Source organism: Actinoplanes italicus (assembly GCF_003001815.1).
GTDB lineage: Bacteria > Actinomycetota > Actinomycetes > Mycobacteriales > Micromonosporaceae > Actinoplanes > Actinoplanes italicus.
Genome location: NZ_PVMZ01000023.1, coordinates 1 through 190422 on the forward strand (window position 1 = coordinate 1; position 190422 = coordinate 190422).

A 190422-nucleotide genomic window follows, 5' to 3' on the forward strand; every position below is an offset into this window, starting at 1 on the left:
CCGCCGCCTGCCAACGCACCTGCTCACGCCGTTCTCGCTGGGCCTGATTCAGGCCACCACCATCGCCGTACCGCACAAATCCAGCACACCCGAAAACACCGAAATCAGTCGATCCCCCAAAAGCGTCGCCATCAGACCTGGCACAAACCCTGACCGCGAAAGGTGTCTAGATCCAGCGGATGACCTCGTCCGGAGTGGGTCGCCCGGCCGGGTGGAAATCCGTGCCTTTCGTGTACGCCACCGGCGTAAGCACCGCCTGCGCAACCGTTTCGTAGTCGATTCCCAGGATGTCGGCCACGTCCCGCTCACGGGCGAGGTGCATCGACGTCCACGCGGTGCCCAGCGCGCGGGCCCGGGCGGCCAGCATGAAGCTCCACGTGGCCGGGATGACGTTGCTCATGCCGGCGACCGCCCACTTCCGGTTGGGGCCTTCGTTGCAGGCCAGCACGAGCACCGGCGCGTCGCCCATGTGCTCGCCCAGGTAGTCGGCGGAGCTCGCCACCCGCTGCTGCACCGCGTCGCGGGCCTCGTCACCGGTGGGCTTACCGGGGTAACCCGGTGAGGCCTTGTAACCGGCGTACACCTCGCGGTAGACATCGCCGACCGCCCGGCGTTTCGTCTCATCACGGACCACGACGAACCGCATGGTCACGACGTTCGAGCCCGACGGCGCCTGCAGTGCCATCGCCACGCACTCGCGGATCGCGTCGTCGGGCACCGGACGGGTGAAGTCGAGGCGTTTGCGGACCGCCCGCGTGGTGGAGAGCAGCTGGTCCGGGTCGAGATCGAGCAGGGTCATTGCGGTCCTTTGGGATCGAGGTTCATTGCGGTAGGCGGGTCTCGGTCGTAGCGGCGAGGGATCGGTCCATGGCGGCGATGTACTGGGTGAGGGCGTGGGTATGGTGCTCGAGCAGGGCGATGCGCTCGGTCATCCGGTCGCGCTCGCGGACGAGCATCGCGCGTAGCTCGGGGTCGGGATCGGCGACGACGATCTCCTGGGGCTGGTTGAGGCACGGCAGCATGTCGCCGATGATGCGGGTGGGGATGCCGGAGTCGAGCAGGCCGCGGATCTTCTTCACGCGATCGACCAGATATTCGTCGTACTCTCGGTAGCCGTTCTGCTGCCGCCGTGGCGTGATGAGCCCTTGCTCTTCGTAGTAGCGCAGCATGCGCGTCGGGACCTCGGTGCGTTTCGCCAGTTCACCAATCTTCATGACCACCTCCGGCGCAACGTTACAGTCATGTCAAGGTTGACGGGATGTGAGTGAACCCTCGTCGCTCAGAGTTGACATTCACATGGTGTGAAGGTTGCACGATGGTCGCATGGTCCGGACCAGCAACCTCCCACAATGCCGCCCGCAGAGCATGACACCACGGACGATGCGGCGTACCCATGTGAGCTTCGCACCGGGCGGTGCGGCCATCGCCGCGAGGATCGTCGGCTGCCCGGGAAGCAGCGCCATCCCCGTAGGCGATCGCGAATCGGTGATCACCCGGACCCGACCGCGACCCGCCCGGTTGGCTTCACGCGCCAGCTTGTCCGGCCCGGACCTGACTCCTGAGCGCCGATGAATAGCGCACGTCGCGTCGATCGATCTTCCTCTTCCGACCTCCCGAGACAGCGAGCACACATATGAGCACCACACCAAAGCCGGACATCGCCGCTCCGGCACCGACGGTCCATTCCGGTGAGCGACTGCCCCCGGGCGTCGCCCTGGTCATCGGGGTCCTGATGGTGTCGACGTTCATCGTCTTCCTCAACGAGATGCTCCTCGGTGTCGCCCTGCCCACGCTGATCGAGGACTTCGGGGTCAGCCCGAGTACCGGGCAGTGGGTGACGACCGGCTTCCTGCTGACCATGGCCGTGCTGATCCCGGCCAGCGGTTTTGTGATGCGGCGGTTCCACCTGCGGACGATTTTCCTGGTCGCGTTGTCGCTGTTCATCGTCGGGACGACGCTCGCCGCGATCGCGCCGGCGTTCGGTGTCCTGGTGACCGGCCGGATCCTCCAGGCGTCCGGCACCGCCGTCTTCCTGCCCCTGTTGATGACCACGACGATGCGCCTGGTCCCGGCCGGGCGCCGCGGCCGGATGATGGCGCTCACGACGGCCGTCCCGGCGTTGGCGCCGGCGGTCGGGCCGGCGCTGTCCGGTCTAGTGCTGTCCGCGCTGAGCTGGCGCTGGCTGTTCATCCTGATGCTGCCGATCGCCATCGCTGCCCTGGTGCTAGGGGCGTGGAAGCTGCGTAACATCACCACCCCGGAGCCGGTGGCCCTGGATCTGCTGTCGCTGTTGCTGTCCGCGGTCGGGTTCGGCGGCCTGGTCTACGGACTGTCCCTGCTCGGTGAGGCGTCTGCCGGGCACACCCCGGTCTCGCCGTACGTTCCGGTGGCGGTGGGCTTGGCGGGTCTGGTGGCGTTCGTCCTGCGGCAGATCTCCCTGCAGCGCCGTGACAGCGCCTTCCTGGACATGCGGATCTTCCTGCGCAAGTCGTTCACCCTGCCGCTTCTGATGATGGTCTTCGTCGCGGGCAACGGGATCGGTCTGCTTGTCGTGCTGCCGCTGGTGCTGACCCACGTCACCGGCCTGAGCACCCTGCAGCTCGGCCTCTTCCTGCTCCCCGGCGGGGCGGCGATCTCGATCGTGGTGGCCCTCAGTGGCCGGGTGTACGACGGCCTCGGACCGCGCCCGCTGGTGATCCCGGCCGCCATCGTCTGGTTGGCCGTCCTGTGGTTCTTCAGCCAGATCAACGAGACCACGAGCGTGGTCACCCTGATCGTCGCGTGGCTGGTGTTCACCAGCGCGCAGGCCGCGATGTGGGCGCCGCTGACGACCAGTGCGATGGACGGCCTGCGGACAGAGTTCCTACCGCACGGCAGCGCGGCTTTCTCCACGGTCCAGCAACTCGCCGGGGCCGCCTTCGGAGCCGTGTTCATCTCCGCCTACACCATCGGTTCCGGCGCCCGCGACGCCGGCGTGCTCAGCACCGCCCGGGCCACCTCGGCCGGACACGCCGCCTTCCTGACCGCCTGGGCCATCGGCCTGCTCGTACTGGTAGGCGTCTTCTTCATCCGCCGGACACCGAGTCCAGCCGCCGACGCGACGGCCGTAGCCGTACCGGTCAGCGGCGAGACGGCGGCCGATGCGCCGGCCGTCGACGCAGCCGTCGGCGAGACGGTGGCCCGGTGACCATGACGGACAACAAGCTCATCCTCGGTATGGGGCTGATCGACGGATACGGTGGCCTGCACGGCGCCTGGCGTGCCCCGCACGTGGACCCCGGTACCTACGCCGACGTCGACGCCACCGTGCGTCATGCGAAAGCCGCCGAGCGCGGCAAGTTCGCTTTCCTTTTCACCCCCGACTTCCCCGCCGTGCGCAGCGATGTCGAGCACTCGACGATCAGCAACCTGATGGACCCGCTGATCCAGCTGGCCGCCGTGGCGCGCGAGACCACGAACATCGGCTTCGTCGCCACCGGGTCGACGACCTTCCAGGAGCCGTTCAACACGGCACGCCAGTTCAAGGCCCTCGACGTCCTGAGCCACGGTCGCGCGGGCTGGAATGCCGTCACGACCAGCGATCCGGCCGTCGCCGCCAACTACGGCAGGCCCGTCGCCGATCGCGACGAGCGTTACCAGCGCGCCCACGAGGCCATCCAGATCGTCCAGGCGCTCTGGGGCAGCTGGCAGCAGGACGCGTGGGTCAAGGACCAGGCAACGGGCCGCTTCATCGACCCGTCGAAGCTGCGACCGGTCAACCTGCAAGGCGAGTACCTCGCTTCGCGAGGCCCTCTGGGGATCCCTCCGTCGGAGCAGGGCCAGCCCGTCGTCTTCACCGCCGGCGGCCCCAGCCCGCACCTGCTGTCCATTGCGGGCCGCTACGCAAGTGGCTTCATCGCCGAGGTGTGGACGATCGAGCAGGCGCGCGCCCAGCGCGAGCTGGTGCGCAACGCGGCCCGCGAAGCCGGCCGCGACCCCGACGAGATCAAGTACATCCCCGGCATCATGACCACCGTCGCACCGACCGTGCGCGACGGCCTCGACCGTCGCCTGCGGTACGCGGGCGACGTCATCGAGGCCCGCCTGCCCCACCTGTCCGCGATGCTCGGGATCCCGATCCACCCGGACCGGTACGACGAGCCCTTCACACCGGAGCAGCTCGCCTCCGCGCACGCCTCACCCAGGGACCCGCGCTCGTCGAACGCTCTCGCGGTGGCACGCCAGGGATGGTCCCCGCGCGATGTCCTGGCCCATGGCGTGATCGACTTCCACCCCACGGTCGTGGGCCCGGGACAGCTGCACGCCGACCACCTGCAGGAGTGGTTCGAGGCGGGAGCCGCCGACGGCTTCTGGGTAACGCCCGACATCTATGAGGACGGCGTCGACGCCTTCGTCGACGAGGTCGTGCCGATCCTGCAGGAACGCGGCATCTACCCCACCGAGTACCCCGGCACGACCTTGCGCGCGAACCTCAGCGTGCCCCACCAGTACGGACTGGACCCACGCATCACCGGGGCCGGGTAACGAACGACCGGGCTCCGGTAACGCCGCGGACAGCTGACGACAGTTCGCGTGCTGCGCCCGAGCAAACCAGATTCCCCGGCTCTCTCTGATCGCCCTGGTTGTGAGGGCGTGAAGACGTCGAACCGCAGAGCACCGCGCACACGAACGACACTCAGCACGTCATTCAGGAGGAGAACTTCATGAAGATCGGCATCATGGGAGCCGGCAGCATCGGCAGCGTGCTGGCCCCGCGGCTGAGCGCTCACGGCCACCACGTCAAGATCGCGAACTCCCGCGGGCCCGAGACGATCCCCGCCGAGACCCTCGCCACCGGCGCCCAAGCGGTGTCCGCGGGCGAGGTCGCCGCGGACCTGGACGTCCTCATCACCTCGGTCCCCCTGATCCGGGTGCCCGACCTAAAGCCCCTGCTGATCGATCTGCCCGTCGACGCCGTCGTCATCGACACCTCGAACTACTACCCGGCCCGCGACGGGCACATCGCGGCCCTCGATCGCGGGCAGGTGGAGAGCCGCTGGGTCGAGGAGCAACTCGGCCGGTCCGTGGTCAAGGCGTGGAACGCCATCACGGCACAGTCCTTCGTTGCCTATACGAGCCCGAGCGGTACCAACGGCCGGATCGCGATCCCCGTCGCCGCGGACAATGACGATGACCGGGCCCTGGGCATGTCGCTGGTCAATCAGACCGGCTTCGACGGCTTCGACGCCGGCACCATCACCGACTCGTGGCGCCAGCAGCCAGGCAGCCCCGTCTACTGCACCGACCTCACCGCCGAACAGATGCCCGCCGCGCTCGGCAAAGCCATCGCCGAACGCTCCCCGAAGCGCCGGGACCTGGCGATGCACGTCATCGCCGAACTGATGGGCGACCCCACCAGCGACCTCGGCAAGGACTTCCTGGTCCGCGTTAACCGTCTCCTCTACGTGTAGTACGCCGCCTCACCGCGACCACGCGGCCCAACTGCGACCGCAGTGGGCCGCGGTGGCTCGTGATTCCGCATGAGGCTGACGTGGCGGTGTGCGGGTGAGTTCCCGACCTGGGCCGGCTGCGCGACACCATCGGTGCGCTGATGGTCGGCGCCTAGGACCGTGCCGGCAGGTCGCACCTGGTCGGCCGGGTCGGCAGCGGCCTGTCCAGCGTCTCGCGACAGCAGTTGCAGCAACAGCTCGCGCCGCAGCGCCGTAGCACTCCACCCGCTGGTCATGCCGAAAACGTCGCCATGGCCGACGCCACCTGGGTCGACCCGCAGGCGATCGCGCGGATCGCCTACCGGCCCTAGACGGACGGGAGCCAGCTACGGCATCCGGTGTACCGGGTGTCCTAGACGACCGGGACGCATCAGCCGCACACCTGCCCGAGTTGCAGTAGCTGCAACATACGACTGTCTCAGAAACGAGCGCATCTCCTGGTGGGAGCGACCCGGCGGTGTCTGCGCGACGACGCCTTGCCCGTAGCGGGTCGCCGGCGCCCTGGTCCTGTTCTACGGCATCACGGTCACCCGGGTCGTGACCCTCACCGCCGGCGCCCTCACCCACAGACGGAACAGCACCTTCCTGACCCTCGATCGCAGACCGGTACTCCTTCCCCGCGCCTTGGCCCTGCTTATCGACGAGCTCCTCGCCGTCCCCGCGCCTGGATCAGCGACCGTCACCGTCGGAGTCGGCGATGCGCGCCCGTTGTTTCCCGGACGGATTCCGACCGCGACACGTTCCGCGGTATCGCTCGTGCGCCATCTCAACTACCACGGCATCCATGCGCGTCCAGCCCGCAACTCAGCGCTGTCGCCGATCAGGCGCCGTGTAGTGCAGGCGGCGGCCATGGCGCACCGACCGGCGTGACCGCGCGCATCAGCCCGGTGTCGATCAGCCTGGATGACAGCCTGGTCAGGAACTGATGAATCAGGGCGATGCGGTCCTCGCCGATGCGTCGCCATGGTTGGGCGGCTGCCTCATCGGTGACCTGCTCGACCCAGTCTCGCAGGGCCGTTCCTTCGGGCGTGATCCGGCCGTCGAGATCGAACAGACCTCGGTCGAGGAGTCTTGTGTCGGCGGCTCGCCAGCTGTCGTCGTCGATGGAACGGGTGGCGCGCAGCACGGCGGTGTCGGTGTGCTCGCCGGCCCATACCGCCATCAGGACTTCGCTGTCGTGGACGGCGAGGCCGGCGGCGATCAGGGCGGCGATGTGTCCGTCGCCGCGGTGTTCGCGCAGGGTGTTGAGTGCACGCCACAGCCGGGCCCAGGGCTCGGCTGGCGGGGGAACGGCCTGGTTGGCTGCGGCGAGGGGCCGGCCGCTGGTGTCGAGGTGCTGCACTGCTTCGGTGAGCAGGTCCGCCATGTCGGCCAGTTCGGCAGGCGGGTCACCGATCTGCCGAGCCGCTGCCTGTTGAACGGCTACGTGATGGGCGTCGATCGCAGCCTGTGGGGTCAGCCGTTGCCAGGCTTCGCCCAGCACCGCGAACACGGGTGCGGGAAAGCTGCGGAACGTCGATGCGGCGACGGCCGGTGGTACGACGCCCAGGGGTGCTGCCCGGAGCACGACGTAGGCGGCGCGGCCCGGTAGTCCGGCGCGTTCGACGTTCGACGCGGCCTCGGGCGTGAAGAACATGTTGACGGTGAACGGCTCGGACGCCGCCCAGCAGGCGCGGGCCCACTGGGCGGATGTCTGCGAGCGAGTGCTGCTCGTTGGCATGGGCGCGGTCAGCCCTGTGCGGCGTGGGAGACGTGCTCCCAGTCGGTCCAGGTCTGCAGACGCTGCGCGTAGATGTGCTTGACCAGTTGGGTGGGCTGGGAGCCGAAGAGCACGCGCAGCGGCGGGTTCTCGGCGTCGACGATCTGCAACAGGGCCGGGCCGGCGGCGTTCGGGTCGCCGTAGGAGGCGCCGCCGGCGCGGGCGGCCATGGCGTCGCGCAGCGGCTGGTAGGCCGGCTGGGGTTCGGCGTGTACCGCCGACGATCCGGCCCAGTCGGTGGAGAAGCCGCCCGGCTCGACCAGGGTCACCTTGATACCGAAACCGGCGACCTCCTGGGCCAGGGACTCGGTCAGTCCTTCCAAGGCCCACTTGGAGGCGTGGTAGCCGCCGAGGCTGGGGAAGGCGCCGACGCCGCCGATGGTGGAGATCTGGATGACGTGGCCGCTGCCCTGCTCCCGCAGGATCGGCAGGACCGCCTGGGTGACGAAGAAGACGCCGAACAGGTTGGTCTCGATCTGGTCGCGCAGTTGCTGCTCGCTGATCTCCTCGACGGCGCCGAACAGGCCGTAGCCGGCGTTGTTGACCACGACGTCGAGGCGCCCGAACTTCTCGTGGGCGGCGGTGACCGCGGCGGTGACGGCCTGCTTGTCGGTGACGTCGAGGGCCAGCGGCAGCACCTGGTCGCCGTACTTGGCGACCAGGTCGTCGAGGGAGCTGAGGGTGCGGGCGGTCGCGGCGACGTGGTCGCCGCGTTCGAGGGCGGACTCGGCGAAGTTGCGGCCGAGACCGCGGGAGGTGCCGGTGATGAACCAGACCTTGCTCATGGATTTCCTTCCAGCGGCATGGCAGCACGACAGAAGAAACCCCTGTTCAACCGAGGGTCAGGGGCCCGTGCTGCCACTCCACCATACATGAAACCTGGACGGCGTCTAATGTTCGATGGAATCCAGAAAACTGGTATGATCGACCGCAGGAGGACGAGGTGAATCTGCGAGAACGCAAGAAGCTGGAGGCTTGGCGGGCCATCCGGTCAGCCGCGCTGCGGCTGTTCGACGAACGCGGCTTCGAGTCCGTCAGCGTGGAGCAGATCGCCGCCGCCGCGAACGTGTCCCGCGCGACGTTTTTCAACTACTTCGCCAGCAAGGAAGCCGTCGTCTTCGACCAGGACCCGCAGGAACGCGAGAACTGGCAGGCCCTGATGAACGCCCGACCGGCGGACGAGCCGCTCTGGGACTCTCTGACCGCGATCATGATGGCGTTCAACGAGCGCCTCGCCGACCGTATGCCACTGCAACGGCGTCTCAAGGCCCAGTCTCCCGCACTGGCCCAGTCGACCCAGGACTTCGGCGAGCAGTTCACTAGTGACCTCCGCGACTGGGTCATGAGCCGCGCCGATGGCCAAGACGACATGTCGGCGCTGCTGCAGATGAACCTCGCCCGCACCGCGACCGCCACCGCCTATCAGGCATGGCAGGCCAACGAACCCTTCGACGCCTACCTACGCCGACTCCAGCACTGCCTCGATCAGGTCGGTGCCGGCGTCGCAACGCTGTAGCTTCGCACTGCGGCAACCACAGGCTCTGGCGATCACCGGCTCAGCGGGCACAGCCGCCGACGGCGAGTCCGTGATCGCTGCGCCTCGCCTGATCTTGGATGGAATACAGCAGGCCTCGAATACCGCCTCTCTGCCAGTACACCTGCCCGAGTAGCGCCACCCGCTGGTCAGCGCCGGTGGCGGTCACCGCTCGTGCTGCGAGACAGCGGCACGATACGGGCGTGGGCATCGGCGGCATGGCGGCGAAGCACGGTGTTCTCGTTGTGCAGGGCGGCGATCACGGGCATCAGCCTGGGCCAGCGGTACGGCGACGGCGGCTCGGACGGCGACACCACCGCGCCGAGCGCGCCCGGTCAGCCCACGGCCGGAACTGTCACGGCGAACACTGTGGCGCTGACCTGGACGGCCGCGACCGACAACGTCGGCGTCACGGCGTACGAGGTGCTGCGCAACGGTTCCGTCGTGGCCACGGTGTCGGCGACCTCGTACACGGCGACCGGGTTGACGGCGTCCACGGCGTACACGTTCAGTGTCCGTGCCCGTGACGCGGCCGGGAACGTGTCCGCGGCGTCGGCCGGGCGCAGCGTGACCACGAGCTCGGGCGGTGGAAACACCGATGCGGGCTGCACCGCCACGTACAAGACGCTCACGTCGTGGGCGGGTGGTTTCCAGGCCGAGGTGACGGTACGCAACACGGGCACCGCCGCGGGTTCGGCGTGGACGGTGAACTGGACCTTCCCGGCCGGTACCACGGTCGGTTCGCTCTGGAACGGTGTCGCCGGCACGCCGGCCGTCACGGTTCGCAACGCCGCCCACAACGGTGCGCTGGCGGCCGGGGCGTCGACCACGTTCGGTTTCGTCGGCAACGGTTCATCCACCACGTCGGCGCCGATCAGCTGTTCCCTGTCCTGACCGCGCACGCCGGTGTGGTGACCGCTCCCGGTCGCCACACCGGCGCCTGCGCCGCTCCGCCTATGAGTGAGGGCGGACCAGGTACGCGACGACGAACATCGTCATGGACGCGACGACGCACAGAGTGCACAGTGCCCACAGTGTCGGCGCATCGCCGAGCTGCCATTGACCGGCGACGCCGAGGATCGTTGCGATTGTCGTACCGAAGCCTCCTCCGGCCACCAATATGGATCGAGTGATCGCAAGGGGCCGGTCATTGTCGTACGGCGTGGCTTCTCTCCGATGTTCTGTCTCAGGCATGTCGGGTCCTCGGTTCGGCGACGGGGCGGATCAGTGGGGGCGACGTGGTGGAGTCTTGATCACGGGCCCGCGTCGCGAGAATGACTCGTCCAAGGGATGCGGACCGGCGAAGCGATGATGCGAGGGCAGTCGGCGAGTAGCTACTCGCACGTTGCTTGATAGATGAGCGGGGCGTGACCGTGCGGCGCTCCGATCGCCATCCTTCGGCGTCATCCGGTGCGGCGGAGTTTTCAGCCTCCCTGGGGCTTGACGTGGTTGTTCATCCCGGATTCGGACCTCGGAGCCGAAGTAAGGGCTATCATCAACCCGTGTTGGATCATCAATGATTGATCCATACGTGACTCACTGTGATTTCATCATGAATGATCGACTTGGCAATTGCCAGGGGCGTTTGCTTTTTGGCATTGCCGACGGCGTTTGCCATATGGCAGATTGACAGGTGGCAGGTCCTCTTCTGTGTCACGGAGGTGGCGATCATTCCAGGTCATCCTGGGCCGCTGGTCCGTCGTCGGCAGCTCGGCGCGGCATTGCGACGACATCGCATCGATGCCGGCCTCAGTCTGGCTGAGGTGGCCAACGAGCTTCTCCTCTCGGCATCGAAGATCAGTCGGATCGAATCGGCGCAGAGAAGCATCTCGGCTCGGGATGTCCGCGATCTGATGAACCTTTATCGGGTCACTGACCCCGAGGCGCGTGGTGAGCTCATGAAGCTCGTCGAGGAGAGCCGGGAAACCGCATGGTGGACGCAATACAACCTCGGGCCGGGGTATGAGCGGCTGATCGGCTTGGAGGGTGCCGCGGCGACGATCTGTGACTACCAGATCGGGACCGTTCCCGGCTTGCTTCAGACGCCTGAATACGCGGCAGCGGTGGTCAGGGCTTGGACTGACGACCCGGAAGTCCTCCGGAGCGCCGTCGACGTACGTTTGGCGAGGCAGCAGAACCTGAATGACAGCACTTCCCTGAAGATCGTGATCGAGGAGTCGGTTGTCCGGCGATCGATCGGCGGCCGGCAGGTCATGCGTGATCAGATCCGCAAGCTGATGGCGATGAACGACGGATCTCAGCTCGAGCTCCGGGTTCTGCCGCTTTCGGCGGGGGCGCACAAAGGGCTGATCACCGGCTTTATCGTCCTGCGATTCTCGGAATCGATGACCGCTGGATCGGCGGTCGGCTTTTCTGACATCGTCTACCATGAGGGCGTCGTCGGTGAGGGTACGTATATTGAGCAGGCCGCCGAGGTGCAAGGGTACGTTCAAGTTTTTCTCGGACTTCAGCGAATGGCTCTCGACACGCGGGACACGAACTCACTCCTCGGGGAGATTCTCAGGGAGATGTGATCGTCCGCTGCAGTTCACTGACAGAAAAGGACAACGATGCAATCCGAAGAAGGCGTTGCCGGCGAGTTAGCCTGGCGCAGTTCCTCACGCTGTAACAATGCCGCATGTGTAGAGGTTGCGTTCTCGGGAGACTCGGTTTTCGTGCGAGACACGAAAGACCCGCAACGTCGAGCATTGACATACAAAAACGCCGATTGGCGTCTCTTCATCGCTGGAGTCAAGAGCGGAGTCTTCGACGTCTGACGTCCTCACCGCCGGGACGGTCGCCGGGCGTCGAGCCCACGCCGGTCGGATCAGGTGATGGATCGCAGGTCGTCGCACTCGTCTCCGGAGGGCCGCCGCCCTTCCGGACCCCTGTGTGATGGCCGTCCGTCGAGTCCGATTGGTAACTTTATTCACCGTTTCACGACCACCGTGGCTTGAGGTGCTGAGGCTCGTTCCGGTTCAGCTGAGCGCGAACAGCTGAACGCGCGGCAGCCATCTCAGGTACACGACGGTGCCTCAGTCATGAGGGCACATCGAACTCACTCCGGCAGCAAGGCTGAAGTTTCGGCTGGCAATTGCCAGAGGCACGTACCAGATGGAAATCTCTGGAGGTTTTTGATGAATATCGAGGAAAGCGCTGCTGAGGCGCGTAGTTGGTACTCGTCTTCGTTCTGCAGTAATTCGAGCTGCGTCGAGGTGTGCTTCATGGATGACGGCGTCCTGCTCAGGGACTCCAAGAATCCGCGGGGTCCCCGGCTGGAGTTCAGCCGATCCGAGTGGCATGAATTCCTTGATGGGATCGGGAAGGGCGACTTCGCCGGCCTTTGATTCCTTCCAGCGCGGCGGCTCCGGTCACGCCCGGAGCCGCCGACGTCGTTGGTGACTCCGGGCGATGTCCCTGGCGGCCGGAAGTCGTGCCTATTCCGCCGGTGCCGGGACGGGCTGGAACGCGACGTCGGTGACGTCGGCGACCAGTTCGGTGAAGTCGGTGCCGTACGCGGCCGGTTCGACGATGCGCAGGACCAGCGCGAACGGCCGGTCGGCGCCGTACTGCCGGTCGAGCTCGGGATGGTGGTTGGCCAGATAGCGGGCGCCGGCGAGATTGCTGCCCGAGGTCAGGCCGCCGAGAAAGAACACCGGGTGTCCACCGGCCGGTCCCCAGAACCGGGCGAGCAGGACATAGCTGATCTCCGGGCTGAGGACATATTCGGTGCTGTCGACCGTGAACGACAGGCGGCGCTTGTCCGGGTCGAAGATCCCGTACGTCACGCCGCGCAGGATCGTGCGCAGGTGTGTGGCGCTGCGCGGGTTGTTCTCGCCGGGGCCGCCGACGCAGAACTCGGTGAGCCGGCCGATCTCTCCGGTCGGCTGGCTCTCGCCGACCCGGTCGGCGTGTGCGCCGCATTCGCGGGCGATGGCCGCCAGCTCCACGAGCGCGGCGACGTCGCGGCGGTGGACGCTCATTTCGCTCGGCGACGAGGCGTGCCGGGAGACCGCCATCAGGCAGCTCGCGCCGTCGGTGAGTCCGAAGAAGGCGCGTTCCCGGGCGAGTTTGCGGCGGCGCAGCAGGAATCCGGCGAGCCACACGGACGTGCCGGCGATGATGCTCGCCAGCAGATTGATCAGTAGGTCGTCCACGCCTCGATGATGTCCGATGTGGTCCAACCGCGGTCGGGTGGAGTCGACAGCGATATTGCATACGGTATTCAGACCGCAGTATGCTGGATTTCCGAGTCGATCGGTGTGGAAGTGGAGGCGGGATCGTCGTGGTCAGTCCTGGCACTTCGGTAACGGATCGGGTGCGCGCGCTGGTCGCAGCACATCGCGGCGATCGCGGCGCGCTGATGCCGATCCTGCATCGCATTCAGGCCGAGTTCGGCTACGTCGACCCCGGCGTGGTGCCGGTGCTCGCGGCCGAGCTGAACATCTCCCGTGCCGACGTGCACGGGGTGATCACCTTCTACACCGACTTCCGGTCCGAGCCCGCCGGCGCGACCGTGCTCAAGCTCTGCCGGGCCGAGGCCTGCCAGTCGGTGGGCGCCGAGCAGCTGATCGCGCATGCCGAGCAGGTGCTGGGGATCAAGGTCGGTCAGACCACTCCGGACCGGTCGGTCACCTTGGAGCAGGTGTTCTGCCTCGGCAACTGTGCGCTCGGCCCGGCCGGTCAGATCAACGAGCAGGTGCGGGGACGGCTCACCCGGGCCCGGCTCGACGCCCTCCTCACGGAAGCGGTGGGCCGATGACCACCACTGTCTACGTGCCCCGGGACTCGGCGGCGCGGTCGCTCGGCGCCGACGAGGTCGCGGCCAAGCTGATGGAAACAGCGGACCGGCCGATCCGGATCGTCCGGAACGGATCGCACGGCATGCTCTGGCTGGAACCGCTGGTGGAGGTGGTCACCGAACGCGGGCGTGTCGGGTACGGCCCGGTCGAGCCGGACGCCGTCGCCGGCCTCGTCGCGGCCGGCATGCTCGACGGCGCCGACCACGAGCTGTGCCAGGGTGTGGTGGCGGACCTGCCGTGGATGCGCGACCAGACCCGGCTCTGTTTCACCCGTGTCGGCGTCACCGATCCGCTCTCACCCGACGACTACCTGGCTCATGGCGGACTGACCGGATTGCGGCGGGCGTTGAGCAGTGACCCGGCGGACGTGGTCGCCGAGGTCACCGAGTCGGGACTGCGGGGCCGCGGCGGCGCGGGCTTCCCGGCCGGCGTCAAGTGGAAGACCGTCGCCGGCATCTCCGGCCCGCTGAAGTTCGTGTGCTGCAACGCCGACGAGGGCGACAGCGGCACGTTCGCCGACCGGATGCTGATGGAGGGCGACCCGTTCACCCTCATCGAGGGCATGACGATCGCGGCGTACGCGGTGGGCGCGACCGAGGGCTATGTGTACATCCGCTCGGAGTATCCGGACGCGGTGCGCACCATGCGCGAGGCCATCGGCGTCGCCCGCGAGCAGGGCTGGCTCGGCGACGACGTCCTCGGTTCGGGGCTCACGTTCAATCTGTTCGTACGGGTCGGCGCGGGCGCGTACATCTGCGGTGAGGAGACCGCGATGCTGGAGAGCCTGGAGGGTAAGCGTGGCATGGTCCGCGCGAAGCCCCCGATCCCGGCGATCACCGGCCTGTTCGGCAGACCGACCGTGGTCAACAACGTGCTGACGCTCGCCTCGGTCCCGGCGATCCTCTCCGGCGGCGCGGCCGCCTATCAGGCTCTGGGCGTCGAGCGCTCCCGCGGCACCCAGGTGTTCCAGCTGGCCGGCAACATCGCCCGCGGCGGCATCTTCGAGACGGCCTTCGGCATGACCCTGCAAGACCTCATTCAAAAATACGGCGGCGGTACGCGCAGCGGGCGCCCGATCCGCGCGGTGCAGGTCGGCGGTCCGCTCGGTGCGTATCTGCCGGCGGACGGCCTGGACCTGCCGATGGAGTACGAGGCGTTCGCCGCGGCCGGCGCGATGCTGGGCCACGGCGGTGTCGTGGTCTTCGACGACACCGTGGACATGGCGGCGATGGCCCGATTCGCGATGGAGTTCTGCGCCGAGGAGTCCTGCGGCAAGTGCACGCCCTGCCGGGTCGGCGCGGTCCGGGGCGTGGAAGTGATCGACAAGATCCGCGCCGGGCAGGACCCCGACGACAACCTCGCCCTGCTCGGCGATCTGTGCGAACTGATGACCGAGGGGTCGCTGTGCGCGATGGGCGGCCTGACCCCGATGCCCGTACGCAGCGCGCTGCTGCATTTCGCCGACGACTTCAGCCCCAGAGGAGGAGGCCAGCGATGAGCCTGCTGAAGGAACCCGACCTCGGCACGCCGGCCCGGCCCGGCCCCGCGACGGTGTCGCTCGAGGTGGACGGCCTGCCGGTGACCGTGCCGGAGGGCACCTCGGTGATGCGGGCCGCGGCGCTGAGCGGGATCGACGTCCCGAAACTGTGCGCCACCGACAGCCTGGAGGCGTTCGGCTCGTGCCGGTTGTGCCTCGTGGAGATCGACGGCCGCCGGGGCACTCCCGCCTCCTGCACCACCCCGGTCGCCGAGGGCATGAGGGTGAGCACCCAGACGCCGAAGCTGGAGAAGCTACGGCAGGGCGTGATGGAGCTCTACATCTCCGATCACCCGCTCGACTGTCTCACCTGCCCGGCCAACGGCGACTGCGAGCTGCAGGACATGTCCGGCATCGTCGGTCTGCGGCAGGTCCGCTACGGCTACGAGGGCGCCAACCACCTCGACGAGAAGAAGGACACGAGCAACCCGTACTTCGACTTCGACGCCTCCAAGTGCATCTCCTGCTCCCGGTGCGTGCGGGCGTGCGGGGAGGTGCAGGGCACGTTCGCGCTGACCATCGAGGGCCGCGGTTTCGAGTCGAAGGTGTCCGCCGGCGGCACCGACTTCATGAGCTCGGAATGCGTCTCCTGCGGCGCCTGCGTGCAGGCCTGCCCGACGTCGACGCTGCAGGAGAAGTCGGTGATCCAGCTCGGGATGCCGACCCGCAGTGTGATCACCACGTGTGCGTACTGCGGGGTCGGCTGCTCGTTCAAGGCCGAGCTGCGCGGCGCCGAGCTGGTGCGGATGGTGCCGTACAAGGACGGCGGCGCCAACGAGGGGCACTCCTGCGTCAAGGGCCGGTTCGCGTTCGGGTACGCCACCCACCCCGACCGGGTGCTCACGCCGATGGTCCGGGAGCGGATCACCGACGAGTGGCGGCCGGTCGACTGGGACACCGCGATCGCGTTCACCGCCGCGAAACTGCGGGACATCCAGTCGCGGCACGGGGTCGGGGCGATCGGCGGGATCACGTCGTCCCGTACGACCAATGAAGAGGTCTATGTCGTTCAGAAGATGATCCGTGCCGCGTTCGGCAACAACAACGTCGACACCTGCGCCCGGGTCTGTCACTCACCGACCGGGTACGGCCTGAAGCAGACCTTCGGCACGTCGGCCGGTACCCAGGACTTCCGGTCGGTCGCGAAGTCGGACGTGATCATGGTGATCGGCGCGAACCCGACCGACGGGCACCCGGTGTTCGCCTCCCGGATGAAGCGCCGGCTGCGGGAGGGCGCCAAGCTGATCGTCGTCGACCCGCGCCGGATCGACCTGGTCCGGTCACCGCACATCGAGGCGCGGCATCACCTGCAGCTGGCACCGGGCACGAACGTGGCGGTGGTCAACGCCATGGCGCACGTCGTACTCACCGAAGGGCTGGTCGATCGGTCGTTCGTCGACGAGCGCTGCGAGGACTTCGACGACTGGGCCGCGTTCATCGCCCTGCCCGAGAACAGCCCGGAGGCGGTCGAGGAGCACACCGGCGTGCCGGCCGAGGAGGTCCGGGCCGCGGCGCGGCTGTTCGCCACCGGCGGCAACGGCGCGATCTACTACGGCCTCGGCGTCACCGAGCACAGCCAGGGATCGACCATGGTGATGGGCATGGCGAACCTGGCGATGGCGACTGGCAACATCGGCCGGGAGGGAGTCGGCGTCAACCCGCTGCGCGGGCAGAACAACGTCCAGGGCTCCTGCGACATGGGGTCGTTCCCGCACGAGCTGCCCGGCTACCGGCACGTCTCCGACGATGTCGTACGCGGGGTGTTCGAGAACATGTGGGGCAGCACCCTGCAGGCCGAACCCGGTCTGCGGATCCCGAACATGTTCGACGCCGCCATCGACGGCAGTTTCCGGGCGCTGTACGTGCAGGGTGAGGACATCGCGCAGTCCGACCCGAACATCAAGCACGTGCACGCCGCGCTGACCGCGCTGGAGCTGGTCGTGGTGCAGGACCTGTTCCTCAACGAGACCGCCAAGTTCGCGCACGTGTTCCTGCCCGGCACCTCGTTCCTGGAGAAGGACGGCACGTTCACCAACGCCGAGCGGCGGATCAACCGGGTCCGTCCGGTGATGGCGCCCAAGACCGGCAAGCACGAGTGGCAGATCGTCGCGGAGATCGCCCAGGCGATGGGCTATCCGATGCACTACGACCGGCCGAGCCAGATCATGGACGAGATCGCCGCGCTCACGCCCACGTTCGCCGGGGTCTCCTTCGACAAGCTCGACAAGCTGGGCAGCGTGCAGTGGCCGTGCAACGACAACGCCCCCGAGGGCACGCCGATCATGCACACGGACGGTTTCGTGCGCGGCAAGGGCCGGTTCGTGCCGACGCCGTACGTGCCGACCCGCGAGCGCAGCACCCGCAAGTACCCGCTGATCCTGACGACGGGCCGGATCCTGAGCCAGTACAACGTCGGGGCGCAGACCCGGCGTACCGCCAACGTGGCCTGGCACCCGGAGGACGTACTCGAGATCCATCCGCACGACGCCGAGGTCCGGGGCATCAGTGACGGTGACGAGGTCGTCCTGACCAGCCGGGTCGGTGCCACCACTCTGCGTGCGGTCCTCGCCGACCGGATGCCGGTCGGCGTGGTCTACACGACCTTCCACCACCCGGTGACCGGCGCGAACGTCGTCACGACGGAGAACTCCGACTGGGCCACCAACTGCCCGGAGTACAAGGTGACGGCCGTTCAGGTCGGGCTCAAGAGCCCGGCGATGGCGGGTTGAGGGATGTCGCCACAGGTCAGGATGATCAACGATATCGCCGTACAGTTTCGCCACCAGGGGCTGGACACGGCCGCGGCGGCCATCGCCGAGCACATCCGGACGTTCTGGGATCCCCGGATGCGCGCCGAACTGATCCGGCGCGTCGACGCCGAGCCGGAGACGGTGGACCCGCTCGCCCTGGCCGCCACCCTGCTGCTGCTGACGCAACCATAGGGAGAACACGTGACCGCACACCACCTCCGCTACGACGTGAACTGCTCGATCCTGTTCACCGACCTGCCACTGCTGAAGCGGCCGGCCGCGGCCAAGGCGGCCGGATTCGACGCGGTCGAGTTCTGGTGGCCGTTCGACGAGGCGGTGCCGCCGGCCGCGGAGGTGAACGCGTTCGTCGAGGCCGTCGGCGACGCCGGTGTCCAGCTCGCCGGCCTCAACTTCTTCGCCGGGGACATGCCCGGCGGCGACCGGGGGGTGCTGTCCTCACCGGCTCACTCCGCCGAGTTCCGCGACAACGCCGAACTGGTCGCCGCGATCGGCGCCGCCACGGGATGCCGCTCCTTCAACGCCCTGTACGGCAACCGGATCGCCTTCATCAGCCGGGAACTGCAGGACGAGACCGCGGTGGCGAACCTGGCGTTCGCGGCGGAGACGGTGGCCCGCATCGGCGGCACGGTGCTGGTCGAGCCGGTGAGCGGCCCGTTCCCCTACCTGTTGCGCACCGCCGCCGACGTCATCGCGGTGCTGGACCGGGTGCGGGCCGAACGCGGGGTGCGGAACCTGGAGTTCCTGGCCGACCTGTATCACCTCACCGTCAACGGCGACGACCTGAGCAAGGTCCTCGCCGAGCACGTCGAGCGAATCGGGCACGTCCAGATCGCCGACGCGCCTGGCCGCCACGAACCCGGCACCGGCGGCATCGACATCGACGGCCACCTGAGCCGGCTCGAACAGGCCGGCTACCGCGGCCGGGTCGGCCTGGAGTACGTCGCGACCGAACCGGGCTTCGCCTGGCTGCCGCGGGAGCGCCGCGCCGCCACAGTCGTACCGGCCAATGAAGGGAACGGCTGACATGACCACCGTCGGTTTCATCGGTCTCGGCATCATGGGCGGCCCGATGGCCGTCAACCTGGCCAAAGCCGGGTTCGACGTGATCGGCTACGACGTCGTCCCGCCCCGCCACGCATTCCTGACCCAGGCCGGTGGCCGGTTCGCCACCGGCATCGCCGAGGTGGTGCAGAAGGCCGACGTCGTCGTCACGATGGTCCGCGACTCGGCGGACGTCGAGGCGGTCACCCTCGGCGAGCAGGGCATCCTGGCCCACGCCCGGGCGGGACAGCTCTACGTCGACATGAGCAGCATCGCGCCCAGGACCGCCCGCGACGTCGCCGAAGTGGCCCGTCCGCTCGGGGTCCGGGTCCTGGACGCCCCGGTCAGCGGCGGGGAGACCGGCGCGATCGAGGGCAGCCTGTCCATCATGGTCGGCGGTGACGCCGAGGACTTCCAGGCGGCGCTGCCGATCCTGGAGGTGGTCGGCGCGACCGTGGTCCACGTCGGCCCGCACGGTGCCGGGCAGACGGTGAAGGCGGCCAACCAGCTCATCGTGGCCGGCACCATCGAGCTCGTCGCCGAGGCGATCGTGTTCCTCGAGGCCTACCGGGTGGACACCGAGGCCGCGGTCCGGGTGCTGGCCGGTGGCCTGGCCGGCAACCGGATCCTGGACCGTAAGGCCGCCGGGATGCTGGCCCGCAGCTTCGAGCCCGGCTTCCGGATCGACCTGCACCACAAGGACATGGGCATCGTCACGTCGGCGGCCAGGGAGGCCGGGGTGGTCATCCCGCTCGGGTCGGCGGTCGCGCAGCTGATCGCCGCGCTGAAGGCGCAGGGCGACGGCGGCCTCGACCACAGCGCCCTGCTGAAGCTGGTCGAGCAACTCTCCGGCCGCGGCTCTCAGCCGGCGTAGGCGGTGAGGCGGTCATGGCCGTGCGGTAGCCCGTGGTCGCTGATGAGCAGGTTGACGTTCACGAACTCCGCGCCGTCGAAGAGCCAGGCGGCCGGGGTGTCCACCAGAGCCCGGACGACCCGCCGCTGACGTGCGGTGAGGTCACCGAAGGCGGTGCCCCTGGCGATCGGGCCGTGCGGGAAGGCCTGCCGCAGCAGCACACCGATCGTGGTCAGCGCGGGCTCGGCGCTGACGTGCCCGAGCCGGGTCAGGGCGGGTTCGAGCACGTCATCGGCGACGGACTCCAGGGTCAGCAGCGCCAGCCCCGCCACGTCACCCTCCAGGTAGGCGACCTTTGGCTCGTCGCGGTGGCCGCTCGACGCCCAGCGCAGCAACTCCGCGGTCGCGCCCTCGCCGCCGAGGCGGGCCAGGGCGACTGCTCCCGCCCATCGGTTCAGGGGGTGGTCGTCGCTCAGCGCGCGCTCGGCGGCCGGCACACCTTCGGGCAGGCCGAGCAGTCCCAGGGCGACGATCGCGGTCGGGCTGTCCAGGGCGGCCAGGACGGGCACCGACTCGAGCCGGCCGGGGTACCACCCGAGCAGATACGCGGCGTGGTCGGCGAGTTCAGGGTCGGTGGTGAGGGTGTCGAACAGCGGCAGCCCTTGGGCGACCGCGTCGTATGCGGCTGCCTCATCCGCGTCGAGCGCATCGCGCCGCACGCCTCCCGGCAGCCACGCCGCGTCGGTGCCCACCGCAATCCGGCCGAGGAGATAAAGGAGCAGATCACGATCCGGTACGGCCGAGTCCGCGGCCAGTTCCAGCAGCGATGGCACGGCGGCGGCGCTGGCGGAGTATCGGTTGCCCTGGTGGGTGATGCTCGCGTACAGCTCACCGAACGACTCGCGCCGCTCGTCCTCGTCGGGCGACCGTAGCGCCGCCAGATGCCCGGGAACGTCCTCGGCCGAGCCGTACGCGTGCCGCAGCGCCGCCCAGTCGGTCATCTCGCCATCCTGCCAGCGCCGGACGTCCGTTTCGCGGACGGGCCGAACCGGCCGGGACGGTGAACGGCGCGGGTCAGGACGGCGCCGGCACCCCGGCGGCCTGATCGATCCGGCGGCCGTCCCTGCCGGCCACGACCGTGACGGCCGGCGGCGAGCCGCTGGGTAGCGCGAGCAGTTCCACCTCGTCGCCGGGCCAGCCCGCTGGCACGACCGCGAGCGCGTCCGCCATCGCGGCGCCCCATAGGGAACCGGGTCGGTCGTGTCCGACGGGCAGGGCCGCGGACCCGGCCACGGTGACCGGCACCAACCGGGTGTCGCGGTCGTGCGGTGTCACCGGCCCCGCCAGCGCGGCGGTCGTGACCGGCGGTTCGGGCCGGCCGGACAGCCGACCGAGCAGTGGGGTGACCAGGGTCAGTGCGGCGACCAGGGCCGCATACGGATTGCCGGGCAGGCCGACCACGAACCGGCCGTCCGGCAGCACCGCGAACAGCTGCGGGTGCCCGGGCCGGCAGGCGACGCCGTGGATCGGTACCCGCGCTCCCAGCGTGTCGAGGGCCGAGCGCAGATGGTCGGCGGCGCCGGCCGAGGTGGCTCCGCAGACCACCAGCACGTCGGCGTCCGGGCGCAGCAACGCCTCGACCAGCAGCGCGGCGTCGTCGGTGACCATCGTTTCCCCGACCGGCTCGGCACCGGCGGCCCGGATCATGCCGGGCAGCATAGGCCCGATGGCGTCACGGACCTGTCCCGCCGCCGGGATCCCGCCGCGGCGCAGTTCGGCGCCGGTGACCACGGTCGCGACCCGGGGGCGGCGGTGCACGGTCAGCGTGTCGTGCCCGAGGCCGGCGGCCAGCCCGAGCACGACGGGGCTGACCAGCGTGCCGGTGTCGAGCACCCGCCGGCCGGCCGGGCAGTCCTCGCCGCGGCGGCGGATGTGCCGGCCGGGGGAGAACTCGCCGGTCACCGTGCGGCTGTTGCGGGTGGCCCGTTCGTAGGGCAGCACGGCATCGGCACCGGCCGGCACCACGGCGCCGGTGCCGATCTCGGTGGCGTACCCCGGTGACAGCGGCGGGGGCGGGCCCGGGTCACCGGCGAGGATCCGCCCGACGAGCCGCCACGGCCCGGGGCCCGCGACGGCGTATCCGTCCATGGCGGCGGCGTCGTAGGCGGGCAGCGGCGAGAGCGCGACGAGGGGCTTCGCCAGTACGCAGCCGACCGCCTCGCCGAGCGGCACGTCGACCTCCGGCAGCGGGCTGCCCGCTTTCCGTGCGTAGTGCCGGGCCTCGTGCCATTCGATGCTCATGGCCACTCCTCGTCATCGTCCGGAGCTGGACAGTCACCCGTCCCGTCATGGACAATATGCATTCCACATACTGTATACGATGATCGGTCGGAGGTGCCAGATGACGGATTCCCACGACACGACAGTGCGCGAGGTCAGGGACTTCTACGGCCGTCGCTACCGGGTGGGGGAGAGCGACCGCATCCTGCTGGGACGGTCGCGATCGTGGATGCTCGGGCTGCCCTGGGCCGCGATGCTGGCGATCAGCCTCTTCCAGTACGGCTACGGCGTATCCCTGCCGACCCTCGTCGAGGACAACGGGTGGAGCGTCTGGCAGGCGTTCGGCGTACTCGGGCTCTGGGTTGTCCTTCAAGCAGTCGGCTCGCCCCTGGGCGGATGGCTCTATCAGCGGCTGCGGGTGCGTCTCGCGGTGCCGATGCTGATCGGCGCGGCCTGCTGCCTGATCGCGCTGGTCACCCTGGCGCACAGCGGCGACCTGGTCATCGTCCTGCTGGGCTATTCGGTCCTGGGTGGGCTGGGCGCCGGTCTGGTTTACATGACCTGCATCGCCACGGTCACCGAGTGGTTTCCCGAACGTCTCGCCTCCCGGGTGGCGATGGTGGGAGCCGCGTTCGGCTACGGCGCCATCCCGTTCGTCGTCGTCGCCGGTTACGGCCTCGATCCGGCGAACCGGACGGCCGTGCTGGACGCCACGGCCGTGGTCGTGTTCGGTGTCGTCGCGGTCTGTGGCCTGCTGATGCGCAAGCCGCCGAGGAACTGGTGGCCGGAGCAGATCGACCCGCAGCGCTGGGCCGTCGACCGTCGGCTCAACCGCAGCATCCCGCACAACCGGCCCGCCACCCGGCCGTATCCGCCGCTGGCGGCGCTGCGCAGCGGCATGCTGCCGATGATGTTCGTGGTCGTGGTGCTCACCGCGGCCATGGCGCTGTTCGACATCGCCTACCTGGCCGGTACCGCGTACACGTTGAACCTGCCGGCGACGACCCTGGTCGCGGCGATGGGTGCGCTGGCCGCCTCCAACGGCATCGGGCGGGCGGTGACCAGCTCTCTGGCCGACCGGATCGGCCGCCGCGGAACCCTCGGCCTGTCCCTGCTCGTCGGCGGAGCCGCCCAGTTCGGCCTGCTCGCGGCGGCGGCCAACGACAATCATCCGGCAGCGCTGGTGTGCTTCGCCGCGCTGGCCGGAGCCGGCACCGGTGCTGGGTACTCGCTGCTGGTCAGCCTGGTCCGCGACTGGTTCGGCGACGACGCGACCGTGCCGAACTACGGGATCGTCTACAGCGGGAAGGCGGTCGGCGCGGTGACCGGGATCGTGCTCGCGGGCCTGGTGGTGACGTCGCCTGATTCCGTCGTGCCGTTCGTGGTGGCCGGCTGTCTCGGACTGCTCGGTGCGGCGCTGACCCGCTGGATGCGCCAGCCCCGGCCGGCCCTGGTGCGGCTGCCGTCGACGCTCCCGGCCGACCGGCTCTAGAAGGACGGCCGGCTCAGAAAGGCCGGCCGGTTTCCAAGGAGCCGGCCGGGTCCAGGCGACGAGAAGGGGCGGTGGCGAGATGGGACGGGTGACGAGCCGGCGCAGGGTGCTGCGGATCGTCGACGGGGTGGCCGGCGAACCGGTCGACACCCTGGCGGCCGAGGAGCCGCTGGAGATCCGGGTCAACGGCACCCCGCTGGTGGTGACCATGCGGACGCCGGGCGACGACTTCGACCTGGCGGCCGGGTTCCTGGTGAGCGAGGGCGTGGTGCGGCGGGCCCGGGAGATCGCGGGCATCCGGTATTGCCTGGGCGCCACGGCGGACGGGGTCAACACCTACAACGTGGTCGACGTGGTCCTGGCCGCCGGGGTCGCGCCACCGGACCCGTCGCTGGAACGCAACTTCTACACGACCTCGTCGTGCGGGCTCTGCGGCAAGGCGAGCCTCGACGCGGTGCGTACCGTCGCGACCTGGTCGGTGCGGGACGACCCGATCCGGCTCGACCCCGAGGTGGTCAGCGGCCTGCCCGGCACGCTGCGCGCCGCGCAGCGGGTCTTCGACCGCACGGGCGGACTGCACGCCGCCGGGTTGTTCTCCGCCGGCGGGCGGATGCTCTGCCTGCGCGAGGACGTCGGCCGCCACAACGCCGTCGACAAGGTCGTCGGCTGGGCGCTGCGCGACGGCCGGCTGCCGCTGCGCGACACCGTGCTGACGGTCAGCGGCCGGGCGTCGTTCGAGCTGGTGCAGAAGGCGGTGATGGCCGGCATTCCGGCCCTGGCCGCGGTCTCCGCGCCGTCCTCGCTCGCCGCCGACCTGGCCGACGACGCCGGACTCACGCTGATCGGGTTCCTGCGCGGCAGTTCGATGAACGTGTACGCCGGCGCACACCGCCTGGTACTGAAAGCCCGAACCTAGGGGTTCGGGCGGGAGTAGGGGTCCGGGCGGAGGCCGATCGCCTCCGCCCGGACCGGCGCGACCAGCCGGCGTGGCGTGGACCGGGCCGGCCGGCCGGAGGGCGGTCCGGCCGGCCCGTCGCCGGCGGTCAGCGTCGCGGTAACGTCTCGCGCATCAGGGCCGCGGTCTCCGACGGCGTTCTGCCGACCCTCACCCCGGCCGCTTCCAGGGCTTTCTGCTTGGCCACCGCGGTTCCGGACGACCCGGAGACGATCGCGCCGGCGTGGCCCATCGTCTTTCCCTCGGGTGCGGTGAAGCCGGCCACGTAGCCGATCACCGGCTTGGTGATGTGCTGCCTGATGTACTCGGCGGCGCGCTCCTCCGCGTCCCCGCCGATCTCGCCGATCATCACGATCGCGTCGGTCTCGTCGTCGTCCTGGAACGCCTGCAGGCAGTCGATGTGGGTGGTGCCGACGATCGGGTCGCCGCCGATGCCGACGCAGGTGGAGAAACCGAGATCGCGTAGTTCGTACATCATCTGGTACGTCAGCGTTCCGCTCTTGCTGACCAGTCCGATGCGTCCGGGGCCGGTGATGTCGGCGGGGATGATGCCGGCGTTGGAGCGGCCGGGGCTGATCAGGCCGGGACAGTTGGGCCCGACGATCCGGGTGGTGTCACCGGCGGCCTGCGCGTAAGCCCAGAACGCCGCGGTGTCGTGCACCGGGATGCCCTCGGTCAGGACCACGACCAGGCCGAGCCCGGCGTCGATCGCCTCGATGACCGCGGCCTTGGCGAACCGGGGCGGCACGAAGACCACCGAGGTGTCGGCGCCGGTGGCCCGGACCGCCTCGGCGGCGCTGCCGAAGACCGGGATGCCGTCGACCTCCTGCCCGCCCTTGCCGGGAGTGACCCCGGCGACGACGTTCGTTCCGGCCGCGACCATCCGCCGGGTGTGCCGGGAACCCTCCGCGCCGGTGATGCCCTGAACCAGGATCCTGCTGGAGTCGGTGAGGAAGATGGCCATGCTCACGCCCCCTTGCCGGCGAGTTCGGCGGCGAGCCGCGCCGCACCGTCCATCGTGTCCGAGCTGATCACGCCGGGCAGCGCCGCCTCGGCGAGGATCTTGCGGCCGAGCGCGGCGTTGTTGCCGTCCAGCCGTACCACCACCGGTTTGTCGATCTTCTCGCCCTCGCCGGTGAGCAGTCCGATCGCCTGGACGATGCCGTCGGCGACCGCGTCGCAGGCGGTGATCCCGCCGAAGACGTTGACGAGGACGCTGCGTACGTCCGGATCGCCCAGGATGATCTCCAGCCCGTTCGCCATCACCTCGGCCGAGGCGCCGCCGCCGATGTCGAGGAAGTTCGCCGGTCGTACCCCGCCGAATCGTTCTCCCGCGTACGCGACCACGTCCAGGGTGCTCATCACCAGGCCCGCGCCGTTGCCGATGACACCGACCGAGCCGTCGAGCTTGACGTAGTTGAGGTTCTTGCGGGCCGCCCGCGCCTCCAGCGGGTCGGTGGTGTGGGCGTCGGCGTACCGCGGGTGACCGGGCTGGCGGAACCGGGCGTTGTCGTCGAGGGTGACCTTGCCGTCGAGGGCGAGCAGGCTGCCGTCGGCGAGCTTGGCCAGCGGGTTGATCTCGACCAGGGTGGCGTCCTCGGCGCGGAACACGTTCCAGAGCCGGACCAGCACGCTGGCGACCAGGTCGCGCACGTCGTCGGGAAGGCCGGCGCCGGCGGCCAGCCGCAGCGCCTCCGTCCAGCCCAGCCCGGCGCCCGGGTCCACCCGCAGCCGGGCCAGCGCGTCCGGGTGCTCGGCCGCGACCTGCTCGATCTCGACCCCGCCCTGCCGGGACGCGAGCGCGAGGAAGGACCGGTCGGACCGGTCCAGCAGCAGCGACACGTAGTACTCCTCGACGATGTCACTCGCCTCGGTGACCAGCACCCGGTGCACGGTGTGGCCCTTGATGTCCATGCCCAGGATGCCGGCCGCGACATCACGCGCGGCGTCCGGGCCGTCGGCGAGCCGGACGCCGCCGGCCTTGCCTCGGCCGCCTGTCTTGACCTGTGCCTTTATCACTACGCGTCCGCCGATCTCGGCGGCGGCCGCGTAGGCCTCGTCGGGGTTGTCGGCGACGCGGCTGCGGCTGACCGGTACGCCGTGCTTGGCGAAGAGTTCCTGTGCCTGGTGCTCCAACAGATCCACCGGGCCTCCCTTCAGTGGGGATTCGGGTCCGGATGCGATGGCGGTGCCGAGCGCGGAAAACGTTCCGCGACCCTCTAGACACCTGGCTGTTACATGCGCCACGATATTGCCTACCCCATACGGTATGCAATCCCTGAAGCTGACGGCGGATCAGCACCCCCAGCAGCGGTGGCGCAAACAGGAGGATCGCTCATGGGTAAGGCACTGGAGGGCGTTCGGGTCCTCGACATGACGCACGTGCAATCCGGTCCCTCGTCCACGCAGATCCTCGCGTGGCTGGGCGCCGATGTGATCAAACTGGAGGCTCCGGGGCAGGGTGACATCACCCGGTCCCAGCTGCGGGACATCCCCGACGTGGACAGCCTCTACTTCACGATGCTCAACGCCAACAAACGCAGCATCACCCTCAACATGAAGAACCCGCGGGGCAAGGAGGTCTTCACCCGGCTGGTGTCCGACGTGGACGTCCTGGTGGAGAACTTCGGCCCGGGCGTGGTCGAGCGCTTCGGATTTCCCTGGGAGAAACTGCAGGAGATCAACCCCCGCCTGGTGTACGCCTCCATCAAGGGCTTCGGCGCCGGTCGATACGCGAACTTCAAGGCGTACGAGGTGATCGCCCAGGCCATGGGCGGAGCGATGAGCACCACCGGTTTCGAGGACGGCCCGCCGACCGCGACCGGCGCCCAGATCGGCGACTCCGGCACCGGCATCCACCTGGTCGCCGGCATCCTCGCCGCGCTCTACCAGCGCACCAACACCGGACGCGGCCAGCGGGTCCAGGTCGCCATGCAGGACGCGGTGCTCAATCTGTGCCGGGTCAAACTGCGCGACCAGCAGCGGCTGGCCCACGGGCCACTGGGGGAGTACCCCAACGAGAACTTCGGCGACGAGGTGCCCCGCTCCGGCAACGCCTCCGGTGGCGGTCAGCCCGGCTGGGCCGTGCGCTGCGCTCCGGGCGGGCCGAACGACTACATCTACGTGATCATCCAGCCGGTCGGCTGGAAGCCGATCTGCGACCTGATCGGCAAACCGGAACTGGCCGAGGACCCGGCCTGGAGTACCCCGCAGGCGCGGCTGAACAAACTCGACAAGGCGTTCGCGCTGATCGAGGAGTGGACCGAGCGGCACACCAAGCAAGAGGTGATGGAGCAGCTCAACACGCACAACGTGCCGTGCGGGCCGGTCCTTTCGACCCGGGAGCTGATCGAGGACGAGACGCTGGCCGCGCTGGGGTCGGTGGTCGAGGTCGACCATCCGGAGCGGGGCCCGTTCAAGACGGTCGGCAACCCGATCAAGCTGTCCGACTCGACCGTCGCCATCGAGCGCTCACCGCTGCTCGGCGAGCACACCGAGCAGGTGCTCGGCGAACTCGGCTACACCGAGCAGGGTATCGGCGAGCTGCGTGCCGCCGGTGCCGTCTGACTTCGACCAAGGAGACGACGACATGTCGAAATACGACCGCGAAGCCGTACGCCGGGTGCTCGACCGGGCCGCCGCCGAGGGACGCAGTTCGCTGACCGCGCCGGAGGGCCGGCTGGTGGTCGAGGCGTACGGGATCGCGACCCCCGGCGAGGGCCTGGCCGGCAGCGCCGACGAGGCGGTGGCGCTGGCCGGGAAGATCGGCCTGCCGGTGGTCCTCAAGATCGTCTCGCCGGACATCCTGCACAAGACCGAGGCCGGCGGAGTGCTGGTCGGACTGGGATCGGCCGCGGAGGTCGCCGCCGGCTACGACACGATCATCGCGAACGCCAGGGCGTACAACGCCGATGCGACCATCGTCGGCGTGCAGGTGCAGCAGCAGCTCACGGCCGGCCACGAGGTCATCGTCGGCACGGTCACGGACCCGACCTTCGGCAAGATCGTCGCGTTCGGACTCGGCGGCGTCCTCGTCGAGGTGCTCAAGGACGTCACGTTCCGGCTCGCCCCCACCGACACGGGCACCGCGCTGTCGATGATCGACGGCATCGCCTCGGCCGAGATCCTGCGCGGCGTGCGCGGCGCCGAACCGGCGAACCGGGAGGTCCTGTCCGACCTCATCGTCCGGCTCTCCGACCTGGTCACCGACTTCCCGGAGCTGGCCGAGGTGGACCTCAACCCGGTGCTGGCCACCGCCGCCGGCGCCACCGCCGTGGACGTTCGTATCCTGGTCGACCCGCGGGCCGCCGAACGCCCGGAGCAGTTCACCGACGAGGAGATCCTCGCGAGCATGACCCGGATCATGCGGCCCGCCTCGATCGCCGTGATCGGCGCCTCCGCCGAGTCCGGGAAGATCGGCAACTCGGTGATGAAGAACCTGGTGAACGGCGGCTACCAGGGCGAGATCTACCCGATCAACCCCAAGGCGGCCGAGATCCTGGACCGCAAGGCGTACCAGAGCATCTCCGACGTGCCGGGCCCGGTCGACGTCGCGGTCTTCGCGATCCCGGCCAAGTTCGTGCCGGCCGCGCTGGAGGAGGCCGGCGCCAAGGGCGTCGCCGGAGCGATCATGATTCCGTCCGGTTTCGGTGAGACCGGCAACCACGAGCTCCAGGCGGAGGTCGTGGGGATCGCCCGCCGGCACGGCGTACGCATCCTCGGCCCGAACATCTACGGCTACTACTACACCCCGGAGAACCTGTCCGCGACGTTCTGCACCCCGTACGACGTCAAGGGCGGGGTGGCGCTCACCTCGCAGAGCGGCGGCATCGGGATGGCGATCCTGGGCTTCAGCCGGTCCGCCCGGATGGGTGTCTCCTCGATCGTCGGGGTGGGCAACAAGGCCGACATCGACGAGGACGACCTGCTGACGTTCTTCGAGAGCGACCCGAACACCCAGCTCATCGCCATGCACCTGGAGGATCTGAAGGACGGCCGGTCGTTCGCCCGGGCCGCCAAACGGGTGTCGGCCACCAAGCCGGTGCTCGTGCTCAAGGCGGGCCGCACCGACCAGGGCGCCAAGGCGGCCAGCTCGCACACCGGCGCGCTGGCCGGCAACGACAAGGTCTACGACGACATCCTGCGCCAGAGCGGCGTGATCCGCGCCCCGGGCCTCAACGACCTGCTGGAGTACGCCCGTGGCATCCCACTGCTGCCGACCCCGCAGGGCGAGAACGTCGTCATCATCACCGGCGCCGGCGGATCCGGGGTGCTGCTCTCGGACGCCTGCGTGGACAACAACCTCACGCTGATGGAGATCCCGGACGACCTCGACGAGGCGTTCCGCAGGTTCATCCCGCCGTTCGGGGCCGCCGGCAACCCGATCGACATCACCGGCGGCGAACCGCCGTCGACGTACCGCAACACCATCGCGCTCGGCCTGTCCGACCCGCGCATCCATTCCCTGATCCTCGGCTACTGGCACACGATCGTCACACCGCCGATGGTCTTCGCCGAACTGGTGGTGGACGTGGTCGAGGAGTTCCGGGCCAAGGGCGTCAACAAACCGGTGGTCGCCTCGCTCGCCGGAGACGTCGAGGTCGAGTCGGCCAGTGGACACCTGTACCGGCACGGCATCGTGGCCTATCCGTACACCACGGAGAAGCCCGTCGCCGTGCTCGGCGCGAAGTACCGGTGGGCACGTTCCGCCGGCCTGCTCGGCGACCGGCCGGACGGCCGCTGAGTCGTGCTCAGTTCCACCACACCAGTTAGTTGGAGGGGCCACTAGCGACACAGCGACCGCTCCGCGGCCAACTCTCAGGAGGTCCAGCGTGGACGCTTCGAGTTCTCCCTCGCCCGAACCGGCGAGCAGTACGTCACCCCCCACCGCCACGGCCACCGCCACCGCTTCCGACGAGCGGGTATGGCGGGCCGGCCGGCTCGAACCGATGCCGATCCGGGAGCTGCCGAAGGCGCCGCCCTCGGTCCACCTGCTCGGCCCGACCGTGTTCCTCGTCGCGCTCGGCGTGGGCATGGGTGAGTCGTACATGTGGCCCCGCCTGGTTCTGATCTTCGGACCGGAGATCAGGTGGCTGTTCCTGATCGGCGTCACCCTGCAGGCGTTCGTCATGCTGGAGATGGCCCGGTACGCGATGGCGACCGGTGAGAGCATCTTCTTCGGTGCCGCACGGGTCTTCAAACCGCTCATGTGGTTCTTCTTCGGCACGGCGATCCTGGTCTACATCTGGCCCGGCCATCTCTCCACCGGGGCCGCCGCCTTCGAGCAGGTGACCGGCATACCCTGGACCGTCACGGCCTGTGTCGGACTGATCCTGGTCGGCGTGCTGTTCAGCCTCGCCAAAGTGATCTACCCACTGCTGGAGAGCCTGCTCGGCCTGCTGATCGGCCTGCTCGTGGTGAGCACCTCGATCGTCGCGTCGATGGTCGGCCGGTGGGCCGACGTCACCTCGACCCTCAGCGGCATGTTCCACTTCGGCTACCTGCCGGGCGAGGCGATGTCGGCGACCTGGTTCCCGGTCATCGTCGGCGCGATCGCCTTCGCCGGTCCGTCCGGCATGCAGCAGATGTGGTACACGCTGCACCTGCGTGACTCCGGCGCCGGCATGGGCGCGCACATCCCGCAGATCCGCGGGCTCCGGCACGCCGGCGAGCAGGAGGCCATGCCGTCGCGTGGCTTCATGTTCGACACCGACGACCCGGAGGAGATGAAGAAGTGGAAGGGCTGGCGGCGCTGGGTGACCTTCGACGCCCTGCTGCTCTTCTGGGGAATCACCATGCTGGTGACGGTCTCGTTCACCGTGCTGGCCCAGACCGCGGTCCGGGTCAACCCGGACGTCGGTGACCTGATCCGCGAAGGTGACCGGGAGGTCGCGCTGACCGCCATGGCGGACGCCTTCGCCTCGGCCGGCACGCCGGTGCTGCACGGCGTGTTCCTCGGGTTCATCGCGCTGATCGGGCTCAACGCCACGCTCGGCCTGTTCGACTCGTTCTCCCGTGGCCAGGCCGACATGACGTACCACTTCGTCCCCGGCGCGAAGCGGTTCAGCATGTCCAAGCTCTACGCCGGGTTCCTCTGGGGTGTCATCACGTTCGGCATCCTGATCCTGAACTTCGGCCCCGCCGACGGCCCGGGCGCGATCCTCGACGTGCTGGCCTTCCTGTCCACCTTCGCGATGGGCGCGTACTGCGTCGTCCTGCTGCTGGTCAACAACCGGATGCTGCCCAAGCCGATCCGTCCCGGCATCCTGCAGAACGTGGTGATCGGGTTCGGCGCGGTGTTCTACCTGGGGATGTTGATCTACAGCCTGGTCCGTTTCGGCGTGGTCATCTGATGGCCGAGCCGAGCTTGCGTCACCTGGGCCGGCTCGCGCTGCCCGGCGCCGCCATCGGAGCGTTCGCCGGGCCGGCGGCCCTGGTACTGGCACTGGTCGCGGGTCAGCCCGCAGACTGGGCGCTGGCCACCGGTGTGGCTCTCGGACTGCCGCTGGCGCTGCTCGGCGGCGGGTTCGGGCTGCTGATGGCGGCCGGGGTCATCTCACCGGGGGTGTTCGCCCCGACGGCGCTGTACTGGCTCGCCGGGTTCCCTCTCGCCCGGCTGGCACACGAGGCGCTGGTCGGCCTGCTGCTGGTCGGACGGCCCGTCCTTCCGCCCGACCCGGCAGGTTTCCTCGCGTACCAGGCGATCGTCAGCCTCGGCTTCGCCATCGGATTCAGCTGGTTGTACGAACGGATCGCGCCGGGCTGGCTACGCCGGATCCGGCACGGCAACCCGCGGGCCGAGCGGCTGTATCAGTTCTACCTGCGGCATGCCGAGGCGCAGTGGAAGGCGCGAGAGAGCCGCCGTCAGGCCCGGGCCGCAGCCCGTGCCGCCTCCGGAAAAGGAGCGTCATGAATTTACCGCTCTGGGTATGGGCCGTGACGATCATCGGCTTCACCGTGATGATCGCCTTCGACTTCTACCTGGTCGCCCGCAACCCTCATGAACCGTCCTTCCGGGAGTGCGTCGGCTGGGTGAGTTTCTACGTGCTGGCGGCGGTCGCCTTCGGCTTTCTGCTGATGGCGACGGCCGGAGCGAGTTACAGCGGCCAGTTCTTCGCCGGCTGGCTCACCGAGTACTCACTCAGCGTCGACAACCTGTTCGTCTTCATCATCATCATGGGCCGGTTCGCGGTGCCGGTGAAGTACCGGCAGAAGGTGCTGCTGATCGGCATCGTGCTGGCGCTGCTGATGCGGGGCGTCTTCATCGCGGCCGGTGCCTCGGCGGTCGCGCGGTTCGACTGGCTGTTCTATCTGTTCGGGGCGTTCCTGATCTACACCGCGGTCAAGCTGGTCGGCCCGCAACTCCAGGACGAGTTCTCGGAGAACTTCGCCCTGCGTACGGCGAAGCGGATCCTGCCGACCACGGAGACATATCAGGGCTCCTCGGTGCTGGTCCGGGTGAACGGCCGGCGCATGGTCACGCCGATGCTGATCGTGATGGTCGCGATCGGCACCACCGACCTGCTGTTCGCGCTCGACTCGATCCCGGCGATCTTCGGGCTGACGCAGGAGCCGTACCTGGTCTTCACCGCGAACACGTTCGCGCTGATGGGCCTGCGGCAGCTGTACTTCCTGCTGGGCGGGCTGCTGGACCGGCTCGTCTACCTCAGCAAGGGCCTGGCCTTCATCCTGGCCTTCATCGGCGTCAAGCTCGTGATGGAGGCGCTGCACCACGACGGCGTGTCCTGGGCGCCGGCCGTGCCGATCACCGTCTCGCTCGGAGTCATCGTCGGCACACTGGTGATCACCACGGTCGCCAGCCTGATGAAGTCGCGCCGTGACGAGCGGGAGCGGCAGCCCGCCGTCACGGGTGTCCACGAGACCGTGACGGCGGACCGGGACGCGGGCTGACCCGCTGTTCAGGCCTCGATCATGAGGTCTTGATCAGGCCTTCGTCCGGGGCGGAGCCGCGGAGGAAGCGCGCGATCTCCTCGTCGCTCGGCCGGGCGGACCGGCGCTGGTTCTCCAGCGCGGCCGCCAGGCCGAGCCCGAGGGCGCGGCCGTCGGCGGGGGAGCCGGACGGCAGGGCCAGCCGGTCGGTGAGGCGGGCCAGAGAGCGTGAGAACTTCCGCCAGGTGGTCATGACTACATCACTCCTGCTTGTCGGTCTTCCCGGGAGACGACGCCTCCCGGGACCGTCTGTCGCCGGAACGACGGCCGGCGGGGGTCACCCGAGCCGTCCTTTCCGGGCGCCTACCCGATGCCGTGCCACGGGAAACTCCCGCACCCGTCCGGCCGGCGACAGTGCCTGTTCGGCAACCCCAGAATACAGGCTTCGGTATACAATAAACGATCTAGTGACCAAAGCCACCGTGCCCCTAGACACCCCGCCGCTCCATGGTCCACGATTATTGCCTACCCCATACGGTATGCAATCGGCAGGACCATGACGGAGGGCTCGGGTCATGACCATCGCTTCAATCCGGGAATCAGAGGCCGGCGACGTCGTCAGCGCCGACAGGCTCACCGACGGCATCCATCTGGTCGTCGACGCGCTCAAGCTCAACGAGGTGGAGGCCGTCTACGGCGTCGTGGGCATCCCCATCACCGATCTCGCCCGCCTGGCACAGGCCTCCGGCATCCGCTTCGTCGGCTTCCGGCACGAGAGCGCCGCCGGTCACGCGGCGGCGGCGGCCGGATTCCTGACCGGGAAACCGGGAATCTGCCTGACGGTGTCCGCTCCGGGCTTCCTCAACGGGCTGGTGGCGCTGGCCAACGCCACGGTCAACTGTTTCCCCATGGTGCAGATCTCCGGATCCAGTGAACGGCACCTCGTGGACCTGCAGCGTGGCGACTACGAGGAGATGGACCAGCTGGCGGCGGCCCGTCAGTTCGCCAAGGCGGCCTACCGGGTACACCGGGCCGAGGACATCGGCCGCGGCATCGCCCGCGCGATCCGCACCGCCGTGTCGGGACGGCCGGGCGGGGTCTACCTCGACATCCCGGCCGCCGTCCTCGGCGAGGTCATCGACGCGCAAGCGGGCGCGGCGTCGCTGTGGCGCGTCGTCGACCCGGCGCCGCGGCAGGTGCCCGAGCCCGCGGCGCTGGACCGCGCCATCGACCTGCTCGCAAGCGCCCGGCGGCCGCTCGTCGTGCTCGGCAAGGGCGCCGCCTACGCCCGGGCCGACGACCAGATCCGTGAGTTCGTGGAACGTACCGGCGTGCCGTACCTGCCCATGTCGATGGCGAAGGGCCTGCTGCCCGACGACCACCCGCAGTCGGTGGCCAGCACCAGGTCGCTGGCGCTGCGCCGGGCCGACGTCGTGATGCTCGTCGGCGCCCGCCTCAACTGGCTGCTCGGGCACGGCGACGCGCCGCAGTGGAACGCCGACGCCAAGTTCATCCAGGTGGACATCGCCAGCACCGAGCTGGACAGCAACCAGCCCATCGCCGCACCGCTGGTCGGTGACGTCGGCTCGGTGATGCAGGCCCTGCTCGACCGCACCGGGTCCGGCCGGATCACGGTCCCGTCGCAGTGGCGCGACGAACTCGCGGCCCGCTCGGCGGAGAACGTCGCCAAGATGGCCAAGCGCCTGGCGGCCGCCGAGACCGCGCATCCGATGAGGTTCCTGGGCGCGCTGCAGGCCGTCCGTGACGTCCTGCGGGAGAACCCGCGGGCGTACGTGGTCAACGAGGGCGCGAACGCCCTCGACCTGGCCCGCAACACGATCGGCATGCAGGTGCCCCGGCACCGGCTCGACAGCGGCACCTGGGGCGTGATGGGCATCGGCCTGGGATTCGCGATCGCCGCCGCGGTCGAGAGCGGCGACCCGGTCGTCGCCATCGAGGGCGACAGCGCGTTCGGGTTCAGCGGCATGGAGCTCGAGACGATCTGCCGCTACGGGCTGCCCATCGTCACGGTCGTGCTGAACAACAGCGGCGTCTACCGCGGTGACGCCGCGGCGTCGGAGTCCGGGGACCCCGCCCCGACGGCCCTGCAGGCCCGGCACGACCTGATGATCGCCGCGTTCGGTGGCAAGGGCTACCGGGCGACGACTCCCGACGAGGTCACCGCGGCCCTCCGGGAGGCTCTGGCGCTCGGCAAGCCGGCGCTCGTCGACTGCGTCATCGACCCCACCGACGGCACCGAGAGCGGCAACATCGCCCACCTCAACCCGAAGGGCATCACGGTTCAGCGCTGAGGGCGACCAACGGAGGCTCAGAACCCCATGTACACAGTGACCGACCCCGCGACGGGTGAACTGATCGAGAAGATCGAGAACGCGACCGACGAGGAGATCCAGGAAGCCATCGATCGCGTCCACCGTGGATACCTGTCGTGGCGGCGCCGGACGGTCGCCGAACGGGCCGGGACAGTGGCGCGCGCGGCGGACCTGTTCGCCGCGCGCGCCGACGAGCTCGCGGCGACGATGACCCGGGAGATGGGTAAGCGGATCAACGAGGGCCGCGGTGAGATCGGCGTGGTCGTCGACATCTTCCGGTACTACGCCGACAACGCCGCCGCCCTGCTCGCCGACGAGCCGCTGGAGATCAGCGGCGGCGCGGCGGTCATCACCAAGAACCCGATCGGCCCGCTGCTCGGCATCATGCCGTGGAACTTCCCCTGCTATCAGGTCGCCAGGTTCGTGGCGCCGAACCTCGTGCTCGGCAACACGATCCTTCTCAAGCACGCCTCGATCTGTCCCCGCTCGGCGATCGCCATCGAGCGGATCCTCCACGAGGCCGGGGTGCCCGGGGACGCGTACGTCAACATCTTCGCCGCCAGCGCGAAGATTCCCCGGATGCTCGCCGACCCCCGCATCCAGGGGGTCTCGCTGACCGGCAGCGAGCGGGCCGGCATCGCGGTCGCCGCCGAGGCCGGCCGGAACCTCAAGAAAGCGGTCCTGGAGCTCGGCGGCTCCGACCCGCTGATCGTCCTGGACACCGAGGACATGGACCAGACGGTACGGGCCACGGCGACCGCCCGGATGCGCAACTGCGGCCAGTCGTGCAACGCGCCGAAGCGGATGATCGTGCTCGGCGACCTCTACGACGAGTTCGTCGGCCGGCTGACGGAGTATGTGGCCGCCACGTTCGTCCCGGGCGACCCCGGTGACCCCGCCACGAAGCTGCCGCCGCTGGCGTCGGTCGCGGCGGCCGACGAGGTGGCCGGTCAGGTCGAGAAGGCGATCCGGCAGGGCGCCACGCTGCGCACCGGCGGCCGCCGCGTCGACCGGCCCGGCGCCTACTTCGAGGCCACGGTGCTCACCGGCGTGACTCCGGACATGGACGCCTACTACGAGGAGATATTCGGCCCCGTCGTGCTGGTCTTCCGCGCGGAGACCGAGGAGGAGGCGATCGCGATCGCCAACGATTCGCCGTTCGGGCTCGGTGCCAGCGTGTGGGGCACGGATCCGGACCGGCTGCGCCGGGTGGCCGGCCGGATCGAGTCCGGCATGGTGTACCTCAACAGCGCGGGCGGGTCGCAGGCCGACCTGCCGTTCGGCGGGATCAAGCGCTCCGGGATGGGCCGGGAACTCGGCCCGGCCGGCATCGAGGAGTTCATGAACAAGAAGTCGATCCGCCTGTAGGAGACGACGATCCGGCCGGGCCCGCGGTGGGCCCGGCCGGATCCCGTCAGCTCAGGGCCTCCTGCTCGTCGGCCTCCTTGCGCCGCTGGTGGTACGACTCGCGCGTGCGCTCGGTGTGCTTGCGCATCAACTCGCCGGCCCGCCGGGTGTTGCCCTCGGCGATCACGTCGATCAGAGCCGCGTGCTCGTCCCACGCCTCGCGGCCGCGGGACCGGGCGATCGGCGAGTAATACCACCGCACCCGGCGGTCCACCATGCCGATCAGCTGGGCCAGCACCTTGTTGCCGGACATCTCGACCAGGTGCGCGTGCAACGCCGCGTTGGCCTCGACCAGGGCCACCTGGCTGTCCTCGCTGAGCGCCTCCTCGCCGGCGCGCTGCAGCTCGCGGAGCCGCTCGATCTGCTCCGGTGTCGCGTTCTTGGCGGCCAGCCGCGCGGACTCGGTCTCGAGCAGGGTGCGGGTGGCGAGGAGCTGGTCGGCCTCCTCCTCGGTGGGCACGTGCACGAAGGCGCCGAGCGCGGGCCGCAGGTCGACCCACCCCTCGTTGTGCAGCCGCTGCAGGGCCTCCCGGACCGGCTGGCGGCTCACGCCCAGGTGGGCGGCGAGCTCGTTCTCGACGAGGTGCTCACCCGGCTGCAGCTCACGATTGATGATCATCTCGGCGAGGGCGTCGTAGACCGCCTGGCGCAGCGGCGCGGGCCGCTCCAGAGGCTGACGCGCGGCCCTGGCTCCGCCCAGCGGCCGGCGCCCCGGTGAGGTCGTGCCTCTCCGATCGGTCATGGGTTACCTCCGCCTGCGAGAAACGATCGGGCACGCACCCGAGCTGGGTTATAGCATACAGTCGCCGAGATGCAATAAGGAGCAGCCGCCATCCGACGCGGCTGCTCCCGACCGGCACTCGCTTACTCGAACTCCTTCACCGCCGCGATCGAGAGACCGTGCGACGTGTTCGCCTCCCGCTCGATCATCACCTCGACCAGCACCGGCCGGCTCGTACGCCTGGCCTCCTTGCTCGCCCAGGCCAGCGCGTCGGCGATCTCACCCGGCTCGAACACGCGGCGACCGGCGCACCCGTACGCCTCCATGATCTTGACGTTGTCGGTGCCGTAGGCGTCGTAGTGGATGTCGACCTCGTAGTTCATGTCGTAGCCGATCTCGGCCTGCCGGATCAGGCCCAGGTACTCGTTGTTCAACATGACCAGCACGAAGCCGATGTCGTACTGCGCGGCGACGGCCAGCTCCTCGACCAGGAACTGGAACGAGTAGTCGCCGACCACGCCCACCACCTCGGCGTCGGGCTGTGCGGACTTGACCCCGATCGCCGCCGGGATCTCCCAGCCCAGCGGCCCGGCCTGGCCGCAGACCTGGTAGTGCCGCGGCTTGAACACCTTCTGAAACTGCCCGGACCAGATCTGATAGAGGCCGATGGCGGTGACGAAATACGTGTCCGGGCCGTAGAACTCGTTGATCTCCCGGAACACCCGCGGCGCCTTGATCGGGACCGCGTCGAAGTCGTCGCGCCGGCCCAGCCTCTCACGGAGCTCACGCACTCTCGAGACCCAGAGATCCCCATCCCGCCGTACGTCACGACGCTGCACCGCGCCGAGCAGAGCCGCGAGGAACGCCCCGGCGTCCGACACGATGCCGAGGTCGGGACCGAACACCTTGCCGAGCTGGGTCGGCTCGATGTCGACGTGGATGAACCGCCGGTCGCCGCGATAGGTCTCCAGGTCGCCGGTATGGCGGTCCCCGAACCGGGCGCCGACCGCCAGCACCAGATCCGCCTCCAGGAACGAGGCGTTGCCCCACCGCTGCGTGGTCTGGATGCCCGTCATCCCCGCGAACAGATCGTGGTCCTCCGGCAGCGCGCCCTTGCCCATCAACGTCACCTGCACCGGCACGTCCAGGGCCTCGGCGACCTCCCGCAGCAGCTCGGTGGCCTCGCCGATGATCACCCCGCCACCGGCCAGGATCAGCGGACGCTCGGCCGCCAGCAGCATGTCGAGGGCCCGCTCCACGCGCGGCGGATGCGGCTCGACCCGGGCCACCGGCAGCGGCGCGTCGATCGTGGCGTCCCACTCGATCTCCTGCCGCGCCACGTCGACCGGCAGGTCGATCAGCACCGGCCCCGGCCTCCCGGAGCGGGCGATCCGGAACGCCTCCCGGAAGATCCAGGGGGCCTGGGCGGCCTCCTTGACCTGCACCGCCCATTTCGTCACCGGCTTGGCGATCTCGACGATGTCCACCGCCTGGAACGCCTCCTGGTGCAGCTTGCCGGTGGGCGCCTGGCCGGTGATGCAGACCATCGGGACGGAGTCGGCGTGCGCCGTGTACAACCCGGTGATCATGTTGGTGCCGGCCGGACCGGACGTGCCGATCGCCACGCCGACCCGGCCGTTGGTGCGGGCCCAGCCGTCCGCCATGTGGGTGGCGCCCTCCTCGTGCCGGACGATCAGATGCCTGATGTCGCTGTGTTGCAACGCGGCATAGAGGGGAAGGATGGCGGCGCCCGGACAGCCGAACGCGATGTCCACGCCCTCCGACACGAGCACCGCGACGACCGCGTCCATGCAGGGGATCTTGGCCATGGTTGTCAGACCTCCGGGGTGCTCAGGCCGGGCTCGGCGTGGGAATGATCGGTGCACGGCGGGCCATCGTCGTGGCCAGCAGGTCGGTCGCGGCGTACACGGAACGCAGGGTCGGAGCCGGCGCCCCGGTGATGTCGGCCATCTCGACCACGGCCGCCACGACGGCGTCGAGTTCCAGCTGCTTGCCGGCCTCGAGGTCCTGCAACATCGAGGTCTTGTGGTGGCCGACACGCTGGGCGCCGTCGAGCCGTTTCGCGATGGAGATCTCCGGGGTGCTGCCCACCCGGGCGGCGATGTCGAGCGTCTCCTCCATCATCTGCTCGACCACCCGCCGGGTTCCGGCGTGCTCACAGATCTCGACCATGGTGGCGCGGGTGAGCGCGCTGATCGGGTTCAGCGAGACGTTGCCCATCAGCTTGATCCAGATGTCGTCGCGCAGCCGCGGCTCGACCGGGCACTTCAGGCCCCCGGCGACCATCGCCTCGCTGAAGCGCAGACATCGTTGCGACACCGTCCCGTCCGGCTCGCCGATGGAGAACCGGGTGCCCTCCAGGTGCTGGATCACCCCCGGCGACTTGACGACGGTCGCCGGGTAGACGACGCAGCCGATCGCGCGGTCCGGCGCCATCACGGCCGAGGTCTCGCCGTCCGGGTCCACGGCCTCGATGCGCTGGCCCTCGTACGGGCCCGTGAGCTTGTGGAAATACCACCAGGGAATGCCGTTCTGCCCGGCGACGAGAGCGGTCCGCGGGCCGAGCAGGGGAGCGAGCAGGGGACCGGCGCTCGCGTACGAGTGCGCCTTGAGGCCGAGGAAGACGTAGTCCACCGGTCCGACCTCGGCCGGATCGTCGGTGGCGTGCGGGTGAGCGGAGAAGTCACCCCGCGGGCTGAGCACCCGTACCCCGTAGGCCCGCAGCGCGGCCAGGTGTGCCCCGCGGGCGATCAGATGGACGTCCACTCCGGCCCGGCACAGCGAGGCACCGACATAGGCACCGATGGCGCCGGCTCCGAGCACCGCGACTCGCATGGGCTACCCCCTTATCGCGTGCGATTCTGTATGCATTATGGGGAGTACAGTATGCAATCTGAGAATCGCTGACAAGCCTGATCGATACCGGTCACCGCGTTGCGGCTAGGCTGCCGGCATGGCGGACGCGGCACTGGACGGGCTGGAAAAGAACCCGGCGCTGCCGGAGCCGCTGATCCGGCGGCTGATCGCCCGGCGACGCGGATTCGGCCGCGTCGCCTCACGACCGGACCTCACCGCCGGCCTGGTCGAGGAGATGATCGCCACCGACTGGATGTGGCTGCTCACCTCGCTCGCGAGCAACCGGAACCTGCCGGTCCCGGTCCGCCCACGGCTCGTCCGCCACCGCGACGACGTGGTCCGCGGCGCGGTGGCCGGGGGAGCGGCGGGCGAGGCCGACCGTGACGTGTTCGAGCGTCTCCTCCACGACCCGGATGTGCAGGCGCGCCGCTATCTCGCCGAGAATGACGACATGCCCGCCGACCTGCGGGCCCGCCTGGCCGGCGATCCCGACCCGTCGGTCCGCGCGCTGCTGGCGCGATCGTGGACGGAGATCCCGGCGAAGGCACAACGGCAACTGCTCAAAGATCCCGACGATGACGTACGGGCAGCCGCCTGCTCCACCTACTACACCCGGCTGCCGCACCCGTCCATGCCGGCCGACCTGCTGCCGGAGCTGCTCGAAGATCCCGTGACCAGGGCCGGTGCGATCCGCTGCCTGGCACTGACCCCGGAGATCGCGGCCCGGCTCGCCGACGACCCGGACTACGCGGTACGCCGCGCGCTGGCCCGTCACCCCGATCTGCCGGACGATGTCCGCGACCGCCTGGCCCGCGACCGCAGCGGCACCGTGCAGGCCGCGGTATTCGCCCGGCCGGACACGCCGCCCTCGGTGCGGGCGCTGATCCATGACGAGGTGCAGCGGAAGGTCACCGACGTCGACGACCTGATGGACCTCGACGACGACGCTCTCATCCAGGCGGTCGAGGACAACCAGGCCATCGAGGAACTGCGGTACGCCCGCCTGCCGTGGGTGACCGCCGACCCGCTGCCGCACGTCTCGTCGCCGTACCCCGGCTTCCGCGCCGCCGCCGCCCGCGCCGCCGCCGCGCTCCCTCCCGGCGTGGTGAAGTGCCTGCTCGACGACGAGGATCCCGGTGTCGCGGTCGTCGTGCTCCGGCATGCCCCGCACCTCGTCGACGAGGCCACCGCGGAGCGGCTCGACCGGGCGAATCCGCAGCCGCTGAAGGGTCGGTTCCGGCGCCCGGCCGACGGTTACCCGTTCACGCCCGAGACGCTGCGCCGATTCGCCGGCGACCCGGACCCGCGGATGCGTGCCCTCGCACCTCGCGACCCGGCACTGCCCGCCGCGGTGCTCGCCGCCCTGGCCCGCGACACCGATGCCGGTGTCCGCCGGGCCGCTGCCGCACACGCCCGCATACCCGCCGCCGAGCTGGTCAGGCTGCTGGACGATCCGGTCGACCGGATCGCCGAGGCGGCCGCCGCCAACCCGGCACTGCCCCGGCCGGCGATGGAGGGCCTGCTGCTTCGCGCCGGCCTCTGACCGAGAGGTCAGGTCACGAGCCCGTCAGCCGTACCTGACGGATGTCTCAGCCGTGGAATCGCACTCCTGAGGGTGGCTCAGCTACGGCTGGCGGGCCCTTGCGGAGCCCTTGGCCGCGGAAGTCTCTGGCGTCGGGGCGCTACGTTGAGGCATCGACAGTCGCCGCGCTCCGTCGCCGATCACTATCGTGCTGGTCGGTGCTGCCGCCGCGCTCGTCGGCAACCTGGCGACCAACGAGGTGGACCCGCCGGACAGCTGGCGGTGGTGGCCCTGGGCGGTGTGGGGTCTCGTCGCGGCACTGATCGGCGGATCACTGTGGATCGAGTACGCCCGCCGCCGCGCGGGTCCGGAAACCGGCCTCGACGAGGTGATCGCCGGGCTGCTCGCGCCGATCGAGAACGGGTGGGCCCGTGAGGCGGTCCGCCGCGAGGTGACCCGCCCCGCGCCGGTACTGGTCCGCTGGTCGTCGACCGGGCGCCCGGCCGCCGACCGGCAGGCGGTCCTCGGCGACCCGTCCGCCGGTGGCTGGCGGGAGTTCCCGCTCAGCGGCACGACCGACGCCCTCAACACCGAGATCGTCGCCGCGTTCCGGCAGCTTCCCCGGCGCCAGCTGGTGGTGCTCGGCGGCCCGGGAGCCGGCAAGAGCGTGTTCGCGCTGCTGCTCACGCTCGGCCTGATCCGCGACCGGATCGACGGCGAGCCGCTGCCGCTGCTGGTCCCGGTCAACGGCTGGCATCCGGCCGACCCGCTCGACGACTTCCTCGCCCGCAGGCTCGCCGAGGATCACCTTTCGCGGTACGGCGACGCGCTGGACCTCGCCCGGCGGTTGATCGAGCACAACCGGGTGCTGCCCCTGCTCGACGGACTCGACGAACTGCCCGCACCCGCGATCGAGACGGCGTTCCAGGTGCTCGACGACTACGTGGCGGCGGGACGGCCGCTCGTGGTGACGTGCCGTGTCCGCGAGTATGAGAAGGCCGGCCGCATCCTGACCACAGCCGCGGTCGTGGAACTGGAGCCGGTCTCGGTGGACGCCGTGATCGCGTACCTCTCCTATCCGGAATCGGCCCGTGCCCGCTGGGAGCCGGTCTTCGCCCGCCTGCGCCGCGCCGACCGCACGGATCCGCTGCTGCGCACCCTCGCCACGCCGCTCATGGTGTCCCTGGCCCGGTCCGCCTACCAGGACGGCGCCACCGATCCCGCTGAACTGCTGATGCTGAAGTCCCGCCCGGAGGCCGCCGCGCGACTGATGGACGCCTTCCTGGCCGCCGCGTACCCCGGCGAGAAGCAGCGGCGCTGGCTGGGCACCCTGGCGTATCACCTGTACACGGCCGGCACCCGCGACCTGCGGTGGTGGCAGCTGGATCCGGGATTGCTCACCGGTCGCCCGGACCGCGCCCGCCGGTCGGTGGTGATCGCGGTTGCGGTGGTCGCGGCCCTGATCGCCGGGGTGGCCGGGTTCTTCGCCGGCCTGTGGGTCCCGTGGGCGATGGCGTCGGCGGCGATCGTCGTGTGGTCAGCGGCCACGGAACGGCTGCGTGCCACCTGGCCGCCGCGATACCCCCGGACCGCCTTCAGCCCGGAGAGAACGCCCCGCCCCGGGACGTTCCTGGCCGTGCTGTTCGAGGTCGTCTCCCCGACGTTCGTGGCGGGCCTGATCGGCGGCGTCCTCGTCGGGTTCATGACGTCACGCTGGGTGGCGTCGCTGCTCGGGGGCCTGATCTGCGGTGCTCTCGCCGCGGCCTGGGCCAGGCGCCGGACCGCCGGCCGTACCTCAGCCATCGAATCGGCCGCGAGTGACGGGCCGGACGTAAAGCCCGCGGGTTCGCGGGGGAACACGCCCGGCTCGGATCCGGATCACCGGTCTGGTGTACGGCCGGCGGGTCCGGGCGGAGACCGGCTGCGCCGCGGGGTCCTCATGTTCACGGTCGTGCCCGGCCTGGTGTTCGGTGCCGTCGCGTACTGGACCAGCGGCGCGCCCGTGCTGGTCGGAACCGTCGCGGCCGTGCTCCACGGGTCGACGGCGGCGCTCTGCGGCGACGGGTGGACCCACGTGCGGTTCCGGCTGGCCCATGCCCGGCTCGCCGCGCGCGGGTGGCTGCCCTGGCGGCTGGCCTCGTTTCTGGCCGACGCGCATCGGCGTGGTCTGCTGCGCAGGCCCGGTGCCGTCCATCAGTTCCGGCACGTCCTGCTCCAGGACCGTCTCGCCGGAACGGTGCGGGTGGCCGACCTGGAGATCCGGGCGCTCGCCGGCAACGTCCCGGCCGTCCGGACGCTGGCGGAGCTCCTGGACGAGCAGGGCGCCACCGACCAGGCCGTCGAAGCCCTGAGCTGGGTGGCCCACCGTGACGTCCGGTCGGCCGACCGGCTCGCCGGGCTGCTGGCGGAGCTCGGCCGGATCGATGAGCTGCGCGAGCGCGCCGACCGCGGCGACGGCTCCGCCGGCCGGGTACTGGCCGATCTGCTGGCCCGACGCGGTGAGTTCGACGAGCTGCGGTCGCGGGCGGCGGCCGGAGACACGGCGGCCCGTGCGCGGGTGCTCGCCTTGCTGGCGGAGCAGGGTGACATCGAGGCTCTGCGGGCCAGGGTGGCCGAGGGTGAACCGGGCGCGGCCTTTCATCTGGCGGATCTGTATGTCGCCGCGGGACGGAGGGACGAGGCGGTCGCGCTGCTCGAAGGCGTGAACGGGGACTGGGCCGCGGGACGCCGGCTGGCCGGACTGCTGCAGGAGGCCGGCGATGACCGGGAAGCGATCCGCATCCTGGCGGATCAGACCCGAGCCGGGGACAGTCTCGCCTCGGCGCAGCTGGCCGACCTCCAGCTGCGGCACGGCCAGATCCACGAACTCTGGGTGGACGCGGTAACGGGTGACGCATACGTCAGTGAGGTCCTCTCCCGGCATCTCTACGAGCAGAGGGACGAGGAGACGCTGTTCGGCCTGGCCGAGTTCGGGGCCGCGGGAGCGGCTGCTCGCCTGGCGGACCTGCTCGTGGAGCTCAGCTCGGACGACCACCACCGGGGCCGGTTGCGGGCCCTGGCGGAGCGGGGAGATCTGGCGGCGGCATGTGGGACGGCCCGGGTCCTCGCCGCTGAGGGACGGACCGCCGAGGCGATCGGCTTTCTGCTTACCTGGGCGGATCTGCGCGACGGCGACGCGGCTCGGCTGCTGGCGGAGCTGTACGCACGGCAGGGCGACGTCGATGAGGCGATCGCGATCCTTCGTCCGCGGGCCGAGGACGGTGACGAGAAGGCGGCCGAGCAGCTGGACGCGCTGCAGCGTACCGATCAGGAATAGAACTTGATCATTTCGGTGATGCTGGCGCGCATCATGTCGACCAGCTCAGGCGGGCCCAGGACCTGGATGTCCTCGCCGAGTCGCAGGAAGTCGGCGTGGGCGTGCCGGACCGATTCGATCGGCAGGGTGACCGTGGTCCAGCCGTCCGGGTCGGGCTCGCCGACCGTGTCGCGGACGTTGCGGGCCATGGCCCGGGTCATCAGGTACGGGATGCGGTCCAGCCCGGCGGGGGAGAGCCGCACGGTGGCCTCGTCGCGGTGCAGGCGCCGTTCGAAATCGGCGGCCCACTCGGCCCAGACGGCGGCCAGGTCGAAGCCGTCCGGCCGTTCGAACGTCTCGTCCAGTACGGCCAGATCGAGGATGGTGGCGACCCGGTAGGTGCGGATCTCCTTACCCGCACCGGTCACGGAAGCGTCGACGCGCGCCAGGAAGTACCAGACTCCGGCCTTGAGCACGATGCCGAGCGGTTCGATGTCGCGCTCCACCTCGCGCGGCGCCCGCCAGCGCAGGTAGCGCATCCGCGCCCGCCGCCGGTTCCACACCGCCGCCGCCAGGGCCGCGAGGTGCGGGTGCGTCTCGGTCTCGCGGAACCAGCCGGCCGCGTCGAGGTGGAACCGGTCGCGGATCTCGTCGACGTGCCGGCTCAGCCGGGCGGGCAGCGCGGCCCGCAGTTTGAGTTCGGCCGTGGTGAGCACGGCGCCGAGGCCGAGTTCCGCGGCCGCGTCCGGGATCCCGGCCAGGAAGATCGTGCCCGCCTCCTGCGGGGTGAGCCCGGTGAGCCGGGTCCGGTAGCCGTCGACCAGCTGATATCCGCCGTTGGCGCCGAGCTCGGCGTAGACCGGGACCCCGGCTTCGCCGAGCGCCTCGATGTCGCGGTAGACGGTCCGCACCGACACGTCCAGCTCCGCGGCGATCTGCTGCGCGGTGAGCCGGCCGCGGTCCTGCAGAAGGAGGACCACGGACAGAAGTCGGCTGGCTCGCATTCTCGAAGACTGCCACAGGATGTCAGTCATGGCTGGCAGGGTCATCAGCGAAGAAACAAGAGCGGAAGGAAACACCACCATGGCTATCGCCACCTACGCCGGATTCTCGCTCGACTGTGACGACCCGGTCGCGCTCGCCGATTTCTACGTGAAGCTGCTCGGCATGGAGGTCAGCTACACCAGCGACGAGTTCGTCTTCCTGGGCGGGACCGGCAACGGGATCGGCTTCGTGAAGATCGACAAGTACGTGCCACCGACCTGGCCCCAAGCCGACGTGCCGAAGCAGGCCCATCTGGAGCTGAGCGTCGCGGATCTGGAAGCCGGCGAGGCGGCGGTGCTCGCCATCGGCGCCACCAAGCCGGACTTCCAGCCGCAGCCGGATCGCTGGCGGGTCCTGCTCGACCCGGCCGGCCACCCGTTCTGCATCTCCGTGATGAGCTAGCGCCCGTACACCTCGATCTCATAGGTGGACAGGCCGTACTGGGTCGCGCGGGTGACCCCGGTCAGGCGGACGTAACGCGCGGTGCTCGCGGTGAGCGCCACGACGTCCTCGCCTCCGTTACCTCCGGTGACGGAGGCGACCTGGGTCCAGCTTGTCCCATTGGCCGAGGTCTCTATCCTGTACGCCGACGCGTACGCGGATTCCCAGAAGACCCGCACGCGTCCCACCGGCACGGACGAGCCCAGGTCGATCCGGATCCACTGCCCGTCCGCCCATTCGCTGGCCCACCGGGTCGACATGTTGCCGTCGACCGCGTTGGCCGCCGCGTTGCCCGACTGGCTGCCGGACGCGGTGACGCTCCGGCCCGCCGCCAGGTTGGCGAGGTTGTCCCCGCGCTTGGCCGGGAACGAAACGACCTGCTGGTAGGTGGGCCGGTTCTGCCACCCGATCAGATTGTGGGTGATGCCGCCGAGCGGGGACTGCAGGATGGCGTCGGCGCACCACTGGTTGCCGGCCGCGCAGTGGTCGTCGGCCGGGTAGGTGGTGGCCGCCGGCTCGGCGATCGCCGCGGACAGGCTGGTCAGCAGTGCGCTACGGCAGGCACTCGCGGTCCCGGCGCCGCAGTACTCAGTCGACCAGTTCGGCACGCTGTCGCCGAGGACGGCCCGCAGGTCCTTCTCGACCCAGCCCCACCAGCCGTACTGGAAGGAGCTGCCCTTGTGGCCCTGAGCCGTGTTCGCCGAGTGCGGCAGCGACGACACCTGGCCGGTCTGCTTCCCCGACGGTGACTCGTTGATCTGCAGCGTGTCGACCAGTGCCGTGTAGAGCCCGGTGCCGAGCCCGCTCTGGAACTGCGCCTGCACGAGCCGCGGCCACCACGCGTCGAAGATCCGGATCGCTTCGGCGTCGGCGTACACCTTGCTACCGGACGCCGTCTCCCTGCGCAGCGCGCCGTTGGCCAGCCAGGTGCGCAGCTTGGCGACGGCGGCGGCCTGCGTGGCGTCGGTGACCGTGGCGGTGTCGATCATCCGGAGCAGGCTGGGCAGCACCTCCTTGCCGCGCAGGTCGGTCAGTCCGGCCTGCTGCACGATCTTGAGCAGCGACGCCCGGTCGTACTTGGTGCCGGCGGCGATCCCGGCCTTGAGCGGCGCGTCCAGCAGGTCACCGCGGTGCACCGAGGAGAAGCTGAAGTTGCCGTCGGCCGCTGAGTACCCGGCCGCCTGCTTGTTGTTCCAGCTCACGAAGTAGTCCTGGTTGACCGCCTGCACGTGGGCCGAGGCGGGGCGGACTCCGGTCCACTGACTCGCGGCGTCGCCCCAGGCGGGCAGGTTCGGGTCGGCCGTGGACGGGCGGATCGGCTCGGTGCCGGAGGTGAACATCGCGGTGTCGGCCGAGTTCACGTAGAACCAGTTGAACGCGAACGCGATGTTTGCCGCCGAGTTCTGGAACGCGGCGGGCGTACCCATCTGATCGGGCTCGTTGAACATCTGGAAACCGATCGCCGAATCGGCCTCGTGACCGTAGGTGGACCTCTTCGCGGCGAACGCCACCGGCACACCGCCGACCTTGCCGCGCCACGTGACCAGGCCGTAGTTCGTGCGCTGCACGGTGAGCCGGTAGGACCCGGCCGGGGTCGAGTCGGCGGTCGTCGGCGCCCACGAGTTCGTCCTGGTCAGTGCCTCCATCGCGGTGCACGTGCCGTTGTGCAGGTAGTGCGCCGAAGCCGTGGTGGGCGTGCTGCCGTCCGGGTTGCACAGGCGGATGGCGTACGTGTCGGTGATGTCCTGCACCGACGAGGTGGCGCTCCACGCGTAGTCCGGGCCGCGGCCCAGCAGCGTGTAGAGGTTGAGCCCGCTGAACGCGACGCCGCGGCTGCTGATCCCCGGTCCCTGCAGCTCCTGGAGCATGAGCAGCTGCGGGGCGAAGTAGCCGGTCTGCGGCCCGAACACGGCGACCGGGTGACCGGTGGCCGAGTTGGCGGCGTTGACGACCGCGGCGTTCGACATGCCCCGGTGCGTGCTGCCGATGGTCAGGGTGCTCAGCGAATCGGCGATGGCACTGGTCCCGCTCACACCCGTGGCGGCCGACCCGGTGCGGTCGTAGACCAGCGGTTCGGACGTCGCGGTTCCGGCGTCCGGCATGGCGACCCCGGAGGCATTCGGATTTCCCTGGCTGTACGGGAACGACTGCCCGGCATGCAGGGTGACCACCGCCTCCGGGTCGTTCTGTGACCGGAACTGCTGCCACACCTGGTCACCGATCGTGGTGCCGTACTTGGCGCGGGCCGCGATCCGCACGAGCGCCGACTGCATCTCGTTGCCGCCACCGCCGCCGAACAGCCCACCGATCACACCGGCGATCGCGATCAGGTCGGTCGCCACGAAGTCGACCGGGCCGCCCGCGTTGGTGACCGAGTCGAGGTGACCGGTCAGCACGTACTCACCCGGGCAGTCACGGGCCGCCATGCAGTCGTCGATGTACCTGTTGATGCCGGCCAGATACTGCTGCACGTCGTCGTAGAGCTGCGCTCCCCTCGTACCGGATGCCCTCAAGCCGTTGATCTGGTTCTGAAGATCCGCCTCGGTGTAGGGGGAGTTGCGCCAGACGCTCTGCTCGAGATCGCGGTTGCCCTCGGCGCCGCCCGCGAAGCTGGTGAGGCTGCCGCGGGCCACGTGCCGCATCAGGTCCATGAGGAACAGCCGGTCCTGCGCGCCCGCGTAACCGGCGCCGAACATCGTCCCGGCCCGGGTCGTGCCGGTGATGTGCGGGATGCCGAGCTGCCTGTCGCGGACGATCTTGACGTCCGGGCGTGGCGTGACCGTGCTGGCCACGTTGGCGGCGGCGACCCCGTAGGAGGCGTCGTTGAAGAACGAGTTGATCTGTCCCGGGGTCAGCCCGGTGTAGCTGTAGGTCAGGTTCGCGTAGGGGGCGAGCTGGTTGGTGGAGTTCGCCGGCATGGTGCCGAACACCTGGTGGGCGAGGATCGCCGCGAGGTCGGCGTCGCCGTTCTGCCCGGGCGGCAGGATGTCGGAGCACTCGCCGAGGCAGTAGTCGTTGGTCGCGAACGCCGCCGTGGCCGGCTGCGCGCCGGCCACGGTCAGCGCGGCGGGAATCAGGAGGAGGGAGGCAGCGAGGAGAGAAAGGCGCCGGCGCATGGGGAGTCCCTTCGGGTACGCCAGAAAACGCGAAACTTTCTCGCCGATGCTAAGACATTGACGAATGTGAAATCTAGGTTTCGCGGAAGAAGGCGACCGCCTCGATCAGGGCCCGATCGGTGAGCGCCGGATCGTGCCGCGGACCCACGTCACGCATGAACGCGTGCTCCCCGCCGGTGTAGACGTGCAGCTCCAGATCGGTCAGCCCCGCCGCGTAGAGCCGCTGCAGGATGTCGAGCCGGGCGTCCGCGGGCACATGCGGGTCCTGACTACCGAAAACGATCAGCAGCCGGCCCCGGATGTCGGCGGCCCGTTCCATCGACCCGGCATCCGCGTCGGCGCCCAGAGCGCCGTTGTGCAGGCCGGTCGGATAGAAGCAGACCGTCGCCTTCACCCGCGGATCGAATGCCGCCCGGAACGCCAGATGCCCGCCGATGCAGAACCCGGTCACGAACAGGTCCGACACGTCCGGCCGTGACTCCAGATAGTCCAGCACTGCTGCCCGGTCCGCGTCGAACGACGCCGTCGTGGTGGCGGCCGCGCCCGCAAGCCCGTGCCGCTTGCCCTCGTCGTCGAACTCCAGCGCCACCCCGGCCAGCGGCCCGTGCGGGTAGATCTCCGGCACCACCACCACGAACCCGTCCGCGGCCAGCCGCCGGGCCGTGCGCAGCGTCGACTCGGTCAGCTGGAAGATGTCGGTGTAGAGCAGCAGCCCCGGCCATTCCCGGTCGCCGACCGGCCGGATCACGATCGCCCGGATATCGCCCACCCGGGTCTCTTCCTCAAGCAACTTCATGATCAGCACATTAGGGGCAGGGTGGGGCCGGTTGGCTATCGTGCGGACGGTGCCGAGTACATTTCCTACGCATCCCGCCGGAATCCTGCCCCTGAAGCTGTGGCGTCCCCGCTGGTTCGACGGCGTCGCGCTGGTGCTGGGAGCCGCCTCACCCGACATCGCGTACCTCGTCGACGGCAGCGGGCTGCCGGTCTGGCCGCTCTCGCACCAGCTGCACGGCCTGATCCTCTTCTGCCTGCCGGTGACGTTGCTCGGCTGCCTTCTCGTCCGCCGGGCCGCCCCCGTCGTCGCCGCGCACCTGCCCGCGGGTGGCCCGTTCGCGCTGCGCGACTACGGGGCGTTGCGCTCGTCCGGGCACGCGTGGTGGATCACCGCCATCTCGGCCGTGATCGGCGCGGCCAGCCATCTGCTGCTCGACGGGCTGGAGGCGTGGGTGCCGGCTATCGAGTACCCGGCGCACCTGGTCGGGCTGGTCGCGATGCTGGCGCTGGCCGCGGTGATCGGGCGGCGGCGCCTGGTGCACCGCTGGCACGGCCCGGCGCCTTCGGCCCCACGGCATCCGAGCCTCTTCTGGTCCGTCGTGGTCGCGGTCGCACTGCCGGGGCTCGCGGTGGTCCCGTTCCTTCCGGCGGCCTTTCTGCCGCACACCACGGGCGTACGGGTACTGACCGCGCTCGCCGTGGCCCTGCTCGTCGCCGCCGCGGTCACCGGCCGCCGCCGGACTCCGCACCTCGTCAACGGCTAGCCCGCTTCACCCCGTGGTGACCTGTGGCTCGCGGGTGGGTGTAGGTCACCACGCAGGGGGGCGGCGTTCAGGCGTGTGGTGATGTGTGGCTCGCGGGTGGGCGTAGGTCACCACGCAGGGGGCGGCGTTCAGGCGTGTGGTGATGTGTGGTGCGGAGCGGACCATGGATCACCGCGCGGTTCAGCGGGGCGGGTCGGCGGGGTCGGGGCGGAGCTCGCCGGAGCCACGGCGGATCAGGGTGGTCGGGATCCAGTGCTCGGCCGGTGGAGTGGTGTCGCCGTCGATGCGGCGGAACAGGGCCTGTGCGGCGGTGCGGCCCATCGACGCCGGATCCTGGGCCACCACGGTGATCGCCGGCTCGAGCAGGTCGGCCAGCGGGAAGTCGTCGAAGCCGACCAGGGCCACGGTGCGGTGAAGGCCGAGGCGGCGCAGTGCGCGCACCGCGCCGACGGTCACCGCGTTCTGGCCGGTGAAAAGGGCGGTCGGCGGGTCCGGGCGGTGGAACAGTTCCAGCACGCGGCTCTCGGCGAGCGCCTCGGAACCCAGGTCGGAGAGGATCAGGCGATCCTCGGGCTCGATGCCGGCCTCACGCAGGCCGGCCAGGTAACCCTCCTGGCGGAGCTTGGCCGTCGGGATCCGGACGTGGTCGCTGAGGCACGCGATCCGGCGGTGTCCGTGTGTGATCAGGTGCCGGGTGGCCTCGGTGGCGCCCAGGACGTTGGTGGCCAGCACCGTGTCGCCGGGGAAGCCGTGACCGGGGCGGTCGACGAAGACCACCGGGGTGTCCACCCGCAGCTCCGACGCCAGATAGCTCTGGTCAGCGCTGACGGTCGCCATGATCAGGCCGTCGGCGCGGCGCATGGTGATGGCGCGGGCCAGTTCACGTTCGCGTTTGGAGCACTCGTCGAGACTGCCGGTGATCACCTGTACGCCGCGGTCACGGGCCTCGTCGTCCACGGCCCGGTGCAGGGTGGCGAAGAACGGATTGCCGACGTCCTTGAGCAGCAGCGCGATCATCTCGGTACGGCGATCGCTGCGCCGCAGGGTGCTGGCCCCGATGTCGGGGCTGTAGTTGAGGATCTCGATCGCGCTGCGCACCTGGGCGACCAGCAGAGGGGAGACGTTCTCCTCGTTGTTGACGACACGGGACACCGTCTTGAGGCTGACCTTCGCGATCTTCGCGACGTCGTTCATCGTGGGCCGGCCGCTGCCCCGCCCACGGGACGTTCGTTCCGGTGCCACGCCGCTCCTCGCCCCCGTGATGCCGCCGGCTCTCACCCCCGGATGCTGACCGGCTAAAGAGTAAACGCCCCGCCAGAGCCGGACAACGATGTCAGTGCAGCGCGATCGTCGATACGCTTCGCTGACCACGGTTGACAAACCTGCCTGAAACAATCAGTTGACAACGATGGGTGGCTCGCGTTCACTCCGTTGACAACGTTGTCAGGGACGCGTTGCCACCCCGACCACAGACCTTTGTCGTGACCAGGAGCCCCACACCAGATGACGAAGGCCGACGACCTCGAAACGGTCCCGCCGCCGCCACGACCGTCCCGCCGCCCGGTGCTGATGCTCGTCGGGGCGACCGCTCTGGCCGTGCTCGGCTACGGCGTCGCGGCGATCGTGGTGCTCGGCGAGGAACCGTCTCAGCCACCGGTGTTCGCGCAGCCGCCGCCACCACGCTCGTCGCCCGCCGTGGAGACACCGCCCGTCTCCCTGCTTCCGGCGCCGCCCACCGAGCCGGCCGAGCCCACCCGCGACGTCGAGGGGGTTCGCGCCGAGGGCACCGGCCGGCCCGGTCGCGGCACGGCCACCCCGAGCCGGACGGCCGCCTCACCCGTGCCGGACCCGGCCTTCACCGTCGGCCGCACCGTCGGCGTCGGGATGGCCGGGGTGAACGGATACCGGCTGCGCAACCGTGACTTCGTCGCCCGGATCGAGGCCGACGGCACGGCCAAGGGTCCGAGCGGGCGGTTCACCGTGCGGCAGGGGCTCGGCGACGGCCGTTGCGTCTCGTTCGAATCGGCCGAGTTCCCCGGCTTCTATCTGCGGCATCGTAACTACGTCCTGCTGGTGGAACGGGCCGAGCAGAACGACCTTTTCCGGTACGACGCCACGTTCTGCCCGGTGGCGTCGGCGGGCGGGTTCGCGCTGCGCTCGGTGAACTTTCCCGACCATCACCTGATCCACGCCGACGGGCTGGTCCGCCTCGTCCCGTCGGCGCCCGTGCAGGCGACCGTGTTCCGCGCCCTGCCCCCGATCTGACCGCGCCCTGTACGCCTGCACGCCGAACGGAATCCACCATGCCCCTCACCCCGGCGGACATCCACAACATGGAGTTCCGCGACCCCCTCCCGGGTGAACGCGGCTACGACAGAGAGCAGGTCGACGCGTTCCTCGGCGTGGCCGAGCGAGCCTTCACCCGCCTCAACGGCCAGAACCGCGCGCTGCGCGAACGCCTCCAGCGGGCCGCGCCGGAACCGGAGGCGGCCGGTGTCGCCGCCGGTCTCGCGGCGGAGCTGGAGCGGACGCGGGCCGAGCAGGCGCGGGCCGAGCAGCGGGCCCGCACACTCGAGGCCGAACTCACGCGAGCCCGGGAGGAAGCGCGAGCGCGTGAGGGGGCCCGGGAGGAACAGCGGCCCTCCGAAGGCGGTGACCGCGTGCTGGCCGTCGCCCGGCGCCACGCCGACGACCATCTGCGTGAGGCCGAGCAGAAGGCCCGGGAACTGCTCGACGCCGCGCGCGCCAAGGCCGACCAGGTGACCAGCGACGCCGAGCTCCGGGCCGCCACCATCGACGGCGATGCCCGCCACCTGCACGCCACCGCGGTGCACGGCCTGGCCGCCGAACGTGAGGCCGCGCTCGTCGAGATCGAACGCCTGACCGGGCTGCTCCGTGAACGCCACGCACGGATGCGCGATCTGATCGAGGATCGGCTGCACGAGTTGGGTGGGTAGCCCTCAGCCACCGCATCCGGCCCGGCGGTCGCGCTGCGGCCTTGCGCCGCAGCCCCGTCGCGCCGACGCTACGGGACTGTCCGGGCTGCGTTTGAAGGCTGCTCCTTCCGTACCATATGGTCCGGTTCTCGGCGAAGCCCCAGATTCGAGACCGGACCGAGATGGCCGAGTTTGTCGGGGTTGACCACCGACCTCGCCACATGGACCATGCCGTCGGCCACGTCCAGCGACATCACCGCCACCACCCGGTCGCCGGCGTCGCGGAAGACCGCGCCCGGCTGGCCGTTCACCCAGGCCGGGCTGAGGGTGACGCCGATCCGCAGGAAGCGGCGGAAGAGGCCGGCGAAGAGCCGGGCCACCGCGAGCCGGCCCACCGGCGGAGTCGCCAGGGCCTGCGCCTTGCCGCCGCCGTCGCCGATCAGCACCACGTCCGGTGCCAGCAGCTCCATCAGCACGTCGATGTCGCCGCCGGCCGCCGCGGTGAAGAAGCGGTCGGCGAGTTCGGCGGCCTCGGCCCGGCGTGCGCCGCTGCCGGCTTCGGGCGGACCGGTGTGGATACGCTGCCGGGCCCGGGTGAAGATCTGGCGGCAGTTCGCCTCCGACCTGCCGACCAGCCCGGCGATCTCCGGGTAGCCGTAGCCGAACACCTCACGCAGCATGAACACCGCCCGTTCGACGGGCGACAACGACTCCAGCAGTACGAGGAACGCCATCGACAGTGAGTCGGCGAGTTCGGCGTGCTCGGCCGGACCCGAGTCGACCAGCGGCTCCGGAAGCCACGCGCCGACGTACGTCTCGCGGCGTACCCGCGCCGACCCCAGGTGGTTGATGCCGAGCCGGGTCACGGCGGTCGTCAGGTACGCCTTCACGTTCGACACCGCGGTGCCCGACCGCTTCGCCTTGACCAGGCCGAGCATGGCGTCCTGCACGATGTCCTCGGCGTCGCCGACCGAGCCGGTCATGCCGTACGCGATGGAGAACAGCAGCGGCCGGTAACCGGCCGCCGCCGTCGTCTCGTCGATCGAGGTCACGCGAACTGACCCGGCTGGTACCACCCGGCCGGCTGCTGCACGATCACGTTGAACCGGTTGAACGCGTTGATCGTTGCGATCGTCGCCACCAGTGCCACCAGCTGGTTCTCGTCGTAGTGCTTCGCCGCGTTCGCCCACACCTCCTCGGGCACCCCGCCCGCGGCGTCCGCGATCCGGGTGCCCTGCTCGGCGAGTTCGAGCGCGGCCCGCTCGGCGTCGGTGAACACCGTCGCCTCCCGCCAGGCCGCCACCAGGTGCAGCCGCTGGGCGGTCTCACCGGCGGCGGCGGCGTCCTTGGCGTGCATGTCGACGCAGAACCCGCAGCCGTTGATCTGACTCACCCGCAGGAGCACCAGCTCCCGCGTCGACTCGGGCAGACCGGCGTCCTTCACCGCCTTACCGGCCGCGGTGAAGTGCTTCATGATCTTTCCGGCGACCGGGTTGCTGAACAGGTCGAGGCGAGCTTCCATGACTGACTCCTCTGTCGTGTTTAGTTGCTCGCCCTCTTAGACAGATCACGCCGCCGATCTGTGACAGTGTGAAAGTGACCGTGCTCACCATCGAGTTGCTGCTCGACGACCGCCTCGAATCCGCGGTCCGTGACCTGTGGGAATCGCTGCACGCCGCCGGGCTGCGCAGCCTCGCGACACACCGGCATCCCACCAACCGGCCGCACATCACGCTGGTCACCACCGGGTCGCTGGACGACCTGCCCGGACTCGACCTGCCACTGCCGGTCACTCTCGGGCCGGTTCACCTGCTCGGACGGGCGTTGGTGCGACCGGCCGAGTCCCCTGAGCTGCGTCTGCTGCATGCGCTGGTGTGGCGGTCGGCCGGTTCGATCAATCCGCTGTACGAGCCGTCGGCCTGGGTGCCGCACGTCAGCCTGGCCCTCAACCTGCCGGTTCCACAGCGGTCGGACGCTCTGGCGCTGCTGGCGGGCCTTCCCCCTCTGTCCGGCCACTGTGTCGCGGCCCGCTCCTACGACACCGAGGCCCGCACCGTCCACGAGCTGTAGCCGTGACCGTACTCACCGGCGTCCTCCCATCGGTCCGGCGAACCGGATCAACGTCCATGAGGTAGTCGTTCTTGAAGGCGGAGCCCCTGTACATCCAGCGGATTTGATCCGCATCCGGCGGCCTCTACTTTGGTGGCGGCCGCGAAGCGCACGTCCACGCTCCGGTTCGCACGCAAGGAGAAACTCTGATGTCCTTTCCCCAGTACGCTTCCGCCCCGGCTCCGAAGAGGCCGATGGGCCCGCACAAGAAGGCCGGTCTGGTCACTGGCGGCGTATTCCTCGGTCTGGTCATCATCGGCGCCGCCACCGGTGGGGGCGGCGGCACGCCCATCGCGACACCCGTCGCCGTGACCACCACCGCTGTGGAGATTCCCGCCGCGCCCATCGACACGCCGGAGCAGGCGGCGACCACCGAGCCCGCGGCCGCACCCACCACCGAGGCCACCACGGAGCCGGAGCCGGTTGCCGAGCCCACCAAGAAGCTGACCGTCGCCCAGGAGAACGCCGTCGAGAAGGCCGCCAGCTACCTCGAATTCTCGGCTTTCTCCCGTACGGGACTGATCAAGCAGCTCAAGTTCGAGGGGTTCTCCACCAAGGACGCCACCTTCGGCGTGGACGCGCAGAAGGCGAACTGGAACGACCAGGCCGCCAAGAAGGCAGCCGAGTACCTGGACTTCAGCTCGTTCTCGCGTTCGGGCCTGATCCGGCAGCTCAAGTTCGAGGGATTCACCACCAAGCAGGCCGAATACGGTGTCAAGAAGGCCGGTCTGTAGCCGGATGCGGGGTGGCGCTCCTCACGACCGGTACCTGTCCGTCACGACATCGGGTGTTCCTACCCGCCGTCCATTCTGATTCCGCCGCCGGCGGGAAGGACGAGGACCTTTCCGGCGGTACGGGGACGCGCCCGCCCCGCCACACTCACGCAGATGCCGTAGACGCGGGCATGACCGGTCCACCCGTTGACCCGGCCACCGCGTCCAGGGCTCCCATACGCGACACGCTGTCAGGGCGTCACGGATCGTGCAAACGGGTTGAGGGTGGTGGCGGTTCGTTGATCATGGTCGTACATTCGGGCCATGAGTGTCGATGCGGAAGTCCGGGCGTGGCTGCGGGAACGCGGAACCGAGACCGTCAAGCATCCGGGCGGCACCCTCTACGCCCACCTCTGCCGGGTCCAGCAGCGGCTCGCGGCACTCGGCCATGACCAGCACGTTCAGTTCGCCGGGCTGACGCACGCGGCCTACGGCACCGACGGGTTCGACCTGGCACTGCTGTTCTGGCGTGAACGCGAGACATTGCGCGATCTGGTCGGGCCGCACGCCGAAGAACTGGTCTACCTGTACGCCGCGTGTGATCGCGATCGGTCATGGCCCGACCTGGCGGCCACGCATCAGATCACCGACCGTTTCACCGGCACGGTGGTGCGGCTCGCCGACTGGCAGCTGACCCCGTTCGTCGATCTGTCGACCGTCAACGAGCTCGACGTGCTCGAACACGACCCGTCGCTGCTGGCCGAGCACCGCGATTACTTCACCGACCTGTTCACGGCCTGGGCGCCGATCACCTCACCAGCCGTGTCGACCGAGATCCGCCGCGTGCTCGCCCAGTGACGCCAGGTGGGTGAGCTGAGCCTCGCGGGTCAGCGGTGACTGCGCCTGGACCTGCAGGAACAGCGCCTGCCGGGCGTACATCTGCGCGGTGTCGCCGAGGCTGAGACCCCGCCCGGCACGGGCCGCGAGCAGGGCGCGGGTCAGGGCGGTCAGCGCGTCCCCGACGGCGATCTTGACGGCCAGGCGTTCGGCCACGCGGTGCGGGCCGCCACCGGCCCTCACGGCCTCGTCGGCCAGGCCGTAGGCCTCGGCGCGCATTCGCGCGATCGACGGGGTCCAGGTGGCTGCCACCGCTTGCGCCAGCGGGTCGGCCGAGGTTGCCAGCTCATCGAGTACGGCCGAAGCGAACCCGAAGAGGTGGGGCCGGGCGTCGCTGCCTGCGGCGTGATCGGCGTGCGCCCACTCGGCGAGTGTCTGGATCGCGAGGACGTGCTCGTCGGGCACCCGGACCGAGTCCAGCACGACCCGCTCGGTGCGGCTGCCTGCGACCGCGGCCAGTTCCAGGGGAGTGGCGTGCATGCCGTCACCGATCGGGAGCAGCGCCGTCACGACGGTCGCGGGCGGCTCGACGGCGGTCACCACGAGGGCCTGGTTCAGTCCCCAGCCGCTGACCCAGCTCACCGTGCCGCCGAAGTGCCATGCTCCGTCCGTACGATCGGCTCTGATGTATCTCTCGGGGTAGCGCCGCACATCGCTGACGCCTGCCCCGAGGACGATCTCGCCACGCAGCACCCGTTCGGCGAGGTCGCTCGCCGGTTTGCCGGCGGCGACGAGCCGGCCCACGAGGGACGCATGCTGCGCCCAGACGAGCCAGGTGTTGAGGCAGGCTCCGGCTAGGACTTCGTGCAGCTCACGGTCGTCGCCGCGGGAGAGTCCGGCGCCGCCGTACTCGACCGGGGCGAGATGGTTGAGCGCACCGAGCGAGCCGAGCTGTTCGAGGAACGCCGCGGGCACGGCGGAGCGGTCGGTGTGCAGGGCGGCGGGTCGCAGGACCCGGCCGGCGAACTCCCGGACGCTTTCGACGAGGGCATGCATCCCCCTCACCGTATCCGTCAGCTCAGCCGGACCAGGCCCGGGAGATCCAGATCCCGGCCTGTCCGGTACGGGCGTCCGCGCGCACATCGATCATCGCTAAAGTCGTGGGCCCGCGACGGACGTCTATGCGGGGGGATGGGTCACCGATGAAGTGGAACCCGAGGCGATCACACCGGAGGCCGTGCGTCAGGTGTTCGACGAACTCTGGACCGATACGCGCAAAGGCGGCCGGGACCGTCTCGAAGGCGCCGGTGCCCTGTTCGCCGCGGGCATCCTCAAATTCGAGTGGCTGGCCCTCGAGGACGGCGATCCGAAGCACTACCGGCACACCTGGTACGACGCGACGGTGTACGTGGTGGCCTATGTGCCGTGGCTGACAGCGGCTCAGAAGCCGAAGAACCCGGCGATCGCCCTCGCCGCGTCCAGATCGGTGGCGGTACGGCCCATCAGGGCGGGGGACGGCTTCGGTCCGGGGATGGTGTGCCCGCCGCCGTGCACGGTGTAGAGCGTCACCGGCGGGCGTCCGTCCTGCCGGTGGTCGGTGCGGCTCACGGTCGTCCTGCTCCGGCCGCCGGCCGGCAGTTCCGTCGTGACCGGGGGAGCGGTGATGCCGTTGCGGTGCGCGAAGTAGGCGGCGGTCTCCGGCGCGGACAGCATGCCGCCGCCCACCCGGAACGCGACGCGCGCCCAGGCGGCCATCTCGCCGCCGGCGTACGGCACGATCCGGTCCTTCGTGCCGTGGATCAGCAGCACCGGTTTCGGAACCACCGGCAGGCCGGGGACCAGCAGGTTGTCCGGCGCCGGCTGCTGGGCCGCGATGACGGCGCCGCCGGCGATGAGATCGGGGCGCTCGTGCAGCAGCCGGATGACCATGCCGCCGCCGTTGGAGTAGCCCGCGGCGTACGTCTCCCGGCCGTCGGCGGCCCGCTTGACGACGGCCTCGGCGAACGCCACGTCGTCGATGTCCTGCGTGCGGGCCGGGAAGCGACTGGCCTTGCGGGCGTCGTTCCAGTTGCCGCGGAACCCGTCCAGGTAGGCGACCGCGGTGCCGGGCAGGTGGTCGAAGGAGTCGCCGGTGAACTTCCGGAACACCCCGGCGTTCTGCGTGGAGCCGTGGAAGACCAGCAACAGCCGGTCGTAGTCGCCGCTGTCCGGGGTGACCAGCGTGTACGTGCGGGTGCGACCGCCCACGTCGATGGACTCCATCATTCGCCTCCCTGAAATGGATGACCTATCCGCTTCAACGTAGCACGAGGTGGATGAGCTATCCGGTTATGCTCGTCACGTGACGGTCTCCCCGCTGCGCAAGGACGCGGCCCGCAACTGGCAGCACATCGTCGACACGGCCCGGCGGTTCGTGGACGACGGGACACCGCTGCGCCTCAACGACGTCGCCCGCGTGGCGTCCATCGGCGTAGCCACCGTCTACCGCCATTTCCCCACCCCGGAGGCGCTGCTCGAGACGATCGCCCGGCCCGCCCTGGAACGCCTCGCGGAGGCGGCCGGCGAGGCTCTCGCCGGCGGGGACCCGTGGGAGGCGTTCGCCGGCTACCTGTCGGCCGGTATCGACGCCCAGCTGGCCGACGCCGCGGTCCAGCCGGTCGTCGCGGCCACGGAGCACGCGCTGCCCGAGACGGCAGAGCTGGTGAACCGCCTGACCACGACGAGCGGCCTGCTGCTCGACCGGGTTCGCGCCGCGGGCGCGGTCAGCGCCGACCTGACCCCCGAGGACGTCGTTCGCCTGATGTGCGGCGTGGTCTTCGCCGGTTCGGTGCACGCGACGCCGGACGAGAGGCCATTGTTGACCCGGCGGTACCTGGAGACGATGTTGCGCGGCCTCCGGCTGGCAGGTTGTGTGGAGGTTTAGCGCACGGCCTTCCACGGACGGCGGGAACGGGCGCACGATCTCCGCCATGAGTATTCGGGGGAATCTCAACGCCGATGGTGAAACGCGGATGACCTTCCTGTGGGATTCGGGCGATCCACCGGCCCCGGAGCCCGCCCGGCGCGGGACGCCGGTGTGGAGCCGTCGCGGGCTGCTCCAGATAGCCCTCAGCTGTGCCGGCTGGCTGCTGCTCGTCCCGCAGATCCGGCGCGCTCAAGCTCCTCTGGTCGGCGGCTTCTACGTCGGCGTGTCGATCCTGCTGGTGGCGTTCCTCCTGGTCGCCCTGGTGTCGATCACCGTCATCCTGACCGCCTGCGTGCAACGTTCATGGGGAGTGGCCGCGGTGAGCCTCGTCCTCACCGTCACCGCCATCGTCGTCGCCACCCGCCAGGACTCGCACGGCGACTACGTCGACCACCAGTACAGAAGCCATCGCGCCGCGCTGGCCGCACTGGCCGGGGAATACCGTGCCGGCCGCCTGAACGGCAGGCTGACCCTGCCGCCGGAGGTGCGCTCGCTGTCCCCGTCCGCCTACGCCTACGCCAGCCGTGACGTGCTCTTCGTGCAGATGTGGCAGAACTGGCGAGCCGAGTCGGGCACCGGCCTCGCCTACTTCACCACGCCACCCACCGCCCAGACCGTCGTAGCCACCGCCGAGGGCGACTTCGGCCGCCCGCAACGCGAGGTCGGCGACGGCTGGTGGTGGGTGTCCTGACTCGCCGGGTCGACCTCGACGCCAGTGCCGATCCTCAACGTCAGCCGCGTGACGTCAGAGCCCATGCCGGCGACCCGGAGCGTGAAACCATACGTGTCGATGGAGGAGGCGTGGGTTGATCCGGTTGTTCGGTCGCGGCATCAGGCGGAGATCAGTGCAGTCATGGTGGGGACTACCCGTGCCCGCGGATCTGCGGGTGGTGTCCAGCGACGAGCTGACGATGCTGATCAGCACCGCTGAGCAGCGAGGGTTCAGCCGCACCGCGAAGGGCCTTCATCCGCAAGGCGGGGAGACGTTCGCCTTGATGCCTTACCTCTTCGAGGGCTCTCCGGAGTCTTCGTGGATGTGCTTGGTCGTTCAGGTCAACGACTGGAATCCACCGCCCGGTTCCCGGCCTGAGGTCGCCTTCGGCCGTCTCGACATCGCGTTGCCCGACTTCAACTCCCTACGACGTGCCGGGCGGCACCAGCGAGACCAGATACTCCACTGGACAGCGTGGCTCGCCTCCAAACGCGGAGCAGCTTCTGGGAGTGGCGCTGAAACCGGCTGACACCTGGTACGCCACGACGCTGACCAGAGCCTGCTCGGCGCGGCGGCGGTGTTCCCGCAACCGGACCGTAGCCTCGGAACGGCCAGCTCGATGGTGCCGACTCTGGTGTCCCACTCCCGCCGGCGGTTGCCGTTGCGCGAGAGGTCCGCTCGGCTGTGCGTTCGCCGTAACCGGCACCGCGGAGGGCATCGGCCTCGGCGGACATCAACGCGTCGGCGAACGTCTTGACCAGGGACTGCAGCACATCAGGGCTCGCGGAGTCCGAATGCGCCCAGCAAACCGGCAAGGTCCGAACTCGGTTCTGCGGCCATCGCAGGTCTCTCCTTCGTGATCTTCAAGCAATCCGAGGGATCTGCGGTGGCCGCCCCGTTCATCACAGAAAGTCCGGGTCGTACACCTCTTCGGTGGACGTAACCACGGGCGGCAGCGCAACGCTGAGTGGGACGGGGCCGAGCGTGGTCGAACCGGGGCGCTGCGTCGGTTCAGTGAGCAGGAGCGGGCGACACCACCTCATTTGAAGGCCCGAGTCCCGGATGGCGCCGAGGCGACGGGGCCGCGCGAGGCAGGCGCCAGACCCTGATGTGGCCTGTGGCGGCCGGGTGCGGTGAAGTGCCAGGGCCTGTGGCGGCCCGGTGGGGTGAAGTGCCAAGGCCTGTGGCGGCCGGGTGGGGTGAAGTGCCAGGGCCCGTGGCGGCCCGGTGGGGCGATGAGCGGCGACAGGTGGCGGGGTAGTGGGCAGCGGGCGGGAGAGCCGGAGCCCGGGGCGGCCGGTGGCGGCCGGCCACCCCGGACGGTCAGGAGGCCGGGCTGTTCAGGCGGCGGTAGACCGGGGCCAGGCGTTTGTGCAGGTCCTGGTAGATGTCGTAGATCTCCAGGTATCGGGTGTGGTCGGCGCCCGGGGTGAAGACGTGGTCGTTTCTGGTCAGGGCTGGGATGTCGTTGAAGGAGATCAGGCCGGCGCCCACCGCGCCTATCCAGCCGGCTCCCCTGGCGTTCACGGTCACCGGGTTGGCGTCTCGGCGGATTTCTACGCCCAGGACGTCGGCGAAGATCTGGCACCACGAGTCTGAGCGGGCGGCTCCGCCGGTGATCACCATTGACTTGACCGGGGTGCCGAGGAATTTGTCTACGGCCCTGGCCAGCCAGCGTGTGTTCAGGGCTACGCCCTCGAAGACGGCGCGTAGCAGGTCGGAGCGGGTGGTGTCGAGGGAGATGTTCAGGAACGCGGCCCGGAGGTTCGGGTCGTCGACCGGGGCCCGTTCGCCGTACAGCCATGGGGTGTAGATCACGCCGTTCGCTCCGGCGGGGACACCTGGGATGATTTTGTCGAAGGCGTCGAAGATGGTGCCCTCGTCGCGGGAGACGTGGCCGGCGCTGACGATCGGGTCGTCGTATTCGACGATCTTGTCGCGCAGCCATGTGAGGTTGGCGCCGGCTGTGGCCTGCAGCGCCGTCATCAGGTACCGGTCGGGGATCGCGCACGGGATCGAGGCGATGCCGGTGGTTATGTCGGTCTTCTTTTTCGGCACGTGTGCGGCGATCCATGACGAGGTGCCCAGGTAGAGGTGGGTCTCGTTGTCGTGGATCGTGCCGGCGCCGATCGCCGCGGCGGTGTTGTCGATGGCGCCTGCCACGACCTGCACCGTGCGGGGGAGGCCGAGGTGATCGGCAGCGTGGGGGGCAAGCGTGCCGATCACCTCGGTGCAGGCCACGATCGGTGGGAACTTGTCGGCGTCGATCCCGCTGGCGGAGACCAAGGCGGGGGAGTACCGGATGGATGGGGCCTTCCGGTTGTCCGTCACCCACGAGGTCAGGATCGAGTCGACGGTCGCCACCGTGCGGCCGGTCAGCTTCAGATTGATCCAGTCGAGGACGTTGAGGAAGGTTCTGGTCTTTCTGTACACGTCCGGCATGTCGTCGCGGACGAGCAGCATGTGCGCAGCCGGGTCCTTACCGGTCACCGACGGCATGCCACCGGTCAGGCGCAGCCAGCGGGCGATTTTCAGGACCGACATCCCGTCGTACGACGGGAAGCCGCCGAACTGACGCCGGAGGTGCGGTGCCCCGCGCATGTCCAGCCAGCTGATGCACCTGGTCAGCGGGTTGCCGGCGGCGTCCACCGCGATCGTGCCCTCGCCCTGCGTCGACGAGCAGATCGTCGTTACCGCTCGCAGATGGTCCGGGAAGTCGCGGCCGAGGTCGGCGACGACCTCGGCCAGCGCGTCCCACCACGCGATCGGGTCCTGTTCGGCGCCGCCGCCGTGCAGCACGACGAGCGGGACCGGACGCTCGGCCCAGCCGGTCACCGTGCCGTCGGCGGCGACCAGCGCGGCTTTCATCCCCGACGTACCGAGGTCGATCGCCAGGATCTGCGGCGGGATGGCCAAGGTCAGACTCCCTCGACCTGCGCGAAGACCTGGTCGAAGCGGCTGAGCGCGTCGTCGATGACCTCGTCGGTGTCGGCCATCGAGGTGTACATGCGTGAACCGGCCAGCGTGATGATGCCGTGGGCGGCGTAGGCAGCGCCCATCTGCTCCATCAGCGTCTTGCGGCCCTTGTTCTCCTTGAACAGCTTGATCGGATTGCGCATGTCCAGCATCAGCACGCCGCTGGACTCCAGGTGCACGATCGAGCCCTGGTTGTAGGCGACGTACGGCAGGCCGTACTTGTCGATCAGCCTCTGCAGGCCGCGGGTCAGCCGGTCACCGGCGCGCCCGGCGATGACCGGGGCGTTGGTGCGGGCCATCTCCTGGATCGCGAAGTAGCCGGCCGCGCAGGACAGGGGGTTGGCGGACAGGGTGCCGCCGACCTGGATGTGCGCGCCGTGCTTGCCGTCGAGCCCTGAGCCGAACACCGCCATGACGTCGGATCGCCCGCCCACACCGCCGGCCATCGGGTAACCGCCGGAGACGGCCTTGCCGAACACGGTCAGGTCGGGGGTGACGCCGAAGTAGCCGGCCGCGCCGCCGAGGCCGGTGCGGAAGCCGGTCACCACCTCGTCGAAGATCAGCAGGGCGCCGAACTCGTCGCACAGCTTGCGGACGGCGGCGTTGTAGCCCTTCGGGACCGGGCGGGTGCCCGACTCGGGGCCGAGCGGCTCGACCACGACGGCCGCCGTGCCGCCACGCACCCGGTTCTCGATGAGCTTGCGCTTGAGCAGGCCCAGGTCGTGCGGGAACGCCTCACGGGTGCGGCCGGTCGCGCCGAACGGGATGCCCTTGGCGTTCATCCGGAACGAGCCGGGGACGCGCAGGCCGTAGACCATGGTGTCGGACCAGCCGTGATAGGCGCCGCCGACCTTGATGACCATCTTCTTCTTGGTGAACGCCCGCGCCGCGCGGACAGCGGCCATGACGGCCTCGGTGCCGGAGCCGAGCGACCGGTACATCTCGATGTGCGGCATGTACTGGTTGATGATCTCGGCGAGCTTCAGCTCGTATTCGTGGAACAGGCCCGTGACCGGGCCGGACTCGCGGATCACCTCGGCGACGCGCTCGTTGACCGGGGCGTAGTTGCTGCCCAGGATCGTCGGGCCGCCGGCCTGCAGGAAGTCGATGTAGACGTTGCCGTCGCGGTCGGTGAGGTAGGCGCCTTCGGCCTTGTCGACGGCCAGCGGGAACGGGTAGTTGAAGGCCAGGTTGTGCTGCACACCGCCGGGGATGCGCTTCTTGGCCCGCTCGGTGATCTCCTTGGAGGCCGTGCACTTAGTCTCGAAGTAGTTCAGCGTGTCGAGCAGGGCGTCGTGACGCAGACCGCGCAACGGCTGGGCGACCAGGGCCTTGAGGCGACGGATGGTGTCGTCCACGTCGAGATACTCGCTGATCGAGTAGCCGAGTTCGGCGGAACTCGCGGATTCGGCGGGCGCCTCGACGGTGCCGCTCGTGGGCAGCTCCTCCTCGTCGGGCACGCGGACCGGCTCGACGGCCTCGGTGATCTGCGCGGCGATCCGCTTCTCGTCCTTCTTCAGCTTGCTGAAGGCGATCTCACGGATCGTGTCGGGGATCGTGTAGACCTTGCCGGCCTCGCTGGTCAGCGCCATGAGGTAGGCGATCGACACCTTCTCCAGCAGCGCCATGTTGAACACCGCGCGGGCCGGGTCGGTGCCGAGCGCCACGACGCCGTGGTTGGCGATGATGAACGCGTTGTCGCCGCTCGCGACCTTCTTCTGCACGTTCTTCGCCAGGAAGCCGGTGCCGGACGGGGCGTAGTCGATGATCGCGACCTCTTTGCCGAGGAAGCGGACCTGCTCGTCGGTGAGCGCCGGGATCGGCTTGCGGAGGAAGGCCAGCGCGGAAGCATATGGCTGGTGGGTGTGCACGATCGCGTTGACGTCCGGCCGCTCGCGGTAGACGTTGGCGTGCATGCCGCACTCGATCGACGGGACCAGGCCGCCGGCGCCACCCGGGTCGGGCACGTGCTTGCCGTTGAAGTCGACGATGCAGATGTCCTCGACGCGCATCTTGTCGTAGTCGTAGTTGCTCGGCGTCACCGCGTAGAGCTCGTGGCCGGGGATGCGGACCGAGACGTTGCCCTCGGTCGCCTTCAGGTAGCCACGGTCGAGCATCGTCCGGCACATGTCGACGACGTGCTGGCGGGAAAGGCGATGTTTCACGGGCTGATCCTCAGGTCGCGGGGGTCCTACTCGAACCATCGTCGTCTGTGGGCCGCGCCGAAGCATCATCGGCGAAACAGCAAGAATCGCCGGGTTACTTAGCACGGCGTGACAAAATCGGTGGCGATGACTACACCCTGGCTCAACCTGCCCGGCGACTTCAAGATCGCCATGCGGCCCCGCCTGCCCGACGCGGTGCGGGCCATCTCCGACGCGGTCGGAGAGAACACGGGTGCCGCTGCCGCCGGTGAGAAGTTCCAGCGCGACGTGCGTACCGCCGTGAAGGTCGCCCTTGATCGTTTCGTCGATCTCGCCCGGACCGACGAGCCTGCCCTGCCGCCCCGCATCCGCGAGGTGTTCGTCGGGCTCGGCGCGGCCGAGGCCAGGGAGAACCGCGGCCCGGAGACCGTGCTCGCGTCGCTGCGGATCGCGGCCCGGCTGCTGCTGCGCGAGGCCACCCTGGCACTGAGCGAGCAGCGGCCGGTCAGCGTCGCCGAGGTGATCGACCTGGCCGACGCGACCAGCGCGTTCATCGACGAGCTGGCCACCGCCTGCACCGACGGCCTGGCCCGCCAGCTGCGCGAACAGGCCGGCGAGGGCGACCGGCGACGCCGTCAGCTCGCTGATCTGCTGCTCGCCGGGGGCAGCCCGCCCGAGGTCGTCCGGGAGGCCGCGGCCGGGATCGGCTGGCCCGCCGTCGACGCGATCGTCCCGGTGCTGCTGCCGCCTGACCAGGCCCGCGACGCCCGGTTCCGGTTCGGTGCGGACGGTGTCGTCGCCGAGCGCGGACGTGACGCCGTGCTGCTGCTGCGGGCCGGGGTCCGTGCCGAGCGAGCGGTGCTCGCCGAGGCACTGCACGGCCGGGACGCGGTCGTGGGGCCGGCGCTGTCGTGGACCGAGGTGCCGCAGGCCGTCCGGCTGGCCGAGCGCACCGCCGAGCTGATCACTTCCGGTCCTGAGCCGGTCTTCGTCGACGACCACTTCGCGGCGTTGGCGCTGCGCGGCGAACCCGGGGCGCTCGCGGTGCTCACGACACGGCGGCTGGCGCCCCTCGCGGGGCTTCGCGACAGCCAGCGCGAGGCGTTCCTGGTCACGCTTTCCAGCTGGTTACGGCATTGGGGATCGCGTACGGCCGTGGCCGCCGAGCTGTTCGTGCATCCGCAGACGGTCAGTTACCGGCTCAACCGCATGCGCGAGCTGCTCGGGGACGACCTGGACGATCCGCGGATCCGGTTCGAGCTGCAGCTGGTGCTCGCCTATCGGGCGTGACCGGGTCAGCGGATCCCCGAACGGGCCGTCGGGTGCAGCCGCAGCCGCTCGGTCCTGATCACTTCCAGCCCATCCGGCGGCTCGACGTCGACGGTGTCACGGGTCAGCCAGACGAACGCGTGCTCACCCTCGCGCACCGGCAGGGCGGGGAAGTCGTTCGCCGCATACTCCGTCGTGAAGGCGGCGATGGCGTCCGGGACCAGGCCGGCGACGGTGTCGTCGAACGGGCTTTCCGCGTACCAGATGGTGATTTTGATCTCGGATCTCCCGCCCTCGCGTGCGGTCGCCGGCGGGGGCACGAGCGCGCGGAGCAGCAGGACGTCGTCGGAGTCGACCATCGTGTCGTTCGCGGCGGGGCCATGCTCCTTCCACACCGGGCCGCCATAGAACTCCTGCAACCCCCGCAGTCGTACGCCCATGTCGGCGAAGCCGCGCAGCCAGACGAACCGGTCGGGATCGTCGAGGTCGCGGAACTGGCCCAGCACGGCCATGCCGAGCTCCTCCTGCGACTCGACGAACTCGGCGTCGAAAAGCTCGACCAGGTCGTCGCGCCGTCCGGGTCGCAGCGTGTACTGCCGCAGCTCCACGATCACTTCAGGATCCTCTCCAGCATGCTCGCGATCGTGCGCCGTGACAGCGACGCCCGGAACGCCTCGGTCGCCTCGTCGTAGACGTCGGTCAGCTCCGGGCGGATCCCCGCGCCGACCGGGCACTCCAGGTTGGGCTCGGAGTTGTGCAGGGCCAGCAGCGGCTCGGCGGAGACCGCGTTCCACACGTCGAGCATGGTGATCTCCTCGGCCGGGCGGGCCAGCGCGAAACCCGCGCCCGAACCGCGGCGCGCCTTGACCAGGCCCGCGGCGCGCAGGTCGCCGAGACTGCGCCGGAGGATGACCGGATTCGTGTTGACGCTCGCGGCGACCTCGTCGGAGGTCAGCCACGGCTTGCCGCGCCTGCGCGCGAGCTCCAGCCACGCCAACGCGTGCGCCGCTATCGTCACCCTGCTGTTCGCCGCCATCGTAACCATTCTTATTACATCGGCTGGTCCGGTGCAACCCATCGGCGGAAGGCGTGCAGCGTCACCGCGAAGGCCGCCGTGGCGACGGACATGAGCACGATCGGGGGCGCGGGGAAACCGCAGCGCCGCCAGGGCCAGCAGCCCGAGGGGGAGCGCGAGCGCCAGGACGGCCTGCGGCCGTTCCAGGATCCGGCCGTGGCGCGTCATCAGGAGCATCGACACTCCGGTGGCCACCAGCAGGACGGACATGGCGGTGCTGAAGCCCCGCATGAGCTCGCCGACGGTGCGGCTCGGGGTCATGTCGAAACTGACCCGGGCCGGCCCGCGGGCGTGCGCGGCGGCCCTCGTTCACGCGGCCCTCGCCTGATCTTCGTGGCTGTGCCTCACCGCTGTCTCGGCTGCCTTGAGACAGCGGTGTGACACAGCGGGTCATGTGGGGGTGGTGGTCCACATTTCGGGGTGCACGGTCAGGGGGAAGGCGGGGCCGGGGGTTTCGGGGCGCCAGCCCTGGCCGTGGGCTTCTCGGATCATGGCGGCGACCATCAGTGGGACGGCCGGCGGGGCGGCGGTGCCCATCCAGTCGGTGGGGCGGGTGTCCGGGGCGGTGGCGATCAGGACGGTGCCACGGCGGTCGGCGCGCTCGATCGCGAACGAGAGCGGGCCCTGGTGGGCGGGGCGGCGGCGGACCCGCCAGCGGTAGACGACGCCGTCGACGGTGATCAGCCGGGAGCGCTTCTTCACCACAGTCATGTATCGATCCATGCCCGGATGCGGGGTGGATCAATCGGGTCAGGCTCGATCCGGGGAGCCGCGCCGGTCCGCGGTGGTAGCCCGGTGAGGGATCGCCCTCAGCCCCGGCGGGCGCGCCGGGGGTCGGACGGACCGCATCGCTTGCGGTGTAGGCCCGGTTCGCGGTGGTGCGATCGGTGAGTGCGCAGGGCGTACCAGAGTTGCGTTGTTGATTTGAACCGTGATTCACTCCTTGCCTTGAAGTGAATCAGGATTCAGATCTTGGGGGAGACCGGATGCCCTACCGGCCGACCGCGTTGACCAGGAAGAACGCGGAGGACAAGCGCGACGGTTTTCTGCGCGCGGCGCGGGCGCTCGTCGCCGCGGACGGCTTCAAGGCCGCCACCGTCGCCGCCATCGCGTCCCGGTGTCAGGCCAGCGTGGGGTCCGTCTACTCGTATTTCGACAGCCGTGACCGGCTGCTCGCCGAGGTGTTCCGCAGCGCCGCCACCCACGAGGTCGATCTGGTGCGCACGGCCGTGTCGGACGCCGGCATGCAGGCCACGGAGCGGCTCGGCGAGTTGATCCGGATCTTCAGCGGACGGGCGCTGCAGGGGCGGCGGATGGCGTGGGCGCTGCTGTTCGAGCCGGTCAGCCCGGTGGTGGAGGCCGAGCGACTGGTCTATCGCGGCTCCTACACCGACATCGGCGAGCAGATCATCCGCGACGGGCTGGTCAGCGGCGATTTCGTATGGCAGGACGCCCGGCTCGCGTCGTCGGCGGTGATGGGCGCGGTGTCGGAGGCGCTGGCCGGGTGGATCCGGCCGGACAGCCCGGAGCCCTCCCGGGCCGAGCAGGCGGGCGTGATCGACGGCATCCGGGGGTTCTGTTTCCGGGCCCTCGGGGTTGCATACAGTGGGGGAGATCGATGACCGTGACATCCGCGCTGGCGGGCGCTCAACGGGTGCTCGCCGACCAGTCCGTCAGCCGGATGCTCGGGACGCGACTCGTCTCGTTCGGAGAGGGCAGCGCCGTCGTCGAGCTGGACATCCGGCCCGACATCAGCAACCAGGACGGGGCGGTGCATGACGGCATCGTGGCGTACGCGGCCGACACCGCGCTGGCGTTCGCCGGTGGGGCGGCTCTTGGAGAGAAGGTCACGACCTCGGGGCTGACCGTCGACTACATCGCCCCGGCGACCGGCCGGACCCTGCGGGCGCACGGCATCGTGATGCTGGCGTCCGGCCGCCGGGCCTCGTGCCGCTGCGAGGTGCACGCGATCGGTGACGACGGCGCCGAAACCCTGGTGGCGGTCGCTCAGGGAACGATCGTGGCACCGGAGAAGGCCGAGGGCACGGTCGCGCAGATCGAGCGCGCGGCCGTCGCGACCAGGAAGGCCGCCACGCGGCTCGGGCGGCTGGGCACACCCACCGTCCAGCAGGTGCTGACCGAGCGCCGGCGCACCGGGAACAACGACGACGGTGCCACGGTCGCCCTGGTCATCGAGGGTGGCGGGATGCGCGGCATCGTGTCCGCCGCGATGGCCGCCGTCATCGAGGAGGAGGGCTTCCTCGACTCGATCGACATGATCGTCGGTACGTCGGCGGGCGCGGTGAACGCCACCGCGATCGCGGTCGGGGCGGCCGGGCCGATGGCCGACTCGTACGCCGAGGTGTTCTCCTCACCCGAGTTCATCGACGTACGGCGCGTGGTGCGTGGCCTGCCGGTCATCGACGGGCCGCTGCTGGTCCGCCGGGTCGACGAGCTGTTCGGGTTCGGGTCGCTGGTGGGCGCCGAGGGCGCCGAACGGCTCGTCATGGTCGCCACCGACGTCGACACCGGGCGGGCCGAGGCGCTCACCGACTTCACCGACCGCGACGATCTGGTCGGCTGCCTGCACGCGTCGGGACTGCTGCCGCTGCTCGCCGGAGACCCGGTCGAACTGCGCGGCCGCCGCTGGCTCGACGGCGGCATCGTCGAGGCGGTGCCGGTCGTCACCGCGGCGGCGCGGGGCGCCACCCACGCGATCGTGCTGGCCACCCGGCCGCCGGGCACGCAGCCCGCCTACGGCGCCGCCGACGTCGTGGTCGAACGCTATCTGCGCCGGATGAACCCGGAACTGGCCGCCGCGTACCGGGGCCGTCCGCACCGCTACCGGGAGACGTTGCAGCAGGTACGCGACGGATGGTCACACGGGATGAGCACGCTGGCGCTGGCACCGCGGCTCGGCGATCCGCTGCCCGGCCGTCTGGAACGTGACCAGACCGCACTGCGAGCCGCCCGGGCCGCGGCGGCCGCCACCGCACGATCAGTCCTCGAGGAGCTCCGGTGACCCATGACGTCGTCAACCAGGTGCCGCCACGCGCCGGACTGAACGAGTACCTGATCAACCCGGCGCTCGTCGAAGCGGTGACCCGCTACGACGCCGGGTGGGCGGCCGCGTCGCTGACCACCGTCGGTGAGCTGGTCGGCCGGGCCGACTTCCAGCGCGACGCGGAACTGGCCAACACCTCGCCGCCGGTCTTCAGCAGTCACGACCGGTGGGGGCACCGGGTCGACGCCGTCGACTTCCACCCGGGCTACCACCGGGTCGTCGGTGCGGCGATCGAGCACGGCGCGCACACCGGCTGCTGGGCCTCGCCGGGGCCGGGCGCGCACGTGGCGCGGGCCGCGACGTTCATGCTGTTCGCGCAGATCGAGCCGGGGCACGCCTGCCCGGTGAGCATGACGCACGCCGTGGTGCCGTCGCTGCGGTTCACCCCGTCGCTGGCCGACGAGTGGCTCCCGCGGGTCTATTCGCGCAACTACGACCCGGAGCTGCGAGCCGGGAAAGCGTCGGCGATCTTCGGCATGGCCATGACAGAGAAACAGGGCGGATCCGATGTACGGGCAAACTCGACCCGTGCCATCGACGGCGGCGACGGCACGTGGCGCCTGACCGGGCACAAATGGTTCTGCTCGGCGCCGCAGTCCGACGCGTTCCTGGTGCTCGCCCAGGCGCCCCGTGGCCTGTCGTGTTTCCTGGTTCCGCGCGTGCTGCCCGGCGGCGACCGTAACGTGTTCCGGATCCAGCGGCTCAAGGACAAGCTCGGCAACCGGTCGAACGCGTCGTCGGAGATCGAACTCGACGGGACCGTCGGCTGGCTGCTCGGCGAGGAGGGCCGCGGCGTCCGCACGATCATCGAGATGGTCGCGCAGACCCGGCTCGACTGCGTGCTCGGCAGCGCGGCCGGGATGCGCCAGTCCGTCGCCGAGGCGGCCTGGCACGTGCGGCACCGCAGCGCGTTCGGCGCCGTGCTGATCGACCAGCCGGCCATGACCGCGGTGATCGCCGACCTGCAACTGGAGGCCGAGGCGGCCACCTGGACGGCGATGCGGCTCGCGGCGGCGTACGACAACGACGACGCCGAGTCGGTCGCCTTCCGCCGGCTGGCCACGGCCGTGGGCAAGTACTGGGTGTGCAAGCGTGGGCCGAACCACGCCTACGAGGCGCTCGAGTGTCTCGGCGGTAACGGGTACACCGAGGCGTTCCCGCTGGCCCGCCGCTATCGGGAGCAGCCGGTGATGGCCGTCTGGGAGGGGTCCGGGAACGTGATCGCGCTCGACGTGCTGCGGGCCATGGCCCGGGAACCCGAGTCGGTGCAGGCATTCGACGCCGAGCTCTCGTCGGTGGTGGGGGCACATCCGGCGTACGACGCGCACGTCGCCGCCACCCGCAAGCTGGTCGCCCATGTGGCCGCCGACCTGTCCGGGGCCGCCGGTTCGGCCCGGCGTGTCGTCGAGTCGCTGGCCCTGGCGTTGCAGGCCGCGGTTTTGATCCGCGAGGCGCCTGACGAGATCGCTGATGCGTTCGTCGCGGCGCGCCTCGGTCCGGATCGGAGCCTGGAGTACGGCGCTCTCGACCCGTCGCTGCCCCTGGCAAGGATCGCGGCCCGCGCCTGAGGCACGGCTGGCGCTGGCTGGCGGGTGCCGGACGGCCGGATCGGCCGCCGGGCAGCACCCGCGGCCTCGACGGCCGGTTCGTGCGGTCGTGTGTGGTGACTTGCGGCTGGCGGGTGGGCGTAGGTCACCACGCTGCGGGGTTTGCGGTCGTGTGTGGTGACTTGCGGCTGGCGGGTGGGCGTAGGTCACCACGCTGCGGGGTTTGCGGTCGTGTGTGGTGACTTGCGGCTGGCGGGTGGGCGTAGGTCACCACGCTGCGGGGTTTGCGGTCGTGTGTGGTGACTTGCGGCTGGCGGGTGGGCGTAGGTCACCACGCGAGAAGGGCGGTGTGCGGGCAGGGGGTTACGGCGGGGGCATGTAGGTGGCTCGGACCGTGACTCGTGCGCTCGGCGTGGACTCGAGACCCGCCGCGTCGAGGGTGACGACCGCGTACTCGTGGGTGGTGGCCGCACCGACCGGCAGGGTGAGCGACGTGCCGGTGGTCTCGCCGACCACCTGGGCGCCCTCGTAGAGCCGGTAACCGGCGCCGCCCGCCACGGCTGACCAGGCCAGCGTCAGCTGCGCTCCGGAGGGCCAGGCGCCGGGCACGTTCTCCGTGACGGCGAGGCCCGTGGGCGCCGCCGGCCGGGCCGCCGGACCGTCCAGGGTCGTCACCGCGGTACGCCGGCTGCGGGGCGTGTCCCCGCACGCCTGCGGCAGAGTGGCGACCACGCGGTACACGTGCTGCGACGCCGATGCCAGACCGGTCAGGACGATCTCCGGATAGCGGGTGGTCGCGACCGCGGTATCCCGGTCGAGGACGGTGTACGAGGTGGCCGCCGCCTCCAGGCTCCAGGACAGCCGCACCGAGCTCGCCGACAGGGCGGTCGCGACCGGTGTGGCCGTGCGGGGCGGCGAGCTCAGGCAGGTTTCCGTGCCCGTCGTGACGGCGGCGGTATGCGCGGACTCGTTGCCGGCCGCGTCGAGCGCCGCCACGGTGAACCGATGCCAGGTGGCGTGGTGGAGCCGGCCCACGGTGACGGACGTCCCGCCGGTGACGGCGGCGAGCGTCGCGCCGTCGTAGACCGCGTACCGCGCCGGTCGTGGCCCGGGCGGCGCGGTCCAGGTCAGGCCGACGCTGGAGTCGCTGCGGCCGGTCACGGTCAGTCCGGTGGGCGGCTGCGGCGGCGTGGCACTGCCCGTGCCGGTCGTGACGGTCAGGGACCCCACCGGGACGATGCCGCCGGGGCCGGTGTGGCAGCGGTTGGGGCGGTACAGCACGACCTGATGGTCCGTCGCGGGTGTCAGGCCGCCCACCCGGGCGCCGGTCGCCGAGATCGGCCCGAGGCTCCGGCCGTCGACCCGCAGTTCCAGGTCACCGCCGAGCGGGTGCCGCGTCCACGACAGGCTGAAGCCCGTCGCCGTGATGTCGGCGGCCGTGATCGTCACACCGGAGGCCGGCATGCACTCCGGGTTGTAGCCGTACTGCCAGGAGCGTCCGGTGACCGGCGCGGTACGCACCGACTCGCGACCCCGGTCGTCGACAGCCGCCACGGTGTAGGTGTGCGTACTGCCGAACGGCACCTCCAGGTAGGCGGCGGTGGTGCTCACTCTGGCCGTCACCTGATCGTTCTCGTAGACGCGGAAGGACGTGGCCGGAGGCCCGGAGCGGGGCTGTTCCCAGGCGAGTGAGATGCCGGTGCCGATCGTGCTGGCCCAGAGCCCGGTGGGCGTGGCCGGACCGGAGGGTGCGGCGTGGGCGGGCACCGCCGTGGTGAGCACCGCCGTCGTGGCAATGGTGAGCAGGGCGGCGCCACGGCGGCTGATCGACGGGCTCACAGGCATCCCTCCACGGCAGACATTGACGTTAGTCGAATCGATGTACCTGCGTGCTGTCAATCGGCCATGGGAGCCTTCCCAGGTTCCGGGAGCCGGAGCCTGCCCGCTAAGCATGCCTAGACGCCTCAGGTGACCGCCTAAGCATGCCCTGAGCAGCGAAGATACGTAACAGCTCCCGATGTGGCGGCGCTGTCTCCGATCGAAGATTGATGCATCGACGAAGAACGAGGAGACAGAGAATGTTGATGCATCCGGGAACGATGTTGGAGCTGGCGAACGAGCGCAACCGCGACCTGATCGCCGAGGGTGACCGGGGCCGGTTGCTCGCCAGTGCCCGTGCCCGCTTCCGCCGGGAGAGGAAAGCGGTACGCGGACAGCCCACCGGTACTGTGGCGTCGTGCGACCCATCCGTGGCGGTGCCGGCTCGGTGATGATCGGCAGGGAGAGCGAGCTGCGCCGACTGGCGCGGCTCGCTTCTTCACGTGACCCGGCGGTCGCGATCATCGCCGGTGAGCCGGGCATCGGGAAGACACGGCTGGTGCACGAGCTGCTGGCGACCCTGACGGACGAGACGGTGGTGCTGGTCGGACAGGCCGAGCCGGGCTCACTGTCGCGGCCGTACGAGGTGCTGCTCGACGCCGTCGAGGGCCGCGGCGAGGTGGACGAGGACCTGCTCACGGACCTTGCCGATCCGCGGCGCAGCCCGGTGGAACGGCTGCACGCCGGACTGGCCGTGGTGGCCGACCTGATCGGTGACGCGCCCGCGGTGATCGTGTTCGAGGACCTGCACTGGGCCGACTCGGAGAGCGCGGCGCTGTTCGAGCGGCTCGCCGACCAGCGCGGGCCGCGGCTGCTGATCGGCACCTACCGGCCCGAGGACGTGACCCGTCGCCAGCCGGTGGCCGGACTGCTGGCCCGCATGGAGCGGCGGCACGCGGTCTGTCACGTACGGCTGGATCGTCTGACCCTGTCGCAGACCGCGGCGTGGCTGGCCGCCGAGACCGGTGCGCCCGCGCCGTTGCGGGCCGCCACGGCGCTGCACCACCGCACCGGCGGTAACCCGTTCTTCCTGGAGGAACTGCTGCGGGCACTGCCCGGCCACGACCTGGAGTCGCTGGTCGAGCAGCCGCTGCCGTGGAGCCTGGCCGAGGTGCTGCGCCGGCAGGTCGACGACCTCGAACCGGTCAGCCACAAGATCGTCGAGGCGGCGACCGTGCTCGGCCACCGGATCCTGTTCGACCTGCTCGCCGAGGTGACCGGCACCGGCGAGGACGACCTGATCGCGGTGCTGCGTGACCTCGTCACCCGGGGTGTGCTGGTGGAGTCGGGCGACGACGAGTTCGCGTTCCGGCACGCGCTGGTGCGTGAGGCGATCGCCGACCAGATGCTCGGCCGGCAGCGGCGGCGGCTGCACGAGACCGCGCTGGACGCACTCCTGCGCGCCGGCTCCTCCGACCCGGCGATGGTGGCGCACCACGCGCGCGGGGCGGGCCGCTACGACGACATGATCGACGCGGCACGCCGGGGTGCCGCCTTGTACCTGTCGATCGGGTCGGCCTATCAGGCGCTGCAGCTGGCCGAGACGGGCCTGGACGAGCTTCCCGACGACACCGAGCTTCTGGGGTACGCCGCACGCGCGGCCTGGCTGGCCGGGCTCCTCGACGACGCACTACGCCACGGGCGGCGCTGGCGGGATCTGGCCGAGACGAGCACGGACCGTGCCGAGTCGCTCTACCTGCTGGTCCGCATCGCCTGGGAGTCACGGGAGACCGCCGAGATGCGGGCCCTGACCCACGACATCGAGACGCTGATCGCGCAGCTCCCACCGGGCGCCGACCAGGCACGGGCGATGACCGCGATCGCCCAGTCCGCCTACCTGCGCGACGACCTCGACGCGGCCCTGCGCTGGTCGGAGCACGCGCTCGACCTGGCGGGCGAGTTCGACCTGCCGACGGTCCGGCTGGCCGCCCTGATGGAGAAGGGCGCGACGCTGACCGAGCGGTCGCACACCGCCGTGCACGGCCGCAAGATCCTGTCGGCGCTGGTCGACGAGGCGGAGCAGGCCGGCGAATGGGTGCTGGCGGCCCGCGCCCTCAACGCGCTGGTGCAGGACGAGCCGCCGACATCACCGGCCGAGCACGCCGCGATCCTGGAGCGGATGCGGGCCGCCGCCGAGCGGGCCGGGTTCGAGTCGCTCGCGGTGGCCACCTACTTCCAGGGCCGGGCCCGGCTCGCGGTGCGGGCCAGCGACCTGCGGGCCGCGATCGAGGCCCTCGAGGAGGGGCGGGAACGCGACCGCGGGTTCCAGCGCCGGGGCCGCTGGGCCGACTATCACGGCGTCTTCCTGGCCGGGCTCTACCTGGAGGCCGGCGAGCTGGACCTGGTCGAGCGGGTGATCGCGGACCTGGCCACCCTGCCGAGCAACGTGCCGACGACGATTCCCGGCCTCGTGTTCCATCTCGCCTGCCGCCGCGGTGATCTGCCGCGTGCCGAGGCAGCCATGGACGAGCTGCTCACCGCCCTGTCGGGACAGACGTGGCGCAGCGGCGAGCAGGCCCACGATCTGGTCTCGGCGGCGCTGGAGCTGGGACTGCCGCAGCCCCGGCTCGACCGGCTGGTCACCGTGCTGCTCGACGCCGACGTGTGGGACGCCTACCGGACCCTCGTCGACGCCCAGATGGCTGAGACGGGAGGCCGGCACGCGGAGGCACTGGACGGGTATCTGTCGGTGGCCGACGCACACGTCCTGGCGCCGGCGATCCGCGGCACGGTCCGGGTCGGGGCGGCCCGCTGCCTGCTGGCCGCGGACCGGCGTGCCGAGGCCGCCGCGCACCTGGAGACGGCCGCCGAGCTGCTGGACGGGTGGGACGGCTGGCGGGTGGCGCAGCTCGACCGGGTACGCGCCGGGCTGGGGCTGGCCCCGGCCGGCACCGAGGGCGCGGTCACCGGCCCGGCCGCCCTGACGCCGCGGGAGCGGGAGGTGGCGGTACTGATCAGTGACGGGCTGACCAACGCGGAACTCGCTCAGCGGCTCTACATCTCACCCCGGACTGCCGCCGTGCACGTGTCGAACATCCTGCGGAAACTGGGCGTCGGGTCGCGTACCGAGGTGGGCGAACTGGTCGGACGCCGCTGACCGGGCCTCGTACGTCTGGAGCCGTTCCTCGTCGTCGCCGGTGAGGGTGTCGCAGATCCAGCCCCGGTGAGCGACCGCCCGCCGGCCCGCGTACGCCCACGTGCCACCGGTACGCCGAGACGGTTGTGGATTGCTATGACGAGCATGAGCAGCTCAGTGGCCCGTTCGCCGTGATGAGGACAATCTGGCGGTGCCGTTCGAGACCGAGGTTCTCGGTGTGCCGGTGGGGGTCCGGAAGGTGGATCTGCGTTCGGCGGGGATCGTGGCGATCTGTCATCGTGGCCGACTGCGGCAGGCGATCGGGATCTTGGATCTGCCGTTGCCGGATTCCGCGCCTGATGGTGCGCATTGGATCGAGGCGAATTTCGTCAACGACTATCAGCGGGGCGATCTGAAGGCGGATCCGGCCAAGTGGATAGAGCGGTACTTCGACGCGCACCTGTATCTCGCGTACTGGGGCACCCGGCGGATCACGCTGCGGTTGCCGAAGGCGGTACTGGCGCCTGACGGACCGTAGTTGGTCGGTGCTTTCGGGGAAGCGCTTCCCGGCCAGCGAGAGATCCGGATGTCGCAGTGCTTGAACGGGGGAGATATGGCAGGCACTGGCTGGCGCACCCCTTTGCCGACAATGGATCATCGTAGGACATGCGCTGACCAGGGCATCTTCGACTGAGAGCCCGGTCGATCACCGCTGGGCGCTTCTCGACCGGGGCGCACTTCGGCAGCCGGATTCTCACGGGTGTCGATGAAACCGTTGTGAGGCGATGACGAATCTGTTAACTTTTCCACACCTCGGAGAGAGCGCTCTCCGAGGTCGAGGCCAGAGAAGTCGACGGCACTGCACGCCGCCCACTCGCCGTCAAAGCCGCCACGTCCACCGACCCACCGCCCCGCCCCCATCGCGGCGCCGCACGAGCCTTCACCGAGGCGTGACGTGTCGACGACCCCCCACCGCCGGGACAGACGTGACACCGCGATGTGCGTCCCCGGCCCTCCCCGCGCAGTCGCATACCGCGGCCACGTTCGAGACGTGATCGGCGTACGTCTCGGCTGCTTCCTCACGAGAGGTACCCAACCGATCATGATTCGCAGAGTGCTGCTGATCGTCGCTCTTGTACTGGCCGGGACGGGCGTCAACGTCGCCCCGGCATTCGCGGCCGACTTCTCGGTGCTGATCTTCAGCAAAACCGCGGGGTTCCGGCATGACGCGATCCCCGCAGGGATCACCGCGATCCAGCAACTGGGCGCGCAGAACAACTTCACGGTCGAGGCGACCGAGGACGCCGCCCAGTTCACTGATACGAACCTGGCCAGGTTCAAGGCGGTCATCTGGCTGTCCACGACCGGCGACGTGCTCGACGCGACCCAGCAGGCCGCGTTCGAGCGTTACGTCCGCGCCGGCGGCGGCTATGTCGGCGTGCACGCCGCTTCCGACACCGAGTACGACTGGCCCTGGTACGGCAACGTCGTCGGCGCGTACTTCTCCGGCCATCCGGCGATCCAGCCGGCCACCGTCCGCATCGAGGACACCGCCCACCCGTCCAACGCGGGCATTCCGGTGAACTGGAACCGCACCGACGAGTGGTACAACTACCGCACCAACCCTCGCTCCCAGGTGCACGTCCTCGCGAATCTCAACGAGGCCACCTACACCGGCGGCACCATGAACGGGGACCATCCGATCTCGTGGTGCCGGCCCTACGACGGTGGTCGCTCCTGGTACACCGGCCTCGGCCACACCGCGGAGAGCTACGCCGAGGCCCACTTCCGTACCCACCTGCTCGGCGGGATCAAGTACGCCGCGCAGAACATCGGCAACTGTTCGGTGCAGGCTCCCGGCGGGACGTTCAACCAGGTGAACCTGGCCAAGGGCGTGGCGGAGACCGGTGAGCCGATGGGCCTCACCGTGCTGCCCAACCGGGGTGTGCTGCACACCTCGCGCAACGGCGTCATCCGGTACACCGACGTCAACGGCAACACCAAGGTCGCCCTGACGCTGCCGGTCTACAGTCACGACGAGGAGGGTCTGCAGAGCATCAAGGCCGACCCCAACTTCGCCACCAACCGCTGGGTGTACGTCTACTACGCGCCACCGCTCAGCACGCCGGGCGGCGACGCCCCGTCCACCGGCACGGCGGCGCAGTTCGCCCCGTTCAACGGCTCCAACAAGCTGGCCCGGCTCACCGTGCGGGACGACAACACGATCGACCCGGCCTCACTGGTGACGATCCTCGACGTGCCGACCAGCCGTGGGCTGTGCTGCCACGTCGGCGGTGACATCGACTTCGACGCCGCCGGCAACCTGTACCTGTCCACCGGTGACGACACCAACCCGTTCGACTCGGCCGGTTTCGCGCCGATCGACGAGCGGGCCGACCGCAACCCCGCCTACGACGCGCAGCGCACCTCGGCCAACAGCAACGACCTGCGCGGGAAGGTCCTGCGGATCAAGCCGGGTGCGACGGGTGGCTACACCGTCCCGGCCGGCAACATGTTCGCCCCGGGCACGGCGAACACCAGGCCGGAGGTCTACGCCATGGGCTTTCGTAACCCGTTCAAGATGAGCGTCGACAAGGCCACCGGGGTCGTCTACCTCGGTGACTACGGCCCCGACGCGGGCTCGGCCGACCCGCAGCGCGGGCCGGCGGGCACCGTCTCGTTCGAGCGGATCACCCAGCCGGGCTTCTACGGCTGGCCGTACTGCTCCAACTACAACACCCCCTACCAGGAGTTCACGTTCCCCAGCGGGCCGTCGTCCGGTCCGTACGACTGTGCCGGTGGGCCGGCGAACAACTCGCGGAACAACACCGGCATCACCAAACTGCCGCCGTCTCAGGCGGCCTGGCTGCCCTACGGCGGGCAGGGGCCCTGGCGGCCCGAGCTGGGCGGGGGCGGGCCCATGGCCGGTCCGGTCTACAACTTCAACCCGGCATTGGCCTCTGACGTCAAGTTCCCGGCGTCCTACAACGGGAAGGCCTTCCTCGGCGAGTTCACCAGTCGCTGGATCAAGGCGGTCACCCTGAACGCCAACGGCACGGCCGGCGCGATCGAGCCGATCCCATGGTCCGGAACCGCGATCATGGACATGGAGTTCGGTCCTGACGGCGCCCTGTATGTGCTCGACTACGGCACCACCTGGTTCGGCGGCGACGAGAACTCGGCTCTGTACCGGATCGAGTACAACACCGGCGGCAACCGGGCACCGATCGCACAGATCGCCGCCACCCCGTCCTCCGGCGCCGCGCCGCTGGCCGTGCAGTTCAGCTCGGCGGGCAGCAACGACCCGGACGGCGACCCGATCACGTACGCCTGGGACTTCACCAGTAACGGCAGCACCGACTCCACGGCGGCCAACCCGACGTTCACCTATCCGGCGAACGGCGAATACACCGCGACGCTGACGGTACGGGACAGCGGCGGCAAAACCTCGACGGCCAGTACTGTCGTCGGGGTCGGCCGGCCATCCATCCAGTTGATCGCACCGGCCGACGGATCGGTGTTCCAGTACGGTGACCTGGTGCCGTTCGAGGTGCGGGTCACCGATCCGAACGCCGGCACCATCGACTGCAGCCGCGTCGTGGTCAACTACATCCTGGGGCACGACAGTCACGGTCACCCGATCACCAGCAAGACCGGCTGCACCGGATCGGTCCAGACCACCGTGGACGGTGAGCACGACGCAAGCGCGAACATCTTCGGGGCGATCGCCGCCGTGTACACCCCGGTCAGCGGGGTCGCGGTCCAGGACCAGCACGTGCTGCAGCCGCGGACCCGGCAGGCCGAGCACTTCAACACCATGAACGGCGTCCAGGTCGCCGCCAAGGCCAGCGCCCACGGCGGCAACGCCATCGGCTACATCGAGAACGGCGACTGGATCTCCTTCACGCCGTACAACCTGGCCGGCGTCACCGGCATCAAAGCGCGGGTCGCCTCGGCCGGCGTCGGTGGCACACTGACTGTGCGGGCCGACTCGCCGACCGGCCCGGTGGCCGGCACGGTGCAGGTCGCCCCGACCGGTGGGTGGGAGACGTGGGCCGACGTCACCGGGACGATCAACCCACCGACCGGTACGCGCCAGCTGTACCTGGTGTTCACCGGCGGCGCGGGATCGCTGTTCGACATCGACGACTTCACGTTCACCTCCGGCGGCACGACGCAACCGCCGTCGGCGAACCTGGCGTTGAACAAGCCGGTGACGGCGTCGAGCACGGAATCCGGCACCTTCCCGGCCTCGGCCGCGGTGGACGGTTCGCTGACCACCAGGTGGGCGAGCGCCGCCGCCGATCCTCAGTGGATCCAGGTTGATCTCGGTCAGTCGACCTCCATCGACCGGGTCAAGTTGACCTGGGAGGCGGCCTACGGCTCGGGATACCAGATCCAGACGTCGGCGAACGGGACGACCTGGACCACGGTCCGGACGGTCACCGGCGGCGACGGTGGGGTGGACGACAACACCGCGCTGGCCGCAACCGGCCGGTATGTGCGGATCAACGGTACGGCCCGTGCCACGGCCTGGGGCTACTCGTTGTTCGAGTTCGAGGTCTACGGTGGCGGCGTCGTACAGCCGCCCTCGGGCAACCTGGCGTTGAACAAGCCCGCGACGGCGTCGAGCACCGAGGCGGCCGTCTACCCGGCCTCCGCCGCGGTGGACGGATCGCTGACCACCCGGTGGGCGAGTGCCTTCGCCGACCCGCAGTGGATCCAGGTTGATCTCGGTCAGTCGTACCCGGTCAATCGGGTCAAGCTGACCTGGGAGGGGGCGTACGGCTCCGCCTACCAGATCCAGACGTCGGCCAACGGGACGACCTGGACGACGGTCCGGACGGTCACCGGCGGCGACGGTGGGGTGGACGACAACACCGCGCTGGCCGCAACCGGCCGGTATGTGCGGATCAACGGTACGGCTCGCGCCACGGCCTGGGGCTACTCGCTGTTCGAGTTCGAGGTCTACAGCTGATCGGGTAGACCGTGTACGGCAGGGCGCGAGGACCTTCGACGGTCCCCGCGCTCTGTCTGTCCCGGCCATCGCTGCATGACGGGCGGCGTCCCGCAGGCGGCCGGTGAAGAGTCACCGACGGCGGGCCCTGGCCGAAGGTGTTGTTTCGCAGCATGTCACCTTCCGGCGAGGTGAACACCGGGTCGTACAGCCCCGTTCGGTGGCCATTGCCCGCACCGACCAGGTTCTCCTCCTGCACGAAGCGGCCGTCGATCACCTGTTGGACCGCGTCCGCTTCGTCGATGATCAGCAGGTCGAGGTGCCATTGAGCCGCTTCGAACCAGCGGACCGAGACCGTTGCCGGCTCCGTCCGGCTGACCAGTAGACAGTGCGGTGTGGTCACCCAAATATCCGCCTCGGCGACCTCCCGGCGCACCCGTTGCGCCGGGCAGATCGACAGCAGCGGGCAGTCGTGCCGGGTGTTGCGGCCATCGGTCGATCGCAGCGTTCCGCGGCAGGGAAAGTCTTTGGGCTCGAGCGGTGCCCAGCCGGGACCGGAGCAGATGACCCGTTTACGAGAACGTCATGCGCGTAAGCCGAGCCTGCGACCGCTTCGACCGGGCCCGGCTCGACTGATTCGGCTGTCGGGTCCGCGGCGACCGGAGTGTGAAGACTTGCGGATCGGTTGCGGTATCAGTCGGGCGTGCTGAGCACGGCGGCGACGCCGTCGACGAACCATCGCTCGAACCGCTCGACCGGCCACCCGCGCTCGCGTACCAGCCAATCGTAGTTGCGGATGTCCTGCGCGAGCCACAGCACATCGGCGGCTCGCTCCTGACTCACCCGGACCTCGCCGGTGGCCGCCAGATCGGCGGCGAACATCGCCATACCGCGGCGGCGGTCCTCGAGGTTCTTGCGCCAGATCGCCGCGGCGTCGGCGTCGGCGGTCGCCGCACCGGCCAGTGCCAGCATCACGTGCACTTGCCGGGCATGGGTCTCGCTGAGATGCCGGGCGTACCGGGTCAGTTTCGCGCGTAGGCCGGTCAGCGCCCGGATGTCGGCGACGAACGACCGTTCCGCCATCGCGATCCGCTCGTCGTCGCCCACCAGGGTGACATCGACGAGGTCGGAGAGCAGTTGGCGCTTGTTGCCGAACACCGCGTACAGGGTCTGGACGGCGACGCCTGCCTCGGCGGCGACGGCGGTCAGCGGCGTGGCGGCGTAGCCCGGGTCCACGAACAGTTTGGCGGCCGCGTCGAGGATCGCTCGCCGGGTCTGCCGGGCTTGTTCCTGGCGCCGGGGGGAGACGTAACGACGGTTGACAGTCACGCATGCACCGTAGTCCACTATTAGATAGAGCTTCACTCTATCGATTCGAAATCAGGGGACAGCCATGCCGTACGGCGTCGTGCAAGACATGCCCGGAGTCAGCGAGCAGGAGTATCGGCAAGTGGAGAAGCACCTCGGTCCGGACCGGCCGCCGGGTCTGCTGGCCCATGTGGCAGGCCCGTCCGACGACGGCTGGCGGATCATCAACATCTGGGCCGACGAGGCCGCGTTCCGCAGGTTCCAGTCGGAACGCCTGGTCCGCGCCGCCGGACTGGCCGCCCAGGAGGAGGGATTCGATCCGGCGAAGGCCGCCGGCTTCCGATCGGCGAGCGTCGACGGCGCCGAGATGCCGTTCTGATGGAGGAGACCGCGACGCTGCGCGCCCGCAACTCCGACTTCTGGGCCCGGACGGCGCCGGGGTGGGTCCATCAGGCCGACCGGCACGACGAGATCGGCCGGCCGATGGGTGCCGTGGCACTCGACTGGCTGCGACTGCAGGCCGGTGAGCGGGTGCTGGACGTCGGCTGCGGATGTGGCGGAACGACCGCCGAGATCGCGCGGGTCGTCACTCCGCTGGGCAGCGCAGTTGGTCTCGACCTCGCGGAGGCGATGGTGGCGACGGCCCGGCACCGGTTCACCGCGCCGGGTGGCGCGGGACCGCGGTTCGTCGCCGGTGACATCGAGACGCTCGATGCCGTGCCCGGGGCGCCGTTCGACGCCGTCTACTCCCGGATGGCGTTGATGCTGCTCGCGGATCCGGTCGCCGGCCTGACCACCGTCCGGCGGTCGATGCGTGCCGGCGCCCGGTTGGCCGCAACGGCATTCCGCGACGGCCGCGTGAACCCGTGGCTGTCGACGGCGCTGCTCGGTGCGGCGGCACACCTGGGACCGTTGCCGCCGCTGCCGATCGGCGATGAGCCGGGCCCCTTCGCGTTCGCCGATCCGGCCCGGGTGACGCGCCTGCTCACCGCCGCCGGATTCACCGACATCGGCATCCACCCGTACGACGTCGCTCTCGAGGCCCCGGACGACCCGGAAGTGGTCACCGAATGGCTCATCGAGATCGGTCCCGCCGGCGCGGCCTACCGGGACGCCGAACCGCACATTCAGGGGCAGGCCCGGGCCGGGGTGGGGCGCCTGCTCGAACGGTTCCTCACCACCGGCACCGGTTACCGGCTGCCGACCGGACTTTGGTTGATCACCGCTCGCTCAGACGGGACCAGTACACCATGACCTCTCACCGGCGTCTTGCCGCCACTCTCGTACTGATCATCAGCATCGGCGTGCTGTCCGGCTGCGCTGCGGCCGATACCGAGCCGCCGTCCACCGACGCACCCACGTCGGGCGGTGGCGGAGACACCCGGGCGGGCGGCTCCTATTCAGCGACGGACGTCTGCACCTACCTGCAGGGCGAGATCCCAGCGCTGAAGGAGATCGGCAGCCCGGTCGGGCGGCACGCCAACCTGGCCGGAAAACTGGCCACCTTCTTCGAGTCACACGGCAAGCCGGAGAACGGCGCCGTACTGGACGCCGCGCTCAAGGCGGAGTGCCCGGCTGTACGTACCGAAGTGCTCACCCTGATGGGAGTGGACAGCTTCAGCTCGTTCTAGCCCACACGGCCGCCCCGCGGTGCGGCCGTCCCGCCGGACAGCAGCGCGAGCAGCGCCAGGTTGTCGTGCGAGCTGCTGCCCGGGTCGGTGTGGTAGAGGAACAGCACCTGGTCCGCGTCGCCGGGCAGCGGCAGCGCCTCGTACCGCAGCGTCATCGGGCCCACGGCGGGGTGAGCCACCCGTTTGACGCCATGGGTGCGCTCGTGCACCTGGTGTCCGTTCCACCACGCGGAGAACTCGGCGCTCCTGATGGTGAGCTCACCGACCATTTCGTTCAGCCGTACGTCATCGGGATGGCGCCCGGCGTAGAGGCGCAACGTGCCGACCACCTCGGCCGCCACCGTGCGCCAGTCGAGGAACAGCTCGGCCGCCGCCGGGTCCAGGAACATCCACCGCGCGTAGTTGCGTTCCCGCGGCGGCATCCGGGTCCAGTCGGTGAAAAGCTCCCGGGCCAGCGTGTTCGAGGCGAGCACGTCGGTACGCCGGCCGAGGATCAGGGCTGGATGCTCGCTCATCGAGGCGACCAGCTGTTGCATGGCCGGCCGCACACGCTGCGCGGGTGGTTGTGCCGTCTTGCGGCGTACCGGACGGGCGAGGTCGGACAGGTGTGCGCGGGCCGCCGGTTCGAGCCGGAAGGCGCGAGCCAGCGCTTCGAGGACCGCCTCCGACGGGCTCGAGTGCCGGCCCTGTTCCAGCCGGGTGTAGTAGTCGACGCTGACCCCGGCGAGCTGAGCGACCTCCTCGCGCCGCAGTCCGCGCACTCGCCGTTTCACCGGGCCACCGTCGTCGAGTCCCACGGCCTCCGGCGTCAGGCCGGCCCGGCATCTGCGCAGGAAGTCGCCGAGATCCGTACGCGAAGCTGCCATGTCCCGATGGTCGCACCATCCCCGCCCGGTACACACGGTCTGGGTGGGCATGCCGTTCCCAGGTAACGCTGGGCCTGCTCAGCCGTGTCCGTCCAGGTCGGGACGATCAAGCATGGAGCCATGTCCAACACATGGTTCGTCACTGGCACCTCCCGGGGCCTCGGCCTCGAACTCGTCCGGCAACTGCTGTCGCAGGGGCACGATGTCGCGGCCACGTCCCGCTCCGCCGAACGCCTCATTGCCGCCCTCGACGACGTCGACCGCACGCGGCTGCTGCCGATCGAACTCGACCTCACCGACGAGCGGGCCGTCACCGCCGCGATCACCGCGACCGCGGACCGCTTCGGCGGGATCGACGTGGTGGTCAACAACGCCGGTTACGGGTTCCTCGGCGCGGTCGAGGAGACCAGCAGCGCCGAGGTCCGGCGCATGTTCGAGGTGCAGATCTTCGGCGTCTGGAACGTGTTGCGTGCCGTGCTGCCCGGCATGCGGTCCGCCCGCCGCGGGCATGTCATCAACGTGTCGTCGATCCTCGGCCTGACCGCGTTCGGAGGGTGGGGGCTGTACTGTGCCGGCAAGTTCGCCCTGGAGGGACTCTCCGAGTCGCTCGCGGCCGAGGTCGCCGATTTCGGTATCAGGGTTTCGCTGGTCGAGCCCGGCTACACGCGCACCGACTTCCTGCGTCCGGTCTCGCTCGGTCTGCCCGCGTCGACCGTGGACGGCTACAGCGCGATCCGGGAGATGACCGCGGCACACCTCGCGATGCCGGGCACCCAGCTCGGTGACCCGGCCAAGGTGGCGGCGGCCGTCATCGCGGTCGCCTCCGACAGCACGTCGCCACTGCACCAGGTGCTCGGCTCCGACTCGTACGGGCTGGCGAAGGCTCGTGTGGAGTCGCTGCTCAGCGACGTGGAGGCGGGCCGTGACCTGGCTCTGACGACGGACGTCAGCCCCGGGAATCCACTGTAGAGAGCCGCGTCGGGCTGTACCTGTCTCCACTGACGGTAAAGACCCGTGGCGGCCCAGGTGCCGCGTGGTGTTCCTCATCCTCCGGGCGCCCGGAGGATCCGCGGAGCGTCGGCGGGCCCGAACGCCAGCGACCCCACCGGCGCGGTGGCCTCCGGCTGGGGAGGTCCCAGCACGGCCAGGGCCTCCACCCAGTAGCGGACCATCGCCCGGCTGGTGCTCTCCTCTCGAGTGACTCCCGCGTCGAGCCGGCGGCGGGCGGCCTCCGGGTCGGACAGGGCGAGGTCGGCGGCGAAGAGGTCGCCCCAGACCGTGGGCTTGTCGCCCAGTTCCTTCTGGCGGGCGGCCGACGGACCGCGGTAGAACGCACCGGCGGTCAACGGCAGTAGCTGGATGCCGAGGACGGACTCCGGCTTGGGGTCGAACCAGGTCGCGTAGTCGATCTTGGCGTCCCAGACGATCCCCGCGGTGGTGTGCGCGTATCCGGCCTCGCGGGTCAACCCTTCGCCAAGCCAATACATCCTGGCTGTCGCCGCCTCCAGCGCGTAGTGGGCGATGCCGTATCCGGTCATCTCCTTGTTGCCGCGGACGACTCCCCAGCGGACCACGGCCTCCCAGGCGGCGACGGCTTCGCTGGACGACTCCTGATTGTTGCCGTCCGCGAAGGGGGCGAACCCGGAGGCGGCCGAACTGCCCAGATAGGCGTTGAAGGCCCGGAAGGGCGGCAGCCCGCTCGGAGGGCCGATCGCCAGTGAACCGGCGTAGTCGCGGACGATCAGGTCGACCACGTCGCCGTAGTCACGGGCGAAGGTGGGATCGGCCCCTGCCAGCACGGCTGCGGCGCGGACCAGGTAGCCGTACTGGAAATGATGGTCGTTGTAGTCCTGTGCGCCGAACTCGGCCGGGACGGCTATCAGTCCACCCCAGGCCGGGTCGTAGCCGAAGTAGCGCCCGTCGGACGGTCCCGTGTAGGTCAGCCAGTCGACGAGTTGCGGCCGCAACCGATCGAGCGCCGCCGTGCGCTGTGCGTCCGCTCCGGAGGCGGTCGCGACCTCGGCGACGGTGGACAGCCGGCCGAGTTCCTTGAGCCCGAAGTAGCTGCCGCCCGCGCCGGGTGGATCGGCCAGGTCGCGGTCCAGGTCGGCCAGCACGGCCCGGTTCCCCGTCTCGCTCAGCGGCACCTTCGGCATGGCCGTGAGCAGGCCGGGCATCGAGACCCCGACCTGCACCGAACCGGCGCTGACCAGGGACATCGTTCCCCGTGCGTCCGGGTAGGAGCCCGCCAGCGGCGCCGGCCCGGCGGCCAGGCCGGCTTGGTGGTGCGGCAGCAGGGCCCATGCCCCGGTTCCGCCGGTGGCCCGGCGTGCGGTGAGCGTCTGAGTGACCGTCCCGGCCGCGGCGTCGTACACCGTGGCGGCCGTGGTCTGCACGATCGGATCGCCGGTGCTGGCCTTCTCCCAGCTCGCCCGATCGGCGCCGATCGGCACCCGTGCGACGGCGAGTTGCCGGCCCGAGCCGGTGACGGTGGATGCGGTCTGCGCCAGATCGGTGCCGAGAACGTCCCAGCGCCCGCCCGCGATGTCGAGCCGAACCCGGGTGGGCGAGCTGCCGACGTCGCGGAAGGTGCCGTTCACGGTGGGCGCCGCTCCGTCGAAGCGCAGCCACACCACCGGGCTGCCCTGCGCGAGGGTGACATCGACCCGGCCGCCGCCGGCGAGCCCGACCCGCAGGACGACGTGGAAAGCGCCGTAGCTGACGACGGTGACGGCGCCGGTCGCCGTGCCGACGGTGAGGGCGGGCAGAAATGGGGTGATGACGGCGTTCGCGGAGGCGGTGAGCGGCGCGCCGCTGATCTGCAGGCCGCCGGCGGCGGCCTGCACGGCCAGCGGGTGGGTCCAGATCGGCTGGGTACGGGGTCCGGTCAGGGCGGAGCTCCACCACTGGTTGGTCGGCACCGCCTGGCCCGTGAGGTCGCCGGCCTGTGCGGGGGCCTTGGCCGGGGCGGAGCCGGCCGGCAGCTTCTCGGCGATGCTTCCGCTGCCGGTTGTCACGGGAATCGTGAGCGGCGAGGCGGCGGCGTCCTCCATGACCGTTCCTGAATTCTGCGGTGGCGCGGCCGGACCGCGGTCCGGCGGCGCGGCGTCCGGTGCCGAGGTGCACGCCGTCAGTGCGGTGAGCGCCGCGATCGCGGTCATGGTCGCGATACGGCGGTTCATGCGCTGTTCACGGCGGGGGTGCTCCCGACGGCCGTGGTGGTGTCGACGACCACGGCGAACTGCAGCCCCGGCACCAGTGTCCGCACGGTCGCACGGGCCGCCGGGTCCGGCCGCAGCACGACTGTCAGCTCGTTCTCGGCGCTCGTCTGCCGGCCGGCATCGACCTTCGGCTCGACCTTCTCCAGCGTCGCGGTCATCCGGCCGGGGACGCCGGGGCCGGTCACGTAGGCGGTCATCCCGAGCCGGAACTGGCGCAGCTTCTCCAGCGGCACGTCGACCGCGAAGGCGACCTTGGCCGGGTCGTACAGGGTGACGATCGGCTCACCGGCGCGGGCGATCTGCCCGGGAGCTACGTTGATCTTGGTGATGATGCCCGCGGCGGGTGCCTGCAACTTCTGCACTCGTCGCGTGTTCCCGTCCCCGTCCGCGGTCAGCGTGATCGTGGCCAGGACGGCGCCCGCGGTGACGCTGGTCCGCTCGGTGGCCAGCATGTCGGTGACGACGGCGGCGTCGGCCGAACCGACGGCGATCGGCTGCGCGATGAGCACGGCCGTACCGGCATCCACCATGTTCCGTTCGGCGAGGCGCTGCCGCACGATGTGGGTGCCGCCGGCGCCGGCCGCTGCCAGCAGGATCAGCACCACCAGGCTGGTACGCACGACGCGCAGTGCGCTGCGTCCTCGGCGCTTGGGCGGCGGGGCTACCGGCGCGGTGTGCTGAATGACTCTGGTGGAGTCGTTGTCGTAGGTTCTGACGTTGTCGATCGTGGCGCTCATGGTCGTACCTCTCGGCGGTGTGGACCGGGGTCAGGCGGTTGCCGCGGCGTGCTGCGGCTGGGTGGGGGTCTGTTCGCCGGCGGCGGGCAGCGGGGCGTCCGACGGTCCGGCCGACGGCTTCGTGCCGTGCCGGAGCCGGCCGCCGGTGACCGATTCGAGGATCATCCGGCCGAGAATCAGAACGATCATGGAGGCCCAGCCGACGGACAGCCAGGTCGGCGCGGGATCGGCCATCACGAGCACGCCGACCACGATGGCCGTGACGTTCAGTACCAGGAGCGCGAACAGCGGCATGACCGCCCACAGCGACCGGGTGCCGTCGCCGCCGGCGTTGGTGGCCTTCCACTTCGCCGGCCGGCCGAGCAGCACGCCGCCGAGCGCTCGCAGATGAACCGGCGTAGAGCCGATGCTGGCCACGATCGCCGAGAGCTTGAACCCGCCCGACTGCAGCCAGGTGACCAGCAGCACGGCGGCCTGGAACGGCAGGTAGTGGGTCGCCCAGGCGAGGCCGTCGGCGCGAATCGGGCTCAGTGCGAAGAGCAGGTAGAGCGCCGGGAAGAGCATGAAGGTCAGCATCGCCACGGACAGCAGGTAGTGCGTACCGCAGAAAAGGTATTGCAGCCGCTGGTCGATCGTCAGGCCGATTCCCCGCTTGAACAGGCGCCCGCGTAGCAGCACCTCGAAGCCGCCGCTCGCCCAGCGCAGCTGCTGCTTCAGGTACGACGGGACGTCCTGTGGGGCCAGTCCGCGAGCCAGCACCTGCGGGACGTAGATGGACTTCCAGCCGCGCTTGTGCAGCTCGATCGACGTCCAGATGTCCTCGGAGTTGCTGCCCGTCCAGATGCCGCCGATGTTGTCCAGCGCGGCCCGCCGGAACATCACGTTCGTACCGACGCAGAACGCGGCGTTGAAGTGGTTCTTGCCCGGGCAGACGAGCTCGTAGAAGATGCGCTGAGCCTCGCCGGAGCCGGTGGCGACCAGATTCACGTTGTTCGTGTAGAACTGCGGGGACTGGACGAATGCCACGTCCGGGTCGTGGAAGTGCGGCAGGATGCTGAGCAGGAAACTCGGCTCGGGCACATGGTCGGCGTCGAAGATGACCACGAACTCACCGTTGGTACGGGCCAGTCCGGCATTGACATTGCCGGCCTTCGCATGTGCGCCGCCCGGCCGGCGCAGATAGTCGACGCCCAGCTGGTCCGCGATCTCGCGCAGTTCGTCGCTGTCGCCGTCGTCGAGCAGGAACGTCCGGTGTGGCAGGTCCATGTCGCGGGCCGCGATCATGGTGCGCCGGACCAGCGCCGGCTCCTCGCCGTACGCGGTGATGAAGACGTCGATGGACGGTACGTCCGAGCCGGCCCGCAGCCGGTTGCGCCAGACGGTGGCGTCCACCGGTTCGGGCCGGTCGTCGTGAGCCAGGATGGTCCACCACGTGCCGATCAGATGCAGGGCGGTCAGGCCTTCGGCAGCCAGCATGGCGAACCAGAGCCAGCCGGGCCCGCGGTACGCCGGATTGAGCAGGAACAGCTGATAGAACAGGGTGGCGACGAGCGCCGCGATGATGGCTACGCGCGTCGAACGCTGCAGCGGCCGCCACGCCAGGCGAGCTGCCCGGGCCGGCGGAACTGGCGGTGCCGTCATGGATGCCCCCGAAGGCCTTCGATATGTAGCGCCGTGGATTCGGTGCCGTAGACCAGGGAACAGGAACATCTTCCGGCGCGCGACATATCGTTCCGAACATTTATATTCGGCTCGGGTTTCGGTTCAATGAAATCGCGGTCATCCGCACTGTTGGATGATCTTCAAAAATTGTGTCACATGCCATCTGAACTGCTACTAAGCATTTGTGAGCGTTAAATTCTGGTGACTTTCTGGTCTCCTTCATCCCACCGCGAAACATTGGTCAGTGTGTGAGGTCACATGGTTCGCCGGCGCGATGACGGGTCCTATCAATGCGACCGAAACCTTGCCGAAACGGCCGGCGCGAATTGGCGGGAGGCCAATATCCGGTGAAGCTCGTGCCACACGATGATTTCCCGGGATGGCAGCGGTCTGCGACGATCATCGCCATGCGCAAGATTGCTGTGGCGTCGGTCTTCGTCCTGATGGCGTCGGGGTGCGTCGCCGAGCCCGCCGGCATGAGCGGCGGCACGGCATCGCCCTCGGTGCACTCCTCGACCGCCGTCGGTGCGTCACCCGAGGCCACCGTCTCCGACACACCGGCGCCGGCCTGGCGGCTGGCCACGATGCCGGAACTGGCCGGGCCGACCAGCATGCTGTGGGACGTCGTGTCGGTGGACGCCGCGCATGCGTGGGCCGTCGGCAGCGAGGCCTACTCGCCCGAGCGCCCGGACGACACCGGTACCCCGCTGATCCTCCAGAAGGAGGGAACCGGCTGGGCGCGCGCGGAGCTGCCGGCGATCGGGTGGCACGGCCGGTTCGACCTCGTCGCGGCCGACTCGCCCGCCAATGTCTGGGTGGTCGGCAGCACGACCGCCGCCGATCCCTGGGCTCAGGTGACGCACGTCCTGCACTACGACGGGACCGCCTGGCGCGAGGTGCCGTTCCCCCGCGGTGCCAAAAAGGACTACACGCTGATCACCGGGCTGACCGTCGTGGAGGGACAGCCGTGGGTGGTGGGCAACCGCCAGAGCGACGTGATCATCGAGCAGTGGGACGGCCGATCCTGGCGGTCGCATCAGTCGCCCGCCGAGTGCCGCACCGGCGGTACCTCCTTCGGCGGCATGCCGAACTTCTGCACCTTCACCGCGATCAAGGCCTTCGGCCCGGATGACGTCTGGGCCGCCGGCAACGGCGCGTGGAAAGGGTTCAAGGGCCCGCTGCTGTTCCACTTCAACGGCTCGGCCTGGCGTACGGTCCAGGTGGGCATCAACGAGCAGGAGTCGGGCTTCGACGCGCTCGCGGGTCGCTCGTCCGGTGAGCTGTGGGCGGTCGGCGACGGCGGGCTGGCCGTGCGCGGTGCTGGTGGATCCTTCGAAGTGCTCCCCGGCACTCCGGGTGATGCGCTGCCCGACCTGGCGACGGACCCGGCCGGCCTGCCGTGGCTGATCGGGAACTCGACGGCGCCGAGTGCGAAGCTCTTCTCGTACGGCACGGATGCTTGGACCGGAGTGCCCGCGCCGCAGCCGCCGGATGCGGTCGGCATGAGCCTGAACGGCATCACCGGAACCCCGGGCAGCCCGCTGATGTTCGCGGTGGGTGCGGCCGACCTCCCCACCGACCCGCGCTATCTGAGGGCTGTCCTGCTCGAGTACGTGCCGGCCGTGCCGGCGGGATCGAGCGTCTAGACACCTTTTACGGTCAGGGTCTGGTGGGGACAGTCCTGTCCCGGGCCGCCTGATCGCCCAGCCGTGCCCGGTGAGCCCTTCCGCGGGCTGTTGATCGTCCAGCCGTGGGCAGCGAACCCTTCCCCAGGCCGCTTGATCGCCCAGCCGTGGGCGGTGAACCCTTCCCCGGGCTGTTGATCGCCCAGCCGTGGCCGGTGAACCCTTCTCCGCGCCGCTTGATCGCCCAGCCGTGGGCGGCGAACTCTTCCCCGGTCCGGAGGCAGCGATATCCCGGAGCCCGGCTCCGAAAACGGCCCTAGTTGATCGTCCAGCACCGGGTCGCGGCGGTAACCGACCCCGCGAGCCCGGAGCCCACGACGGTAACGCCCGGCCATCAGCCGACCGAGCGCCACCGACGGCTCAGACGGATGCGGCCGACGGGCCCGGGAACCCCGACTGCGAAAGCTCTCTAGGCCGTGGTTTCGTAGGCGCGCTTGCGGGGTGTGAGGCTGTCAGCCGTATGTCGGGCCTGGGTTCCCCCTGCCCTGAGGTGACTCGGCTACGCCAGCTCGCGGGCCGTCAGGTGTCGCGTGGTCGTGGTCGTCGGCTTGCGTGGGGTTCTGCTGCGTGATCAGGTCGGCCTGGGAGGGGTGCGTGGGTATCGCGTCCGGGGAATCGGCAGGATCGTGAACCTGGCGCAGACGTGGGCCAGGCCCTAACCGGGCTCGTCGGCGCTGACCCTCGTCGAGTTCGATCATCGGGGCGTCGCCGCCGGCGTACTGGAGCAGGTGCATCAGCGTCTCGGAGAGATTGTCCGGTGCGTCGGGCAGCCGGGCACGCAGACGATCGGCACGCCGGCTGGCCGGTACCCCGGTCTCCGGCGACGACGTGCGCCGGCTCTGCGGCCGGGTGGCCGATGTGCTGCTCGGCGCGGCCGGGGTGGGCTCGGCGATCCAGGTGTCGTTGCTGGATCTTCCCGGCCGGCGCCGAGGTGGACGAGCTCAGCTCGTCGACGGCCGCCGCGAAGGCCGTACCGCAGGAGAGGGAACAGCCGTCACGCGGTGCGCGAGTCGCCGTGACCACCCCGGCCCCGTCGTTCGCCGCGTGGTTCTCGGCGAGGTTGCGGGCGTAGGGCCTGACCCTGGAGGCCGCGGCCCGCCGCCTGGACGTGTCGACGAAGGCGGTCGGCCGGTGGCTGTCCGGCGCGACCGAACCCGGCTACGCGATCTTTACCGGATCCGTTCCGCCTTCGGCGGGCCGCCGCTGTGAGCGCTTGCGGGTCCCGAAGATCAGCAGATAGCCGATGATCCAGAACTCGCCGATGGTGGCGGGGAAGGCCAGCGGGTCGAACCGCAGGAAGGCGTGCAGGACGTAGCCGACGCCGCTGACGATCAGGAGCCAGCCGAGCGCCTTCGGCATCAGTCCGGTGCCGAGCACGGCCGTGCCCATCGGGATCAGCCACAGCCCGAAGAAGATCGCGCCGACCGCCCAGAGCTCGCCGCTGATCGTGAACAGCAGCTGGACGGTGTTCGCGGCGTCGCCGAACGGGTCGGTGGCGATGTTGTTCGCGGCTCCCAGCAGGCCCGCGCTGATCAGGATGAGTGTCGAGTTGATCAGGCCGAACGCGGCGATTCCGGCGGCCGAGACGGGGTCCGAGGTGCGGAAGAGCCGGTAGAACCAGGCCGCGGTCAGTGCCTGGGTGAGGACGATCAGCAGCTCGAAGACGACGAGGGCGGTCGCGAGATTCGGGTTGCCGGTGAGGTTGGCGAGGGTGGCGGTGGGGTCGGCGGCGTCGTACAGGCGGGGCCGGGTCCAGAGAAAGCCCAGCATGCCGCTGATGGCGAGACCGAGATAGAGCAGTCCGGTGGTACGGGCCATGGCTACTTCCTTACAACGTAAGGTTGATGTCTTACGCAGTAAGGTAAGGCCTGTGCGCAAGGCGTTGACCCGTGACCGGGTACTGCAGGCAGCCGTCACGATCGCCGACCGGGACGGGATAGCGGCCCTGACCATGCGTCGGCTCGGCGCCGAGCTCGGGGTCGAGGCGATGTCGCTCTACCACCACCTGCGCGGCAAGGACGCCCTGCTCGACGGGGTCGCCGAGACGTTGGTGGGCGAGATCCTGGAGGCCGTCGAGCAGGTCGTCGCCGACGGGGATTGGCGGGCGCTGCTGCGGGCGCGGTTCCTCGCCGCGCGCGAGATCATGCTGCGTCACCGCTGGGGGCCGGGCGTGCTGAACTCCCGGGCGGACGTGCCGTTCGGGGTGCTGCGCTACTACGACTCGATCATCGGGGTCATGATCGGGGCCGGGTTCTCCTACCGGATCGCGCACCGGGCGGTGCACGCGTTCGGGAGCATGCCGCTCGGGTTCGTGCAGGAGGCGTTCAGCCCTTCCGCCGACGACACCGGTGGGGACGACCTCGCGGCGGTCGCCGACCTGCTGCCCAACCTGGTGGCGATGGTCGCGAGCGAGGCACACGAGGCCGAGCTGGGCTGGTGTGACAGTCAGGTCGAGTTCGAGTTCACTCTGGACCTGCTGCTGGACGGTCTCGACCGGGCGCGCTGAATCCCGGTGACTGCTCCCGCCCGTCCTGGGCCGGGCGCGCCGAACACCAGCAGAAAAGTGTCGGTGGGCTCGCGTATGCTCCGGCGCGGCGAGGTCGTAGCGCAGAGGTCGTCGCGCCTTGGCGTCAAGCAGGAGGACGCCGGTTCGAATCCGGCCGGTCTCGCCACCTGTTCTCTGGCCGCGCGGGGGAGGCGTCGTCGTGTTCATCCGGTGCCCGGCAATCACCGACCCTGATCGCGGGCTGGCCGACCCCGGCGACTTCGACGGCCTCCTCGGCCGTCTGGCCGCGCCCGAGCCGGTCACCGCCAACGAGGAGTTCGCCCGCGGCCTGCTGCGCCCCGACGGCCGTGTCGACCTGTGCAAACAGGGCGTCGGCCCGGTCCAGGCAGCCCGCGTCGTGCGGGCCGCCGTCGGCTCACCGCACGCCACCCATCTACTGCTCGGCACCAACGGGCTCGGCACCGAGGGTGCCCGCGCGGTCGCCGGGGCGCTGCCGGCCGGACACCGGATCAGCACGGTCTATCTCGGCTGCAACCGCATCGACGCCGACGGGGCGGGAGCCCTCGCCGACCGGCTCACCACCGATGGCGCCATCCGGGCGCTGTGGCTCAAACGCAATCCGATCGGCGACGACGGGGTGGCCCGGATCGCGGCCGCGCTCGTGGGCAACCGCACTCTCCGTACTCTCGATCTGGTCAACACCGGACTCACCGCGACCGGCCTGGAACCGCTCGCCGACGCACTCGCCGCCCGGCCAGGTGGGCTGGAACGCCTCTTCCTCGGTGGCAACGGCCTGGGTCCCGACGCCGTCGCGGTGCTCACGCGGCTCGTCCGTGAGGGCGGGGTCCGCGAGCTCTACCTCGCCGTCAACCGGCTGGGAGACTCCGGGGCCGCGGCACTCGCCGAGAACCTCTCCGGGTACGCGATGACGCTCGGACTGGGTGGCAACGGCATCACCGACGCCGCGCCGCTCGCCGCGCACCTGCACTCGTGGACCGCCCTCGACCTGGCCCGCCCGCCGTCCGAACGCGCCCTCGGCGGCCGTTCCAACCTGCTCGGCGACACCGGAGCGGCCCTCCTCGCCGCGGCCCTGCCCGGCAGTGCGCTGCGCCGCCTCGACGTGCGGTTCACCGGCATCACCGGCCGCGGTGTGAAACTGCTGCTCGCCGCCGGGGCCGGGCTCGACCACCTGGCCGTCGGCGGTGGCGTGCCACGACGGTTGCGGCGGCTCGCGCCGAAGTCGACCGGCGCGCCGCACGAGGACATCAACGCCATCGTGAGCGTCTACCGGTGAACGCCTACCTGGCTGACTGGCAACGGATCCGCCGGTACACCGTCCCGCAGCGCATGATCACCGAGTGCGCGGAAGCGCGGGAGCGCGGTGACTGGCGGGCCGCGTGCGACGCGGCACGCTTCGACGTGGCCTTCGACCCGGAGCTCGCCGAGGAGGCCGCGCAGCAGGCCGCCCACTTCGCGCCCGACCTGCTGCGATGGCACCTGCCGCGGGTGCTGTTCGGGTCCACCAACCTGCTCAACGCACGCCGCTATCTGCTGATCCCCGACGAGCCGGTCGGGCCACGGACCGTGCTGCTCACCGTGCAGGCGCCGCCGTTCGTGAACGGGTCGCAGCGGCTCACCCTCGGCACGGTCCGTGGTGCCGCCGAGCTGCGGGGCGGCCGGGCGATCCCGGTTCCGGCCTACCTGTGGGACGTCCGGCACGCCCACGGCCTGCGTGCGGCGCTCGGCGGGACCCACGACCGGCTGCCGCTGTTCACCCCGGCCGGAGACCCTCTGCCGGAGGAACTCGCCGGCGCCGGCGACGACCCGCCCGCACGGGCCGAACGGGCATGGCAGGCGCCCCGGATCGCCCGAGGGCTCGCCGCCGCCGGGATGGAGGTCAGGAGCCGGGGCGACGGCTGGTCGCGGCACAACCACGTCACGCACGACCTCGACCCGGTGCGGCTCGTGCACGACGCCCGCTGGTTCGCCGCGCGGTTCACCGAGCCGACCTGGGCGGTGTACGGATCCTCGTACACCCATATGAAGATCCTGACGGACACCGAGCCGATGCAGATCTCCTGGGTGGACACCCACCTCGAACGCACCGATCCGGACCGGTTGCCGCCCGGCCTGCACGCCGACATGCTCCGGAACAGCGCCGACCTGAAACTCGTCCACGGCGGGAAGCTCCCACCGGGCGCCCTGCACCCGCTGGTCCGGGCCGCACTCTTCCCCGGCGCGTCACCGGCGCCGCCTGAGCCCGGCACGTTCGACGGCGGCGAACCGGTCCGGGTGCGCTGCCGGGGTGACTGGCACGAGATCGAGGTCCGGCTGGGCCGGCTCGATCCACTCGCCCACACTCCCGAGGAGAGACAACGGGAACGCGCGATGCGTGCCTTCGGCGGTGCCGGCATCGGGTGCTTCGAGGTCGAGAACATCTGGTACGGCGCACCCGGACGACTGCCACGGCGGCTTCGCGCCTACCGCGCCGACCTGTGGCAGCGCCTCATTCACGGCGGCACCCGCCTCCTGGTCGAGCTGCTCGACGCCGGTCTCGACCCGCACCTGCGCGACAGCGCGGGAGGCACGCTGTTTCATCAGCTCCCCGCGTTCGACCACCGGCTGCTGCTGCCGCGGCTCCTCGCCGCCGGCGTCGACATCAACGTCCGCGACCGGGCCGGCCTGACGGCCCTGCACCGCGTCGTCGTCGAGTACGGCTCGGCCGACGTCATCATCGCGCTGGTCGACGCCGGCGCCGACGTGTCGGTGCCCGACCGCGACGGCGAGACGGCGTTCATCCGTGCCGGGCAGGCGCTCAAGTCCAGGGGCGGCCTTCGCGACGACTACCGGCAGGCACTGCAACACCTGCACGACCGGGCGCGCTGACAGACGTGTCGCACTCGCTGACCGACTGGGAGCGTGTCCGGCGGTACGCCGTCCCGGAGCGCATGATCGTCGCCTGCACGGCCGCGCGGGAGCGGGGTGACTGGCGGGCCGCCTGCGAGGCCGCCCGGATCGACGTCGACTTCGAACCGTCACTGGCCCTCGAAGCGGAGGCCGTGGCCCGGCACTTCGCGCCCGACCTGCTGCGGTGGCACCTGCCGCGCGCGCTGAACGGGCGGACGACCCTCGACCAGGCGCGATACCTGCTGATCCCGGACGCCCCGGTGTGGCGGGGGAGCGTGCTGCTCACCGCCGAGACGCCTCGCGACCGGGAGGGACACCAGCGGATCCGGCTCTCCGCCGTGCGCGGGGCGGCGGATGTCACCGGGCGGACCGCGATTCCCGTTCCGGCGTACCTCTGGGACGCCCGGCACTCCGATCGCCTCGCGGTCGCCAGCGGAGTCCGCGCCGCAGGCGGTACCTCCCCGCTCGAGGCGTTCACCGAGGCCGGGATCGAGGTCGCCCCCGGACAGGAGGAGACCTGGTCGATGGCCGACGAGAGAAGCCGCCTCGCCGAGGTCGACCCGTGGCGGCTCGCCCACGACGCCCGGTGGCTCGCGGCCCGCCTCTGGGAGCGCACCTGGCTCCTCTGGGCGGTCCACAACCGGTTCCTGAAGATCGTCGTGGACGGCGACACGGTCCACGTCGCCTGGCAGATGATCTTCCACGAGGAGGGCCTGCCGCCGCCCCTGCGGATCGGCATGCTCCGCTGGTCCGCCGACCGTGAGCTGGTCCGGCGTGGCCGCCTCGCCCCCGGCTCGCTGCACCCGCTCGTGCGCGACGCCCTGTTCCCCGGCACGCCATCGGCGCCGGCGGACGTCACGGCGGGGCTCGACGACCTGGTCCGGGTCCGCTGCGGCGGCGTCTGGCACGAGATCGACGTACGCCTGGGGCAGCTCGGTCTGCTCGCCCACGATCCGGCCGACCGGCAGCGGGAACGCGCCCTGCGGGCCTTCGGCGGTGAGGTCACCGGCTGCTTCGCGGTCGAGCAGGCGTGGCACGGCGCACCCGGCCGACTGCCCCGGCGGCTGCGCGACTACCGCGCCGACCTGTGGCAACGCCTCGTCCACGGCGGCACCCAGACACTCGTCGACCTGCTCGACGCCGGGCTCGACCCCCACCTGCGGGAGAGTAACGGCGGCACGCTGATCCACCGGCTCGGCGGGTTCGACCACCGGCTCCTGCTGCCCCGGCTCCTCGCCGCGGGAGTCGACCCCGACATCCGCGACAAGGAGGGCAACACCGCCCTGCACCGGGTCATCGTCCAGCACGGGCGGGCGGACCTGATCGTCGCGCTGGTCGACGCCGGTGCCGATCCGAACGTGCCGAACCGCGAGGGCGACACCGCCTCGGGGTACGCCGAGCGGTCGCTCCGGCACTCCGACCGCCTGCGCCACGACTTCCGGCAGGCACTGCGCCACCTGCTCGGACGCCCGCTCTGATCGAAATGTCGGTGGGGGCGCGTAAGCTCCGGCGCGGCGGAGTCGTAGCGCAGTGGTCGTCGCGCCTTGGCTGCAAGCAGGAGGACGCCGGTTCGAATCCGGTCGGCTCCGCCCCGGACGGCCGTCGGCCGGTCTCCGCCCGCACCGGGTGGTTGCCGGTTGGTGACCGGTTCGGTTTGCCCGGACGGCCATCGGCCGGTTCCGCCCTCCGGGGTGGCCGTCGGCCGGTGATCGATCCGGTTCGCCCGCGACGGCAGGAGACAGTGGTGGGGATGCACCGGTGAGCGGCCACGATCCGCTCGCGCTCGCCGAGTGGCAGCGCGTCCGCCGCTATGCGGTGCCCACCTGGATGATCGCCGAGTGCACCGAGGCGCGCGAGCGCGGTGACTGGCGGGCCGCCTGCCGAGCCGGCCGGATCGACGTCGGTGAGCTCGGAGCGGCCGCCCACCACGCCGTGCACCTCGCCCCCGACCTGCTGCGCTGGCACCTGCCACGGGCGTTGGGAGGCGACACGACGCTCGCCGTGGACCGGCGCTATGTGCTGATCCCGGGGGAGGGGACGCTCGAGCCGGACAGTTCTGTCCTGACCGTCGACTCGCCGGTTTCCGTGGAGGGATCCCAGCGGCTCACGCTCGGGGCCGCCCGCTGGGCCGATCTGGTGGGTGAGCGGGTCACGCTCCTGCCCGCCTACCTGTGGGACGCCCGCTACGCCGGGGACCTGCGTGCCGCCGTGGGCGGTTCCGCCGTTCGGGTGCCGGGCTTCTCGGCCGACGGTGAGCCGCTTTCCTTCGACGCGCTCGGTGCCGGTGACGGACCGCCGGGCCGCGCGGAGCGGAGCCGGCAGGCGCGCCCGTTGACCGACTCGTTCGCCGAGGCCGGCTTCGTGATCGACGGGGTGGTGGGCCTCAACCGGCCACCGCCCGAGTGCGTCCAGCTCCCGCTTCCGGTCCCGTTGCCGGTCGTGTTCCCGGGGCCGGGACGACGGGCCATCGACCCGATGCGGCTTCATCACGACGTCCGGCTGCTTGCCGCCCGCACGGGGCTGCCGACCTGGGCGCTCTGGCTCGACGGCGACCGATACCTTCGCTTCGACGTGGCGGGCGAAGGGGTCTGGCTGACGGAACTGACCACGTCGGCGCTGGAGCTGCCGGAGCTGCCCGGCGACATGGCGCGCTACTTCGTCGACCTCGAACTGATCCGATGCGGTCGTCTCACACCCGGCGAACTGCATCCGCTCGTGCGCGCGGCGCTCTTCCCCGCCCCCGAGTCCTCGGCCCGTTCCGTTCTCGAGTCCGCGGCGGCGCCGCCCTCCCCGGATGCGCCGGCTGTTCTCGCTCCTGGTGGAGGGGCGGTCCCGGGCTCGGGCGGTGTGTTCGGCGGGCCGGGTGCGGATCGGGATGCGGGGCCGGTCCGGGTTCGGTGCCGTGGTGAGTGGCACAAGGTCGGCGTCCGGCTGGGGCGGCTCGGGCTGGAGTCGCACACCGAGGCCGAGCAGCGGCGGGAACGCGCTCTGCGGGCCTTCGGTGGTGAGGTCAGCGGCTGCTTCGCGGTCGAGCACGCCTGGCACGGCCCGGTCGGTCGGCTGCCCCGGCGCCTGCGCGCCCACCGTGAGGACCTCTGGCAGCGCATGATCCACGGCGGGACACGGACCGTGTTCGAGCTGCTCGACGCCGGGATGGATGTGCGGTTGAGGGACAGCCGTGGGCGTACCCTCATGCATCGGGTCCGTTCTTTTGATCATGCCCGGCTGCTTCCGCGTCTGCTTGCCGACGGCCTTGACGTCAACGCCCGCGACAAGGAGGGCAGCACCCCGCTCTACCTGGCGATCGTGCACCGCTGGCCCGGATCCCTGATCATCGCCATGGCCGACGCCGGCGCCGACCCGCACCTGCCGAACCAGGGCGACATGTCGGTGATCGAACATTTCGACGACATCCTCGACTATCACGAGGATCTACCTGCCGACTTCGAGGCCGCGGTGGCCTACCTGCGCAAACGGGCGTGACCGAAAAGCCCTCCAGAACTGTCGGTGGGCTCGCGTATGCTCCGGCGCGGCAAGGGCGTTCAGCGGGGGAGACAGCGGTGGCGGTGAATCGATGAGCGGTCACGACCCGCTCGCGCTCGCCGACTGGCAGCGCATCCGCCGCTACGCGGTGCCCACCTGGATGATCGCCGAGTGCACCGAGGCGCGGGAGCGCGGCGACTGGCGGGCCGCCTGCGAGGCCGCTCTCGTCGACGTCCGGGTCGACGATCCCGCCCCCGTGGCCGAGCTGCTCGCCGGTCTCGCGCCCGACCTTCTGCGCTGGCACCTGCCGCGGGCGCTGGGTGGTTCGACCGAGCTGGCCGGCCCGAAGTCGTACGTGCTGGCGCCGGACGGTCCGGTCGGCCCCGGCACACCGGTGCTGGTGGCCCGGGTGCCGCCTCGTGTTCCCGGCGCCGACCCGCTGATCCTCGAGGCGATGCCCGCCGGCGCGATCGACGGTGACCTGATCTTCCCCGTCCCGTCGTATCTGTGGGATGCCCGCCGCGCTGCCGGGCTCGGTGCCGTCGCCCGGCCGTCCGCCGGTTCCGCACCACGGCCGGCCTCCATTGCCGCTGCTCGCCCACCCGGTTCCGCCGCCCTGCCGTCCACCGGTGCCGCGGGCGGTGACCTGGCCGCCTGTCTGGAGGAGTGGACCGCTGCCGGGTGGTCGTTCGGCGATGACGACTCCGATGACTGGCGGCCCCGTGAGGCTGCGCTGCTGAGCCGTCTCGACCCGGTGTCGACAGCCGGTGAGCTGCGGCGGGTGACGGCACAGTTCGGCCGCCGGTCCTGGGGGATCTGGGCCGACCACTACCGCGAGGAGCTGCGCTTCCGGGCTGACGGTGACCGGCTCCGGATCACCACGGGCTGGAACGTCCCGTCCCAGCCGAACTCGCTGCGCGCCGTGCCCTGCCTGCATCCGGGTCTGCTGCGGCCGTCAATCGACCTCGATCTCCTCCAGCGCGGCCTGATCGGCCCCGACGACCTGCACCCACTGGTCCGCGGCGCGCTGTTCCCACGCGCGGTGCGATCGCCGGCGCTGCCCTCGGCCGAGATGCGGCCGGCGGCCGGACGTGGCGGGGCCGTGCGTGGCGGGGCCGTGCGTGGCGGGATCGTGCCTGTCCGGGGGAGCGCCGCAACGGGGGCGGATGCCGGGTGTGCCGGGGTGAGGTCTGCCGGCGACGGCACCGCGGTGCCGGTGGATGCCGGGCGGGCCGGGGCGGGGTTCGCCGGGGGCGGTGCCTCGGCGAGGCCGGTGGCGGGGATCGTGCCCACCTGGTTCGGGGACGAGGAGCGGATCCGGGTCCGGTGCGGGAACGGATGGCACCGCATCAGCGTCCGCAACGGGCGCCTCGCGCTGCCCGAGCACACCGAGGCCGAGCGCGGGCGGGAACGGACCCTGCGCGCCCTCGGCGGGGTGAGCGGCGGCTGCTTCAACGCCGAACTGGCGTGGAACGGCGGCGGTGACACCCCGCCGCCGAAGAGGCTGCGTGCCTACCGGCGGGACCTGTGGCTGCGGATGCGCCACGGTGGTACCCGGACGGTTCTGGCATTGCTCGACGCCGGCATGGACCCGCACATCCGCGACGGCCGTGGGCGGACCCTGCTGCACCGGATGCACGGGTTCGACCACGTGCGCCTGCTGCCGCGCCTGCTCGCCGAGGGCCTGGACGTGAACACCCGCGACCGGGTGGAGAGCACGCCGCTGTTCGAGGCGGTGATGTACCGGTGGCCGCCCGACCTGGTCATCGCCCTGGTCGAGGCGGGCGCCGACCCGCGGCTGAAGACTGTGTACCGCAGCCCGCTCGACGTGCTGGACGAGATCGAGAGCTCGGGCAGCGCCCACGGCGACCGGCGGTGGCACGACGTCACCACCTATGTGAGGGAGAGAGCATGACCGCCGGGCTCGACGCCGCCGACGCGCTGCTGCGCCAGATCCGGGTCACCCGGACCGAGCCGGGCACCGACCACCGGGCCGCCGCGCTGGCGCTCTGTGTCGCGGCCAACCTGCCGGTGCTGCTCTGGGGTGAGCCCGGCATCGGCAAGTCGGCCACCCTCGCCCAGCTCGCCGAGGGTCTGGACGTGCCGCTCGAGACGGTCATCGCCAGCGTGCACGAGCCCTCCGACTTCGCCGGCCTGCCGATCGTCGGCGACGACCCGGCGGTGCAGGGTGTGCCGATGGCTCCACCCGACTGGGCGGTCCGGCTCGCCCGGCGCGGTCGTGGGCTGCTCTTCTTCGACGAGCTGTCGTCGGCGCCGCCCGCCGTCCAGGCCGCCCTGCTGCGGGTGGTCCTCGAGCGGCGGGTCGGCAGCCTGACCCTGCCGGACGAGGTCCGCATCGTCGCCGCCGCGAACCCGCCGTCCAGCGCCGCCGACGGCTGGCATCTGAGCCCACCGCTGGCCAACCGGTTCGTGCACCTGCTCTGGACCCATGACCCGCGGGTGGTCGCCCGTGGCCTGGCCGGTGTGTGGCCGCGGATCGACGTGCCGGTCGTCTCGGCGGACCGCGCGCCGAGCGCCCTGGCCCGCGCCCGCGGTGTGATCGCCGGTTTCCTCACCGCCCGGCCGGGTCTGACCCACCACCTGCCCGCCGACGCCGAGGCCCGTGGCGGCGCCTGGCCGTCCCCGCGCACCTGGGACATGGCGTTGCGCCTGCTGGTCTTTCACTTCTGCGCCGGTACGAGTCGCGAGGCCCTCGCCACGGCGGTCATCGGTGCGGTCGGTGACGGCGCGGGGCTGGAGCTCACCACCTACCTCGACGAGCTGGACCTGCCCGATCCCGAGCGGGTCCTGGCCAATCCGGGCGCGTTCGCGCTGCCGGAGCGGGGTGACCGGCAGCTGGCGTTCCTGACCGCGGTGGTCGCGGCCATCGAGTCGCGGGTGACGCGCGAGCGCTGGGAGGCCGGCTGGGAGGTCCTGGCCAAGGCGGTCGACGCGGGAGTGCCTGACGTGGCCGCGCGGGCCGCCTTCGACCTGGCCCGCATGCGCGATCCGGGCTGGCCGGTCCCGGCGTCGATCGACGCGTTCCTCGACGTGCTCACCGCCTCCGGATTGCTGACCGGTGGCTCCTGACCCGGACCGGGTGGCTGACGCAGGGCGGGCCCTCGACCGGACGAAGTTGCTGGCAGCACGACTGCGCGCGGCTGGAGCGCAGCCCTACCTGGCGTCAGCGCTCTACAGCCTGACGGTCGTCCCCAGCCACGGCGTGCCGACGATGGGCGTCGACAAGCACTGGCGCTGCTACGTCAACCCGGCATTCGTCGACGCCACTCCGGTGCACGAGCTGGCCGCGGTCTGGGTGCACGAGGTCGCCCACCTGCTGCGCGACCACCATCGCCGGGCGACGCTGGTCGCGCCGGAGATCCGGCACGACCATCACCGGCTCAATGTCGCCCAGGACTGCGAGATCAACGACGACATCTCGTCACTGCCGTCGAACGCCCTGCGCCCGGCCATGTTCGGCCTGCCGGACGGGCAGATGTTCGAGCAGTACCTTCCGGGCATCCCGGCCACCCCGGAGGCGCCGGAGTGCGGTTCCGGGGCACACGGCCGTCCGATGCCGTGGGAGTCGTCCGACGGTGCGAAGGTGAGCCCGGTCGAGGCCGACGCCATCCGCCGGCAGACCGCCCAGGAACTGCGCGCCCACGTCAAGTCCCGGGGCCGTCTGCCGGCCGGCTGGAAGCGCTGGGCCGACGAGATCCTGGAGCCGACGGTCGACTGGCGGCGGGCCTTGACCGGCGCCGTCCGTGAGGCGGCGTCGTGGGCCTCGGGGGCGGTGGACTACACCTACCAGCGACCGTCGCGGCGCGGCGCGGCCGTACCCCGGGTGGTCTTTCCGAGTCTCCGCCGTCCGATGCCGCGGGTCGCCGTGGTCGTCGACACGTCCGGTTCGATGGGCACCGACGAGTTGCGTGCCGTGCTGGGCGAGGTGTCCGGAGTGCTCCGCGCGGTGGGCATCGGCCGCAACCGCGTCACCGTCCTGTCGTGCGACGCCGACGTCCACGCCGTCCGCCGGGTCAACACCGTCGGTGACGTGGTGCTGGCCGGAGGCGGTGGCACCGACATGCGCGTCGGTATCGACCAGGCACTCCGCGCCGCCGAACGCCCCAACATCATCATCGTGCTGACCGACGGGTACACCCCGTGGCCGGACGCCCGTCCCGGCAACGTCCGCGTCATCGCCGGTCTGGTCGGTGAGACGGCCCCCGAGCCCCCGCCCTGGATCGAGTCCGTCCACATTCCGCTGGGCGAGGTCACGGCGACCGGTCAGTAATGGGCCAGGCCACCGCCGCTTCGGCCGCCTCGGCGGTCGGCTGCCGATACAGGTCGTCGGGAATCAGCCGGATGTAGGAGTCGCTCACCGAACCAGCATGGTCGACGCGATAAGTTAACCGTCACTGACGTACATCATGTGCAGGTGATGTGCAGACTAGCTCGAACACCTTCACAAGAAGTTAATCGTGACTTACCGTCACGACATGGATAAAGGTCTCTTCGACGACAGCGCGGTCATCCGGCGCGTGGCCCGCGAAGGCCTCCTGCTCGCCGGTGGCGGCCGCGCCACGCTGCTCCAGATCGCACACCCGGGCGTCGCTCAGGGCGTCTACGACCACAGCAACTTCACCGAACGGCCCCTCGACCGGCTGCGCACCACGATGAGCTACGTGTTCGGCGTGCTCTTCGGCACCCTGGAGGAGGGCCGGGCGATCAGCCGGGCCGTCATCGCGATGCACCGCAAGGTGACCGGCCCCGGCTACTACGCCGACGACCCCGACCTGCAGGTCTGGGTCAACGCCACCCTCTACGACACCGCCGTCCTGATCTACCAGCGTGTCTTCGGGCCGCTCACGGAGGCCGAGCTCGACGAGTGCTTCCAGCAGTACAGCGTGCTCGCCACGTCGATCGGCTGCCGCGAGGACGCCTGGCCGGCCGACCGCACCACGTTCGACGCCTACTGGGCTCACACGATCGACACACTGCGGGTCAGCGACGAGGCCCGGGAGATCGCGGCCGCGCTGATGCGACCCAAGAACATCCCGCTCGTCATGCGCCCGGCCAAGCCGCTGAACCGGCTGGTCACCGTAGGGCTGCTGCCGGAGCCGATCCGGACGCGGTTCGGCTACACCTGGTCACCGCGCGAGCAGCGGCTCTTCGACGGCTTCCTCGGCGTGACGAAGGCCGTCTACCCCCGCCTGCCGGGCAGGCTGCGCGACACGGTGAAGGACTACTACCTCAACGACCTGCGCCGACGCCTCGCCCGGCGGCGCAACCCGCTCACCGCCGGCGGGAGACAGTGAGAGTTCGATGAGAGCTGACGAAGGTCGAACCTCCTGGGGAAGGGCCTGCTGGCTCCTGCCTTCCCTCACTCCCCGTGCCCGGCGGCGTCACTGCCGGAATCGCCGAGGGCGCGCTCGCCGCCTCCGGCCGACACTTCAAGGTCAAGGCCAGATCCGTTGAGGGTACGGACGTCGCGGCGTACCTGGACACGGCGCGCGGCGTCGACGGCACCCACCACCCGGTGATGCTCGCCGGCGTCGGGCAGGCCCCGCTGCGCGACGTCTGCACATCGGCGGTCGTGGAGAGCACGGCCTGGTCGGCCAAGTGCCTGAGCACGTGTTGCGGTCCCATGGGCGTGGCATCGATGATTCCGCTGTCGGCTCCAGAAGTCCGATCCGTGGAGGTCCTCGATGTACCACCGCATCGTCGCGTCCAAAGTGCGCGCGGTCTTCGACCAGATCAACAACGGGAACTACGAGCCGATGCTCGCCTCCCTCGCGCCCGAGTTCAGGTACCGGTTCTACGGATCACACGCGCTGTCGGGGGAGCGGCGCACCGTCGCCGCCATGCGGCTGTGGTGGGAGCGGGTGTTCCGTCTCCTCCCCGAGGCGCGATTCCGGGTCGAGGAGGTGATCGTGGCCGGTGGCCCGTGGTTCACCCGGATCGCCACGGTCGCCCACGTGTCTGGACCGCTGCCCGACGGCACCCGCTACGACAACACCGTCCACCAGATCCTCCACATGCGTTGGGGGAGGATCACCGAGGTCCGCACGCTGGAGGACACCGTCACGCTGCAGCGGGCGCTGGACGTGGTGGCGGCCGCGGGCAACGTGGAGGCGCACGCCGCACCGATCACCGACGAGGCGGCCGCGACCCGCGGGTGACCGCGGCGGCTGCCAGCATCGGCATCCGGCCGGATGCGTTGCAGCAGGCGACGGTATCGCCACCGACCGCCGCCACCCTCTTGACCAGCAGATTTCCGCCGTCGAGCAGCACCGCGTCGCCGCGGGCGGCATGCTGGGACCAGGTGTCGACGACGACCCGGTCGCCGGGGGTGATCACCGGGGCCATCGAGGCGGTCGGTACGGCGTGGACGCGGTAGCGGAGCAGGAAGTAGCCCGTGGAGCCGAGCAGCAGGACGAGCCCGCCGGCGAGAGCGACGCCGCGGGCGCGGTGTGGCCACCGGCCGTTCATCGACGGCGATCCTGGCCATTATGCAACGAGTTGCACAGCAACGAATTGCATAGCAGGATGCCTGGCATGGCGCTGGAACACGCGATCCTGGTCTCCCTGCTGGAGCAGCCCGGATCGGGATACGAGCTGGCCCGGCGGTTCGAGCGTTCGATCGGCCGGTTCTGGACCGCGACCCACCAGCAGATCTACCGGGTGCTCAAGCGGATGGAGTCGGACGGCCTCGTGGTCGCCGAGGAGATCGGTCAGGACGGGCGGCCCGACAAGCGCAGCTTCTCGGCCACCGGGCCCGGCAAGGACGTGCTGGCGGAGTGGCTGCGGGCGCCGGTTCAGCCCGAGGCGGTGCGGCACGAACTGGCCGTCAAGATCCGGGGCGCCGCGTTCACCGACGACGCCGGGCGCGCCGCGCTCATCGGCGAGGTCGAACGCTACCGGGCCGAGCATGAGGCGCTGCTACTCACGTACATCAATGGTGAAAAAAGGGACTTTCTTGATCTTGGCGGGCTGGACGCGGGTCAGCAGCTCCAGCATGTGGTGCTGAGGGGCGGCATCGCGTACGAGCGGATGCTGCTCGACTGGCTCGACGACGTCCTCAGAACCCTCCGGGCACTGTGAAAGGAACGCTCGTGCTCTTCAACCCGAACACCTACGACCCCGCGCACCTCGATGAGGGGAGCCGCCGGCTGCTGCGCGCCCTCGTCGGCTTCTTCGAGGAACGGGGCAAGAACGCGCTGGTCAAGAGCTACATCGACCGGACGTGGTACGACGATTTCCTCGCGTTCTCGGCGAAGGAGGGACTGTTCGCGACCTTCCTGACGCCCGCGGCCGACGGTGACGGTGACAAGCGCTGGGACACCGCACGCAACGCGGAGCTCAGCGAGATCCTCGGGTTCTACGGGCTCGACTACTGGTACACGTGGCAGGTGACCGTTCTCGGTCTCGGCCCGGTCTGGCAGAGCGCCAACACCCTGCAGCGACAGAGGGCCGCCGAGCTGCTCGACGACGGGCACGTGATGGCGTTCGCGCTGTCCGAGCGCAGCCACGGCGCCGACATCTACGCCACCGACATGATCCTCACGCCCACCGGCGACGGCGGCTTCACCGCGAGCGGCACCAAGTACTACATCGGCAACGGCAACGTCGCGGGCCTGGTGTCGGTGTTCGGCCGCCGCGCCGACGTCGAGGGCCCGGACGGGTACGTGTTCTTCGCCGCCGACAGCCGGCACGAGAACTACCACCTGATCAAGAACGTCGTGAACAAGCAGATGTACGTGAGCACGTTCGAACTGCGCGACTACCCGGTGCGGGAGCAGGACGTCCTGCACACCGGCAAGGCCGCCTTCGACGCGGCGCTCAACACCGTCAACGTCGGCAAGTTCAACCTGTGCACCGCCGCGATCGGCATCTGCGAGCACGCCATGTACGAGGCGGTCACCCACGCACACCGGCGCATGCTGTACGGCCGGCCGGTCACCGCGTTCCCCCACGTGCGGCGGGAGCTGACCGACGCGTACGTCCGGCTCGTCGCCATGAAGCTCTTCAGCGACCGGGCCGTGGACTACTTCCGCAGCGCGGGGCCCGGTGACCGTCGCTATCTGCTGTTCAACCCGATGACGAAGATGAAGGTCACCACCGAGGGCGAGAAGGTCGTCGACCTCATGTGGGACGTCATCGCGGCCAAGGGGTTCGAGGCGGACACCTACTTCGACAAGGCGGCCATGGACATCCGCGGCCTTCCCAAACTCGAGGGCACCGTGCACGTCAACCTGGCGCTGATCCTCAAGTTCATGCCGAACTACCTTTTCCACCCGGCCACCTACGAGCCGGTGCCGACCAGGCACGACGCCGCCGACGACGAGTTCCTCTTCCGGCAGGGCCCGGCGCGCGGGCTCGGGGCCATTCAGTTCCATGATTGGCGTACGGCGTACGACTCCCGTGCCGACCTGCCGAACGTCGCCCGTTTCCGGGAGCAGGCCGATGGCTTCTGCGAGCTGCTGCGATCCCACGCGCCGAGCGACGAGCAGCAGAAGGATCTCGACTTCCTGCTGGCGATCGGGCACCTGTTCGCGCTGATCGTCTACGGGCAGCTGATCCTGGAGAAGGGTGGCGTCGACGACCGTCTGCTCGACGAGATCTTCGCGATCCTCGTGCGGGACTTCTCCGCGTACGCCACCGAGCTGCACGGCAAGACCGCCACCACCGACGAGCAGGCGGCATGGGCGCTGGCCCACGTCCGCCGCCCGGTCGCCGACGCGTCCCGCGACGACGCCGTCTGGCAGCAGGTGCTCGCCCTGGTCGGCGCCTACGAGATGCGTCCCTGAGGTCCGGGTGCCCGCCCCGCCCCGCCTCGGCGGGGCGGGGCGGGCACCCGTCGTTCTCAGCCTGTGGCGGTCTTCCAGAAACTGCAGGTCAGCCCATCGACCTGGCCGTTGTCCTGGAGACAGACCCGGAACGCGACCTTGCTGCCCGAGTAGTAGTTGTGGGAAAAGCTCGTCGAGGTGCCGGAGCCGCCGCCCCAGTAATGGCTGGAGCGACCCATGTATGTGCCGTTGAGCGACCAGTATTCGATCTCGCCGTACACACCGGCACCGTCGGCCCGATTGTCGTAGAGGTAGAACCGGTCGAGGACGTTGTCCCACTTGGCGGTGCCGGCGCTCTGGATCCACGAGCCGCTCGCTCTGGTGTAGGTCCACCAGACGTCGGCCTGGGCCGGCTGAATGCTGACGCCGAGGGCCACGACCGCCACCGAAGCGACGGCGAGTACCTGCTTAACCATGCGGCGCATGTCTCTCCCGAAGTCGATCGATCGATATGACGCCGATTGTCGGCGGGGTCTCTCCTGAACGTCTCTCACATCTCTTTCGCGGCCCGGTTGTCCTCGGATCGCGGGCTCACCGTCCGATACAGCGGGGAGCATCGGAGGGAGAACGACCGTTGACCGACACCCAGCCGGGCCTGACCATGGCCGGCCACCTGCGCCGTGATCCGGTGCTTCGTGGCCTGCTCGGGTTCTTCCTGCTCGGGTGCGTGCTGTTCGTCCTGTTCGACGGGGATTCGCGGCGGCAGGCGCAGGTCTACTGGCTGTTCCAGGTGCCGCTGGACGCGGCGCTCGCCTACGGCGGCTGGCGGCTGCGGGGGCTCGCCCACGAGCGCTACCGCCGTTTCTGGTCGATGATCGCGTTCGCCGGCGCCTCGTTCACGGTCGGTGACACGTACCAATGCCTGCAGGTCCTGATCTCCTCCGGCGAGCCCTCGCTCACCGGGGGAAGCGTGCAGACCGTGCTGTTCGCCATCGGGATGAGCAGCAACGTCATCGCCTGCCTGATCTTCCCGCAGGGTCTGCGGACCGCCCGCGAGAAGTTCGTCTTCTGGCTGGACGCGACGACCGTGCTGGTCGGCGGCGGCGTGGTGGCCTGGTGCTTCGCGTTCAACCCGCTGAACGGCGACGGCACCGACCGGGTCAACGCGAGCGTCACCGCGGCGCTCGTGCTGGTCGCGACGTTCTCGGCGACCAAGGTCGCGCTGATCAGGAACCCGCCGATGGCCCGGATGGCGGCCTGGCCGATGGTCTCCGCCGCGATGGTCCAGGGCATCAGCACACTTCTACCAGGCGATTTTCAAACCCTTGATCATGCGTACGTGTACGCGATCCGTCTGCTGCCGAGTCTGCTGATCGCCGTCGGCCCGTGGATCCAGGTGATCGTGCTGCGGGTCGGCGATCCGCGCCACACCGCCAAGCGACGCCCCTACAGCCTGCTGCCGTACGGCATGATCGCCGTGACGTTCGTGGTCTTCCTGCTGATGCTGCCGTCTACCGCGTCGTCGCAGCTGGTCGGCGCCACCGCCGGTGTCGTCGTGATCACGTGCCTGGTGGCCGGGCGGCAGCTGGTCGCCTTCCACGACAACATGAACCTGATCACCCGCCTCGACGTGGCGCTCGGCGACCTGCGCGACCAGGAGGTGCAGCTGCGCGAGCAGGCGTCGTTCGACGGGCTGACCGGGCTCGCCAACCGCACCCACTTCAGCGCCGAGATCCCGCGCCTGCTCACCACCGACTCGTCGCTGCTGGTGATCGACCTCGACGATTTCAAGACGGTCAACGACACGATGGGCCACGCCGCCGGAGACGCGCTGCTGGTCATCGTCGCCTCCCGGCTGCGTGACGCCGTCCGCTCGGGTGACCTGGTGTGCCGGCTCGGCGGTGACGAGTTCGCGGTGCTGCTGCCGGGAACCGGCCCCGACAGCGCCGCCGCGGTCGCCGGGCACCTCCTGCGCCGCCTCGCCGAGCCGATCGTGCTGCTCCAGCACACGCTCGTCACCCGTGCCAGCATCGGCATGACCGGCGCCCGGCCCGGTGACGACCCGTCCGCGCTGCTCAGCAACGCCGACATCGCCATGTACGAGGTCAAGCACCGCGGCAAGGGTACGTGGATCGCGTACACCGACGAGATGGGCGCCCGGATCAGCGCCGAGGCGGTGCTGATCCGCGAACTCGACCGTGCCGTGGAGGGCGAGGAGTTTACCCTGCTCTACCAGCCGATCGTGCGGCTGTCCGACGGCGCGCTCACCGGCGTCGAGTCACTGATCCGCTGGAACCACCCGGCCCGTGGCACCGTGTCGCCGATCGAGTTCATCCCGGTCGCCGAACGTACCGGTCAGATCGTCGCGGTCGGCCGCTGGGCGCTGCGCGAGGCCTGCCGGCAGGGCGCCGCCTGGATACGGGAGTTCCCGGACAGCCCACCACTGTCGGTCGGCGTGAACGTGGCCGGGCCGCAGCTGCGCGATGCGAACCTGGTCGCCGACGTCACGGCGGTCCTCGCCGAGACCGGCCTGCCCGCCGGCAGCCTCACCGTCGAGGTCACCGAGACCGCGGTCCTCGACGACGAGCAGTCGCACGCCACGATGATCGCCCTGCGGGCGCTCGGGGTGAAGCTGGCCCTCGACGACTTCGGCACCGCCGCGTCGTCGCTGGGCCTGCTGCTCACCTGCCCGGTGAACACCCTCAAGCTGGACCGCTCGTTCGTCGAGTCGATCACCACGGTGAGCCGGCAGGCGGCGGTCGCGACGGCGGTCAGCCAGATGGCGGCGGCGCTGGAGTTCGGGTCCGTGGCCGAGGGCATCGAGACCGAGGAGCAGCGGGACCTGCTGCGCGGGCTCGGCTACGAGTACGGCCAGGGCTATCTGTACTCCCGCCCGGTGCCACCGGACCGCATCAGCGAGCTGCGTGGCGCGTCCGTGCTCACCGGGGCGTGAACGTGGCCAGTGCGCAGATGATCAGGGCGGTGGCACTGAGCAGGCATCCAGCGGTGCGGATCACGTCGGCGGTTCGCAGCCTGCGGTAGGCCGACGGGGTGAAGCCGTCACGTTGCAGTCGCACGTGTGCGGGGATCGCCCCGCCGAACGTGGTGGCGAGCGCGGTGACACCGCCGGCCGCGACGAGCAGAGCGGCCCAGGCGGGAGCCGTGTCCGGTCGCAGGAACGGGAAGACCACCCAGGCCAGGAACGTAGGGAAGCCCGGCGCGATGATGACCGCTCGGATCCGCCTGTTGTAGCGGGCGTGATAGGCGACGAAGGCCTCCTTGGGCACGGAGGCGTACATCGGATAGCTCACCTGTGTCGTCATCAGCGAGACGCCGACGAAGTAGACGGCAAGCCCGGTGACGACGACGAGATAGACGTGTGCCTGATCCACGGTCCGCTCCTTCCGAGGCGCTCCTACGCGCGCCCGCCCCGTCCCGTTTGCGCTGCTGACCGTACGACATGGTTATGGTTTCCGGGTGCCCCGCGTCTCCGAAGCTCACCTCGCCGCCCGCCGCCAGCAGATTCTCGACGCCGCGGCGCGGTGTTTCGTGCGCAACGGGTTCCATCAGACGTCCATGCAGGACGTGATCAAGGAGGCCGGGCTCTCGGTCGGCGCGTTCTACCGGTATTTCAAGAGCAAGAACGAGCTGATCACGGCGATCGCGGGGGAGAAGATCTCGGCGGTCACCGGTGTGCTGGACGGTTTTCTCGAACTCGATCCGATGCCGCCCATCCCGGAGATCATGGACCGGCTCCTCGAACTCGTCGACCTCGCGTCGGTCGAGGACGGCACGGTGCGGATCGCCGTGCAGGTGTGGGGTGAGGCGGTGCACGATCCGGAGGTCGGCGCGCTGGTCGCGGAGATCTACGGCAGGGTGCGGGACCGGGCGGTGCGTACCGCCGAGCGAGCCCAGGCCGCCGGTCAGCTCCCGCCGGACGCCGATCCCGTCGGCATCGGGGCGGCCTTCTTCGGCCTGGTCCAGGGCTACATCCTGCAGCGGATCCTGCTCGGCGGCATCGACCGGCAGACCTACGTGAACGGTGTGCGCGCCCTGCTGGCCTGACTCATCGGCTCATCGCCGGTCCCAGGAGATGCTCGAATCGCGAACGGGGTCACCGCCACGGTGAGCGCCGCGAGCGCGATTGCCGCCGCCGGCACGCCCACCGTCCCACGCTGCCCGGGTCAGTAGCAGCAGATATCAACGCCTTCGATGACAGATGTCATGTGTCCTGCCGGGGTGCCGCGTGTCGGCCGAGGGTGACCGGGACCTTCGGCCCCTGAACGGCCCGCTGGAGATCGGCTAGCCTTGCCGTCATGAGTGAGCGGGAGCGTGCGCGGCCGATGACGGACCCGCACGTGCGCCGGGCCTTCGACGAGCGCTGTCCCAGCCAGCGCGACTGACGCCCCGCAGCCGACATCCGGCGTGGCCGGTGTGTCACGGTTGGCCCCGCCCGCTCACCACCTGAGGAAGTTCCGTGCTGGAAGACATCCGCGCCTACTGCCGGCGCGACCCCGCCCTGTACGGGATCAACGTGGCCGAGGTGCTGCTCTATCCCGGGCTCTGGGCGCTGTGGGGGCACCGGGTCGCGCACCTGCTGCACCGGGCGCGCATCCCGTTCCTGCCCCGGTTCCTGTCCCAGCTGATGCGGTTCCTCACCGGCATCGAGATCCACCCGGGGGCGGTGATCGGCAGGCGGCTCTTCATCGATCACGGCGCCGGGGTCGTCATCGGTGAGACCGCCCGGATCGGTGACGACGTCACGATGTACCACCAGGTCACCCTGGGCGGGCGCGGCTGGCAGCGGGACGCCAAGGGCAGCCGTCGTCACCCGGAGGTGGGTGACCGCGTCATGCTGGGGGTGGGCGCCACCGTGCTCGGACCGGTGCGCATCGGCGACGACGCCGAGATCGGAGCGCTCGCCCTGGTCCTGGCCGACGTGCCGGCCGGGGGACGCCTGCGCGCCCCGGCCGCCGAAACCGTTCCCGTCTCTGATACTCCGAACGTCACAGCAAACGCCGGCGCCAACCCAGGAGCGAGGAAATGATCTACAACGACGTCACCGAGCTGATCGGTCGTACCCCGATGGTGCGGCTGACCCGTTTCGAGCCCGGCCTGCCGGCCAAGCTGATCGCGAAGCTCGAGTCCGCCAACCCGGGCGGCAGCGTCAAGGACCGGATCGCGCTCGCCATGATCGAGGCGGCCGAGGCGACCGAGGAACTGCGTCCGGGGTCGGCGATCGTTGAGGCGACCAGCGGGAACACCGGGATCGGGCTGGCGCTGGTGGCGGCCGCTCGCGGGTACAGCCTGACCCTGACGATGCCGGACAGCATGAGCGCCGAGCGGCGGGCGCTGCTTCTCGCGTACGGTGCGAAATTGGTCCTGACCCCCGCCTCTGAGGGAATGAAGGGCGCCGTCGCGAAGGCTCTGGAGATCGCTGAGGAGCAGCGGGCCTGGCTGCCCATGCAGTTCGACAACCCGGCAAATCCCGACATGCACCGGCGTACGACCGCGCTGGAGATCTGGAATGACACCGACGGGCAGATCGACCTGTTCATCGGCGGTGTCGGCACCGGTGGCACCCTGACCGGTGTCGGCCAGGTGCTCAAGGAGAAGCAGCCGGAGCTGCGGGTCTACGCGGTCGAGCCGGACGAGTCGCCGGTGCTGTCCGGTGGCGAGTCGGGGCCGCACGGCATTCAGGGCATCGGCGCGGGCTTCGTGCCGGAGGTGCTCGACCCGACCATCTACGACGAGGTGTTCCGGGTGACTGTGGAGCAGGCACGGGAGGCGGGACGGCAGGTCGCCCGTACCGAGGGAATCCTCGCGGGTGTTTCCAGTGGTGCCGCGCTGCACGCCGCACGGGAGCTGGCGTGGCGGGCCGAGAACGTCGGCAAGACCATCGTGGTCGTCCTGCCGGACACCGGTGAGCGCTACCTGAGCACTCCGCTGTTCGCCTCGTCCTGATGTGGGGCGGTGCGTCCCGGCGCGAGCCGGGACACACCGTTCGATCAGTACTTGACGGTGACGCCGACCTTCTTGCAGGCGGCGTTGAACGCGGCGCCGGTCTTCGCCGACTCCGGGGTGTCGAGCGCGGTCGTCGGGTCCTTGGCCTCGGCGGCCTTCAGCGACTGCGCGGCGATGTCCTGCATGCCCTTGGCGACCTCACTGGTACCGCCCTCGGCGGCCTTGTTGAGGCTGTTGGCCAGGTCCTTCAGCATCGCCGAGGCGTCGGCCGGAGGGATGTCACCGCTCGGGTTCGCCTGGATGAGCGTGGTCAGGGCCTTGCTCATGGCGTCGCTGGCCTTGCCTGCCTCCTGGCACAGCTCCTTGTCGGAGAGCGCGGCGGCGGCCGGAGCGGTGCTGGTCTCCGGGGCGGCGGCGGCCGTCGTGGTGGCGGCCGCGGCCGGCTTGTCGGCGGTGGTCGTGGTGGCCGGCTCGTCGGAGCAGGCGGTCAGTCCCATAAGAGAAACGCCGGCGAGCACGGCGGTGGCAAGACGCAAAGTGATCTTCACGGGCCGTGACGGTAGTCGATCATCCGTACGACGATCAAGTTGGTTCCTCCTCACAACGCCTTGGTCACGACCCCGCCGCCAGTCTGGTTCGGACGGCCGGCGTGGAGCACGATCGATCACACGATCGATACGGGGGTGTCGTGCGGAACACGTGGAGAAGGCTCGCGGGTGTGCTCGTCCTGGCACTCCTCGCAACGATGACGGCCGCTTGCGAACCGGTGTCGCAGGCACGTCCGTACTATCCCGGGCTCGCCCGGATCGGCGACTCCTACCAGCTCTTCATGCCGTTGTGCCCCACCGACGGCCTCCTCGAGGTGACGGTTCGCGATGGGCAGGCGGCCGGGAAGGCACCCGCCTGGTGGCGGGTGACAGGCGTGAAGGATCAGGCCGGCCTGAGTGAGTTCCTGGTGCTCGGCGATGACGGCCCGTTCCTCGAGACCACCGGCAAGGCCGCCGCCCGGCCGCCGGTGCCCGCCGAGATCGTGGTGGAACTGCGTCAATCCGACCGTGGCGGCGCCAGCGACGTGAACACGCTCTATGTCAAGCTGGCCGCCGTCCCGTCGTACCCGCGGGGCGCCGACATCCGGACGATCCGTTACACCACGGGGACCATCTCCTCCGACGGCGACCTGGCCACACCGGAGGAGATGCGGCAGCGGTCCGAGTGCGCGATCGGCGGGCCGAATCCCGGCGCCGCGCCCCGCCTCCAGCCGGCCACCTCGCTGCGACCCGGCGCCTACGACCGGGTCAAGAAGGCCACGCTCAACACCGACGCGGTCACCTGGATGAACGTGTACTCCGCCGCCCGGCCCGACGAGGACATCGCCTCGCACGTCTGCGACAACGGCCCGGCGGACGGCGCGATCGTCGCGGCCCTCGGACGTGGCGTGAGCTGGCAGGGCAAGACGGACGACGGAGCCTGGGACTGGCGACGGTTCATCTGGAACTACGTCGGCGCCTACGGCACGATCAGCGCGGCCGACGCCATCGGGCAGGTCGACGCCAAGCTGGGGTGCGGTCACTACCCCAGGGGTGACATCGAGATCACCAGGGTGGGCCGCGTCGGTCTGCCCCCGCTGCCTGGCGTCGATCGGCAGCTGCTCTTCTGCGAGCGGGGCGAGCAGCAGGACGAAGAGGTCGCCTTCTGCACCCTGCTGCTCGCCCGCCGCGACATCCTGAGCCGCGTCGTCGTCAAGGCGCCCACCGAGGACGAGGCACTGACCAGCGCCCGGGCCCTCACCGGCGACGCAGCGGAGGCTCTCGCCCGCACCTAGGGTCTGCATCGGAAGATGGACAGATGTGTTGAGCTGCCGGAACGGGCGCCGCTAGCGTCGCGCCATGCCACAGGTCACTCTGTCCGCCGGCACCCTCGAATACTCCGACACCGGCGGTGACGGTCCCGCCCTGGTCTTCCTGTCCGGGCTGTTCGTCGGCGGGTCCCTGTGGCGCCACGTCGTCGCCGACCTGCGGCGGGACCACCGCTGTGTCGTACCGGAGATGCCCCTCGGCGCCCACCGGATCGCGATGAACCCGGCCGCCGACCTCAGCGCCCGCGGCCTGGCCGCCCTCGTCGAGGAGTTTCTGCAGGCCCTGGACCTGCAGGCGGTCACCCTCATCGGCTGCGACTGGGGCGGCGCGCAGCTGGTCGCGGCTCACGGCCACGCCGGGCGCGTCGCCCGCCTCGTCCTGTTGCCGCAGGAGGCGTTCGAGAACTACCCGCCCGGACTTCCGGGCAGGATGGCCGCGGCGGCGGCAAGGGTTCCGGCCGGCGTCACTCTCGCTCTACAGACTTTGCGGGTACGGAGTCTGAGGCGCGCACCGATCAACTTCGGACTCATGTCGAAACGCCCCGTCCCCGACGAGGTGATGGACACCTGGCTCGCCCCCGCGCTCGGCTCCGCCGCGATCCGGCGCGACGTGGTGAGATTCCTGCGCGCCACCCGCCGCGGCGAATACGTCGAGGCAGCCCGTGCCCTGAGCACGTTCGACCGCCCCGCCCTGGTGATGTGGGCGCCGGAGTGCCGGATGATGCGCCCCGGCTTCGGCGCCCGGCTCACCGAGGCGCTGCCGCAGGGCCGCCTCGTGCACGTGCCGGACAGCTTCACCCTCGTCCCGGAGGACCAGCCGGTCCTGTGCGCCACCGAGATCCGGGCGTTCCTGGCGACCAGTTGACTCCCCGTTCCGTCAACAGGTGGACAGGTATTGATCGACGTGCACGACGCGACGAGCATTGGCTGTCGTGCACGACGACTTCTACACGACCCTCAGCCAGGTCCTCGGTGTACTGGTGCTGTCCCTGATGTGGGACTCCCAGTACCTGCAGCGACTCGCCCGCCAGGAACGACCCCGCCGACAGGCCGGCACCCACGGCGTCTGGTTCTGGACCAAGCCCCGGGTACGGATCTACTCCCTGATGGTCGCGGCCGCGCTGATCGGTGGGATAGGGGCCGCGATGAGCGTGCTCGGCGGCTTCCTGAAGGACACCGCGCCGCTGCGGATCACCCTGATCGCCGTCCTCGCCCTCGGGCTGGTCACCCTGCTGACCCGTCTGAGCAGCGACATCATCACCGCCACCCGCGCCACAGCCGCCACACCCGTGATCCCGCCACCGGAAGACTGACGTCGGTATCGCTCAGTTGAGCCCGGTTCCGGCCGATCTGGGTGCCGGAGGACACCGGTGATACGGGCAGGTGAGAGCGCGACGATGAGTGGATTCCCGGGTCCGCGGCCACGGGACCGTGCTCTGACCGTACCGCTGCTCGTGGTCCTCGCCGCGCTCACGTTCCTGCTCGTGTGGCTCTGGGTTCGCGAACCGGACGATCGCCTGGCCGGCTTCATCGCCGGCATCGTCATCGTGATCGGCGCGACCGTCGCATGCCTCCGGGTCGCGCGTCTCGCCGAACCCGGCCCGATCCGCGAGTTCTGGCGGCTCTGGGCCGGATCGGCGGCCGCACTGCTGATCAGCAGCATCTCCGCCACCATCGCGGCGATCCGCGGTGACGGCGGCGGTGGCATGCCGCCCTACGAGGCCGCGTCGAACGTACTCAGCCTCGTTCTGGCGATGGTGGCCTTCCGGCACGTGCCGATCACCACCCGGACCCGGCTCGACTGGGCCCGGCTCCTGCTCGACGGCGCGGCCGTCATCGTGGCCGGGTCGGTGTTCTTCAGCTACGTCGTCCTGCAGACCCTGCCCCGGGGCACCGACCTGGCCACCCGCGCCGGCGCCGGGGTCGTCGGCATCTTCTGCCTGCTCGGCCTCGTCATCTTCGGCCGGGCGGCGGTCAGTCCCGAAGGCCGCGTCGACCCGGTGTCGCTGGGCATCCTGGCCCTCGAACCGGTTGTCGGCCTGGTCACCGTCTGGGCCTTCCTGGCCGGCGGCGAGACCAGCGTCGTGGTGATGGGCTACCTCGGCTATCCGCTCGTCGGCCTCGGCATGGCCGCGGCCGCCTACCGCCAGGGCCGCGTCCTCGGCGTCGAACCCCGGCACATCCGCTGGTCCTTCGCCGACCCGTTGCAGTTCCTCGCGGTCGCCGCCACCGCCGTCATGGTCATCATGGTGTCGGCCCGCGACCTCGACATGCGAGGCCGCGCCGTGATCGTCGGCGCCGTGCTGATCGCGGCGATCATCGTGGCCCGACAGTTGCTCAGCCTGCGCGAAAACACCCAGGCACTCCGCGGGATCCGCCGCCAGCAGGCCGAACTCGAACGGCTGGCCCTCACCGACAACCTCACCGGACTCGCCAATCGCAGCGGTTTCAATCTCGCCCTCAGCGAACGGCTGGAGGCAGGGCTCCCGGCGACGGCACTGTTCATCGACATCGACGACTTCAAGATGGTCAACGACACGCTGGGGCCGGCGGCCGCGGACCAGCTCCTGGCCCAGGTGGCGCGGCGCCTCCAGGAAGGCGGGCTGATCTCCTCCGGCTCTGAGGTCGGCACTGGCTCCGCCGTTCCGGCCTCTGCCGCCGGTTCCGTCTTCGCCGTCTCTGCCGCGGGCTCCGTCTCTGCCGCCGGTTCCGGCTCCGCCGTCTCTTCCGCCGGTTCCGGCTCCGCCGTCTCTTCCGCCGGTTCCGGCTCCGCCGTCTCTTCCGCCGGTTCCGGCTCCGCCGTCAGCGGCTCCGCTGTCGTCGGTTCGCCGTCTTCCGCGGCCGCCGGGGAACTAGTCGCTCGGCTCGGGGGCGACGAGTTCGCGATCATGCTGCCGTCCGGCGAACCGGCCGCGGCCGAAGCCGCCGCCGCCCGCTTCCAGGCGATCATCGGGCGGCCGGTGCACTCGGGTGAGCAGCAGTTGATGCTGCACGCCAGCGTCGGCATCGCCATCGCCGGGGCCGGTGAGACCGCCGACGAGGTGCTACGCAACGCCGACATCGCGCTCTACGCCGCGAAGGAGTCGGGCAAGGCGTCGTGGGTCCGCTTCGAGCCCCGGATGCGCCACGACATGGCGGCCCACGCCCGCCTGGCCGGCGAACTGCACGACGCCATCCTCGGCGGCCAGCTGAGACTGCTCTACCAGCCGGTGTACGACCTGGTCACCGCACGCATGCACGGCTGTGAGGCGCTGGTCCGCTGGCAGCACCCGGAACGCGGCTTCGTCTCACCCGGCGACTTCATCCCGGTGGCGGAACGATCCGGACTCATCGTCCCGCTCGGCGCCTGGGTCCTGCGCGAGGCCTGCACCCAGCTCGCCGCATGGCAGGCGACCCTGGGCCCCGACGCGGTCGAGGCGGTCAACGTGAACGTGGCGGTCCGCCAGCTCCGCGAGACAGGCTTCGTCGACGAGGTGGCCGCCGTGCTGAGCGACACCGGCCTCCAGCCGCGCAACCTGATCCTCGAGGTGACAGAGTCCTCGGTGGTCGACGGCCCTCAGGTCGCGGAGACGCTGAGCGCCCTGCACGAGATGGGCGTGAGCCTGGCCCTGGACGACTTCGGAACCGGCCAGTCCTCACTGAGCCTGTTGAGAGCCTTCCCGGTCGACGTCCTGAAGCTGGACAAGTCCTTCGTCGACGGTATAGCCGACGGCACCGACCGGGGCCGTCTCGCGGTAGCCGCCGCAGTCGCCCAGCTGGTCGAATACCTGCAGCTCAAGGCTGTGGCCGAGGGCATCGAGAGCCTGGCTCAGCTGGAGCGGCTGCGCGACATGGGATACCGGTACGGCCAGGGCTACTTCATGGCCAAGCCCCTGCCCCCGGACGAGTGCGGCGCCCGGATGGCGGCCGCTCTCGAGCCCGCCTTCCCGCACTGACCCAGCAGGCCCATCCACCGGCGACGCGTCTCGCCGGAAATTGTCGGTGGGTGCCGGTAGCCTCCCGTCGATTCCGCAGCCGACGAATGGTGGAGGCCTCATGTCCGACCTTCCGGAGACCGACGACCGCGTTCCCGCCGAGGTGGTGACCGGGATGATCACCCAGGTTCTGGACCTGGCGTCGACCTGGACCGGGTGGGACGGCCGTCCCCTCCTGACGGACGACCGCGAGTACACGCCGCACAAGGCGATCCGCCGCGTCACCGACCACCTGATCGATCACCTGGCCGAGATCGAGGCCCGGCTCGCCGGCGTCCCCACGATCCCGGACCACTGGCACGCGTCGGCGATCACGACCGCAGCCGACCTGGCACCCTTCAGCAGCGAAGACCTCGACGAGGCCCGCAGCCGCCTGACCCGCCTGGCCCAGGTGTTCCAGCTGCGCCTCACCGGCCTGCCCGCCGCCGACCTGGACCGCCGTGACGGCGACGCGTGGTCGGTCCGTCAGATCGCGTTCCACTTGGAGAGCTCCCTCTACTACGCCACGGCGGTCGGCCGCCTGCCCTGACTACGCACGGCATTTACGCCACGGCGGTCGGCCGCCCGCCCTGATTACGCACGTCATTGCTCAAAGCGGTTCACGCCAACGCGTTCTGGGCTCACGGTGTTCTGGGCTCACGGTGTTCTGGGCTCACGGTGTTCTCGGCTCACGGTGTTCCGAGCTCACGGCGGTCGGGCCTATGGCGGCCCGCGCCTGGTGGCGGCCCGCGCCTGCAGCCTTCCGTGCCCGTGTGGTCGGGTGCACGCCACCCTTCGCACTGCCACGGTGTGGGGCTGATCCGACACCGTGCGGTTCGCGTCGCGCTTCGCGCATTTGCACTCGTATGGTGTGGGGCCGATCCGACACCGTCCGGTTCGCGTCACGCTTCGATCATTCCGGGTCCGTGCGGCTCCCTCCTGGGGCGGACGCCCCACGCGCGCGTACCTCCTGGGCCGGTGCCGCCGGGCGCCCGCGAGCGTCGGCGAGTTCGTCGACCAGCAGCAGGTCGCGGCGGAACAGCCCGGCCCGATACCCGGTCCGCCCCACCATGTGCGCCGCGACCGGCGCGGTGACCAGCTGGAACACTCCCACCAGGACCAGCGTCGTGATGTCGACGACGGTGGCCAGCCGGATCGCCGTTCCGGCGAGGATCAGCAACAGGCCCAAGACCTGAGGCTTCGTGGCCGCATGCATCCGCGACAGCAGATCGGGGAACCGGAGCAGCCCGACGCCGGCGGCAAGGCTGAGAAGAGCGCCACCGAGCAGGCAGGCTCCGGCAACGGCGTCGAGCACCGCCGTGACGTTCATGACCCCCTCCGAACGGCCGCCCCAAGGTCGTCGTCACTCCCGGCGGACTCTCCACCCCGCCCGGGACGCTCCTCGCCGTTCCCGGCCGACTCTTCACCCAGGCCGGGGCTATTCTCCCCGTGCCCGGGTGGCTCTTCGCTCCGGCCGGGATGGTCTTCGTCGTGTCCGGTTTCCGCGGTACCCGCCCGCCGACCGCGATCGAGGCGGATGCCCGCGCCAGGCGCGGGTGCGAGCTCCGGCGAAAGTTCGGGAAAGGGATCGGACGCGGGCCGGGCGGCCGGGTCGGCGAACCGGGCCACCGCGACCGAGCCGACCGCCCCCAGCAGCGACAGGCCGAGAAGGATGGACAGCCCTGTGGCATCCCGGCTGTAGGCCGCCTCGGTCGCGATCGCGCACACCGTGATCGCCAGCAGCACATCGGTGGCCACGACCCGATCGAGGGTCGACGGACCGCGAATGACCCGCGCCAGCGCCATCCCGGCCGCCGCCGCGAGGAAGACCGCGGCGATGACGGCAACGACGATCATCTCGAGCTCCCTTCATCGATCATGCCTGGCCGTTCGGCTCCGGAACCGGTCGTCTCGTCGTAGACGCTGGTGAGGCAGGAGATCTCGGCGTCCGAGCCGACGGCCCGGACGATGCGGTCCTCGATGTCGCGCACGTCCCCGCGGAACCGGTACACGTCCGAAGGCCCGGTCACGTCGAACACGTGGATGTAGAGCACTCCCTCCGCCCGATCCATGTCGACGATCAGGCTGCCTGGCACCAGCGACACCGCCTCCGCGCACAGCGTCAGGTTGAGGTCGGATCGCACCCGCAGCCGCACGGCGATCACCGCGCTGCGGGGCACCCGCCGTCCGGCGAGCGCCGTCCAGGCCAGCTGGAAACTGGCCACCACCAGGTCGGTCACGAACCTGACCGCGAGCCGCAGGAGCCCGCCGAGCCGCAATCGGCCGGCGAAGGTCACCGGCGGCAGCGGGAACACCGCCAGCGTCAGCATCGACACCAGCAGCCCACCGGCCAGCGTGAGCAGGGAGAACGAACCCCACAGCAGCACCCATACGACGGTGAGCACGGCGGCGGCGAGGATCCGGTCCCGTGCGCGGGCGATCACGGCAGGACCGCCTGCACGTACGGGGTCCGCTCCATCAGATCCCCGGCGACCGCGTCGGTCAGCGAGTACAGCGGACCGGCGGCCAGCGTCAGCGCCGTCCCGGCCGCCACCAGCAGGGCGGTCGGGGTGAGCATCAACCCCGGCGAACGCAACGGTGCCGACGCCGGTTCGGCCGATGGGTCGCGCCAGAACGCCAGGTTCCACACGCGGGCCAGGGCGTAGAGGGTGAGCAGGCTGGTCACCGCCGACCCCGCCACGAGCAGCCAGGACAGCGCCGTGCCGTCGTCGACACCGGCCTGGATCAGGCCGAGTTTGCCGAGGAACCCGGAGAACGGTGGTATTCCGGCCAGGTTGAGAGCGGGAACGAAGAACAGGATCGCCAACACCGGGGCGGTACGCGCAAGGCCGCCCAGCCGATCCAGTGCCGTACTGCCGCCACGCCGCTCGATCAGCCCGGCCACTAGGAACAACGTCGTCTGCACGACGATGTGGTGCACCGTGTAGAAGACAGCGGCAGCGATGCCTGTACGTGAGGCCAGCCCCACCCCGAAGAGCAGATAGCCGATGTGGCTAACCAGGGTGAACGACAGCAGCCGCTTGAGATCCGACTGCGCCACGGCACCGAGGATGCCGACGATCATCGTGGACAGCGCCGCGACCATCAGAAGGTCGGCGACGCGTCCGCCGGGGAAGAGCAGTGTCTCGGTCCGAATGATCGCGTAGACACCCACCTTGGTGAGCAGCCCCGCGAAGACGGCGGTGACCGGTGCCGGAGCGGTGGGGTAGCTGTCCGGCAGCCACGCCGACAGCGGGAAGATCGCCGCCTTGATGCCGAAAGCGAGCAGCAGCATGCCTTGCAGCACCATCCGCACGCCGTCCGGCAGTGTGTCCAGCCGATCGACCAGCTGCGCCATGTTGAGCGTGCCGGTCGCCGCGTAGATCAGTCCGATCGCGGCCAGGAAGATGACCGACGACAGCAGACTGACCACGACGTACGTGGTGCCCGCCCGGATCCTCGTCTCGGTGCCGCCCAGCGTGATCAGCACATAGCTGGCGGCCAGCAGGATCTCGAACCCGACGTACAGATTGAACAGATCGCCGGAGAGGAACGCGTTGGTGACGCCCGCCGTCAGGATCAGGTAGGTCGGGTGGTAGACCGACAGCGGATGCTCCTCGTCGCCGTCCGCGCCGCCCTGCCCGATCGAGTAGAGCAGCACGCACAACGTGACCGCGGCCGAGACGACCAGCATCAGGGTGGCCAGCTGGTCGGCGACGAGCACGATGCCGAGAGGCACCGGCCAGCCGCCGACCGCCACGACCAGCGGCCCGTCGGCGGCGAGCACCAGCAGGACCGCGGAGACCAGGAGCGTGGCGGTCAGGACGCTGACGCTGATCGCACGCTGCACCCGTGGACGGCGGAACATCAGCAGCGTCGTAGCGGCACCGAGCAGCGGCATGATCACGGGAAGGGGCACGAGCCAGGTCATCCGCGTACCCCCTCGGCGGCGTCGAGGTCCTCGGCGTCCGAGCCCTCGTCGCGTTCGGCGAGCTCACGGACACGGCGGTCCTCGGCGTCGTCCTGCACCTCGTCGTGCCCGCTCAGCCGCCAGCTGCGATAGGCCAGGGCCAGCAGGAACGCCGTCATCCCGAGGGTGATGACGATCGCGGTCAGGATCATCGCCTGCGGCAGCGGATCGGTCATGCCGGCCGGGTCAGCGGTGCCCACGATCGGCGGCGACCCGGGTGCCGCGGCCGCGAGCACGAGCAGGTTTGCGCCGTTGCCGAGCAGCATGACGCCGAGCAGCACGCGGGTCAGTGTTCGTTCCAGCAGCAACGTCGTCCCCGCTGCGAAGAGCACGCCGACGGCGGCGAGGAGAACCAGGCTCGGTCTCATACCAGTTCCCCTTTCAAGGACGATGAGTCTGTGGATGACGACGTCACGAGCGCTGCGGGAGGGTCTGAGGGGCCAACCGGTGACGACGAGTCAGGCCGGGCGTGGCGGTCGATCTCGGCGCCGAGGCTCCGCAACACGTCGAGCACCAGTCCGACGACGATCAGATAGACCCCGATGTCGAACACCGTCGAGGTCACGAGGTGCAGGTGTCCGAGCACCGGCAGGTGCAGGTCAAGTACCGCGCTCTGCAGCACCTCGCCGCCGGACAGCAACGCGGCCGCGCCGCTGCCGACCGCGATCAGCAGCCCTGCCCCGAGAACCGCCCCGGCGTCCACGGGTGCGGCCGCGGCCAGTTCGTACCGGCCGCCGGCCAGGTACCGCACGATCAGCGCCAGCCCGGCGACGAGCCCGCCGGTGAACCCGCCGCCCGGCGTGTCATGACCGGTCAGCAGCAGATAGACCGACAGCACCAGGATGACGTGGAACAGCAGCCGCGTGACGACCTCGAGCATCGTCGACCGCCTGCCGGCTTCCACCGTGTGCCCGGCCATCAACCACACCGGCTCGTCGCGCGGCGGTTCGGGAGGGGTCTCCACCGGCCCGCGCCGGTTCAGCCGCTGCGCTCTGCGGAACGTCAGGCTGGCCACTCCGGTCGCCACCGCGACCAGCACGGCGATCTCACCCATCGTGTCCCACGCCCGGATGTCGACCAGGATCACGTTGACGATGTTGTGTCCACCGCCGTAAGGCACCACCAGCTCCGGGTAGGCGCCCGACACCGGGACGGCCTGCCGCGCCGACACGGCGAGGAATCCCACACCTGCCATCACGGTGCCGACGGCTGCCCCGATCCCGACGCGGACCCGGCGCCGCCACGGTCCAGGACGCTGCGAGAAGTGACTGGGCAGCCGTCGCAGCACCAGCACGATCATCACGAGCGTGACGGTCTCCACCAGGAACTGGGTCAATGCCAGATCGGGCGCGCCGTGCAGCAGGAAGACGCCGGCGTTCGCATATCCGGTGACGCCCACCAGGATCACGGCGGTCAGGCGCCGGCGGGCGGGCACCGCGAACACCGCAGCCACGATCAGGACGCCCACCGGAACCAGATGCAGCGGGGTGTCCCACCACCGGAAGGGGGTGCCCACCGGCCAGGCGGCCACCATCGCGGATCCCGCTGAGGCGATCAGCACCAGCAGGATCACCGCCAGATAGAACGGCAGCGATCCACGCTGGGTCGCGCCGGTCACCTCCACGGCGAGGCGGTCCGCCGCGGTCATCACCCGCTCGTAGACCCCGCCTCCCGGCTTGGGGCCGGATCGTCCGGCGGGCATCCGGCGGAACAGCACCAGGCCGCCCGCCAGGGCGATCACGGAAAGGGCGAGCGGCAGACCGGGACCGTGCCACAGCGCCAGGTGGGTGGTTTCTCCACCGAAACCGGCGGCGTACGGCGAGAGCACCCGCTCGACCAGCGGAGCGCAGAATCCGGCCGCCACTCCGGCGAACGCCAGCACCGCCGGAGCGAGCAGCAGCGATCCGCCCGAGCCGGATCCGGCCGGATCCGCCGAGCCGTCGCCGTGCGACCGCGCCGTGGACCTCCGGGCGAAAGCGCCCCACACGAATCGGATCGAGTAGGCCACGGTCAGCATCGATCCGGCCACCACGACGGCCAGGACCAGCCGCCCGGTCGTCCCCGCGTCGAGCAGTGAGGCGAACACGGCCTCCTTGCCGGCGAAACCGATCGCAGGTGGGAGGCCCGCCATCGACGCCGCCGCGAGGATCGCGATGACCGCCAGCACCGGCGCGCGCCGGCCCAGCCCGTCCAGCTGCCGCAGGTCACGGGTGCCGGTCGTCTTGTCGATCACGCCGACGACCAGGAACAGGGCCGCCTTGAACAGGGCGTGCGCGAACAGCATGGCCACTCCGGCCAGGGCCGTCCCGGTCGTGCCGAAGCCGAGGACCGCGGTCAGCAATCCCAGTTGACTGACCGTGCCGTACGCCAGGAGAAGTTTCAGATCGTTCTGGAAGAGCGCCGCCCAGCCGCCGTAGAGCATGGTGACGAGCCCCAGGGCGACCGTCAGGGCCTGCCAGGTCGTCGCTGCCGTCCCGCCCGCCGCGATGATCATCGGCGCGAACCCGGCCACCAGGAACACGCCGGCCTTGACCATCGCGGCCGCGTGCAGGTACGCGCTGACCGGTGTGGGCGCCGCCATCGCCGCGGGGAGCCAGAAACTGAACGGGAAGATCGCCGACTTGGACAGTGCCCCGAGCAGGATCAGTGTCACCGCGACCACCAGAACGGCGCCCCCGGGCAGCGACTCCGCGATCTGTGACCAGCGGTAGCCGCCGGCGTGCTGCCCCAGGATCACGATGCCCACGAGCATCGCCAGACCACCGGCCGTGGTCACAATCAGCGCCTGCAGGGCGGCCCGCCGGTTCGGCCGGGCGGTGCCGGTGTGGCCGATGAGCAGATATGACAGGACGGTCGTCAGCTCCCAGAACACATACATCAGCAACAGGTCGTCGCTGGTCACCAGGCCGAGCATCGCGCCGGCGAAGCCGACGAAGACCGCCGCGAACCGCCCCAGGCCCGCGGTGCCCGGCGGGAAGTAGCGGGCGCAATAGGCCAGCACGAGCGCGCCGACGCCACCGACCAGCACCACCAGCAGCCACGACAGGGTGTCGACGCGGAACGCCAGGCTCACGCCGAGGCTCGGCACCCACGGGTGGACCCAATCCCCGGTGCGGTGCAGCATCGCCCAGCCGAAGGTGGCCAGCGGCACGGTCGCCAGCGGATAGAAGGCGCGGGGCCCCAGGAACCGGACCAGAACCGGCGCCACCAGCGCGGCGGCCAGGTGGGCGGCCAGGAGGATCAGCACGGCGCCGCCAGCAGGTCGTGCAGCCGGGCCAGAGCCGGCGAGCTGCCGACGGCCAGCAGCACGTCACCGGGCCGGATCTCGAGCGTGGAATCCGGGTGGGGGAGCACCCGGATCCCACGGATCACCGCGATGATCTCGGCGCCCCGGGGGGAGGTGAGGGGCCTGTCCGCGTACGCCGAACCGGCCGGCACCCGGATCCTGACCGCCTGTGCCTCGCCCGCCGCCGCGGCCGGACCGTCGACGTGATCGAGGGTGACCGTCGCATGAAGCAGGTCGGCCACGACGTGCGCCTCGTCGGCGCACAGCACCACCGTGCCGGCGGCCCGGTCGGGCTCGGCCGGGTCGTAGACGGCCAGCTCACGGCACCCGTCCGGGCGCACCACGATGCCGAGCCGGGCACCGTCGCGGTTGGTGAGCAGGTGGGACACGCCGACTCCGGGCAGACCGATCCGTTCCAGCGTCATGTCGGCACCTCCCACTCGTTCCTGCACGGCTTCCCATCCAATCCGCTCGGGCCGCCGGCGACCATCGGGCCTGCCCTCCATTCGAGGTGCGGGCTGCCACCCATTTCCTGTTCGGGTAACCGAACCGCGAATGGGTGGCGGCCCGTATGGACGCTTCGTGTCCCGATCGGGGACGCTGGGCCCGGAAGGCAGTCGAGGATGGGTGGGATGTTGGACGAGACACAGCGGTTGTCCCTGTTCTGGCGGATCTTCCTGCTCAACGCGGCCGTGGTGACGGTGGCGTTCGCGCTGCTCATGGTGGGACCGTTCACGGTGTCCACCCCGGTTCTGCTGACCGAGGCGATGATTCTCAGTGGGGTGCTGGTGGTGATGCTGGTGGCGAACGCGGGCCTGCTGCGACTCGGGCTGGCTCCGCTGGAGCGGCTCACCCGCACCATGAACACGGTCGATCTCCTGCGTCCAGGGCACCGCCTGGCCGTCACCGGCCGCAGCGGCATCGCCGACCTGATCCGCAGTTTCAACACCATGCTCGACCGGCTCGAAGCCGAGCGTGCCGCCAGCGCCGCCCGCGCACTGTCGGCGCAGGAGGCCGAGCGGCAGCGGATCGCACAGGAGCTGCACGACGAGGTCGGGCAGACACTGACCGCCGTGCTGCTGGAGCTCAAGCGGGTCGCCGATCACGCTCCCGAGCCGGTCGCCGGCGAGGTGCGGCAGGTGCAGGAAACCGTTCGCAACGGTCTCGACGAGATCCGCCGCATCGCCCGCCGGCTGCGGCCGGGCGTGCTGGAGGAGCTCGGCCTGTCCAGCGCCCTGAAGTCGCTGGCTGGCGAGTTCTCGACGGCAGGGCTCACGGTTCGCCGCACGATCGACGGTGACCTGCCCGCATTGGGGAAGGAGACGGAGTTGGTGCTGTATCGGGTCGCGCAGGAGTCACTGACCAACACCGCCCGGCACTCCGGTGCGCGGCAGGTGACGCTCAAGCTCACGCACCGTCCGCGACCACGTGACGTGCGGGCTGGCGAGTCGGCAGGAGGGGAGATCGAGTTGCGTCTCCGCGATGACGGGCGTGGCGTGGCCGGTGCCGCGGAGGGCGCGGGTATCCAGGGCATGCGGGAACGCGCGCTGCTGATCGGAGCCGATCTGACGATCGGGCCGGCTCCCGGTCGCGGCACCGAGGTCCTGCTGCGAGTCCCGCTCGGTGAGGAGGATCAACGCGGCACCGAGGTCCTGCTGCGAGCCCCGCTCGGCGAGGAGGATCAGCGATGACCGACCGTGAACCCGCCCGCATCCTGCTCGCCGACGATCACGCCCTGGTGCGCCGAGGGGTTCGGCTGATTCTCGACAGCGAGCCGGATCTGACCGTCGTCGCCGAGGCGTCCGATGGCGCCGAGGCGATCACGCAGGCCCGCGCCGAGCGCCCTGACCTGGCGATCCTCGACATCGCCATGCCGCGGCTGACCGGGCTGCAGGCGGCGCGTGAGCTGTCGCGGCTGCTGCCCGACATGCGCATCCTGATCCTGACCATGTACGACAACGAGCAGTACTTCTTCGAGGCGCTCAAGGCCGGTGCGTCCGGGTACGTGCTCAAGTCTGTCGCCGACCGTGATCTCGTCGAGGCGTGCCGGGCCGCGGTGCGGGGCGAGCCGTTCCTCTATCCGGGGGCGGTCAACGCCCTGATCCGCAGCTATCTGGAACGTGTGGCGGACGGCGAGGACCCGGCTGCCGGGCGGACCATCACCGACCGGGAGGAGGAGGTGCTGAAACTGGTCGCCGAGGGCCACTCGTCGAAGGAGATCGCCGACCTCCTGGTGATCAGCATCAAGACCGTGGAACGGCACCGCTCCAACCTGCTGCAGAAGCTGGGGCTTCGCGACCGCCTCGAACTGACCCGCTACGCCATCCGCGCGGGCCTCATCGAGCCGTGACGCGGCGTCAGGAGCTCAGCTTCCGGATCGCCGAGGTCAGCCGTGGCGCGTTGAGTTCCGTGCCGCTGACCAGCGCCTGGAGTATGAACCCGTCCAGCAGGGCGCAGATGTCGCGGGCGACCTCCGGGCCGACCGTGGCGACGAGAGTGTTCGGGGTGTCGTTGAGCCAGGCCTCGGCCAGGGGACGCAACGCGGCGTCGCGGGCCGCGGCGACGAAGAGCTCGTACTCGATGCGGACCTGACTGCGGTCGGCCAGATACTCCTGCACGAGCTGTGTCAGCGCCTCGGCCATGTCGGGGGCGGCCCGGAGGCGTTCGTCCCAGGCCTGCGAGTCGGCCTGCAGGGCATCCAGGGCATGGCGCAGGCCGGCCGCGATCAGATCGTCGAGGGTGGGGAAGTAGTAGGTGGTCGCGCCGAGGGGTAGCCCGGCCCGGGCGGCGACGGCGCGGTGCGTGGTCCGGCCGACGCCGTTCTCGGCGATGACCTCCATGGCCGCGACGGCCAGGGCCGCACGGCGGGCCTCCGGATCGCGAGTGCGCTGCGGACGGCGCCCGGTCAATGGGCCCCGCTGGTGTTGAGATTGAGCATCACGACTCCGGCGATGATGAGGGCGATCCCCGACACCTTAATGGTCGTGAGTGGTTCGCCGAGAAAGACCGCGCCGATGGCGACGATCGCGGCCGTCCCGACACCGGACCAGATCGCGTAGGCGACCCCCACCTGAATGCTCTTCACCGCGTGCGCGAGCAGCACGAACGACACGCCGTAGGCCGCCAGGACCGACAGGGTCGGCCAGAGCCGCGTGAATCCGTGGGTGCTCTTCATCAGGCTGGTCGCGAGGAGTTCGGCGGCGATGGCGCCGAAGAGGAAGAGGTAGTGCACGGGGAGCCTTCGATCTTCTTGTACGGATGTACAAGTACGATCGTACAAGATCGGCTCATCGCCTGGCCAGAGCGAGGAAGGCCACACCGATGACATGGCCAGGAGGGCTTCGGCGTTATCCGCCGGGACGAGGCGTTACCGTCCGGGACGAGGCGTCCTCCTCTGGGGACGAGGCGTTACTCTCCGGGACGAGGCGTCATCCCCCGGGACGACTGCACGGGGTGCCGATCGACAGCTCCACGGTGACCTCACCGGTCGCCGTGGTGATCCGGATCGGGACGCAGTCGGGCTCGATCACCCACGTGCCGCCCGTGAACACCGCCCATCGACCCTCGCCGGGCTCCTCGCCGCACGACACGATCCGCACCGAGGTTGCCGGCTCCGAGGTGGCGTCACCCCAGTTGATCCTGGCCCGGCCGTCCCATCCGGGCAGCAGGCTCACGTCGACCGTCGTGCCGGTGTGAACCAGCAGCCCCCACTTGGCGAACAGCCGGGTCGGGCCGTCCCCGGAGTTCTGTTCCGCCGGCTCCAGCATCCGGTCGCTGCCCGGGACGGCCACGACACCGGCCACCACCCGGTAGCCGTCACCGGGCTCCGTCACCCGGTTGACGGCGTCGGTGCACCGGGCGACCGGACTGGTTCCGTACGACCCGCTCGCCGCCATCGACGGCGGCGGATCGAGGATGTCCGGCCTGCCGGTGCAACCGGTGACGGCTGTCAGCATGAGCAGCGCGGCGGCCTTGCGCGCTATCGGCATACGGCGATTCTGTCAGGGGGTCCGTCTACTGTCCTCCGCATGGATCCCGTACGCCGTGGCCGGGTCGCCACCTCCCTGGTCTTCCTGCTGTTCGGCACCGCGCTCGGGGTGTGGACGGCACGGATCCCCGCGGTCAAGGAGAACCTCGGTCTCAGTGACGGACGGCTGAGCCTCGCCCTGCTCGCCTTCGCGGCCGGCTGCATCACCGGGATGGCACTGATCGGCCGGCTCACCGACCGGTTCGGCAGCTCCCGCGTGCTCGTGCCGGCCGCGCTGCTGGAAGGCGTGCTGCTCATCCCGCCGGCGCTCGCCGGTGGCCTGACGGCGCTCTGCGCCGCGCTGTTCGTGTTCGGCGCGGTGCACGGCACGCTGAACATCGCGATGAACGCCAACGCCGCCGAGCTCGAGCGGGCCCACGGCCGGCCGATCATGACGTCGTTCCATGCGATCTACAGCATCGGCGGTTTCCTCGGGGCGATCGTCGGCAGCCTGTTCGCGCACTCCGGTCTGAGCGTCGCCTCGACGTTGATCAGCGTGGGGCTGACCGCGCTCGCGCTGGCGGCGTGGGCGTCGCGGTGGGTGCTGCGATCCGAGATTCCGGCCGATGCCATGACTGCCTCGGACGCGGCCGGCGCGGGCCGCCACCGGCCGCTGCTGATCTTCTTCGGGATCGTGGTGCTGGGCACGCTCGTCGGTGAGGGCGCGGCCGCGGACTGGAGCGCGGTCTATCTACGCGACGATTTAGGAACATCAGAGGGCTTTGCCGCGTACGGCTACGCGGCTTTCGCGATCCTGATGACGGCCGGCCGGCTCGTGGGCGACCGGTTCGTCGCCCGGTTCGGGCCGGTGACCCTGATTCGGGCCAGCGGAGTGCTCGCCGCGGCAGGGCTCGGCGCGGGCCTGCTGATCGAGCATCCGGCCGCCGGAGTCGCCGGTTTCGGGCTGCTGGGCCTCGGGGTGTCGTGTGTCGCCCCGCAGTTCTTCTCGGCGGCCGCCGGCGTGGATCCCCGGCGCGCCGGACAGGCCCTGTCGACCGTGGTGAGCATCGGCTATGTCGGGTTCCTGCTCGGCCCGATCGCGATCGGCGCGGCCGCGACGGCTGTCGGGCTGCCCACGGCGCTGTGGATCCCGGTGGCGCTGGCCGTGTTCGTCGCCCTGAGCGCCGGCAGCATCCGGCGCACGACAGGGCCGGCCGGTGACCGCAGCACCCGAGAGCGACCAGCACCCGCCACCTGACCCGCGCGTCGGGCGGTGGGCTGAGGCGGCGTCGGGCAGTGTGCTGGGAAAGCGGCTGGCGGCGGGCCGGGTGCCATCAGGCGGCGCCGGGCCGGAAAGCGGCCGAGGCGTCAGACCGCGGGTACCAGCAGGTCCCGGGTGATGGCGGCGATGTCGCGAGTCCCGGTCAGGGCCATGGTCAGGTCCAGCTCGGCGATCACGTTGCGGATCACGTCCTCGACGCCGCTCTGCCCGGCGAGTGCCAGCCCGTACATGTAGGGGCGTCCGAGCAGCACCGCGTTCGCGCCCAGGGCCAGAGCGGTGAAGACGTCCGCGCCGGTGCGGATGCCGCTGTCCAGCAGCACTGTCGCGTCCGGGCCCACCGCCTCACGCACGCTGACCAGCGCGTCCAGCGACGCGACCGCGTTGTCGACCTGGCGGCCGCCGTGGTTCGACACGACCACCGCGTCGGCGCCCAGGTCGAAGGCGCGCCGGGCGTCGTCCGGGTGCAGGATGCCCTTGAGAACCACGGGCAGCCGCGTCCGGTCCCGCAGCGTGGCCAGGTGATCCCAGCTCAGGCCCGGGTTGGAGTAGATGTCGAGGAACGTCTCGACCGACGCTCTCGGCAGCGGCGAACGCAGGTTGTCCCAGAACCGGCCGGGATGGTTGCGGGTCATCGCGATCAGGGTGCGGATCGCTCCTAGGGTCACCTCGGGCTTCGGGGAGGGCTGCCCGGCTCGTTCCGCGGCGATGTCCCGGAACCGGGGGTCGGATGTGTACTGGGCGATGCCCTGACCGCGGCTGAACGGCAGCGAACCGAGGTTGAGATCCTGCGGCCGCCAGCCGAGAACCGTGGTGTCGAGGGTGACGACCAGCGCACCCGCGCCGATCGCCTCGGCCCGCGCGATGAGGCTGTCGACGAGCTGCTCGTCCTTGCTCCAGTACAGCTGGAACCACCGGGCCGCGTCGCCCATCGCGGCGGCGCAGTCCTCCATCGGGTTGCACCCCTGGTTGGAGAAGACGTAGGCGGTGCCGGTCGCGGCGGCCGCGCGGGCGATCTTGACATCGCTGTCGGTGCCCATCAGCGCTCCGGCCCCGACCGGTGCGAGCAGCAGCGGTGCCGCGTGCCGGGCGCCGAGCAGTTCCACGGTCAGGTCACGATCGACGGCTCCCGACGCCATCCGCGGCACGATCGCCCAGCGGTCGAAGGCCTCCCGGTTGCGGCGCATCGTCCGGCCTTCGCCGGCGCCACCGGCGACATACGCCCAGGCCCGGGTACTGCTGGCCCGGCGTGCCCGCCGTTCCAGCTCGGCGAAGTCGGCCGGGACCGCGGGCCGGCGGCCCAGCACGCCCTGACGGTAGATGGTGCTCAGGCGGGCGAGTCCGGCTCCGGACATGGTTTCCTCCGGCGGGTGCGGCTCGGGGTGATGGCTGCCACGCTAAACCAAGTCACCTGACTTGGAAAGGTAGGATGCGGAGGTGGCGGACGGAACCCGGGCGGCACGCCGGGAACAGGCGGTCGAAGCGCTCCTGGACGCCACCCTGGAAAGCCTCGCCACCGAGGGCTTCGCCGCCACCACCACCCGCGGCGTCGCCCAGCGCGCCGGAGTGAGCCAGGGATTGCAGCAGCATTACTTCCCGACCAAGGCGGCCCTGATCGACGGCGCCATCAACCGTCTCGCCACCCGGCTCCTCGACGAGGCGTCCCGTCCGGTGGAGGGCGCCACCGAACGCCGCCGTGCCGAGATGCTGCTGCGCCGCGTCTGGGACAGTTACCGCTCACCGGCCCTCGCCGTCGTCGCGGAACTGCTGGTCCTCGCCCGCACCCACCCCGACACCGCGGAGAAGACCGCGACCACCCTCGTCGCGGTGACCGACCGGCTGGTCGCCGTCGCCGAGCGGGCGATGCCCTCCTGCGCGGCCCGCCCCGGCTTCCGCGACGCGCTGCTGCTGGCCCTCAGCGCCATCCGTGACACCACGACGGTCGCCCGGATCGCCGGCACGGAGCCCGCCCTGCCCAGCCTCGAAGCCGTCACCACCGCATTCCTAGGAGCAGTCGGCGAGCCATGATCTGACGAGGCCCGGCGAGGCTGAGAGGTCGACGAGGCTAGGAGGCCGGCGGGGTCCGGATTCCCAGGTAGGTGATCGGGCCCGGATCGGGGACCGGGATCACGGTGAAGCCGAGCCGGTCGTAGAAGCCGCGCGCTTTCACGTTCGCGGTCAGCATGCCGACGTGGACGCCGGGCGCGTCGACCGTACCGACAAATTTGTTTATCAATCGGCGGCCGAAGCCGCGCCCCTGATAGGGAGGCAGAAGGTCGATGTGCAGGTGTGCGGGGTAGCCGTCGAGTCCCGGCACCAGCATGTGTTCCGGACCGAAGTGCAGGGCGATCATGTCCTGCTCAGGGGTGCGCGGCGGCGGTGGTGGCACCGGGTAGCGATCACCGACCAGCGGAATCCACTCGGCACGATGGCGCCGCACGAACTCCGGCGTGTCGGCGGTGCCGACGACGTAGCCGACCACCTCGCCGCCGTCGTCGACCACGAACGCCAGGTCGGGCTCGAGATACGCGTAGGGCCCCGCGAACAGGTCACCCATCAGATCATCGGAGGAGTACACGCCACGGGCGTCGCCACCGGCGTCGGCGGTGCGGACGCAGATGTCGTAGAGCGCGGCGCGGTCGGCGGGCCGGTAAGGGCGAATCTCTGGCACGCCCGCACGCTATGCGGTGTAACCGCTTCCACCACAACAACTTCCTTTGTGCGGTACGGGCATCGCAGTCGCCGGCCGCAACCACGCGTCCCGTCATCGCGAGGCGACGCAGGCGTCTGGTTGCGGCCGCGAGGCGGCTGCGGGGCTGAGGCGCGGGGTTGCGGTCAGACCTTCGAAAGGCCGTCGAGGTAGTGCTGGTTGTACATGACGCCGAGGATGTTGCCGAACGGGTCGGTGACCGAGGCTGTGACGTAGCCGGGCCCGCGTTCGGTCGGCTCGTCGTGCGGGGTCGCGCCGAGTTCCAGCAGCCGCCGGTAGGCCGCCTCGACGTCGTCGACCGCCCAGTAGATCACCGCACCGGACGGCCGCCCGGCGGGCCGGTGCGGCGCGAACCGGGCGTTGAGCAGCCCGAACTCGTGCTGGTAGTCACCGGTGCGCCATTCCAGGTAGGCCGTCTGGTCGCCGGCGTCACGGACGAAGTACGGCTCGGCCCCGAAGACCGTCGTGTACCAGGACCGGGCCTCGGTCATGTCGTCGGCGAAGAACGTGACGGTGGTGAATCCGCGGAGCATGTCGGTGTCCCTTCGTCGTGCTGCTGTCGACATGGATACTTCCGGCTTAAGTGCTCACCTTCTGAGCACTTTTCCTGAGAACCTGACGACCATGCGCGCGGACCGGCTCGTGGCCACCCTCCTGTTGATGCAGACGCGCGGCCGGGTCACCGCCGCGGAACTCGCCGCCGAGCTGGAGGTCTCGGTCGCCACCGCGCGGCGCGACCTGGAGGCGCTCTCCGCCGCCGGTGTTCCCGTCTATCCGCAGCCCGGCCGGCACGGCGGCTGGTCACTGGTCGGCGGCGCCCGTACCGACTTGAGCGGCCTGTCGGCACCGGAAGCGCGGGCGCTGTTCCTGCTGGCGGGACCGTCGGCGGCGTCCGGAGAGGCGAAGGCCGCGCTGCGCAAACTGCTGCGGGCACTGCCTGCCCCGTTCCGTACCGAGGCCGAGGCCGCCGCCGGGGCGACCCTGATCGATCCGTCCGGCTGGGGCGAGGGGGAGCGGCGGCCGTCCGATGTGGTCGCCGTGCTTCAGGACGCGGTGATCGGTCACCGCCGTATCCGCTTCACCTATCGCGGCGCCGGCTCTCGCGAAGCGGGGGACGAGCGGGAGGCCGACCCGTGGGGTCTGGTCGACAAGGATGACGTGTTCTACCTGATCGCGGGGACGGTCAAGGGCAGGCGGACGTTCCGGGTGGACCGGATGAGTGCCGTGACGGTCACCGAGGAGACCTTCGAGCGGCCGGCCGACTTCGTCCTGGACGAGGCGTGGGGACAGGTCGTCGGACGGGTGGAGGACATGCGTGCCCGTACCTGGGCCACGTTGTTGATCGCGGAGCGATTCGTCTGGGTTCTGCGGGACCACTTCGGCCGGCACTGCGAGGTGCTGGAGACGCTGCCCGACGGCCGCGCCCGGGTCCGGGTCGGCGCACCTCAGGCACGCGACATCGCCCGGACGCTCTCCGGCTGGGGCGCGGCCGTCGAGGTGCTCGACCCACCCGAGGTGCGTGCCGAACTCTGCCGTATCGGCATCGAACTCGTCGATCTCTACTTGACAGGAACCGGCGCCGGTGAAGAGACTCATTCCACTAGTTGACTAGTGGAATGGTGACGTCGTGATCTTCCGGATCGATCGCCGGACCGGGACCGCCGTGTACGTCCAGCTGATGCAGCAGGTCCGGCAGGCGATCCGGATGGGTCGGCTGGCGCCCGGAGACCGTCTTCCGACCGCTCGCGAGGTCGCCGAACATGCCGGCATCAACCCGAACACCGTGCTCAAGGCGTACCGGGAGCTCGAGATGGCAGGTCTCGTGGAACCGCGGCAGGGGTCCGGCACCTACGTCCGTGAGCACCCGACGGTGCTGCCGGACATCGCCGGCGAGCTGCGGCGGGATCTGGCGGTGTGGGCCGCCCGTGCCTCCGCGGCCGGTCTCGACGTACGGGACATGCAGGCGCTGGTCGCCGAGGTCATGGCGGGAACGGAACCGACGGCAGAGGAGACGCACCGTGTCCGCTGACAGGACGACGCCAGCCGTGGACGTCGCCGGGCTCACCCACCGGTTCGGCCGGCGGTACGCGCTTGACGGCTGCTCGTTCACGGTGCCGGCCGGTGCGGTCACCGCCCTGGTCGGGCGCAACGGGGCAGGCAAGAGCACCCTGCTGCGCACCGCGGCCGGCCTGTTGCGCCCCGACACCGGCGCCGTGCGGGTGTTCGGTGAACCCGCCGGCGACGCAACGCTGCCCCGGATCGGTTACGTGGGGCAGCAGGCGCCGCTGTACCCGATGCTGACCGTGGCGCAGACGCTCACGCTCGGCGGCCGCCTCAACCCGCGCTGGGACGCCGCGTACGCCCACCGGCTCGCCGATGACGCGGAACTCCCGTACACGGCACCTGTCGGCACTCTCGCGGCCGGGCACCGTACCCGCCTGGCGTTGATCCTCGCCTTGGCCAAGCGACCCGGCGTGCTGCTGCTCGACGAGCCACTGGCGCCGCTCGACCCGGTCGCTCGCGCCGAGATGTCCGGCACCCTGATGGCCGACGTCGCCGACCGGGGGACCACCGTGGTGCTGTCGTCGCATGTGGTGGCCGACATCGAGAGCCTCTGCGACCACGTGGTGGTGCTGGCCGAGGGGCGGGTACGCCTGACCGCCGAGGTGGAGCGGGCACTCACCGGTCACCTGATCGCGGTCGGAGCCACCGAGGACGTCACCGAGCTCGACGACATCGTCGAGGTACGGACCGCGGGCCGCGACGCGACCGCCCTGATCCGTTCTACCGGACCCCTCCCGTCCGCGGGCGGCCTGTCATGGCACCGGCCGACCCTGGAGGAGCTGGTCCTTGGCTATCTGCGCGCGCCGCGCCCGCGGCCGAAGCGAAAGGTCACCACCACATGAACTGGCTCGCGCTGCGCCTGCTCCGGCCGTACCTGATCGTCGCCGCCACGCTGAGCGCGGTCTCCACGGCGATCGTCCTCGCCGGGTCCCGCACCATCCGGGAACACGTCGTGGCGTCCGGCATCGTCGTCGAGGACTACGCGCCCGACCGCACCGGCCTGTGCGAGGAACTCGTCAGCTGCCTGCCCGCGGGTACGGCGACGAATCTGGCGCAGGTCATCATCCTGGTCGCCACGTTCGTGCCGTTGCTGATCGGACTGATTCTGGGCGTGCCGCTGTTCGCCCGGGAGCGGGAGGAGTCGACCGACGCCTTCGTCCTGACCCAGTCGGTGCCCCGGCTGCGCTGGATGTCCACCAAACTGCTGTGGGCCCTGACGGCCGGCGCGATCTGCACGGCCGCGGTGGCCGTCGCCTTCCGCCTGGCGGCCGCCCGGTACACGCTGATCGTCAACGACGCGGCCTACGCCGTGCTGCGTGAGCTGCACCAGAACAGCATCGGCTTCATGGTGATGCAGACGGTGTTCATCACCGCGCTGGCCGGTGTGGTCGGGCTGGCCGTCGGCCGCACGCTGCGCACCCTGCTGGTGACCGTCCTGGCGTGGCCGGCGGCTCTCATCGTGGCCCAGATCGGCGGACTGCTGCTCGGCCTGATGGTCTACCTGCTGACGTCGTGGTCGCCATCGCTGTCGATGAGATTCGGAACCCTGACCGAAGGCGAAACCGCGACCTTCGATGCCCTCGCCCTGGCCGTCTGCACCATCGTCACCGTGCTGATCGGCCGCCGGATCGTCGCACCGGATCCGGCGTCGTCACCGCTGCAACCGGCAGATCTCAGCATCGAGCACCGCCAGGCCCGCGATGTCTGAACCGTCCCACCAGAGGATCTCGTCGACCTCGTCGTTGGGTTTGAACGGGGTTGAGGACGAGGAGCGTACGACCCTGATGGCACGCCATGACGAGCGACAGTGGAAGCGGTATATCCGGGTCGAGTCGCTCGAGATCCCGCTCGTGGCCCGCCCGGAACTCCAGTAGCTCGTTGCGATCGCGGTGTACCTGCCGGCGCATGTATGCGTGCCGATGGGGAAAGCGCGGGCCAGCAACGCGCCCCCATACTGGCGAGGAGCCGTGATGACCCATAGTGATCAGCACCGTACGGAGATCGTCGTCGGTTTGGTCGCCACTCCGCCGGACCACCCGGCACGGGTGACGGCTCGGCTGGCCGCCGAGCTCGCCGGTCTGCTCGCCGAGCAGGTGGACGCCAGTGTGCGGTGGGCGGTCCGGCAGAGCTGGGGTGAGGTGGCGCCACGCCGCGACGGCGGTGCGGATGCACTGCTGGACGATCTGGTCCAGCGGTGCACCGACGACGGGTGGGACGTCGCGATCTGCCTGACCGATCTGCCGTTGCAGGCTGACCGTACGCCGTTGATCGCGCAGATCTCCACGCGGCGGCGTGCCGCGATCTTCTCCCTGCCCGCACTGGGCCTGAGCCAGCTGCGAACCGTCCGCGCGGTTCTTCCCTATCTCGTGGGCGCCGTACTCGCCGGCGCGCCCGGCGTGCCGGGCCGCCGGGCGCCCGTGGACCTGACCAGCCGGGTCGCGGTCATCAAGCGGACGATCGGTGACGACGATGACGGTGAGGTCCGGTACGTCGCCTCTCGAAGGATCGGACGGGCGCGGTTGCTGGCCGGAATGGTCAGAGCGAACCGGCCGGGACGCGCGCTGCTGGGCCTGTCCAAACTGTTGGTCGGCGCGTTCGGCACGGCCGCGATCGCGCTCACCACCAGCACCATCTGGCAGATGGGTGATGCGCTCGGCGGTCTGCGTCTCACCGTCGTCATGTTGCTGGGGCTGAGCGGACTGGTGAGCTGGCTGATCGTCGCCCACGACCTGTGGGAGAAGCCCGGCCATGACACCCCGGCTGAGCTGGCCCGGATGTTCAACCTGGGCACGATCCTGACCCTCGCCCTGGCCACCAGGGTGTCCTACGTCGTGCTGTTCCTCGGCACCATGCTGACCGCGGTGCTGTTGATCGACACCTCGGTGCTGGAACAGACCCTGCAACGGCCCGCCCACGCCACCGACTATCTGACACTCGCCTGGATCATCAGCTCCCTGGCCACCGTCGGCGGAGCGATCGGCTCCGGACTGGAGGACGAGAAGACGGTACGGAGCGCCGCCTACGGATACCATCCCGAACCCTCCGACCGGGCCGACGAGGGCCGGTGAACCGGCGGCCCGCCAACCCGGATCGGGACCGGGCGCCCGCTCACCGGCTACGAGTCATGCCCGGGCCCCGGCGGCGGCGATCTGCGGGCTCTTGGCGAACTCCCGCACTATGCGTTCGCAGAAGGCCGGCAGGTCGTCGGGTGATCGGCTCGTGGTGATGTTGCCGTCGGTCACGACCGGCTCGTCGACCACCTCGGCACCGGCGTTGCGCAGGTCGGTCCGCACACTGGGCCACGAGGTCAGGCGCCGCCCGCGCGCGACGTCGGCCTCGACGAAGTTCCACGGGCCGTGGCAGATCGAGGCGACAGGCTTACCCGACTGTACGAAGTCCCGGACGAACCGCACCGCGGCCGGTTCCATCCGCAGCTTGTCCGGGTTCACCGTCCCACCCGGCAGCAGCAGCGCCTCGTAGTCGTCGACCGACACCTCACCGACCAGCCGGTCGACCGGGAAGGTGCCGGCGTCCTCCAGGTCGTAGTTGCGCGCCTGGATCTCGCCGCTGCTGATGGAGACCACGACGGTACTGGCCCCGGCGCCGTCCAGCGCCTGCCGCGGCTGCTCCAGTTCGACGCGTTCCACCCCGTCGGCGGCGAGGATGGCGATCCGGCGCCCGTTCAGCTCTCCCGCCATGTCAGGCACCCGCCCCCGCCATCGCCGGGTGCAGGACGACCTTCGTCCAGCCGTCGTCGCGGTTGTCGAAGTGCTCGTAGGCCTCCGGCGCCCGGTCCAGAGGCAGCTCGTGGCTGACGATGAACGACGGCTCGGCCTTGCCGCCGGCGATCAGGTCGCGCAGCTGCCGGTTGTACTTCTTGACCGGGGCCTGCCCGGTGCCGATCCGCTGTCCCTTGAACCAGAACATGCCGTAGTCGAAGGCGAGTCTGCCCTGCTTCGCCAGCTCGTCACTGGCACCGGGATCCTCGGGTACGAACACGCCGACGTTGCCAATGCTCCCGGTGAAGCGCACCGACGCGACCAGCCGGTTCATCGTCAGGTTGGCCTGCTCCCGGCCGTCGGGCTCGTGCGCCTGGTAGCCGACGCACTCGCAGCCGTTGTCCGCACCCAGCCCCATCGTCTGCTCGAGCACCGCCTCCACCGGGTCGACCTTCGAGTCGTCGATGGCGATCGCGCCGATCGACTCGGCCAGGCGCAGCCGGTCGGGGTGCCGGTCGACGACCATCACCTTGCTCGCGCCGCGAATGGTCGCGGAGAGGGCCGCCATCAGACCGACCGGACCCGCGCCGTAGATGACCGTCTGGTCGCCGGGCCGCACGCCGGCCATCTCGGTGGCGTGGTAGCCGGTCGGGAAGATGTCGGCGAGCATCACATAGTCGGTCTGGCGCTGCTCGGCGTCCTCACCGAGCCGCAGGCAGTTGAAATCGCCCCACGGCACGCGCAGCAACTCGGCCTGTCCGCCGCCGTAAGGGCCCATGTCGGCGAAGCCGTACGCGGCGCCGGCCATCTTGGGCTCGGGCTGAGCGGTCAGACAGTAGTTCGTCAGCTGACGCTCGCAGTTCTTGCAATGCCCGCACGAGATGTTGAACGGCAGCACGACCCAGTCGCCGACCCGCACCTTGTCCACCCCGTCGCCGACCGCGACCACCCGGCCCAGGTTCTCGTGACCGAACCACCGGCCGGGCTCGAAATCGGTCCTGCCCTCATACATGTGCAGGTCCGACCCGCAGATGTTGGCCGACGTGATCTGCACCAGCACGTCGGTCGGCCGCTCGATCCGCGCATCCGGAACATCCTTGACGCTGACCTGCCGCGGTCCCTCGTAAACCACTGCCTTCATCACTACCTCCTCATCACGGACACCTCTTTTCGCCCGCCATCGGGCCAGGTCCTCCACTGGTTACACTCGACGGAACGACGCGGGCCGACACGAGCTTGGCGTTGATCAGGCCCTCGCGTGCCGGATCCGGCACGGGCCACCGAATGAACAGACCGCACCGTTGCCGACGCCGGCGGGCACGGTCATGCCGTGGTTCTGAGGACCGGGTGACTGGGGAAGAGGCGGGCCGCGGCCGGTGCCTTGCCGAGGGCCGCGTGTGCGGCGGCTGCGGCGATCTCCTCGACCGGGTGGGTGGCGGTCGTCAGGGCCGGATGGGCGTCAGCAGCGAACGGGACGTCGTCGAAGCCGGTGACGGCGATGTCGTCGGGGACCCGGATGCCGGCAGCCGCAAGACACTGCAGGACGCCCAGCGCCGTCGCGTCACTCACCGTGGCGATGGCGTCGGTGTCGGGCCATCGGCGCAGCACGGTCCGGGTGGCGGCGCGTCCCCGCGCGGTGGTGAAATCGCCGGCCACCGACCGGACGGGCAGGCCGTACTCGCTCATCAGCCCGGTGTAGGCCTCCAGCGGGGCGCGGCTCGCGGCGAGCCAGGGCGGGCCGGTGACCAGTGCGATCCGGCGGCGGCCGGTCACGTGCAGGTGGCGCAGCAGGGCGCTGACTCCGGCGGCGCTGTCCACATCAGGTCCGCCGGCGCCGATCGTGCAGAACCGGCCGCGCAACGACGACGGCAGACCGGCGAGCAGGGCGCGATCGTGACCGGCCAGCACCACGGCGGCGATGCTGCGGTCGGTGGCCATCCGGTCCAGTTCGGCCGACGCGTCCAGGGGGAGATGCCGCACGGTGACGCCGAGGCCGTCGGCGTCCGTGGCGGCGGCCATCGCGGTGGCGGCGCGGGTCACGAACGGGTCCCGCAGGATGTCGGGACGCCGGTCGCGGACGGCGAACAGGATCCTGGTCCCGGTACCTCGGGCCAGCCGGCGGGCCACCGGGTGTGCCACGTAACCGAGCTCGGCGGCGGCTCCGCGCACCGCGTCACGGCTGGCCCCGGAGGCCGGTCCGCGGCCCGACAGGACCCGGGACGCGGTGGCGACCGACACCCCGGCCCGGCGGGCCACCTCGGTGAGTTGGGGTCTGCTCGTCATTCCGGCAAATATGCCGGACGCCGCGTCCCGTCGGCCAGCGCCTTTCGCGGCCGGAAGGGCCGTCCGGAAAGTTGTCACACCCCCGGCCTAGGGTGGGTGCCATGACGACGCTGACCGATCGGCCCCACACCGCCCTGCTGGTGATCGACGTCCAGGTCGGGGTGGTCGCCGGCACCCCACGCCGCGACGACGTGATCGCCAACATCAACACGCTGGTCGAGAAGGCACGTGCCGAGCAGGTGCCTGTCGTCTGGGTGCAGCACTCCGGCGAAGGCCTGGCCCAGGGCAGTGACGAGTGGTGCTACGTCCCGGAGCTGACCCGCCGTGACGACGAGCCCCTCGTGCACAAGAAGTACGGCGACTCCTTCGAGGCCACCGACCTCGAGGCGCTGCTCGCCGAGCGGGGCGTCGGCCGGCTGGTCGTCACCGGCGCCCAGAGCGATGCCTGCATCCGCAGCACGCTGCACGGAGGCTTCGTCCGTGGTTACGACGTCACCCTCGTCTCCGACGCGCACACCACCGAGGACCTGTCCGCCTACGGCGCGCCCGCCCCCGAGCAGGTCATCGCCCACACCAACCTCTACTGGGATTTCCAGCGCGCACCCGGCCGCACCGCCGGGACCGTCGAAACCGAGAAGGTCGACTTCACCGCATGACTACGGTGAAAAATGTGACCGACGAGTGCCGCTGAGTCTCGCCGCGCTCAGCTCGATAGAAGAGGAAGCCACCGCACCATGAGCACCACCGACAACCTCTGGCTGCAGAAGATCGCCGAAGACCCCGGCCACTCCCGGTGGTACATCGACCGTTTCCGAGCCATGGCCGAACGCGGCGACGACCTCGGCGGCGAGGCCCGGATGATCGACGCCATGGTGCCGCGCGGCTCTCGCATCCTCGACGCGGGCTGCGGCACCGGCCGGGTCGGTGGCCGTCTCGCCGCCGCCGGTCACCACGTCACCGGTGTCGACCTCGACCCTGAGCTGATCGCCGAGGCTCGTGATCAGCATCCGGGTTCGACGTGGCAGGTCGGCGACCTGAGCGAGATCGACCTACCGGATCCGTTCGACGTGATCGTGTGTGCCGGCAACGTGATGGCCTTCGCCGGGCCGTCGACGCGGGTGGAGATCCTCCGCCGGTTCGGTGTCCACCTCGCCGGGGGTGGCCGTGCGGTCGTCGGGTTCGGCGCGGGACGCGGCTACGACTTCGACGACTTCCTCGCCGACGCGGCAGCGGCCGGTCTCACCTCGGATCTGCTCCTGAGCACCTGGGATCTGCGCCCCTTCACCGCGGGCGCCGACTTCCTGGTCGCGATCCTCCGGCCGGCGTGAAGCGCGAGCACCAGCCGGCGTGAAGCGCGATCGTCCGGCCGGCGTGAAGCGCGATCGTCCGGCCGGCGTGAAGCGCGATCGTCCGGCCGGCGGAAGGCTCGGTCCTCCGGCCGGCGTGAAGCCGGTCGGCTCAGGCCCAGTGTCTGCCGGGGCGCTCCTCGAGGGCACGCTGCAGGGCGCGGGTGACCATGTTGAAGACGCGTGGTTCCCCGCTCTCGTACAGGTCCACGGTCTGACCCTGGTACCGGGCCTGCAGCACCCACACCTGCTTGGTTCGCCACACCTCCCACCAGTCCCGCTCGATCACCTTGACGGCGACCTCACCGATCTCGGCGATCGCGTAACTCGTCGAGGACCCGGCCGGGTCGCGGATGAACACGTCACTGGTGACCTCCGCGTCGTAACTCCGGTAGTACACCCTCCTCACCAGCACTCCTCTCGCGTGCCCCCGCCAGTCATGGTCACACGGGTGTCGATGCTGCTCAATCGGTAGGAGATGCGGATCAGGGAACGGACCCTCGAGAACGGGTCGAAGGTCCCTGTCGCCGGGCCGCGCCCTGACGATTCTGGAGTCGACCCGCTCGACTGCCCGGCCCGCGCCCGGCCACCGGGAGGACCGGTGGCCGGGCGCGGTTCCGCGGCATCCTGGCGGGCCACCGGTCCTCCTCCCGGTGGCCGGGCGCGGTTCCGCGGCATCCTGGCGGGCCACCGGCTGCGGAGACGTGCTCTCGGCTGCATTAGATTGCCGCGCGTGGGGCTCAGCGGATTCGTGTACTGCCGTTGCTGGAAGGACGCCGGCCTCGACGGCTCGATCGGCTTCGACGAGGACGGTTGGCTGGACCTGCTGACGCCGGACGACCCGGCGGCCAGGCAGTGGTTCAGGACCGGGTGCGAACACGAGGACTTCCAAGCCGCCTGGGCCGACCTGGGCAGCCTGAGCGGGCAGAGTGCCGTCCGGCGGACGTGCGAGGCGATCGGATGGTCGCTGTTCCCCACGTTGCGTGACGTCCTGCCGACCACGAACGACGGCTGGATTCCGGTTGCCGACGTGCCCGCCGTCCTGGCCGAACTCGACCTCTTCGAAAATCAGGTGAGCACGGTCGCCGAGACGGTGCTGCTCGACGAGGCGACCGGTCACGCGATTCACGGCTGTATCGGGTCGCACGGTTCGGTGTTCGGATGGAACGGGGCCCTGCACGCCGGGATCGACCCGGACGGCTTCTTCATCCTGGACACCGGAGCCGATCCGCCGGCCGTCGTGTTTCGCGCGAAGCGCTTCACGCAACGCGCGCTCGGCGGAGACCTGATCGAACGACGCGCGCTCGGCGGAGACCTGATCGAACGACGCGCGTTCGGCGGAGACCTGATCGAATTCGTCGGAGACATGGGTACGGCACGGTTGCCGTTGTTCCTGGTCGGCCGCGTCCTGCCGGTGACCCCGGAGCGATTGGCCGTGGTGACCCGCCACCAGTCGGCGGAGAGCTGGAGCCGCTGGCTCGGGTTGCTCCGCATGCTGTGTGCCGCCTCGCTGGCCACCGGCAACCCCGTCAAGTGGGGTTGACCGTTCCGTGGGAGACCAGGCGGTGACCAGGAAGTCGAGGATCGCGTCGGAAACGTCCGGCGGTGCCCGGATCGATTCATTTTCGGCCATGCTGCGGCCGGGTGAAACACCTCAGTCATGATCTAGGGTGGAACGCATGTTCGAGACGGCGCTGGTGAATCTCTACACCCGTGACATCGAGGCGGGCATCCGCTTCTACCGTGACCTGCTCGGCTTCGAGGAGGCCTTCCGGACTCCCGCCGAGGGCTTGCCGTCGCACGTCGAGCTGCGTCTCGGCGGGTTCACCGTCGGCCTCGGCGACGTCGAGGCGGCACGACAGATGCACGGCGTCGAACCCGAGCCTGGCCGCCCGAGCATGGTGCTGGTCATCTGGTCCGCCGACGCCGACCAGGCGTTCGCCAGGCTCGTCACCGCCGGGGTGCCGGTCGTGCGGCCACCGCACGACTCCGGCAACGGCAACCGGGCCGCCCTGCTGCAGGACCCGGACGGCACGCTCGTGGAGATCGTCTCGAAGATCAGGTGACCGGCCGTCAGACGTTGGAGGAGACCCGTGACCAACGGCGAGCGACGTGATCCGATCAGGATGGTGCCGTACGACCCGGAGTGGGCCACCGGCTTCGAACGCGAGCGCGACCGTGTGACCGCGGCCCTGGCACCATGGCTCGCCGGTCCGGTGGAGCATATCGGCAGCACGGCGGTTCCCGGCCTTCCGGCGAAACCGATCATCGACATGGCGGCCCGCATCGCCGACCACGATCAGGGTGCCGAGGTGCGCGCCGCCCTCGCCGGAATCGGCTGGGTGCACGCGCCCGAGCCGGGCGACGACGCTGCCCGAAAATGGTCGTTCTGCTTCCCCGACCCCGGCTGGCGCACCCACCACCTGCATGTCTACGAGCACGGCGACCCGATTCCCGGATCCCTGACCGCCTTTCGTGACCACCTGCGCGCCAGCCCCGCCGACGCCGCCGAGTACGGCCGTATCAAGACCGCGCTGGCCGCCGCCGACGCACACGACCGGCCGCGTTACCGGGCCGGCAAGGCGCCCTTCATCCAGGGCGTCCTCGCCCGGCTCACCCCGGATTCCCCTGATGCGCGGCCCACTCCGGCGCCAGAATCGACATGACCGTCGAGTCGGCCCATCCGTCACCGTCGCGCAGCACCTGACGCAACACGCCTTCGGCGACGAAACCCACTTTCTCGTACGCCCTCCGCGCGCGCGGGTTGTGCGAGTAGACCTCCAACGAGATCCGGTGCAGCCCCAGCTCCTCGAATCCGTAGCCGACGATCAGCCGTACCGCCTCGGTGCCGAGCCCCCGATCACGCCCGGCCGCGACCAGCAGCGTCCGGAAGTTGCAACTGGCGTTCCGCGGATCCCACTCGTTGAGGACGACCTCGCCGACACAGGCCCCACTGTCCCGATCGACCACCGCCAGGTCAAGGCGGTCGTCCTGGGCGTTGCGACTGCCGTACCACTCCCGGGTCTGTTCCTCGCCGGGCCCCTCACCGGGCGGGCTTCCGGTGAGCCGCGCGATCTCCGGATCGGTCAGGGCCTCAAGGAACACCGCAACATCCGGGTCGGCGAACGGCCGCAGTACGACGAGTTCCCCGGTGAGCACGGGCTTGATCGAGAAATCGGACATCCGATGATCCTTCCGTGTCGGTGATCGGTCGGCAAACGCATTGCATCCGGACGCCTACACTGGCGTCGATGTCGCTGGTGTCGGGTTCGGACTCGGGATGTTGATTGCGCAGCGGGCTGGTACGGCGATGGCGGTCCACGTCGACGGCCGTGAAGATCATTTTTCCGGTCATGTTCGCGCTCGGGGCGGGGATGCTCGCCCTCGGGATGCGGGGCGACGCCAGCGGGTTCTGGGAGGACCGGCCGTTTCTGACGAACGTCTTCTCGTCGTTGACGGCGGCGATGTTCGGCATTCCGATCGCGCTGGCCGTTCTGCAGCAGATCGCCGCCGCGCAGGCGTCACATGCGGCCGGGGTCCGGCAGCGTGACGCCGCCACGAAGCTGCTGGAGGGGATGGTTCATCAGATCGGAAACGGGTTCCCCGAGCTTCTGTCGGTGGGGGAACTCATCGGTCTCATCGACGCGCTGGGCCGCATGGTCCGGTCGGACGAGAACCGGAGCGAGTACCGGGCGCGGACCATGGAACTGCTCGACCGCTGGGCCGACGCGTTCTCGCGACCCCGATACGACCACTCCATCGCCGCCCTCGTCAAGGCGGGTGAGCAGCTCAGCGTCATCCGGGCCGTGGCCATGGAGAACGGCTTCTCGTGGAGCGGCGCCATTCCCGCCGACGTCACGCCACCGCTGGACAGCGCGGGGATCAACGACTGGCGGCGGCGGGCGTTTCCGGGGCCCCGCCAGGGATCGGGCTGGAACGAGGACGAACCGAGGTGGGAGGGACTCGCCGAGGCCAGGGAGTGTGCGCGCCGCGTGCAGGAGTACCACACGAGCATTCACAACGCCTGGTACCTGCTCCGGCGGTGAGGCAGGTCGGCGAGCAGAGCGTCGAGAGTGTCCGGGTCCGCCCAGCCGTTGACGGCGACAGCGCCGGAGGCGGTCACGGTCACCTCCACACGGTCGGGGGCGGTGACGTCGCGGAGGCGGTCGGTGAGGTGCACGAACTCCTGGTTCGTCGAACCGGCCCACGGGCGGTCGTGATCGAGCAGGTCCTCGCGGAACGGGCCGGCCACCAGCAGGTCCGTGGCGTCCAGCAGGGCCGCCACGGCGCGGTCGCCGTCGCTCGACCTCTGCCTCAACACCGCGTGGTCGTACCCGCTGAAAGTCATGACCGTGAGGCCGGCCTCCCGGACGCCGGAAGCGACGGCGGCCAGGCCCGCCGGTTGGTCGAAGGGTTCGCCGCCGAGCAGTGTCACGCCGGAGGTGCCGGCCGCCAGCACCCGTGCCACCAGCGCGTCCGGGCTGGTCAGGGCTCCGCCGCGGCTGCTGAACAGGTGTGGGTTGAAGCAGCCGGGGCAGCGGATCGAGCAGCCCTGCACCCAGATCGCGGTACGTTCGCCCGGGCCCTCGGCGGTCGTGCGCTCGAGGAACCGGGCGATGCGCACCGGCGGGTCAGACATCGACGATGCGGCCGTACGGCTCGTCGCGGTCCGGACCGGGAGCGGCGGGCGGGCTGCAGGTGAGCCGGTCGCGGACGGCGGCGAGCTGGTGCGGGGCCAGGCCGGCGGCCGCCGCGAACTCGTGCACGCTGCCGAAACCGTTGCCGGCCTCGCGGGCGGCGACGGCCCGGGCCACCTGCTCGGGGGCGATGTTGGGCAGGGTGGCGAAGTCGTCCTGGCCGGCCTTGTTGACGTCGAGCAGCGTCGCCGGGTGCTCCGGTGGGTCGGCCCACGGGTCGGACGGCGGCGGCATCGACGGGTCGGGGTCCGGTGGCGGCTGCGGCGGGGGAGTGGGCGAGGCGTAGTACTGGTACGGCGACGGCACGATCGGCTGGATCTGCGGCGGCACCGGGGTGTGCGGGTGCGCCTGCGGGGGCGGCTGCGGGTACGTCCACGGCACCGGCCGTGGGGCCTGCTGTGCGGCGAGCCAGTGCAGCCAGGAACTGTTGATCGCCACGGCGTGGGCCACCGACACCACCCACGCGAGCACCCAGAACAGAGCGAGCAGGGCGCCGGTGTCGGAGTCGTTCGGGAAGGTGGAACTCCAGTACAGGCACAGGCTGCCGACGGCGCTGTAGACGATGCCGGCGATCCACCAGGACGGGCGGCGGGCGCGCAGGCCGACGTAGAGGAACCCGGCGACGCCGAGGCAGCCGAAACTGACGATCGGGGCGAGCACCCAGAGGCTGTGCGCCAGCTTCCACGACGCCTTCTGCGGCGGCGGGGCCGGTGGGTTCTGGTAGTAGCCGCGGTCAGGCGGGGTCCACGTCACGATTCACCTGCTGTTGCCACTCGCTCTGCGTCTCCCGCGTGTAGTCGGACGTGTAGGCGCTGTCCTCGACCCGGCCGTCGACCAGGTCTTCCAGCAGGGCGATGTAGTCGAGGCACCGCTCACCGCGGATGTCGACGGTCTCGGCGTTCACCGTGCCGTCGGGCTTGACGGTGACGACGATGCGGGGCCGGTCGCTCATGATCGCTCCCGTTCCACCTCGAAGACCATCCGCACGGCGTCGGTGTCGTCGACCGTCTCGGACGTCAGGCGGAGCCCGGCCGCCGGAGCCTGCTCGCGCAGCCGCTCCAGGACCGCCTGCTGCACGAGCCGTCCGTAGGCGGTGTCGACCTCCGACACCTTCTCGATCGCGCGCTGCTGGTCCGTACCGTCGAAATGGGCTGACCAGATGCCCTCGGCATCGCGGGAGAAGACCGCCGAGAAGTCGGCCCAGCCGGCGGTGATCCGCTCCTGGTCCGTGTCGACGGCCGCGCCGGTGTCGCGCAACGCGCCGGCCAGCAGGGTGACGTCGCGCATCCGGGTGGCGACATGGCAGACGCCGTCGGCCCTCCGGTCGGCGACGGCCTTCACCGCGGCGGCGCCCGCCATGGCCAGGGGCACCAGAAGCATCGTCACGCTCACCCCGGCACCCTATCGTTCGGCCAAACCCCAATTCTCGTCGCCGCTGGCAGAGACCGCGCGTACGCGGGCCCAGTCACGCAGCGCACCGATGCGCTCCGCCTGCGTGACGCTCAACGGGACGATGCTCATCACCGCACGCACCAGATCGTCCCGGCGCAGCGCGCGCCTCTCGGAGTACGCGTCGAACAGCGCCGCCACGACCGCCTGCTCGATCTCGGCCCCGGTGTAACCGTCGGTCAGCCCGGCCAGTTCGGTCAGCATGTCGTCGCCGATCGCGAGCTGCGGCGAGCCGGCCGCCCTCGGGTGACGCATCGCACGCCGCAGATGCACCCGCCACACCGCGGTCCGCTCCGCGCGGCTCGGCAGATCGACGAAGAACGTCTCGTCGAACCGTCCTTTCCGGAGCAATTCGGACGGCAGGCCCTGGGAGTCGTTGGCGGTCGCGGCCACGAACACCGGCAGGCGTTTCTCCTGCATCCAGGTCAGGAACGTGCCGAACACCCGGGTACTGGTGCCGGAATCGCCGCCCGAAGCGCCCGCGAAACCCTTCTCGATCTCGTCGATCCACAGCACGCACGGCGCCAGGGCCTCCGCGACACGCAGCGTGGTCCGCATGTTGTGCTCACTCGACCCGACCAGGCCGGAGAACACCTTCCCGATGTCGAACCGCAGCAGCGGCAGGTTCCAGGCGGCGGCCATCGCCTTCGCGGTCAGCGACTTGCCACATCCCGGCACACCCGTGATCAGCACGCCGCGCGGCGCCGGCAGGCCGTAGTCGGCGGCGTCCGCCAGCCACGATCCGTTGCGTTTGACCAGCCACGACTTCAGCTTCTCCAGTCCACCGACATCCTCCAGGACGACGTCAGCCGAAATGAAATCCAGAAGACCCGACTTTCGTACGATCTGACGCTTCACCTCGTGCACGACATCCAGCCCGGTCAGGTCCAGAACGGGACTGTTCACCATCGCGCGGGCGAAAGCGTTCTCCGCCTCCCTGACGGTCAGCCCCGCCGCCGCGGCCGCGAACCGTTCCAGACCCGACGCGTCGAGGTCGACCCGCAGACGCCCGTTCGACCGGATCATGGCGTCCAGCAGAGCTCGCCGCTCGTCCGCTCCCGGCAGCGGGAAATCGACCATCGTGACGTCCTTGGCCAGTTCCACCGGCAGTTGCGACGTCGGCGACATCAGCACCAGCGTGCGCGGGTGACGGCCGGAGCGGAACGCCTCCGCGATGTCCCGCAGCAGCCGGACCACCTCGGCGTCCTGGAAGTGCGGGTGCAGGTCACGGAACACGAAGACGGCCGGTTCTTCGAGGCGTTGCACGGCCCGTAGCGCGTCGGTGGCCCGGTTCGTGCCGGAACGGGTCTCCCCGCCGGGGTTGACCAGGCCGCCGGTGAGCGTCCACGACCACACCGGCCGCGCGATGCGCACCAGGTCGGTGTGCCCGGCGACCGCGCCGATGCGGTGCAGGGCGCGCTGCTCCTCATACGTCTCCAGGTGCAGCAGCGGGAAGCGCGCCTTCAGCAGCTGGGCGAACGTCTCCGCGAACGGCCTGTCCATCGCCACGGCTCCTCCTCCAGGTCAGCTGGCGGTTCCGGTTCCGCGGATCGGTTGTACGGCCGGGGCGGTGCGTTGCAGGACCACGAGGCGTTTGGACGGGCTGACGTAGATCTGGCGGAAACCCATCTGGTCGAGCTGCGTCTTGATCTGCGGAAGTTCCTTGCGGCCGATCGGGCAGCTCGGGTTCCAGTTGTCGATGATCGCCCAGTCGCCGGAGTCGACATTGGAGCCGATCAGGGTGACCTCGTTCGTCGGGAGCAGTGGGATGAGCAGGTTGTTCGTGGCCCGTACCGTCACGCCTCCGGGAATGAGGGAGAGGGCCTCAGGCGCCTCGCCGACGATGCCCACGTTGTTGAACTCCGGCGCCGTGCCCTGGTACCACTGCACGATCTTGTGGTCGCGGGCGTCCTGGACGGCGAACCAGACGAAGACGGGCGCCGCGATCGCCGCCAGGATCGTGGCGGTCCGCGGGTTCCACCAGGCGCGCTTCGCCGGCGTCTCGACCGGTTCCCCGTCCGGCTTCTCGTCCGGCTTCTCCTCCGGCTCCGCTGCCGGTCTCCTCGGCGGCAGCTGGGGATCGGGGTCCGGGCCCAGGCCGCGGGCCCGGTCGACGAGGCTGCCGATGCGCCGGAAACCGTCGGCGGCCGCAGCGAACAGGATCGGCATGAGGGGCATGTCGTAGTACAGGTCCGACGACCACTGCGTGTCCCGCGACGACAGCATCCGGCTCAGCATGATCGGCACGATCAGCAGGGCGAGCGGCGACGCCAGCGCCGCGAACCCGACCGGGATGAACAGCTGCTGCCAGGTCTCCACCTTCGCCGGCTGGTCGCTCATCAACCCCAGGATCTCCAAGGGATGGGTGAGCATGTACGGGATGCCCGCGAACAGCCCGTCCGCATGAAGGCTGGCCTGGTAGTCCTTGGCGTAGGTGAAGCCGCCCGGGTTGAGGTTCGGGATGATGAACTTCAGTGTCACCACGAACCACACGACGCCCCAGCCGATCAGGAACGCGCCGTGCCGCCACCGCCGGTTGAACAGCGCGTACAGGCCGAGCAGCGCACACATCAGCCCACCGTCCTCCTTGACGGTGACCAGTGCCGCGAAAAGGATCGTCGCCTGCGTCCACTTCCCGGCGAGCATCCGCTCCAGGCCCCAGGCCAGGAACAGCGCGCCGAACATCACCTCGTGCACGGGGAACGCGATGGTGCCGAAGACAGCGTGGCTCGCGAGGTAGGCGAGGAGCATCCCGGAGCCGACGAGGATGCCCCAGCGGCGCCGGAAGATGTGATAGATCGGAATGCCGGACAGACAGATCAGCACGATTTGGGCGTACACCAGGGTGATCGCCTCGTCGTGGATCCAGACCAGCGGCGCCAGGAGTGCGAACGCGGGGGAGAAGTGGTCGCCGAGCTGGACGTATCCCTTGATCGGGACCATCGGCCAGCCGCTGCCCGCCCATCCCTGCACAGCCTGGTAGAAGATGCCGAGGTCGCAGGCACCGACGGTCAGGGCGTCGTACTGCGCCTTCGCCCACTTCGAGTAGAAGACGATGGCGATCGCCACTATCCACCCGGCGGGGGACAGAAGGGTCCGGATCGCCGCGTCCCGCACTTTCACCAGCACGGACGCACAACCTAGTCGATCAGCCGGTGGCCTCGCCGCCGGGCCGGGCCGTGCCGGATGACAGACTCTGGGGCATGGGCCTGTTCACGCTGCAGGAGGCCCGCGCCGAACTGGCCCGCCTCCGCCCGACCATCGCCGAGATCATCACGCTGCGGGCCGACATGGTGGAACTCTCCGCCGCCCTCGTCCCCGGCGGTGCACCGACCGACCTGGGTGGCCTGCCCGAGCGTAAAGCCGTCGAGGCCCGCCTCAACGAGCTGATGACCACCGTCCAGGAGACCGGCGCCGAGCTCAAGGGCATGGCCCCGCTGCTGCTCGACTTCCCGGCCACCCTCGACGGCGTCGACGTCCTGCTCTGCTGGCTCGAGGGCGACGCCGACATCACCTGGTACCACCGCGCCGACCTGGGCTTCGCCGGCCGCCGGCCACTTCAGGAGCCGTGATGCCGCTTCCGTACGCCGACGCCGTGATCACACCCGGGCTACGCTTCCGTACCCTCACCGAGACGGACGCGCCGCTGCTGGTGGAGGCCACCGCCACGGAGACCGCCCCGGCCCTGTGGGGCCCGAATCCGCCCGGGCCCTACACCCTCGCCGACGCCGCTACCGCCCTGCGGGAATGGTCGGACGAACAGGTCTCGTTCGGCCTGCTCGACGGCGACCGGTTGCTGGCCACGTTCGGCCTGATGGCCGAGGCCGAGATCTGCTACTGGACACCGCCCCCGCACCGCGGCAACGGCTACGCGGTCACCGGCCTGCGTTTCCTGGCCCGCTGGAGTCTCGAACAGGCCGGACTCGGGCGAACCTGGCTGGAGATACAACCGGGCAACGAGCCGTCCCTGCGGGTCGCGGAACGCGCCGGCTTCCGCTTCGACCATCTGGCCGCCGGCCACTGTCCCATCTGGGAGGACGGCCGTCTCACCGGCGCCCGCCACGATTGCCTGATCTACGTGTCCTCCGGCTCTCGGACGACCAGCAGTCCCGGCGCGGAGCCGTACTGAGCGATGTGCTGCAACGGCCCGGCGACGGCCGGGTCTGTCCAGCCGCCGGCGCACACCACCCGCCCGGCGGGTGCGCGGCCGTCCGGATCGCGTTCGGGTTCGGGTTCGTCACCGTGTGTTCGGCGCCGTGTCGTCGGCCCGGCGCCCGAGGAGCAGGCCGAGGGCGAGCATGCCGAGTCCGAGGGCCAGGGCCAGGGCCAGCCCAGCCACGCCGTGCGGTGGCAAACGGATGAACTTGCGGCGGTCAGGGCTGACGCGACAGCGCCGTGCCCAGCCACTCACCGAGGCGGCGGCGGGCGCCTCCCCGCCGATAGCCGCCGTGTACCTCGCCGGTGGCCGGGGCGGCGAACAGCGACCCCGGGCCGGGGGGTGCGGCGGCCGGGCCGGTCACGAACCGCGCACTCCACCAGCCGACCACGTTCTCGGTGGCGGCGGGCGCGATGCGATGGGCGACCAGTCCCAGGTGCGACACCACACCGGCGGTGGCCTGACGGCGTGGACGCCGGGCGACTGAGAGGATCTTGGCGGCCAGACGTTCGGGCGCGTACGCGGGCGGGATGGCTCGTAACCGCCGGCCGGAGTGGTTGGCGGCGCGCTGGAAGAACGGCGTGTCGACGGGGCCGGGCAGCACCAGGCCGACCTGGATCCGCGGCTCCCGGGCGACCGCCCGTTGCAGGTTCAGCGCCAGTCCCCGTACCGCGAACTTGCTCATCGAGTAGAGCGGCACCATCGGGTTGGGGAACAGGGACAACAAGCTTCCGACGAAGACGACTGTCCCGTGGCCCTGCTTCCGGAAGGTGGTCAGCGCAGCCCGGGCGCACAGCGTGGTGCCGAGCACGTTGGTGTCGATGAGGCGGCGGATCTCGTCCACGGTCTCGGAGCCCAGCTGCCCGGCGATCCCGACGGCCGCCGCCTCGATCCAGACGTCGATGCGCCCGAACCGCTGGACCGCCGAGTCGGCCAGCCGCTCGACCGCCTCCGGATCGGCGATGTCGGTCGGTACGACCAGCACCTTCGCGCCCTTGGCCGAACAGTCGATCTCCACCTCGGCGAGCGCCTCCGCGCCGCGGGAGGCGAGGACCAGCGAGGCCCCTTCGGCGGCGAAGGCCAGCGCGGTGGCGCGGCCGATCCCGCTGGATGCACCCGTGACCACGACCACGGAGTCACGGAAGCTTGCGTGCCGGACCATCAGACCTCCCACGAAGCGGCTCGTGACAGGTCTACCCACCGTCGCGGCGATCACTCCCCGGGCAGGGGGATCCCCGTCTCGCGGGCCGCCAGTTCGGAACGGACGACCTCCAGCAGCCGTCCGATCCAGTTGCTGCCGTGCTTGCCGGGGGACGTCCAGTAACCCGACCCGAGCGTGGCGCAGAGGATGCGTGCGTCGCCGGTGGCGAGCAGGGTGCGCGCCATGTCCGGATGCTGCTCGAACTTCGCCCGCATCAGCCGTGTCATGACCGCGAGGCGGGCGGCGGGCCAGCCGGGGCGGCGCGGTGCCTGCTCGGCGAGTTCGACGACGTCGTACGTGTCCGCGGCCGCCGCGATACGGTCGTGCCACGCGGGGTCGCCGGTGGACAGGGCCCAGTAGGCGTGGGTGACGGTCGGATATGTTCTGCCGTCCACGGTGATGCTCGCCGGGTAGCCGTTCTGCAGGACGCCGTTCTCCGGATGGTCCTGCCGGCCGGTGTAGATGGTCAGCGACGCCGTTTCGGGGTGGTCCGGACCGTCGGCCGGGATCCGTGTGATCGCCTGGACCCGGTGGGTCTCCATGTCACGGAAGTACGCGACGGCCTCCGCGTGCATCTCCGCGGTGGCGATCTCGTCGTCGTAGTGGTCCTCGACGAGGTCACCGATCGCCGTCGCGAGGACCTTCAGCGGCCAGTCGCGGTTGTCCATGTCGCCGAGGGCGTAGACGCGCAGGTGCCCGGGGATGGCCAGGTAACCCTCGCGGACGCGCAGCCGGTTCTCCTCGGTGCTGTCGGCCAGATAGGCCCGCACGGCCTCCATGCAGCGGCCGGTCGAGTCGGGCCGGTCGTTGAGCCGGTCGATCTCGTCGGCGACCTCGGCCAGCAGCATCTCCGCGTCCATCGCGGAGGTGGCCTCGGCGAACCGCCACCGGGCGACGTGGTGTGCCGACGCCCAGGCGCCGTCCTGCAGGCTGGTGGCCACCCGGCCCGAGGAGAGCAGCTGCGCCAGCCCTCGGAGGTCGGTGAGCCCGCCGGTACCGGTGTCGATGGCCCCGTCGGCGTAGACGACCAGGTCGGCGAGGTAGTAGTTGTCCCCGTTGCGGACGAAGACGTGCCGCCAGGTGCCGTCGACCTGCCGGCCGTCGGCGTCGCGGTAGGCACGGCGCGATCGTGTCACCGCGGCACGGTACCCCAGAGTGATCGTCAGAACGTCAGCATGTGCTGCTTGAGGCGGCCGGCCGCCGCGCCCTGGCCGGTCGACACCATGGCCCAGCCGTCGCCGAGGGCGGTCAGCCAGCCACCGCGGCGGGCCAGCTGCTGCCCGGTCCGCGCGTCGAGGATCAGCACGTACGGCCGGTCACCGGTCGCGCCCATCACCGCGACCAGGTCGCCGCTGACGGCCGACTCCCAGCTGGCCGACGTGCCGGGCAGGCCGGGGTCCGGCACGGTCCACAGTCGCCGGCCGTCGGTCATGTCGAGCAGCGACACGGGGCCGGTCTCGGCGTTGTCGCGGACCAGCAGGTGCCGGTCGTCGCCGGCGATCGGGACGCCCGGTTCTTCGGTGGTCCAGCGGGTCTTGCCGGTGGTGAAGTCGGTCAGGGTGGTGCGACCGTCTCGGGTCACCGAGGCCACGTTCGCGCCGGAGCCGAGCATGACGGTTCCGGACCACCCCTCGCTGAGCCGCTTGTGGCAGGCGTCGTCTGCGCGGCGGCCGCTGTAGACCGCGCCGCTCCAGGCCGGCTCGCCGGTGCGGCCGTCGACCGCTGTCACGGCGACCGTGCAGTCGTCGTCACCGCGTGGCGGATCGTGGTCGGTGGCGACCACGATGTCTCCGGCGGCCACCAGGTACCAGGCCCGCGTCTCGACCCGGCCGGAAAGCAGGCGCCCGGTGGCGGTATCGAGCAGGGCGCCTCCGGAGCCGGTCGCGACCGGCAGGTACGCGGTCGGCGCCGGGGCGAGTGGCCGCCGCCCGCCGATCACGTCGCTCTGCAGGGAGTAGTCCGGGTTCTTCACCGACCAGAGCGTGGTGCCGTCGGTGACCCGGTGCTTGGCGGTGACGCAGACATCGGCCGGTTCGCGCCGGTCGGGGCACGAGTCGACGTAGAGCGCGTCGTCACGGGCGACCAGGAGTGCCGGATCCTTCGTCGACCAGGCGACGCTGCCGGTGGACGGGTCGACGACGTCGACCGGGCCGTTCCGGCCGCTCTGCACCACGGCCATGCCGCCGGCGACCGTGAGGGTGGTGTCCTCGGCGACGTAGGGCAGTTGCCAGCGCCGGGCCCCGTCGGTGGCGTTCAGGCCGAGCAGCGACTCACCGTCGAGCACCACGGCGGTGCCGGCGACGACCCACGCGTCCCGTGTCCCGTTCCTCGTGTCGATGGTCCAGGCGATCGTGCCCCCGTCCCCGTCCGGGGCCTTCGGGTCGTCATCGGAGCGGACGCTGAGCGCCATGGCTGCGAGCGAGGCGAGAGAGATGACGACGACGGCCGCCGTCGCCCACAGGAAAGCTCGTTTCGCCGGCACCGCGCCACCCTATCGTCGGTCGTCGAGTCCTGCGGATCGCAGGCGACAGCGGTACTTTTCGATCAGTCGATATCGTCAAGGTTCCTAACTGCCACGGGGGCGTACATGTTCGCAGCTGGTCGCTTCGCCGCGGTCTCGGCATCCGAGCCGCCGACCGACACCAGAATCCTCTTCCGGCGGGCGATCGTGCTCGGCGGCAGCGTCGCCGGGCTGATGGCCGCCCGTGTCCTCAGTGATCACGCCGACGAGGTGCTGATCATCGACCGGGACGATCTGGCGGCACTGGCGATCCCCGACGACCGGATCGCCGCGGACCCGGTCACGTCGATCGGCCCTCGGCCCGGTGTGCCGCAGGGCAGCCAGGTGCACGCGTTGCTGCCGTCCGGCCAGATCCAGCTGGAGCGCTGGTTCCCCGGGTTCAACGAGGAGGCGCTCGAGGCCGGCGCGGTGAACCCGCCGCCGGACACGAACCGGTTCTACATGGACGGTGAGCTCCGTGACGAGCCGCCGTCCGGCCCCGCGGCGCAGGCACTCATCTCGAGCCGGCCGTTCCTGGAGGCGCTGATCCGTCATCGTGTGCTGGCGCGCGCGAATGTGCGTACCGCAAAGGGAAGGGCCGAAGGCCTGCTCTTGACCGGCGACGCCGTGACCGGGGTGCGTTTCGTCCCCGACGGCTCGTCCGAACCGGTCGAGGAGCGCGCCGACTTCGTGGTCGACGCCACCGGCCGGTCGAGCCGTCTCAGTGACTGGCTGGAGGCCGGCGGCTTCGTCCGGCCGCCGATGCAGCGCATGGCGATCAAGCTGAACTACGCGACCGCCCTCTTCCGCCGCCCCGAGCAGGCCGACGTGTGGACATGCATCTCGGTCGCCAATCCGGGGCCCGGCCGGACCGCGCGGATCGGCGGTTTCACCCCGATCGAGGGTGGCCGGTGGACGATGCTGGTGTCCGGTTACGCCGACGACCGTCCGAGCCGGGACGCCGCCGAGTTCCGCCGGCGGTGCGTGGAGGACTTCCCGGACGAGTTCGGCGAGGTCGCGACGGGTGCCGAGCCGGCCGGTGACGTCGTCACCTATCACCAGGCCGACAGCCGTCGCCGCGATTTCCACCGGCTGCGTCGTTTCCCGGCCCGGCTGGTCGCCGCCGGCGATGCGGTGGCTTCCTTCAATCCGGTGTACGGGCAGGGCATGACCTCGGCGATGCTGCACGCCTCGTGCCTGTCGAAGTATCTGCGCGGCAACCCGCGCCTGAACCGGCCGGCGCGCTCGTACTTCGCCGACGTGAAGGTCGTGGTCGACGCCGCCTGGCAGATCTCCACCATGGCCGACCTGGCGCTGCCGCACGTCGACGGGCCGTACCCGCGCGGTTACCGGCTCCTGCAGTGGGCCAGCGGCCTGATCTTCAAGGCGTCGATGCGCGACCACCGGGTCAGTCAGCGGCTCAACCGGGTGACCACGATGCTCGCGCATCCGAGCTCGCTGGCCAGCCCCGGTCTCCTGCTGCGCGCGCTGACCGCCCGCGGCTAGGACGTCCGGGCGACCGCGCCATATCCGGTGGCCTCGGCCGGGGTGGGCCGGGGTCCGGGCTGCGGCCGCCAGTCGGAGACCGAGACGATACCCGGCTCCAGCACGTCGAGCCCCTCGAAGAAGCGGGCTACGTCGGCGAACGGGCGTGGGCTGAACAGCGGCCTGATGTTCTTGTTCACCGCGTCCATGGCGGCGATCGTCTCGGCGTCCAGCGGGTCGAACGTCGCATGCGACAGCACCAGGTAGCTGCCGTCGGGCAGGGCGTCGACCAGATGCCGCACGACCGCCCACGGGTCCTCGTGGTCCTCGACGAAATGCAGGACCGCGACCATGAGCAGGGCGATCGGCTGCGAGAAATCCAGCGTGCTGCGCAGTGCCGGATCGGCGAGGATCCTCTCGGGGTGGCGCGCGTCGGCGTCGATGTAGGCGGTCGCGCCCTCCGGTGAGCTGTTCAGCAGCGCCCGGGCGTGGACGAGCACCAGCGGGTCGTTGTCGACGTAGACGATCCGGGACTCGGGGGCGATCCGCTGCGCCACGTCGTGCACGTTGTCCGCGGTCGGCAGGCCGGTGCCGATGTCCAGGAACTGCCGGATGCCCGCCTCGGCGGCGAGGTGGCGCACGGCTCGCTGCATGAAGGCACGGTTCTCACGCGCGGCCGTGCGGATGTGCGGGAAGACCGCGGCGATGGCCTCGGCCGCGTCCCGGTCTGCCTGGAAGTTGTCCTTGCCGCCGAGCCAGTAGTCATACCGTCGCGCCGGATGCGGCCTGGTCATGTCGAGGCGGGCCGCGACGTCCGAGCTGTCGGTACTCACCGGGATCTCCCTGTCCTCCGTGACTGAGACGGCAGAGTCTACGAGATCCGTTGCAACCGCTGACCGAACGGATGTGGATATCTGCCGCTGTCCGTGATGACGTGAAGTGTGCCGCACATCGATCTTCCGCCGCTGCCCGGAATCGCCGGACTGCTGGCCGGCTACCCACAGACCGCCGGACCGCTCAACAGCCTCGCCGAGACCCTGTTGCGGGGTCCCTCACCGCTCACCCCGGGGCAACGCGAGACCATCGCCGCGTACGTCTCCCGTCGTAACGAATGTACCTTCTGCGCCGAGACGCACGGCGCCGTGGCCAGGCAGCTGGGCAGAGGCGACGACGATTCCGGCCCGCTGATGACCGCGTTGCTGGCCATCGCCGACAAGGTCCGCGCCGACGGCCGCTCGGTGACCGCCGACGACGTCGCCGCGGCCCGCGCCGCCGGAGCCGATGACCGCACCGTTCACGACACCGTGCTCATCGCCGCGGCGTTCAGCATGTTCAACCGCTACGTTGACGGACTCGGTACCCTCACTCCGGTCGATCCCGGCGACTACGAGCGCCACGCGCACGCTCTCGCCGAGCACGGATATCTGCGGCCGCCGGTTTGAAGCCGGCCGGGTGTCATCTCTCGGCGGTCGCTGCCGATGGTCACGGGGAGGTAGTTCTATCGGGAGGTGATGGTGGGCTCGGCGCGGATGGCTTCGTGGTGGCTGGTCGGCGTGTTCGCCGTCGTCCTGGCCGGCCTGTCCGGCTATGCGGTGTTCGGTAGCTCGCGTCAGGCCGGCATCGTCACGGAACTCGCCGACGACAGCGCCGACACCGACGCCTACCAGGATGCCGCCTACCTGATCAGCTGGGAGATGGCGCTGATCCAGGCGTCGCTGCGTGAACCCGACGGCGAGGAACGCGAGGAGCTCCCCGCCGTTCATGAGCAGGCACAGCGGGCCATGGAGCACATGGCGAACGTCGACACCGAGAATGAGCAGCTCACCTCCGCGCTCGTGGAGGCTCACCGCAGCATGAAACCGGACATCGCCTCGTACCTGAGGTCGATCGATCAGGGCGACATGGAGACCGCGGAGGCGACGCTCGAAGGGTCGATCGAACCCGCGGCCACGACGATCATGGCCTCGGTGCTGGCCGAGCGGCAGCATCACATGGGTGACCACGCCGCGAAGCAGTCGGCCGGCCAGCGCGAGTCGCGGCGGCTGCTGTGGGGCAGCGGGCTGGGCTTCGCGTTGAGCCTGATCGTGCTCGTGCTGTTCGGGTACTCGGCACGCAAGCACCGGCGTCAGGTGGAGACGACCGCCGCCACCGACCCGCTGACCGGCCTGCCCAACCGCACCGCGTTCAGCGCCCGGACCCGCGGTGCGCTCGCCGAGACCGCCAGCCACCGTCGCCGCCGGGACGGGTCCGGGCGGGGCCGCGTCACCGTGCTGGTGGTCAACCTCGACGGCTTCCGTGACGTCAACGAGCAGCTCGGCCACCGCATCGGCGATCTGCTGCTCACCCACGTCAGCCGTCGCCTGCGGGCCTCGGTCCGGGAGCAGGACTTCGTGGCGCGGCTCGGTGGTGACGAATTCGCCGTCCTGCTGCGCGACGCCGACCCGGCCGTCGGGGAGGACATCGCCGGCCGGCTGACCGGAGCTTTCGGCGACCCGTTCGTCATCGACGACCTCACCGTCGACCTCGAGGTCAGCATCGGCGCCGCCACGGCCGGACCCGGCGAGGACGTGCCGACCGTGCTGCGGCACGCCGACTCCGCCATGAATCGGGCCAAGCAGCAGCGCCTGGGATTCCGCCGATTCACCACGGACCACACCGGCGACGACACCAGCGCCCGGCTGACCCTGCTCGGTGACCTGCGCCGGGCCCTGGACACCGGCGACGAGATCACCCTTCACTACCAACCCAAGATCGATATCGGTACGGGTGAGCTGGCCGGAGTCGAGGCGCTGGCCCGCTGGCACCACCCGGCCAAGGGCCCCATCTCACCCGGCGAGTTCATCCCGGTCCTGGAGGCCACCACCCTGATCCACCGGTTCACCCACCAGGTGCTGACCCAGGCGCTGAGGCAGGCCCGCACGTGGCTCGACGCCGGCCACCGGATCCCGGTAGCCGTCAACATCTCCACCCGGACACTGCTGGACACCGCGTTCCCCGAACGGGTCGCCGAGCTCCTGCGGCAGACCGGCGTGCCCGGCGACCAGCTCTGCATCGAGGTCACCGAGCACAGCGTCATGAACGACCCGGACACCGCCATCGAGACACTCAGGCGCATCCGCGTGCTCGGCGTGAAGACGTCCATCGACGACTACGGCACCGGCTACTCCTCGATGACGTACCTGCGGCTGCTGCCGCTGGACGAACTCAAGATCGACCGCTCGTTCGTCAAGGACGTCGCGACCGACCACGGCAGTCTGGCGCTGGTCGCGTCCACCGCCGAACTCGGCCACACCCTCGGGCTCAGAGTCGTGGCGGAGGGCATCGAGGACGCGGAGACGCTGGACGCGCTGCGGGCGGTCGGCTGCGACCTGGCCCAGGGCTTCCACCTGGCCCGCCCCATGGCCGCGTCCGACCTGACCGCCGTCATTGCGCGGCACGCGCCCGTGGCGGCGTGACTCACCCTTCGCCGAACGGCGTGGGGATGCGCCGCAGCGGCAGGTCCGGTTCGCGGTAACCGTCCGCCTTCTGGCGCTTCGGCAGCCTGATGTCGCGCGGCTTGAGCGGCTCGTACGGCACCTGGCTCAACAGGTGGCTGATGATGTTGAGACGGGCCCGCTTCTTGTCGTCGGTGTTCGCGACGTGCCACGGCGCCCACGGGGTGTCGGTAGCGGCCAGCATGGCGTCCCTGGCCCGGGAGTAGTCGTACCAGTGGCTGTACGACTTCAGGTCCATGTCGGACAGCTTCCACACCTTGCGCGGGTCGTGGATGCGGCTCTCCAGGCGCCGGGTCTGCTCGTCCGCGCTGACCTCCAGCCAGTACTTGAGCAGCAGGATCCCGGAGTCCGTCATCGCCTTCTCCCAGGCCGGCACGGTGTCCAGGAACCGCTCGGTGTCCTCCGGGCTGCAGAACCCCATCACCGGCTCCACGCCGGCCCGGTTGTACCAGGACCGGTCGAAGATCACGACCTCCCCGCCGGCCGGGTAGTGGGCCATGTACCGCTGCGCGTACATCTGGGTGCGCTCGCGCTCCGACGGCGTGGGCAGGGCGACCACCCGGAACACACGCGGGCTCACCCGCTCGGTGATGCGCTTGATCGTGCCACCCTTGCCGGCGGTGTCACGGCCCTCGAACACCACACAGATCTTCGCCCCGGTGTCCTTCACCCACTCCTGCATCGCGACCAGCTCACCGTGCAGGCGGCGCATCTCGTCCTCGTACACCTGCCGCTTCATCCTGGCGACCGGGGCCTGGTCACCCTTCGCGCGGTGCTTCTCCTTCTTCGACATGGCCTCGTCTCCGCTTCCTGGCTCAGACAGCGCCGCCGGCCCGAACCGCCACCACCGGACGGGCCGCCACCGTCGCAGTCTCGCCCTGCCCGGCAGAGGCCGCCTCATCCGCCCGGAATGACAAACGCCCTCCTCACATGCGGGAATCCGGCGTCCGATCAGGCGGCCGCCCGTTCCCGGCGGGCGATCCCCGCCGCTCGATGGTTACGGCAACGGCGTCAAGGGCCGGCCGGCGGCGCGGTTCCTCTCGTGCCGCCCCGGATTGACGCTCCTCGCCTCCGAACCGCGGTGAGGTGGGCGTCAGACGGTGAGGGTCCAGGTGTTGAGGTATCCGGCGTCGCCGGAGTAGTTGTCCCGGACGCTGAGTCGCCAGGTGCCGTTGGCGGACTCGGCCGACAGGTTCGCCGTGTACGTGGTGATCACGTTCGCCGCGCTGTCGGAGCTGCTCGCTGGTTTGAGGACGTAGTAGGTGTTGTCGGGCGCGTACAGGTAGATCGACACGTCACCGCGGAACGGGTGGACGATGTTGACGTAGATCGCCGACGCCGCCGAGGCGGTGCTCCGTGAGCAGCCGGAGATGGTGATGGTGCTGGTCACCGCGGATCCGCCGTCGGGGATCGTGACGTCGGTGCCGTTGGACGCCGAGCAGGTGCCGCCGGTCGGCGGGCTCGTGGTGCCGCCGCCGATCACCGTGTCGACCGTGACCGTGCTGTTCGTGCAGGCGGCGGCGTACGTGGTCAGCGCACTCTTCTCGGCCGTGTCGACCGTCAGGGCCCAGCGCGTCTTCACGGCGGTCCACTCGGTGACGTACCGGCAGCGGACACCGGTCAGCGACGGTATCCATTCGGCGGGGTCCTGGTCGCTCTTGGACTGGTTGACGTTGTCGGTCACCGCGACCAGGCTGCGCACGTCGCCCAGGTCGTTGGCGAACGACTGCCGCTGCGCGGAGGTCCAGTTGCGGGCGCCGGAGTCCCACGCCTCGGCCAGCGGGACGAGGTGGTCGATGTCCAGGTCGGCGGGGTCGGTCCAGGCGGCGCCGTCGTAGTAGGACAGCCAGCGGCCGCCGCTGAGCGCGCACCCGGAACCGACGGTGGGCTTGGTGGCTGCCTCGGCGATCAGCACCTCGTAGCGGGTGTTGCAGCCGTCGCCGTCAGCGTCGATCCAGTGGTTGAACAGGTCACGGTCGTAGCCGGTGCGTATCTCGGCGGCCACCGGCAGGTTGGCGACCATGGTGCGCAGCGGCTGCGAGACCGTCGCCGCCTGCGCCGGTCCGGCGGCGGTGACGACAGCGATCAGGCCGCCGGACAGGACACCGGCAGCTGTGATGGCCAGGGCGATTCGTTTCCGGATCATGGGGGTCTCCGGGTCATTCGGGGGACTTTCTGCGATTCTCGGCCCGCCGAGTGCCCGTTTCACATTCAGAGACGCAAATGTTTCATGCCGGTCGGGTCATCGGCTCCGTGGTATGTCACGGTCCGCCGGCAGCTCGCCCGGATTCTTGTCGTACGGGTGCGCCAGCCTTCGGTCGCTGCTGAAGAAGGCCGTGGGGTGAGCGCGACGGCAGCCCGCTCCCGGCGGGCTGCCGTTCCGGCCCCGTCAGCCCTTGCGGCCGTCGAAGGCCTTGGCCTGACAGGCGAGGTCGAGGGCCTCGTCCGGCGCGGAGTCCCACCGGGTGGGAACGGGAACGGCTACCCGCGGTGCCCTGACATCAGGCCGCCGGGTCTATCAGCACCTTGGGGCCCGGCCCCGCCGACGCGGGACGATCACCGGCCAGCACCGCGGCGGCCTGCTCGAGGGAAACGGTCGCCGCCACGAGCGGGCGGGGATCGACGGCACCGGACGCGAACGCGGCGATCGCCGGAGCCAGCCCGGCAGACGCACCGAGGATCCCGACGGCGGTGACATCCTTCAGCACGGCGTCCCGGGTGTCGATGAGGCTCGGCGTGCCCGACAGGCCGATGCAGACCACCCGGCGACCCGGCTCCACCAGGTCCACGGCGAGTCCCGGCATCGACGGCGCGTTGGTGGCGTCGACCACCGCGTCCCACGGCAGATCCGGCAGCGAGTCCCGCGTCCACGACCGTGCGAAACCCAGCGACAGCGCGAAGTCCAGCTCCTGGCCGAGCAGGTGCACCTCGAGGCCCCGGCCTCGCGCCAGCATCGCCGTGAGCAGGCCGATCGTGCCCGTACCCAGCACCAGCAGCCGCTCGCCGGGCTCCAGCGCGGCGGCGTCGACGCAGCGTTGAGCGTTCCCGGCCGGCTCGACCAGCGCGCCCGCGGTCGCGTCCACGGTGTCCGGCAGCGCGTGCAGGTAGGCGGCCGGGAACGCCAGCCGCTCCGCCAGCGCGCCCGCGAGCCCGTCCCTGATGCCCAGCTCGTGCCGGTCCGGGCAGACGTGGTGACGACCCGAGCGGCAGCGGCGGCAGTGACCGCAACCGATCATCGTGTCGCCGGTGACCCGGCGGCCCAGCCACGACCCGTCCACGTCCGGGCCCACCTCGCGGACCGTGCCCGACCACTCGTGACCGGGCCGCAGCGGATAGGACGAGACGCCGCTGTGCAGATAGCTCATCTCACCGGTGAACAGCTCCACATCGGTGCCGCACACGCCCGCCCGCGCGACCTCGATCACCACCTGGCCCGGCCCGGCGACCGGCACCGGAACCCGCAGTACCTCCGCCTTGCCGGGCCCGGTGAGCACCAACGCGCGCATCATGATCGCGATCCTAGAGTCTGCCCTCGCGGTACGCGGCCGGCCGCCAGCCCGGCAACGGCCTGCAGCACCCCGAGGACCACGACCATGACGAGGGTCGCCCGCCACGCCCCGGTCCGCTCGGCGAGCACCCCCGCCGCAACCGGCCCGCCGGCCGCCAGCAGATACCCGAGCGACTGCGCCATCCCCGACAACCGGGTCGTCTCGGCCGACGTACGCCCACCCAGGCTGATCAACGTCAGTGCCGCGACCAGCGAGGCACCCTGCCCCAGCCCGGCGATCGCCGCCCACAGCACCGCGAGCCCCGGCGCCAGCAGCAGCCCGGCCACCGCCACGATCACCGGAAGACTGGCCACGAGCGCCCCGAGCGACCGGCGCCCCGGCTCCCGCAGCAGCACCGGAATCGCCAGCCCGCCGAGGATCCCCATGCCCTGGAACACGAACAGGTGCACGCCCGCTGTCCGCTCCGACACCCCACCGGCGATCTCGATCGTCGGCAGCCACGTGACGAACACGTAGAAGCAGGTCGACTGCAACCCCATGAACGCCGTGATCAGCCACGCCCGCGGCTGCCGCCACACGGCCACGTCACCGCGCGGCCCGCCCGTCTCGATCACCGCCGGTCCACGGGCCCGGGGCGCCCAGGCCGCCGCGACGACCAGTGCCAGTCCCGCCCACAGCGCGAGCGAGAGCCGCCAGTCGACGGCGTCCGCCACCGGAACCGCGATCGCCGAGGCCAGCGACGCCGACACGGTGATGAACGCGGTGTAGAACCCGGTGGCCCGCGACACGTCGGCCGCATAGTCGCGCTTGACGATCGCCGGGACCAGCACGTTGCCCACCGCGATCGCGCACCCGATGATCAGGGTCCCGGCCCACAGCCCCGCGTGCCCCGAATAGGACCGGGCCAGCGTCCCGGCGGCGAGCACCAGCAGCGCCACCAGCACCGCCCGTTCCATCCCGAGCCGCCCGGAAACGCGATGCACCTGCGGCGACACCAGCGCGAACGCCAGCAGAGGCAGCGCGCCGAGCAGCCCCTGGGCGGCCTCACCGAGCCCTTCGGTGGCGCTGATCTGCGGAAGCAGCGGTCCCACCGCGGTGATGGCGGGCCGCAGGCAGACGGCGACGAGGAAGATCGTCGCAGCCGCCGAGACGGCTGGAAGTAAGCGCTTCATCGCGGGTGAGCCTCTTACGCCCGACTTCCCAAGGTCAAGATCCTCATATGGTACGGCCGCGCGCACCCACCGTGCCGCCACCGTGCTCCGGCTGTCTTGTGGGCCGGTTTCGCTGGTCGCGTAGTGCGAACGCGGGAGAGGACTGCGCCGGTGGGACGGCTCGGCGATTTGCAATGATCGACGTCATGGCGACGTCGAGCACCGAGCGGATCCCGGCGGCCGAGCGGGTCGGGGTGACCGACCGGGCCGCCCGGCTGCTCACCGAGATCCTGTCACCGGCGGTGCTGGTGGCCACGGTTCTCTTCGCGGTGGCCTGGGCGTCGGCGGAGTCACCGATGTCGGCGCTCGTCATGGGCGTCATCGCGGCGGCAGCGGCCAGCTTCCTGCCGATCGCCTACATCCTGCACGGTGTCCGGCGCGGTGCCTGGACCGATCGGCACGTCGGCGTTCGAGCCCAGCGGACCCTGCCCATGCTGGTGTGTCTCGGCTCGACCGCTTCGGGAACGCTGGCCCTGGCCGCGGTCGGTGCTCCCCGCGACCTGCTCGCCCTGATCGCGTGCATGGCCGCGGCACTGGTCGTGGCCACCCCGATCACGCTGCTGGCGCACTGGAAGATCTCGATCCACTCACTGGTGGCGGCGGGCACCGCGGTCACCTTCACCGTCGTCTTCGGCTGGGCGCTGCTGTTCACCTGGCCACTGGCCGCGGCGGTCGGCTGGTCGCGCGTCCACCTGCGGGACCACACCGCTGCCCAGGTGCTCGCCGGAGCCCTGGTCGGTGCCTGCGCCACCGGCCTGCTCTACCCCGCGCTGCGCTGACCCCCGAGCCGGAGGCCGAGTAGCCGGCCGGGTCCGGCGCCGCTACGAGCCGACAGATGCCTTGACCCCTACATGGATAACCGTTATCTATTGAGATAACGGTTAGGGGGTGTCATGCGTCAGGAAGTGGTTCTGGCGATGTTGGCCAAGGAGCCATCGCACGGATATGAGCTGCGTGCTCGCCTGCGGGACGCACTGGGCCCGCTCGGTGAGGGCATGAACGCCGGGCAGATCTACGTGACGCTGACCCGCCTGGAGAAGGCGGGCCTGCTCGTCGTCGAGGTCGACGACCGGCCGGCGAACGAGACCCGGGAGGGAAAGGGTGACCGGCCGGCGAACGAGACCCGGGAGGGGAAGGGCGACCGGCCGGCAAGCGAGACCCAGGAGGGGAAGGGCGACCGGCCGGCAAACGAGACCCAGGAGCGGCGCGGCGACCGCGGCGACCGCGGTGACCGCAAGGTCTACTCGCTGACCGCCGAAGGGCAGCAGCGGGTCGCCGAGTGGATCTCCGAGGTCGCCTGGCCGCGGCCGGATCTCGCGGAGTTCCACCTCAAGCTGGTCGCCGCCGCGGCGGCGGGGCTCGCCGACCCGCTGACCGTCGTCGACACGCAGCGGCGGGAGTTGCTCCGCAGGCTGCGGGACGCGCAGCGGGCCGTGCTGGCCGAGCCCGCCGGTTCGCGGGCCGCGTTGCTGCTGGAGGGCGTCGTGCTGCGGCTGCAGGCGGATCTGCACTGGCTGGAGGTCTGCGACAGACATTGGACGCAACGGAGGAGCGGATCGTGAGCACCACAACGGGGACGTCACTGGTTCGTGCGTCGGGACTGCGCAAGGAGTACGGCCGAGGCACCGGCCTGCTCCGCGCCGTCGACGGTGTGGACCTGGACGTGGAGCGCGGCGAGACGGTGGCGGTGATGGGGCCGAGCGGCTGCGGCAAGTCGACGCTGCTGCATCTGCTCGGCGGGCTGGACCGGCCGTCGGGCGGTGAGGTGTGGCTGGACGGCGCACGGATCGACGGCCTGGGGGAGAAGGCGCTGGCCCGGCTGCGGCGGTCGGCCGTCGGGTTCGTCTTCCAGTCGTTCCACCTCATGGAGGAGCTGACCGCGGTCGAGAACGTCGAGTTGTCCGCACTGCTGGCCGGCCGCTCACCGCGCGAGTCGCGGCGCCGTGCCGCGGAGTTGCTCGACCGGGTCGGGCTGGGGAGCCGGGCGGGCGCGCTGCCGTCGGAGCTCTCCGGTGGTCAGCGGCAGCGGGTCGCGGTGGCCCGCGCGCTGGTCAACGAACCGGCCGTGGTGCTGGCCGACGAACCGACCGGCAACCTGGACAGTGTCGCCACCCTCGACGTGCTGCAGCTCTTCGACGACCTGCACAGGGCCGGGCAGACCCTGATCATCGTGACCCATGACGCGCGGATCGCGGCGACCGCCGACCGGCTGCTGACCATGCGGGACGGCGTGATCGTCGACGAGACCCGGCTGACCGGTGGCTCCACCGGCCGGCTGGGCGCGCTCGCCGGGCTGGAGGACTGAGCGCCGTGGGACGGATCCTGCTGGTCGGGCGGCTGGCCCTGCGTGACCTGCGCCGCCGGCCGGTCGAGGCGGCACTGCTGCTGCTCGCGGTGCTCGCTGCGACCACGACCCTGACGCTCGGGCTGGTGCTGCGGGACTCGGCCGCGGCGCCGTACGAGAACACCCGCGCCCTGACCGCCGGACCCGACGTCGTGATGAGCGCGAGGACGACCGGCCAGCTCGCCGCCTACGGCGATGCGGCCGGTGTGACCGCGCGCAGCGGCCCGTTCCCGGTCGCCACGTCGACATTGGCCACCGCCGGGCAGACGGTGGACGTGCTGGTGATCGGGCGTGACACCGTGGACGCGCCGGTCGACCGGCCGCAGGTCACGGACGGTGGATGGGTCCGCGACGGTGGCATGGTGGTCGAGGCGGCGTTCGCGACCGCGTACGGCCTGACCGCCGGTGATCAGGTGACGCTCGGTGGCCGGGCGTTCGAGGTCGCCGGTGTGGCGGTCACGGCCGCGTCGGCGCCGTTCCCGGCCACGACGTGTCTCGGTGAGATCCCCTGTCTGCACGGCGTGGCTCCGGCCGGTGCGGATCTTCCGCCCGGCATGTTGCGCAATCCGGGGCTGGTGTGGCTCACCAGTGCCGACGCCGGGAGGCTGGGCGTCGTCTCGTACGTGCTGAATCTTCGTCTTGAGGATCCGGATCTCGCCGCCACCTTCATCGGGAGCCCGGATGCGCCGAGGGTGGCGCTCTCGACGGAGATCCGCACTGACGCCACCGAGGTCGCGGGCGACTCGCAGATCCTGCTGATGATCGGTGCCTGGCTGCTCGGGCTGCTCGCCGTCGCGAGCCTGTCGGTGCTGGTCGGCGGCCGGATGGCGGAGCAGACCCGGCGCGTGGGGCTGCTCAAGGCGGTCGGTGGCACGCCGGGCGTGGTGGCCGCCGTGCTGCTGACCGAGTACCTTCTGGTCGCCCTCGTGGCGGCCGCGGCCGGTCTGGGGATCGGGGCGTTCACGGCTCCGCTGCTGGCCGACGCGGGCGCGGGCCTGCTCGGCAGCGCGGGCACACCGGCCTTGAGCATTCCCGTCATCGGTACGGTCACCGGCGTCGCCCTGGCGGTGGCGGTCCTCGCGACCGCGGTTCCGGCGTGGCGGGCCGCCCGGTCGAGCACCGTCGCGGCCCTCGCCGACGCCGCACGTCCGCCCCGCCGGTCCGGGTGGCTGATCCAGGCGTCGGCGCGTCTGCCCGTACCGCTGTTGTTGTCACTGCGGGTGACCGCCCGCCGCCCGCGACGTGCCCTGCTCGCGGTGGCCGGGATCGCCGTGACCGTCGGCGGCGTCTATGTGGCCCTGATCCTCGACGGTTTCCTCAGTAAGCCGTTCGCCGCCGGGTACACCGTGGCGCAGGTCGAGACGCTGCGCCGGGTCCTGCTGCTGTGGACGGTGATCCTGCTGGTCCTGGCCGGGGTGAACGCCATCGTGATCACGCTGGCCACGGTGCTCGACAACCGGCACACGGCGGCGCTCGCACGGGCGCTCGGCGCGACGCCGCGGGACGTGACGGCGGCGCTGTCCGGGGCGCAGATCCTGCCGGCGCTGGCCGGAGCGGTCCTCGGGATCTTCCCGGGTGGTTACCTGCTGTTCGAGGCGATCATGGGCATCACCGGCGGTGACGGCGACCGGGCCACCCCGCCCAGCGCCTGGCAGCTGATCACGGTGGTCGTGATGACGGCGTTGATCGTGGCGGCGCTGACCGCGATCCCCGCCCACCTCGGCGCCCACCGCCCGGTCACCGACTCTTTGCGAGCCGAGACCGCCTGACCGGCTGTGCCCCACCGCTGCCTCAACGCCCGAGACAGCGGTGCGGCACAGCCGGTTGATTACAACAGGTAGGCGGCGGAGGGGACCGCCAAAAGCAGGCCGATCAAGATCAACCACAAGATGGCGGTACGGCCTGTGCGGATGTCCTCCCGGCGTGTGGCGATCACCTCGGCGCGCGATTGCTGCGTGAAGACGGTGAGACCGGAACGACTGGGAGTCAGGCCTCGACGGCCGGCCCTGCCCAGGGCGAAGATCTGCCGGCCGCGTGGGACGCGTACTTCGGTCAGGTGCAGACGTTCGCTACGGCGCAGGTCGGCGGCGGCCTCGGCGGCCAGTGGCGGGAGTGGCACCGGCTTGGCCAGGCTGTGTTCCACGCGCGTGACGATGTAGGGCTGCGGATCGGTCATGATCGGGTCGAAGAGCAGCCGGGACGGCGCGACGAGCCGCGGGTCGACCGGGATGCGGTGATCGCGGTCGGTGAGGGTCGCCCACGCCGGCGACTCGATCTCCAGGACCACGTCGTGGTCGGGCCCCGACTCGCCGGACGGCGTGTACCGGGCGGGCTCGCGCAGCAGCGTGACCCGCCACCACACACAGTCCTCGCCGGTGACCGGGGCGACCTGGCGTCCGGCCGTTCCGTACTCGGTGACGCCTTCCAGCGCGACGCGTCCGCGGGCGTCACCGATCGGAACGGGGCGGAGGCGCCGCAGGGTCCACAGGCCCCGCAGGTCGCTGAGAATGAGGAGGAGGAAGATCCCGGATCCGGCCACGAGAAGCATGCCGATGCAGAACGCCACGGTGGCGACGGTCATCACGCCGTCACAGTAGGCGGCCGTGGCGAGCGTCGATATCGTCCGGCACCGTGGATCTGACCGGGATCAGACAGGAGTCCGTTCGTGAACGGCGGCGAGACGGTCCCGGAGCAGGGCGTGCCGGAACTGGTAGACGCTTCCGGCGCAGCGGAGCACGCCACGCCGATGGGCGTCGTCCAGGTGCCGGGCGAGCCGCAACGGGACCTGCCCGCGCGCCGCGAGAACCAGGGTGGCCAGGTGGAACTGTCCCCAGGCGCTCAGCAGTACCGCGGCCAGCGTCATCATCAGCGCACCGATCCAGGCCCACGGCGCCAACGGGCCGTAGCCCAGGGCCAGCAGGACGTACTCGACGGTACCGGCCGTGGCGGCCGAGGTGAGTGCCACGGTCCGGTCCATGGCGAGCGACGCCCGGGGAGCGGCCGCGGACGGGGCCGGCTCCCCGCCGCCGACGAGCGCCGAGACGACGCCGGCCGACAGAGCGACGGCGACGACCTCCATGAGGTCTCCGGCGAAGAAGGGACCGGCCACCAGGATCGGCACCACGACCGCGATGAACGACCGGACCAGTCCGCGCGCGCTCACGCGCCGTGGATGATGCCGGTCGGTGAACAATATCCGCCCGAACGCGAGGAGCACGCCGAGCACGGCTCCGCCGATGGCCAGGGAGAGCCAGACCGGCGCGTCGACAGGGACTGTCTGCAAGCCCAGTGCGCCGCCCGCGAACGGCAGGAACAGCGCGACCGTGATGGCGTACACGACCGACGCCACCTGGGCGGCCGGCGCTGGGCGGATCTCGTGGATACGCCACCAGGCGAGATCGTGGATCCGTTGTTCCCGCAGTTGGGCCGCCAGTGTCGACAGCCACAGCCGGGTTCCGTCGAGCGAGGCTTCCGCGGCGGGCACGCCACCGGCAGTGGCGTAGGCGGCCGGGATCAGGTGGTCCATGAGGTGACGCTCGATGCCCTCCCGGCTGTCGGCCCAGTCGGCGGTCAGCAATTCCTCCGGATTGCGGTCCGGATTCCGGTACACCGTGCGGGCCAACCAGATCATCAGCGGGGTGGACAGCGCCTCGGTCAGCGGGGTCGAGGGCTGCCCGCGCAGCTCGGCCAGCACCGGTGACCAGCGCCGATCGGCTGCTGCGGCGCTGTCGTCCAGGTGCTGCGCCGCCTCCTCCGGCGGGACCGGCTGGAGTTCCACCACCACGGCGGCCGGGATCGGGCCGCAGGCCGCGACGGCCGCCCGATAGGGACGGGTCCGGCAGGTGACGACGAAGTCCCGGCCGGCGGTCGCGGCGCCGGACAGCCCGATGAGTGCGGCGCGCTGCAGTTCGTCGTCGAGTTCGTCGAGCCCGTCGAGTACGGGCAGCAGGCACCCACCGGCGACCAGATCCCGGGCCAGGCTGCGCGACTCGCCGGCCGGGCCGGGCACCGTCCCGGCGAATCGGCGGTCCCGGGCGATCAGCTGGTCGGCGATCCAGTCGTCGAGCGGCTGGACCGGATTCCATCCCGCGACGTCGAGCAGGACCGCGACCGGATCGCCCGCGCCGCGGCAGTCGAGCAGCTGAAGTGTCAGCCGCATGGCGAGCACCGACTTGCCGGCTCCCGGCTCACCGAGGATGACGAGCCGTTTCGGCAAGTCGGGACGGTCGAGCACGGTGGCGATCCCCGCGTAGTCCCCGTCCACCTCGACCGGGCCGGCGCCCGCCGATCCCCGCACCGACGCCCACCGGGCCATCACGGCCTCGGTTCCCGCGTTGACGGCCCACCGCACGTTCAACGGCCACGGCTCGCCGACCCGGCGGGCGGCCTGTTCGGCGGTCCACTGTTCACGTTGTGTGGCGGCCAGGCCCGCGAGCACCGCCTCACGGTCGGTGCCCGCGCTGCCGAGCCGCCACAGCCAGGTGAGCAGGCAGGTGCAGGCGACGAGGGCGCTGACCGAGCCGAAGACGACGCTCGCCCACTTGTCGGCGCGTTCCAGGCCCTCACCACGAAGGAACCAGGCCAGGATCAGCGCGGTCGCCGCCGCCACCACCAGCGTGATCAGGAACCAGACCCGGGGGCGCGACCACTGATTCGGCACCGCACCATGATGGCGGCACGCTTCCCGGATCGCACCACCCGTACGGCTGACTGATCGATGTTGATCTTTTGGTGGAGAGGGGTCAGGTGCGGAACGGGCCGGTGATGCAGTACGTGATGCCGCCCGACGACGAGCCGCTCGTGCCGCGCTGCGACGAGAAGTAGAGGCGGTTGCCGGCCGGGGTGAACGCCGGTCCGCACAGCTCCGACGAGCCCTGCCCGGTGACGCGCAGGAACACCGAGATCTTGTCGTCCGGCGTGATCAGGCAGATCTCCATGTTGCCGCCGTCCTCGGCGACGTAGAGATCGCCGTACGACGAGCCGGTCACGTTGTCGACACCGGTCAGCGGCGCATTCCCGGGGCTGACCAGGTTGTCGTCGTAGGCCAGCTCGTAGGTGTTGTTGAGCAGGTTGACCTGCCACACCCGGTTGTCGCCCTTGGTGGTGAACCAGACCGTGTCGCCGGCGTAGTGGCAGCCCTCGCCGCCGTTGAACGACTTCGAGCCGGACACCTGGCTGCGCGTCCGCGTCGGCGAGCCGTCCGGGTCGGGCACGTTCGCCCAGGTGAACGATCCGGACGTGCCGGAGCCGGCGACCATCACCTGCAGCGTGCCGGACGACAGGTCGCCCCAGGTGGTGGGCACGAACCGGTAGAAGCGGCCGTTGGTCTCGTCCTCGGTCAGGTAGATCACCTTGCGGACCGGGTCGGCCGCGGCCGCCTCGTGCTTGAACCGGCCCATCGCGGGCCGCGCCACGGCCGTACCGCCGAGGGGGTAGGTCTCCCAGACCCTGCCGAGGTCCACCTCTTCGCAGCTCAGCCAGGTGTTCCACGGGGTCTTGCCGCCGGCGCAGTTCTGGTTGGTGCCGGACAGGATGCGCGAGGCGCCGACGATCGTGCCGGTCGAGTCGAACAGGATCCGTGACGCGCCGCCGCCCGCCGACGAGCTGACCTCGGAGTTGGAGACGTAGATCCAGCCGGAGCCGTTGGGGATGACCGCGCCGCCGTCGGGGGCGTCGTGCCAGACGTAGGAGGTGCCCGGCACGGTCTGCCGGGAGCGGGCGATCACCCTGCTGGTGAACCCGGCCGGCAGCTGGATGCCGTTGGCGTCGGCGGCCTGCAGCGCGCCGTACGGTCCGGTGGCGTTCTGGGCGGGTGCCGCGTAGGCGGCCGACCAGGCGGTGAAGGGCAGGGCCAGGCCGGAGGCGCCGGCCACGGTGGTGCGCAAAAGGGTTCGCCGATCCATGTGCCGGACCGTAACGGCGCATAGAAGACGGTTGATTAACGGCGGGCATCGAGTCGATGAAAGGCCGATTCGGGCGTTTTGTAGCCCCGTGCCCGGACCCCCGTCTCAGTATTCCCCGCGCCGTTGTTGATGCGTCGGCGATGAGCAAAGAATTGCTCCAGTAAACGTTTCACACAGGTGGGAGAGAGAAGTGGACAAGGTAATTCCAAAGTTATTCGGAATCGCTGCCGCGGTTGCTCTCGGTGGTGCCGGAATCACTCTGATCCCGGATGCCGACGCGGCCACCGCGTCATTCGCGAAGGGCCCGGCGCCCAGCAACGCCAGCATCGAGGCGGTCCGCGGACCGTTCGCGGTGGCCCAGTCGAACGTGTCCCGCGCGTCGGTGTCCGGCTTCGGGGGTGGCGACATCTACGCGCCGACCGACACCGGCGCCGGCACGTTCGGCGCCGTGGTGATCGCGCCCGGCTTCACCGCCCGCAAGTCGAGCATGGCCTGGCTCGCGCCACGCCTGGCGTCGCAAGGCTTCGTGGTGTTCAACATCGACACGCTGAGCACCTCGGACCAGCCGGCCAGCCGTGGCCGCCAGCTGCTCGCGGCCGCCGACTTCCTGACCCAGCGCAGCACCGTGCGGGCCCGGATCGACGCGGGCCGGGTGGCCGTGATCGGGCACTCGATGGGCGGCGGCGGCGCCCTGGAAGCGGCCGGTAGCCGCCCGGCGCTGGCGGCCGCGATCCCGTTGACGCCGTGGAACCTGACCAAGTCGTTCAGCCGCAACGCCGTGCCCACGCTGGTGATCGGTGCCGAGGCGGACAGCATCGCCCCGGTCCGCAGCCACGCGCAGCCGTTCTTCCAGAGCCTGCCGGCCGTGCCCGGGAAGGCGTTCCTGAACCTGAACGGTGCCAGCCACTTCGCGCCGAACACGCCGAACACCACGATCGCGAAGTTCAGCATCTCCTGGCTGAAGCTGTTCGTCGACGACGACACCCGCTACCAGCAGTTCGTCTGCCCCGGACCGGGCGCCGGCGCGGCGGTGCAGGAGTACCGCAGCACCTGCGACCAGTTCACTCCGTGAGAAGGGCCCGCAGGGCCGGCTCGGCCGACTCGAAGGCGATCGGGCCGCTGCCCAGCAGTGGCCCGTAGAGCACGCCCTCAAGGGTCCGCAGGTAGAGGGCGGCGCGGCGGCGCAACTCCGCCGGGTCGCCCTCGATGCCGGACTCGACGAAGATCCTCAGCTGGGCGTCGATCGCGTGGTGCCTCACCTCGGCGGCCGCGGTGAACAGCACGCGGGCCGCGGTCTGCGGCTCCTCGGCCACGAACTTCCGCATCTGCTGGGCCGAGTCGAGCAGCTCCGTGAAGATCCGGGACACCTCGATCACCCGGTCCGGCCCGGTGCCGCAGGCCTCCCCGGCCGCCTCCGCGATCAGGATCTTGGCGATCGCCCAGAACACCTCGCCGAGCAGGGCGTCCCGGCTGCCGACCGCGCGATAGAGCGTCGCCCGGCTGATCGCCAGCTCATTGGCGAGGGTGTCCATGTCTATTGTGGAATGCTGCAGATAGTGATGTGCCGCGCCCCTCAGGAGTACCTCCGGGGCAATGACGCGCCGTGCCGTGGGAATGGCGATTCTCCTCCCCCGAGAAATGCATCCTGTAGGGGATACGTCTCATGCGGCGCTTCGGTTCAACGGTTCGGCAGATGATCTCGTAACGCCGCTGAAATCTGTGCCAGGGCATCCATTTGCTCAGGCGTGAGCGCCTCGACGAACAGCTCCCTGACGGCGGTCAGGTGCGGCACGGTCGCCGCGTGGAACGCCGCCGAGCCCGCGTCGGTGAGGATCACGAAGGCGCCACGGCTGTCCCCGCTGAACCCCTCGCGACGGATCAGTCCGCGCCGCTCCATCCGGCCGAGGTGATGCGACAGCCGGCTGCGCTCCCAGCTGATCGCGACGGCCAGGTCGGAGGGGCGCAGCCGCCGGTCCGGAGCCTCGCTGAGCGCCAGCAGCACCGCGTAGTCGCCGGGGGAGAGGCCGGACTCGGCCTGCAGCCGGGCCGCGACCACGGCGCGCAGCGCCTCGGTCGTCTCGATGAAGTCCCGCCACGTCCGAAGCTGCTCGGACGTCGGAAGTCTCCTGGGCATAAACACCGGCCCCTCACTGTTTGACGTGTCGATCAGCCTAGTTGACACGTCAATCAGTATGGAGGAACCGCCATGATCCTCGGTCTCGACACCTTCGGCGACGTGCCGGTCGACGACGCGGGCCGCCCGCTGTCGCACGCCGCCGCCATCCGCCAGGTGGTCGACGAGGCGGTCCTCGCCGACCAGCTCGGCGTCGACGCGATCACGCTCGGCGAGCACCACCGCCCGGAGTACTCGATCTCCACCCCGGAGACCGTCCTGGCCGGCATCGCCACCCGCACCGAGCGCATCAAGCTCGGCTCCGGCGTCACGGTGCTCAGCTCCGACGACCCGGTCCGCGTCCACCAGCGCTTCGCCACCGTCGACGCGCTCAGCAACGGCCGCGCCGAGGTCATCCTCGGACGGGGCTCGTTCACCGAGTCGTTCCCGCTGTTCGGCTACGACATGGCCGACTACGCGCTGCTCTTCGAGGAGAAGCTGGAGCTGTTCGTCAAGCTGCTCGACGAGAAGCCGGTCACCTGGTCGGGCAAGACGCGGCCGGCACTCACCGACGCCGACGTGTTCCCCAAGACCGAGTCCGGCCGCCTGACCACCTGGGTCGGCGTCGGCGGCTCGCCGGAGTCGGTGGTCCGCACCGCGCGACACGGCCTGCCCCTGATGCTCGCCATCATCGGTGGTCCGGCCGGCCGGTTCGCGCCCTACATCGACCTCTACAAGCGCGCCGCCGACCAGCTCGGCACGACGGCGCATCCGGTCGGCATGCACTCGCCCGGCTTCATCGCCGACACCGACGAGCAGGCCAAGGAGCTGTACTACCCGGCGTACAAGGTCCAGCGGGACCGGATCGGGGCGCTGCGTGGCTGGCCACCGCTCACCCGGGCCGAGTTCGACCACGAGGTCGAGTCGGGCTCGCTCTACATCGGCGCGCCCGAGACGGTGGCCCGCAAGATGGCCGCCTCGGCACGGACGCTGGGTGTCGGCCGGTTCGACCTGATCTACTCGGCCGGCGCCCAGTCGGCGAGCGCACGCACCCGGGCGGTCGAGCTCTTCGGAGCCAAGGTGGCCCCGATGGTCCGGGACATGCTCAATTCCTGAGACCTTCCGTGGGTACGCCCGGAGCACTCCCGTGAGGGTTCCGGGCATACCTCGCGAACCGGCACATGAGACCGGTGCGACGTGCAATCATGCGTTTCGTCGTACCAAATGGGAGGTATGGGTCTTATGGTCGGTACTGTCCAGCGCCGGGCACCGTGGTGGACCCGTCTAGCCGTAGCCCTGGGCGTGTTCCTGCTGCTCCCGGCGGCGGCCATGGCCGGCGTGCCCCGCCCGGTCGCCGGCCTGCGCGGACCGCTCAACGTCCTGCTCGCCGGCATCGACCCGCGCGGCACCCACGTCCGGCCGCTCTCCGACTCGATCATCATCGCCCACATCCCGGCCGACCGGCAGGGCGTCTACCTGTTCTCTCTGCCCAGGGACCTGGTCGTCTGGATCCCGGCGTTCGCGAAGTCGGGCACCGCGGGCCAGTACGCCAAGATCAACGCTGCGATGGCGCTCGGCAGCCAGGTCGGTCCCGGCCGGTACGACCCGGCCCAAGGTCTGGAGCTGCTGGGCCGGACCGCCGGAATCGTCACCGGCATCAAGCGGTTCGACGGCGGTGCCGTGATCAACTTCGGCGGGTTCAAGAAGATGGTCGCGGCGATGGGCGGCGTCGAGATGGTCATCGACCAGGACGTCGTCTCCGAGCATCTCCGGCCCGACGGCCGCCCGCGCCGGCTGTCGGCGGCCTGCCGCGCCTCGAAGAACTGCCTGCGCCCGTACATCGGCGCCCAGAAGACCTACGTCAAGAGCCCGCTGCCCGTACGGCTGCGCCCGTGGGAGGCTCTCGACTACATGCGGCAGCGCTACGGCCTGCCGCGCAGCGACTACGACCGCCAGCGGCACCAGCGCCAGCTCCTGCGATCCGTCGCGAATCAGGTCAGCGGCGACCCGGCCCGCCTCCTGGAGGTGATGACCGCGGTCGGTGACTCCCTCACCTTCGACGGCGGCGGCCACGACGTCACCGAATGGCTGCTCGAACTCAAGGACCTCGACGTCCGCACGGTGACCGCGATCAGCCTGCCCGGCGAGCCCGTCTTCCAGAACGGAAAGTACCTGGGTGAGCGCTTCACCACCGAGGCGGCCGGCTTCTTCACCGCCGTGACCGCCGACCGGGTGGCCCCCTACCTGCTCGACCACCCCACCCTCGTCGACCCGGCCATCCCGGCCCGCCGGCCGTAGCCCAGCCACCCGCCGGCCGCGAGGTGGCTCATCTGCCGGACGCACGGCCGGCGGGCCGGCGACGACGAGCCGCGATCACGGCGATCGCCACGGCGGCCACCGCCAGGCCCAGCCCCGCGATGATCGCGCCGGCCGGGACACGGCGCGCGGCGGACGCGGCCGCGGACTCGGCGGCGGGCGGGTCGGCGCGGGCCGCCGCGGGAGCCGGCGACGGCGCGGTCGTGGCGGGCGCCGCGGGGCTGGCCGGCGTGACCGGCCGGGGCGCGTCCGGGAGCGCGTAGCGCAGCAGGGGCACACCGTCGTCACCGGACTGGCCGGTCACCTCGGAGACGGTCAGCAGGGCGGTGCCGTCGGTGCTGTAGGCGATCGACTCGCCCTGCGGCTCGTTCGGAAGCTCGACCCGGCGCGGGCTGCCCTCGCTGATCGCCTGGATCAGACCGGCCGCTGTCTCGGGGGCGGCGACGTCGAGTTCGAAGGCGTCCGCATAGGTGCGGAGGGCCACGCGCCGGCCGTCCGGGCTCGATCCGGCGCCGGTCACCACCAGCCGGCCGCGGAAGCCGAACGGGTTGTCGGTGCCGGTGACCGGGATCCCGAACACCCCCGCCCGCCGCATCGGCGTGGTCGACGTCGCCTTCAGCGGACCGTCCGGGACGTACAACCCGGCGGTGAACGGGTCCTTGGTGATCACGACCGGGGTGCCGTCCCCGGCCACGAGCAGCGCCTCCGCGTCATGGGCGCCGTCCGGGTAGGACATCCGCAGCAGCTCGGGGCTGTTCGCGCCCGGCGCGAGCCGCCACACCGCGATGGTGGTCCGCTCGCGGTTGTTGTCGCCGATGTCGCCCACCCACAGCGTGCCGTCGCTGCCGCGGGCCAGATCCTCGGTGTCGCGTGGCCGCGACGGATATTTCAGCGCCCGGGTCACCTTGCATCCGCGGTCCAGGAAGAAGATCCGCCGCCCGGAGTCCTCGTCGGCGCCGTCGTTGACCACCACATATCCGGCCCCGTCGGTGACCAGCCCCGAGATCTCCACGAGCCGGTCGTCGGTGACCCGGCACACCCTTTCCGGAGCGGCCGCCGGGAGATGGCTCACCGGCAGGTGGCTCACCGGCAGGTGGCTCACCGGCAGGTGGCTCACCGGAACGATCGCGGCGATCAGGGCCGAGGCCGCGGACAGGACCGTCATTCGTCCCACCCTGCCACGGCTGCGCCACCGCCGGGCGTTGCGGCACAGCGAGTCCACAGGAGCTCGTCGTCAGCCTGGCGCCGGCCGCCCGGTCCCCGCCTCCAGGGCCGGCCGAGGCATGATGAGGGCCCCGCGTCACACCCTGTAACCAGACGCGATCGGCGAAGCCGGCGACCACCGGCCCCTCGCCGGCCGGCGCATCCGGAGCATGGGCACCGGAGCCCCGGCCCGGCAATGGGACCACTGATCTCCCTAGGATCGCGATCATGAACGCGTGGAACGAGGTGGCCGAGACGATCGCGGCCGCGCCCTATCCGGTGCGGGCGCTGACGCCGGACCCGGTACGGGCCGAGGCCGCGCTCGCGGCGTTCGGCATCACCACCAGGTCGTGGCTCGGTGCGGTCGTCGCCAACACCGGAGGCCTGCTCGTCGACCACGGCTGGCTCCGGGTTCTGGGCAGCGGCGCCGACGGCCTGCCCGACGTGACCGCCGAGGCCGACCCGGGCCGGCGCGGCGTCGTCGTCGCGTACGACGTGCTCGGCGGCGTCTTCGACTGGCGCCCCGCCGACGCCGGCCGCCCGCCGACGGTGCACTACTACGCGCCCGACACCCTCGACTGGCAGGACCTGGAGCAGGGGTACACCGACTGGCTGTACGCGGTGCTGGCCGGCTCGCTCACCGCGTTCTACGAGACGCTGCGCTGGCCCGGCTGGGAGGCCGAGGTCGGCGCACTCGCCCCCGACCGGGGCCTGACCGTCTGGCCACCGCCGTCGACCGTGGAGGGCGCCGACCTGTCGCTGGTCAGTCGCGCCCCCGCGCCGCTGCTGCAGGTCGTCGCCTTCAATCAGTGACCTCGACACTGAGCCGGTCGGTTCCCGGAACCGGCCGCCGGCCCGGCGTGAGCAGCCCGGGCAGCGCGTCGACGGCCTCCGAGGGCAGGTCCAGTTCGAGGGCACCGCCTTCAAGAGGCCGCACGGCGTACGCCGGAGCGCGTCGCACCAGCGTGCGGACGTGCCCGTCACCGTCCAGGATCAGATCACGCCCGTGGCCGAGCCGGTCCCGGACGGCCTGCGCCACGAGACCGGCGTTGACCTCCTTGAACCGCAGCAGCACGGCCCCGCTGTCGTCCACAGTCGCGCCGAAGCCGGCGATCATGAACAGGCCGCTCGACGACCCGTCCCGTTCCCGCCCGGCGTCGATGAGGGCGCGCGTGTCCGGATCGTCGGTGATCGACGGCCGGTCCAGGTCGGTGATCAGCAGAGGGTCCCGCTCGGTCAGCAGCTTGAGGACACCGTGCACGTCCCACTGCCGGATCGCGTCGTACTCGTCCGCGGTGATGCCGACGACCTGCAGGAACTGCAGCCGCCCGTGCGGCGTGCCGATGGTGCCGAGCTCGGGGTCCTCGACGAAGGCGAGCCCTCTCATCGCGGTCGGCGGATCCTGCCGCAGCGGACCGCCGGGATCGAGGTGGTGTCCCGCCTCGAACCAGTTGCCGCTCGAGAACACGTACCGGGCGAGGTACTGCAACAGGTCCGCGGCCCACATCGGCGGCTCGTCGTCGTCGATGCTGCGGGCGATGCGGAAGCTGAATTCGAAGCCCCAGCCGGACTCCTCGGTCTCCTCGGTGTCCGACTCGTCCCGGGCGTAGAGCTCGCTCATCCCGTAACTCACCAGATGCCAGTGCGGGACCGGTTCGGCTCGCGGGTAGAAGCTCACCCCGTCCAGCGGGTCCGGGCCGCCCAGCGCGAACCGGTGCATCGTGGCGAAATGCCTCGGCTCGACGCCTGGATAGAACTGCTCGAGGCGGGTGTCGATGGCGTCCCAGCCGGGTGCTTCGGAATTCATGGCACGAGGAAAGCACACCGCCAACGGTTACGCTTCGAGAGTGCCGACCATCGATCTGGACTCGCCGGCCCCGCCGCAGCGGCCCGGCGTCCGCGTGCGACCGTCACGCCCGCTGATCGCGGTGCTGGCCGGTGTGGTCCTGTTCGGGCTGGTCGGCGAGCCGGTGACCCCCGCCTCTCCGCTCAACCCGTCGGCGGTGTGCGCGCAGCTGCCGCCGATCCCCGGACGCGACGCCGGGCCGATGCAACTGACGATCATCGACGAGCGCGACGGCCAGGTCATGTATGTCGTCACGTGTGAGATGCCGTTCAACCAGCTGGGACAGTGATCACCACGTTGCCGGTCCTGCGCCCGGTGTCGACGTAACGGTGGGCCTCGACGAGCTCGGCGATCGGGCACGTCCGGTCGACGATCACCCGCAGGTCGCCCTTCTCCAGCCGTACCCGCAGCTCGGAGAGCGCCTTGTGCTTGCGCACCGACATACCGGCCCGGACCCGGGGCCCGCCGATTCGAGCCTCATCACCCGTACGCCCCGGCGGGGTTTGAATGGTCCGAGAACGACCGGCCCCACCGTGGCCCGCCCCGGCCCGTAGGCGTCGAAGACCATCGCTCGCCTACCGGGATCCCGGGGTGCCGCGCCTGTGGCGACGCTGGGCCCGCCGATCACTCGACGCACTTCTGGCCCTCGGTGGTCAGGATGACCGACGAGACCTTGCCGTCGTTGACGTCGATCCGGTAGCTGCTCCCGCTGCCGCCGGGTGCTTTCACCCACCCGTAGTCGCGTGCGTTGTCGTCCCCGGTCAGGATGGCCTCCCAGTTCGGATACGCGGCCTTGACCTCGTTCACCGTGCTACCGGTTCGGATTCCCTCGGGAGTACGGACCCCGTCGGGTGCCTCGATGCCGGACAACCCGAGGTTCGGGGTGAAGTGGACGTTGTCGCCGGTGGTGCGCAGCCTGGCGACACCGCAGTTGCCGGTGAAGTCCTCCACCTCGTAACCCTCGATGAGTCCGGTGGCTTCGGCCTGCTCGGGAGTCATGCGCAGCTTGAGGCCGCCGAGCCCGTTGGGCCCGAGCACGAGTCGCTGCTGGGACGTCCTCGATGTGCCGCTCGGCGAGGGCGACGAGGCCGTGGACGGCGTGGCCGGAGCCGACGTCGCCGTCGCCGTCGCCGTAGCTGACATGGCCGCAGCGCTCGTCGGCGGTGTCGTGGCGGGGGTCGTGATGCCCGCGGGTGCGGCCTGGCCGTCGAGTCGTTCGACGTCCGGGGAGCAACCGGTGGCCGCCAGTGCGGTCAGCAGGAGCGCGCCGGTCAGCCGGATTTTGTTGACGCCCATGGATTCGTTCCTTTCGCGTGGTCTCGACTTGGTATCAGGTGCGATGCGGGGCCGGCCGGGCCGGTTCGGCAAGAGAGGATCACGGATCGATAACTGACTTGAAACCTTAAAAATGGCCCTCGGGCGGGTCGGGCACGTGCGGGCCAGCAGGAAGGCGCTTTCCTGAGAGGAATCCCGATCATGCGGCCGGGGAGTGTGGTGGGTCACGCCGGTCTGCCGCGCAGTATCAGCACGTAGTAGGCGTTCAGCTACCCTTAGCTGTGACGCTTGACACAACGCGTCATCGGCTCGTAACGTGAATTACATAGTTCGTGAAACGTTTCAACAAACGGAGTTCTCATGCGTCTTGACCGTAGGTTCGCCGGCGCCCTGGCGATCACCACCGCGGCTGCCATAGCTCTGACCGGTTGCACGAAGAAGAACGAGTCGCCTGACACCGGTGCGTCCGGTGCGGCGGGTGGTAAGACGTACAAGGTGGCGTTCGTTCCGAAGTTGCAGGGGGTGCCCTACTTCGAGGCGATGAACGCCGGTGGTAAGCAGGCCGCGCAGGCTCT

At 70.4% G+C, this 190422-nt stretch carries 177 protein-coding genes, 2 tRNA genes and 5 pseudogenes; 102 read left to right on the top strand and 82 right to left on the bottom strand.

Annotated features, from left to right (window positions below):
• Positions 1 to 166 precede the first annotated feature (166 nt).
• Together CLV67_RS40190 and CLV67_RS40195 are read right to left on the bottom strand one after the other, a co-directional pair.
• Complete coding sequence (locus tag CLV67_RS40190; protein WP_106328286.1) at positions 167 to 799, bottom strand: nitroreductase family protein; 633 nt, start codon at positions 797 to 799, stop codon at positions 167 to 169.
• Between the two features lie 22 nt (positions 800 to 821).
• A complete protein-coding gene (locus CLV67_RS40195; RefSeq protein WP_106328288.1) occupies positions 822 to 1214 on the bottom strand; it encodes a MerR family transcriptional regulator in 393 nt (130 codons plus the stop codon).
• Between the two features lie 419 nt (positions 1215 to 1633).
• Between CLV67_RS40195 and CLV67_RS40200 the strand changes: the two genes are divergently transcribed.
• The 4 genes and pseudogenes from CLV67_RS40200 (at position 1634) to CLV67_RS54860 (ending at position 5800) form a co-directional block, all read left to right on the top strand.
• Complete coding sequence (locus CLV67_RS40200) at positions 1634 to 3187, top strand: DHA2 family efflux MFS transporter permease subunit (protein ID WP_106328290.1); 1554 nt, start codon at positions 1634 to 1636, stop codon at positions 3185 to 3187.
• Between the two features lie 2 nt (positions 3188 to 3189).
• Positions 3190 to 4524: an NtaA/DmoA family FMN-dependent monooxygenase gene (locus CLV67_RS40205; RefSeq protein WP_106328292.1), complete on the top strand. Its 1335-nt coding sequence runs from the start codon at positions 3190 to 3192 to the stop codon at positions 4522 to 4524.
• Positions 4525 to 4679: 155 nt separating this feature from the next.
• Positions 4680 to 5450: pseudogene (locus tag CLV67_RS40210) on the top strand (NADPH-dependent F420 reductase); the annotation flags it as partial.
• A gap of 176 nt (positions 5451 to 5626) precedes the next feature.
• The gene (locus tag CLV67_RS54860) at positions 5627 to 5800 is read left to right on the top strand and encodes an ATP dependent DNA ligase (protein ID WP_106328296.1); all 174 of its coding nucleotides are present in this window, start codon (positions 5627 to 5629) and stop codon (positions 5798 to 5800) included.
• A gap of 509 nt (positions 5801 to 6309) precedes the next feature.
• On the opposite strand, the gene CLV67_RS40220 is transcribed toward CLV67_RS54860, so the two are convergent.
• Complete coding sequence (locus tag CLV67_RS40220) at positions 6310 to 7209, bottom strand: SCO6745 family protein (protein WP_373873194.1); 900 nt, start codon at positions 7207 to 7209, stop codon at positions 6310 to 6312.
• 8 nt (positions 7210 to 7217) lie between these two features.
• Positions 7218 to 8033 carry an SDR family oxidoreductase gene (locus tag CLV67_RS40225; protein ID WP_106328300.1) on the bottom strand — a complete coding sequence of 272 codons (816 nt, stop codon included), beginning with the start codon at positions 8031 to 8033 and terminating at the stop codon, positions 7218 to 7220.
• Positions 8034 to 8191: 158 nt separating this feature from the next.
• Between CLV67_RS40225 and CLV67_RS40230 the strand changes: the two genes are divergently transcribed.
• From CLV67_RS40230 to CLV67_RS54455, 5 genes are all read left to right on the top strand, one after another.
• Positions 8192 to 8764 (top strand): TetR family transcriptional regulator, encoded by a 573-nt coding sequence (locus CLV67_RS40230; protein ID WP_106328302.1) that lies wholly within the window; start codon positions 8192 to 8194, stop codon positions 8762 to 8764.
• A 261-nt stretch (positions 8765 to 9025) separates the two neighbouring features.
• Entirely contained in the window at positions 9026 to 9676 is a 651-nt protein-coding gene (locus tag CLV67_RS40235; RefSeq protein WP_239166744.1) for a cellulose binding domain-containing protein, read from the top strand.
• Positions 9677 to 10338: 662 nt separating this feature from the next.
• The gene (locus CLV67_RS40240; protein WP_106328306.1) at positions 10339 to 11316 is read left to right on the top strand and encodes a helix-turn-helix domain-containing protein; all 978 of its coding nucleotides are present in this window, start codon (positions 10339 to 10341) and stop codon (positions 11314 to 11316) included.
• A gap of 36 nt (positions 11317 to 11352) precedes the next feature.
• Entirely contained in the window at positions 11353 to 11559 is a 207-nt protein-coding gene (locus tag CLV67_RS40245; protein ID WP_106328308.1) for a DUF397 domain-containing protein, read from the top strand.
• 360 nt (positions 11560 to 11919) lie between these two features.
• A complete protein-coding gene (locus tag CLV67_RS54455) occupies positions 11920 to 12129 on the top strand; it encodes a DUF397 domain-containing protein (protein WP_106328310.1) in 210 nt (69 codons plus the stop codon).
• 90 nt (positions 12130 to 12219) lie between these two features.
• Here CLV67_RS54455 and CLV67_RS40255 read toward each other — a convergent pair whose 3' ends face one another.
• Complete coding sequence (locus CLV67_RS40255; RefSeq protein WP_106328312.1) at positions 12220 to 12939, bottom strand: hypothetical protein; 720 nt, start codon at positions 12937 to 12939, stop codon at positions 12220 to 12222.
• Positions 12940 to 13019: 80 nt separating this feature from the next.
• Between CLV67_RS40255 and CLV67_RS40260 the strand changes: the two genes are divergently transcribed.
• From CLV67_RS40260 to CLV67_RS40285, 6 genes are read left to right on the top strand one after another with little or no spacing between them, the layout of a single operon-like run.
• On the top strand, positions 13020 to 13544 hold the full coding sequence (locus CLV67_RS40260) for a formate dehydrogenase subunit gamma (RefSeq protein WP_275414939.1): 525 nt from the start codon (positions 13020 to 13022) through the stop codon (positions 13542 to 13544).
• Positions 13541 to 15082, top strand: coding sequence for a formate dehydrogenase beta subunit (locus CLV67_RS40265; RefSeq protein WP_106328314.1), 1542 nt, complete (start codon positions 13541 to 13543; stop codon positions 15080 to 15082). Before CLV67_RS40260 ends, CLV67_RS40265 begins: the two co-directional genes overlap by 4 nt.
• Positions 15079 to 17850, top strand: a complete 2772-nt coding sequence (gene fdhF, locus CLV67_RS40270; protein WP_106328316.1) for a formate dehydrogenase subunit alpha — start codon at positions 15079 to 15081, stop codon at positions 17848 to 17850. The genes CLV67_RS40265 and fdhF overlap by 4 nt, the downstream gene beginning before the upstream one ends.
• A gap of 3 nt (positions 17851 to 17853) precedes the next feature.
• Complete coding sequence (locus CLV67_RS40275; RefSeq protein ID WP_203737561.1) at positions 17854 to 18063, top strand: formate dehydrogenase subunit delta; 210 nt, start codon at positions 17854 to 17856, stop codon at positions 18061 to 18063.
• A gap of 9 nt (positions 18064 to 18072) precedes the next feature.
• Positions 18073 to 18915 carry a hydroxypyruvate isomerase family protein gene (locus CLV67_RS40280; protein WP_106328318.1) on the top strand — a complete coding sequence of 281 codons (843 nt, stop codon included), beginning with the start codon at positions 18073 to 18075 and terminating at the stop codon, positions 18913 to 18915.
• A gap of 1 nt (position 18916) precedes the next feature.
• Positions 18917 to 19807 carry a 2-hydroxy-3-oxopropionate reductase gene (locus CLV67_RS40285; RefSeq protein ID WP_106328320.1) on the top strand — a complete coding sequence of 297 codons (891 nt, stop codon included), beginning with the start codon at positions 18917 to 18919 and terminating at the stop codon, positions 19805 to 19807.
• Here the strand turns inward: CLV67_RS40285 and CLV67_RS40290 are convergent.
• On the bottom strand, positions 19795 to 20787 hold the full coding sequence (locus CLV67_RS40290; RefSeq protein WP_106328322.1) for a HEAT repeat domain-containing protein: 993 nt from the start codon (positions 20785 to 20787) through the stop codon (positions 19795 to 19797). The genes CLV67_RS40285 and CLV67_RS40290 overlap by 13 nt on opposite strands.
• Positions 20788 to 20860: 73 nt before the next feature.
• A complete protein-coding gene (locus CLV67_RS40295; protein WP_106328594.1) occupies positions 20861 to 22087 on the bottom strand; it encodes a molybdopterin molybdotransferase MoeA in 1227 nt (408 codons plus the stop codon).
• A gap of 100 nt (positions 22088 to 22187) precedes the next feature.
• Here CLV67_RS40295 and CLV67_RS40300 point away from each other — a divergent pair, with 100 nt between their 5' ends.
• On the top strand, positions 22188 to 23558 hold the full coding sequence (locus CLV67_RS40300) for an OFA family MFS transporter (protein WP_170154198.1): 1371 nt from the start codon (positions 22188 to 22190) through the stop codon (positions 23556 to 23558).
• A gap of 79 nt (positions 23559 to 23637) precedes the next feature.
• Positions 23638 to 24474: a formate dehydrogenase accessory sulfurtransferase FdhD gene (gene fdhD, locus CLV67_RS40305; protein ID WP_106328326.1), complete on the top strand. Its 837-nt coding sequence runs from the start codon at positions 23638 to 23640 to the stop codon at positions 24472 to 24474.
• Positions 24475 to 24601: 127 nt separating this feature from the next.
• Here fdhD and sucD read toward each other — a convergent pair whose 3' ends face one another.
• Both sucD and sucC read right to left on the bottom strand, forming a co-directional pair.
• A complete protein-coding gene (gene sucD, locus CLV67_RS40310; protein WP_106328328.1) occupies positions 24602 to 25477 on the bottom strand; it encodes a succinate--CoA ligase subunit alpha in 876 nt (291 codons plus the stop codon).
• A gap of 2 nt (positions 25478 to 25479) precedes the next feature.
• Entirely contained in the window at positions 25480 to 26658 is a 1179-nt protein-coding gene (gene sucC, locus CLV67_RS40315; protein WP_106328330.1) for an ADP-forming succinate--CoA ligase subunit beta, read from the bottom strand.
• A 192-nt stretch (positions 26659 to 26850) separates the two neighbouring features.
• Here sucC and frc point away from each other — a divergent pair, with 192 nt between their 5' ends.
• From frc to CLV67_RS40340, 5 genes are all read left to right on the top strand, one after another.
• A complete protein-coding gene (gene frc, locus CLV67_RS40320; protein WP_106328332.1) occupies positions 26851 to 28080 on the top strand; it encodes a formyl-CoA transferase in 1230 nt (409 codons plus the stop codon).
• A 22-nt stretch (positions 28081 to 28102) separates the two neighbouring features.
• Positions 28103 to 30256 (top strand): acetate--CoA ligase family protein, encoded by a 2154-nt coding sequence (locus CLV67_RS40325; protein ID WP_106328596.1) that lies wholly within the window; start codon positions 28103 to 28105, stop codon positions 30254 to 30256.
• Between the two features lie 88 nt (positions 30257 to 30344).
• Entirely contained in the window at positions 30345 to 31865 is a 1521-nt protein-coding gene (locus CLV67_RS40330; protein ID WP_170154199.1) for an Nramp family divalent metal transporter, read from the top strand.
• Positions 31865 to 32425 (top strand): hypothetical protein, encoded by a 561-nt coding sequence (locus CLV67_RS40335; RefSeq protein ID WP_106328334.1) that lies wholly within the window; start codon positions 31865 to 31867, stop codon positions 32423 to 32425. The genes CLV67_RS40330 and CLV67_RS40335 overlap by 1 nt, the downstream gene beginning before the upstream one ends.
• Positions 32422 to 33423, top strand: a complete 1002-nt coding sequence (locus tag CLV67_RS40340; protein WP_106328336.1) for a TerC family protein — start codon at positions 32422 to 32424, stop codon at positions 33421 to 33423. Before CLV67_RS40335 ends, CLV67_RS40340 begins: the two co-directional genes overlap by 4 nt.
• 19 nt (positions 33424 to 33442) lie before the next feature.
• Here CLV67_RS40340 and CLV67_RS40345 read toward each other — a convergent pair whose 3' ends face one another.
• Entirely contained in the window at positions 33443 to 33655 is a 213-nt protein-coding gene (locus CLV67_RS40345; RefSeq protein ID WP_106328338.1) for a hypothetical protein, read from the bottom strand.
• A 322-nt stretch (positions 33656 to 33977) separates the two neighbouring features.
• On the opposite strand from CLV67_RS40345, the gene oxc reads away from it, so the two are divergent.
• Both oxc and CLV67_RS40355 read left to right on the top strand, forming a co-directional pair.
• On the top strand, positions 33978 to 35714 hold the full coding sequence (gene oxc / locus CLV67_RS40350) for an oxalyl-CoA decarboxylase (RefSeq protein ID WP_106328340.1): 1737 nt from the start codon (positions 33978 to 33980) through the stop codon (positions 35712 to 35714).
• A gap of 27 nt (positions 35715 to 35741) precedes the next feature.
• On the top strand, positions 35742 to 37103 hold the full coding sequence (locus tag CLV67_RS40355; RefSeq protein WP_106328342.1) for an NAD-dependent succinate-semialdehyde dehydrogenase: 1362 nt from the start codon (positions 35742 to 35744) through the stop codon (positions 37101 to 37103).
• 46 nt (positions 37104 to 37149) lie between these two features.
• Here CLV67_RS40355 and CLV67_RS40360 read toward each other — a convergent pair whose 3' ends face one another.
• The 3 genes from CLV67_RS40360 to CLV67_RS40370 form a co-directional block, all read right to left on the bottom strand.
• Complete coding sequence (locus CLV67_RS40360; RefSeq protein WP_106328344.1) at positions 37150 to 37884, bottom strand: GntR family transcriptional regulator; 735 nt, start codon at positions 37882 to 37884, stop codon at positions 37150 to 37152.
• Positions 37885 to 38006: 122 nt separating this feature from the next.
• On the bottom strand, positions 38007 to 39692 hold the full coding sequence (gene gcl / locus CLV67_RS40365; protein WP_106328346.1) for a glyoxylate carboligase: 1686 nt from the start codon (positions 39690 to 39692) through the stop codon (positions 38007 to 38009).
• A 22-nt stretch (positions 39693 to 39714) separates the two neighbouring features.
• Positions 39715 to 40719: a 2-dehydropantoate 2-reductase gene (locus CLV67_RS40370; protein ID WP_106328348.1), complete on the bottom strand. Its 1005-nt coding sequence runs from the start codon at positions 40717 to 40719 to the stop codon at positions 39715 to 39717.
• Between the two features lie 118 nt (positions 40720 to 40837).
• On the opposite strand from CLV67_RS40370, the gene CLV67_RS40375 reads away from it, so the two are divergent.
• Positions 40838 to 42283, top strand: a complete 1446-nt coding sequence (locus CLV67_RS40375) for a HEAT repeat domain-containing protein (protein WP_106328350.1) — start codon at positions 40838 to 40840, stop codon at positions 42281 to 42283.
• Positions 42284 to 42470: 187 nt separating this feature from the next.
• Positions 42471 to 45578 carry an NACHT domain-containing protein gene (locus tag CLV67_RS40380; protein ID WP_106328352.1) on the top strand — a complete coding sequence of 1036 codons (3108 nt, stop codon included), beginning with the start codon at positions 42471 to 42473 and terminating at the stop codon, positions 45576 to 45578.
• Here CLV67_RS40380 and CLV67_RS40385 read toward each other — a convergent pair.
• Positions 45569 to 46561, bottom strand: a complete 993-nt coding sequence (locus CLV67_RS40385) for a helix-turn-helix transcriptional regulator (RefSeq protein ID WP_106328355.1) — start codon at positions 46559 to 46561, stop codon at positions 45569 to 45571. The genes CLV67_RS40380 and CLV67_RS40385 overlap by 10 nt on opposite strands.
• A gap of 79 nt (positions 46562 to 46640) precedes the next feature.
• Between CLV67_RS40385 and CLV67_RS40390 the strand changes: the two genes are divergently transcribed.
• Entirely contained in the window at positions 46641 to 47003 is a 363-nt protein-coding gene (locus tag CLV67_RS40390) for a VOC family protein (RefSeq protein WP_106328356.1), read from the top strand.
• Here the strand turns inward: CLV67_RS40390 and CLV67_RS40395 are convergent.
• A complete protein-coding gene (locus CLV67_RS40395; protein WP_106328358.1) occupies positions 47000 to 50158 on the bottom strand; it encodes a penicillin acylase family protein in 3159 nt (1052 codons plus the stop codon). The two genes, CLV67_RS40390 and CLV67_RS40395, sit on opposite strands and share 4 nt — an antisense overlap.
• 73 nt (positions 50159 to 50231) lie before the next feature.
• The gene (locus tag CLV67_RS40400) at positions 50232 to 50954 is read right to left on the bottom strand and encodes a dienelactone hydrolase family protein (RefSeq protein WP_106328600.1); all 723 of its coding nucleotides are present in this window, start codon (positions 50952 to 50954) and stop codon (positions 50232 to 50234) included.
• A 49-nt stretch (positions 50955 to 51003) separates the two neighbouring features.
• Here CLV67_RS40400 and CLV67_RS40405 point away from each other — a divergent pair, with 49 nt between their 5' ends.
• Positions 51004 to 51699, top strand: coding sequence for a DUF4184 family protein (locus CLV67_RS40405; RefSeq protein WP_170154200.1), 696 nt, complete (start codon positions 51004 to 51006; stop codon positions 51697 to 51699).
• A 180-nt stretch (positions 51700 to 51879) separates the two neighbouring features.
• On the opposite strand, the gene CLV67_RS40410 is transcribed toward CLV67_RS40405, so the two are convergent.
• On the bottom strand, positions 51880 to 52941 hold the full coding sequence (locus CLV67_RS40410) for a LacI family DNA-binding transcriptional regulator (protein WP_239166747.1): 1062 nt from the start codon (positions 52939 to 52941) through the stop codon (positions 51880 to 51882).
• A gap of 261 nt (positions 52942 to 53202) precedes the next feature.
• On the opposite strand from CLV67_RS40410, the gene CLV67_RS40415 reads away from it, so the two are divergent.
• Entirely contained in the window at positions 53203 to 53964 is a 762-nt protein-coding gene (locus CLV67_RS40415) for an AbfB domain-containing protein (RefSeq protein ID WP_106328364.1), read from the top strand.
• Positions 53965 to 54002: 38 nt separating this feature from the next.
• Positions 54003 to 54656 carry a DivIVA domain-containing protein gene (locus CLV67_RS40420; RefSeq protein ID WP_106328366.1) on the top strand — a complete coding sequence of 218 codons (654 nt, stop codon included), beginning with the start codon at positions 54003 to 54005 and terminating at the stop codon, positions 54654 to 54656.
• 68 nt (positions 54657 to 54724) lie between these two features.
• Here CLV67_RS40420 and CLV67_RS40425 read toward each other — a convergent pair whose 3' ends face one another.
• Together CLV67_RS40425 and CLV67_RS40430 are read right to left on the bottom strand one after the other, a co-directional pair.
• Positions 54725 to 55687, bottom strand: coding sequence for an RNA polymerase sigma-70 factor (locus CLV67_RS40425; RefSeq protein ID WP_239166748.1), 963 nt, complete (start codon positions 55685 to 55687; stop codon positions 54725 to 54727).
• Complete coding sequence (locus CLV67_RS40430; RefSeq protein WP_106328368.1) at positions 55684 to 56157, bottom strand: carboxymuconolactone decarboxylase family protein; 474 nt, start codon at positions 56155 to 56157, stop codon at positions 55684 to 55686. The genes CLV67_RS40425 and CLV67_RS40430 overlap by 4 nt, the downstream gene beginning before the upstream one ends.
• A gap of 74 nt (positions 56158 to 56231) precedes the next feature.
• Here CLV67_RS40430 and CLV67_RS40435 point away from each other — a divergent pair, with 74 nt between their 5' ends.
• From CLV67_RS40435 to CLV67_RS40445, 3 genes are all read left to right on the top strand, one after another.
• On the top strand, positions 56232 to 56705 hold the full coding sequence (locus CLV67_RS40435; RefSeq protein WP_239166749.1) for a 2'-5' RNA ligase family protein: 474 nt from the start codon (positions 56232 to 56234) through the stop codon (positions 56703 to 56705).
• 188 nt (positions 56706 to 56893) lie between these two features.
• A complete protein-coding gene (locus CLV67_RS40440; protein WP_106328370.1) occupies positions 56894 to 57478 on the top strand; it encodes an Ltp family lipoprotein in 585 nt (194 codons plus the stop codon).
• Between the two features lie 303 nt (positions 57479 to 57781).
• A complete protein-coding gene (locus tag CLV67_RS40445; protein ID WP_106328372.1) occupies positions 57782 to 58315 on the top strand; it encodes a DUF6817 domain-containing protein in 534 nt (177 codons plus the stop codon).
• Here the strand turns inward: CLV67_RS40445 and CLV67_RS40450 are convergent.
• The 3 genes from CLV67_RS40450 to CLV67_RS40455 form a co-directional block, all read right to left on the bottom strand.
• Positions 58271 to 59350, bottom strand: a complete 1080-nt coding sequence (locus CLV67_RS40450; protein ID WP_106328374.1) for an acyl-CoA dehydrogenase family protein — start codon at positions 59348 to 59350, stop codon at positions 58271 to 58273. The genes CLV67_RS40445 and CLV67_RS40450 overlap by 45 nt on opposite strands.
• Before the next feature lie 22 nt (positions 59351 to 59372).
• Positions 59373 to 59669 carry a hypothetical protein gene (locus tag CLV67_RS51400; RefSeq protein ID WP_146169494.1) on the bottom strand — a complete coding sequence of 99 codons (297 nt, stop codon included), beginning with the start codon at positions 59667 to 59669 and terminating at the stop codon, positions 59373 to 59375.
• Positions 59670 to 59734: 65 nt separating this feature from the next.
• Positions 59735 to 60559, bottom strand: coding sequence for a CE1 family esterase (locus CLV67_RS40455; protein WP_106328376.1), 825 nt, complete (start codon positions 60557 to 60559; stop codon positions 59735 to 59737).
• Between the two features lie 76 nt (positions 60560 to 60635).
• Between CLV67_RS40455 and CLV67_RS40460 the strand changes: the two genes are divergently transcribed.
• Both CLV67_RS40460 and CLV67_RS40465 read left to right on the top strand, forming a co-directional pair.
• Complete coding sequence (locus CLV67_RS40460; RefSeq protein ID WP_106328378.1) at positions 60636 to 61217, top strand: TetR/AcrR family transcriptional regulator; 582 nt, start codon at positions 60636 to 60638, stop codon at positions 61215 to 61217.
• 88 nt (positions 61218 to 61305) lie between these two features.
• Complete coding sequence (locus tag CLV67_RS40465; protein WP_106328380.1) at positions 61306 to 61950, top strand: hypothetical protein; 645 nt, start codon at positions 61306 to 61308, stop codon at positions 61948 to 61950.
• A gap of 559 nt (positions 61951 to 62509) precedes the next feature.
• Here the strand turns inward: CLV67_RS40465 and CLV67_RS53885 are convergent.
• The 3 genes and pseudogenes from CLV67_RS53885 to CLV67_RS40480 all read right to left on the bottom strand — a co-directional run.
• Positions 62510 to 62811: pseudogene (locus tag CLV67_RS53885) on the bottom strand (transposase); the annotation flags it as partial.
• A 483-nt stretch (positions 62812 to 63294) separates the two neighbouring features.
• Positions 63295 to 64887, bottom strand: a complete 1593-nt coding sequence (locus tag CLV67_RS40475) for a xylulokinase (protein WP_106328382.1) — start codon at positions 64885 to 64887, stop codon at positions 63295 to 63297.
• A gap of 2 nt (positions 64888 to 64889) precedes the next feature.
• Positions 64890 to 67112, bottom strand: a complete 2223-nt coding sequence (locus tag CLV67_RS40480) for an aminotransferase class III-fold pyridoxal phosphate-dependent enzyme (protein WP_106328384.1) — start codon at positions 67110 to 67112, stop codon at positions 64890 to 64892.
• A 126-nt stretch (positions 67113 to 67238) separates the two neighbouring features.
• Here CLV67_RS40480 and CLV67_RS40485 point away from each other — a divergent pair, with 126 nt between their 5' ends.
• A complete protein-coding gene (locus CLV67_RS40485; protein ID WP_106328386.1) occupies positions 67239 to 68381 on the top strand; it encodes a PucR family transcriptional regulator in 1143 nt (380 codons plus the stop codon).
• 5 nt (positions 68382 to 68386) lie between these two features.
• On the opposite strand, the gene CLV67_RS40490 is transcribed toward CLV67_RS40485, so the two are convergent.
• The 4 genes and pseudogenes from CLV67_RS40490 to CLV67_RS40500 form a co-directional block, all read right to left on the bottom strand.
• Positions 68387 to 68974 (bottom strand): NIPSNAP family protein, encoded by a 588-nt coding sequence (locus tag CLV67_RS40490; protein WP_106328388.1) that lies wholly within the window; start codon positions 68972 to 68974, stop codon positions 68387 to 68389.
• The gene (locus CLV67_RS54865; RefSeq protein WP_428839496.1) at positions 68971 to 69438 is read right to left on the bottom strand and encodes an Rrf2 family transcriptional regulator; all 468 of its coding nucleotides are present in this window, start codon (positions 69436 to 69438) and stop codon (positions 68971 to 68973) included. Before CLV67_RS54865 ends, CLV67_RS40490 begins: the two co-directional genes overlap by 4 nt.
• Positions 69439 to 69510: 72 nt before the next feature.
• Positions 69511 to 69699, bottom strand: a pseudogene (locus CLV67_RS54870) (hypothetical protein); the annotation flags it as partial.
• Between the two features lie 126 nt (positions 69700 to 69825).
• Positions 69826 to 70146, bottom strand: coding sequence for a hypothetical protein (locus CLV67_RS40500; RefSeq protein WP_106328392.1), 321 nt, complete (start codon positions 70144 to 70146; stop codon positions 69826 to 69828).
• A 275-nt stretch (positions 70147 to 70421) separates the two neighbouring features.
• Here CLV67_RS40500 and CLV67_RS40505 point away from each other — a divergent pair, with 275 nt between their 5' ends.
• Genes CLV67_RS40505 through CLV67_RS40515 form a run of 3 tightly spaced genes read left to right on the top strand, consistent with a single transcriptional unit; the run spans position 70422 to position 74067 of the window.
• Positions 70422 to 71057 carry a TetR/AcrR family transcriptional regulator gene (locus CLV67_RS40505; RefSeq protein ID WP_106328394.1) on the top strand — a complete coding sequence of 212 codons (636 nt, stop codon included), beginning with the start codon at positions 70422 to 70424 and terminating at the stop codon, positions 71055 to 71057.
• Complete coding sequence (locus tag CLV67_RS52300; protein WP_106328396.1) at positions 71054 to 72457, top strand: patatin-like phospholipase family protein; 1404 nt, start codon at positions 71054 to 71056, stop codon at positions 72455 to 72457. Before CLV67_RS40505 ends, CLV67_RS52300 begins: the two co-directional genes overlap by 4 nt.
• The gene (locus tag CLV67_RS40515; RefSeq protein ID WP_106328398.1) at positions 72454 to 74067 is read left to right on the top strand and encodes an acyl-CoA dehydrogenase family protein; all 1614 of its coding nucleotides are present in this window, start codon (positions 72454 to 72456) and stop codon (positions 74065 to 74067) included. The genes CLV67_RS52300 and CLV67_RS40515 overlap by 4 nt, the downstream gene beginning before the upstream one ends.
• Before the next feature lie 342 nt (positions 74068 to 74409).
• Here CLV67_RS40515 and CLV67_RS40520 read toward each other — a convergent pair whose 3' ends face one another.
• Complete coding sequence (locus CLV67_RS40520) at positions 74410 to 75885, bottom strand: fibronectin type III domain-containing protein (protein WP_106328400.1); 1476 nt, start codon at positions 75883 to 75885, stop codon at positions 74410 to 74412.
• A gap of 239 nt (positions 75886 to 76124) precedes the next feature.
• Between CLV67_RS40520 and CLV67_RS40525 the strand changes: the two genes are divergently transcribed.
• The 4 genes from CLV67_RS40525 (at position 76125) to CLV67_RS40540 (ending at position 83978) form a co-directional block, all read left to right on the top strand.
• The gene (locus tag CLV67_RS40525; RefSeq protein ID WP_106328402.1) at positions 76125 to 76316 is read left to right on the top strand and encodes a hypothetical protein; all 192 of its coding nucleotides are present in this window, start codon (positions 76125 to 76127) and stop codon (positions 76314 to 76316) included.
• Positions 76283 to 79021 (top strand): ATP-binding protein, encoded by a 2739-nt coding sequence (locus tag CLV67_RS40530; RefSeq protein WP_239166751.1) that lies wholly within the window; start codon positions 76283 to 76285, stop codon positions 79019 to 79021. Before CLV67_RS40525 ends, CLV67_RS40530 begins: the two co-directional genes overlap by 34 nt.
• A gap of 190 nt (positions 79022 to 79211) precedes the next feature.
• On the top strand, positions 79212 to 79538 hold the full coding sequence (locus CLV67_RS52895; protein ID WP_203737564.1) for a hypothetical protein: 327 nt from the start codon (positions 79212 to 79214) through the stop codon (positions 79536 to 79538).
• Between the two features lie 564 nt (positions 79539 to 80102).
• A complete protein-coding gene (locus tag CLV67_RS40540; RefSeq protein WP_106328606.1) occupies positions 80103 to 83978 on the top strand; it encodes a ThuA domain-containing protein in 3876 nt (1291 codons plus the stop codon).
• Here the strand turns inward: CLV67_RS40540 and CLV67_RS51410 are convergent.
• Both CLV67_RS51410 and CLV67_RS40545 read right to left on the bottom strand, forming a co-directional pair.
• A complete protein-coding gene (locus CLV67_RS51410) occupies positions 83914 to 84360 on the bottom strand; it encodes a hypothetical protein (protein ID WP_146169495.1) in 447 nt (148 codons plus the stop codon). The two genes, CLV67_RS40540 and CLV67_RS51410, sit on opposite strands and share 65 nt — an antisense overlap.
• A 290-nt stretch (positions 84361 to 84650) precedes the next feature.
• On the bottom strand, positions 84651 to 85286 hold the full coding sequence (locus CLV67_RS40545; protein ID WP_239166752.1) for a TetR/AcrR family transcriptional regulator: 636 nt from the start codon (positions 85284 to 85286) through the stop codon (positions 84651 to 84653).
• Positions 85287 to 85374: 88 nt separating this feature from the next.
• On the opposite strand from CLV67_RS40545, the gene CLV67_RS40550 reads away from it, so the two are divergent.
• Genes CLV67_RS40550 through CLV67_RS40560 form a run of 3 tightly spaced genes read left to right on the top strand, consistent with a single transcriptional unit; the run spans position 85375 to position 86896 of the window.
• A complete protein-coding gene (locus CLV67_RS40550) occupies positions 85375 to 85644 on the top strand; it encodes a hypothetical protein (protein WP_146169496.1) in 270 nt (89 codons plus the stop codon).
• A complete protein-coding gene (locus CLV67_RS40555; RefSeq protein WP_106328411.1) occupies positions 85644 to 86519 on the top strand; it encodes a class I SAM-dependent methyltransferase in 876 nt (291 codons plus the stop codon). The genes CLV67_RS40550 and CLV67_RS40555 overlap by 1 nt, the downstream gene beginning before the upstream one ends.
• Positions 86516 to 86896, top strand: coding sequence for a hypothetical protein (locus tag CLV67_RS40560; protein ID WP_106328413.1), 381 nt, complete (start codon positions 86516 to 86518; stop codon positions 86894 to 86896). The genes CLV67_RS40555 and CLV67_RS40560 overlap by 4 nt, the downstream gene beginning before the upstream one ends.
• On the opposite strand, the gene CLV67_RS40565 is transcribed toward CLV67_RS40560, so the two are convergent.
• Positions 86893 to 87762 carry a helix-turn-helix transcriptional regulator gene (locus tag CLV67_RS40565; protein ID WP_106328415.1) on the bottom strand — a complete coding sequence of 290 codons (870 nt, stop codon included), beginning with the start codon at positions 87760 to 87762 and terminating at the stop codon, positions 86893 to 86895. The two genes, CLV67_RS40560 and CLV67_RS40565, sit on opposite strands and share 4 nt — an antisense overlap.
• 120 nt (positions 87763 to 87882) lie before the next feature.
• Between CLV67_RS40565 and CLV67_RS40570 the strand changes: the two genes are divergently transcribed.
• Positions 87883 to 88731: an SDR family NAD(P)-dependent oxidoreductase gene (locus CLV67_RS40570; RefSeq protein WP_106328417.1), complete on the top strand. Its 849-nt coding sequence runs from the start codon at positions 87883 to 87885 to the stop codon at positions 88729 to 88731.
• A gap of 74 nt (positions 88732 to 88805) precedes the next feature.
• Here the strand turns inward: CLV67_RS40570 and CLV67_RS40575 are convergent, their stop codons facing one another.
• Genes CLV67_RS40575 through CLV67_RS40585 form a run of 3 tightly spaced genes read right to left on the bottom strand, consistent with a single transcriptional unit; the run spans position 88806 to position 93361 of the window.
• Positions 88806 to 90944, bottom strand: a complete 2139-nt coding sequence (locus tag CLV67_RS40575; protein WP_106328419.1) for a glycosyl hydrolase — start codon at positions 90942 to 90944, stop codon at positions 88806 to 88808.
• Positions 90941 to 91720 (bottom strand): efflux RND transporter periplasmic adaptor subunit, encoded by a 780-nt coding sequence (locus CLV67_RS40580; protein WP_106328421.1) that lies wholly within the window; start codon positions 91718 to 91720, stop codon positions 90941 to 90943. Before CLV67_RS40580 ends, CLV67_RS40575 begins: the two co-directional genes overlap by 4 nt.
• 30 nt (positions 91721 to 91750) lie before the next feature.
• A complete protein-coding gene (locus tag CLV67_RS40585) occupies positions 91751 to 93361 on the bottom strand; it encodes a glycosyltransferase family 2 protein (RefSeq protein WP_106328423.1) in 1611 nt (536 codons plus the stop codon).
• Positions 93362 to 93789: 428 nt separating this feature from the next.
• Here CLV67_RS40585 and CLV67_RS40590 point away from each other — a divergent pair, with 428 nt between their 5' ends.
• On the top strand, positions 93790 to 95028 hold the full coding sequence (locus CLV67_RS40590; protein ID WP_106328425.1) for a hypothetical protein: 1239 nt from the start codon (positions 93790 to 93792) through the stop codon (positions 95026 to 95028).
• Between the two features lie 1197 nt (positions 95029 to 96225).
• Here the strand turns inward: CLV67_RS40590 and CLV67_RS40600 are convergent.
• Complete coding sequence (locus CLV67_RS40600; protein WP_106328427.1) at positions 96226 to 96885, bottom strand: DUF4386 domain-containing protein; 660 nt, start codon at positions 96883 to 96885, stop codon at positions 96226 to 96228.
• Between the two features lie 52 nt (positions 96886 to 96937).
• On the opposite strand from CLV67_RS40600, the gene CLV67_RS40605 reads away from it, so the two are divergent.
• From CLV67_RS40605 to CLV67_RS40660, 13 genes and pseudogenes are all read left to right on the top strand, one after another.
• The gene (locus tag CLV67_RS40605) at positions 96938 to 97573 is read left to right on the top strand and encodes a TetR/AcrR family transcriptional regulator (protein WP_239166754.1); all 636 of its coding nucleotides are present in this window, start codon (positions 96938 to 96940) and stop codon (positions 97571 to 97573) included.
• A 90-nt stretch (positions 97574 to 97663) separates the two neighbouring features.
• Positions 97664 to 97739 (top strand) — tRNA-OTHER (locus tag CLV67_RS40610).
• A 33-nt stretch (positions 97740 to 97772) separates the two neighbouring features.
• Entirely contained in the window at positions 97773 to 98867 is a 1095-nt protein-coding gene (locus CLV67_RS40615) for a leucine-rich repeat domain-containing protein (protein WP_106328431.1), read from the top strand.
• Positions 98864 to 100459, top strand: coding sequence for an ankyrin repeat domain-containing protein (locus CLV67_RS40620; RefSeq protein ID WP_106328433.1), 1596 nt, complete (start codon positions 98864 to 98866; stop codon positions 100457 to 100459). Before CLV67_RS40615 ends, CLV67_RS40620 begins: the two co-directional genes overlap by 4 nt.
• 5 nt (positions 100460 to 100464) lie before the next feature.
• Positions 100465 to 101958 (top strand): ankyrin repeat domain-containing protein, encoded by a 1494-nt coding sequence (locus tag CLV67_RS40625; RefSeq protein ID WP_106328435.1) that lies wholly within the window; start codon positions 100465 to 100467, stop codon positions 101956 to 101958.
• A gap of 38 nt (positions 101959 to 101996) precedes the next feature.
• Positions 101997 to 102069 (top strand) — tRNA-Cys (locus tag CLV67_RS40630).
• A gap of 169 nt (positions 102070 to 102238) precedes the next feature.
• Entirely contained in the window at positions 102239 to 103963 is a 1725-nt protein-coding gene (locus CLV67_RS40635; protein WP_106328437.1) for an ankyrin repeat domain-containing protein, read from the top strand.
• A 91-nt stretch (positions 103964 to 104054) separates the two neighbouring features.
• Positions 104055 to 105878 (top strand): ankyrin repeat domain-containing protein, encoded by a 1824-nt coding sequence (locus CLV67_RS40640; protein WP_106328439.1) that lies wholly within the window; start codon positions 104055 to 104057, stop codon positions 105876 to 105878.
• Positions 105875 to 107053 (top strand): AAA family ATPase, encoded by a 1179-nt coding sequence (locus tag CLV67_RS40645; protein WP_106328441.1) that lies wholly within the window; start codon positions 105875 to 105877, stop codon positions 107051 to 107053. The genes CLV67_RS40640 and CLV67_RS40645 overlap by 4 nt, the downstream gene beginning before the upstream one ends.
• Positions 107054 to 107063: 10 nt before the next feature.
• On the top strand, positions 107064 to 108254 hold the full coding sequence (locus CLV67_RS40650) for a vWA domain-containing protein (RefSeq protein WP_106328609.1): 1191 nt from the start codon (positions 107064 to 107066) through the stop codon (positions 108252 to 108254).
• 205 nt (positions 108255 to 108459) lie between these two features.
• Entirely contained in the window at positions 108460 to 109278 is an 819-nt protein-coding gene (locus CLV67_RS40655; RefSeq protein ID WP_106328443.1) for an oxygenase MpaB family protein, read from the top strand.
• 74 nt (positions 109279 to 109352) lie between these two features.
• Positions 109353 to 109550, top strand: a pseudogene (locus tag CLV67_RS54875) (DUF6230 family protein); the annotation flags it as partial.
• Positions 109551 to 109668: 118 nt separating this feature from the next.
• Positions 109669 to 110142 (top strand): nuclear transport factor 2 family protein, encoded by a 474-nt coding sequence (locus tag CLV67_RS40660; RefSeq protein ID WP_106328445.1) that lies wholly within the window; start codon positions 109669 to 109671, stop codon positions 110140 to 110142.
• Here the strand turns inward: CLV67_RS40660 and CLV67_RS40665 are convergent.
• Positions 110111 to 110452 (bottom strand): S24/S26 family peptidase, encoded by a 342-nt coding sequence (locus tag CLV67_RS40665; RefSeq protein WP_106328447.1) that lies wholly within the window; start codon positions 110450 to 110452, stop codon positions 110111 to 110113. The genes CLV67_RS40660 and CLV67_RS40665 overlap by 32 nt on opposite strands.
• 66 nt (positions 110453 to 110518) lie before the next feature.
• Between CLV67_RS40665 and CLV67_RS40670 the strand changes: the two genes are divergently transcribed.
• Positions 110519 to 111064: a PadR family transcriptional regulator gene (locus CLV67_RS40670; protein ID WP_106328449.1), complete on the top strand. Its 546-nt coding sequence runs from the start codon at positions 110519 to 110521 to the stop codon at positions 111062 to 111064.
• 11 nt (positions 111065 to 111075) lie between these two features.
• A complete protein-coding gene (locus tag CLV67_RS40675) occupies positions 111076 to 112770 on the top strand; it encodes an acyl-CoA dehydrogenase family protein (RefSeq protein ID WP_106328451.1) in 1695 nt (564 codons plus the stop codon).
• 56 nt (positions 112771 to 112826) lie between these two features.
• Here CLV67_RS40675 and CLV67_RS40680 read toward each other — a convergent pair whose 3' ends face one another.
• Positions 112827 to 113234 (bottom strand): hypothetical protein, encoded by a 408-nt coding sequence (locus tag CLV67_RS40680; RefSeq protein ID WP_106328453.1) that lies wholly within the window; start codon positions 113232 to 113234, stop codon positions 112827 to 112829.
• 149 nt (positions 113235 to 113383) lie between these two features.
• Between CLV67_RS40680 and CLV67_RS40685 the strand changes: the two genes are divergently transcribed.
• Positions 113384 to 115702, top strand: coding sequence for a putative bifunctional diguanylate cyclase/phosphodiesterase (locus CLV67_RS40685; RefSeq protein ID WP_106328455.1), 2319 nt, complete (start codon positions 113384 to 113386; stop codon positions 115700 to 115702).
• On the opposite strand, the gene CLV67_RS40690 is transcribed toward CLV67_RS40685, so the two are convergent.
• Entirely contained in the window at positions 115689 to 116141 is a 453-nt protein-coding gene (locus tag CLV67_RS40690) for a hypothetical protein (RefSeq protein ID WP_106328457.1), read from the bottom strand. The genes CLV67_RS40685 and CLV67_RS40690 overlap by 14 nt on opposite strands.
• 85 nt (positions 116142 to 116226) lie before the next feature.
• Between CLV67_RS40690 and CLV67_RS40695 the strand changes: the two genes are divergently transcribed.
• The 3 genes from CLV67_RS40695 (at position 116227) to cysK (ending at position 118713) form a co-directional block, all read left to right on the top strand.
• On the top strand, positions 116227 to 116814 hold the full coding sequence (locus CLV67_RS40695; RefSeq protein ID WP_106328459.1) for a TetR/AcrR family transcriptional regulator: 588 nt from the start codon (positions 116227 to 116229) through the stop codon (positions 116812 to 116814).
• Positions 116815 to 117226: 412 nt separating this feature from the next.
• Positions 117227 to 117796 (top strand): serine O-acetyltransferase EpsC, encoded by a 570-nt coding sequence (gene epsC / locus CLV67_RS40700; protein WP_106328461.1) that lies wholly within the window; start codon positions 117227 to 117229, stop codon positions 117794 to 117796.
• Positions 117793 to 118713, top strand: coding sequence for a cysteine synthase A (cysK, locus tag CLV67_RS40705; RefSeq protein WP_106328463.1), 921 nt, complete (start codon positions 117793 to 117795; stop codon positions 118711 to 118713). The genes epsC and cysK overlap by 4 nt, the downstream gene beginning before the upstream one ends.
• Positions 118714 to 118757: 44 nt before the next feature.
• On the opposite strand, the gene CLV67_RS52305 is transcribed toward cysK, so the two are convergent.
• Positions 118758 to 119261 (bottom strand): hypothetical protein, encoded by a 504-nt coding sequence (locus CLV67_RS52305; RefSeq protein WP_170154201.1) that lies wholly within the window; start codon positions 119259 to 119261, stop codon positions 118758 to 118760.
• Positions 119262 to 119401: 140 nt separating this feature from the next.
• Here CLV67_RS52305 and CLV67_RS40715 point away from each other — a divergent pair, with 140 nt between their 5' ends.
• From CLV67_RS40715 to CLV67_RS40735, 5 genes are all read left to right on the top strand, one after another.
• Positions 119402 to 120535, top strand: a complete 1134-nt coding sequence (locus CLV67_RS40715; protein WP_146169497.1) for a hypothetical protein — start codon at positions 119402 to 119404, stop codon at positions 120533 to 120535.
• 64 nt (positions 120536 to 120599) lie between these two features.
• Entirely contained in the window at positions 120600 to 121433 is an 834-nt protein-coding gene (locus CLV67_RS40720; RefSeq protein ID WP_106328467.1) for an alpha/beta fold hydrolase, read from the top strand.
• A 67-nt stretch (positions 121434 to 121500) separates the two neighbouring features.
• On the top strand, positions 121501 to 121881 hold the full coding sequence (locus CLV67_RS40725) for a hypothetical protein (RefSeq protein ID WP_106328469.1): 381 nt from the start codon (positions 121501 to 121503) through the stop codon (positions 121879 to 121881).
• A gap of 84 nt (positions 121882 to 121965) precedes the next feature.
• Positions 121966 to 124503, top strand: a complete 2538-nt coding sequence (locus CLV67_RS54460; RefSeq protein WP_106328471.1) for a putative bifunctional diguanylate cyclase/phosphodiesterase — start codon at positions 121966 to 121968, stop codon at positions 124501 to 124503.
• 100 nt (positions 124504 to 124603) lie between these two features.
• Positions 124604 to 125071 carry a hypothetical protein gene (locus CLV67_RS40735; RefSeq protein WP_106328473.1) on the top strand — a complete coding sequence of 156 codons (468 nt, stop codon included), beginning with the start codon at positions 124604 to 124606 and terminating at the stop codon, positions 125069 to 125071.
• 363 nt (positions 125072 to 125434) lie between these two features.
• On the opposite strand, the gene mnhG is transcribed toward CLV67_RS40735, so the two are convergent.
• From mnhG to CLV67_RS40770, 7 genes are read right to left on the bottom strand one after another with little or no spacing between them, the layout of a single operon-like run.
• Complete coding sequence (mnhG, locus tag CLV67_RS40740) at positions 125435 to 125851, bottom strand: monovalent cation/H(+) antiporter subunit G (protein ID WP_106328475.1); 417 nt, start codon at positions 125849 to 125851, stop codon at positions 125435 to 125437.
• Positions 125848 to 126378, bottom strand: coding sequence for a monovalent cation/H+ antiporter complex subunit F (locus CLV67_RS54605; protein WP_203737568.1), 531 nt, complete (start codon positions 126376 to 126378; stop codon positions 125848 to 125850). The genes mnhG and CLV67_RS54605 overlap by 4 nt, the downstream gene beginning before the upstream one ends.
• Complete coding sequence (locus tag CLV67_RS40750) at positions 126375 to 126965, bottom strand: Na+/H+ antiporter subunit E (RefSeq protein ID WP_106328477.1); 591 nt, start codon at positions 126963 to 126965, stop codon at positions 126375 to 126377. The genes CLV67_RS54605 and CLV67_RS40750 overlap by 4 nt, the downstream gene beginning before the upstream one ends.
• Positions 126962 to 128452, bottom strand: coding sequence for a Na+/H+ antiporter subunit D (locus tag CLV67_RS40755; protein WP_106328479.1), 1491 nt, complete (start codon positions 128450 to 128452; stop codon positions 126962 to 126964). The genes CLV67_RS40750 and CLV67_RS40755 overlap by 4 nt, the downstream gene beginning before the upstream one ends.
• Positions 128449 to 128859 carry a Na(+)/H(+) antiporter subunit C gene (locus CLV67_RS40760; RefSeq protein WP_106328481.1) on the bottom strand — a complete coding sequence of 137 codons (411 nt, stop codon included), beginning with the start codon at positions 128857 to 128859 and terminating at the stop codon, positions 128449 to 128451. The genes CLV67_RS40755 and CLV67_RS40760 overlap by 4 nt, the downstream gene beginning before the upstream one ends.
• The gene (locus CLV67_RS40765) at positions 128856 to 131738 is read right to left on the bottom strand and encodes a Na+/H+ antiporter subunit A (protein WP_106328483.1); all 2883 of its coding nucleotides are present in this window, start codon (positions 131736 to 131738) and stop codon (positions 128856 to 128858) included. The genes CLV67_RS40760 and CLV67_RS40765 overlap by 4 nt, the downstream gene beginning before the upstream one ends.
• Positions 131732 to 132202 carry a cation:proton antiporter regulatory subunit gene (locus CLV67_RS40770; RefSeq protein ID WP_106328485.1) on the bottom strand — a complete coding sequence of 157 codons (471 nt, stop codon included), beginning with the start codon at positions 132200 to 132202 and terminating at the stop codon, positions 131732 to 131734. Before CLV67_RS40770 ends, CLV67_RS40765 begins: the two co-directional genes overlap by 7 nt.
• Before the next feature lie 207 nt (positions 132203 to 132409).
• Between CLV67_RS40770 and CLV67_RS40775 the strand changes: the two genes are divergently transcribed.
• Complete coding sequence (locus CLV67_RS40775; RefSeq protein ID WP_203737571.1) at positions 132410 to 133468, top strand: sensor histidine kinase; 1059 nt, start codon at positions 132410 to 132412, stop codon at positions 133466 to 133468.
• Positions 133465 to 134127 carry a response regulator gene (locus tag CLV67_RS40780; protein WP_106328486.1) on the top strand — a complete coding sequence of 221 codons (663 nt, stop codon included), beginning with the start codon at positions 133465 to 133467 and terminating at the stop codon, positions 134125 to 134127. The genes CLV67_RS40775 and CLV67_RS40780 overlap by 4 nt, the downstream gene beginning before the upstream one ends.
• Before the next feature lie 7 nt (positions 134128 to 134134).
• On the opposite strand, the gene CLV67_RS40785 is transcribed toward CLV67_RS40780, so the two are convergent.
• The 3 genes from CLV67_RS40785 to CLV67_RS40795 form a co-directional block, all read right to left on the bottom strand.
• On the bottom strand, positions 134135 to 134686 hold the full coding sequence (locus tag CLV67_RS40785; RefSeq protein ID WP_239166755.1) for a TetR/AcrR family transcriptional regulator: 552 nt from the start codon (positions 134684 to 134686) through the stop codon (positions 134135 to 134137).
• A complete protein-coding gene (locus CLV67_RS40790) occupies positions 134683 to 135009 on the bottom strand; it encodes a DMT family transporter (protein ID WP_106328488.1) in 327 nt (108 codons plus the stop codon). Before CLV67_RS40790 ends, CLV67_RS40785 begins: the two co-directional genes overlap by 4 nt.
• Positions 135010 to 135205: 196 nt before the next feature.
• On the bottom strand, positions 135206 to 135766 hold the full coding sequence (locus tag CLV67_RS40795) for a hypothetical protein (protein WP_106328490.1): 561 nt from the start codon (positions 135764 to 135766) through the stop codon (positions 135206 to 135208).
• A gap of 39 nt (positions 135767 to 135805) precedes the next feature.
• On the opposite strand from CLV67_RS40795, the gene CLV67_RS40800 reads away from it, so the two are divergent.
• Complete coding sequence (locus CLV67_RS40800; protein WP_106328492.1) at positions 135806 to 137002, top strand: MFS transporter; 1197 nt, start codon at positions 135806 to 135808, stop codon at positions 137000 to 137002.
• Positions 137003 to 137112: 110 nt separating this feature from the next.
• Here CLV67_RS40800 and CLV67_RS40805 read toward each other — a convergent pair whose 3' ends face one another.
• Positions 137113 to 138378 (bottom strand): alpha-hydroxy-acid oxidizing protein, encoded by a 1266-nt coding sequence (locus CLV67_RS40805; RefSeq protein WP_106328494.1) that lies wholly within the window; start codon positions 138376 to 138378, stop codon positions 137113 to 137115.
• An 82-nt stretch (positions 138379 to 138460) separates the two neighbouring features.
• Here CLV67_RS40805 and CLV67_RS40810 point away from each other — a divergent pair, with 82 nt between their 5' ends.
• On the top strand, positions 138461 to 139051 hold the full coding sequence (locus CLV67_RS40810; protein ID WP_106328496.1) for a TetR/AcrR family transcriptional regulator: 591 nt from the start codon (positions 138461 to 138463) through the stop codon (positions 139049 to 139051).
• A gap of 37 nt (positions 139052 to 139088) precedes the next feature.
• Here CLV67_RS40810 and CLV67_RS40815 read toward each other — a convergent pair whose 3' ends face one another.
• Together CLV67_RS40815 and CLV67_RS40820 are read right to left on the bottom strand one after the other, a co-directional pair.
• Entirely contained in the window at positions 139089 to 139694 is a 606-nt protein-coding gene (locus CLV67_RS40815) for a GNAT family N-acetyltransferase (RefSeq protein WP_106328498.1), read from the bottom strand.
• A gap of 164 nt (positions 139695 to 139858) precedes the next feature.
• Positions 139859 to 140266, bottom strand: a complete 408-nt coding sequence (locus CLV67_RS40820; protein ID WP_106328500.1) for a VOC family protein — start codon at positions 140264 to 140266, stop codon at positions 139859 to 139861.
• A 91-nt stretch (positions 140267 to 140357) separates the two neighbouring features.
• Here CLV67_RS40820 and CLV67_RS40825 point away from each other — a divergent pair, with 91 nt between their 5' ends.
• The 5 genes from CLV67_RS40825 to CLV67_RS40845 all read left to right on the top strand — a co-directional run bounded on the left by CLV67_RS40825 (position 140358) and on the right by CLV67_RS40845 (position 144865).
• Positions 140358 to 141341, top strand: a complete 984-nt coding sequence (locus CLV67_RS40825; protein ID WP_106328502.1) for a helix-turn-helix transcriptional regulator — start codon at positions 140358 to 140360, stop codon at positions 141339 to 141341.
• Positions 141342 to 141360: 19 nt separating this feature from the next.
• The gene (locus CLV67_RS40830; RefSeq protein WP_239166756.1) at positions 141361 to 141762 is read left to right on the top strand and encodes a GntR family transcriptional regulator; all 402 of its coding nucleotides are present in this window, start codon (positions 141361 to 141363) and stop codon (positions 141760 to 141762) included.
• Positions 141752 to 142639 (top strand): ABC transporter ATP-binding protein, encoded by an 888-nt coding sequence (locus CLV67_RS40835; protein WP_106328504.1) that lies wholly within the window; start codon positions 141752 to 141754, stop codon positions 142637 to 142639. The genes CLV67_RS40830 and CLV67_RS40835 overlap by 11 nt, the downstream gene beginning before the upstream one ends.
• Entirely contained in the window at positions 142636 to 143505 is an 870-nt protein-coding gene (locus CLV67_RS40840) for a hypothetical protein (protein ID WP_106328506.1), read from the top strand. The genes CLV67_RS40835 and CLV67_RS40840 overlap by 4 nt, the downstream gene beginning before the upstream one ends.
• Before the next feature lie 262 nt (positions 143506 to 143767).
• Positions 143768 to 144865, top strand: coding sequence for a hypothetical protein (locus tag CLV67_RS40845; protein ID WP_106328508.1), 1098 nt, complete (start codon positions 143768 to 143770; stop codon positions 144863 to 144865).
• 54 nt (positions 144866 to 144919) lie between these two features.
• Here the strand turns inward: CLV67_RS40845 and CLV67_RS40850 are convergent, their stop codons facing one another.
• From CLV67_RS40850 to CLV67_RS40860, 3 genes are all read right to left on the bottom strand, one after another.
• A complete protein-coding gene (locus CLV67_RS40850; RefSeq protein WP_106328510.1) occupies positions 144920 to 145495 on the bottom strand; it encodes a type 1 glutamine amidotransferase domain-containing protein in 576 nt (191 codons plus the stop codon).
• A 1-nt stretch (position 145496) separates the two neighbouring features.
• A complete protein-coding gene (locus CLV67_RS40855) occupies positions 145497 to 146657 on the bottom strand; it encodes a glutathione-independent formaldehyde dehydrogenase (protein ID WP_106328512.1) in 1161 nt (386 codons plus the stop codon).
• Positions 146658 to 146839: 182 nt separating this feature from the next.
• Entirely contained in the window at positions 146840 to 147799 is a 960-nt protein-coding gene (locus tag CLV67_RS40860) for a LacI family DNA-binding transcriptional regulator (protein ID WP_106328514.1), read from the bottom strand.
• 101 nt (positions 147800 to 147900) lie between these two features.
• Between CLV67_RS40860 and CLV67_RS40865 the strand changes: the two genes are divergently transcribed.
• Both CLV67_RS40865 and CLV67_RS40870 read left to right on the top strand, forming a co-directional pair.
• Positions 147901 to 148455, top strand: coding sequence for an isochorismatase family protein (locus tag CLV67_RS40865; protein WP_106328516.1), 555 nt, complete (start codon positions 147901 to 147903; stop codon positions 148453 to 148455).
• Between the two features lie 78 nt (positions 148456 to 148533).
• Positions 148534 to 149127: a class I SAM-dependent methyltransferase gene (locus tag CLV67_RS40870; protein ID WP_106328518.1), complete on the top strand. Its 594-nt coding sequence runs from the start codon at positions 148534 to 148536 to the stop codon at positions 149125 to 149127.
• Positions 149128 to 149257: 130 nt separating this feature from the next.
• On the opposite strand, the gene CLV67_RS40875 is transcribed toward CLV67_RS40870, so the two are convergent.
• On the bottom strand, positions 149258 to 149554 hold the full coding sequence (locus CLV67_RS40875; RefSeq protein ID WP_146169498.1) for a DUF6232 family protein: 297 nt from the start codon (positions 149552 to 149554) through the stop codon (positions 149258 to 149260).
• A 192-nt stretch (positions 149555 to 149746) separates the two neighbouring features.
• Between CLV67_RS40875 and CLV67_RS40880 the strand changes: the two genes are divergently transcribed.
• The 3 genes from CLV67_RS40880 (at position 149747) to CLV67_RS40890 (ending at position 151811) form a co-directional block, all read left to right on the top strand.
• Positions 149747 to 150688 (top strand): hypothetical protein, encoded by a 942-nt coding sequence (locus CLV67_RS40880; protein WP_146169499.1) that lies wholly within the window; start codon positions 149747 to 149749, stop codon positions 150686 to 150688.
• Positions 150689 to 150824: 136 nt separating this feature from the next.
• Positions 150825 to 151211, top strand: a complete 387-nt coding sequence (locus tag CLV67_RS40885; RefSeq protein ID WP_106328524.1) for a VOC family protein — start codon at positions 150825 to 150827, stop codon at positions 151209 to 151211.
• A 27-nt stretch (positions 151212 to 151238) separates the two neighbouring features.
• Positions 151239 to 151811: a GrpB family protein gene (locus CLV67_RS40890; RefSeq protein ID WP_239166758.1), complete on the top strand. Its 573-nt coding sequence runs from the start codon at positions 151239 to 151241 to the stop codon at positions 151809 to 151811.
• On the opposite strand, the gene CLV67_RS40895 is transcribed toward CLV67_RS40890, so the two are convergent.
• Positions 151759 to 152328: a GNAT family N-acetyltransferase gene (locus CLV67_RS40895; RefSeq protein WP_106328526.1), complete on the bottom strand. Its 570-nt coding sequence runs from the start codon at positions 152326 to 152328 to the stop codon at positions 151759 to 151761. The two genes, CLV67_RS40890 and CLV67_RS40895, sit on opposite strands and share 53 nt — an antisense overlap.
• A gap of 170 nt (positions 152329 to 152498) precedes the next feature.
• On the opposite strand from CLV67_RS40895, the gene CLV67_RS40900 reads away from it, so the two are divergent.
• Complete coding sequence (locus CLV67_RS40900; RefSeq protein ID WP_106328528.1) at positions 152499 to 153191, top strand: hypothetical protein; 693 nt, start codon at positions 152499 to 152501, stop codon at positions 153189 to 153191.
• Here CLV67_RS40900 and CLV67_RS40905 read toward each other — a convergent pair.
• From CLV67_RS40905 to CLV67_RS40930, 6 genes are read right to left on the bottom strand one after another with little or no spacing between them, the layout of a single operon-like run.
• Complete coding sequence (locus CLV67_RS40905; protein WP_106328530.1) at positions 153161 to 153784, bottom strand: 4Fe-4S single cluster domain-containing protein; 624 nt, start codon at positions 153782 to 153784, stop codon at positions 153161 to 153163. The genes CLV67_RS40900 and CLV67_RS40905 overlap by 31 nt on opposite strands.
• Positions 153777 to 154595, bottom strand: coding sequence for a helix-hairpin-helix domain-containing protein (locus CLV67_RS40910; protein ID WP_106328532.1), 819 nt, complete (start codon positions 154593 to 154595; stop codon positions 153777 to 153779). The genes CLV67_RS40905 and CLV67_RS40910 overlap by 8 nt, the downstream gene beginning before the upstream one ends.
• The gene (locus CLV67_RS40915; RefSeq protein ID WP_106328534.1) at positions 154576 to 154794 is read right to left on the bottom strand and encodes a DUF2997 domain-containing protein; all 219 of its coding nucleotides are present in this window, start codon (positions 154792 to 154794) and stop codon (positions 154576 to 154578) included. Before CLV67_RS40915 ends, CLV67_RS40910 begins: the two co-directional genes overlap by 20 nt.
• Complete coding sequence (locus CLV67_RS40920) at positions 154791 to 155222, bottom strand: hypothetical protein (protein WP_239166764.1); 432 nt, start codon at positions 155220 to 155222, stop codon at positions 154791 to 154793. The genes CLV67_RS40915 and CLV67_RS40920 overlap by 4 nt, the downstream gene beginning before the upstream one ends.
• Positions 155223 to 155243: 21 nt before the next feature.
• Positions 155244 to 156794 (bottom strand): AAA family ATPase, encoded by a 1551-nt coding sequence (locus tag CLV67_RS40925; RefSeq protein ID WP_106328538.1) that lies wholly within the window; start codon positions 156792 to 156794, stop codon positions 155244 to 155246.
• Positions 156795 to 156815: 21 nt separating this feature from the next.
• Positions 156816 to 158420: a DUF2079 domain-containing protein gene (locus CLV67_RS40930; RefSeq protein ID WP_106328540.1), complete on the bottom strand. Its 1605-nt coding sequence runs from the start codon at positions 158418 to 158420 to the stop codon at positions 156816 to 156818.
• 74 nt (positions 158421 to 158494) lie between these two features.
• Between CLV67_RS40930 and CLV67_RS40935 the strand changes: the two genes are divergently transcribed.
• Both CLV67_RS40935 and CLV67_RS40940 read left to right on the top strand, forming a co-directional pair.
• Positions 158495 to 158863 (top strand): DUF2203 domain-containing protein, encoded by a 369-nt coding sequence (locus tag CLV67_RS40935; protein ID WP_106328542.1) that lies wholly within the window; start codon positions 158495 to 158497, stop codon positions 158861 to 158863.
• Complete coding sequence (locus tag CLV67_RS40940; RefSeq protein ID WP_106328544.1) at positions 158863 to 159420, top strand: GNAT family N-acetyltransferase; 558 nt, start codon at positions 158863 to 158865, stop codon at positions 159418 to 159420. Before CLV67_RS40935 ends, CLV67_RS40940 begins: the two co-directional genes overlap by 1 nt.
• Before the next feature lie 244 nt (positions 159421 to 159664).
• Here the strand turns inward: CLV67_RS40940 and CLV67_RS40945 are convergent, their stop codons facing one another.
• The 3 genes from CLV67_RS40945 to CLV67_RS40955 are packed head-to-tail and all read right to left on the bottom strand — an operon-like array spanning position 159665 to position 163130.
• Positions 159665 to 160609, bottom strand: a complete 945-nt coding sequence (locus CLV67_RS40945) for an SDR family NAD(P)-dependent oxidoreductase (RefSeq protein ID WP_106328546.1) — start codon at positions 160607 to 160609, stop codon at positions 159665 to 159667.
• A 50-nt stretch (positions 160610 to 160659) separates the two neighbouring features.
• The gene (locus CLV67_RS40950; protein WP_106328548.1) at positions 160660 to 161784 is read right to left on the bottom strand and encodes an NADAR family protein; all 1125 of its coding nucleotides are present in this window, start codon (positions 161782 to 161784) and stop codon (positions 160660 to 160662) included.
• Between the two features lie 26 nt (positions 161785 to 161810).
• On the bottom strand, positions 161811 to 163130 hold the full coding sequence (locus CLV67_RS40955) for an outer membrane protein assembly factor BamB family protein (RefSeq protein WP_106328550.1): 1320 nt from the start codon (positions 163128 to 163130) through the stop codon (positions 161811 to 161813).
• Between the two features lie 105 nt (positions 163131 to 163235).
• On the opposite strand from CLV67_RS40955, the gene CLV67_RS40960 reads away from it, so the two are divergent.
• Positions 163236 to 164654 (top strand): NAD(P)/FAD-dependent oxidoreductase, encoded by a 1419-nt coding sequence (locus CLV67_RS40960; protein ID WP_106328552.1) that lies wholly within the window; start codon positions 163236 to 163238, stop codon positions 164652 to 164654.
• On the opposite strand, the gene CLV67_RS40965 is transcribed toward CLV67_RS40960, so the two are convergent.
• Entirely contained in the window at positions 164651 to 165427 is a 777-nt protein-coding gene (locus tag CLV67_RS40965; protein WP_106328619.1) for an SAM-dependent methyltransferase, read from the bottom strand. The two genes, CLV67_RS40960 and CLV67_RS40965, sit on opposite strands and share 4 nt — an antisense overlap.
• 147 nt (positions 165428 to 165574) lie before the next feature.
• Here CLV67_RS40965 and CLV67_RS40970 point away from each other — a divergent pair, with 147 nt between their 5' ends.
• Both CLV67_RS40970 and CLV67_RS40975 read left to right on the top strand, forming a co-directional pair.
• A complete protein-coding gene (locus CLV67_RS40970) occupies positions 165575 to 166075 on the top strand; it encodes a carboxymuconolactone decarboxylase family protein (protein WP_106328554.1) in 501 nt (166 codons plus the stop codon).
• 87 nt (positions 166076 to 166162) lie between these two features.
• Positions 166163 to 168088 (top strand): putative bifunctional diguanylate cyclase/phosphodiesterase, encoded by a 1926-nt coding sequence (locus CLV67_RS40975; protein ID WP_170154202.1) that lies wholly within the window; start codon positions 166163 to 166165, stop codon positions 168086 to 168088.
• A gap of 1 nt (position 168089) precedes the next feature.
• On the opposite strand, the gene ppk2 is transcribed toward CLV67_RS40975, so the two are convergent.
• From ppk2 to CLV67_RS40995, 4 genes are all read right to left on the bottom strand, one after another.
• Complete coding sequence (gene ppk2, locus CLV67_RS40980) at positions 168090 to 168920, bottom strand: polyphosphate kinase 2 (protein WP_106328558.1); 831 nt, start codon at positions 168918 to 168920, stop codon at positions 168090 to 168092.
• Positions 168921 to 169220: 300 nt separating this feature from the next.
• Entirely contained in the window at positions 169221 to 170273 is a 1053-nt protein-coding gene (locus CLV67_RS54610) for a proprotein convertase P-domain-containing protein (RefSeq protein WP_106328560.1), read from the bottom strand.
• Positions 170274 to 170628: 355 nt separating this feature from the next.
• The gene (locus CLV67_RS40990) at positions 170629 to 171636 is read right to left on the bottom strand and encodes a zinc-dependent alcohol dehydrogenase (RefSeq protein ID WP_239166759.1); all 1008 of its coding nucleotides are present in this window, start codon (positions 171634 to 171636) and stop codon (positions 170629 to 170631) included.
• Positions 171633 to 172808: an MFS transporter gene (locus CLV67_RS40995; RefSeq protein WP_106328564.1), complete on the bottom strand. Its 1176-nt coding sequence runs from the start codon at positions 172806 to 172808 to the stop codon at positions 171633 to 171635. The genes CLV67_RS40990 and CLV67_RS40995 overlap by 4 nt, the downstream gene beginning before the upstream one ends.
• A gap of 185 nt (positions 172809 to 172993) precedes the next feature.
• Here CLV67_RS40995 and CLV67_RS41000 point away from each other — a divergent pair, with 185 nt between their 5' ends.
• The 4 genes from CLV67_RS41000 to CLV67_RS41020 all read left to right on the top strand — a co-directional run bounded on the left by CLV67_RS41000 (position 172994) and on the right by CLV67_RS41020 (position 176960).
• Entirely contained in the window at positions 172994 to 173626 is a 633-nt protein-coding gene (locus CLV67_RS41000; protein WP_106328623.1) for a phosphatase PAP2 family protein, read from the top strand.
• A 114-nt stretch (positions 173627 to 173740) separates the two neighbouring features.
• Positions 173741 to 174409, top strand: a complete 669-nt coding sequence (locus CLV67_RS53910) for a PadR family transcriptional regulator (protein ID WP_239166760.1) — start codon at positions 173741 to 173743, stop codon at positions 174407 to 174409.
• Entirely contained in the window at positions 174406 to 175152 is a 747-nt protein-coding gene (locus CLV67_RS41015; protein ID WP_239166761.1) for an ABC transporter ATP-binding protein, read from the top strand. The genes CLV67_RS53910 and CLV67_RS41015 overlap by 4 nt, the downstream gene beginning before the upstream one ends.
• Before the next feature lie 5 nt (positions 175153 to 175157).
• Positions 175158 to 176960, top strand: a complete 1803-nt coding sequence (locus CLV67_RS41020; RefSeq protein WP_106328566.1) for an FtsX-like permease family protein — start codon at positions 175158 to 175160, stop codon at positions 176958 to 176960.
• Between the two features lie 59 nt (positions 176961 to 177019).
• Here CLV67_RS41020 and CLV67_RS41025 read toward each other — a convergent pair whose 3' ends face one another.
• The 3 genes from CLV67_RS41025 to CLV67_RS41035 all read right to left on the bottom strand — a co-directional run bounded on the left by CLV67_RS41025 (position 177020) and on the right by CLV67_RS41035 (position 181094).
• Positions 177020 to 177775: a hypothetical protein gene (locus CLV67_RS41025; protein WP_146169501.1), complete on the bottom strand. Its 756-nt coding sequence runs from the start codon at positions 177773 to 177775 to the stop codon at positions 177020 to 177022.
• Positions 177776 to 177838: 63 nt separating this feature from the next.
• Positions 177839 to 179851, bottom strand: a complete 2013-nt coding sequence (locus CLV67_RS41030) for an NACHT domain-containing protein (RefSeq protein WP_106328570.1) — start codon at positions 179849 to 179851, stop codon at positions 177839 to 177841.
• 82 nt (positions 179852 to 179933) lie between these two features.
• Positions 179934 to 181094, bottom strand: a complete 1161-nt coding sequence (locus CLV67_RS41035; RefSeq protein ID WP_106328571.1) for an alkaline phosphatase PhoX — start codon at positions 181092 to 181094, stop codon at positions 179934 to 179936.
• A 190-nt stretch (positions 181095 to 181284) separates the two neighbouring features.
• Here CLV67_RS41035 and CLV67_RS41040 point away from each other — a divergent pair, with 190 nt between their 5' ends.
• Positions 181285 to 182166: an alpha/beta hydrolase family protein gene (locus CLV67_RS41040; protein WP_373873195.1), complete on the top strand. Its 882-nt coding sequence runs from the start codon at positions 181285 to 181287 to the stop codon at positions 182164 to 182166.
• Here CLV67_RS41040 and CLV67_RS41045 read toward each other — a convergent pair.
• Together CLV67_RS41045 and CLV67_RS41050 are read right to left on the bottom strand one after the other, a co-directional pair.
• On the bottom strand, positions 182156 to 182626 hold the full coding sequence (locus CLV67_RS41045) for a QsdR family transcriptional regulator (RefSeq protein ID WP_106328575.1): 471 nt from the start codon (positions 182624 to 182626) through the stop codon (positions 182156 to 182158). The two genes, CLV67_RS41040 and CLV67_RS41045, sit on opposite strands and share 11 nt — an antisense overlap.
• A 146-nt stretch (positions 182627 to 182772) precedes the next feature.
• On the bottom strand, positions 182773 to 183228 hold the full coding sequence (locus CLV67_RS41050) for a MarR family winged helix-turn-helix transcriptional regulator (protein WP_106328576.1): 456 nt from the start codon (positions 183226 to 183228) through the stop codon (positions 182773 to 182775).
• Positions 183229 to 183300: 72 nt separating this feature from the next.
• On the opposite strand from CLV67_RS41050, the gene CLV67_RS41055 reads away from it, so the two are divergent.
• Together CLV67_RS41055 and CLV67_RS41060 are read left to right on the top strand one after the other, a co-directional pair.
• Positions 183301 to 184323: an LLM class flavin-dependent oxidoreductase gene (locus tag CLV67_RS41055; RefSeq protein ID WP_106328578.1), complete on the top strand. Its 1023-nt coding sequence runs from the start codon at positions 183301 to 183303 to the stop codon at positions 184321 to 184323.
• A 126-nt stretch (positions 184324 to 184449) separates the two neighbouring features.
• Positions 184450 to 185505: an LCP family protein gene (locus CLV67_RS41060; protein WP_106328580.1), complete on the top strand. Its 1056-nt coding sequence runs from the start codon at positions 184450 to 184452 to the stop codon at positions 185503 to 185505.
• 28 nt (positions 185506 to 185533) lie between these two features.
• Here the strand turns inward: CLV67_RS41060 and CLV67_RS52325 are convergent, their stop codons facing one another.
• Entirely contained in the window at positions 185534 to 186688 is a 1155-nt protein-coding gene (locus CLV67_RS52325; protein WP_170154203.1) for a hypothetical protein, read from the bottom strand.
• Positions 186689 to 186954: 266 nt separating this feature from the next.
• On the opposite strand from CLV67_RS52325, the gene CLV67_RS41070 reads away from it, so the two are divergent.
• Positions 186955 to 187539: a DUF2625 family protein gene (locus CLV67_RS41070; protein WP_239166762.1), complete on the top strand. Its 585-nt coding sequence runs from the start codon at positions 186955 to 186957 to the stop codon at positions 187537 to 187539.
• Here CLV67_RS41070 and CLV67_RS41075 read toward each other — a convergent pair.
• Positions 187529 to 188533: a suppressor of fused domain protein gene (locus CLV67_RS41075; protein ID WP_106328584.1), complete on the bottom strand. Its 1005-nt coding sequence runs from the start codon at positions 188531 to 188533 to the stop codon at positions 187529 to 187531. The genes CLV67_RS41070 and CLV67_RS41075 overlap by 11 nt on opposite strands.
• A 40-nt stretch (positions 188534 to 188573) precedes the next feature.
• Between CLV67_RS41075 and CLV67_RS41080 the strand changes: the two genes are divergently transcribed.
• Positions 188574 to 188861 carry a hypothetical protein gene (locus CLV67_RS41080; protein WP_106328586.1) on the top strand — a complete coding sequence of 96 codons (288 nt, stop codon included), beginning with the start codon at positions 188574 to 188576 and terminating at the stop codon, positions 188859 to 188861.
• Here CLV67_RS41080 and CLV67_RS41085 read toward each other — a convergent pair.
• Both CLV67_RS41085 and CLV67_RS52330 read right to left on the bottom strand, forming a co-directional pair.
• Positions 188842 to 189081 carry a zinc-binding dehydrogenase gene (locus CLV67_RS41085; protein WP_307833894.1) on the bottom strand — a complete coding sequence of 80 codons (240 nt, stop codon included), beginning with the start codon at positions 189079 to 189081 and terminating at the stop codon, positions 188842 to 188844. The two genes, CLV67_RS41080 and CLV67_RS41085, sit on opposite strands and share 20 nt — an antisense overlap.
• 115 nt (positions 189082 to 189196) lie before the next feature.
• Positions 189197 to 189868, bottom strand: coding sequence for a hypothetical protein (locus CLV67_RS52330; protein WP_170154204.1), 672 nt, complete (start codon positions 189866 to 189868; stop codon positions 189197 to 189199).
• 339 nt (positions 189869 to 190207) lie between these two features.
• Between CLV67_RS52330 and CLV67_RS41095 the strand changes: the two are divergent.
• Positions 190208 to 190422, top strand: a pseudogene (locus CLV67_RS41095) (autoinducer 2 ABC transporter substrate-binding protein); the annotation flags it as partial.

What these genes read in the sequence shown, in the direction of transcription:
- CLV67_RS40360 (WP_106328344.1), bottom strand. Translation starts at nt 37,884, where the DNA reads ATGACCGATCGGAGAGGCACGACCTCACCGGGGCGCCGGCCGCTGGGC.
- sucD (WP_106328328.1), bottom strand. Translation starts at nt 25,477, where the DNA reads ATGGCCATCTTCCTCACCGACTCCAGCAGGATCCTGGTTCAGGGCATC.
- CLV67_RS40585 (WP_106328423.1), bottom strand. Translation starts at nt 93,361, where the DNA reads ATGACGGCACCGCCAGTTCCGCCGGCCCGGGCAGCTCGCCTGGCGTGG.
- CLV67_RS40355 (WP_106328342.1), top strand. Translation starts at nt 35,742, where the DNA reads ATGTACACAGTGACCGACCCCGCGACGGGTGAACTGATCGAGAAGATC.
- CLV67_RS40645 (WP_106328441.1), top strand. Translation starts at nt 105,875, where the DNA reads ATGACCGCCGGGCTCGACGCCGCCGACGCGCTGCTGCGCCAGATCCGG.
- CLV67_RS40440 (WP_106328370.1), top strand. Translation starts at nt 56,894, where the DNA reads ATGTCCTTTCCCCAGTACGCTTCCGCCCCGGCTCCGAAGAGGCCGATG.
- CLV67_RS40965 (WP_106328619.1), bottom strand. Translation starts at nt 165,427, where the DNA reads ATGACCAGGCCGCATCCGGCGCGACGGTATGACTACTGGCTCGGCGGC.
- CLV67_RS54605 (WP_203737568.1), bottom strand. Translation starts at nt 126,378, where the DNA reads ATGATCGTCGTTGCCGTCATCGCCGCGGTCTTCCTCGCGGCGGCGGCC.
- CLV67_RS40915 (WP_106328534.1), bottom strand. Translation starts at nt 154,794, where the DNA reads ATGAGCGACCGGCCCCGCATCGTCGTCACCGTCAAGCCCGACGGCACG.
- CLV67_RS40345 (WP_106328338.1), bottom strand. Translation starts at nt 33,655, where the DNA reads ATGACCACCTGGCGGAAGTTCTCACGCTCTCTGGCCCGCCTCACCGAC.
- CLV67_RS40885 (WP_106328524.1), top strand. Translation starts at nt 150,825, where the DNA reads ATGTTCGAGACGGCGCTGGTGAATCTCTACACCCGTGACATCGAGGCG.
- CLV67_RS40285 (WP_106328320.1), top strand. Translation starts at nt 18,917, where the DNA reads ATGACCACCGTCGGTTTCATCGGTCTCGGCATCATGGGCGGCCCGATG.
- CLV67_RS40900 (WP_106328528.1), top strand. Translation starts at nt 152,499, where the DNA reads ATGTTCGCGCTCGGGGCGGGGATGCTCGCCCTCGGGATGCGGGGCGAC.
- CLV67_RS41050 (WP_106328576.1), bottom strand. Translation starts at nt 183,228, where the DNA reads ATGCCCAGGAGACTTCCGACGTCCGAGCAGCTTCGGACGTGGCGGGAC.
- CLV67_RS40840 (WP_106328506.1), top strand. Translation starts at nt 142,636, where the DNA reads ATGAACTGGCTCGCGCTGCGCCTGCTCCGGCCGTACCTGATCGTCGCC.
- CLV67_RS40580 (WP_106328421.1), bottom strand. Translation starts at nt 91,720, where the DNA reads ATGAGCGCCACGATCGACAACGTCAGAACCTACGACAACGACTCCACC.
- fdhF (WP_106328316.1), top strand. Translation starts at nt 15,079, where the DNA reads ATGAGCCTGCTGAAGGAACCCGACCTCGGCACGCCGGCCCGGCCCGGC.
- CLV67_RS40860 (WP_106328514.1), bottom strand. Translation starts at nt 147,799, where the DNA reads ATGACGAGCAGACCCCAACTCACCGAGGTGGCCCGCCGGGCCGGGGTG.
- CLV67_RS40600 (WP_106328427.1), bottom strand. Translation starts at nt 96,885, where the DNA reads ATGGCCCGTACCACCGGACTGCTCTATCTCGGTCTCGCCATCAGCGGC.
- ppk2 (WP_106328558.1), bottom strand. Translation starts at nt 168,920, where the DNA reads ATGTCGAAGAAGGAGAAGCACCGCGCGAAGGGTGACCAGGCCCCGGTC.
- CLV67_RS40935 (WP_106328542.1), top strand. Translation starts at nt 158,495, where the DNA reads ATGGGCCTGTTCACGCTGCAGGAGGCCCGCGCCGAACTGGCCCGCCTC.
- CLV67_RS40940 (WP_106328544.1), top strand. Translation starts at nt 158,863, where the DNA reads ATGCCGCTTCCGTACGCCGACGCCGTGATCACACCCGGGCTACGCTTC.
- CLV67_RS40925 (WP_106328538.1), bottom strand. Translation starts at nt 156,794, where the DNA reads ATGGACAGGCCGTTCGCGGAGACGTTCGCCCAGCTGCTGAAGGCGCGC.
- CLV67_RS40660 (WP_106328445.1), top strand. Translation starts at nt 109,669, where the DNA reads ATGTACCACCGCATCGTCGCGTCCAAAGTGCGCGCGGTCTTCGACCAG.
- CLV67_RS40465 (WP_106328380.1), top strand. Translation starts at nt 61,306, where the DNA reads ATGACCTTCCTGTGGGATTCGGGCGATCCACCGGCCCCGGAGCCCGCC.
- CLV67_RS52330 (WP_170154204.1), bottom strand. Translation starts at nt 189,868, where the DNA reads ATGGGCGTCAACAAAATCCGGCTGACCGGCGCGCTCCTGCTGACCGCA.
- CLV67_RS40995 (WP_106328564.1), bottom strand. Translation starts at nt 172,808, where the DNA reads ATGAAGCGCTTACTTCCAGCCGTCTCGGCGGCTGCGACGATCTTCCTC.
- CLV67_RS40195 (WP_106328288.1), bottom strand. Translation starts at nt 1,214, where the DNA reads ATGAAGATTGGTGAACTGGCGAAACGCACCGAGGTCCCGACGCGCATG.
- CLV67_RS40975 (WP_170154202.1), top strand. Translation starts at nt 166,163, where the DNA reads ATGGCTTCGTGGTGGCTGGTCGGCGTGTTCGCCGTCGTCCTGGCCGGC.
- CLV67_RS40265 (WP_106328314.1), top strand. Translation starts at nt 13,541, where the DNA reads ATGACCACCACTGTCTACGTGCCCCGGGACTCGGCGGCGCGGTCGCTC.
- CLV67_RS40855 (WP_106328512.1), bottom strand. Translation starts at nt 146,657, where the DNA reads ATGAAGGCAGTGGTTTACGAGGGACCGCGGCAGGTCAGCGTCAAGGAT.
- CLV67_RS40640 (WP_106328439.1), top strand. Translation starts at nt 104,055, where the DNA reads ATGAGCGGTCACGACCCGCTCGCGCTCGCCGACTGGCAGCGCATCCGC.
- CLV67_RS40220 (WP_373873194.1), bottom strand. Translation starts at nt 7,209, where the DNA reads ATGCCAACGAGCAGCACTCGCTCGCAGACATCCGCCCAGTGGGCCCGC.
- CLV67_RS40720 (WP_106328467.1), top strand. Translation starts at nt 120,600, where the DNA reads ATGCCACAGGTCACTCTGTCCGCCGGCACCCTCGAATACTCCGACACC.
- CLV67_RS40375 (WP_106328350.1), top strand. Translation starts at nt 40,838, where the DNA reads ATGGCGGACGCGGCACTGGACGGGCTGGAAAAGAACCCGGCGCTGCCG.
- CLV67_RS40850 (WP_106328510.1), bottom strand. Translation starts at nt 145,495, where the DNA reads ATGGCGGGAGAGCTGAACGGGCGCCGGATCGCCATCCTCGCCGCCGAC.
- CLV67_RS40780 (WP_106328486.1), top strand. Translation starts at nt 133,465, where the DNA reads ATGACCGACCGTGAACCCGCCCGCATCCTGCTCGCCGACGATCACGCC.
- CLV67_RS40775 (WP_203737571.1), top strand. Translation starts at nt 132,410, where the DNA reads ATGTTGGACGAGACACAGCGGTTGTCCCTGTTCTGGCGGATCTTCCTG.
- CLV67_RS40990 (WP_239166759.1), bottom strand. Translation starts at nt 171,636, where the DNA reads ATGATGCGCGCGTTGGTGCTCACCGGGCCCGGCAAGGCGGAGGTACTG.
- CLV67_RS41045 (WP_106328575.1), bottom strand. Translation starts at nt 182,626, where the DNA reads ATGGACACCCTCGCCAATGAGCTGGCGATCAGCCGGGCGACGCTCTAT.
- CLV67_RS40415 (WP_106328364.1), top strand. Translation starts at nt 53,203, where the DNA reads ATGACGAAGGCCGACGACCTCGAAACGGTCCCGCCGCCGCCACGACCG.
- CLV67_RS40555 (WP_106328411.1), top strand. Translation starts at nt 85,644, where the DNA reads ATGGAGGAGACCGCGACGCTGCGCGCCCGCAACTCCGACTTCTGGGCC.
- CLV67_RS40905 (WP_106328530.1), bottom strand. Translation starts at nt 153,784, where the DNA reads ATGTCTGACCCGCCGGTGCGCATCGCCCGGTTCCTCGAGCGCACGACC.
- CLV67_RS40655 (WP_106328443.1), top strand. Translation starts at nt 108,460, where the DNA reads ATGGATAAAGGTCTCTTCGACGACAGCGCGGTCATCCGGCGCGTGGCC.
- CLV67_RS40575 (WP_106328419.1), bottom strand. Translation starts at nt 90,944, where the DNA reads ATGAACCGCCGTATCGCGACCATGACCGCGATCGCGGCGCTCACCGCA.
- CLV67_RS40960 (WP_106328552.1), top strand. Translation starts at nt 163,236, where the DNA reads ATGTTCGCAGCTGGTCGCTTCGCCGCGGTCTCGGCATCCGAGCCGCCG.
- CLV67_RS40805 (WP_106328494.1), bottom strand. Translation starts at nt 138,378, where the DNA reads ATGTCCGGAGCCGGACTCGCCCGCCTGAGCACCATCTACCGTCAGGGC.
- CLV67_RS40665 (WP_106328447.1), bottom strand. Translation starts at nt 110,452, where the DNA reads ATGAACGGCCGGTGGCCACACCGCGCCCGCGGCGTCGCTCTCGCCGGC.
- CLV67_RS40225 (WP_106328300.1), bottom strand. Translation starts at nt 8,033, where the DNA reads ATGAGCAAGGTCTGGTTCATCACCGGCACCTCCCGCGGTCTCGGCCGC.
- CLV67_RS40540 (WP_106328606.1), top strand. Translation starts at nt 80,103, where the DNA reads ATGATTCGCAGAGTGCTGCTGATCGTCGCTCTTGTACTGGCCGGGACG.
- CLV67_RS40275 (WP_203737561.1), top strand. Translation starts at nt 17,854, where the DNA reads ATGTCGCCACAGGTCAGGATGATCAACGATATCGCCGTACAGTTTCGC.
- CLV67_RS40845 (WP_106328508.1), top strand. Translation starts at nt 143,768, where the DNA reads ATGACCCATAGTGATCAGCACCGTACGGAGATCGTCGTCGGTTTGGTC.
- CLV67_RS40200 (WP_106328290.1), top strand. Translation starts at nt 1,634, where the DNA reads ATGAGCACCACACCAAAGCCGGACATCGCCGCTCCGGCACCGACGGTC.
- CLV67_RS40570 (WP_106328417.1), top strand. Translation starts at nt 87,883, where the DNA reads ATGTCCAACACATGGTTCGTCACTGGCACCTCCCGGGGCCTCGGCCTC.
- gcl (WP_106328346.1), bottom strand. Translation starts at nt 39,692, where the DNA reads ATGGCCAAGATCCCCTGCATGGACGCGGTCGTCGCGGTGCTCGTGTCG.
- CLV67_RS40770 (WP_106328485.1), bottom strand. Translation starts at nt 132,202, where the DNA reads ATGACGCTGGAACGGATCGGTCTGCCCGGAGTCGGCGTGTCCCACCTG.
- CLV67_RS53910 (WP_239166760.1), top strand. Translation starts at nt 173,741, where the DNA reads ATGCGTCAGGAAGTGGTTCTGGCGATGTTGGCCAAGGAGCCATCGCAC.
- CLV67_RS40825 (WP_106328502.1), top strand. Translation starts at nt 140,358, where the DNA reads ATGCGCGCGGACCGGCTCGTGGCCACCCTCCTGTTGATGCAGACGCGC.
- frc (WP_106328332.1), top strand. Translation starts at nt 26,851, where the DNA reads ATGGGTAAGGCACTGGAGGGCGTTCGGGTCCTCGACATGACGCACGTG.
- CLV67_RS40395 (WP_106328358.1), bottom strand. Translation starts at nt 50,158, where the DNA reads ATGCGCCGGCGCCTTTCTCTCCTCGCTGCCTCCCTCCTCCTGATTCCC.
- CLV67_RS52325 (WP_170154203.1), bottom strand. Translation starts at nt 186,688, where the DNA reads ATGACGGTCCTGTCCGCGGCCTCGGCCCTGATCGCCGCGATCGTTCCG.
- CLV67_RS40505 (WP_106328394.1), top strand. Translation starts at nt 70,422, where the DNA reads ATGCCCTACCGGCCGACCGCGTTGACCAGGAAGAACGCGGAGGACAAG.
- CLV67_RS40240 (WP_106328306.1), top strand. Translation starts at nt 10,339, where the DNA reads ATGATCGACTTGGCAATTGCCAGGGGCGTTTGCTTTTTGGCATTGCCG.
- CLV67_RS40800 (WP_106328492.1), top strand. Translation starts at nt 135,806, where the DNA reads ATGGATCCCGTACGCCGTGGCCGGGTCGCCACCTCCCTGGTCTTCCTG.
- CLV67_RS52300 (WP_106328396.1), top strand. Translation starts at nt 71,054, where the DNA reads ATGACCGTGACATCCGCGCTGGCGGGCGCTCAACGGGTGCTCGCCGAC.
- CLV67_RS40680 (WP_106328453.1), bottom strand. Translation starts at nt 113,234, where the DNA reads ATGCGCCGCATGGTTAAGCAGGTACTCGCCGTCGCTTCGGTGGCGGTC.
- CLV67_RS40430 (WP_106328368.1), bottom strand. Translation starts at nt 56,157, where the DNA reads ATGGAAGCTCGCCTCGACCTGTTCAGCAACCCGGTCGCCGGAAAGATC.
- oxc (WP_106328340.1), top strand. Translation starts at nt 33,978, where the DNA reads ATGACCATCGCTTCAATCCGGGAATCAGAGGCCGGCGACGTCGTCAGC.
- CLV67_RS40895 (WP_106328526.1), bottom strand. Translation starts at nt 152,328, where the DNA reads ATGTCCGATTTCTCGATCAAGCCCGTGCTCACCGGGGAACTCGTCGTA.
- cysK (WP_106328463.1), top strand. Translation starts at nt 117,793, where the DNA reads ATGATCTACAACGACGTCACCGAGCTGATCGGTCGTACCCCGATGGTG.
- CLV67_RS40325 (WP_106328596.1), top strand. Translation starts at nt 28,103, where the DNA reads ATGTCGAAATACGACCGCGAAGCCGTACGCCGGGTGCTCGACCGGGCC.
- CLV67_RS40865 (WP_106328516.1), top strand. Translation starts at nt 147,901, where the DNA reads ATGACGACGCTGACCGATCGGCCCCACACCGCCCTGCTGGTGATCGAC.
- CLV67_RS40340 (WP_106328336.1), top strand. Translation starts at nt 32,422, where the DNA reads ATGAATTTACCGCTCTGGGTATGGGCCGTGACGATCATCGGCTTCACC.
- mnhG (WP_106328475.1), bottom strand. Translation starts at nt 125,851, where the DNA reads ATGAACGTCACGGCGGTGCTCGACGCCGTTGCCGGAGCCTGCCTGCTC.
- CLV67_RS41000 (WP_106328623.1), top strand. Translation starts at nt 172,994, where the DNA reads ATGGCGACGTCGAGCACCGAGCGGATCCCGGCGGCCGAGCGGGTCGGG.
- CLV67_RS40525 (WP_106328402.1), top strand. Translation starts at nt 76,125, where the DNA reads ATGTTGATGCATCCGGGAACGATGTTGGAGCTGGCGAACGAGCGCAAC.
- CLV67_RS40385 (WP_106328355.1), bottom strand. Translation starts at nt 46,561, where the DNA reads ATGCGAGCCAGCCGACTTCTGTCCGTGGTCCTCCTTCTGCAGGACCGC.
- CLV67_RS40205 (WP_106328292.1), top strand. Translation starts at nt 3,190, where the DNA reads ATGACGGACAACAAGCTCATCCTCGGTATGGGGCTGATCGACGGATAC.
- CLV67_RS40420 (WP_106328366.1), top strand. Translation starts at nt 54,003, where the DNA reads ATGCCCCTCACCCCGGCGGACATCCACAACATGGAGTTCCGCGACCCC.
- CLV67_RS40590 (WP_106328425.1), top strand. Translation starts at nt 93,790, where the DNA reads ATGCGCAAGATTGCTGTGGCGTCGGTCTTCGTCCTGATGGCGTCGGGG.
- CLV67_RS41060 (WP_106328580.1), top strand. Translation starts at nt 184,450, where the DNA reads ATGGTCGGTACTGTCCAGCGCCGGGCACCGTGGTGGACCCGTCTAGCC.
- CLV67_RS40945 (WP_106328546.1), bottom strand. Translation starts at nt 160,609, where the DNA reads ATGGTCCGGCACGCAAGCTTCCGTGACTCCGTGGTCGTGGTCACGGGT.
- CLV67_RS54460 (WP_106328471.1), top strand. Translation starts at nt 121,966, where the DNA reads ATGAGTGGATTCCCGGGTCCGCGGCCACGGGACCGTGCTCTGACCGTA.
- CLV67_RS40670 (WP_106328449.1), top strand. Translation starts at nt 110,519, where the DNA reads ATGGCGCTGGAACACGCGATCCTGGTCTCCCTGCTGGAGCAGCCCGGA.
- CLV67_RS41075 (WP_106328584.1), bottom strand. Translation starts at nt 188,533, where the DNA reads ATGAATTCCGAAGCACCCGGCTGGGACGCCATCGACACCCGCCTCGAG.
- CLV67_RS40760 (WP_106328481.1), bottom strand. Translation starts at nt 128,859, where the DNA reads ATGAGACCGAGCCTGGTTCTCCTCGCCGCCGTCGGCGTGCTCTTCGCA.
- CLV67_RS40450 (WP_106328374.1), bottom strand. Translation starts at nt 59,350, where the DNA reads ATGCATGCCCTCGTCGAAAGCGTCCGGGAGTTCGCCGGCCGGGTCCTG.
- CLV67_RS40565 (WP_106328415.1), bottom strand. Translation starts at nt 87,762, where the DNA reads ATGGCAGCTTCGCGTACGGATCTCGGCGACTTCCTGCGCAGATGCCGG.
- CLV67_RS41035 (WP_106328571.1), bottom strand. Translation starts at nt 181,094, where the DNA reads ATGGATCGGCGAACCCTTTTGCGCACCACCGTGGCCGGCGCCTCCGGC.
- CLV67_RS54865 (WP_428839496.1), bottom strand. Translation starts at nt 69,438, where the DNA reads ATGGGTTGCACCGGACCAGCCGATGTAATAAGAATGGTTACGATGGCG.
- CLV67_RS41055 (WP_106328578.1), top strand. Translation starts at nt 183,301, where the DNA reads ATGATCCTCGGTCTCGACACCTTCGGCGACGTGCCGGTCGACGACGCG.
- CLV67_RS40295 (WP_106328594.1), bottom strand. Translation starts at nt 22,087, where the DNA reads ATGAGCATCGAATGGCACGAGGCCCGGCACTACGCACGGAAAGCGGGC.
- CLV67_RS40560 (WP_106328413.1), top strand. Translation starts at nt 86,516, where the DNA reads ATGACCTCTCACCGGCGTCTTGCCGCCACTCTCGTACTGATCATCAGC.
- CLV67_RS40550 (WP_146169496.1), top strand. Translation starts at nt 85,375, where the DNA reads ATGCCCGGAGTCAGCGAGCAGGAGTATCGGCAAGTGGAGAAGCACCTC.
- CLV67_RS40400 (WP_106328600.1), bottom strand. Translation starts at nt 50,954, where the DNA reads ATGAAGTTGCTTGAGGAAGAGACCCGGGTGGGCGATATCCGGGCGATC.
- CLV67_RS40455 (WP_106328376.1), bottom strand. Translation starts at nt 60,559, where the DNA reads ATGATGGAGTCCATCGACGTGGGCGGTCGCACCCGCACGTACACGCTG.
- CLV67_RS40390 (WP_106328356.1), top strand. Translation starts at nt 46,641, where the DNA reads ATGGCTATCGCCACCTACGCCGGATTCTCGCTCGACTGTGACGACCCG.
- CLV67_RS54610 (WP_106328560.1), bottom strand. Translation starts at nt 170,273, where the DNA reads ATGATCCGGAAACGAATCGCCCTGGCCATCACAGCTGCCGGTGTCCTG.
- CLV67_RS54455 (WP_106328310.1), top strand. Translation starts at nt 11,920, where the DNA reads ATGAATATCGAGGAAAGCGCTGCTGAGGCGCGTAGTTGGTACTCGTCT.
- CLV67_RS40300 (WP_170154198.1), top strand. Translation starts at nt 22,188, where the DNA reads ATGACGGATTCCCACGACACGACAGTGCGCGAGGTCAGGGACTTCTAC.
- CLV67_RS40335 (WP_106328334.1), top strand. Translation starts at nt 31,865, where the DNA reads ATGGCCGAGCCGAGCTTGCGTCACCTGGGCCGGCTCGCGCTGCCCGGC.
- CLV67_RS40485 (WP_106328386.1), top strand. Translation starts at nt 67,239, where the DNA reads ATGACTACACCCTGGCTCAACCTGCCCGGCGACTTCAAGATCGCCATG.
- CLV67_RS40870 (WP_106328518.1), top strand. Translation starts at nt 148,534, where the DNA reads ATGAGCACCACCGACAACCTCTGGCTGCAGAAGATCGCCGAAGACCCC.
- CLV67_RS40500 (WP_106328392.1), bottom strand. Translation starts at nt 70,146, where the DNA reads ATGACTGTGGTGAAGAAGCGCTCCCGGCTGATCACCGTCGACGGCGTC.
- CLV67_RS40795 (WP_106328490.1), bottom strand. Translation starts at nt 135,766, where the DNA reads ATGCCGATAGCGCGCAAGGCCGCCGCGCTGCTCATGCTGACAGCCGTC.
- CLV67_RS40190 (WP_106328286.1), bottom strand. Translation starts at nt 799, where the DNA reads ATGACCCTGCTCGATCTCGACCCGGACCAGCTGCTCTCCACCACGCGG.
- CLV67_RS40370 (WP_106328348.1), bottom strand. Translation starts at nt 40,719, where the DNA reads ATGCGAGTCGCGGTGCTCGGAGCCGGCGCCATCGGTGCCTATGTCGGT.
- CLV67_RS41070 (WP_239166762.1), top strand. Translation starts at nt 186,955, where the DNA reads ATGAACGCGTGGAACGAGGTGGCCGAGACGATCGCGGCCGCGCCCTAT.
- fdhD (WP_106328326.1), top strand. Translation starts at nt 23,638, where the DNA reads ATGGGACGGGTGACGAGCCGGCGCAGGGTGCTGCGGATCGTCGACGGG.
- CLV67_RS40920 (WP_239166764.1), bottom strand. Translation starts at nt 155,222, where the DNA reads ATGCTTCTGGTGCCCCTGGCCATGGCGGGCGCCGCCGCGGTGAAGGCC.
- CLV67_RS40755 (WP_106328479.1), bottom strand. Translation starts at nt 128,452, where the DNA reads ATGACCTGGCTCGTGCCCCTTCCCGTGATCATGCCGCTGCTCGGTGCC.
- CLV67_RS40290 (WP_106328322.1), bottom strand. Translation starts at nt 20,787, where the DNA reads ATGACCGACTGGGCGGCGCTGCGGCACGCGTACGGCTCGGCCGAGGAC.
- CLV67_RS40260 (WP_275414939.1), top strand. Translation starts at nt 13,020, where the DNA reads ATGCTGGATTTCCGAGTCGATCGGTGTGGAAGTGGAGGCGGGATCGTC.
- CLV67_RS40445 (WP_106328372.1), top strand. Translation starts at nt 57,782, where the DNA reads ATGAGTGTCGATGCGGAAGTCCGGGCGTGGCTGCGGGAACGCGGAACC.
- CLV67_RS40820 (WP_106328500.1), bottom strand. Translation starts at nt 140,266, where the DNA reads ATGCTCCGCGGATTCACCACCGTCACGTTCTTCGCCGACGACATGACC.
- CLV67_RS40735 (WP_106328473.1), top strand. Translation starts at nt 124,604, where the DNA reads ATGTCCGACCTTCCGGAGACCGACGACCGCGTTCCCGCCGAGGTGGTG.
- CLV67_RS40245 (WP_106328308.1), top strand. Translation starts at nt 11,353, where the DNA reads ATGCAATCCGAAGAAGGCGTTGCCGGCGAGTTAGCCTGGCGCAGTTCC.